The sequence below is a fragment of the Rahnella sp. RcJ3 genome (genome assembly GCF_009498575.1).
GTDB classification, from domain to species: Bacteria; Pseudomonadota; Gammaproteobacteria; order Enterobacterales; family Enterobacteriaceae; genus Rahnella; species Rahnella aceris.
This window is the reverse complement of the sequence record NZ_QSNX01000004.1, coordinates 162,983-360,570: the sequence shown is the minus strand read 5'-3', so window position 1 is coordinate 360,570 and position 197,588 is coordinate 162,983. Positions and strand designations below refer to the sequence as shown.

The 197,588-nt window shown below is 51.9% G+C and carries 165 protein-coding genes and 2 pseudogenes (1 of these 167 cut by a window edge); 84 read left to right on the top strand and 83 right to left on the bottom strand.

All coding sequences use genetic code 11. From position 1 onward, the window contains the following. Positions 1 to 134: 134 nt before the first annotated feature. From tssJ to tssB (DXU84_RS08035), 3 genes are all read right to left on the bottom strand, one after another. The gene (tssJ, locus tag DXU84_RS08045) at positions 135 to 677 is read right to left on the bottom strand and encodes a type VI secretion system lipoprotein TssJ (protein ID WP_112151599.1); all 543 of its coding nucleotides are present in this window, start codon (positions 675 to 677) and stop codon (positions 135 to 137) included. A 63-nt stretch (positions 678 to 740) separates the two neighbouring features. Further along, positions 741 to 2,342 carry a type VI secretion system contractile sheath large subunit gene (tssC, locus tag DXU84_RS08040; RefSeq protein ID WP_153375358.1) on the bottom strand — a complete coding sequence of 534 codons (1,602 nt, stop codon included), beginning with the start codon at positions 2,340 to 2,342 and terminating at the stop codon, positions 741 to 743. 31 nt (positions 2,343 to 2,373) lie between these two features. Then, the gene (gene tssB, locus DXU84_RS08035) at positions 2,374 to 2,868 is read right to left on the bottom strand and encodes a type VI secretion system contractile sheath small subunit (protein ID WP_013577825.1); all 495 of its coding nucleotides are present in this window, start codon (positions 2,866 to 2,868) and stop codon (positions 2,374 to 2,376) included. A gap of 845 nt (positions 2,869 to 3,713) precedes the next feature. Between tssB (DXU84_RS08035) and DXU84_RS08030 the strand changes: the two genes are divergently transcribed. Then, positions 3,714 to 5,261, top strand: a complete 1,548-nt coding sequence (locus DXU84_RS08030; protein ID WP_153375356.1) for a methyl-accepting chemotaxis protein — start codon at positions 3,714 to 3,716, stop codon at positions 5,259 to 5,261. A 72-nt stretch (positions 5,262 to 5,333) separates the two neighbouring features. On the opposite strand, the gene DXU84_RS08025 is transcribed toward DXU84_RS08030, so the two are convergent. Beyond that, positions 5,334 to 6,881, bottom strand: coding sequence for a PAS domain-containing methyl-accepting chemotaxis protein (locus tag DXU84_RS08025; RefSeq protein ID WP_013577823.1), 1,548 nt, complete (start codon positions 6,879 to 6,881; stop codon positions 5,334 to 5,336). Positions 6,882 to 7,287: 406 nt separating this feature from the next. Here DXU84_RS08025 and DXU84_RS08020 point away from each other — a divergent pair, with 406 nt between their 5' ends. Together DXU84_RS08020 and ovoA are read left to right on the top strand one after the other, a co-directional pair. Beyond that, positions 7,288 to 8,412 carry a site-specific integrase gene (locus tag DXU84_RS08020; RefSeq protein ID WP_153375354.1) on the top strand — a complete coding sequence of 375 codons (1,125 nt, stop codon included), beginning with the start codon at positions 7,288 to 7,290 and terminating at the stop codon, positions 8,410 to 8,412. Between the two features lie 146 nt (positions 8,413 to 8,558). Next, positions 8,559 to 10,700: a 5-histidylcysteine sulfoxide synthase gene (gene ovoA / locus DXU84_RS08015; RefSeq protein WP_153375352.1), complete on the top strand. Its 2,142-nt coding sequence runs from the start codon at positions 8,559 to 8,561 to the stop codon at positions 10,698 to 10,700. Between the two features lie 297 nt (positions 10,701 to 10,997). Here the strand turns inward: ovoA and DXU84_RS08010 are convergent, their stop codons facing one another. After that, positions 10,998 to 11,165, bottom strand: coding sequence for a YhfL family protein (locus DXU84_RS08010; RefSeq protein ID WP_013577820.1), 168 nt, complete (start codon positions 11,163 to 11,165; stop codon positions 10,998 to 11,000). Positions 11,166 to 11,670: 505 nt separating this feature from the next. On the opposite strand from DXU84_RS08010, the gene DXU84_RS08005 reads away from it, so the two are divergent. Both DXU84_RS08005 and DXU84_RS08000 read left to right on the top strand, forming a co-directional pair. Continuing rightward, the gene (locus DXU84_RS08005) at positions 11,671 to 13,101 is read left to right on the top strand and encodes a tannase/feruloyl esterase family alpha/beta hydrolase (RefSeq protein WP_228388975.1); all 1,431 of its coding nucleotides are present in this window, start codon (positions 11,671 to 11,673) and stop codon (positions 13,099 to 13,101) included. A gap of 420 nt (positions 13,102 to 13,521) precedes the next feature. Then, positions 13,522 to 14,388 (top strand): helix-turn-helix domain-containing protein, encoded by an 867-nt coding sequence (locus DXU84_RS08000; RefSeq protein WP_037033050.1) that lies wholly within the window; start codon positions 13,522 to 13,524, stop codon positions 14,386 to 14,388. A gap of 64 nt (positions 14,389 to 14,452) precedes the next feature. Here the strand turns inward: DXU84_RS08000 and DXU84_RS07995 are convergent, their stop codons facing one another. Continuing rightward, a complete protein-coding gene (locus tag DXU84_RS07995) occupies positions 14,453 to 15,232 on the bottom strand; it encodes a (S)-acetoin forming diacetyl reductase (protein ID WP_013577817.1) in 780 nt (259 codons plus the stop codon). 229 nt (positions 15,233 to 15,461) lie between these two features. Between DXU84_RS07995 and DXU84_RS07990 the strand changes: the two genes are divergently transcribed. The 4 genes from DXU84_RS07990 to DXU84_RS07975 all read left to right on the top strand — a co-directional run bounded on the left by DXU84_RS07990 (position 15,462) and on the right by DXU84_RS07975 (position 18,686). After that, a complete protein-coding gene (locus DXU84_RS07990; RefSeq protein WP_119262438.1) occupies positions 15,462 to 15,875 on the top strand; it encodes a hypothetical protein in 414 nt (137 codons plus the stop codon). A 158-nt stretch (positions 15,876 to 16,033) separates the two neighbouring features. Beyond that, positions 16,034 to 16,222 carry a hypothetical protein gene (locus DXU84_RS07985; RefSeq protein WP_037033048.1) on the top strand — a complete coding sequence of 63 codons (189 nt, stop codon included), beginning with the start codon at positions 16,034 to 16,036 and terminating at the stop codon, positions 16,220 to 16,222. A gap of 609 nt (positions 16,223 to 16,831) precedes the next feature. After that, positions 16,832 to 17,989: a porin OmpC gene (gene ompC / locus DXU84_RS07980; RefSeq protein ID WP_153375348.1), complete on the top strand. Its 1,158-nt coding sequence runs from the start codon at positions 16,832 to 16,834 to the stop codon at positions 17,987 to 17,989. Between the two features lie 211 nt (positions 17,990 to 18,200). Beyond that, positions 18,201 to 18,686 carry an Rrf2 family transcriptional regulator gene (locus tag DXU84_RS07975; protein ID WP_013577760.1) on the top strand — a complete coding sequence of 162 codons (486 nt, stop codon included), beginning with the start codon at positions 18,201 to 18,203 and terminating at the stop codon, positions 18,684 to 18,686. Positions 18,687 to 18,789: 103 nt separating this feature from the next. Here the strand turns inward: DXU84_RS07975 and DXU84_RS07970 are convergent, their stop codons facing one another. Continuing rightward, positions 18,790 to 21,942, bottom strand: a complete 3,153-nt coding sequence (locus tag DXU84_RS07970; RefSeq protein ID WP_013577759.1) for an efflux RND transporter permease subunit — start codon at positions 21,940 to 21,942, stop codon at positions 18,790 to 18,792. Positions 21,943 to 21,958: 16 nt separating this feature from the next. After that, positions 21,959 to 23,095 carry an efflux RND transporter periplasmic adaptor subunit gene (locus DXU84_RS07965; protein ID WP_223509661.1) on the bottom strand — a complete coding sequence of 379 codons (1,137 nt, stop codon included), beginning with the start codon at positions 23,093 to 23,095 and terminating at the stop codon, positions 21,959 to 21,961. Positions 23,096 to 23,538: 443 nt separating this feature from the next. Here DXU84_RS07965 and DXU84_RS07960 point away from each other — a divergent pair, with 443 nt between their 5' ends. The 3 genes from DXU84_RS07960 (at position 23,539) to DXU84_RS07950 (ending at position 25,760) form a co-directional block, all read left to right on the top strand. Beyond that, positions 23,539 to 23,895, top strand: a complete 357-nt coding sequence (locus DXU84_RS07960; protein ID WP_013577757.1) for a helix-turn-helix domain-containing protein — start codon at positions 23,539 to 23,541, stop codon at positions 23,893 to 23,895. Between the two features lie 396 nt (positions 23,896 to 24,291). Then, positions 24,292 to 25,053 carry a 2-dehydro-3-deoxy-D-gluconate 5-dehydrogenase KduD gene (gene kduD, locus DXU84_RS07955; protein ID WP_013577755.1) on the top strand — a complete coding sequence of 254 codons (762 nt, stop codon included), beginning with the start codon at positions 24,292 to 24,294 and terminating at the stop codon, positions 25,051 to 25,053. A 68-nt stretch (positions 25,054 to 25,121) separates the two neighbouring features. Beyond that, entirely contained in the window at positions 25,122 to 25,760 is a 639-nt protein-coding gene (locus DXU84_RS07950; RefSeq protein ID WP_013577754.1) for an RpiB/LacA/LacB family sugar-phosphate isomerase, read from the top strand. A 67-nt stretch (positions 25,761 to 25,827) separates the two neighbouring features. Here the strand turns inward: DXU84_RS07950 and DXU84_RS07945 are convergent, their stop codons facing one another. Both DXU84_RS07945 and DXU84_RS07940 read right to left on the bottom strand, forming a co-directional pair. Further along, positions 25,828 to 26,148, bottom strand: coding sequence for a cupin domain-containing protein (locus tag DXU84_RS07945; RefSeq protein ID WP_013577753.1), 321 nt, complete (start codon positions 26,146 to 26,148; stop codon positions 25,828 to 25,830). Positions 26,149 to 26,151: 3 nt separating this feature from the next. Continuing rightward, entirely contained in the window at positions 26,152 to 27,333 is a 1,182-nt protein-coding gene (locus DXU84_RS07940) for an oligogalacturonate lyase family protein (RefSeq protein ID WP_013577752.1), read from the bottom strand. A 292-nt stretch (positions 27,334 to 27,625) separates the two neighbouring features. Between DXU84_RS07940 and proP the strand changes: the two genes are divergently transcribed. Both proP and amyA read left to right on the top strand, forming a co-directional pair. Continuing rightward, positions 27,626 to 29,128, top strand: a complete 1,503-nt coding sequence (gene proP, locus DXU84_RS07935; RefSeq protein ID WP_013577751.1) for a glycine betaine/L-proline transporter ProP — start codon at positions 27,626 to 27,628, stop codon at positions 29,126 to 29,128. A 122-nt stretch (positions 29,129 to 29,250) separates the two neighbouring features. Continuing rightward, positions 29,251 to 30,732 (top strand): alpha-amylase, encoded by a 1,482-nt coding sequence (gene amyA / locus DXU84_RS07930; RefSeq protein WP_153375346.1) that lies wholly within the window; start codon positions 29,251 to 29,253, stop codon positions 30,730 to 30,732. Positions 30,733 to 30,764: 32 nt separating this feature from the next. Here the strand turns inward: amyA and DXU84_RS07925 are convergent, their stop codons facing one another. Genes DXU84_RS07925 through DXU84_RS07915 form a run of 3 tightly spaced genes read right to left on the bottom strand, consistent with a single transcriptional unit; the run spans position 30,765 to position 34,399 of the window. Beyond that, positions 30,765 to 32,108, bottom strand: coding sequence for a hypothetical protein (locus DXU84_RS07925; RefSeq protein ID WP_370461749.1), 1,344 nt, complete (start codon positions 32,106 to 32,108; stop codon positions 30,765 to 30,767). Positions 32,109 to 32,136: 28 nt separating this feature from the next. Beyond that, on the bottom strand, positions 32,137 to 32,709 hold the full coding sequence (locus DXU84_RS07920) for a J domain-containing protein (RefSeq protein ID WP_153375341.1): 573 nt from the start codon (positions 32,707 to 32,709) through the stop codon (positions 32,137 to 32,139). A 4-nt stretch (positions 32,710 to 32,713) separates the two neighbouring features. Further along, positions 32,714 to 34,399, bottom strand: a complete 1,686-nt coding sequence (locus DXU84_RS07915) for an Hsp70 family protein (RefSeq protein WP_013577747.1) — start codon at positions 34,397 to 34,399, stop codon at positions 32,714 to 32,716. A gap of 201 nt (positions 34,400 to 34,600) precedes the next feature. Between DXU84_RS07915 and DXU84_RS07910 the strand changes: the two genes are divergently transcribed. Beyond that, entirely contained in the window at positions 34,601 to 35,212 is a 612-nt protein-coding gene (locus DXU84_RS07910; RefSeq protein ID WP_153375338.1) for a TetR/AcrR family transcriptional regulator, read from the top strand. Positions 35,213 to 35,325: 113 nt separating this feature from the next. Beyond that, entirely contained in the window at positions 35,326 to 36,006 is a 681-nt protein-coding gene (locus DXU84_RS07905) for a type 1 glutamine amidotransferase domain-containing protein (protein ID WP_112197985.1), read from the top strand. Positions 36,007 to 36,070: 64 nt separating this feature from the next. Here the strand turns inward: DXU84_RS07905 and fbaB are convergent, their stop codons facing one another. The 8 genes from fbaB to DXU84_RS07865 form a co-directional block, all read right to left on the bottom strand. Beyond that, positions 36,071 to 37,120 (bottom strand): class I fructose-bisphosphate aldolase, encoded by a 1,050-nt coding sequence (fbaB, locus tag DXU84_RS07900; protein WP_112151362.1) that lies wholly within the window; start codon positions 37,118 to 37,120, stop codon positions 36,071 to 36,073. A gap of 193 nt (positions 37,121 to 37,313) precedes the next feature. Continuing rightward, positions 37,314 to 39,689 carry a virulence factor SrfC family protein gene (locus DXU84_RS07895; protein WP_153375335.1) on the bottom strand — a complete coding sequence of 792 codons (2,376 nt, stop codon included), beginning with the start codon at positions 39,687 to 39,689 and terminating at the stop codon, positions 37,314 to 37,316. Then, a complete protein-coding gene (locus DXU84_RS07890; RefSeq protein WP_013577742.1) occupies positions 39,686 to 42,658 on the bottom strand; it encodes a virulence factor SrfB in 2,973 nt (990 codons plus the stop codon). The genes DXU84_RS07895 and DXU84_RS07890 overlap by 4 nt, the downstream gene beginning before the upstream one ends. A 4-nt stretch (positions 42,659 to 42,662) precedes the next feature. Further along, positions 42,663 to 44,012 (bottom strand): SrfA family protein, encoded by a 1,350-nt coding sequence (locus DXU84_RS07885; protein ID WP_370461748.1) that lies wholly within the window; start codon positions 44,010 to 44,012, stop codon positions 42,663 to 42,665. 209 nt (positions 44,013 to 44,221) lie between these two features. After that, positions 44,222 to 44,629: a hypothetical protein gene (locus DXU84_RS07880; protein ID WP_013577740.1), complete on the bottom strand. Its 408-nt coding sequence runs from the start codon at positions 44,627 to 44,629 to the stop codon at positions 44,222 to 44,224. Positions 44,630 to 44,872: 243 nt separating this feature from the next. Beyond that, entirely contained in the window at positions 44,873 to 45,763 is an 891-nt protein-coding gene (locus tag DXU84_RS07875; protein WP_112197988.1) for a dihydrodipicolinate synthase family protein, read from the bottom strand. A 50-nt stretch (positions 45,764 to 45,813) separates the two neighbouring features. After that, positions 45,814 to 47,259 (bottom strand): DHA2 family efflux MFS transporter permease subunit, encoded by a 1,446-nt coding sequence (locus DXU84_RS07870; protein ID WP_153375330.1) that lies wholly within the window; start codon positions 47,257 to 47,259, stop codon positions 45,814 to 45,816. Between the two features lie 158 nt (positions 47,260 to 47,417). Further along, on the bottom strand, positions 47,418 to 47,888 hold the full coding sequence (locus tag DXU84_RS07865) for an N-acetyltransferase (RefSeq protein WP_232829693.1): 471 nt from the start codon (positions 47,886 to 47,888) through the stop codon (positions 47,418 to 47,420). Between the two features lie 137 nt (positions 47,889 to 48,025). On the opposite strand from DXU84_RS07865, the gene DXU84_RS07860 reads away from it, so the two are divergent. Beyond that, the gene (locus tag DXU84_RS07860; RefSeq protein ID WP_153375325.1) at positions 48,026 to 48,949 is read left to right on the top strand and encodes a DMT family transporter; all 924 of its coding nucleotides are present in this window, start codon (positions 48,026 to 48,028) and stop codon (positions 48,947 to 48,949) included. Between the two features lie 20 nt (positions 48,950 to 48,969). On the opposite strand, the gene DXU84_RS07855 is transcribed toward DXU84_RS07860, so the two are convergent. Together DXU84_RS07855 and DXU84_RS07850 are read right to left on the bottom strand one after the other, a co-directional pair. After that, the gene (locus DXU84_RS07855) at positions 48,970 to 50,217 is read right to left on the bottom strand and encodes an LVIVD repeat-containing protein (protein WP_153375323.1); all 1,248 of its coding nucleotides are present in this window, start codon (positions 50,215 to 50,217) and stop codon (positions 48,970 to 48,972) included. A 9-nt stretch (positions 50,218 to 50,226) separates the two neighbouring features. After that, entirely contained in the window at positions 50,227 to 51,294 is a 1,068-nt protein-coding gene (locus tag DXU84_RS07850; protein ID WP_153375321.1) for a sugar ABC transporter substrate-binding protein, read from the bottom strand. Between the two features lie 221 nt (positions 51,295 to 51,515). On the opposite strand from DXU84_RS07850, the gene DXU84_RS07845 reads away from it, so the two are divergent. Next, complete coding sequence (locus DXU84_RS07845) at positions 51,516 to 52,598, top strand: oxidoreductase (protein ID WP_013577733.1); 1,083 nt, start codon at positions 51,516 to 51,518, stop codon at positions 52,596 to 52,598. A 51-nt stretch (positions 52,599 to 52,649) separates the two neighbouring features. On the opposite strand, the gene DXU84_RS07840 is transcribed toward DXU84_RS07845, so the two are convergent. The 4 genes from DXU84_RS07840 to phoC form a co-directional block, all read right to left on the bottom strand. Beyond that, positions 52,650 to 52,961: a hypothetical protein gene (locus DXU84_RS07840; protein ID WP_013577732.1), complete on the bottom strand. Its 312-nt coding sequence runs from the start codon at positions 52,959 to 52,961 to the stop codon at positions 52,650 to 52,652. Beyond that, the gene (locus DXU84_RS07835; protein ID WP_013577731.1) at positions 52,939 to 53,463 is read right to left on the bottom strand and encodes a DUF2778 domain-containing protein; all 525 of its coding nucleotides are present in this window, start codon (positions 53,461 to 53,463) and stop codon (positions 52,939 to 52,941) included. The genes DXU84_RS07840 and DXU84_RS07835 overlap by 23 nt, the downstream gene beginning before the upstream one ends. A 12-nt stretch (positions 53,464 to 53,475) precedes the next feature. Continuing rightward, complete coding sequence (locus tag DXU84_RS07830; protein WP_112197991.1) at positions 53,476 to 53,967, bottom strand: type VI secretion system tube protein TssD; 492 nt, start codon at positions 53,965 to 53,967, stop codon at positions 53,476 to 53,478. 168 nt (positions 53,968 to 54,135) lie between these two features. Beyond that, positions 54,136 to 54,873 carry an acid phosphatase PhoC gene (gene phoC / locus DXU84_RS07825; RefSeq protein ID WP_013577729.1) on the bottom strand — a complete coding sequence of 246 codons (738 nt, stop codon included), beginning with the start codon at positions 54,871 to 54,873 and terminating at the stop codon, positions 54,136 to 54,138. Between the two features lie 296 nt (positions 54,874 to 55,169). On the opposite strand from phoC, the gene DXU84_RS07820 reads away from it, so the two are divergent. From DXU84_RS07820 to DXU84_RS07770, 11 genes are all read left to right on the top strand, one after another. Continuing rightward, a complete protein-coding gene (locus tag DXU84_RS07820; protein WP_013577728.1) occupies positions 55,170 to 56,150 on the top strand; it encodes a VirK/YbjX family protein in 981 nt (326 codons plus the stop codon). A gap of 386 nt (positions 56,151 to 56,536) precedes the next feature. Beyond that, complete coding sequence (locus tag DXU84_RS07815; protein ID WP_014416485.1) at positions 56,537 to 58,102, top strand: MFS transporter; 1,566 nt, start codon at positions 56,537 to 56,539, stop codon at positions 58,100 to 58,102. Between the two features lie 86 nt (positions 58,103 to 58,188). After that, complete coding sequence (locus DXU84_RS07810) at positions 58,189 to 60,357, top strand: right-handed parallel beta-helix repeat-containing protein (RefSeq protein ID WP_153375319.1); 2,169 nt, start codon at positions 58,189 to 58,191, stop codon at positions 60,355 to 60,357. 68 nt (positions 60,358 to 60,425) lie between these two features. Then, positions 60,426 to 61,106, top strand: coding sequence for an oligogalacturonate-specific porin KdgM family protein (locus DXU84_RS07805; protein WP_013577725.1), 681 nt, complete (start codon positions 60,426 to 60,428; stop codon positions 61,104 to 61,106). A 345-nt stretch (positions 61,107 to 61,451) separates the two neighbouring features. Beyond that, positions 61,452 to 61,697 (top strand): hypothetical protein, encoded by a 246-nt coding sequence (locus DXU84_RS07800; RefSeq protein WP_013577724.1) that lies wholly within the window; start codon positions 61,452 to 61,454, stop codon positions 61,695 to 61,697. A gap of 308 nt (positions 61,698 to 62,005) precedes the next feature. Next, a complete protein-coding gene (mgtA, locus tag DXU84_RS07795) occupies positions 62,006 to 64,720 on the top strand; it encodes a magnesium-translocating P-type ATPase (protein WP_153375317.1) in 2,715 nt (904 codons plus the stop codon). 121 nt (positions 64,721 to 64,841) lie between these two features. Then, positions 64,842 to 66,515, top strand: a complete 1,674-nt coding sequence (locus DXU84_RS07790; RefSeq protein ID WP_153375315.1) for a Na/Pi cotransporter family protein — start codon at positions 64,842 to 64,844, stop codon at positions 66,513 to 66,515. 31 nt (positions 66,516 to 66,546) lie between these two features. After that, the gene (locus tag DXU84_RS07785; RefSeq protein ID WP_013577721.1) at positions 66,547 to 66,912 is read left to right on the top strand and encodes a DUF2493 domain-containing protein; all 366 of its coding nucleotides are present in this window, start codon (positions 66,547 to 66,549) and stop codon (positions 66,910 to 66,912) included. Between the two features lie 181 nt (positions 66,913 to 67,093). Continuing rightward, positions 67,094 to 67,888, top strand: a complete 795-nt coding sequence (gene otsB, locus DXU84_RS07780) for a trehalose-phosphatase (protein ID WP_013577720.1) — start codon at positions 67,094 to 67,096, stop codon at positions 67,886 to 67,888. Further along, positions 67,885 to 69,291 (top strand): alpha,alpha-trehalose-phosphate synthase, encoded by a 1,407-nt coding sequence (gene otsA, locus DXU84_RS07775; RefSeq protein WP_014416480.1) that lies wholly within the window; start codon positions 67,885 to 67,887, stop codon positions 69,289 to 69,291. Before otsB ends, otsA begins: the two co-directional genes overlap by 4 nt. A 27-nt stretch (positions 69,292 to 69,318) precedes the next feature. Further along, a complete protein-coding gene (locus tag DXU84_RS07770; RefSeq protein WP_013577718.1) occupies positions 69,319 to 70,989 on the top strand; it encodes an alpha,alpha-trehalase in 1,671 nt (556 codons plus the stop codon). Here the strand turns inward: DXU84_RS07770 and DXU84_RS07765 are convergent. Further along, entirely contained in the window at positions 70,980 to 71,870 is an 891-nt protein-coding gene (locus tag DXU84_RS07765; protein ID WP_112151374.1) for a LysR substrate-binding domain-containing protein, read from the bottom strand. The two genes, DXU84_RS07770 and DXU84_RS07765, sit on opposite strands and share 10 nt — an antisense overlap. A gap of 107 nt (positions 71,871 to 71,977) precedes the next feature. Between DXU84_RS07765 and DXU84_RS07760 the strand changes: the two genes are divergently transcribed. Together DXU84_RS07760 and DXU84_RS07755 are read left to right on the top strand one after the other, a co-directional pair. Continuing rightward, the gene (locus DXU84_RS07760) at positions 71,978 to 72,703 is read left to right on the top strand and encodes a sulfite exporter TauE/SafE family protein (RefSeq protein WP_153375372.1); all 726 of its coding nucleotides are present in this window, start codon (positions 71,978 to 71,980) and stop codon (positions 72,701 to 72,703) included. Positions 72,704 to 72,706: 3 nt separating this feature from the next. Beyond that, positions 72,707 to 73,105, top strand: coding sequence for an SgcJ/EcaC family oxidoreductase (locus DXU84_RS07755; protein ID WP_013577715.1), 399 nt, complete (start codon positions 72,707 to 72,709; stop codon positions 73,103 to 73,105). Between the two features lie 43 nt (positions 73,106 to 73,148). On the opposite strand, the gene DXU84_RS07750 is transcribed toward DXU84_RS07755, so the two are convergent. Beyond that, positions 73,149 to 74,138 carry a nitrilase family protein gene (locus DXU84_RS07750; RefSeq protein ID WP_121019914.1) on the bottom strand — a complete coding sequence of 330 codons (990 nt, stop codon included), beginning with the start codon at positions 74,136 to 74,138 and terminating at the stop codon, positions 73,149 to 73,151. Between the two features lie 114 nt (positions 74,139 to 74,252). On the opposite strand from DXU84_RS07750, the gene DXU84_RS07745 reads away from it, so the two are divergent. Then, positions 74,253 to 75,128: a LysR family transcriptional regulator gene (locus DXU84_RS07745; RefSeq protein ID WP_370461747.1), complete on the top strand. Its 876-nt coding sequence runs from the start codon at positions 74,253 to 74,255 to the stop codon at positions 75,126 to 75,128. A 115-nt stretch (positions 75,129 to 75,243) separates the two neighbouring features. On the opposite strand, the gene DXU84_RS07740 is transcribed toward DXU84_RS07745, so the two are convergent. After that, the gene (locus DXU84_RS07740) at positions 75,244 to 75,708 is read right to left on the bottom strand and encodes a GNAT family N-acetyltransferase (protein ID WP_013577712.1); all 465 of its coding nucleotides are present in this window, start codon (positions 75,706 to 75,708) and stop codon (positions 75,244 to 75,246) included. 193 nt (positions 75,709 to 75,901) lie between these two features. On the opposite strand from DXU84_RS07740, the gene DXU84_RS07735 reads away from it, so the two are divergent. Further along, on the top strand, positions 75,902 to 76,297 hold the full coding sequence (locus tag DXU84_RS07735; protein WP_013577711.1) for a YebG family protein: 396 nt from the start codon (positions 75,902 to 75,904) through the stop codon (positions 76,295 to 76,297). Between the two features lie 52 nt (positions 76,298 to 76,349). On the opposite strand, the gene DXU84_RS07730 is transcribed toward DXU84_RS07735, so the two are convergent. After that, positions 76,350 to 76,982 carry a helix-turn-helix domain-containing protein gene (locus DXU84_RS07730; RefSeq protein WP_013577710.1) on the bottom strand — a complete coding sequence of 211 codons (633 nt, stop codon included), beginning with the start codon at positions 76,980 to 76,982 and terminating at the stop codon, positions 76,350 to 76,352. Between the two features lie 135 nt (positions 76,983 to 77,117). Between DXU84_RS07730 and DXU84_RS07725 the strand changes: the two genes are divergently transcribed. Both DXU84_RS07725 and fhuE read left to right on the top strand, forming a co-directional pair. Further along, complete coding sequence (locus DXU84_RS07725; RefSeq protein ID WP_153375313.1) at positions 77,118 to 78,512, top strand: Xaa-Pro peptidase family protein; 1,395 nt, start codon at positions 77,118 to 77,120, stop codon at positions 78,510 to 78,512. Positions 78,513 to 78,733: 221 nt separating this feature from the next. Then, positions 78,734 to 80,944, top strand: coding sequence for a ferric-rhodotorulic acid/ferric-coprogen receptor FhuE (gene fhuE / locus DXU84_RS07720; protein ID WP_153375311.1), 2,211 nt, complete (start codon positions 78,734 to 78,736; stop codon positions 80,942 to 80,944). A 160-nt stretch (positions 80,945 to 81,104) separates the two neighbouring features. Here fhuE and DXU84_RS07715 read toward each other — a convergent pair whose 3' ends face one another. Then, complete coding sequence (locus tag DXU84_RS07715; protein ID WP_049804369.1) at positions 81,105 to 82,439, bottom strand: glycoside hydrolase family 10 protein; 1,335 nt, start codon at positions 82,437 to 82,439, stop codon at positions 81,105 to 81,107. Between the two features lie 279 nt (positions 82,440 to 82,718). Here DXU84_RS07715 and DXU84_RS07710 point away from each other — a divergent pair, with 279 nt between their 5' ends. The 3 genes from DXU84_RS07710 to arsC are packed head-to-tail and all read left to right on the top strand — an operon-like array spanning position 82,719 to position 84,856. Next, the gene (locus DXU84_RS07710) at positions 82,719 to 83,039 is read left to right on the top strand and encodes a metalloregulator ArsR/SmtB family transcription factor (protein WP_013578301.1); all 321 of its coding nucleotides are present in this window, start codon (positions 82,719 to 82,721) and stop codon (positions 83,037 to 83,039) included. Between the two features lie 44 nt (positions 83,040 to 83,083). Continuing rightward, positions 83,084 to 84,373 (top strand): arsenic transporter, encoded by a 1,290-nt coding sequence (locus DXU84_RS07705; RefSeq protein ID WP_013578300.1) that lies wholly within the window; start codon positions 83,084 to 83,086, stop codon positions 84,371 to 84,373. Between the two features lie 51 nt (positions 84,374 to 84,424). Continuing rightward, positions 84,425 to 84,856 (top strand): glutaredoxin-dependent arsenate reductase, encoded by a 432-nt coding sequence (gene arsC / locus DXU84_RS07700; RefSeq protein WP_153375307.1) that lies wholly within the window; start codon positions 84,425 to 84,427, stop codon positions 84,854 to 84,856. A gap of 71 nt (positions 84,857 to 84,927) precedes the next feature. On the opposite strand, the gene DXU84_RS07695 is transcribed toward arsC, so the two are convergent. From DXU84_RS07695 to DXU84_RS07685, 3 genes are all read right to left on the bottom strand, one after another. After that, complete coding sequence (locus DXU84_RS07695) at positions 84,928 to 86,481, bottom strand: peptide MFS transporter (RefSeq protein ID WP_112151382.1); 1,554 nt, start codon at positions 86,479 to 86,481, stop codon at positions 84,928 to 84,930. 263 nt (positions 86,482 to 86,744) lie between these two features. Then, the gene (locus DXU84_RS07690; RefSeq protein ID WP_013578297.1) at positions 86,745 to 87,836 is read right to left on the bottom strand and encodes an ABC transporter substrate-binding protein; all 1,092 of its coding nucleotides are present in this window, start codon (positions 87,834 to 87,836) and stop codon (positions 86,745 to 86,747) included. A gap of 37 nt (positions 87,837 to 87,873) precedes the next feature. Next, positions 87,874 to 90,003: a TonB-dependent siderophore receptor gene (locus DXU84_RS07685; RefSeq protein WP_153375304.1), complete on the bottom strand. Its 2,130-nt coding sequence runs from the start codon at positions 90,001 to 90,003 to the stop codon at positions 87,874 to 87,876. 343 nt (positions 90,004 to 90,346) lie between these two features. On the opposite strand from DXU84_RS07685, the gene DXU84_RS07680 reads away from it, so the two are divergent. Continuing rightward, positions 90,347 to 91,255 (top strand): MurR/RpiR family transcriptional regulator, encoded by a 909-nt coding sequence (locus tag DXU84_RS07680; protein ID WP_013578295.1) that lies wholly within the window; start codon positions 90,347 to 90,349, stop codon positions 91,253 to 91,255. Between the two features lie 205 nt (positions 91,256 to 91,460). Here DXU84_RS07680 and DXU84_RS07675 read toward each other — a convergent pair whose 3' ends face one another. Both DXU84_RS07675 and DXU84_RS07670 read right to left on the bottom strand, forming a co-directional pair. Beyond that, positions 91,461 to 91,682 carry a hypothetical protein gene (locus DXU84_RS07675; protein ID WP_013578293.1) on the bottom strand — a complete coding sequence of 74 codons (222 nt, stop codon included), beginning with the start codon at positions 91,680 to 91,682 and terminating at the stop codon, positions 91,461 to 91,463. 314 nt (positions 91,683 to 91,996) lie between these two features. Next, entirely contained in the window at positions 91,997 to 92,902 is a 906-nt protein-coding gene (locus DXU84_RS07670) for an SDR family oxidoreductase (RefSeq protein WP_153375302.1), read from the bottom strand. Positions 92,903 to 93,231: 329 nt separating this feature from the next. Here DXU84_RS07670 and DXU84_RS07665 point away from each other — a divergent pair, with 329 nt between their 5' ends. The 3 genes from DXU84_RS07665 to dcuR all read left to right on the top strand — a co-directional run bounded on the left by DXU84_RS07665 (position 93,232) and on the right by dcuR (position 96,124). Then, entirely contained in the window at positions 93,232 to 93,549 is a 318-nt protein-coding gene (locus tag DXU84_RS07665; protein WP_013578291.1) for an RcnB family protein, read from the top strand. A gap of 239 nt (positions 93,550 to 93,788) precedes the next feature. Further along, positions 93,789 to 95,408: a sensor histidine kinase gene (locus DXU84_RS07660; protein ID WP_037032932.1), complete on the top strand. Its 1,620-nt coding sequence runs from the start codon at positions 93,789 to 93,791 to the stop codon at positions 95,406 to 95,408. Then, positions 95,405 to 96,124 (top strand): two-component system response regulator DcuR, encoded by a 720-nt coding sequence (gene dcuR, locus DXU84_RS07655; RefSeq protein ID WP_014416701.1) that lies wholly within the window; start codon positions 95,405 to 95,407, stop codon positions 96,122 to 96,124. Before DXU84_RS07660 ends, dcuR begins: the two co-directional genes overlap by 4 nt. Here dcuR and DXU84_RS07650 read toward each other — a convergent pair. Next, positions 96,118 to 97,080 carry an FAD:protein FMN transferase gene (locus DXU84_RS07650; RefSeq protein ID WP_153375300.1) on the bottom strand — a complete coding sequence of 321 codons (963 nt, stop codon included), beginning with the start codon at positions 97,078 to 97,080 and terminating at the stop codon, positions 96,118 to 96,120. The genes dcuR and DXU84_RS07650 overlap by 7 nt on opposite strands. A gap of 24 nt (positions 97,081 to 97,104) precedes the next feature. Next, positions 97,105 to 99,882, bottom strand: a complete 2,778-nt coding sequence (locus tag DXU84_RS07645; protein ID WP_153375298.1) for a flavocytochrome c — start codon at positions 99,880 to 99,882, stop codon at positions 97,105 to 97,107. Positions 99,883 to 100,630: 748 nt separating this feature from the next. Between DXU84_RS07645 and DXU84_RS07640 the strand changes: the two genes are divergently transcribed. Together DXU84_RS07640 and fumA are read left to right on the top strand one after the other, a co-directional pair. Then, positions 100,631 to 102,142 (top strand): anion permease, encoded by a 1,512-nt coding sequence (locus DXU84_RS07640; protein ID WP_013578286.1) that lies wholly within the window; start codon positions 100,631 to 100,633, stop codon positions 102,140 to 102,142. Between the two features lie 190 nt (positions 102,143 to 102,332). After that, complete coding sequence (gene fumA / locus DXU84_RS07635; protein ID WP_013578285.1) at positions 102,333 to 103,979, top strand: class I fumarate hydratase FumA; 1,647 nt, start codon at positions 102,333 to 102,335, stop codon at positions 103,977 to 103,979. 76 nt (positions 103,980 to 104,055) lie between these two features. Here the strand turns inward: fumA and DXU84_RS07630 are convergent, their stop codons facing one another. After that, the gene (locus tag DXU84_RS07630; protein ID WP_153375296.1) at positions 104,056 to 105,000 is read right to left on the bottom strand and encodes an AEC family transporter; all 945 of its coding nucleotides are present in this window, start codon (positions 104,998 to 105,000) and stop codon (positions 104,056 to 104,058) included. A 494-nt stretch (positions 105,001 to 105,494) separates the two neighbouring features. On the opposite strand from DXU84_RS07630, the gene DXU84_RS07625 reads away from it, so the two are divergent. After that, positions 105,495 to 107,180: an NAD-dependent malic enzyme gene (locus DXU84_RS07625; RefSeq protein ID WP_153375294.1), complete on the top strand. Its 1,686-nt coding sequence runs from the start codon at positions 105,495 to 105,497 to the stop codon at positions 107,178 to 107,180. A gap of 46 nt (positions 107,181 to 107,226) precedes the next feature. Here DXU84_RS07625 and DXU84_RS07620 read toward each other — a convergent pair whose 3' ends face one another. After that, on the bottom strand, positions 107,227 to 108,000 hold the full coding sequence (locus DXU84_RS07620) for a DUF3750 domain-containing protein (RefSeq protein WP_013578282.1): 774 nt from the start codon (positions 107,998 to 108,000) through the stop codon (positions 107,227 to 107,229). A 1,555-nt stretch (positions 108,001 to 109,555) separates the two neighbouring features. Here DXU84_RS07620 and DXU84_RS07615 point away from each other — a divergent pair. From DXU84_RS07615 to mtr, 7 genes are all read left to right on the top strand, one after another. Next, on the top strand, positions 109,556 to 110,233 hold the full coding sequence (locus DXU84_RS07615) for an SDR family oxidoreductase (RefSeq protein WP_013578279.1): 678 nt from the start codon (positions 109,556 to 109,558) through the stop codon (positions 110,231 to 110,233). An 88-nt stretch (positions 110,234 to 110,321) separates the two neighbouring features. Beyond that, positions 110,322 to 110,924 (top strand): TetR/AcrR family transcriptional regulator, encoded by a 603-nt coding sequence (locus DXU84_RS07610; RefSeq protein WP_223509562.1) that lies wholly within the window; start codon positions 110,322 to 110,324, stop codon positions 110,922 to 110,924. Between the two features lie 60 nt (positions 110,925 to 110,984). Further along, positions 110,985 to 111,908, top strand: coding sequence for an alpha/beta fold hydrolase (locus DXU84_RS07605; protein ID WP_013578277.1), 924 nt, complete (start codon positions 110,985 to 110,987; stop codon positions 111,906 to 111,908). A gap of 138 nt (positions 111,909 to 112,046) precedes the next feature. After that, entirely contained in the window at positions 112,047 to 113,285 is a 1,239-nt protein-coding gene (locus DXU84_RS07600) for an MFS transporter (RefSeq protein ID WP_013578276.1), read from the top strand. 351 nt (positions 113,286 to 113,636) lie between these two features. Beyond that, positions 113,637 to 115,370: an ABC-F family ATP-binding cassette domain-containing protein gene (locus tag DXU84_RS07595; protein ID WP_014416697.1), complete on the top strand. Its 1,734-nt coding sequence runs from the start codon at positions 113,637 to 113,639 to the stop codon at positions 115,368 to 115,370. A 70-nt stretch (positions 115,371 to 115,440) separates the two neighbouring features. Continuing rightward, positions 115,441 to 116,175, top strand: coding sequence for a pirin family protein (locus tag DXU84_RS07590; protein WP_014416696.1), 735 nt, complete (start codon positions 115,441 to 115,443; stop codon positions 116,173 to 116,175). 943 nt (positions 116,176 to 117,118) lie between these two features. Continuing rightward, positions 117,119 to 118,363, top strand: a complete 1,245-nt coding sequence (gene mtr / locus DXU84_RS07585) for a tryptophan permease (RefSeq protein WP_153375292.1) — start codon at positions 117,119 to 117,121, stop codon at positions 118,361 to 118,363. Positions 118,364 to 118,529: 166 nt separating this feature from the next. Here the strand turns inward: mtr and DXU84_RS07580 are convergent, their stop codons facing one another. The 5 genes from DXU84_RS07580 to DXU84_RS07560 form a co-directional block, all read right to left on the bottom strand. Then, positions 118,530 to 118,709, bottom strand: a complete 180-nt coding sequence (locus DXU84_RS07580) for a hypothetical protein (protein WP_013578204.1) — start codon at positions 118,707 to 118,709, stop codon at positions 118,530 to 118,532. A 139-nt stretch (positions 118,710 to 118,848) separates the two neighbouring features. Further along, complete coding sequence (locus tag DXU84_RS07575) at positions 118,849 to 119,703, bottom strand: metal ABC transporter permease (RefSeq protein ID WP_014416695.1); 855 nt, start codon at positions 119,701 to 119,703, stop codon at positions 118,849 to 118,851. Beyond that, positions 119,700 to 120,554: a metal ABC transporter permease gene (locus tag DXU84_RS07570; RefSeq protein WP_013578202.1), complete on the bottom strand. Its 855-nt coding sequence runs from the start codon at positions 120,552 to 120,554 to the stop codon at positions 119,700 to 119,702. The genes DXU84_RS07575 and DXU84_RS07570 overlap by 4 nt, the downstream gene beginning before the upstream one ends. Beyond that, positions 120,551 to 121,330 carry an ATP-binding cassette domain-containing protein gene (locus DXU84_RS07565; protein WP_037032910.1) on the bottom strand — a complete coding sequence of 260 codons (780 nt, stop codon included), beginning with the start codon at positions 121,328 to 121,330 and terminating at the stop codon, positions 120,551 to 120,553. Before DXU84_RS07565 ends, DXU84_RS07570 begins: the two co-directional genes overlap by 4 nt. Then, a complete protein-coding gene (locus DXU84_RS07560) occupies positions 121,327 to 122,208 on the bottom strand; it encodes a metal ABC transporter substrate-binding protein (protein WP_370447456.1) in 882 nt (293 codons plus the stop codon). The genes DXU84_RS07565 and DXU84_RS07560 overlap by 4 nt, the downstream gene beginning before the upstream one ends. A 247-nt stretch (positions 122,209 to 122,455) precedes the next feature. Here DXU84_RS07560 and mntR point away from each other — a divergent pair, with 247 nt between their 5' ends. From mntR to DXU84_RS07545, 3 genes are all read left to right on the top strand, one after another. Next, positions 122,456 to 122,899 carry a manganese-binding transcriptional regulator MntR gene (mntR, locus tag DXU84_RS07555; RefSeq protein ID WP_013578199.1) on the top strand — a complete coding sequence of 148 codons (444 nt, stop codon included), beginning with the start codon at positions 122,456 to 122,458 and terminating at the stop codon, positions 122,897 to 122,899. Between the two features lie 259 nt (positions 122,900 to 123,158). Further along, positions 123,159 to 123,506, top strand: a complete 348-nt coding sequence (locus DXU84_RS07550; protein ID WP_013578198.1) for a hypothetical protein — start codon at positions 123,159 to 123,161, stop codon at positions 123,504 to 123,506. A gap of 14 nt (positions 123,507 to 123,520) precedes the next feature. Then, on the top strand, positions 123,521 to 124,060 hold the full coding sequence (locus DXU84_RS07545) for a glycine zipper family protein (protein ID WP_112151391.1): 540 nt from the start codon (positions 123,521 to 123,523) through the stop codon (positions 124,058 to 124,060). Positions 124,061 to 124,138: 78 nt separating this feature from the next. Here DXU84_RS07545 and DXU84_RS07540 read toward each other — a convergent pair whose 3' ends face one another. The 3 genes from DXU84_RS07540 to DXU84_RS07530 form a co-directional block, all read right to left on the bottom strand. Continuing rightward, positions 124,139 to 124,951, bottom strand: coding sequence for a Cof-type HAD-IIB family hydrolase (locus DXU84_RS07540; protein ID WP_112151392.1), 813 nt, complete (start codon positions 124,949 to 124,951; stop codon positions 124,139 to 124,141). 116 nt (positions 124,952 to 125,067) lie between these two features. Further along, a complete protein-coding gene (locus DXU84_RS07535) occupies positions 125,068 to 126,240 on the bottom strand; it encodes an MFS transporter (RefSeq protein ID WP_112151393.1) in 1,173 nt (390 codons plus the stop codon). Between the two features lie 87 nt (positions 126,241 to 126,327). Continuing rightward, on the bottom strand, positions 126,328 to 127,326 hold the full coding sequence (locus DXU84_RS07530; RefSeq protein ID WP_153375290.1) for an ROK family protein: 999 nt from the start codon (positions 127,324 to 127,326) through the stop codon (positions 126,328 to 126,330). 138 nt (positions 127,327 to 127,464) lie between these two features. On the opposite strand from DXU84_RS07530, the gene DXU84_RS07525 reads away from it, so the two are divergent. Beyond that, entirely contained in the window at positions 127,465 to 127,860 is a 396-nt protein-coding gene (locus DXU84_RS07525) for a VOC family protein (protein WP_037032896.1), read from the top strand. 13 nt (positions 127,861 to 127,873) lie between these two features. Here DXU84_RS07525 and DXU84_RS07520 read toward each other — a convergent pair whose 3' ends face one another. After that, positions 127,874 to 128,761 carry a serine hydrolase gene (locus tag DXU84_RS07520; protein ID WP_153375288.1) on the bottom strand — a complete coding sequence of 296 codons (888 nt, stop codon included), beginning with the start codon at positions 128,759 to 128,761 and terminating at the stop codon, positions 127,874 to 127,876. Positions 128,762 to 128,915: 154 nt separating this feature from the next. Here DXU84_RS07520 and DXU84_RS07515 point away from each other — a divergent pair, with 154 nt between their 5' ends. Further along, on the top strand, positions 128,916 to 129,674 hold the full coding sequence (locus tag DXU84_RS07515; RefSeq protein WP_153375286.1) for a hypothetical protein: 759 nt from the start codon (positions 128,916 to 128,918) through the stop codon (positions 129,672 to 129,674). Positions 129,675 to 129,725: 51 nt separating this feature from the next. On the opposite strand, the gene kup is transcribed toward DXU84_RS07515, so the two are convergent. From kup to tssB (DXU84_RS07425), 18 genes are all read right to left on the bottom strand, one after another. Further along, complete coding sequence (kup, locus tag DXU84_RS07510) at positions 129,726 to 131,600, bottom strand: low affinity potassium transporter Kup (protein WP_013578190.1); 1,875 nt, start codon at positions 131,598 to 131,600, stop codon at positions 129,726 to 129,728. A gap of 195 nt (positions 131,601 to 131,795) precedes the next feature. Next, positions 131,796 to 132,509, bottom strand: a complete 714-nt coding sequence (locus DXU84_RS07505) for a hypothetical protein (RefSeq protein WP_153375284.1) — start codon at positions 132,507 to 132,509, stop codon at positions 131,796 to 131,798. Positions 132,510 to 132,547: 38 nt separating this feature from the next. After that, positions 132,548 to 133,897 (bottom strand): VasL domain-containing protein, encoded by a 1,350-nt coding sequence (locus DXU84_RS07500; protein WP_153375282.1) that lies wholly within the window; start codon positions 133,895 to 133,897, stop codon positions 132,548 to 132,550. A 20-nt stretch (positions 133,898 to 133,917) separates the two neighbouring features. Beyond that, positions 133,918 to 136,488 carry a type VI secretion system ATPase TssH gene (gene tssH / locus DXU84_RS07495; protein ID WP_153375280.1) on the bottom strand — a complete coding sequence of 857 codons (2,571 nt, stop codon included), beginning with the start codon at positions 136,486 to 136,488 and terminating at the stop codon, positions 133,918 to 133,920. Positions 136,489 to 136,533: 45 nt separating this feature from the next. Beyond that, entirely contained in the window at positions 136,534 to 139,971 is a 3,438-nt protein-coding gene (locus tag DXU84_RS07490; protein WP_153375278.1) for a type VI secretion protein IcmF/TssM N-terminal domain-containing protein, read from the bottom strand. 6 nt (positions 139,972 to 139,977) lie between these two features. Beyond that, complete coding sequence (locus DXU84_RS07485) at positions 139,978 to 140,604, bottom strand: DotU family type IV/VI secretion system protein (RefSeq protein WP_121019906.1); 627 nt, start codon at positions 140,602 to 140,604, stop codon at positions 139,978 to 139,980. Then, complete coding sequence (gene tssK / locus DXU84_RS07480) at positions 140,601 to 141,995, bottom strand: type VI secretion system baseplate subunit TssK (RefSeq protein WP_013578184.1); 1,395 nt, start codon at positions 141,993 to 141,995, stop codon at positions 140,601 to 140,603. The genes DXU84_RS07485 and tssK overlap by 4 nt, the downstream gene beginning before the upstream one ends. Then, positions 141,995 to 142,570 carry a type VI secretion lipoprotein TssJ gene (locus DXU84_RS07475; RefSeq protein ID WP_013578183.1) on the bottom strand — a complete coding sequence of 192 codons (576 nt, stop codon included), beginning with the start codon at positions 142,568 to 142,570 and terminating at the stop codon, positions 141,995 to 141,997. The genes tssK and DXU84_RS07475 overlap by 1 nt, the downstream gene beginning before the upstream one ends. Continuing rightward, positions 142,567 to 143,631: a type VI secretion system protein TssA gene (gene tssA, locus DXU84_RS07470; RefSeq protein ID WP_013578182.1), complete on the bottom strand. Its 1,065-nt coding sequence runs from the start codon at positions 143,629 to 143,631 to the stop codon at positions 142,567 to 142,569. The genes DXU84_RS07475 and tssA overlap by 4 nt, the downstream gene beginning before the upstream one ends. A gap of 11 nt (positions 143,632 to 143,642) precedes the next feature. Beyond that, positions 143,643 to 143,942, bottom strand: a complete 300-nt coding sequence (locus DXU84_RS07465; RefSeq protein WP_013578181.1) for a PAAR domain-containing protein — start codon at positions 143,940 to 143,942, stop codon at positions 143,643 to 143,645. Beyond that, positions 143,942 to 144,457: a hypothetical protein gene (locus DXU84_RS07460; RefSeq protein WP_013578180.1), complete on the bottom strand. Its 516-nt coding sequence runs from the start codon at positions 144,455 to 144,457 to the stop codon at positions 143,942 to 143,944. Before DXU84_RS07460 ends, DXU84_RS07465 begins: the two co-directional genes overlap by 1 nt. 13 nt (positions 144,458 to 144,470) lie before the next feature. Beyond that, complete coding sequence (locus tag DXU84_RS07455; RefSeq protein ID WP_153375276.1) at positions 144,471 to 146,384, bottom strand: type VI secretion system Vgr family protein; 1,914 nt, start codon at positions 146,382 to 146,384, stop codon at positions 144,471 to 144,473. A gap of 3 nt (positions 146,385 to 146,387) precedes the next feature. Then, the gene (tssG, locus tag DXU84_RS07450) at positions 146,388 to 147,335 is read right to left on the bottom strand and encodes a type VI secretion system baseplate subunit TssG (RefSeq protein WP_013578178.1); all 948 of its coding nucleotides are present in this window, start codon (positions 147,333 to 147,335) and stop codon (positions 146,388 to 146,390) included. Continuing rightward, a complete protein-coding gene (gene tssF, locus DXU84_RS07445; RefSeq protein WP_013578177.1) occupies positions 147,326 to 149,128 on the bottom strand; it encodes a type VI secretion system baseplate subunit TssF in 1,803 nt (600 codons plus the stop codon). Before tssF ends, tssG begins: the two co-directional genes overlap by 10 nt. Positions 149,129 to 149,140: 12 nt before the next feature. Then, a complete protein-coding gene (locus DXU84_RS07440; RefSeq protein ID WP_013578176.1) occupies positions 149,141 to 149,557 on the bottom strand; it encodes a GPW/gp25 family protein in 417 nt (138 codons plus the stop codon). Positions 149,558 to 149,609: 52 nt separating this feature from the next. After that, positions 149,610 to 150,101: a type VI secretion system tube protein Hcp gene (locus tag DXU84_RS07435; RefSeq protein WP_013578175.1), complete on the bottom strand. Its 492-nt coding sequence runs from the start codon at positions 150,099 to 150,101 to the stop codon at positions 149,610 to 149,612. A 29-nt stretch (positions 150,102 to 150,130) separates the two neighbouring features. Beyond that, positions 150,131 to 151,612, bottom strand: a complete 1,482-nt coding sequence (gene tssC / locus DXU84_RS07430; protein WP_013578174.1) for a type VI secretion system contractile sheath large subunit — start codon at positions 151,610 to 151,612, stop codon at positions 150,131 to 150,133. Further along, positions 151,609 to 152,088, bottom strand: coding sequence for a type VI secretion system contractile sheath small subunit (gene tssB, locus DXU84_RS07425; protein ID WP_013578173.1), 480 nt, complete (start codon positions 152,086 to 152,088; stop codon positions 151,609 to 151,611). Before tssB (DXU84_RS07425) ends, tssC (DXU84_RS07430) begins: the two co-directional genes overlap by 4 nt. Positions 152,089 to 152,813: 725 nt before the next feature. On the opposite strand from tssB (DXU84_RS07425), the gene mntP reads away from it, so the two are divergent. Continuing rightward, complete coding sequence (gene mntP, locus DXU84_RS07415; RefSeq protein ID WP_013578172.1) at positions 152,814 to 153,389, top strand: manganese efflux pump MntP; 576 nt, start codon at positions 152,814 to 152,816, stop codon at positions 153,387 to 153,389. 4 nt (positions 153,390 to 153,393) lie between these two features. Here mntP and DXU84_RS07410 read toward each other — a convergent pair whose 3' ends face one another. Beyond that, positions 153,394 to 154,365 (bottom strand): LysR family transcriptional regulator, encoded by a 972-nt coding sequence (locus tag DXU84_RS07410; protein WP_013578171.1) that lies wholly within the window; start codon positions 154,363 to 154,365, stop codon positions 153,394 to 153,396. 351 nt (positions 154,366 to 154,716) lie between these two features. On the opposite strand from DXU84_RS07410, the gene DXU84_RS07405 reads away from it, so the two are divergent. The 4 genes from DXU84_RS07405 (at position 154,717) to DXU84_RS07390 (ending at position 158,236) form a co-directional block, all read left to right on the top strand. Then, the gene (locus tag DXU84_RS07405) at positions 154,717 to 155,736 is read left to right on the top strand and encodes a glycosyltransferase family 9 protein (protein ID WP_013578170.1); all 1,020 of its coding nucleotides are present in this window, start codon (positions 154,717 to 154,719) and stop codon (positions 155,734 to 155,736) included. A 77-nt stretch (positions 155,737 to 155,813) separates the two neighbouring features. After that, the gene (locus DXU84_RS07400; RefSeq protein WP_134705363.1) at positions 155,814 to 156,896 is read left to right on the top strand and encodes a glycosyltransferase family 9 protein; all 1,083 of its coding nucleotides are present in this window, start codon (positions 155,814 to 155,816) and stop codon (positions 156,894 to 156,896) included. Continuing rightward, a complete protein-coding gene (locus DXU84_RS07395; protein WP_119262305.1) occupies positions 156,883 to 157,239 on the top strand; it encodes a DUF1493 family protein in 357 nt (118 codons plus the stop codon). The genes DXU84_RS07400 and DXU84_RS07395 overlap by 14 nt, the downstream gene beginning before the upstream one ends. Positions 157,240 to 157,375: 136 nt before the next feature. Beyond that, positions 157,376 to 158,236, top strand: coding sequence for an aldo/keto reductase family oxidoreductase (locus DXU84_RS07390; RefSeq protein WP_153375264.1), 861 nt, complete (start codon positions 157,376 to 157,378; stop codon positions 158,234 to 158,236). 89 nt (positions 158,237 to 158,325) lie between these two features. Here DXU84_RS07390 and DXU84_RS07385 read toward each other — a convergent pair whose 3' ends face one another. Further along, the gene (locus DXU84_RS07385; RefSeq protein WP_153375262.1) at positions 158,326 to 159,240 is read right to left on the bottom strand and encodes a LysR family transcriptional regulator; all 915 of its coding nucleotides are present in this window, start codon (positions 159,238 to 159,240) and stop codon (positions 158,326 to 158,328) included. 118 nt (positions 159,241 to 159,358) lie between these two features. On the opposite strand from DXU84_RS07385, the gene DXU84_RS07380 reads away from it, so the two are divergent. Further along, positions 159,359 to 159,805 carry an ester cyclase gene (locus tag DXU84_RS07380; RefSeq protein WP_112151407.1) on the top strand — a complete coding sequence of 149 codons (447 nt, stop codon included), beginning with the start codon at positions 159,359 to 159,361 and terminating at the stop codon, positions 159,803 to 159,805. 46 nt (positions 159,806 to 159,851) lie between these two features. Here the strand turns inward: DXU84_RS07380 and DXU84_RS07375 are convergent. From DXU84_RS07375 to DXU84_RS07365, 3 genes and pseudogenes are all read right to left on the bottom strand, one after another. Next, positions 159,852 to 160,139: pseudogene (locus DXU84_RS07375) on the bottom strand (mechanosensitive ion channel protein MscS); the annotation flags it as partial. A 61-nt stretch (positions 160,140 to 160,200) separates the two neighbouring features. Further along, positions 160,201 to 160,728: pseudogene (locus DXU84_RS07370) on the bottom strand (IS5 family transposase); the annotation flags it as partial. Between the two features lie 142 nt (positions 160,729 to 160,870). Further along, on the bottom strand, positions 160,871 to 162,031 hold the full coding sequence (locus DXU84_RS07365; protein ID WP_013578164.1) for an iron-containing alcohol dehydrogenase: 1,161 nt from the start codon (positions 162,029 to 162,031) through the stop codon (positions 160,871 to 160,873). 524 nt (positions 162,032 to 162,555) lie between these two features. Here DXU84_RS07365 and cecR point away from each other — a divergent pair. Genes cecR through DXU84_RS07340 form a run of 5 tightly spaced genes read left to right on the top strand, consistent with a single transcriptional unit; the run spans position 162,556 to position 168,222 of the window. Next, entirely contained in the window at positions 162,556 to 163,227 is a 672-nt protein-coding gene (cecR, locus tag DXU84_RS07360; RefSeq protein ID WP_013578163.1) for a transcriptional regulator CecR, read from the top strand. A gap of 13 nt (positions 163,228 to 163,240) precedes the next feature. After that, entirely contained in the window at positions 163,241 to 164,245 is a 1,005-nt protein-coding gene (hlyD, locus tag DXU84_RS07355) for a secretion protein HlyD (RefSeq protein WP_013578162.1), read from the top strand. Next, positions 164,232 to 165,977 carry an ATP-binding cassette domain-containing protein gene (locus DXU84_RS07350; RefSeq protein ID WP_121019902.1) on the top strand — a complete coding sequence of 582 codons (1,746 nt, stop codon included), beginning with the start codon at positions 164,232 to 164,234 and terminating at the stop codon, positions 165,975 to 165,977. Before hlyD ends, DXU84_RS07350 begins: the two co-directional genes overlap by 14 nt. Continuing rightward, positions 165,970 to 167,106 carry an ABC transporter permease gene (locus DXU84_RS07345; protein ID WP_121019901.1) on the top strand — a complete coding sequence of 379 codons (1,137 nt, stop codon included), beginning with the start codon at positions 165,970 to 165,972 and terminating at the stop codon, positions 167,104 to 167,106. Before DXU84_RS07350 ends, DXU84_RS07345 begins: the two co-directional genes overlap by 8 nt. Positions 167,107 to 167,115: 9 nt before the next feature. Next, positions 167,116 to 168,222: an ABC transporter permease gene (locus tag DXU84_RS07340; RefSeq protein ID WP_013578159.1), complete on the top strand. Its 1,107-nt coding sequence runs from the start codon at positions 167,116 to 167,118 to the stop codon at positions 168,220 to 168,222. Between the two features lie 126 nt (positions 168,223 to 168,348). Here DXU84_RS07340 and DXU84_RS07335 read toward each other — a convergent pair whose 3' ends face one another. The 3 genes from DXU84_RS07335 to DXU84_RS07325 all read right to left on the bottom strand — a co-directional run bounded on the left by DXU84_RS07335 (position 168,349) and on the right by DXU84_RS07325 (position 171,156). After that, on the bottom strand, positions 168,349 to 169,152 hold the full coding sequence (locus DXU84_RS07335; protein ID WP_014416682.1) for a pyrroline-5-carboxylate reductase: 804 nt from the start codon (positions 169,150 to 169,152) through the stop codon (positions 168,349 to 168,351). A gap of 2 nt (positions 169,153 to 169,154) precedes the next feature. Then, positions 169,155 to 170,333: a M20 aminoacylase family protein gene (locus tag DXU84_RS07330; protein WP_153375260.1), complete on the bottom strand. Its 1,179-nt coding sequence runs from the start codon at positions 170,331 to 170,333 to the stop codon at positions 169,155 to 169,157. A gap of 121 nt (positions 170,334 to 170,454) precedes the next feature. Beyond that, entirely contained in the window at positions 170,455 to 171,156 is a 702-nt protein-coding gene (locus DXU84_RS07325) for a GntR family transcriptional regulator (protein WP_013578156.1), read from the bottom strand. A 534-nt stretch (positions 171,157 to 171,690) separates the two neighbouring features. On the opposite strand from DXU84_RS07325, the gene DXU84_RS07320 reads away from it, so the two are divergent. From DXU84_RS07320 to umuC, 9 genes are all read left to right on the top strand, one after another. Next, a complete protein-coding gene (locus DXU84_RS07320; RefSeq protein ID WP_013578155.1) occupies positions 171,691 to 172,818 on the top strand; it encodes an ABC transporter substrate-binding protein in 1,128 nt (375 codons plus the stop codon). Between the two features lie 48 nt (positions 172,819 to 172,866). Further along, entirely contained in the window at positions 172,867 to 173,760 is an 894-nt protein-coding gene (locus DXU84_RS07315; protein ID WP_013578154.1) for a branched-chain amino acid ABC transporter permease, read from the top strand. Then, entirely contained in the window at positions 173,753 to 174,640 is an 888-nt protein-coding gene (locus DXU84_RS07310) for a branched-chain amino acid ABC transporter permease (protein WP_013578153.1), read from the top strand. Before DXU84_RS07315 ends, DXU84_RS07310 begins: the two co-directional genes overlap by 8 nt. Further along, positions 174,637 to 175,416, top strand: coding sequence for an ABC transporter ATP-binding protein (locus DXU84_RS07305; protein WP_014416680.1), 780 nt, complete (start codon positions 174,637 to 174,639; stop codon positions 175,414 to 175,416). Before DXU84_RS07310 ends, DXU84_RS07305 begins: the two co-directional genes overlap by 4 nt. After that, the gene (locus DXU84_RS07300) at positions 175,413 to 176,132 is read left to right on the top strand and encodes an ABC transporter ATP-binding protein (RefSeq protein ID WP_013578151.1); all 720 of its coding nucleotides are present in this window, start codon (positions 175,413 to 175,415) and stop codon (positions 176,130 to 176,132) included. The genes DXU84_RS07305 and DXU84_RS07300 overlap by 4 nt, the downstream gene beginning before the upstream one ends. A gap of 33 nt (positions 176,133 to 176,165) precedes the next feature. Beyond that, positions 176,166 to 177,005 carry a VOC family protein gene (locus tag DXU84_RS07295; protein ID WP_153375256.1) on the top strand — a complete coding sequence of 280 codons (840 nt, stop codon included), beginning with the start codon at positions 176,166 to 176,168 and terminating at the stop codon, positions 177,003 to 177,005. A 199-nt stretch (positions 177,006 to 177,204) separates the two neighbouring features. Next, positions 177,205 to 178,218 carry a S9 family peptidase gene (locus tag DXU84_RS07290; RefSeq protein ID WP_153375254.1) on the top strand — a complete coding sequence of 338 codons (1,014 nt, stop codon included), beginning with the start codon at positions 177,205 to 177,207 and terminating at the stop codon, positions 178,216 to 178,218. 246 nt (positions 178,219 to 178,464) lie between these two features. Next, positions 178,465 to 178,884, top strand: a complete 420-nt coding sequence (gene umuD / locus DXU84_RS07285; RefSeq protein ID WP_013578148.1) for a translesion error-prone DNA polymerase V autoproteolytic subunit — start codon at positions 178,465 to 178,467, stop codon at positions 178,882 to 178,884. A gap of 2 nt (positions 178,885 to 178,886) precedes the next feature. Beyond that, positions 178,887 to 180,149: a translesion error-prone DNA polymerase V subunit UmuC gene (gene umuC, locus DXU84_RS07280; RefSeq protein ID WP_013578147.1), complete on the top strand. Its 1,263-nt coding sequence runs from the start codon at positions 178,887 to 178,889 to the stop codon at positions 180,147 to 180,149. A gap of 168 nt (positions 180,150 to 180,317) precedes the next feature. On the opposite strand, the gene DXU84_RS07275 is transcribed toward umuC, so the two are convergent. Further along, entirely contained in the window at positions 180,318 to 181,754 is a 1,437-nt protein-coding gene (locus DXU84_RS07275) for a glycoside hydrolase family 1 protein (RefSeq protein ID WP_131637479.1), read from the bottom strand. A 367-nt stretch (positions 181,755 to 182,121) separates the two neighbouring features. Between DXU84_RS07275 and DXU84_RS07270 the strand changes: the two genes are divergently transcribed. Genes DXU84_RS07270 through yjiA form a run of 3 tightly spaced genes read left to right on the top strand, consistent with a single transcriptional unit; the run spans position 182,122 to position 185,524 of the window. Next, a complete protein-coding gene (locus DXU84_RS07270; RefSeq protein ID WP_112197341.1) occupies positions 182,122 to 184,275 on the top strand; it encodes a carbon starvation CstA family protein in 2,154 nt (717 codons plus the stop codon). 60 nt (positions 184,276 to 184,335) lie between these two features. Beyond that, the gene (locus tag DXU84_RS07265) at positions 184,336 to 184,539 is read left to right on the top strand and encodes a YbdD/YjiX family protein (protein ID WP_013578144.1); all 204 of its coding nucleotides are present in this window, start codon (positions 184,336 to 184,338) and stop codon (positions 184,537 to 184,539) included. 13 nt (positions 184,540 to 184,552) lie between these two features. Continuing rightward, entirely contained in the window at positions 184,553 to 185,524 is a 972-nt protein-coding gene (gene yjiA, locus DXU84_RS07260; protein ID WP_014416674.1) for a GTPase, read from the top strand. Positions 185,525 to 185,554: 30 nt separating this feature from the next. Here the strand turns inward: yjiA and btsR are convergent, their stop codons facing one another. The 3 genes from btsR to DXU84_RS07245 form a co-directional block, all read right to left on the bottom strand. Further along, a complete protein-coding gene (btsR, locus tag DXU84_RS07255) occupies positions 185,555 to 186,274 on the bottom strand; it encodes a two-component system response regulator BtsR (RefSeq protein ID WP_013578142.1) in 720 nt (239 codons plus the stop codon). Next, positions 186,268 to 187,956, bottom strand: a complete 1,689-nt coding sequence (locus DXU84_RS07250; protein ID WP_153375252.1) for a sensor histidine kinase — start codon at positions 187,954 to 187,956, stop codon at positions 186,268 to 186,270. The genes btsR and DXU84_RS07250 overlap by 7 nt, the downstream gene beginning before the upstream one ends. A gap of 233 nt (positions 187,957 to 188,189) precedes the next feature. Then, the gene (locus DXU84_RS07245; protein WP_013578140.1) at positions 188,190 to 189,086 is read right to left on the bottom strand and encodes a LysR family transcriptional regulator; all 897 of its coding nucleotides are present in this window, start codon (positions 189,084 to 189,086) and stop codon (positions 188,190 to 188,192) included. 101 nt (positions 189,087 to 189,187) lie between these two features. Here DXU84_RS07245 and DXU84_RS07240 point away from each other — a divergent pair, with 101 nt between their 5' ends. Both DXU84_RS07240 and DXU84_RS07235 read left to right on the top strand, forming a co-directional pair. Then, on the top strand, positions 189,188 to 190,039 hold the full coding sequence (locus DXU84_RS07240; RefSeq protein WP_153375250.1) for an alpha/beta fold hydrolase: 852 nt from the start codon (positions 189,188 to 189,190) through the stop codon (positions 190,037 to 190,039). A 4-nt stretch (positions 190,040 to 190,043) separates the two neighbouring features. Then, positions 190,044 to 190,646: a glutathione S-transferase gene (locus tag DXU84_RS07235; RefSeq protein ID WP_013578138.1), complete on the top strand. Its 603-nt coding sequence runs from the start codon at positions 190,044 to 190,046 to the stop codon at positions 190,644 to 190,646. Positions 190,647 to 190,712: 66 nt separating this feature from the next. On the opposite strand, the gene DXU84_RS07230 is transcribed toward DXU84_RS07235, so the two are convergent. Both DXU84_RS07230 and DXU84_RS25310 read right to left on the bottom strand, forming a co-directional pair. Continuing rightward, positions 190,713 to 191,819: an ABC transporter substrate-binding protein gene (locus tag DXU84_RS07230; RefSeq protein ID WP_153375248.1), complete on the bottom strand. Its 1,107-nt coding sequence runs from the start codon at positions 191,817 to 191,819 to the stop codon at positions 190,713 to 190,715. Between the two features lie 373 nt (positions 191,820 to 192,192). After that, positions 192,193 to 192,324, bottom strand: a complete 132-nt coding sequence (locus tag DXU84_RS25310; protein ID WP_255347777.1) for a hypothetical protein — start codon at positions 192,322 to 192,324, stop codon at positions 192,193 to 192,195. Between the two features lie 135 nt (positions 192,325 to 192,459). Here DXU84_RS25310 and treZ point away from each other — a divergent pair, with 135 nt between their 5' ends. Both treZ and treY read left to right on the top strand, forming a co-directional pair. After that, positions 192,460 to 194,247, top strand: a complete 1,788-nt coding sequence (gene treZ, locus DXU84_RS07225; protein ID WP_153375246.1) for a malto-oligosyltrehalose trehalohydrolase — start codon at positions 192,460 to 192,462, stop codon at positions 194,245 to 194,247. After that, complete coding sequence (gene treY, locus DXU84_RS07220) at positions 194,244 to 196,754, top strand: malto-oligosyltrehalose synthase (RefSeq protein WP_370461743.1); 2,511 nt, start codon at positions 194,244 to 194,246, stop codon at positions 196,752 to 196,754. The genes treZ and treY overlap by 4 nt, the downstream gene beginning before the upstream one ends. Here the strand turns inward: treY and DXU84_RS07215 are convergent. Continuing rightward, positions 196,751 to 197,588, bottom strand: the 3' portion of a protein-coding gene (locus tag DXU84_RS07215; protein ID WP_013578133.1) for a mechanosensitive ion channel family protein. 239 nt of this gene lie beyond the right edge of the window; only the last 838 of its 1,077 coding nucleotides appear in the window; the start codon falls outside the window, past its right edge; it ends in the stop codon at positions 196,751 to 196,753. The two genes, treY and DXU84_RS07215, sit on opposite strands and share 4 nt — an antisense overlap.

Here is a 197,588-nt window from a genome sequence, read left to right as displayed (position 1 = left end):
CTGAGCTGTTCCTCGCCGCGAAAGTTCAGCACGTCCAGACTGTAAGGGCTGTTCCAGATATCAAGTGAGTAGCGGGACAAACCTGTCGCATCAGGGAGAAGATTTTTCAGGATATCAACCACAGAAACCTCCATTTAATCTTTGAGTGGTAACAACGTAAGCTGCCCGTTACTGAGTTCCAGCGTGCGGGGCTTGTCGGGATCAAGCTCTTCCCGTTTCAGGACCACCCGCCAGGTATCATGTTGTCTGTCCGGGTTGCGAAACAACGCCACCACGGCGACAAACTGAGCATCGGGTTCCATGGGCATATCCAGTGATACATCACCGCCCGGCATCACCAGCACTTCCTTAGAGGCCAGGGCATCGGCTTTTAACAGGTTGTCGGCCTGAAGCAGCAGCTTTTCATAATCCGCGGCGTCAAAGGCTTTGCGATCTTTAAGCTGATAAACACGCACCATGGTGGCAAGTGATGACTGATCGCCTTCATCTGTGTTCATAGAAGTGCGCGGGGAAAAATCGAGATGCAGTGTTTTAATTTGCTTATAGAAAATCGCTTTGGTCACGCCTTTGGTGCCATCGACCACTTTCTGAGTCAGGCCACATCCGCTAAGCAGAGCCGCGAGCAGAAACAGGCTGAAATACTGCCATCTTATAGGTGAGGAAATTATTTTTGCCATCAGGGCATCCTTTTTCTTCATTCGCAAAAAATATTGTGTCCCTGCAATGTCTTGATTGCAGGGTTAACGGAACCGGTATTCTCCCGACTCAGCGGGTAGCAAGGGTTCTTCATGTACACCCTGATAGGTGCCGAGGCTGACGGTCATACTTTGCGGCAGGCTGTCACGTTTGCTTTCCTGTAAACCCAGCACGGCGTACAGTTTCACGCGGAAGAAGCCCGGGTTGTCTTCGATATCTTCGACGGTCACTTTGGCGTCACGCAGCGGGTGAGAGGCTTGCAGGTCGTCGCCCGGGTCAGTCATTTCAGTGACCAGCGTACGGATCCAGGTGTTCAGTTCCAGTTCCAGCAGACGACGGTCTTTGGTGGTGCCGATATTTTCCCGCTGAATCAGCTTCAGGTAGTGTGCGATGCGTGAAAGCAGGAAGATGTACGGCAGGCGTGCATTGATGCGGCTGTTTGCAGTGGCATTGGCAGTATCGTACAGCGCCGGTTTCTGCGCAGAGTTCGCGGAGAAGAAGCAGGAGTAATCGCGGTTTTTGTAGTAAGACAGCGGGATAAAGCCCAGATTGGCAAATTCAAATTCGCGGGTTTCCGGGATCATCACTTCTGACGGGATTTTCACCTGATTGCCGGTGCCGAGATCGTACAGATGGATCGGCAGATCAGTCACTGCACCGCCCGCCTGTGGGCCACGGATTTGCACACACCAGCCATTTTTGATGAAGCTTTTCACCATGTTGGCCGCAAAGGCGAACGCCGCGTTTGTCCACAGATATTTCTCGTGATCCGGACCTTTCACTTCTTCAACGTAGTTGAAGCTGCGAACAGGAACGGTATCCGGACCATACGGCAGGCGACCGAGTACGCGCGGCATGGTCAGACCGATATAGCGGGAATCGTCAGAATCGCGGAAGGATTTCCACTTGATGTATTCCGCACGGTCAAAGTAGTTGCCGATATCTTTAATCGCCGCCACTTCTTCCATGGAATCTTTCAGGAAGAATTTAGGGCCGACCGCACCGACGAATGGCATATGCGCAGCGGCAGATACTTTAGAAATGTTACGCAGCAGGGCGACATCTTGCGCCGACGCGTCAAACTCGTAGTTGGAAATCACAGAACCGATTGGCTCGCCGCCCGGAGTGTCATATTCCTGAATGTAGGTATGGCGGTACAGGCCGCTCTGGATGATCTCAGGACAATCTTCGAAGTCCTGACGGAGGTCGTCTTTAGACACATCCAGCAGTTCAATTTTTACGTTCTGGCGGAAATCAGTACGATCAACCAGGAACTTCAGACCACGCCAGCCGGATTCAATACGCTGAAATTCCGGGTGATGCATGACCACATCCAACTGACGGCTGATCTGGCTGTCGAGTTCGGCGATATGATGATCGAGCAGGGTTTTGTCCAGACGTTCAACCGTCTGACCGGACAGCTTCAGGCGCTCAAGGAAGACCTGTACAGCGGCAGTGACACGCTGATCAGCGGTGACATCGGCCAGCGCAGACGTATCCTGAAAATCGTTCAGATCACCCAGTGAGGACACAGGCGTCAGGTTGATTTTATCAAACAGGGAAGCGTATACCGTACCGGCTTCAGGGCGATCCAGAACCGTTGTCTGGCTGGAAGAAGAGTTTTCAGTGTTGACTGACATGAGCATTATCTCGCATTAATCCATTAAGTGGAGGCAATTACGCCTTTGGCGCCAGGGCATTAAGTTCAGTGCGCAGTTCATTGCTCAGCGCAGGATCTTTTAGAATGGCTTCGAGCTCTTTACGGAAGGTGACGTTGTCGAGCAGATTGGATTTGAGGTCACGTAATAAGTTACGCATTGCCAGCATCGCGCGCAGTTGGGGGATCTGACGGGCAACCTGTTCTGGCTCAAAATCTTTCATTTCATTGAAATTTAGAGAGATATTTTCTTCGCTGCGATCACCTGTTAGCGTATTTTCCACGGTCAGGTTCAGTGAAGGGCTGAATTCAGCCAGTACGCTGTTAAAGTTATTCTTATTAATGTTAACTTTTTCGCGTTCAGATAACGGACGGTTCTCTTTTCCATTACTGTAATCACCCATTACCATCAATTTTAACGGTAATTCGACTTTCTTCTGTGCGCCGCCAGTGTGTAGATCAAGTTTTATGTTAACGCGCGCTTTCGGAATTTCATTCTGGAAGCTATTAGACATGCTTATCCCTTACTTATAGAGTGATAAACGCTGCCAATGATTCTTAAAATATGATATTGGCAACCCTGCCAAAACTACATCCTTTTCCGAGGAAAACTTCGGAATAATTCAGGGTCACAAGCGATTCAAAATATTTATGAGAAACATTTCGCAGTGTGTTTTGAATTTTTCTGAAAATAATATTGCAGGTAAATACCTGTGGTGACATTTTAGGTAAATATTACGCAGCATTGACATTTAAATGGTGTAACAAAACATTTCTATTGGTGCGGCGTGACACACTCGCTTATGTTCATTGATATATAGGAGTTTTATCCAAACTTGCAGCAGGCCTTATAGAATGCGGGTGTGACTTAAGTAAAATTTTATGAGGGTCTGCAGTTTCAAGTAAAAAGTGACAAAAAATAAATTAACTATTCTTTTAAATCACTTCATTAAAACCATTCAACTTAACTCAGTATCGTATTTAATTCATAATCATTACTCTATAAAAAACAATAATAGTATTCACGGTGATAATGTTTACAATTAATTTTCAAAAAAAGTTTCATGAAAATTTTTTCATTTTTAGTGGGGTTAGTTGTATTAATAACGATAAGCAGGGGTAAGTATCCTGCATGAGGTCATATTTATATCTTTAATGTAAGTGTTGACAATAATTTTTTGGAAAACACTCAGATTACTCACAGGTGTTTTGACTGCAGTAAACGTCTTTAAAACATGTTCGGAAATTTCTCCTACGGTCGATCATCGTGCCACAAATTGCAGATAGTGCGCTGGAAATATTAAATATTTGAACAGGAATGCCGATAAACAGATTCCCGCTTTATTTTGAGAATCTCCCGATGTCGCTTAAAAAGTCGTCTTTACTTGTTCTTGTTATTCTTTTCGCACTCTTTTTCACCAGTATGCTTTCGAATGTTTGGCTGCTCACCCGGAGTAATCATTCACTGGATGATGTGAACAAGGAAATCCGTGTGGTGCTTTCTATTATCGACCCCATTAACCACAGCCGAACCTCGCGTGTTCGCGTGATGGAATATATGAAAGAAATTGAAAATGGAGACGGTCAGCAGTCAAAATCTGCTCTGGACGGAGTCACTGAGGTCATCGGTAAAGCCGATGCGGCGTTTCAGACGTATCTTGATGTGCCGAAATTGCCTGGTGAAAGTGAACTGGCCGATGAATACCGCAATACGTACCAGGACTATCGCCAGAACGGTATCCAGCCCTTGATTGACGCTGCAAAGTCCGGTGATCAGGCAGCGTTCAAAGCCCGGATCCCTGCGGTGGTGAAACTCGATCGTCAGTATGAAATCGTGTTGGATAAAGTGTTGGCCCTCCATGAACAGTACGCAAAAAATTTTAATAATGTTGCACAAAGTCATTTCAAATTTGGTATCGGTTTGACGGTCGGTTTTGGTTTGTTATTTCTGATCATCATTATCAGTGTTCTGGTGTTAATGAAGCGCTTTGTTCTGCTACCGCTGCTGAGTTCTCGCGATCACTGCCGTCAGATTGCTGAAGGTTATCTCGATACGCCAGTACCGGTGAAGGCCAAATCCCGCAGTGAGATTGAAGAGTTGATGCAGTCGATAGAACATATGCGTCAGTCGCTGACCAGAATTATAAGGCAGGTACGCGACACCAGCCATACCGTGGCGCATGCATCGCAGGAAATCTCCGCAGGTAATATTGATCTGGCTTCCCGCACTGAACAACAGGCCGCAGCGCTGACACAAACCGCCGCCAGCATGGAAGAACTTGGTGCGACGGTAAAACAAAATACCGAAAATGTCTCCCGGGCAAGCAGTCTGACACGTGAAGCTGTCCAAAACGCGCGCGCAGGCGAGAAAGTCGCTCAGGACGTGATTGGTACGATGGGGCGTATTAACAGCAGTTCGAAAAAAATCGAAGATATTACAGGTGTGATCAATAGTATCGCTTTTCAGACAAACATTCTGGCGCTCAATGCCGCTGTTGAAGCGGCACGCGCGGGTGAGCAGGGGCGTGGATTTGCAGTGGTGGCCAGTGAAGTGCGCAGTCTGGCGCAGCGCAGCGCCATGGCAGCAAAAGAAATCGAAAGTCTGATTTCTGAATCGGTGGCGAATATTCGCGAAGGGTCGGATGAGGTCTCACGCACCGGCGATTCCATTTCAGCGATCATTTCCTCTGTCACTCAGATTAATATATTAATGGAACATATCTCGATAGCCTCTGATGAACAAAGCCGCGGGATTAGCCAGATTGAACAGGCGGTGACAGAAATTGATGGCGTGACGCAACAAAACGCAGCGCTGGTTCAGGAATCGGCTGCCGCAGCGGCCTCGCTGGAAGAACAGGTTCTTCATCTGACCCGCTCAGTATCAGCGTTCAGACTGGCAACAGTGTAATCAGATCGTTGTAATGACATAGCTTATTGAAATAGATGCGGTGATTAGCCGCCTCTATTTTACTGAATAACGTTACCGGAACACCCCCACGGCTTCAACCAGACGGTCGGCCTGTTGCTTCAGACCTGAAGAAGCATTGGCACCTTCCTGAACCTGAATGGAATTTTGATGTGTGATGCGGTCCAGTTCTTCAATGGCTTTGGCAATATCCAGTAATCCCTGATTTTGTTCGCCAGTGGCGCTTCGGATTTGCCCGATGAGTGACGTCACATTTCGCACCTGAGAGACGATGTCGGCCATCGTTTTCCCTGCCTGATCAACCTGCTTCGATCCCGACACTACCGTTTCCACACTGCTGTCGATCAGGCGTTTAATTTCGCTGGCTGCGCTGGCGCTTCGTTGTGCCAGGCTGCGCACTTCTCCGGCAACCACGGCGAAGCCTTTGCCTTGTTCACCCGCGCGAGCCGCTTCAACTGCGGCATTGAGCGCCAGAATGTTCGTCTGGAAAGCGATGCCATCAATAACATTGGTGATGGTGGCAATTTGTCGCGAACTGCCGGTGATTTCCTGCATAGTGCCGACAACTTCCTGCATAGCATTGCTGCCTTTTTCTGCCGCCGCACTTGCTATCAGTGAAAGTTTGTCGGCTTCGGCTGCCGTCTGTGTGTTGCTTTCAACTGTCGTGCTCATCTCATTCATTGCTGCAGCAGTTTGTCCAACGTTAGCGGCAGTTTGTTCAGTACGTTGACTCAGGGCTTCATTACCATTCGCCAGTGACTCACTGGCCGTGCGGACTTTGTGCGCCTGGTCGTTGACATCATCCACCATCCAACGGCAAATCAATCCGAGCTGGCCAACAGATCGTAACGTCATACCAATTTCATCGACCCGCTCCATTGGCGTGATCGTATGACTCGCGCCGCTGGCAACGCGCAAGGTCTGACTGCAAAGCTGTTCGACCGGGCGGGTAATCTGCCATTCCATCCAGAAATTCAGCAACAGAATGAAAAATGCATTGAGTGCCAATGCGGTATTCATCTGTATCACGGGCAGGGCAGTCAGCGCAGAAATGACGAGTGAGTTAAGGACGAGTAAAACCAGCAAACCGCTGCGGATCCGCCAGCGCACAGAAAGCGTTTTTAAAATAGAAAAACTGCGGGTAATGCCGGTACGGATCAACAATCCCCGATGCAAGCGGCGGTTGTTCAGTTCACCGCGATTCATTTTGTCATAAAGCGCCTGGGTTGCATTAATCTCTGCAGTAGTCGGTTTGGTGCGGACAGAAAGGTAACCTTTGGTTTTACCGCCACGAATGATCGGTACGACGTTGGCACGTACCCAATAATGATCGCCATTGCTGCGGCGGTTTTTCACCAGTGCTGTCCAGGGGAAACCCTGTTGTAATGTAGCCCACATATCTTTGAATGCCGAAGGAGGCATATCGGGATGGCGCACAACATTGTGAGGCTGCCCGATAATATCTTCACTGGCAAAACCGCTAACTTCTATAAATGCATCGTTGGCGTAGGTAATACGGCTTTCGGCATCTGTCGTTGACATCAATGTTGCGTCGTCAGGGTATTGATATTCCCGTTGTGATATTGGCTGATTATTGCGCATAGTGACATTTCCATGGCCAGACTGCGGTTTAAGTGAGATTAAGGATCCTTAACTATTAACATTTCGGCATAAGCAAAATTTTCTTTAGGGAAACATGACGTTATTTATGACGACAACCGTTATTAGGGCGAATGCATACGGGTGAAAACGTCGGTTTTTTCGCCAATTCATAACGTATAACGAAGATATGAGTAAAAAATATGCGTTATATCATCATGTCTGTTGATTTTATGAACAACACACAACGGCTGGCTCACCATAAATCCCCTTCATAATCGCTCTATTTTTCGTTATTAATGATCTGTGTGACTCCAGACTTAATAGGTCTGGAGTCATAAACCTTTTGCCTAAGATCCTCAGGCTTGTTATAACTCCGGCCTGTGATTTTTGAGGTGAAATTGGGCAGATGAGTAAGATCGGATCCGTAACAACAGTCGAAGGAGATTTTGCTGCCGGAAATGTTGGTCAGCATGTTTTGGCTTATCTGCAGAATGTGAAAATGACACCGCTTGCCAAACTGGATGATTTTGATGAGGAGGGCAATGCAACGGTCGGGCAGGTGATCAATATCTGGATCCGGCTTTCACTGATCCTGACACGACGCCGGCCAGAAATTGCTGTTTCATCCCTGATGAAACATGTGTTGCCAGTGATCGGCGAAGTGCCTCTGAATAAAATCACCCGTTTACGACTGAACCGTTTGTTTAATGTACTGCTGGCGGACGGGAAAGTTTCAGAAGCAAAACGGGTATTCGCGCTTTGTAAGCAATTTTTTGGCTGGGCAGAAACCCAGGGATATCTGGCACATTCGCCACTAAGTACCATGAAGCGCCGCGACGTCGGCGGCCGGAATACCCCGCCACGCGAACGAACGTTAACCGATGCTGAAATCTGGGTTTTCTGGCATAGCCTTGATTTATGGGATATTTCTGAACAATGTCGCTGGGCATTGCGCTTGTGCCTGCTGACTGCACGACGACCAGATGAAGTGGTGCGCGCCAGAAAAGATGAGTTCCATTTGCAGATCGGCATCTGGCGACAGGGTACGCGCAATAAATCGGCCCGTGATCACAACCTGCCGCTGACGCCATTAATGATCACCTGCATCAATGCTCTTCTATCAGCCAGTCCGAAACACAGTCCCTGGCTGGTGCCTTCACCGCTCGATGCACAAAGACCGTTATCACGCGGTGCGGTGACACAGGTTATACGCCGCCTGCTACGTGCGGAACGGGGTCCGGGGATTGATGCTTTTACCACCCGTGATTTACGCCGTACGGCGCGTTCCAAGTTATCCTCCCTGAATGTGCCGAATGATGTTGCGCGCAAAATTATGAATCATTCGCTTGAAGGGATCGACCGTGTTTATGACACTCACGATTATCTGCCGCAGATGAAACAGGCGCTGGAAGCATTTTCTGACAATATTCAGGGCATCATTGATGCACCAGATTACTACGATTTACGTCATCATTTTGAGGGCGAATCTCTGCATGTTCGTGAAATTTCGCTGTTGTTTATGGAGAGATAGCGAGCATAGGCCCGATTTTAAGGTTATGTTAATGTCTGACGATTGAGAATATAAAGCCGGTAAAAACCAGACCGGGAATAAGCCAAAGATGTGACCTGCTACAATTGTGTATTGATTTGGCAACGCAAGAAGACAGAGGACTAATAATGCTTTCAACACAAAACAAGGCTATCGGGTTGCCAGAACCGACGCAGACCATTTTGCTAAGCACCGGAACAGCGGAAGAAAAACGTCAGGAAATTCGCGATTATTTCATTCAAACCTGGGAGCTGTACGAGAGCCTGTTTGATTGTCTCGCTGATGAAAGAGCCTATTTCAATAAGGCAATTTCGCTTCGCCACCCGCTGATTTTTTATTTCGGTCATACCGCCACTTTTTATATTAATAAGCTGATGGCTGCGGGGCTGATTCCTCAACGTGTTGATTCACACATCGAAGCGATGCTGGCGATCGGTGTGGATGAAATGAGCTGGGATGATCTCGACGATCAGAACTATAACTGGCCATCAGTTGTTAACTTGCGTCAATACCGCGACAAAGTACGTGAAGAAGTGCTCGGTATTATTGACACCATGGCGCTGAGTTTACCCATCGGATGGGACAGCCCTGCCTGGGTGATTCTGATGGGCATTGAACATGAGCGCATTCATCTGGAAACATCCAGTGTATTGATCCGTCAGTTGCCGGTGGAATGGGTTAAGCCACAATCTCACTGGCCGGTGTGTGGAATCGCCCGTCATGACCGCAACAGCGTACCTGATAACACTATGCTGGCGGTGAAAGGTGACATTGTCACGTTGGGTAAGCAGGATGATACCTACGGCTGGGATAACGAATACGGCACATCTCAACAGAAAATTCATGCATTTAGTGCCAGTAAGATGCTGGTCAGTAACGCTGAATTTTATACTTTCATACAGGCGGACGGCTATCACGATGCCCAGTGGTGGGACGAAGAAGGGCTTGGCTGGCGGGATTTTGCGCGGGCTGAAATGCCCACTTTCTGGGTGGGTTCGCCCCGGGAACCTGAACGGCTGAAACTTCGCCTGATGACGGAAGAAGTGCCGATGCCATGGGACTGGCCTGCTGAAGTTAATCAACTGGAAGCGGCAGCATTCTGTCGCTGGAAAGCGGCGCAGACCGGTGAATCAGTACAGTTGCCGACTGAAGCTGAATGGATGATTCTGCGTAATCAGGTGCAGGGTGATCAGCCAGACTGGGAAACAGCACCGGGAAATATCAACCTCGCATGGTGGGCATCATCCTGTCCGGTTGATCATTTCGAACAAGGTGATTTTTATGATGTTGTGGGGAATGTCTGGCAATGGGCGTCTACGCCGATCAGTGGATTTGACGGCTTTCGTGTTCATCCTTTATATGATGATTTTTCGACGCCAACATTCGATGGTAAACATTCCATGATCAAAGGCGGAAGCTGGATTTCAACGGGCAATGAAGCGCTAAAATCTTCGCGTTATGCTTTTCGTCGCCACTTTTTCCAGCATGCCGGTTTCCGCTATGTGATTTCCAGCCATCAGGAAGTGGTGAAAGTGAATCCTTATGAAACTGACGGGCTGGTGGCGCAGTATCTTGATTTCCAGTACGGTCCGCGTCATTTCGACGTAACGAATTATGCAGTTCAACTGGTTGATATTGCAGTTGAAAATACAGTTAATCGTGGCAGGGCGCTGGATATCGGGTGTGCTACGGGACGTGCCAGTTTTGAACTTGCACGTCATTTCGACTCTGTGGTTGGAATGGATTATTCCGCGCGATTTATTGATGTCGCTCTGGCTCTGGCACGCGGTGAAGCCTGTCGGTATGTAATCCCGGAGGAGGGCGAACTGGTGGATTATTGCCAGGCTTCGCTCGCTGATGTCAATATCTCAGCAGAGCAGACAGTGCGGGTGAATTTTGTGCAGGGTGATGCCTGTAACCTGAAGCCGCAGGCGGAATTATACGATCTGGTCCTGGCGGCTAATTTGCTGGATCGACTGCGTGAACCTGCACGTTTTCTGACAGATATTACGCCAATGATTCGTTCTGGCGGCTTACTCATGCTTTCTTCACCTTACACCTGGCTCGAAGAGTTTACACCGAAAGAGCACTGGCTGGGCGGGTTCCGGGAAAATGGTGAAGCTGTTACGACGCATCAGGCGTTGAAACGTTTGCTGGCGAGTGGATTTGAAGAGGTTAGGCAACCGGCAGATGTTCCGTTTGTGATCCGTGAAACGGCGAGGAAATTCCAGCATACCGTAGCGGAACTTACACTGTGGCGTAAGCGGTAAATTCTCTATTTCTGAAAGAGGTTAATGGTCGCTTATGCGGCCATTTTTTTATCCGTGCTGATGGAGGCTGGTCAATAAATCTAAGACACGTTCGCCCTGAAGAAATACAGAAGACACTTTTGGTTAAGTTTTTGGTGTTTTGATTTATCTGAATATATGTATGTTGTAACTAAAATTGGCTGGTATGATCTTATGGCTCGGTAATGAAAAAAGGGGGAAACGGTAAAGATTATGAATTCAGGCGTTGCAGAATAGCAAATGCCGGACACTGAGGTCCGGCATGACAAAACTCGCTACTTATTTCTCTGCCGGACCACAACCCCCGATCATTTTAGAAATTGAAATCGCAGGGTGCAGCAAATAAGTATAGTCACAATTTTTCTCTTTATTAAAAACGCTACCGGTACAGCCTGAAAGTGTCGTAACTACCGCAGCGAGAAGAGCTAACTTAAATAAGTTTTTCATATAAATTCCTTTTTAAAATAGATGATTATGTATATAGGCCGTCATTTTAAATTCAGGCAAACGCGAATATACGCTTAACATCCATAACAGGCAAATAAATACCCATCACTGCGCATTTTTAATATTACCCTGCCTTGCTTTATTTTAAGATATTCATTATTAATATGTTTATAAACTCAATGATGTCGATAATTTTGCGAGAGATTAATATTCATCAGATATATAATTAATGCATATTGTGACCATTTTTTTAAACACTGAATAGTCAAAAGACTTCTTTAACAGGTCATTTAATGACAAACTGCCGCTACTTAGCCGCCGGAATGAACGTTGTCTGATGAAAGCTCCCTTCTGCCTCTGCTTGCTTATGCTGTTCACCGCTACTGTTTTAGCTGCCCCTGAAAAAGGCCTCACCGAAGCACAGTGCGTCGCCTTAAAAAATGTGCATATCAATGCAGACGCAATCGGGCTTCCGACAAGGGGGGCGCGGGTCACCACAGTGGCAATGGCGGGCCATCCGGGTAATCAACATTGCAAGATTGAAGGGCAGATCAGGCCCGTCGATCTCAACGCGCCCGATATTAATTTTCAGCTTTACCTGCCGCTTGACTGGAATGGTAAAGCCCTGCAACTGGGTGGCAGTGGTTTTGACGGTGCGATTAAAGACGCTGATATAGCACGTCTGGCGCCGGCAGCAACACCCGGCGCAATAAAGCAAGGTTATGCCACGTTTGGCAGTGATTCAGGCCATCAGGGCGGAGTATCCGATGCTTCCTTTACCCTTAACGGGGAAGCCTGGGATAACTTTGCCGGTGCGCAAATCAAGAAAACACACGATGTGGCCGTTGCCTTGATCCAACAGGCTTATGGTCGAAAACCTGCTCACATGTATTTTCAGGGTAATTCGCAAGGCGGCCACGAAGCGCTTGCGGCGATCCAGCGCTTCCCGCTTGACTATGACGGCGCGATTGCCATTCATCCGGTGTATAACGTCGTTGAACTGCACATGGCCGGGATCAGTATCGGGAAGGCAATCTACAACACGCCGGGCGCGTGGATTTCGCCGGCCAAAGCCGCACTGATTGCCAATGCCGTTACCGGTGCCTGTGACAAACTGGATGGTCTGGCTGATGGTGTAGTCGCCAATCCGGATGCCTGCAGTTCGACATTTAAACTGGCTCATCTGCGCTGCCCGGATGGGAAAGATATAGGCGCCAACTGCCTTTCAGATACGCAAATCGCGCTGGTCCAGATGCTTAATAAACCGGTGCCTCTGGGTGTCAACCTGCTAACTGGCGATCACTTTGCCCCATGGCCAATTTTACGTGGTGCAGACGCTTCTGCGTTAGTCAGTGTTTTTGGTTCCGGTGCAAACAAGCCAAAACCAGAAGCCAGTAATATCATTATTTCATTCCCTTACATGATGGGCGATCAAGCTGTCCGCTACGAAGTGATGCGAGATGCAAATTACGACTCTCTTCAGTTTAATCCCGCAGCCCATGAGACGAGGCTGAAAGAACTGGCGGCACAAATCGATAATGATAGTGCCGATATTCACACTTTTGTGCAGCATGGAGGCAAACTTTTACTGATGCATGGCACGGCGGATATGGCTGTTCCGCCGGGAAACACCGTAGCGTATTACGAGAAGCTGAAAGCTGAATTTGGTGAGCAAGAACTTCATCAGTTTGCCCGTTTCTACCTGGCACCGGGTTTCACGCACAGCAGCGGGACATATCGGGTGAGTTGGGATTCATTAGGAACCCTGGATAAATGGGTTGTTCATGGGATAGATCCGGGTCAGCAAGTGATGATTGATACAAACAAAGCAACTGCCGGGCGCGAAATGCCGTTGTGTGATTATCCGTTATTCCCACGATACAACGGACAGGGTGACACGAAAATGGCCTCCAGTTTTACCTGTTCCGCCAGATAATATTTCTCATATTCACTTTTCTGCCTGCCTCGGCGGGTATGCTTTTGCAGGAGATTGCAAGTCATTTACCTATATAAATTCACAGGTGAATGAGCGTTCTCAAATAACTTGAACATCCGTTCAAGTCTTGGCATTATCCTCAGCTATCTACTTTTCTTCGGTTACTCCTGTGGCTTATCTGTGTAAAGCAGCATGGATGCCATGTCACGCCTGGAAACGCTCGGGCTGAGCGCAGACTGTGCAGAATACAATCTTAACCGCGCCATCGAAAATGAGCTTTACGCCTGCCGAACGGTATGTGAGGAAACCTCTGATGTCTAAAAAACGTTAGCCAGAGCGCGGATGCCATTGTAGTGCATATGATTTCAAAATCTGTCGCGTCCTAATCACGCGACTTTATTGCAGCACAGGGAGTTCATTTTGCAGAGCGAACAAAAACCTGATTTTCATGACGATTTGATCAAAGAGTTACTCTACTGGATCGAAGTCAACTTAAGTGATCGTCTGACCATGGAAAAAGCCTCAAAAAAAACCGGCTATTCACCATGGTATCTTCAGCGTTTGTTTAAAAGTAAAACGGGTTACGCACTAGGTAAATACATTCGTGACCGCCGTCTCACGATGGCCGCTATCGCGTTGCGTCTGACCAATATGCCTATCCTCGATATTTCGTTGTACTACTCGTACGATTCGCAGCAAACGTTCACCCGATCGTTCAAGAAGAATTTCGCCGAAACTCCCGGTACGTATCGCCGCAATGCATCATGGACCATGAACGGGATCACCGCGCCGCTTACCGTCGATGAGTTTCCGCAGCCGGAATATGAAATCGTAGAGTTACCGGTGATGGCGTTTGAAGGGGAGACGATCTCGCATTCTTACCCCATTGAAGCCTTATTCAACAGTAAGAATCACGTTCACCGCGCGGAGTTGCTGCGTTATCTGGAAACACCGGAATCTCTGCGGGCACCGGTCTGGGGATTGTCGGACTGCCGGCCTGATACGAATGATGAAGTGGCGAATGCGTTGCAGATGGATTACACCGTGGCACATCAGGTACACACCAGCGACAGCCACAACATCCTGGTTCCGGCCAGCCGTTATCTGAAGATCAACTATCCGTACGATCTTAGCCGGTTGAACGATTTTATTCTTTATCTGTATTCTGTGTTTTTGCCTACGCTGGGTCTTGAATTTATTATGCAACCGGACCTGGAGAAGTACTCGCGTGAATCTGCGCTCAAAGGCGTGACCTGCGAATACTATATTCCGCTGGCCACACAGTGATCAGGTAGAAAAGAGAAACAAAAAAGCCCCTCATTATGAGAGGCCTGACGGGCGGGAAAGGGGATCAGTTGAACACCATACCGCCGTCGATCAGCAAAGCCTGACCCGTCATGTAATCAGAATCCGGCCCGGCCAGATAAGAAACGCAAGCCGCGACATCTTCCGGCTCAGAAAGGCGTTTCAGCGTAATATTCTTGGCGAATTCTTGTGTACCATAGCCCGCCGGTTTTCCGGCTGCCGCTGACACCTGACGGTCTATTTCTTCCCACATCGGCGTTTTCACAATCCCAGGACAGTAGGCATTGACAGTAATACCCAGCGAGGCCAGGTCACGCGCTGCAGTTTGTGTCAGCCCGCGCACCGCAAATTTACTCGAACTGTAGATCGCCAGTTCAGGGTTACCCACATGCCCGGCCTGTGATGACGCATTAATAATTTTGCCGCCATGCCCTTGTGACTTGAACGCTTTGACTGCCGCCTGAATGCCCCAAATGACACCTTTCACGTTGATATTATAAACTTTATCGACGATTTCCGGGGTGATGTCTTCAATCAGTGTCGTCGGCGCAATCCCGGCATTATTAACGATGACATCAAAACCACCGAGTTGCCTGGTGGCCGCTTCTACGGCAGCAAAAACTTGCTCCCGGTCTGAAACGTCCGCCAACTGAGCAATGGCTTTACCACCGGCATGATTAATTTCTTCGGCAACTTTTTTCGCTGTTTCCCCATTAAAATCCACCACGGCCACAGCAAAACCATCCTTCGCCAGACGCAGTGCAATCGCGCGGCCGATCCCCTGACCACCACCTGTCACTAAAGCCACTTTTCCATTTTTAGACATACGACTATCCTCTATGTATTCGGTATCTTCTTCAGGTGCTGCGCGCAAGACACGGTCTACCCGACCCGGTGCCGTTGCGTGAGCTATCCACTGGTTTACGCCTGCCGCTCCCAATGTGCAATTGTTAAGCACGGTCATTAACTTTTTCTGATTTGGTCAAACGCAAATGGCTGTTCCTGCCAGCAAGTCGTTTAGAATGGCATACGTGTAAGAGAGTAAGGATGCAGAAATGACCGGCAATAATATTGTTCTTTTCCGTGAACGCCTGACTGCACTGGTGCGTTCATTACAGATTGCGCCTGACGTTGCCGAAAATCAGGTACTGGACCGGATGGCGCTCTGCTTTCGCAAGTTGCTGAATTTTTTCGCTGAAAACAATGAACTGACGCAGCAGGTGTTTTTGCTGCCACCTCTGGCGCAAGAGACACAGCGTTTGCTGATCAACCTGATGGCAGAAAACCTCGTGCAAAATCAGCAAAGCAAACTTTTCCGCAAAGAAATTTCTGCCGTCATGCTCGCGCAATGTTTTACCGGCATGCTGGTACAATTCGCGCAAGATCCCGCAGATCCGGCATTACGTCATCAGCAAAGTCTGGCCTGTGCAAAACTGTTCTGCGAAGGCGTTTGGCTGCGGGAGTTATAGTTCAAAACTTCATAAAGAAAGCAAAAATGGTTGGTTCAGTTTGCCGTTCATAAAAGGTTTACTACGTTCATTCCCGCGGCAGGCATCGTTTGCCACGATTTTGAAACCAGCGTTAAAGAAAGCTTTGATTTTGAAGCTGCGATTAACCGGAGGCCTGTATGTCAATCACTGTACACACTGCTGAGCGCCGTTCGCTATGGCAACGTATCACGCACCGCAAGGTCAGTCATCCACCAGCGGAGAGGGCGCAGGATACATCCCGTCTGCTGGAAAGCTTTCTCGCCACAGGCTGTCTTTACGGTATTGATGTGGGGAACAGTGATCCGGCCTGGTTTCGCCGCTCCTGATCGTTATATCCGTTTATTGCGGTTCAGTTACTGGAACGAGCTGTGCCATGAGAGAAGCCTTCTCCTGAAATTATGTGCTGTACCCTGAATAGCCGGTGTTTCCGCTGCGGATAACGCAACCGTGACATCTGTTATGCAGGTTGTTGTGGAAAGTCTCTCTGACCTCGTCGTAGAAATTTTAGTTCTCTCTCATTTGTTGAGCCCATAACTTTCGCCGGTTATGGGTTTTTTTATGCAAAAAAAAGCCCCGCAGTCAGGCGGGGCGACATACTAACGCCGTTAACAGGGGTAAAACGGCGACTAAAAAGAATATAAGTAAAACCAAGGAAGGGTAAATAGGATTGCAGTGATGATTCCACAACCCGGAAATAAAGTACCACAGAAAAATATATAATTATAAATACATATTTTATATGAAATTAACTATAACATTCATTCGAAATATTGATAATACCGACAGAAATAATTAGTAATAAATAATAAAATTAAAACCGATAATTTATCTACAGAACCACGGAACTCTGCAGGTAATATTAATACGAGTCTAACTCATTGAAAATATATATATAATAAATTCAAGTATCCAATTAAATGATAAAGGAATACATCATGAAATTAAAAGCATTGGCACTTATTATCCCGGCATTACTGGTTGCAGGCGCAGCTCATTCCGCAGAAATATATAATAAAGACGGCAATAAACTGGACCTGTATGGCAAAGTTGATGCACGTCACCAATTTTCAGATGATGCAGGTCAGGACGGCGACGTAACGTATGTTCGTGTAGGCTTTAAAGGTGAAACCCAAATTACCGATCAACTGAACGGTTACGGCCAGTGGGAATACAACGTCCAGGCTAATAATTCTGAAAATACAGGTACATCAGGCAACGCCACCCGTCTGGGCTTTGCAGGTCTGAAATTCGCTGACTTCGGTTCATTCGATTACGGCCGTAACTACGGCGTTGTGTATGACATTGAAGCCTGGACCGATATGCTGCCAGTGTTCGGCGGCGATACCTACACCTCCTCTGATAACTTTATGGTTGGTCGTACTAATGGCGTTGCGACTTACCGTAATACAGACTTCTTTGGTGAAGTAAAAGGCTGGAACTTTGCACTGCAATATCAGGGTGCGAATGATGGCGATAACAACAGCGAAGACATTAACTATACACCAGCAGGTGAAGGCACGAATAATGGCCGCGACGTTCGTCATCAGAATGGTGATGGCTATGCTCTTTCTACCACTTATGACTTCGGTATGGGTATCACTGCGGGTGCCGCGTATGCATCATCTGACCGTACAAACGATCAGACGACTTCTGCAGGTGAGAATTTTGCAGGAGGGGATAAAGCTGATGTCTGGACTGTGGGTACAAAATATGACGCAAACAATGTCTATCTCGCTACGATGTATTCCGAAACGCGTAATATGACAATGTTTGGTGAGAGTGGTGTTGCAAACAAAACGCAGAACTTCGAAGTAACCGCACAATATCAATTTGATTTTGGATTACGTCCTGAAGTGTCTTACCTGCAATCTAAAGGTAAGGATTTGACTGCAGACGGCAGTAATACTTCTGATAACAACGATAAAGATCTGGTTAAATATGTTTCTGTTGGCGCGAGTTATTACTTCAACAAAAATATGTCCACCTACGTTGATTACAAAATTAACCTGCTGGACAACGATGATAATTTCTACGAAACCAACAAAATCTCTACCGATGATATCGTGGGTGTAGGCTTACAATATCAGTTCTAATCTCCGAAACTTCTCATAAAAGAATCTGAGTACCAAAACCCATCTCCGGATGGGTTTTTTTGTGCCTTAAATCGTGGCTTTCTGTGCGTTTAAGAGGTGTCTGCCTTCAATAATGCAACAGTGTTTGTTATATTATTGACCAGATCACGTATAGGGGATTTCCTCTGTGATACGGTGCTTCACCTAAGACTTGGTTTCTCAGGACAATGACATGTTAGATTATCGCTTTCCGACAGCTATGCAGATGGTGTTTTGTATCGCTCAGTCCCAAAAGGCTGGCCAGCGCTGCACCAGTGCGATTTTAGCAACGGGTCTGGAAGCCAACTCCAGTTTTATCCGCAAACTGATGGTGCCACTGACTCAGCATGGCATTATCGTCTCCACACTTGGTCGCACCGGCTCGATTACACTTGGCCGTCCGGCGGAAGAAATCACACTTCGTGATATTTATTGCGCGGTGATTGAAGATAAACGTCTGTGGGCAGCGCGCCCGGACGTGCCCGCCCGCTGTGTGGTCAGCGCCAATGCCTGCACCTATTTCAAAAACATTGTCAGCGAAGCTGAAGAAGCGTCGTTTCAGGTGTTAGCCCGTCATACCGTTGCGGATGCCCTGGCTGAGTTTGAACGCGGTGGCAAATACAAATGTACCAAAGATTTAGCGGCGCAAAACCCAGAAGATTCGCTCTGTTTGAAATAGAGCGCTGATACGCAAGACGCTGCGCACCGCTCTTAATAAAGCATATAAAAAAAAGCCGGGAGATCATTCTCCCGGCTTTTTGCATTCTGTTGATCTTAACGGTTTACACAGTTTGCGTTTCTAAAACGACTTTCTTACGCGTCACCAGCTTGCGCAGTGCGACGTAGAAAACAGGCGTCAGGAACAACCCGAACAACGTCACACCCAGCATACCGGAGAATACGGTAATACCGGTGACACCGCGCACTTCCGCACCCGCGCCGTGACCCAGAATCAACGGGATAGTCCCGGCGATAAACGCAATCGAGGTCATGACGATAGGGCGCAGACGCAGACGGCATGCCTCAAGCGCAGATTCGATAATCCCTTTACCTTGCAGTTCAAGCTCGCGGGCGAACTCAACAATCAGAATCGCGTTCTTACATGCCAGTCCCATCAGCACCACCAGTCCGACCTGTACAAACACGTTGTTGTCGCCACCGGTCAGCCACACGCCAAACAGGGCCGATAGCATGGTCATTGGCACAATCAGGATTACCGCCAGCGGCAGCGTCCAGCTCTCATACAGGGCGGCCAGCACCAGAAACGCCAGTAACACGGACATCGGGAACACAATCAGTGCAGCATTGCCTTGTGTGGATTGCTGATAGCTCAGGTCGGTCCATTCGATATTCATGCCGTTCGGTAACAGGTTTTTCGACATTGCAGTCAGCTCGGTCATTGCCTGCGTCGAAGAAAGCACGCGGGGATCAGCGTCACCGATTAAATCTGCTGCCGGATAGCCGTTATAGCGGATCACCGGATCGGGACCGTAAGTGGTGGTGATATTCAGCATACTGCCGATTGGCACCATTTCACCTTTATCGTTACGGGTACGCAGATTGGCAATGTCTTCCACGGTGTCACGGAACTGGCCATCGGCCTGTGCCATTACTTTCCAGGTACGTCCGAACCGGTTGAAATCATTGATATAGGACGAGCCGAGATACACCTGCAGCGTACTGAACAGTTCGTCCAGCGATACGCCCTGCGCCTTGGCTTTATCACGGTCAATATGCGCGTCCAACTGCGGCACGTTAGCCTGATATGAAGAAATCGGATACCCCATTCCCGGCGTTTGCATGATAGCGCCGGACATGGTGTTAATCGCGGTTTGCAATGCACCGTAACCCAGCCCTGCACGATCCTGTATATACAGAGAATAACCTGATCCCTGACCCAATCCGAGGATCGGCGGCGGCATAATGGAGAAGGCGAACCCTTCCTGGATCTGCGAAATCTTGGCGTTGATTTCCGCATTAATCTCCGCCGCTGTACGGGTACGTTCGCTCAGTGGTTTCAACGCGAAGAACACCGTACCGGTATTCGGCGTATTGGTGAACTGCAAAGCGTTCAACCCGGGGAACGCCACCGCATCAATTACGCCATCAGTACTTAACCCCATTGCGCTGATTTTGCGGATCACCGCATCAGTGCGGGATAAGGACGCGCCTTCCGGCATTTTCACGCCCGCGATCAGATACAGTTTATCCTGCGTCGGGATAAAGCCCCCCGGCACGGCTTTGAACATAAAGGCCGCCGCACACAACAGCAGAATGTAAACCACAAATACCGCGCCACGACGCCCAAGTGTTTTAGACACTGCATTCTGATAACGATGTGAACTGGCATTAAAGAACCGGTTGAACGGTCGGAAAATCCAGCCGAACAGGCGGTCGATAAGCCGCGACGGCATGTCTTTCGGTGCACCGTGCGATTTAAGCAGCAATGCCGCAAGAGCAGGGGACAACGTCAGTGAGTTGATGGCCGAGATCACGGTTGAAATGGCGATGGTCACCGCAAACTGCTTATAGAACTGACCGGTCACGCCCGACAAAAACGCCATCGGCACGAACACCGCACACAGCACCAGCGCGATAGCCACTATCGGTCCTGAAACTTCCCGCATCGCCTGGTGCGCAGCGTCCCTTGGCGCGAGTCCCTCCTCGATGTTTCGCTCGACGTTTTCCACCACCACAATGGCGTCATCGACGACTATCCCTATCGCCAGCACCAGCCCGAACAGACTGAGTGTATTAAGCGAAAATCCGAGCAAATACAGAATGCTGAATGTCCCGATCACAGATATCGGTACCGCCAGCAAAGGAATGATTGATGCGCGCCAGGTTTGCAGGAACAGAATAACCACCAGTACGACCAGCACGACGGCTTCCAGCAATGTGTGAACCACCGCACTGATGGAATCACGGACAAACACCGTCGGGTCGTACGGCGCACGCCAGGTCATGCCTTCCGGGAACCGGGTTGCCAGTTCATCCATTTTGGCTCGCACCGCGTCTGACAAATCGATCGCATTCGCGCCAGGCGACTGGAAGATACCGATCCCGACTGCATCTTTATTATTAAGTTGCGCGCGCAGGGCATAACTGCCGGACCCCATTTCGATACGCGCCACATCACGAAGACGGACAATTTCGCCATTATCACCGCTTTTCAGGATGATTTTGCCGAACTCATCTTCATCTTTCAGACGACCCTGCGCATTGATGGAAAGCAGATAATCACTGTCTTTCGGCATCGGCTCTGCGCCCAGCTGACCGGCAGACACCTGTACGTTCTGTTCCTGCATTGCCTTCACAATGTCAGAAGCCGTCAGACCCCGCGCCGCGACTTTGTTCGGATCCAGCCACACGCGCATGGCATATTCGCCTGCACCGAAAATCTGGATCTGCCCGACACCCGGCAAACGTGCCAGCTCGTCTTTCACCTTCAGCGTGGCGTAGTTGCTCAGATACAGCGAATCATATTTACCCGAAGGTGACACCAGATGCACCACCAGCGTCAACGTTGGCGATTGTTTCTGCGTGGTCACGCCCTGACGGCGGACATCTTCAGGCAGACGGGCTTCGGCCTGGGCCACACGGTTTTGCACCTGAACCTGTGCCTGATCCGGATCGGTTCCCGGACGGAAAGTGACTGTCGTCACCAGCACACCATCAGAACCGGCCACGGATTTCATGTACACCATGTTTTCAACACCGTTGATCGCTTCTTCCAGCGGCGTCGCCACGGTTTCAGCAATCACTTTCGGGTTAGCACCCGGATATTCAGCGCGAACCTGCACGCTTGGCGGTACCACGTTCGGGTATTCGCTGACCGGCAGCAGGGGAATGGCAATCGCCCCGGTGACTAAAATCAGAATCGACAAGACGGCCGCAAAAATCGGCCTGTCGATGAAAAAGCGGGAAAAGTCCATGAGTCAGGATTCTCTTTTATTGAACGGCAGGAGCGGCTGGCGTGACAGTATTAGCCGCCATGCTGACGGTTTTGGCATTGACCGGCATGCCCGGCATGAACACTTTCTGTACACCATCGATGATGACGCGATCGCCTGCTTCAAGGCCTTTCTGCACGATGCGTAAGCCGCCGTATATGCGGCCAATTTCAACATCACGTCGCTGCGCCTTGCCATCTTTATCCACCACATAAACGAATTTACGATCCTGATCGGTAAGGATGGCTTTATCGTCCACCAGCAGGGCGTTGAACTGTGCGCTGCCTGGCATTTGAACGCGGGCAAACAATCCCGGCGTAAATGTGCGGTCGCGGTTATCCAGCAGAGCACGCATGCGGATCGTGCCTGTGCCGGAGTTCAGCTGATTGTCAGTAAAATCGACGACGCCCTGATGCGGGTAGCCGTTTTCACCCACCAGCCCGACATGAACCGGTAAGCGACTTTGCGGGCTGTCATTGAATTTCCCTTCGCGGGCCTGCGCCTGATAGCGCAGGAACGTCCCTTCATCGACATCGAAATACACGTAGACCGTGTCGAGTGACACCACCGTGGTCAGTACACTGGCACTGTCGCCCGCTGTTACCAGATTGCCGGTCGTGATCATCGCACGGCTGGCGCGACCATCAATCGGGGAGATGACACGGGTGAAATCAAGATTCAACTGTGCCATGTCCAGCTGTGCCTGAGCTGCCAGCACATCTGACTGTGCCTGCGAAGCGGCCGAACGACGTTGCTCCGCAGCTTCTTTCGACACAGCCAGCGAACCGATCAGCGCTTCCGTACGGGCGGATTCACTTCTCGCCAGACTGGCCTGATTGCGCGCACGCACCAGTTCAGCCTGCGCCTGTTCCTGCGCGGCGCGGTAAGTGCGGTCGTCGATGGTGAACAGCACCTGACCCTTTTTCACTTCCTGACCTTCCTGATAATTCACTTTATCGATATAGCCGGACACGCGGGGGCGCAACTGAACACTTTGTACCGCTTCCACACGTCCGTTAAACGCATCCCACTGGCTGATTGGTTTGATTAACACATCTGCCGCGCTGACTTGCGGAGCAGGTGGTGCAGCATTTTGCGCCACGCTGTTGTCACACCCGGCGAGCAGGGCAACCATCAGCGCAACCCCTGAAAGGCGCAACGTCAAAGGCGTACCGCCGGAGCGGCCGCGTACAACAACCTGTGATTTTTGCAGGTTCATCATTATTTTTATTTCCAGTGAGTAAGTACTGCCAGGCAATACACCGGCCTGTCCGCCGGGTAACGTCCTTTGCCTGATCTGACTTTTTTGGGACTTGCGCCGTTCATCAGCACAATAATGTATCAAATATTGATACAATTGATTCGAGGGGATTGTAGGGATGCGCTTACTAAAGTGCAAGAATTACTGTTACACTTTCTGTGCTATTTTACAGAACGTTTACTTCGGGAAAGAGACTATCCGGTAACGGCCAATTAAATGCAATAGTAAAACTTGCATTTAATCGAAAACTGGGTCAACGTATTAAAAGACGAGTCGCCCTCGGGGGGCGCAAACAAAAAAGAAGCAGGAGACTTGCCATGAGAACCGAGGATTTCATTCACGACCTGATCGAGTGGATCGATCACAATCTGGAAGAACGTCTGGATATTAAAACTGTTGCCAAACGGGCAGGGTATTCCCGCTGGTATCTGCAGCGTATGTTTAAAGAGCACACCGGCTTGCCGATGGGTGAATACATTCGTGAGAAAAAACTGAAGAAATCTGCCGATATGCTGGCCAGTAGTGGCGAACCTATTGTCAGCGTTGCGATTTCTCTGGGCTTCGACTCACAGCAATCTTTCACCCGCAGTTTCAAACGCCAGTTTGGTCAGACTCCGGGCGACTGGCGTCGTGGTCTGAATCTGGCAACGGAATGTCAGGGCTGCCTGCACTAACGGTTGCCTCTGCTTAAGCTCTCCGCTTACCTGGTGAGCGTGTACCGCTGGCCCGGCTTCCCTGCCGGGCAGTGAGTTTTTCTCTCCCTCATAAACTTCCCTTTCCTCTCCAGAATTCCTCCGGATGATTAATTTCATCAGGCGCTTTGCTGCGCATTTTTCCTGTTTACAGCGTTCTGTTTCTGGCATTTGCACGACCCCCTGCGTCAGGACGTGATCAACCCAACAAAAAACGACATCAAAGTTCACATAAATTGAAATGACGTTTCAATTTCTTGAGTTGCGGGAGTTTTATCGCTAAACTCCTTTTATCATTTCGGCGCCGGGCACAGCCCGACAACCAATAGTCCTGCGGAAAAGCGTATTCGCCTCCGTTTTATGCATAAAGGAACCATCATGATTCTGGATAATTTCTCGCTTCAGGGAAAAGTCGCGGTAGTGACCGGTTGCGATACCGGTTTAGGTCAGGGTATGGCAATCGGCCTCGCCGAAGCCGGTTGTGACATTGTTGGGATCAACATTGTCGAGCCCACAGAAACTATCGAACGCGTTGGCGCAACAGGCCGCCGTTTCCTGAGCCTGACGGCTGATCTGAGCGACACGAAAGTCATTCCGGCACTGCTCGAACGCGCTGTCGCAGAAATGGGACATCTGGATATTCTGGTCAATAACGCCGGGATCATCCGCCGTGAAGATGCCATCGAGTTCAGCGAAAAGAACTGGGATGATGTGATGAATCTGAACATCAAATCCGTGTTCTTCATGTCACAGGCTGTCGCGAAGCAATTTATTGCTCAGGGCACCGGCGGCAAAATCATTAATATCGCGTCGATGCTTTCCTATCAGGGCGGTATCCGCGTGCCTTCTTATACCGCATCGAAAAGCGCCGTCATGGGTGTGACTCGTCTGCTGGCCAATGAATGGGCGAAACACAACATCAACGTGAACGCGATTGCACCGGGTTATATGGCGACCAACAACACCCAGCAACTTCGTGCCGATGAAGCACGCAGCGAAGAGATTCTGGGGCGTATTCCTGCTGGCCGCTGGGGCTTGCCATCTGATCTGATGGGGCCGGTTGTGTTCCTGTCTTCACCGGCTTCCGACTATATCAATGGCTACACGATTGCCGTTGACGGCGGCTGGCTGGCGCGTTAATCACGCTAATTACTGACAAATATTCACCGACAGCAGCGGGTCACACCGCTGCCCAAAGAGGAAATCTCATGAAAATTGCATTGATGATGGAAAACAGTCAGGCCGCTAAAAACGCGATCATCCTGAAAGAACTCAACGCCGTGGCATCGGAAAAAGAGTATCCGGTCTACAACGTGGGCATGTCTGACGAACAGGATCACCACCTGACATACATCCATCTGGGCATCATGGCCAGTATTCTGCTCAATTCTAAAGCTGTGGATTTTGTCGTTGCAGGCTGCGGCACCGGTCAGGGCGCACTGATGTCTCTGAACATTCACCCGGGCGTTAACTGCGGTTATTGCATTGATCCGGCGGATGCCTTCCTGTTCGCGCAAATCAACAACGGCAACGCCTTATCACTGCCATTCGCTAAAGGCTTCGGCTGGGGCGCTGAGCTGAACGTGCGTTTCATCTTTGAAAAGGCCTTTACCGGTGTGAAAGGAGAAGGCTATCCGGCTGACCGCAAAGAACCTCAGGTGCGCAACGCCGGTATTCTGAATCAGGTGAAAGCCGCAGTGGTAAAAGAAAACTATCTGGATACGCTGCGTGCTATCGATCCTGAACTGGTAAAAACCGCTGTCACCGGCGAACGTTTCCAGAAATGTTTCTTCGAAAACTGCCAGAACAAAGAGATCGAAACCTTTGTGCGTGAAATCCTCGCATAAGATTTTGTTTTCTGTGGGGTCAAAAAAACCGGTGCTCATGGCACCGGTTTTTTATGATCAGAAAGAATTATAAAAAATCTTGTCGTTGCGGCGTGAACGTGTCGAGCAACACACCTTTTTCCAGACAGACGCAGCCGTGCATGATGTACGGTTTTTTATACAGCGTATCGCCTGCGCTTACTTCACGGGTTTCTTCACCGATCGTGAATTTAAAGCGACCGGACAACACATATGTCAGCTGTTCATGCACGTGGTTATGCATCGGTCCAATGGCGCCTTCTTCAAAATACACTTCAACGGCCATCATGGTGCCGTCATGCGCCAGAACGCGACGGCTCACACCGTCACCCAGATCCTGTAAGGGAATATCTTTTTTAAACGTAAACATCGGTTAGTCCTTGCGTAATGAACTGAGGAGGGCATCCGGGATTTCCGCCAGATACAGTGCCGGTAAGCCTTCGTAATCGGTGGTGAAAAGCACGTGACGGTCATCGGGCGAGAAAGATGGGTGCGGATGCGTCACCTGCCGGTCGCCATCAAGCACTTGCCATGAACTGTTATGCGCGGCCAGAGGAGCATGCTGACGGGTTTTGGCATCGAAAATATACAACCACGGATCGTTTTCAATCGTATGGCTGGCAGTATCTTTCACATCTACCGGCGTACCGGAACCGTCACCGACCAGCAGCGTGCCATTCTCGTTGCTCATCAGATGCGAACAGGCCGGCATAGTCATCAGACAGACATCTTCACCAGTTTGCGGATCGAACCGGCGGATGTGGCGGTCATGCTGGCCTTTCAGATAAGACACATACATCAGCGCAGAACCGTCCGGTACCCAGAATTCATGTGTGCAGCTTTCGCCTGGCGCATGCTCTTTCACTTTACGCACATTGCTGCCGTCTTCATTCACCAGCCACATGCGTGCATCAACCAGATCGTGAGGGCCTTCGTGGCAGAAAGCGACGGTGTTGTCATCAAACGGGCGATAAATCGGGTGTCCGAGCCATTCGTTTTTCTCGTGGATCACACGGGATTTCCCGCTGAGTAAATCGACGCGCAACAGACGGCAGTGCGGATTGCTGTGATAAAACGCCTGGAAGATTTTCCAGTCTGACAGGGGCGTCCAGTCCTCACGACTGATCTCGATACCCACCAGACGGGTGCATTCGCTGTTGGCCACCCAGGTGCCGTAGCCAACCCATTCTTCCGGCACCTGATACACGGTGTGCTCACTAAAATCAGCCAGTTTTACGCGCTGCAGGCTACGTTCATTTTTGACGTAGTAAAGATACTGATCGTCCGGAGAGAGGAAACCGCCAAAAGTGTTATCGCCTTTGCCTTCCGTCAGTTGCACCGCATTCTGTGTTTTCAAATCCAGCAGGTAATAGTTGCGGTTGCCGTCAAACTCACCGGCAAACAACAGTTTATTGCCATCACGGGTAAAGCATTTCTGATAGAAATAATTGCGATGACACAACACATCGGGCGGCGTTAAACGGGTTACCCGCGCACCGGTCTGAGGGTCCTGAACGGTATGGAAATTAAATTGAATCTGAGAACCTTTTGCCATGATTCACCCCACAAGTAGTTTGAAATCAGCCGGTGTTCTGGCTTCCTTTTCATTAATTAAAATGCAGTTTCATTAATTTGAAAACACATTACCACTTAGTGAGATAAAACGGCGTCGGGTGAAAACAAAAGTGCAAAGCTGATCACAAAACGGTTGGCTTTTGCCACAGCGTAAAACCATCCTATAATGATAGAGCTTACTCAAATGCTATTGATACTCTGGATGATTAAAGAGTACGAACAAAATATCTCACGCTTACACGGTGGAGTATTTTAGAAAAGGGATGTAAAAGATGAGATTAAGAAAAAAACGTGTGAAACCTATGCAAATCAATGACATTACTATCATTGACGACACCAAACTGAAAAAAGCCATTACCGCCGCAGCACTGGGCAATGCGATGGAATGGTTTGATTTCGGTGTGTATGGATTTGTGGCCTTTGCTTTAGGGCAGGTGTTTTTCCCGGGTGCAGACCCGGGTATTCAAATGATTGCCGCCCTGGCAACCTTTTCCGTACCGTTCCTTGTCAGGCCTCTGGGCGGCCTGTTCTTCGGTGCGCTTGGCGACAAATTTGGTCGCCAGAAAGTCCTTTCCGTCACCATCATCATCATGTCCGTCAGCACCTTCTGTATCGGGCTGATACCCGGTTATAACTCCATCGGTATCTGGGCGCCCATTTTGCTGTTACTGGCAAAATTAGCGCAGGGTTTCTCGGTGGGTGGCGAATATACCGGTGCAGCGATTTTCGTTGCGGAATATTCTCCTGACAGGAAACGCGGCTTCCTCGGTAGCTGGCTGGATTTCGGTTCCATCGCCGGTTTTATTCTCGGTGCGGGCGTCGTTGTATTGATTTCCAGCATTGTGGGTGAGGCGAACTTCCTCGAATGGGGCTGGCGTATTCCGTTCTTCATCGCTGCGCCGCTGGGCCTGATCGGTATTTATCTGCGTCATGCGCTGGAAGAAACCCCGACATTCCAGCAGCACGTGGATAAAATCGACAGTGATGCACGCAAAGACATCGCTGAACCGCCAAGAGTCTCGTTCCGTGAAATCCTGACCAAGCAATGGCGGCCTCTGATTATCTGTGTCGGCATGGTGATTGCCACAAACGTCACCTACTACATGCTGCTGACCTACATGCCGAGCTATCTGTCCCACAGCCTGCATTACTCTGAAGATCACGGTGTGCTGATCATCATCGCCATCATGGTCGGTATGCTGTTTGTACAGCCATTCATGGGGATGCTGAGCGACCGCTTTGGCCGTAAGCCTTTCGTGATCATCGGCAGCATCGGCCTGTTCATTCTGGCTATCCCGTGCTTCATTCTGATTAACAGTGATGTGATAGGCCTGATTTTCTTAGGTCTGCTGATCCTCGCGGTGCTACTGAACTGCTTCATCGGTGTGATGGCGTCAACGTTACCGGCAATGTTCCCGACGCATATCCGTTACAGCGCGCTGGCGATTGCTTTCAACATTTCAGTACTGATTGCGGGTCTGACGCCCACGATCGCGGCGTGGCTGGTAGAAACAACCAATAACCTGTACATGCCCGCGTATTACCTGATGGTGGTGGCGATGATTGGTCTGGTGACCGGTATCTTTATGAAAGAAACCGCCAACCGTCCGTTGAAAGGCGCCACACCGGCGGCCTCAGACCGTGCGGAAGCGCGTGAAATCCTCCAGGAACATCACGATAACATCGAACAGAAAATTGAAGATATTGATGCGCAGATTGTTGAACTTGAAGCAAAAAGAAAAAATCTGATTGCTCAGCATCCTGATATCAACTGATTCCGTTTTCCAACATGCCCATAGCCGGTCACTTTGCTGACCGGCTTTTTTTTGCCTTTTACCGCATTTTTTTCGTTCCTGCTCCATACTTCATTTCCTGGTCATCTGAATGGAAAGTCTGTATGCAGAATCCTACGTTGTTTCAGTTCTTTCACTGGTATTACCCGGATGGGGGGAAGCTCTGGCCGGAGGTGGCCGAAAAAGCAGCCTGGCTGGCTGAGGTTGGCATTACCGCTGCCTGGCTCCCGCCCGCCTATAAAGGCGAATCCGGGGGATATTCGGTTGGCTATGACACATATGATTTGTTTGATCTGGGCGAGTTTGAACAGAAAGGCTCCCGGGCCACCAAATATGGCGACAAAGAGGGATTACTTGCGGCCATCGGCGCGCTGAAACAGCATAAGCTGGGCGTCATTCTTGACGTGGTGCTCAATCATAAAATGGGGGCGGATGAGAAAGAACGCGTGCAGGTTAACCGCGTTAACATTGATAACCGTGAAGAAATCAGTGATGACATCATTGAAGCGGAAGCGTGGACACGTTTCATTTTTGCCGCCCGTGAGGGCCGGTATTCGAAATTTATCTGGGATTTTCACTGCTTCAGCGGTGTCGACCATATTGAAAACCCGGATGAACAGGGCATTTTCAAAATCGTTAACGACTACACCGGCGGCGGCTGGAACGATCAGGTCGACGACGAGTTTGGCAATTACGATTATCTGATGGGAGCCAACGTCGATTTTCGCAATAACGCGGTCAGCGAGGAACTCAAATACTGGGGCCGCTGGATCATGGAACAAACGAACTGTACCGGTTTCCGTCTTGATGCAGTGAAACATATTCCGGCCTGGTTCTATAAAGAATGGATTGACCATATTCAGGCGGAAGCCGAACAGCCGATGTATCTGGTCGCGGAATACTGGTCATTCGATGTCCAGACGCTGCAAAATTACATCCATCAGGTGGAGGGCAAAACCATGCTGTTCGATGCGCCGTTGCAGCTGAATTTCCACCATGCTTCGAAGCAGGGAGCGGATTTTGACCTGACCACCATTTTTGATAACACCCTGGTTGCCGCCGATGCGGAGCATGCCGTGACCCTGGTGGCCAATCACGACACGCAGCCGTTACAGTCTCTTGAAGCACCGGTTGAGCCGTGGTTCAAACCGCTGGCCTACGCGTTAATCCTGTTGCGGGAACAGGGCGTGCCGATCGTATTTTATCCGGATTTATTCGGCGCAAGTTACGAGGATGAAGGGGACGACGGTAACAATTACACGATTGAACTGCCTGCGATTGTGCCACTGGAAGCGCTGATCAGAGCCCGTCAGCGCTACGCATGGGGGGCACAAACCGATTATTTCGATCACCCGAACTGCATTGCGTTTTCACGCAGCGGCACCGCAGAACACCCGGGCTGCGTGGTGGTGATGTCCAACGGCGAAGCAGGTGAGAAAACGATTGATCTGGGCGACAACTTCGCCGGTAAAAAATGGCGGGACGTGCTGGAAAACCGCGAGGATATCATTACAACCGACGAGCAAGGCAGCGCGCAATTTTACTGCGCTGCCGGAAGCGTCAGTGTCTGGACTCTGGCAGAGTAAAACAACAGCGGGTGGATTAACCACCCGCAACCTTAACGGAAGCCGAAAGCAATCAGCAGGGAATACCCCCCCAGTAATGCGATAAACGCTACAGCTCTGACGATTCCGGCACTTTTTCCCATCAACTGCCGCGGCAGCATCGCCAATATGATAATCGCGTTTAACGGCACGCCGTACCATTTCCAGTGTTTTGGTGCCATCATCCAGAGCACGCAAAAACTGCTGGCGCTGAGTACACCATAATTGGTGAATGCCATAACCATATTTCCTGCGTCAGGCTTAAACATCGTGAAGAAGCCCAGCATTATTTTCACCATAATCGCGGTCGAGAGCACCGACAACACACATTCTGTCGCGCATAACATACGCGGGCGGTAACGCAACTTTCGCTCCAGGTAACGGTAACCGTGAATATACAACCCGATAATCGCGATGAGTAAGATACGCGAGCGCCACGGCTCTGGATGCTCACGCGTCGTCAGCATGATCAGCAAAAGCCAGAAGCCGTTCAGGAAAACAGTTCCCCAACTTAGCGCTACCCGGGTTTCAGACAGGGTTTTCAGCAGCACAGAATTTAAATAGGGTAATAACGCAGGGTGATACATTCTGATCTCTCTGAGTTTATTGCTCAGTGATGTCATAAAATCGGGCACCAGCTTTGCCCACCAGGGCACGCTTGCACCTTCAACCGTGAGTAACCGCAAGCGCAACCGATTCAGTGTTGAATCCTGATATGCACGTACCATCACCGACCAGTAACGTTTCGCACCAGTCATCTCAACCTGACGTTGCAGGGCCGCCAGCCTGTAAGGTGAGATGCCACCGGGCTGATAATGGTCGACATCCCAGCCCATAATGTCGGAGACCTTGATTAGAAGTGCGGAATATAACCCTTCACGATCACTTAATTGCGCTGCCAGTTCCTGACTGAACAATTCGTGCAGTTCAAGGTTTTGCAGCACATTGCTCTTGAGAAAAACATCCAGACGCTTAAGGCCGGCAGTTTCATCGTCCATCATTTCATCAGTAATTTCAGTTGCCTGTGAAATGATTTTTCGCCGTAGCGCAGTATCACGATAGGTTTCCTGCCTGATCTCATTGACGGGGTTAAACGGAGCAGGTTTTTGCAAAAAGGTCTGTGGGACAACCTCAGCAGGTGGCTCATGTATTGTGACAACGTCACTGATTGTCGCGTCATTCCCCTGATTTTTCGCCGCATCAAAGGCTTCACGCAAACGTTGATACCCTTCTGGGTCCTGGTCCGGACGGGTATTTTTCAGTTGTCGGGCATAAGCCCGTTTAATCACGCTGAGATCCTGAGTGGGCTCAATGCCTAAAACTGACCAAATTCCCTGGCTGCTCATTCCATCGCCCACGTCATTAATCCTGAATTCAAAAGAAACATCAGTCTTCACCCCATCGTGTACCGGAATCATCCCGGCAACAACTTCCGGCAGTATTTTCAATTTGCTGATGCAACGCATCAAGCTGACAAAGCGAAATCCCGACGGGCTGATAATGGTCAATTTCCCATCCCATCAGCGCGGCAACGTTCACCAGCACCGGGCGGGTCAGTCCTTCACGCTCCGCCAGATCCCACGCCAGCTGCTGACTGAACATTTCGCGCAACTGAAGATTTTGCAGCAATTCTTCTGACAGACAAACTTTCAGCAACGCCACGCCAGCCTGTTCATTTTCCAGCAGCAGGCTGACGGTATCGGATACCAGATGGTGGACCTGCGTCCGGCTGATTAATGCGTCATCAGTCATCGGCAAAAGGGGAGATGAATAAGTGACAGCGTCACTGGCATTCCACACATAATCGCCGCGCCGGGCTGATTCAAACGCTTCCCGCAGACGCTGATACGCTTCGGGATCCTGATCGGGTCGCGTGTTTTTGAGCTGCCGTGCATAGGCCCGCTTGATCGCGCTGATGTCCTGCGTGGCTTCTATCCCCAAAACTGACCAGATCGCCATCGGGCTATTCCCACTCACTGCGCAGATGCACCAGCAGCGCCTCAAATTCCTTACGCGCTGCCGCAATCTGCCGGGCATCCTGCGTGTCGAGCACATGTTCAAAGCGATACAGCTGAGCAGCGATAAACTGCCGCTGGTCGCCAAGGCTTTGTTCATAATACGCGTTGGCTTCTGCTACCAGCTGGCGGTTTACCAGTTGCTCACGGGGATGCTGTTTGATGTTTTCCAGTTTCAGCAGACTTGCGGTAATTTGCGCAGGTGTCAGGCTGCCCGGCGCTTTCTCAATCACCAGTTTTTCCACCTGTCCGGTGCTGGTGATTTTACATTCCACTTCCAGAATGCCGTCGAGCGTGTAAGTGAAACGCACCTCGGCGCTCATTTCACCTGCCGGGCGCGGAGGCACATCAACGGCCAGCGATCCGAGCAGTATATTGTCGGCGACCCGCCGTGCTTCACCCTGATAAATGGACAGATTCAGGTACTTTTGCTGATCGGAGATCGTGACAATCGTTTCCACGCGACTCACCGGTACAAAGCTGTTTCGCTCAATCAGCGGCAGAAAATGACCGTCTTCGTAGCCGTCGCCTTTAGGGCGGGAAATTCCGATGCCGAGCGTAAACGGCATCACATCGGTCAGCACGATGTCATCGAGCGCCTGATCCTGCAAGACCAGTCCGGCCTGAATACCGGCACCGAGCGCCACGGCTTCGTCCGGTTGTAACTCACTGCGTGGGAAGCGCCCGAACAGACGGGCCACCGCCTGACGCACCAGTGGCATTCGCGTTGCACCGCCCACCAGCACCACATGATCCACTTCATCGGCGGAGAACCTGGCATCGCGCAGCGCCTGAATCACCGGTTTTTTCATCCGCTCCAGCGTACTTTCACAGCATTGCGCCAGAATTTCAGTGGTCAGCGTCCAGTTCAGCGATCTGTCATTCCACTGGTATCTGAGTGGCGTGCTGTCTTGCGTGGTCAGCTGGCATTTCGCTTTTTCCGCCAGCGTAATCAACTGACCGAAAAGGGCGTTATCGTCTTTATCCAGCTCCGGATACTGCGCCAGCATCCAGCCGGCAAGACTGCGGGTAAAATCATCGCCACCGAGGAATACGTCGCCGCTGCTGGCCCGCACTTCAATCACGCCTTCGAACATATCGATAATTGAAACGTCAAACGTGCCGCCCCCCAGATCGAACACCAGGAATTTCTGCTCCTGCTGATTCACCAGCCCGTAGGCCAGTGACGCCGCCGTCGGTTCATTGAGCAGACGTTCAACATGCAGTCCCGCCAGTTCACCGGCAGCCTTCACGGCCTTGCGCTGAATATCATTAAAATAAGCAGGAACGGTGATAATGGCGCGCTTCACCTCACAGCCACAATGTTGCTCAACATCCGCTTTCAGACTGCGCAGCAGAAGGGCGGAGAGCTCTTCCGCGCGAAAGTTTTGATGTCCAAGCCGGAACTGATGCTCCGTGCCCATGAAACGTTTAAAACTGGAAAGGGTGAGGTCAGGGTGGGTAAATAACCGCGCCTGTGCAGGCGCCCCGACCAGGACATGACCGTTATCATCGAGACCGATCACTGAGGGTGTCAGATTTTTTCCATAGACGTTAGGAACCAGAACGGACTGACCGTCTTGCCAGATGGCAACTGCGCAGTTTGAAGTGCCTAAATCTATTCCTATCAACATCCGTATCACCCCAGAAGCGTAAACTGTATATAACCGAAAGAACTTTCATCGGCCAAATTTACAGAAAGTTGAGGAGATTTTGTAGATTGCCGGATTTAATTCCTGACGAAAAACCGACATTTACCGGCACTGAGGAACAGTGGACATCAATTTTTTTCTTAACCACTAGACGACTGGTCTAATTCAATGTATTGTCAGCCCATGAACACGACAAAAGCATCTGACACAGGCAAAATTGACCAGCGTAAACACATTCTTGCTGTGGGGCAGTCCCTCATGGCGAAGAAAGGTTTCTCGGCAGTGGGCCTGAATGAAATTCTGACCACCGCGTCCGTACCGAAGGGGTCGTTTTATTACTACTTCACGTCGAAAGATGCATTTGGTGAGGAACTGCTGAAAAGCTATTTTCAGGATTACCTGTCTGCGATGGATGTTACCCTGGCCCAGCCGGGGCTGACGATGGCGCAGCGTCTGATGAATTACTGGCAGCAATGGCAGGAGAGTCAGTCATTTTACGACTGTCAGGGTAAATGCCTCGCCGTGAAACTGGGTGCCGAAGTGGCGGATCTTTCTGAACCGATGCGTCAGGCGCTGAATGACGGCACTTCCGGCATTATCAGCCGCATTGCCCGGGCGATTGAAGCGGGAATTAAAGAAGGATCAATGGCCGTCAATGATGCGCCGCTGATTGCCGCACAAGGGCTGTATCAGTTGTGGCTCGGGTCAAGTGTGATGGTGAAAATTTTGCGTAATACGCAACCTTTTGACGCCGCCATGACGATGACACAACAGATTATCCATCAGCCGCAGTAAGCTGATGCGTAACAAATGACACCTCACGTTGAGGTGTTTTTTTGAAAGTGATTACAAGACGACTGGTCTACTATATAAATATCTCAACAGCATCAACTACCTGGATAAACAACATGAAAATTCTGATGGTTCTGACTTCGCACGACAAACTGGGCAACACGGGCCGTAAAACGGGTTTCTGGCTGGAAGAGCTGGCAGCACCGTATTACGCTTTTAAAGATGCAGGCGCAGAAATTGTGCTGGCATCTCCGGCTGGCGGCCAGCCACCGCTGGATCCGAAAAGTAACGAACCGGATTTCCAGACGCAGCAAACCCACCGCTTTGAAGCCGATGAACAGGCGAGGGCGCAACTGGCCTCCACCGTGCGTCTGGACAGCATTTCTGAGGCTGATTTTGATGCAGTCTTTTATCCGGGCGGTCATGGCCCGTTGTGGGATCTGGCGGAAGATACAACCTCCATTGAGCTGATCCAGTCATTCCAGGCTGCGGGTAAACACGTTGCGCTGGTGTGTCATGCGCCTGGCGTGCTGCGTCATGTGAAAGATGCACAAGGTAATCCGCTGGTACAGGGCAAAAAAGTCACCGGTTTCACTAACAGCGAAGAAGCGGCGGTTGAGCTGACCGACGTAGTGCCTTTCCTGGTGGAAGATGAACTGAAAGCACTGGGTGGTGTGTATTCGAAAGGCGCTGACTGGGGTTCTTACGTAGTGCAGGATGGTCTGCTGATCACCGGGCAGAATCCGGGTTCTTCCGCAGAAGCGGCAGAATTGTTAGTTCAGCAACTGAGCAAATAATCGAAACAAGTAAACATGGCCGGAAGGGCAATCTTCCGGCCTTTTTTATTGTGCAAAATCAGGATCAGGCAATCGTCACTTTCGTATCCAGGTACACATCCTGAACGGCATTAATCAAGCCCACGCCTTCTTTCATTGATTTCTTGAAGGCTTTACGCCCCAGAATCAGTCCCATCCCGCCAGCGCGTTTATTGATGACCGCTGTACGCACGGATTCCTGAATATCATTTTCACCTGCGGCACCGCCGGAATTAATCAATCCGGCCCGCCCCATGTAACAGTTCGCCAGCTGATAACGCACCAGATCAATCGGGTGCTCGGTCGTCAGTTTGGAATAGACGCGGTCATCGGTATAACCGAATTTAACCGCTTTGTAGCCACCATTATTTTCTGCCATTTTCTGTTTCACAATGTCTGCGCCGATGGTCGCTGCAAGATGGTTTGCCTGGCCGGTTAAGTCGGCGCTGGAATGGTAATCTTTGCCGTCTTTCACAAACGCCGGATTACGCAAATATGCCCACAACACGGTCACCATGCCCAGTTCATGCGCCCGCTCGAAAGCGGCTGAAATTTCTTCTATCTGGCGACGTGACTCTTCTGAGCCAAAATAAATGGTCGCGCCCACAGCCTGCGCACCGAGATTAAACGCCTGTTCCACACTGGCATACAGTGTCTGGTCATATTGTGTCGGATAACTCAGGGTTTCGTTGTGATTGAGTTTGACCAGGAACGGAATTTTATGGGCGTAGCGGCGTGAAACGGAAGCCAGTACGCCGTAAGTTGACGCTACGCAGTTACAGCCTGCCTCGATCGCCAGTTCAACAATATTTTTAGGATCGAAATACAACGGGTTCGCGGCAAACGAGGCGCCCGCAGAGTGTTCAACACCCTGATCGACCGGCAGAATCGACAGATAACCGGTACCGGCTAACCGTCCGGTGTTATACAAATTTTGCATCGCAGCCAGTACGCGCGGCGAACGGTTATTGTCGATCATCACACGGTCAACAAAATCGGCTCCCGGCAGGTATAGCTGGTCTGAGGTGATGGTGGAACATTGATGCTGAAGAAGTGAATCGGCTTCTTTGCCTAACAACTTAGTGATATCAGTCATAATGGACTCCGTTTCTGCTCTGTGCGGGGCACAAAGCGGTGAATGATATTTTCTTACCCCACTAGGTATAGACGGATTACGCCGGGTTTGTGTGACTCATGCTGCGGTTATGTCTCTGTTTGACGTCAGCCACGCGCAGACACTCACTGTAAAAAAAAACCGGAACAGCATTGTGCGGTTCCGGTTTTTGATATTAGTTGTTGGCTTTCAGTGTATTGAGTAATCGCTCCAGACTTTCCCGCCGCTGCGCAGGGATTTCCCCGCCCGCCGCGTAACCGGCGTTGCGCATGATGCTTTCCTGCAAACCGACCAGCCAGTCGTAAATGTAAAACGCCGTGGAATTGGTCGGCGTGGCCGAAAGTTTTGTCAGGCGCCGGGATGACTTCCAGCTTGCAACGCTTTTCTTCGGCTTGGCAAAAATCTTATTGCCCTTATTGATACGGCTTTCCGGGCGTCCGGCTTCAGCTTGCTTCTCAAAGCCCAGCCAGGCAACAAAATCACCGAGCACCGTCAGGGCACGTGAAACCTGACGATCCGCATGATGCTCATGTTCACGCGTCCCCGCAGATAACGTACCACTGAGTGAACGTACCAGCGCATCGCCCATGTTCAGACGGAAACTGGCGGTGATCAACTCTTCCATCAGCAATTCGACTGTTGGTTTAGCCACGCCAAGCAGGGCGATCAGCGGTTCGTTTTCCGGCAGGCTGCGCAGATGGTTAATCCAGTAACGCTGTACCTGGCGCGCAAACGCCGTGCCGTCGTCCGGTTTTTCCTGCCAGACCTGCACGTCCTGCTGTTCAGCGAATAAATCGATATCAATACCAATACCAAAACTTTCCACGCCAGATTCATCCTGCTCGCCCGTTTCGGCCTGCTTACCGGCATGTTCGTGATAAATACGGTGCAGTTCGTCGCGGCCCGGCAGCAGTTTTTCCAGCAGCTCGCCATGAACACCCGTGCGGGTTTGCAGCGCTTTAATGACGGTCTGAACTGTGCGTTGTTTTTGTGCCGGATCGGCTTTGTCGCCCGCCTGATACCAGCGTCCGAGCAGGTTATCCGCCAGTTCACGGCGCAGCTCGTCACGTATTTCGCTCAGACGGTTCAGCCTGATTTCCGGACGAATTTCAGCCGCCAGATAATCTGCCATACGTTGCAGACCGCGATCATCCATCGCCAGCAGCGCGCCCCAGGCATCACCCGGATTGCCCACATGACGCTGAACGGCCTCGTCGAAATGTGCCGATCCGCTCATGCGGCGATCGAACGGCGTGAATACCCACACCAGTCCCGGTTTGCGGCGGTCACGCACCTGCGTGTTTTCGCCGTGCATTTCTTTGACCCAGTATTCCAGCGTGCGGCCCACGGCAACCACGTCATCACGCACGTCAGCCGCCGTGCAAACCATCAGCATGTTCATTTCATGCCGGTCGGTATAGCGCTCCGGCAGATAAGAAATTTTTGCGCGGAACAGATCGGAATGTTCATCCTCACCGCTTTCATCAGTCAGCGCGCCATAACCCGGCAGATCCAGTAAATCGATCTGCTCGAACAGGACTTCACGTGGTGGGGAAAGCAGGGGTATTTGCACTTCAGAGGCAAGCATGGTCAGCTCAGCTAGTGACAACGTCACAGATGGCGCGCTTTCATCTCCCCATTGCGGGCAAACCGGGATCTGAATATCCCAGCCGGGCGACTGACTGAAAATACCGTCTGCCGGTTGCATGGCGTCATCAACCAGAATGCTCAACGGTGCCAGCAGGCTTTCTGCACCGCTGAGGTGTTGCAGCGTGTGGGCATAGTGGCGATACGCTGCAGTCAGCGCAGGGTCGTTGCCCCATAACAGAGAGAACAGACGTGCGCGATCGTCGATGTTCAGATAAGGCGCGAGCTTCACCGCCACTGGCCAGTAATGTGCATTCAGATGACGGAAACGGCGGGGATCGAGGCGAATCATGGAATCCCATAATCCCATAATCTGTTCGCTGGTAAAGCCGTCTACCGGCTCCGGCTGACGGTGCATCATCAGTTTACTGAGGTGCTCGGTGATTTGCTGTGTGTCCGCCACGGGGTAATAACTGTCCGGCTGGAAAGCGCGGATAACGATGCGGGCAAGATCGGCTTCATTGAGCAGCAGCACACGAACCGGAAATGCGCGATCCCTGACGTCTGCCTGACGGGTAAAACGGGTGGCGAAACGCGCCACACGGTTACCGGGGTTAATCTGGGTCAGATAATCGAGCGTGACACCCCCGAGACGAGTCTCCAGTCGCCCGTAGTTACCGGCCGCCAGCGAACAAATCAGGTACGATTTCCCGGCCTGAGAATGCCCGTAAAAACCCAGTGCTGGCGGCAGTTCACAGGCCTGTGCCAGGCGCTGTGCTTTCTCGCGACAGCGTGTTAACTGCAAATTCAGCCGGTCGGCTTCCAGATCAAGACGCGGAGCTTCAGCGCGTGTGGCGTCGACCCAGCCCAGCGCCTCGCCGATGGTGTCAGATACCGCCGCAAACTGACGCTGCAAAACATTGGTGGTCAGACCGGCGTTTGTTTCTGTCGTGCTTGTTGTCATGAGACGAATACGCTCCCACTGTCGATCCAGTAATGGCTCTCGCCCAGTGTATTTAGCCGCAGCCGCAGGTGATGAGGAGGCACTTTGGTGCCGTTATCCAGCACCGCGCTGGCAATATCAAAAAATTCCGGCGTCGGATGATCTTCCCCTTTTTTCACCGCCAGTTTCACCCGCAGCACACTGTCACCCGCCACTTTACGCGCCAGTTCAGGTTCCGCGATGGACAGGGTATACAGCGGCGAGGCCGGCCAGCGGTCATTTTCCAGCTGGCGGAAGCCCAGACAAATGGCACCGCGAATGCGGAAACTGGCCGCACTATCGAGTTTGTAATCATGGGCATCAAGATCGATATCACCGTAACAAACGTTATCTTCAGTCAGCACCTGATTGCCGTCGAGCATACCGAGATAGCGCACGGTCGAATACGGCTGGAAATCACCGGCTTTGAAATAGAAGCCCGGCAGACGTAAATCCAGCGCCAGCAGACACAGCATTGCGCCGACGGCTGCTGTGGATTTCGGGTTGTCGATGCGCCCGAGTTTGTTAAACGGATACCAGCCGCTGGTGTGATAACCATCGAGTGACAGCATACGGTTGATCGGCAGCGGTTGCAGATGGCGGAATAAAGCCTGAATGCCGGGGAAACGCGAAGGGCGACCGGTCAGCAGCAACACATCGCAGTCATGCAACGACACCACTTCACACAGCGAACGCAGGTTCTGCGTAATGCTCATGCGGTTGGATAAAAACTCACTGTGCAGTTTGCTGAGTTTCAGTACCAGCGGTACCTGAAGAAGATCAAATACCGCCGAACCGGCAGGCAGAACGCGCTGGATTTCGGTATGCAGATAATCCAGCACTTTCAGCGTCGGTGTCTGTTCCAGCAATTCACCGAATGGCGCATCAATTTCTGCGTGGGTATCCAGCGGATCAAAGCGTTCGTAAACTTCCAGCACTGACCGCGCCAGCGGGATAAAAATTTGCAGCGTACTTTGCTGACGCAAGGTGGCATGCCCGTCCATGCGCCCCTCGCTACCAAACAGGCGCGTCATCAGGCTGTCCGGGTTAGCCAGTCCGGCTTTCTTCAGCGCCGCATGTAACGCAGGTAAAATATAGAGCTGAATGACATCCAGCAGAATATCGTCGCCCGCCACTTTAAAGCCTTCGCGGAACAGCAAACGCGGGGTGATTTTGACATTATTCCCCATCCCGTCATCGAGCCAGTATTGCGTGATGGCCAGATCGGTCGTCCCGCCGCCGATGTCAATCGAGGCGATACGGAGGGTTTTGCCCACCGGTTCATCGTCGGCCAGTTCGCGGTCAGGACGCGCCATGCTGGCAAAAAACTCGCCGGTATGACCACCAAAATTCACCTGCGTTTCGTTGTAGAGATACACCATTTGGCCGCAGGTTGCTTCGTCCCATTCCATCTGCACATCCGGCACCGGCACGCTGCTTTTGGCTTTGTCGTTCTGGTTTTTAAACGCGTCGTCAGAGGGATGCCAGCCCATGGATTTCCACACCAGCCCGATGGCTTCCTGCATACGGCGGCGGAAAATTTCACGCTCCGGTTTCGGCATCGCCGAGGGCAGGGTCAGAATAATATTGCGTAACTGGCGCGGTGCGGAAGATCGCAGCATACGGGTGCGCTGCGCCGGGCTGTTAATTTGCATCAGCGCCTGCGCCAGCAGTTCCGACAGCATCAGCGTCATCACCGAGCTGCGGCTGTAATGGGCGGAGAACACCGGCAGGCGATCTTCCGCAGGCAGATCAGACAGCGGCTGACCGTCGTCATTGATCAGAAATGTCAGCGGCATGGCTGCAGCGACCGGCTCGGTAATCGCACCATGACCGCCCTGGCTGAAACGCCAGCCCGGCGTATAACTGTCTTCATCCCACAAATAACGGCGCGGGCTGGAAATCCCGGTCGATCCTTCCGTTCCTTCGCGCAACAGTGCCAGACGACTGGCTTCCCGACCGGCGCGTAAAATTGACGGCCAGATAAAGGCGTCATCACGGCCGCTTTCGACGGAGAAGTTCGGTTTACCAAAGCGAGCCTGGGCGAACTCCACCCGGCTCTCGAACAGTTCGTTATAGAGAAAATGCGGCTGAGAGAGGTCGCGCAGTTGCAGTTCGCAGGTTTGCTTCAGGCCATCGGTTTCGCCTGCATGGTCTTCCACCAGAATGCCGCAGGTGTGCGAGTTACCCACATCCAGAATCAGATCGACGTTAATCGCCGGTTCCTGCAACGTCGCGCCATTAATTTTCAGTTCAGGGATACCAAGCTGGCTGCCGAGCATTTCCAGCAGATTCAGATAATGTGCCTGATATTCGAATTCGCGCAGGGCGACTTTAATATTGCGCGCTTCACGTTCCTCGCGGATAGCGGATTGCTCGGTGAACACTTCACGTAACCAGCCGTCCACCCAGGTCTGATCGAGGAAATCGGGCAGTTCTTCGTTATGCCATGCCAGCGCAAAGCTGATGCCGTTTTTGACGTCATCCGGTGTCGGTGCGAGCTGGGTTTGTTCGTCATCGCCTTCCACTACGCGGGTATCAAAGGCAATCACGACGCGGTGCGTGCTGCCATCCGCTTCCGGGGTATCCAGTTCACGGATTTGCACCCGCGCCCAGTTGTCGGGACCGGCCATAAAGGTGCGCGGCGGATTAAAGCGCAGGAACGGCAACGGCAGCCAGATCTGATCGAGCAGTTTCAGCGATTGTTCCAGCGGGAAACTGAATTCAGGACGCACCACTTCCGGCGCACCGCCATCCACTCCCGGTAAAAAGTGACGACCATTTTGCGGGTTATAGTCGAGGCGCAATAACGGGCCGTTGGCGCTCTTGCGCACAAATTTGGCAGGCAGTCCGTCATCCCACACCGGCTTCAGCGCGAAGTCGAGGAACTGGATGCCGCTGTCGCGGATCAGGGTAATCTTTTGTTTAAAATCTGTAAGGGTTGCCAGCATGCTGTTATTTACCTTCACGCTTAATGGTCATTGGGTAAACCGTGTCGCCGGTATAACGACCCTGACACACGGCAGCGCCAGTCGCGCCCTGAGTACAACTGATTTCCGGCATCTGATAACGGGAACCGTCGCTGCATTTCGCCCGGTAACGGCTGTTAATCACCAGATTTCCTGATTGCATCAGACCGGCATTTGCCACCGTGCGGCAGGTCACGCCCGCGCCGTAGGTAATTTTCACCGTACCCTGACCCTGTTTAAACTGATAACGCAACACCGGCGGTTTACCGGTAACCGGATCTTTGATATCCACCACCACATTCCAGTTACCGTTGAGAAATTTGGTCGAGCCGATTTTTACCGCATCAGGTGGCATCACTAAGGCATTTTTGCTGACAGGCACAGCCGGTACAGCAGCGACCGGTGTTTTTTCCACTTCCGCGACGGGCTCCGGAGAAGGCACCACCACGGCGGCCGGTGCGACCGGTAACGGTGTCGGTTCCGGCGTCTTCACTTCGGGGGATTTCACTTCTTCAGCCACCAGTGGCGGGGCAATCACCGCCGGTTCCGTTGTCGCAGCAGGTTTCGGCGCTTCGGTCTTCGCGGTTTCAACTTTTGGCGCAGGCGTACGGGAATATAACCAGCCTGCGGCAGAACCGGCGACGACCAGCGCCGCGACCGGCAGTGCCCAGATCAGCGGAGATTTTTTACGGCGCGGGGTCGCAACCGGTTCCGGCGCCGTAACTTCCTGTTCAGCCGCGCGGGCTTCAATGGTTTTAATTACCCGCACAGGTTCCGGCTTTTCAATGACCGGTTCCGGCGCTTTGATTTTTTCTGCTGCCAGCGACAGCGCTGGCAGGGGTTCATCGGCGGTCAGCGTATTGCGCAGCGCCGCAAAAGGATCAGGATTACTGACGCTGTCGAGACTCAGGAAGCCCCAGAAGGTCAGTACAGGCTGCCCTCCGACCAGATACACATGGTTTTGATCCGGAAAACGGAAGGCTTTTTCCAGTAACGAGCCAAAAAACTGAGTGGCGGGTTTCTCAGAAGATTTTGCCGCTTTGCTGATTTGTGACACGGTGTCGAGACAGTTCTCGAGCTGGCGCAAAGCCGATGCGCGCGCGGTATCTGTGGCAGCGGCCCAGGAAACGACTTTACCTTCACGGGGGGAATACCAGTCGAGGCGGTCACCGGCCTCATTAAGCTGCGGGATCGCCAGACAGTCGGCAATCACCGGTTGTTTACGCAGACGTAAGGTTTCGCGTAATTGCAGGGCTGATGCGTAAACCGGTAGCCCGTTTTCGCCCAGTGCAAGGATGTCATTGAGACTGCCACTGCGTAAAAATGATTTTGCCACGCCTGAATAGCCTTTATGTGTTTTGCTCCGCGCCAGCGCGCAGGCAGAAAAGGTTCATGATGCTGCCACTTTAGGCGATTTAAGCGAAATCAAACGGGTGAATAAGCGATAAAAAGGGTGGCTGTTTGTGGCGTGGAGCGCGAGGCAAAAGAGGGGAAACCCGTACGGGGGCAAAACGCACTGTCAGCCCCCATGTGGTCGTCAGAAAATTACAGGTGGAAGTTATCGTACAGATGGCGTTCTATCGCCATCAGTTTGTTACGGTCATAATGACCAAAAAACAGCGGCCCGCCAATGGCGTTGATCGCAGCGCCACTGGCTGTGATCGCCGCCGATTTAAAATCACCGGCTTTTATCGCCCCCGCAGTATCACGTGCAAATACCCGGGCTTCTGAAAGTGAAGCCGATGTTTCGTAAAGGCGTCCGTTTGTCACCGCAGTAATATTGCGTGAGATGCTTTGGTACGCCTGCTCCGAAATACCGACATTGGCCTCGCGCAGCATTCTGTTAACGCAATACACCGCCTGCGCGTAAATCGAGAACTTGGTGGTTCTGATTATTTGTTGCTCAAGCTGCCCTCTGCGAAAGAGTCCCTGACCATTATCACCGTATGGCATTATCATTCCTTTTGACTTTCAGTTAAAAACAAACCTCTCCGCGCGGCGGAAAATAGCCTTTCAGCCGCGACGCATAATAATAGAAAGCGATTTATTCCGACCCCTTAAAATCAGAAAAAAGTGATATGACGCAAGGATAAAACGGCAGGGTAACACGCTGTAAGATAATGACATTCACGCTGTGAATGTCATTAGATTTAGAAAGGAACTTAATTAATAATCCACCCTGTTTCAGGCAGTTTTTCAGTGCTGAAATAAGGTATCAAGCACGGAAGTAAGATGCTGACGGGCATCGGCCGACAACGACTGAAGCGGTAACGGCAGACAAGGGGCCGATACCAGGCCAAGAATTTCCGCTGCGGCGGCCACAACGCGCAGGCTGCCGTGCTGACGGAACAGCGCCCAGAGCGGCTCTAACTGAGCAGACAGTGCCTGCGCAGTCTGCGCATCGCCTTTTTGCGCCGCGCGGGTGATCGCCAGCGGAATTTCCGGGAACAATCCGGCAATGACGGAGTACCAGACATCGCCGCCTTGCGTCAGCACCGTGGCGGCCGCCAGATCGCCCGCCGCGCCAAGTGTCACATGAGAAGGGACAAGTCGACGGAGTTGGTCAAGCCGTTTACGCGTGACGAGCGGATCCGCTGAAAGTCCGGGAATTTTGATACTGCCCACATGCGGCAATTGCGCGATACGTCCGTAAAGCTCATCGGTGAAATCGAAATGCGTGGTGGCCGGATTGTCGTAAACACACAACGGCACGGAAAGATGTCGGCTGACGGTTTCATACAGCGTAAACACTTCATCTTGCGTCAGTTTCTGATACGACACCGGTGCCAGCAACACGGCGCTGACGCCTGCCCGCTGGGCATCTTCTGCAAGATGCAATACATCGGAAGTCCGCACCGAGCCGATACTGACCATCACCGGAATACCATTGGCGTGTTCTACTGCCAGCCGCGCAACGCGGTCGCGTTCACTGTGCTTCAGATAGGCATAACTGCCCGTCGAGCCGAGCGCACCAATGGAGTCCACACCCGCACTGACCAGCCGTTCCATCAGCCTGACAAAAGATTTCTCATCAATACCTTTTTCAGTCAGCGGCGTAAGAGGAAAAGCACTTAATCCTGTGAACATCGGGTTCTCCCGTAAGGGTTAATTAACACGACTCATCATAGAGCAGCGATTCACTTTTTGCCCGAAACGGAGGAACCGGCATCCGGTTTCAGGCGCAACATATCCAGCCAGCCGATCAGCGTCAGCACAGCAATAACCACGAAGGAGATTTTGAAACTCATGCCGGGCACAGACGCCCAGTCCAGCGCATCAACCAGTTGTTCACCAAGACGGGTACCGAGCGCGCCGACGGTGATCCCAAGCCCGACAGACAGTTGCAACACCGTGCTGAACAGAGTATTGGCATCGGCCATTTGTTTCGCAGGCACGTCGGAAAACGCCAGCGTGCTGATGCCGGTGAACTGCATCGAACGGCTCAGGCCGCCGAGAAACAGCAATACCATCACCAGCCAGTCAGGCGTGTCAGGCGTCAGAAACGCGCAGAACAACAGCGAGAAAACGCTCAGCAGACCGTTAACCACCAGCACCGGGCGAAAACCGAAACGACGGATCAGCGGCGTAGTGGCCGGTTTCATCGCCAGATTACCGGCAAATACCGCCAGCACCAGCAAGCCGGCATGGAAGGGATCCATGCCAAATCCGACCTGCAACATCAGCGGCAGCAGGAACGGCACGGCGCTGATGGTCACGCGAAACAGAGAACCGCCCCCCATACTGATACGAAACGTCGGAATGACTATCGCCCCGAGATGAACCATCGGTTCGGGGTCGCGGTAAAGATGCCGGATAGCCAGCACCGAAAGCACCACTCCCGTCACCAGCAACAGTATGGCGGCGGTCCATAAAATGTGGTCCTGACTGATCAGTTCCAGACCGGTCACCAGCGAAAGCATCGCCAGACCGGTCAGTACAAACCCCGGTTTGTCGAAATGCTTCGGCTCCGCGGAAGGTTCCTGCGGAAACAGACGCCATGCCAGCATCATCGCGATAATCCCGAGCGGCACATTGATATAGAAAATCCAGTGCCACGAGGCGTAATGGGTAATAAACCCGCCGAGCGGTGGCCCGAGGATTGGCGCGACCAGCGCAGGCCAGGTCAGGGTGGCAATAGCTTTAATCAGCTGCGGCTTCGGCGTCGTTTTCAACACCGTCAGACGCCCGACCGGCACCATTAACGCGCCGCCGATCCCCTGAATAATACGCAGAATGATAAATTCACTGACGCTGGAGGCCATTGCACAAAACAGTGAGGCCAGCGTGAAAACGCCGAGCGCAAACGTGAACACGTTGCGGGCACCAAAACGCTCCGCCGCCCAGCCGCTGGCGGGGATCAATACCGCCAGCGTGAGCATATAGGCGCTCATCCCGGCATTCAGATCAACAGCAGATACCCCGAAAGAAATCGCCATTTGTGGCAGGGCGGTGGCTATCACCGTACCGTCGAGAAACTCCATGAAAAAAGCAGCGGCAACCAATAAAGCAATAACGGAGATCCCGGTATTAACTGCGGAATCTCCCTGCGGATGTTCTGACGCATCCGGTTTACTGTGGCTCATTGTGTTCTGTCCCGGAAAAACCCACTCGCTACACGCTGCAGCAAAAGATAGATGATAAGTATTAAACCTATCACACACCTTTATACGGGTTATAGATCAAATGAAGATCAAAAAGAGCGATTTTTACGCTTAGTCGGCCGACGTGGAGAAATCAGTCATCAGGAATTAACCTCAGGGCGGCTTTTCTCCATCCGGACATCACCCTCCTCTAACTCACGGGTCACTTGCCAACCGAGTCTCTGATAAAAACCATGAGCACGACTTTTTCTGCCAGTCTCGAGCCAAATAGCAGAGTGATGCCGGAAGAGAGTTTCTTCGACTTTTTCCATCAAAAGACGTCCAATTCCCAGACCTTCGAATTCAGGCAAGAGAAACATTGCAAATACGCTGCCCTCATTAATATCGGCCATAGAAAACCCTGCTAAATTTTCACCGACTTGAGCGATCCAAATGCAGGGTGAAGACCGGATTGCCTCACTAATCGCGCCATGAGTGATACCCATCCTGGTCAACTGCTCCCGTGAAAGGTGATTCTCTTTTACACTGGTGCGGATGACAAAAATCGCATCAATATCATTGACTGTCGCGAGCCGGATATGAGGTGCTGACACGTTTTTAACTGCATTCACTGGCAAGTTCCCTGAATTACAAAGCAAGAAAAAGAGGGTTTTTCGGGCGGAACATTCACTACACTGATTAACACGTTTTAGTTATTCGCCTGCATCAATAAAACAAGACATCAGACAATGTTCAATAGGGGATGTGAATGAAAAGTGGGGATTATTGCCGATTGCTACTGCTGGCGGCGATCTGGGGTGGCAGTTTTCTGTTTATGCGCGTGGCGGCTCCGGCGTTCGGTGCCATCAATACGGCGTTTCTTCGCGTACTGTTCGGATTTGTCGGACTGGTCGTGATCCTTGCGGTACTGAGAACGCCGCGTGATTATCAGCATAAATTTGGCCGCTCGCTGCTGCTCGGGGTGATCAACTCCGGTTTGCCTTTTCTGATGTATTGTCTGGCAGCACGTTGGTTACCCGCCGGTTATTCCGCCATTCTCAACGCCACCACGCCGCTGATGGGTGTCGTGCTCGGCGGTTTATTCTTTCATGAAACCGTGACGCTGAAAAAAGCGCTCGGTGTACTCACCGGCCTGTTCGGCATTACCTTGCTCACCACCACCGGCAGCGCGGAATCGGTGCCGCAATTACTGGCGGGCGTCATTGCCTGCCTGGTGGCAACCGGCTGTTATGCAGTGGCTGGTTTCCTGACACGACGCTGGATCAGCGAACGCGGCGGGTTGGATCCCAAACTGGTGGCGACCGGTAGCCAGCTCGGCGCGACACTGTTCCTGTTGCCCTTTTTCCTTTATACCTCGGCTACCGAAGCGCCGGTGACCTGGGCGCAACCGCTGGTCTGGCTCTGTGTGCTGGCCGTCGGGTTTATCTGTACGGCATGGGCGTACATTCTGTATTTCCGCCTGATAGCCGATATCGGCCCGCTGCGCAGCATGACCGTGACATTTCTGATCCCGCCGTTCGGTATTCTGTGGGGTTATCTGCTGCTGAATGAAACGCTGTCAGAAGGTTTTTTTGCGGGCGGCATTCTGATTTGCGTGGCGGTGTGGCTGGTCCTCAGTCCGGGAAAATCGCTGGCCGGAAAACCGAAAACACCCGCACCTGAAACCAAATAATCTCAGGCGCGGGCAGGGGATTAGCCGAGATATTCGATAATGGATAATCCGCCGTTATAGTCGGTGCTGTAGATAATTCCCTGCGCATCGACAAACACGTCGCAGGACTGAATCACCTGCGGCCTGCCAGGACGTTTATCCATCATGGTAACGGGCGCAGCGGGCACCAGCGCACCGGTTTCTTTCGGCTGATACGGATTGCTGATGTCGTACGCACGTACACCCGCATTCTGGTAGGTCGCGAAAATCAGCGTTGAACTGATAAAGCTGCCCGGCCGGTTTTCATGCAAATTGTGCGGCCCGAAATGCGCACCTTTGCTGACGTAATCCCGTTCCTCCGGCTGCGGAAAGGTCGAAATACTCACCGGATTCGACGGCTCGCGCACGTCAAACAGCCAGATCAACTTCTCGCCATCTTCCTGATTATCCAGCACTGCCTCGTCGAGCACGACCAGCAAATCCCGGTCCGGCAACGGCAGCGCGGTATGCGTGCCGCCGCCAAATGGCGGGCTCCAGTTGCGGTGAGCAATCAGTTGTGGCGCGCTGCGGTCTTTGATATCCAGCAACGTCAGGCCCCCGTCACGCCAGCTGGCATATGCCGTATCCCCGCTGATAATGGCATGGTGCAGCGCATAACGTTTACCTTCCGGCCAGTCCGGCGTTTCACCGCCTGCGGTATGCATCCCCGGCAGCCACCAGCGTCCGGCGACCTGCGGATTGCGCGGGTCGGCCAGATCAATCGTCAGGAAAATATAATCGCTGTAGCCATCAATCAGGGCTGAAACGTACGCCCAGCGCCCGCCGACATACCAGATGCGATGTACGCCGATACCTTCCAGCGCGAGAAAGCTGATTTCTTTTGGCTGATCGGGCACCGAAATATCAAAGATACGCACACCGGCGCTCCAGCCACGCTGCTGCGTACCCTGAACCGTCTCGCTGACGGAGCGGGTGTAATAGACTTTTTCATCGGCGAAGCGGACATCCGCGAACAAATCGCGGGCGTTGATCACCAGCAGTAAATCGTCATGCGCCTGCAAATGCACATTCCAGGTGCCCGGAGGTGCGGGGATAAAACCGGCAGGGCGCGGATTTTTGGCATCACGCACATCCACAATGGAGAAACCCTGCGACACCATGTGGCCGATATAGGCGTAGCCACGATGAACCATCACCTGCACACCGTCCGGTTTTCCACCCTGATCGCTGTGGCCGATCAGTCGCATATTACGACTGTATTCCGGGGTCGGGAGAGATTGCGTTGTCATAGTCCGGCCTTATTTTTTGTGCTGTGCTTCAAGGGTGGCGAACCACGGCGCGATGAAATCATCAGATTTACCCCAGCCCGGAATCACTTTCGCCAGTGACGCGACGTTTACCGCATCAGGGTTGCTTGTCAGCAGCGCCTGCGGAATGGCCGCCGCTTTAAACTCATAGGTCGCCGGGGTTTTCTCACCGGCAATTTTGTTGGCGATCAGACGCAGGTTGATCGCGCCGATCAGTTTCGGATCCACCGCCACGCTGAGTTTCCACGGGCTGTTGGCCGCACGCATCAGACCGATATCCTGATTGGAAATATCGATGCTGTAGAGTTTGATTTCAGTGCGGCCATTCTCCTGCAAGGCTTTATACGCCCCCTGACTGAAGGCATCCCAGGTGCCCCAGATCGCGTCGATTTTGCCTTTCGGGTATTTCGCCAGCAGCGCGCCGATTTTATTGGCGGTATCGCCCTGAACATCCGACGACACGGCGCCGACCGATTCCAGCTCATGAATGCCAGGATGGGCGGCTAATACTTTTTTATAGGCATCCTGACGACGTTCCATCGGCGGGAAACCGGCCACCCACAGTTTGACGATATTGGCTTTACCGTTGAAATCTTTCACCAGTTGCCCGACGGAAAGATCGGTGAGCGAGGCGTCATCCTGTTGCGTGACCGTCACGCCGGGAATATCGCCGTTCACCGCCGTATCGAACACCGATACCGCAATGCCGCTGGCGGTAATACGTTTCAGCAAATCGGTGGAATACGGGTCACGCCCCTGCGACAAAATAATACCGTCGTATTTCTGGCTGATGGCCTGATTGACGAAATCCTGGAATTTCGCGTCATCACCGTTACTGAGGAAAGTACTCACCTGAAAGCCCAGTTTGCGGCCTTCCTGAATGGCGCCGGACACAAACTGCGTGGTGTTGTCATCTGAGCCCAGATTGCGGATCACCGCTATGCGCACCGGCCCTTTATGATCGGCAATGGCTTTCGGCACCGGTGCAGTATCTGCGGCGAAAGATGGAAAAACGGAGAGCAAACTTAACGCCAGTAACGACGCGGAGAACAGTTTCATGTTTATTACCCTGTGTGGTTAATCATCATTTAACGGGAGGACAATTCACGCGAGCCCTTTGTGCAGGCTTTTATAGTGGGTTAATGAATTGATTGTCCGAGTTTTCATGACCGGGTAACACTTGGCAACGAACGAAAAGGCATAAGTTAATGCCAAAGAGTATTAGCCATCCGGATGTCCGGGCGTAGGATGTTAACAGCTTCTAAATTAAGGATTTCCCCATGAGTGATACAGATATCCGTGTGGTTACCGGCCCTGCCAACTACTTTTCTTCCCCCGGTGCCATCGACCGGCTGGCGCAGTTTTATACGCCGCAACAACTGGATAACGCGCTGTGGATTTACGGCGAGCGTGCACTAGTGGCTGCGCAAGATTTCCTGCCGCAAGCGTTTACTGCCCCGCAGGCGAAGCGTGTGTTGTTCGCGGCACATTGCAGCGAAACTGAAGTACAGCGCATTGCGCATATCGGCGGCAATGACCGGCAGGTGGTGATCGGCATCGGCGGCGGTGCGGTGCTGGATACCGCCAAAGTGGTGGCGCGTCGTCTGGGATTGCCGGTAGTGGCCATTCCGACCATTGCCGCGACCTGTGCGGCCTGGACGCCATTGTCTGTGTGGTATAACGACGAAGGGCAGGCGCTGCGTTACGAAATATTCAACGACGCCAACCATCTGGTGCTGGTCGAACCGCGCATTATTCTGCGCGCACCGAAGGAATATCTGCTGGCCGGGATCGGCGATACGCTGGCGAAATGGTACGAAGCGGTGGTACTCAGCCCGCAGCCGGAAAAACTGCCCTTAACCGTGCAGCTCGGCCTGAATACCGCGCTGACCATTCGGGATGTGTTGCTCAACGAAAGCGAAGCGGCATTACAGGCGCAGGACGATAATCAACTGACGCAGCCATTCCTCAATGTGCTCGACGCCATTATTGCGGGCGGCGGATTAGTGGGCGGGCTGGGCGACCGGTATACGCGTATCGCAGCGGCGCATTCGGTGCATAACGGCCTGACCGCGCTGCCCCAAACTGACGCCTTCCTGCACGGCACCAAAGTCGCTTACGGCATTCTGGTGCAAAGCGCGCTGCTCAATCAACCGGAAGTGGTGCAACAGTTAACCGCGTTGTACAAAGTGCTGGATCTGCCGGTCAGTCTGGCGCAGTTGCAGGTGGATATTCATGATGAGAAACAGCTTTCCCGACTGATTGAGCGCACGCTCCAGCCCGGAGAATCCATTCATCTGTTGCCGGGAAACCCCAACGCCGAACAACTGCGTCTGGCATTTGAATTTGTTGAGAATAAATAAGGTATCGGGGTCTTTAATTCCCTGAACAGAAAAACCCGGCATCAGCCGGGTTTACTTTATATTTTTACGTTTAACGACCTTAATGCCTGCCTTCACAATTGCCTCAATCATAACCATTATCAACAAGGTTGGAATTAATCCTGTGACGGAGAGCAACACGACAAAAATATCATCCTGCAATCCAGGCCATGGGGGGGCTCCGTAATCTGGTTTCATCAGTTGATCAAAATAATCCGCGATGGCTATCGATTTGATGTATTCATAATCAATCAGCCAGCCGGGGAAGGGCGACAGCAGGTAGTAATCTATAAAAATAAAAAGCGCCAGCCGCACCGCTATCTTACAGAATAAGGCATGGCGCATTCATATCCCCCGTAACTTCGATTTCTCCATATGCCTTCAGATGTATGATTGGGATGTCTCTAGTGTGCGAATTCAACAACGCGCTTCTGAGCTTGTCAAAATCGGCATGATACATGAATGTTAAACACCCATCTGATACGCCGGTACCATCCGGTCGCAATGGATGCAAACGGAAACTTCTGCGCAAGGTCTCACCGATATAAGTTGAATCATCAATCAAGCCATCTTGTCGATACAGGGCAAACCAAGATGAGTAATCATTACCCGTGCGAATATGCTTTTCGTACTCCTTTAATCTCGACCTCACTCCCCCTCTGGGGCGGTCAACAATCCAGTATTTACCCGTCGGAATTGGCCCATTCTCATTACCTCCACAACCTATTCTGTTTGTGTGCGGGAATAAGCCTGAAAATACAGGAAAGATCCCAACCCCAGCACAATAAAGTTTTGCAATTTTTCCACTCTCATAAAGGCGATTAAAATCCACTCTGCATGAAATCATCCCTGTCTCCGTTTATGCGTAAATGCTGGAGTTCCACTGATCGGTAAAACTGATATGTCCGTCGAGGTACAACCATGTAATTTTCTGATACCCAAGGCCAATGGACTCCGTGGGCATACTGGCCTGTCCGTCAGCTTGTTTGAAATTGTGCATATGTGGATTGATGTTAAGTATACGCACGCCTTCCATTGTCATATTCAAAAACTCTTCCTCCATACCAGCCGCATTAATGCGATACCATTTAATCACCGCCTTTTGCAGCTTTTCGCTGGTGGCGACGGCACGGTAGAGGTAGGGAGTAGATTTATCGAACTCTTTTACAAGTCCCATGGTTTGATGAACACGGGTAGATGTCAGCCGACCGGTATTGCCATCGAAGGGTACGGAAAGACCATGCGTGAAGCTTTGAATCTCGATCGCGCCTTCACGGCTTAAAACCTCAGAACTGCCATAAAGTAGTGCGCCATTTGCATCGTATAGCCAGAGATATGCGGGGCTAGCCATAATGAAACTCCTTTTTAAAATGAGGAATGACGTTATGCCTGCGAAGGGGAGTTAACAATTAGTGACCGTTGCAAAAAAGCAATTTTCAGAAATTTAGTATCAATGAGAGATGTGGCATTACAGACTCCCCGGCTTTTACGAAGATCAGGCCGGGGAGGCCAGCAATATTTACGGATGCTGCTTCGCAAACTCTTCTTTGGCTTTTTGCAACTGTTGCTGGAAAGCAGAGTTGGTATGCAGGGTTGCCACTACTGCGGAACCGACGATGCGCGCGGCATCGACATCACTTTGCCAGTGGTAGCCGCAAATTACCCGGCTCTGACCTAAATCGAAACCGCGTTGCAGGATTTGGTCCTGGCGCTGCGGGTTAATTTCGGTCAGCACCAGCGCGGTGGCCCAGCCAATTGAGGTGTGGCCGGAAGGATACGAACCGTTTTTCGACAGTTTATCCTGCTCGGTGGTGTTACAGGTCGGCACGCCGTAGAAGGCAAACGGACGAATGCGCATGTACTTTTCTTTGGCGGAACGCGTCGCCAGATCACCTGCATCTTCAATCATATTGGTCAGCAGTTTGTGCAGTTCCGGGGTGTCTTTGGCGGTGATTGGCGAACCAAAGGCACCGGAGAAGGCGTTCGCGACACCACCCGCACTCAGGTTGGCATCTTCTGCCGCCAGTTTGCCACGTTCAGTTGAGCGCAGCAGACGACCCTGTTCATACATGGCCTGATCGTTCAAAAAAGCAATACTGCCCACTGCGGGTGGTGGCGGAAGCAGCGCCAGACTGTTAATCGCCTGATCGTTTTTTAAGTAGTAGAGGTCTGGTTTGGTGGTCGCATCGTTGCCGGTCAGGGCAAACGCATTGACAGTGAAAAGACTGGCGAGGCAAAAAGTAGTAATAATTTTCATCAAAGTTTCCTTACAACTGCTGAATGATCATCACGAATTCATTTTCGTAACATTTCCCAACATTTCTAAGTTAACCAAATTCTGTGCAATAGCGTTTGTATGATGTCCGAAAACGAGAAACTCATCACGCATATCAATAGATATCAGGCAGTGAGACTGCTTTCAGTCACCCCGGATAAACGGCAGCTAAACGGCCCGCACTTATTCCGACAACCTCGCTTCTCTTTAAAACCACGTTGTAAAGAGGTTTAAAAATTGGGTGATACCGTGATTATTTCAGGCAGCGGAAACCGATCATGGAACACTCACCCCTTAACGAAACCGAATCCCTCAACGGCAATTTCTCCGTTGAAGAAACAATCAAAAAAACCAGCGGATTCAGCCTGTTTGTCGATCTTCTGAGCGGAACGTGCGTGCCGGACACCCTGTGGCGCGACCGGATGTTCCGGGTCAAATACGCCGTGCGCACCTTACTGCATCCGCTCGATACCCTGAAGGTGTTGAATAAGATGGCTGCTGAGCCGGTCTGGCAGGAAGCTTTCACCGTACAGACCAAATTGCCGAGTAAAATTCATAAGCCGTATCTGCACCTCGGTTTACATTCTGCCGGACGTGCTGATGCACTGGTTGATCACTACGCATTCGTCAAAAACCTGGAAAACGTCCGCCTGCGCAATACTTTTCTGAGCGCAACCGGCAACACCATCACCCGGTTCACCGGCAAAGACGGTGAAGCTTTCCAGGTGGTGCTGGGTTCCATCGGCAAATCTGAGCGCGAAGGCGAGGCCAACATGTTCCTTTATATGGAGGACACGCTGCTTGCGGCGCTGACGTTTAGCATTGTGAAACGTCCGCAAGGGAGGACACTGATTATCGGCGGCTTCCAGGGGGCACATCGCTCAACGCCACATGAAGTGATTAAACAGGCGACCAAATCCTGTTACGGGTTGTTCCCGAAACGCCTGCTGCTGGAAAGCCTGCAACGTGTCGCGGCCGAAACCGGCGTGCAGTGCATTCTTGCGGTCAGCGATACCGGCCATGTGTTCCGCAGCCTGCGCTACCGTCACCGCAAGAAAAACGTATTTGTCGCCAGTTATAACGAATTCTGGGATTCCATCAGCGCCACGCCCGCGTCTTCAGCCTTATATCACGTACCACTGGAACTGCCGCGCAAACCGATGGAAGAGATTGCCAGCAAGAAACGTTCCGAATACCGCAAGCGTTATACCTTGCTTGATGAATTGCATGAGAGCACAGCGTCTTTACTGAACGCCTGACCTCAGATTTACCCGTAAATCACCCGCTGTATCAGGGGCCAGGGAACGGCCTTTTGTTCAGTCCCCCCAACGCTTATGCCTGACCTTCAACGAAAATTCTGATACGGATGTAAAATTCCCGCATGGGTTAAGTGGCGGTTTTGTAGAGCAATAGTCAGTTAATCATTCGATTTAAAACTAATACGATCTGAACCATCTCGTGAATTGTGTATTTTTGATGGTGAGGAATGTTACACGTATCGCAAAATCTTATCGCCAGCCGCCCCCTGCTGTTTTAAATGTGATGTTATTCACATCTATTCATTCATCCCGCCTATATAAAACGTCATCTCTATAAAAACAAAACACCGGTTCATTTTATAAATATCTCTCTGGGCGGATAACCTATGAACGCAGAAAAACCTATTTTATTTAAACATCAGCTGGCGTATGGCGGCGGAAATCTGTTGGGCAGCGGTGCACTGGCGATTGCCGGGATCTGGCTGCTGTACTTCTACACCACATTTTGTGGCCTGACGCTGCTACAGGCATCGGCGATCTTCTCCGTCGCCAGCATCATCGATGCCATCAGTAACCCGCTGATGGGTTATCTCTCGGATAACTTTGGTAAAACACGCCTCGGCAAACGTTTTGGCCGCCGCCGTTTCTTCATTTTACTCGGCGTGCCACTGATGATGTTCTATCCGTTGCTGTGGGTTGAAGGCTTCGGATTCTGGTATTACCTCTCGACTTACGTGATGTTCGAGCTGATTTACACCTCGGTGATGGTGCCGTATGAAACGCTCGCGACCGAAATGACTACCGATTTCTCCGCCCGTTCAAAACTGACCGGCTATAAAGCGATTTTCGGCAAAGTAGCGAACTTCCTCGCCGCGTTCATTCCGGGCCAGTTCATTCTGATCTACGGCAAAGACTCCGCGCAGCCGTTTTTCTACACCGCACTGACGTATGGCGTGATCTTGTTTATCGCCCTGGGCATGTTGTATCTCTCTTCCTGGGAACGCCCGGTAGAAGAAACCACGCCGGTCGATGAGAAGAAAATGACCCTCGGCAAAACCATGCTGACGCTGGTTCGCGACATGAAATCGACATTCCACCTGCGTGTGTTCCGTAAGCATCTGGGCATGTATCTGTGTGGCTTCGGGGCAGAATGGCTGTTTGCTTCCGTTTTCACCTACTTCATCATTTTCGTGCTGCAATATGATCCGACGATGGTTGCCGGCCTGAGCAGCCTGAACTCGATGCTGCAACTGTTCTCTACCGCGATATTTATCGGCATCTGCGTCAGGCACGGGTTCAGCAAGCCTTACATTCTGGCGCTGGGCATCGTGATTTTCTCGGTCATTTGCTACAGCCTGCTGCACGTCCTGCATCTGCCGCAGCAATATGCCACAGCGGCCATGCTGACTATCACGGTCATCTTCGGTATCGGTACCGGCGGCGTGTATTACATTCCGTGGACGGTTTATACCTTCCTGGCGGACATTGACGAAGCCTTCACCGGTCGTCGCCGCGAGGGGATTTACGCCGGTGCGATGACCTTCTCCGGCAAACTGATGCGCTCGGTGATTGTTTTCGTGATGGGTGCCATTTTGAGCTTCTACGGCTTCCAGTCCAAATCTCATACCCAGCCTGAAAGTGCGGTGATGGCGATTGCGCTGGTGTTTTGTATCGGTGTTATTGCGCTGGCGCTGATGGCTATCGTGTTCAGTAATCAGATGAAACTGAACCGCAAAACTCACCTTGTGGTGCTGGGCGAAGTAGCACGTATCAAAGCGGGCGGGCAGATTAGCCAGGTTCAGCCGGAAGTACGGGCGGTGATGGAAGAACTGATTGGTTATCCGTATGAACAGTGCTGGGGTAACAGCGTCGTCTGCCGCAAAATTTTCGATACGCCTGCCGTTGAGGTCACCGAACCCAAACCGATGGTGAGCACCACACAACAACCTTAACACCTGATTTAACTCTATTTTACTACTTTTCCAACTGGCCGGGTCACCGGCCAGTGACCCCTCACGTTTTTAGGATAAGAACGATTATGTGGGCATCAAAATTTGTCATTGTCGCGCTGTCCCTCGGAATGAGCGCACAAAGCCTGGCCGACGCATTGCCGGATACCGGCAAACTGGTCTGGCACAGCATCACATTTGGTCAGTCAACCGACGTCAATTTCGCCACCAACGTTCTGCCGGAGAAAATCGGCATGAACGAAACCTTACTGGCAGATGGCAAAGCAGTTCCCGCTGCGGGCACCGTGCTCAGCACGCCGTTCACACTCGAAAGCCGTGGCGGCAAAGTCGGTAACAGTCACGACGGCTTAACTTATTTCTATACACGCTTACCGGCGGAGGTGAATTTCCAGCTTGAAGCGGAGATCACACTCAACCAGTTCGGGCCGGAAAATGGTGCGAAACCCGCCGGGCAGGAAGGGGCCGGATTACTGGTACGCGATATTCTGGGCAATCCGCGTGAGCCGGTGACCAAACCGGGCATTGAGGAGTTACCGGCAGCATCAAATATGGTGATGAACAGCGTCATGGCCATCGGCGATAAACCGCCGGTGCTGGCGATGATTGCCCGTCAGGGCGTACAGCAACCCTGGGGAAATACAGGCATCAGCATGGTACGTGAAAGCTATCATCCGCTGAGTACGCCAGCCCGTTTTTCGCTGCGACTGACCCGCACGGACAACGGTTTTACCGTCGCCTATGCGCCACAGGGCAGTGATCAGTGGGTAAGCAAATCCGTGCAGCGCGCGGACAGCGTGACACAACTGGATAAAACCGGGTATTACGTCGGTTTCTTCGCCTCACGCAACGCCAAAATGACGGTAGATCACGCAAAGCTGACACTCAGCGAAGCGCATACTCAGCCCTCTGCGCCGTATGTGACACCGTCACTTAATACGCGTATTGAGGTCATGTCATCGCCGGTCATTACCCGCCGCGACAGCGTGTTCCAGTTACGTACTAACGGTGACGGACAGGTGCAGGTTGCTCAGAATGGCAAACCGCTGTTGCCGCAAAAAGCGGTACGCGGTGGTGAAGTGGTCGCGGTTGCGTTTCATGCTGAACAACCGGTGACAGCGCTGAAAATAACCTACACCCCGGCAGACGGCAAACCGGTGACGCAGGAATTTGCGGTGAGTATGGCGCTGGTCAGCAATCCTGACCAGTTGTATGTTTCACCGGCTGGCGCGGCAGGTAATGACGGCTCGGCTGAACATCCGCTGGATTTTAACAGTGCCGTTAATCTTTTAGCACCGGGCGGCACGCTGTGGCTGAAAGAGGGTGATTATCCGGAAAGCGTGATCCCGGCAACCGCCAGCGGCACCGACAAAAACCGGAAAACCCTGCGTGCACAGGGCGACAACGTAGTGTTTAACGGCCTGACACTCAATGCCAGCTACTGGAATATTCAGGGCATTACCGTTACGCAAAAAAGCTTTCATATTGCCGGAAGCTATAACCATATCGACCGCGTTAAGGCGCATCACGCCGATGATACCGGCATCTGGGTGGCATCGCCGGACGGCATCGGGCGGGCATTATGGGCCAGCCATAATCTCATCAGCAATGCTGAGTCCTGGGGAAATCAGGATCCGGGGCGCAAGAACGCCGACGGATTTGCCGTCAAAATGCGCGTGGGCGAGGGTAACCGGCTGGTGAACTGTTATTCCCACGACAATATTGACGATGGTTTCGACCTGTTCAACAAAATCGAAGACGGCCCGAACGGCAGTGTGACCATTGAGCACAGCCTGTCAGTGAACAACGGCAGCAATGGCTTCAAACTGGGTGGCGAAGGATTACCGGTCAGCCATGTGGTGCGTCACAACGTCGCGGTCAGCAACGGCATGGACGGCTTTACCGACAACTTCAATCCGGGCGCGCTGGTTATCGAAGACAACCGCGCAGTCGATAACAAACGCTTCAACTTCCTGTTCCGGCCTTCGCCATACACCACGGCTGACAAGCAGGGCACTTTTAAGGACAACATTTCGCTGCGCACCACCGCAGGAAAGTATGACGATGCCGTGACCGGTAATGTGGATAACAGTAATTATTTTTACGCTGACCACAAAACGGTGAATACAAAGCATCAGGAAATTAAACCGGGAGATTATATTTCTCTGCGGTTGCCGGATCCGATTACCCGTCTTTCAGACGGCGGATTTAATTACGCTGACTTTTTGAAAAACAAATAAAGCGGCGTTATTAATAGTCAATACTTTATATAAAACAATACTACTCAATATCTCTGGGATTTATAAAAATGAAAAATAGCAGACTGATGATCTGCGGTTTACTGCTGGCCAGCGCCAGCAGTCAGGCCGTCACAATTGACCTTCGCCACGAATGGCTCGATGACAGTAAACAACATAAAGACAGGGCGCTGGTCTCCCACCGCTTCGCCAACGGGTTCGGTTTCTCGCTGGAGGCTAAATGGAAATCCGGCGGCGACAATGAGAATAAACCCTTTAATAATCTGGTAGATAATGGTACAGAAAGTACCATCAGCTATCAGGTTAAAGTGACGCCAGAAGTGTTCGTCCAGCCGGGATTCACGCTGGAGTCCAGCTCTGACAGCAGTATCTACAAACCATTTTTAACTGCGGGATATACCTTTGACAGCGGCATTTATTTCAATGCCCGTTATCGTTATGAATATACCCGTTATACCAAAGAAAATACCGAAGACCGTAAAACCAATCGCGGCGAAATATGGCTGGGTTACCGTCTGGCAGACTGGCGATTTGAATATAACTATATTTATAAACACAGCGATCAGATCCTGTATGACAACGACAAATGGGATTATGAGCAGGATTTAAAGGTCGCGTATAATATTAACAAGCAATGGACGCCTTATGCCGAGATCGGTGATGTTTCGGTCAGGAAAACCACCGACGAAAGGCAAACCCGTTTACGCCTGGGGATCCAATATAATTTCTGACGTTATCACATTACGGTGTGACGTCTGTCAGCCGGTCAGCGCATGCTGTCCGGCTATTTCCTCACTGAAATATAAACGAAACATATTAAGCAGTTTTTGCGGGTTGACAATAATAGGGCGCATGGGTAAATTGCACGAGCCGGAAGTAGCGGCCTTTATTAACTTTACATAAGAGACTAATGGACACTGTAACCAGTAACTTGCCGGATGACGCTGAAATAGCGCACCGGAACAGTAAACATAAAATCGATTGTGATCATTTCACCGTTTGGGTGCGCCTCACCAGAGCCTGATGCTCTGGTGTAATCTCACCTCAACCTGAATGTCACGGTCCCGAGGTGTGTTATGAAGTTCAAATCTACCCTTTTTTCTGATGTCAAAACCCTGACATCCACTTTGCGTGTACGCCCGTCCCGCGACCGGACGCTGGCTGCGCATAAGAAAGACTCTCCATCCATTTTTTCTTCTAAAATCAGCAGGGTGAACGCACGCATCACCACATGGCGTGTCAGCCCTGTCACCGGTCAACTGGAGCAACGTTGCATCGTTTCTGACAGCGAAGAACCACAAAGTCGGTTATCCCTCATCTGATTCAGTCCCGGCATTACGCTGCGCTGAACATCGTCCTGACTGATGCCTGACGGCTCTGTCTTTTTATTATCCGCGAAATAGAAATTCTTCGCGTAATAAAAAACTCAGGGAAGTTACGCGTCAATAAAAGACACACTATCGATTTCACTCTGTTTAGGCCCTTTTTAATTAAAGGATAATAAACGGCGGGGAATTCTGCGCGATATGAATTTAATACCGATCACTGAAATAACGTGAAGGATTTTTATTGCCTGAAATAACAGGCGACATTATTCCCCTGCACGTTATCCGGTGACAGGAGTACCACCATGACTGTACAAAACAACAATACACTCGAAAGAAAAACGGCAGAAAGAAAGAAACAGGCGCTCTCCATGCGCGCGGCTCAGGAAGCCAAAAACGGCATTGACGTGACGCTGATTAATGTTAATGCCAGCCGCGCGGGCCTCACGCATGGTGAAGCGGCGAAACGACTGGAGAAAGAAGGCTACAACGAAGTGGCACACGACAGGCCACCTCACGCGCTGGTTCAGTTAATCAAAGCATTCAACAACCCGTTTATTTATGTGCTCGCCGTGCTGGCGATAATCAGCTTCTTTACCGATTACTGGCTGCCGCTGCGCGCCGGAGAAGAAACGGATCTGGTGTCGGTTTACATCATTTGCGCGATGGTCGGCCTCAGCGGGCTGGTGCGTTTCTGGCAGGAATACCGTTCGGCAAAATCCGCCGAAGCGCTGAAAGCCATGGTTCGCACCACTGCCACCGTATTGCGCCGCGACATGCCGGGCAGGCAGGGCAAACTGTGTGAAATCCCGATGCGTCAGTTGGTGGTCGGTGACATCGTGCAGCTTTACGCCGGGGATATGATCCCGGCCGATGTACGGCTGATCGAATCCCGTGACTTATTTATCAGTCAGGCGGTGCTGACCGGTGAAGCGTTGCCGGTCGAAAAATACGACACGATGGGCGATGTCGCCCCTAAATCGGCCAGCGCCCTCAATGAGGAAAACGAAAACCTGCTGGATATTCCCAACATCTGTTTCATGGGCACCAACGTGGTCAGTGGCACCGCGCAGGCGGTGGTCGTGGCGACCGGCGCACGGACGTATTTCGGATCGCTTGCCAAAGCCATTGTCGGTACCCGCGCTCAAACGGCCTTTGATCGCGGCGTGAACAGCGTCAGCTGGTTGCTGATCCGTTTCATGCTGGTAATGGTGCCGGTGGTGTTCCTGCTCAACGGCATTACTAAAGGTGAATGGTGGGACGCGCTGCTGTTCGCGGTGGCGGTAGCCGTGGGTCTGACGCCGGAAATGCTGCCAATGATCGTCAGCGCCAATCTGGCGAAAGGCGCAGTGGCAATGGCGAAGCGCAAAGTGGTCGTAAAACGCCTGAACGCTATCCAGAACCTTGGCGCCATGGACGTGCTGTGTACGGACAAAACCGGCACGCTGACGCAAGATAAAATCATTCTTGAGCACCACATCGATACGCACGGTCAGAACAATGATTCCGTGCTGCAACTGGCGTGGCTGAACAGTTTTCATCAGAGCGGCATCAAAAACCTGATGGATCAGGCGGTGATTTACTTCTCCGAAAACACACCGGGCTTCGTCAGGCCACAGGGCTACCGCAAGGTCGATGAAATGCCGTTCGATTTTATCCGCCGTCGCCTGTCGGTCGTGGTGAAGGATCCGCTGGAGAATCACCTGCTGGTGTGCAAAGGCGCGGTGGAAGAAATGCTCAGTATTTCCACCCATATGCATGAAAACGGCAAAGTGGTGGCACTGAATCCTTCACGTCGTGACGCGTTACTGGCGATGGCCAACGACTACAACCAGGATGGCTTCCGTGTGCTGGTGGTGGCGACCAGGACGATCCTGAAAGCCGACGTCAAAAAACAGTATGGCACTGACGATGAGCATGATCTGATCATCAGCGGATTCCTGACCTTCCTTGATCCGCCGAAAGAATCTGCGGGTCCGGCGATTGCCGCACTGCGTGATATCGGTGTGACGGTGAAAGTGCTGACCGGCGATAACGCCATCGTGACCAGCCGTATCTGCCGTCAGGTCGGTCTGGAGCCGGGTGAACCGTTACTCGGCTCGCAGGTTGAACGCCTCGATGATGCCTCACTGCGCCAGCTGGTGGAAGAACGCACGGTGTTTGCCAAGCTGACGCCGCTGCAAAAATCCCGCGTGCTGAAAGCGTTGCAGGCCAACGGCCACACTGTCGGATTTTTGGGCGACGGGATCAACGACGCGCCTGCGCTGCGGGATGCTGATGTCGGCATTTCCGTCGACAGCGGTACCGATATCGCCAAAGAGTCAGCCGATATTATCCTGCTGGAAAAAAGCCTGATGGTGCTGGAAGAGGGCGTACTGAAAGGGCGCGAGACTTTCGGCAATATCATGAAATACCTCAATATGACGGCCAGTTCTAACTTCGGCAACGTGTTCTCTGTGCTGGTCGCCAGTGCGTTTATTCCGTTCCTGCCGATGCTGGCGATTCATTTGCTGCTGCAAAACCTGATGTATGACATCTCCCAGCTGGCACTGCCGTGGGACAAAATCGACAAGGAGTTCCTGAAAAAACCGCGTAAGTGGGACGCAAAAAACATCGGCCGCTTTATGGTATGGATTGGCCCGACCTCGTCGATTTTCGATATGACCACCTTTGCGCTGATGTGGTTTGTGTTCAGCGCCAACAGTGAATCGGTGCAAACGCTGTTCCAGTCTGGCTGGTTTGTGGAAGGGCTGCTGTCACAAACGCTGGTGGTGCATATGCTGCGCACCCAGAAGATCCCGTTCATTCAGAGCACTGCCGCCTGGCCGGTGATGCTGATGACCGGTCTGGTCATGGCGGTCGGTATCTACGTGCCGTTCTCTCCGCTCGGACCGATTGTCGGATTGCAGGCGCTGCCGTGGGAATACTTCCCGTGGCTGGCCGGTACGCTGCTGGCTTACTGCTGCGTGGCACAAGGTATGAAAACGATTTATATCCGCCGTTTCAAACAGTGGTTCTGATCTGCTGAACTGTTATACGCAGAACCCGGGTGCCGTCGCGATGACGGCACCTGCACCCGCTGTGATGCGCGTTAACCGCTGTAACGAATAACAATGACAACCCTGAAAAAGGGGAGCCGCTATGTCTATGACCCACACTGTAACAACCATGACCTCCCAATCCGGCACTACGCTGCTGGTCAATCTGGCAGGCGCTATTGCGCTGCTGCTGTGGGGATCTCACATGATTTCGACCGCGCTGCAACGTGGCTTCGGCACACCGTTACGCCACTGGATGGGCCATCATCTGTCCAGCCGCTGGATGGCGTTGCTCGCCGGGATCGGTATTACCGGTTTGCTGCAAAGCAGCACCGCAGTCAGCCTGATGGCCACCTCTTTTACCGCCGCGGGCACGCTCAGCCTGGCGCCCGCGCTGGCGGTCATGCTCGGCGCAAATGTCGGTTCCACCCTGGTGGTGCAACTGATGAGTTTCAACACCGCGATCGCCATACCGTTGCTGATACTGAGCGGTTTTGTCGTGTTCAAAATGCGCGACCATTCCGGGTTTGAAAGTGCAGGCTGTGCGCTGATCGGCCTCGGGCTGATGTTGCTGGCACTCAGCCTGCTGAGTGCCACACTCGGACACATCGAAAACACGGAAGTATTCAGCGCCGTGATGCAGGGATTAGAAGGCGATACGCTGATTGCCCTGATGGTGGCCATCATTCTCACGCTGGTGTGTCATTCCAGCGTGGCAGTGATTTTGCTGATTGCCTCACTCGCCGCCACGGGCGTGATGACGCCGGTGACCGCCATGGTGCTGGTGCTGGGTGCCAATATCGGTGGCGCACTGCCGCCGGTGCTGAACGCCGGTTCGGCGGTGGCGCGCCGTCTGCCGCTGGGTAATCTGCTGGTGCGCGGCGCGGGCTGTGTTTTCGCGCTGGCCCTGATGCCGCTGCTCAGCCATGTTGCCGCGGGTCTTGCGCTGACCACGCCGCAACTTGTTGTGTGGTTTCACACCGCGTTCAGCGCCGTGCTGGCCGGGGTATTTATCGGGCTGACCGGCCCGCTGGCCCGTGTGCTGGAAAGGATTTTCCCGGAGGAACAACCTGCCGCGGATGCAGAAATGCCGGTATATCTCGACGAAACCGGGCTTGATGTGGCTTATATCGGGCTTTCCAATTCAGTGCGTGAATCCCTGCGGCTGGCCGACATGCTTAACCTGATGCTCGAACGGCTGCGGACGTTATTCAAGACTGCTGATAATCAGTCTGCGGCTGAAATCCGCCGGTTAGATCATTCGCTTGACGGTCTGAGTGCGGCAATCCGCGCCTATCTGGCGGATTTAGGACAGGAAGGGCTGAGTGACAGCGATGCCGACCGCGCGCAGGAAATCCTGATGTTTGTGATTAACATTGAGCACGCCGGAGACATTCTTTCCACCAGCCTCACCGAGCTGGCGACACGCCGTGCCCGCCGCAATGTACCTTTCAGCGACGTTGAACTGCACAACATGGGTTTGCTGCACACGGAGATCCTGAACAGCCAGCGCCTGGCGGTCACCGCATTCCTGGGTGAAGATCTCTCAGCCGCGCATCAGCTGGTTTCGCGCAAAGAGGTGATCCGCCAGATTGAAGCCAGGGCAAGCCGCGAGCATTTCAAAAATCTGCGTGATGATAAAAATGCCTGGGCGGAATCCGGCGATATTTTCCAGCGTGTGCTGCGTGATTACCGGCGCGTTCATCATCATATCGCTGCGGTGGCGTATCCGGTGATTGATCGCCTGAGCGATGACGCCACGGACACCCGGAAGTAAAAACAAAATGATAAAAACAGAAGGATAGAACATGAGGGTACTGATTTGCGCGGGGCGCTTTTATGCAGATATCAACAGGGTACAACGGGCACTGGATGCGTTTTCGCAATCACACCCGATAAGCGTGCTGATCCACGGCGGACATCAGTCGCTGGGCGCGATGATCGAACGCTGGGCACGCACCGCCGATGTGCACATTGTCCGTTATCCCGCTAACTGGTCACTGCACGGTAAATACGCCGAAATACGCCGCAATCTCTTTATGATGAAAGACAGCCAGCCGGATGTGGTGCTGGCTTTTTCCGGCGGAGAGGACACGCAGGATTGCATAAAACTGGCGCAGCATTCCGGCATCAGTGTGATAGTCAATGCGGCAGAAACCGGCCCCGGTTCTTAACCCCCGGACGGGCAGCCGGCAGGGATTTTTTGCCGGAAATGCCCGCCTGACGCGGTCTGGATTAATCTGATAATCGCTGCAACTCTCCTGTTCAGAGCTATATTTACCTATTGATAATTCATTTCAGAGGTTTTCAACGCAATGACGCGTTGAGCTGTAACTCATTAAAAGGAGAGTCACTTTGACTGCAGAAATTCAGGAAAATACAACCGAAACACCGCTTCTCCCTGTATTGGACAGTCGCCAATACGCCTTCTTTTTCGATGTCGATGGCACACTTGCTGAAATCCGCGCTGAACCGGATGCCGTCACCATCCCCGCTGAAGTTCGTGATCATCTGCAAACGCTGTTTGCGGCCTCTTCCGGCGCGCTGGCGCTGGTGTCGGGGCGTCCGGTGGAACAGCTTGATCAGTTGGTCAGCCCGCTGGTTCTCCCTGCTGCGGGCGTTCATGGGGCTGAAATGCGCGACGGCAACGGCACTCTGCACCGTGTCACCTTACCCGATGATGTGGCGCAGGAGGTGCAACAGACCCTCGAAGCGGGCATGGCCGCACTGCCGGGTACCTTGCTCGAAACCAAAGGCATGGCTTTTGCTTTGCATTATCGTCAGGCGATGCTGCATCAGCAGCAGGTATTAGCACTGGCTGAATCCGTGGTGGCAAAATTCCCTGAGCTTGTTCTTCAGCCGGGTAAATGCGTTCTCGAGATTAAACCCCGCGGAAAAGATAAAGGTGCAGCGATTTATACGTTTATGCAACAGACGCCATTTTCCGGGCGTATTCCGGTATTCGTCGGCGATGACCTGACCGATGAAAAAGGGTTCGAAGTGGTTAACGCCATGCAGGGGATCACGGTGAAAGTCGGCGAAGGTTCAAGTCTGGCGCATTATCGCGTCAAAACCGTTCGCGATGTTTACCGTTGGATCGAGGCGTTACAACGTCACACATTAACATTTAACAAGGAGTCTGAATTATGAGTCGCCTGGTGGTTGTCTCTAACCGAATTGCCATTCCTGACGGTTCCAAATCCGCCGGTGGACTGGCCGTGGGCATTCTGGATGCGCTGAAAAATACATCAGGCCTCTGGTTTGGCTGGAATGGTGAGATAAGTGAAATATCGGGCGAAGAAGAGGATGACCTGAATCTGATGGAAGATGACGGCATTACTTACGCTTCGGTTCCGCTTAATCAAAACGATTACGATCTGTATTACTGCCAGTTTTCCAATGCCGTACTTTGGCCAGCACTTCATTATCGTATTGATCTGGTGGATTTCCAGCGTGAAGCCTGGGACGGTTACTGCCGGGTCAATGACATGCTGGCGAAAAGATTGCAGCCGCTGATCAAAGCAGACGATATCTTGTGGATCCACGATTATCATTTACTGCCGTTTGCCGCTGCGCTGCGCAAACTCGGCGTAAAAAACCGCATAGGTTTCTTCCTGCATATTCCGTTCCCGACCCCGGAAATTTTTAATGCGGTGCCGACGCACGATGAATTGCTCAAGATGATGTGTGAGTATGATTTACTGGGCTTCCAGACCGAAGGTGACCGCCTGGCGTTTCTGGATAATCTCAAGGCACTGACCGATATTGAAGATTGCGACGCGCATCAGCATCAGGCATTTGGCAAAACCTTTGCCACTGGCGTATACCCGATCAGCATTGCGCCGGAAAGCATAAAGGAAATGGCCGAAGGCCCGCTGCCACCGAAAATGGCGGCGATGGAACGTGAACTTCGCGAAGCGAAAAACATCATTTCCTGCGAGCGTCTCGATTACACCAAAGGGCTGCCGGAACGTTTTCTGGCCTTTGAGGCATTGCTGGAAAAATTCCCGCAGCATCGCGGTAAAGTGCGCTATTCGCAAATCGCTCCGACATCACGCGGCGACGTGCAGGCTTATCAGGAACTTCGTCATCAGCTGGAAACCGAGGTGGGGCGCATCAACGGTAAATACGGTGGCATCAACCAGACGCCGCTGTTTTACCTCAACCAGCATTTCCAGCGCAGCCTGCTGATGAAATTATTCCGTCTGACGGATGTCGGGCTGGTAACGCCGCTGCGTGATGGCATGAATCTGGTGGCGAAAGAATATGTCGCCGCGCAGGATCCGGCAGATCCCGGCGTTCTTGTTTTGTCACAATTTGCCGGTGCGGCGAATGAACTAACGTCGGCGCTGATCGTCAACCCTTATGACCGTGATGACGTGGCGGCGGCGCTGGATAAAGCGCTGACCATGCCGCTGGAAGAACGGCTTGAGCGTTATAACGACATGATGGCGGTGCTGCGTAAAAATGATATTGCGAACTGGGGCGAAACCTATTTGCGCGATTTATACGCCATTTCGCCACAGGGAGAAAAAAACAACGCTGTCGCATAAACTTTCTAAGCAAGAGGCTTGCTGCATATGCAAAATGCGAATTACCAGACGAATGAAAACGCGCTGTTTGACAGCGAAAACGCTGATAGCGAAGAGACGCGTCTGAGCGAGCTCGAGCCCATTGAACTGATCCTTGACCGGATGATGGATGCGGAACCGGAGCCGGGGATGATCGAAGGTTTGCCGCCTTCTGATGCCTTAACGCCTGCCGACCGTTATCTGGAATTGTTTACCAGTGTGCAATCTTCAGGGCTTTTCGAGGACAGCAAAACCTTTCCCGACTGCCCGCCGAAAATGGATCCGCTGGACATATTGCTGCGTTATCGGCGGATAAAAAACCATCCGGGCTTCAACCTGAAACGATTTGTGGACGCGCATTTCTGGCTGCCGGAACATCGTGATGATGAATACGTCTCCGACCCCGGCGATTCGCTGAAAGAGCACATCGACAAACTGTGGCCGGTGCTCACGCGCCAGCCGGAAGACCACGTGCCCTGGTCGTCACTGATGCCGTTACCCCAGGCCTATGTGGTGCCGGGCGGGCGTTTCAGTGAAACCTATTACTGGGATTCTTACTTTTCGATGTTAGGGCTGGCGGAAAGTGGCCGTAATGATCTGTTGCGCACCATGGCGGATAATTTCGCCTGGATTATCGAGATGTACGGCCATATTCCTAACGGCAACCGCACGTATTATCTCAGCCGTTCCCAGCCACCGGTGTTTGCGCTGATGGTCGAACTGTTCGAGGAAGACGGCGTGCGCGGTGCGCGGCGTTACCTTGACCATCTGAAAATGGAATATGAGTTCTGGATGGACGGCGCGGATTCCCTGGCGCCGAATCAGGCTTACCGGCATGTGGTTTGCCTGCCGGATGGCACGCTGCTCAACCGTTACTGGGATGACAGGGACACACCGCGCGATGAATCGTGGCGCGAAGATGTCGAAACCGCGAAACTTTCGAGCCGCCCGGCGAATGAGGTTTACCGCGATTTGCGCGCTGGCGCGGAATCCGGCTGGGATTATTCGTCGCGCTGGTTGCGTGACGGGCATCGTCTCGCCAGCATCCGCACCACGCAATTTATCCCGGTGGATCTGAATGCGTTTCTGCACAAGCTGGAAAGTACCATTGCCAATATTTCCGGACTGAAAGGGGATAAAGTCACCGAAACGTTATTCCGCCGGAAAGCCGAAACACGCCGCGAGGCCATCAACTGTTATCTGTGGGATGACAACGAAGGTTGTTTCCGTGATTACGACTGGCACCGTCAGCAAATGGCGCTGTTTTCTGCCGCCAGCGTGGTGCCTTTGTATGTCGGACTTGCCAGCCATTATCAGGCCGAACGTCTGTCAGACGCCGTGCGTACCCGCTTACTCACACCCGGCGGCATCATGGCGACAGAATATGAAACCGGTCAACAGTGGGATAAACCCAACGGCTGGGCACCGCTGCAATGGATGGCGATTCAGGGCTTTAAGCAATACGGCAATGATGTACTGGGCGATGAAATTGCCCGTAACTGGCTGAAAACCGTGAATCAGTATTATCAGCAACACCATAAACTGATTGAGAAATACCATATTTCAGGCGACACATCCCGCGAAGGCGGCGGCGGGGAATATCCGCTGCAGGACGGTTTCGGCTGGACCAACGGCGTCGTGCGGCGGTTGATTGGTTTATATGGTGAGAATTACGACTGATTGCCGCATTCACCCTGGGCCACCAGCCAGCGTTCAAACGCCTGGTGGAGCAGGGTTTTCTGCACGCCCACTGGCGTCAGGGCGTGGTAATGGCAGGGCGCGACGGTAATCTGCGGGAACATCGGTATCAGATTCCCGCGACGGATTTCCGCCGACAACGTACTGACCGGCCCCAGCCCGACGCCAATTCCTTCCAGCATCGCATGCAACGAAACGTGAAAATGATCGTAACGGCGAAAGCCGCTGACCGGCGGTTTCTCCAGCCCTGCCGCCGCCAGCCATAAATTCCAGTGTCCGGGACGGGTGAGGGTTTCAACGCGCGGACATTTCAGCACGTCCTCCGGCGTCTCCAGCGGAAAGCGTTTGAGCAGCGCCGGGGCGGCCATCAGGCAATGGGTATCAGCCAGAAAAGGGATCGCGGAATATTCCGTGGCACCGGTTTCACGACGGATCAGCAAATCGTAATGCCCCACAATGTGTAACTGCTCGGTATTGGCCGTAGAGATTTGCAGGTTTGCCTCAGGAAATTGCGTATAAAAATCATCAAGGCGAGGCAGCAGCCATTTCAGGCTCATGGTGGTTGGCACGCTGACATTGAACACGTTATTCCGCCCGCCATTACCGTAGCGCAGGGCGATATCCGACAGGGTATCGAACGCACTGCCCAGCTCGCGTGCCAGCGTCAGCGCATAAGGTGTCGGCACCCGCCGCTGGCCTTCTTTACGAAATAAATTCACCCCAAACCACTTTTCCACCCCCTGAATATGGCGGCTTACCGCGCCGTGCGTAATGCATAACTCCTGCGCTGCGGCGGTAAAACTCCCGGCATGACAGGCGACAAGAAAGGCGCGGAGGGCCGTTATCGGGGGAAGTGCATGCATGGTCGTTCCTTTTTAATCACGATTATGTGACTTTTTATCACGGGTTACGCCATTTCCTAAACGCTATCATCGCCCGCATTCCCCCTGAGAAAAGGAAATGTGACGTGATGTATGTGGTGATTGCTCTGACGGGCATACTGGCGGGTGTGATCAGCGGTGTTGTCGGCACCGGCGGTTCCATCATGCTGTTGCCGGCGCTGACGTATACTTTCGGCCCGAAAACTGCGATTCCGGTGATGGCGATTGCCGCTATTGTCGGCAACATCTCCCGCGTGCTTCTCTGGCGCAAAGACATCAACATTCGGGCATTTTTGCTGTACGCCATGCCCGGCATTCCCGCCGCCGTTCTCGGCGCAAATACCCTGTGGGAAATGCCCGCCACGCTGTCGAATATGTGTATCGGCGCGTTCTTCTTGTTGCTGATCCCCTTGCGTCATTACGCCCGTTACCGGGCTTTTACCCTCAGCAGCGCGCAACTGGCGATGGCAGGCGCGCTGACAGGGTTTCTGACCGGTGTGGTATTTTCAACCGGCCCGCTGACCATTCCGGTTTTCGCCGGTTACGGGCTGGTGAAAGGTGCGCTGCTTTCCACCGAGGCTGCCGCTTCGTTCGCGATTTATTTCGCCAAAGCCTCAGCGTTCAGCGTGATTGGTGCAATGCCGTGGCCGGTGTTTTTGAGCGGCTTGCTGGTGGGTGGCACACTGACGACAGGGATGCTTATTGGCAAAAAATTTGTTATTAAGATGTCAGAGTCATCATTCAACCGCCTGATCGACATCATGTTATTTCTGGCGGGCATCTCTTTACTCTGGAACTCAGCAAAAGGACATTAACGGATGAGTACACACCCGATCCGCCAGGTTATCGAAGCCTGTGACAAAGCCATATCCGTCAGGGATTTTGACGCACTGATGGCGCATTATGCCGAAGAGGCGGCGCTGGTAATTAAACCGGGCATGATTGCCCGCGGCAAAACCGACATCCGCAAAGCCTTTATCGCCATCTCGGATTATTTTCAGGATCAGCTGGTGGTAGAACAGGGCGAAATGCAGGTGATTGAAGGGGCAGAGGATGCGCTGGTGATCATGGAAACGGTGCTGCATTTTCCCGACGGACAGGGCGGAAAGGTGACCACTACCCGCCGTGCCACCTATGTTTTCCGCCATGAACCGGACGGTCGCTGGCTGTGTACCATCGATAATTCATATGGCACATCGCTGTTGGATCAGGAATAAGGCTCCGCAAGGAGCCTTTTTCGCTTCATCAATCCACGGTGATTTAGCGTTTTGGGATCCCCGGTAATTCCTCAGAAAAACGTGCAGTCATTGCATCCCGCTCATAGCCCTGATATTCAGTCAGAATATGATACAAATCGGGTCTGCGGCCTGCCATCCAGCGTCTGCCGGTACTCATCGGGATCAGCGATAAATCCAGATCCGCGCTGACCATCGCATCCGCAGCAACCCAGGTTTCATCGACGATCCGGCCATAAGGGTCGAGGATCATCGCGTTACCGGTGCGTACTTCATCATCATCCGCACCGACGCCGTTACTGAACAAAATAAACATGCCGTTATCGTGAGCGCGTGAGGGCAACCAGCGCATCAGCCATTCCCGGCCGCTGGGACCTTTAAACGCTGCGGTAATCTCTTCTTTGCGTTCAGCACGCTGCTGCCACAATGCCAGCGGTATCGGTTTCATGCCGTGCGGGCTGCGTGAATGTGTGCCGCCGGTCTGATGCGGTGCCAGTAAAATATCTGCACCCAGCAGGGCGGTGGCACGGGCATTTTCCACCAGATTGTTGTCCCAGCAGATGAGGATCCCGACCTTCACGCCCCAGGGGGTGCCGAACACGGTATAACTGTCGCCGCAACTGAAAGCCTCATGCTCAAAGGCGTGCATTTTGCGGTGGATGTGTAACGAACCGTCAGGCATGCAGGCGGCGTAGGCATTATACAGACGCCCGTCAGCGGCACGTTCGATAAATCCGGCGCCAATCAGCATCTGATGTTTCACGGCCAGCGAGCGGATCAGCGCAACAGAGGGGCCGGTGTCGGCTGGCTCCGCCAGTGCCTGAACGCCAGCAGCATCGAGTTTGGGCACGTGCCAGTAACCGGTGATACACATTTCCGGAAAGGCCAAAATATTGACGCCTTCAATAGCCGCTTTTTCGATAAAACGCTCCATAATTAACAGGTTATATTTTTTGTTACCCGCCTGATGCTGAAATTGAATGACCGCTGCTTTGAGTGTTTTGGGGTCCGACATGATCTTCTCCATACGTCTTCAGGGATTTCGGTTGACGCTGGTATTAGAGCAATGCGACTGATAACTTTATAATGAAATGATTTCCAAATCTGATAACCCAATGGAATATATAAAGTGAACACACGTTTGCTCAGGGCTTTTGTCACACTGGCTGAAAAAGGGAATTATGCGCAGGCAGCGCAGACGCTTTCCGTTTCACAACCGGCACTCACCAAACAGATCAATCTGCTGGAATCGACGCTGAACGTGGCGCTTTTTGCCCGCGGACGACACGGCAGTGCGCTGACAGCCGCAGGCCAGCGGCTTTTGCCGGAAGCGGAGAAAGTATTGCGACAAATGGCCGCGTTTATGCAACATGCCAGCCAGGTTGAAAAGGGGGGAGAAGGGCTGCTGGCGGCAGGATTCGGCCTGTCGAGTTTCATCCTGGCGCCACAATGTATTGCGAAATTCCGCGCAGCATATCCCGGCGTGGATATCACGCTGGAAGATCTGCCTTCCGCGCAGCAATACGACATGCTGCAACGCGGGGAACTGCACATTGGTTTTGTGCGTGTCCCGCCGCCTGCACCGCTCAGTTACCACGCGCTGTTTGAGGATAAACTGGTGCTGGTGGTGTCTGAAGATAACGGCGAGGATATGAGTGAAAGGCTCAGGAACCGTCCGTTACTGCGTTTGTATACTGAGCGGGCGGGGGGGCTGAATGCGCAGACAGACCGTTTTTTACAGGAGAATCTGTTTCATGTTTCATCGGTTCAACGGGCGGAGGATATCCAGACTATTGTCGCACTGGTAGCGGCCGGGATCGGCGTGGCGTTGCTACCCGAAAGCGTCGTGCATATTGCGCCGCCGGAGCTGAAAATACTTCCGCTCACCGGCCCTGCGACGCGCTGGCAGGTGGGGATTGCATGGGACGCCCGGAATGAAGATGTCATTCGCGATAACTTTGTGCGGATGGTGACTGAAAATCTCAAAGCCGCTGCCTGTATATAGAACGGTCCGGAATGTGGCCCGCGCCATCAGGCCGACGGCGATAAGTTCACCAATGCGAAAGACCCTGACCAGAATTCAGTTTCTGTTTCCAGCCGTGCGTTCAGGAAAGCCTGAACTACCCGTCTTTGTTCAGGTAAATTCCTGGCCGGGTGATGACCCAGGTGTAGTCAGGTTCGTTAACCGGTGTGTAACCAAACTTTTGATACAACCACGGCGCGGTAGAAGTAAAGAGTGCCATCCGGCGAAGTTTTGCTGTGACCGGATGCGACTGCACACATTCGATCAGCCATGCGCCCAGATTTTTTCCCTGATAATCTTCCAGCACATAGACATCACACAGGTAAGCAAAGGTGGCGTAGTCCGTGATAAAGCGGGCGTAACCGATCTGTTTTCCGTCGTCGAACAACCCGAAGTTCAGGCTGTTTTCTGCGCCAGCGCGCACCGTCTGTTCGTCAATGCCCGGCGCCCAGCTTGACCGGGTCAGGTAGGCGTGAATTGCCGGAATATCCAGTTTTTGAAAGTCGGTAGTGATCAGATAAGTGTCTTTGGTCCAGTTGCATACAGCTTTCAGGTTTGTCACGGGAACCTCACAAGTTCGTTGAAAACAGGTCGTTTTCTACCTTACCGGCTAACGCTGAGAAATTCACCCGCGTTATAGTTGCCAGGGTATGTGCCCGGCCTTTGACGCGCCGCACTATAAAAATCAGGCCGGATGATGTATCCTGCACTGATTATTGGTATGCTGTATATAATTACAGTATAAGGAGCGAATCATGGCTGTTGAAACAAAATTTGTTGTGGTCAGAAAAGGTGAAGAGAAAATGACTTTTGCCAATAAGAAAGAAGCAGACGCTTACGACAAGATGCTGGACATGGCGGATGCTTTTACTGAATGGCTGTTACAGAGCAATATCGGGATGGATGAAGCACTGGCGGAAAACATTGCACTTCACCTCGCCGAGCAGAAAGACACCGTCCAGCATATTCTGCGCACCAGCAAATTGCCGGAAGCAGAAATCGCACACCAGCCCGCCGCTGAAACGCCAGCAGAAGCAGAAGCAGAAGAAGTGGTCGCAGAAAACGTGGCTGCTGAAGAAAATGCTGCCGAAGAAAATGTTGCCGAAAAACCTGCCACGGCCAAAAAAGTCCGTGCGGTAAAAGCCGCGTAACTGAGAGAACAGCGTGCGTAACGGCACGCTTTCTTCCCCCCTGATACCACGCTCAGTATTTCAGTGGCAAACGGATCACTTCTTTCAGAATACCGTTGTGCAGCCTCACATATCCCCCCTGTTTCAATTGTGAAAGCACTTTCATGATCGTGCTGCGTGAAAGGTGCGTCTTAAGCTGAATGTAATGGGCAGCAGGAATATTTTCGCGTATTTCCGGCGGTTCTTTCATGAGTTCCATGAGCTGGTGGCGCAGAATTTCATAGGATGTTGGTGCCGTCAGCATTGTGCTTTTGACATAGAGATTGTTGGTCATCCTGAAAAAGTGCTTTGCCATTGGCTCCCACAACTCCAGACGATCAATCAGGGCATGCATCTCCGCCACGGTGGAGACGGCAATCTCAGATTCATCCTGCGCCTGAATAAACATTCTGGCCTCTGAGGGCACCGCACCGCCAATACCAATGATGCCCGGCACTGACAACGTACCTATCAGCACAGGTTCGTCGTTATGAAAGGTTTTAAACCAGCCTTTGCGAATGAAATAACAATAAAATTCCCCCCTCTCATACAGATGGAAGCGCGAGCCCGCGGGGACAGTACGGAACTGGAGATAGGGAATAAGCTCGGCAAATAGCTCAGCGGTAGCCTGACTGAGGTCTTTGCCCTTATCACTCTCGGTAACCATCGTTATTAACCTCGTCAGGCAGCAACAGCAGGGAATTACCTTAAATTTAGCAGAGTTCCCTGTCCGGTGAATGCGGCCTTAAGAGGCCGTTTGGGGCATAATCCTCTTTCCCCCCGCCATGCAAAAGGACAGGCAATGAAAGCTGAACATGAGTATTCACTGAAAACCCTCCCGGCTCCCGCGACTTACCCTCACATTTCCACTCCGGTATTATCCGATGAAGCCATGGCGTCACGCCTGCGTCATATCCTTCACGCGATGCAACAGCATCAGCTCGACAGCCTGGTGATTTATGCCGACAAAGAACACGGCGGCAATTTCGAATATCTTGCGGGTTTTATCCCGCGCTTTGAAGAAGCCTTGCTGGTGGTGCGCGCGACCGGTGAGCTGACTTATGTTATGGGGAATGAAAATCTGAAACTGGTTCCCCATGCGCGCAACGCGGGTCGCTGCCTGCATGCGCCGTTGTTTTCCCTGCCCAACCAGCCGATGAAACATCATCAGCCGCTGCACGATTTGCTTAAATCTGCCGGTATTGCTGACGCGCAGCACGTTGGCATCGCAGGCTGGAAACTGTTCAGATGTGACCCTGTCACGGATAAAACCACCTTTGATGTGCCCGCGTTTATCCTCGACGCAGTCCGAAAGGCCGCGGGCGTGGCTGGAGATGTGGTAAACGCCACCGGTCTGTTTACCTCGCCAGAAAACGGTGCGCGGCGGATTAATACCGCTAATGAAGTGGCGTTTTATGAATACGGCGCCAACCTGGCCTCCACTCAGGTGCTTGCGGCGCTGGATACGATTGCACCCGGCAAATCAGAAAAAGAAATCGGTCAGTTACTGGCAGGAGAAGGCCAGCACGGGAACGTGATTATGATTGCCGCGACGGGTGAGCGTTTCGCCCATGCGAATCTGTATCCTTCCGACAAAACTATCCGGCGTGGCGATAAGTTTTCGCTCACCACCGGATACAAAGGAGGCCTCACCAGCCGTGCGGCGTATGTGGTAGCGGCGGAAAATGAATTACCGGAAGAGGTTTCGGACTGGTTGCAGCGGCTTGCGATACCCTATTACCACACGGTAGTAACCTGGCTTGAAGCACTGCGTATCGGGCTGACCGGCGGTGAGCTTTATCAGCTTGTTGAGCAAACGCTGCCACAGAGCATCTATCACTGGCATCTCAATCCCGGTCATCTGGTTGCAGATGAGGAGTGGCTGTGTTCTCCGGTATACGGTGGCTCAGTGATCCCGTTTGAAAGTGGCATGTTGTTTCAGATTGATATTATTCCGTCATTACCCGGCTATGGTGGCAGCAGCATCGAAGATACGGTAGGGCTGGCAGATGAATCACTGCGAAAAGAGCTGGAAACGCAGTTCCCGGAGGTCTGGCAGCGTATGGTCACCCGTAAAAAATACCTGACGGACGTGCTGAGTATTCGCCTTTCCGAGGACGTGATTCTGCTTTCCAATACTGTCGGTTACCTGCGGCCTTTCCTGCTGGATAAGTCGCGGGCTTTGGTGCGGACGTAAAGCAATTTGCCTCATCATTAAACCCGGTGAAGTTCTTCGCCGGGTTCTTATTTTCCTCTGAATTTTTTTGCATTCATAATTTGTTACTTATTAAGATGAATCCTCTGCGCGACAGGGTTAATGTTAATAATTACTATTCACATTCTCATTTCGAGCTGTTCTGGTTAAAACAATAAATAGAAACAGACTCGCCCTTAAAAAAATTGCTATGGGAATGTGTTATGTCTTTGAATGGCAGGGTATATGACGTGCAGCAGGGTGCGTTAAAGGTAAGAAAAACATTTACGGTTTCCACACTGGCGCTGGCGATTTTTGTTCTGGTGAATCCGGCGCAGGCCGCTGAAACCGGCAGTGGGACGACAGGCACCGCGAATACCGCCGCATCCGGCTCGCAGCAGGATATGGTGATTGAAGGTTCGGCGACCGCCGCTGCCAGCGACGGGCAGGATTACGCGGTCAAAACCACCACTGCGGGCACCAAAATGAACCTGACGCCGCGCGATATTCCGCAGTCGGTCAGTGTGATCACCAAACAGCGCATGCAGGATCAGAACCTCCAGTCGGTGGGGGACGTGCTGAATAACACCACCGGCATCTCGACGGAAGTCATCGACAGCGAACGCGTATCCTATTTCTCCCGCGGTTTTTACATCAATAATTACACCTACGACGACATTCCAACGTCCGTCAGCGACACCTGGAATTTTGGTGATGCCGCCGAAGACACCGCGATTTATGACCGTATCGAAGTGGTGCGTGGCGCCACAGGCCTGATGACCGGGGCGGGCAATCCGGCCGCCTCTGTCAACATGGTGCGTAAACACGCCGACAGCAAAGAATTCACCGGCGATATCAGCGCCAGTTACGGAAGCTGGAACAAACAGCGTTACGTGCTCGATGCTTCCGGCCCGCTGAATCAGGAAGGTTCGGTGCGCGGGCGCGTGGTAGCCGGTTATCAGGATCAGGACAGCTGGCTGGATCGCTATCACAAGCGTAAAAAATTCTTCTACGGCGTGGTGGATGCCGATGTGACCGATAACACCACCGTGTCGCTCGGTTACGATTATCAGGAAAATAACACCGGCAACCCGACCTGGGGCGGCCTGCCAACCTGGTACACAGACGGCTCGCGCACGCATTATGACCGCAGTACCAACACTTCCGCCGACTGGACGAATTATGCTATTCAGTCGCGTAAAGTGTTCGCCAACGTTAAACATGACTTTGATAACGGCTGGACATTCCGTGTAAACGGCACACATGGCGAGCAAACGTTTAATGATAAATTGCTGTATCTGATGGATTTCCCGGATCACACGACGGGCACTGGTCTCAGCGGTTTTGGCAGTAAAGACCGTGGCACGCGCAAAGTGGATTCCCTCGACACTTACGCCACCGGGCCGTTTGAACTGTTTGGCCGTCAGCACCAGATGGTGGCTGGCGTCAGTTACAGCCGCCAGCACAACCAGACTTACAGCGCAGACGGTTCTCTCGACAGCGACACAATTGGCAGTTTTGGCAACAGCTGGAACGGCAATGTCAGCGAGCCGGAGTGGGGAGACTGGTATCTGAATGCGGACGATGTCATCCGCCAGAAAGCCGGTTATTTCGCCACCCGCTTCTCACTGGCGGATCCGCTTTCGCTGATCGTTGGCGCACGTTATACCCAATGGAGCACCAATGGCAGCAGCGGCAGCATGAGCAAGAACAACATCACGCCATACGGCGGTCTGGTGTATGACATCAACGACACCTGGTCGGCATACGCCAGTTATACGTCCATCTTCCAGCCGCAGACTGACCGCGATATCAACGGCCATTATCTGTCCCCAACCACCGGGAAAAATTACGAAACCGGGCTTAAATCCGCGTGGATGGACGGTCGTCTGACCGCCACAATGGCAGTATTCCGTATCGAACAGGATAACGTGGCACAGGAAGATGGCAGCAATTACGTTAACGGCTCCAGCGAGCAGGCGTATGTCTCGGTCAGCGGCACCGTCAGCAAAGGCGCTGAGTTTGAGATCAACGGCGCGGTGACCGACAACCTGCAAATGACCTTTGGTGCGACGCGTTATGTGGCGAAAGACGAAACCGGCAGCCGTCTCAACAGCAATATGCCGCAGACCCAGCTGAAATTGTTCAGCCGCTACCAGCTACCGATGATGCCGGATCTGACCGTCGGCGGCGGTGTAAACTGGCAGAACCGCACCTTCCAGGATGCCACCGGGCCGGACGGCGAAACGCATCGTGTATCGCAGGGCAGCACCGCGCTGGTGGACCTGTTCACGCGTTATCAGGTGACAAAACAGCTGTCCGTGCAGGCCAACATCAACAACCTGTTTGACCGCACGTACTACTCGTGGCTCAGTGATTACACCGTTTACGGTGAACCGCGCAATGTCTCGGTCAGCGCAAATTACACGTTCTGATATGAAGGTTTAACGCGCAATAAAAAAAAGGCACCGCCTGCGAGTTCAGGCGGTGCCTTACTGTCATTCTCTGTCCGTGCACGGGACTATCGTCGCGTGATCAGAGGACTGGAAGCAGCGGCAAAGGAATTCAGCATAGATGGATGTCAGCTAACTTATTTCAGCTTCCCCAGCGGCTTTTCAGGTAACGGACCGCGTCCAGCGTCTGCGGCTGGTTGAGGTAGTTTTCGCGGAACAAAATCGTGCCGTTAATTTGCGGTACGGATTCATTCATATCGAGCTGTTTCTTCAGCTCCGGCACGCCGCCGCTGACCATCCAGTCCGGTTCATTTTTGGACGGTTCACCCACTTTATACAACGCGACACCAATGTAGAGCCGCGTATGTGTGGGCTTGACCACATTTGCCCACCAGTTTGCCAGCACGTCATAACGCGCCGCCTTGCGGGAGAATGGCCAGTACAGTTGCGGCGCAATATAATCGAGCAAACCTTGTTGCACCCACAGGCGGGTATCCGCATAGGCTTCATCGTAAGCCGCTGCGCCGGAAGTTTGTGAACCTGCCGGATCATGCGACACGTTACGCCAGACACCCGCCGGACTGACGCCAAATTCCACACCCGGTTTCAGCTGTTTTATGGTGCGTGAAACCTGCTCAATCAGCATCTGGGTATTGTGACGCCGCCAGTCGGCTTTAGAAGCGTAACCCTGACCGTACTTCCGGAACGTCAGGCTGTCATCCAGCGAGGAACCCGGTGATTCGGAATAAAAATAGTCATCAAACTGCACACCATCGACAGGATAACGCGCCACCACTTCCGCCACGATGCTGGTGATCCAGTCGCGCGCCTCAGGAATACCAGGGTCCACCACGAAACGATCCCCGGAGGTTCGGATCCAGTCGCGGTGCAGCACAAACACGCTGGCAGGGTGCAGTGGCAATGTCTGATTCAGTTCTGCCACAGTCGAAGGTTTGGTGTTCACAGACACACGGTAAGGGTTAAACCACGCATGGACTTTCATCCCGCGCTTGTGCGCTTCATCGAGCATAAACTGCAACGGATCATAACCCGGATCCTGACCAATTTTGCCCGTCAGCATATCTGACCACGGCAAAATTTTTGAAGGCCAGAACGCAGTACCGTCAGGTTTTACCTGGAAGAACACCGTATTGATGCCCAGACTTTTAAGCTTATCCAGCTTGGCAGTCAGCGCTTGCTGCTGCTGGCTGATGCGCAAAGACGCACTGCCAGCATTCACCGAATTAACCGGTGGCCAGTCGAGGCGGGAAACGGTCGCCAGCCAGACGCCGCGCACGGGTTCATGACTCTGCACAGGTTGACCAGGAAGAGGGTGCTTCGCCACTGGCGGCAGCGGCGTCACCAGTGATTTTGGCGGTGTCGAGGCACAGCCAGCCACCAGTAACAGCGCAAAAGCCACAACGGCACCAGGGTGTTTGACGGCGGTGACGCAAGGAAAATGACGGGAAAAAGCGATGATAAACTCCGGTGATGTCTGGTCGTCGCGCGAAAAGAAACATTTTCTTATTATTGAAATTAAAGTCAATCACTCATGCACTTAGCGCTGACGTCAGCGCAATCCGCAAACCTGCCAGGATTTCGATTTCTGGAATCTGATATTGTATTTAACATAATCATGATTATGCGCACCGAAAGCAGGCGCCATATTTCCCTGAGTTCATTTCTGAAATCTGTGCTTTGAAAGCCATCATATATGGATTAGCATATGTTTTATTACTCCACAACGGGACTCGATATGTTACAGCCTGCGCAGCTTTTTAAACTGCTTGCCGACGAAACACGCTCGACTATTGTGATGCTTCTCAGGGAATCAGGAGAACTTTGCGTTTGCGATATCTGTGCCGCAACAGCGGAATCACAACCCAAGATCTCCCGTCACATCGCGCTGTTACGTGAAGCCGGACTGGTCACAGACCGCCGGGAAGGAAAATGGGTACATTACCGCCTCTCACCACAAATGCCTGCATGGTCAGCGGCGATTATCGATTCTGCATGGAACTGTGACCGCGAAAATATACGCCGCAAGCTGAATAATAAGTCACCGGTTTCATGTTAAAACCATAAACACATTCACTATAACAAATATGTACGGAGTCGATCATGTTGCTGGCAGGTACTATTTTTTTACTCACCCTGATTCTGGTTATCTGGCAGCCCCGCGGGCTGGGCATTGGCTGGAGCGCCATGCTGGGTGCGGGTCTGGCATTACTGACGGGTGTCGTTCATCCGGGTGATATTCCGGTTGTCTGGCAAATAGTCTGGAACGCAACGGCCACTTTTATTGCCGTTATCATTATCAGCCTGCTGCTGGATGAATCGGGTTTCTTCGAGTGGGCGGCACTGCATGTTGCACGCTGGGGAAACGGACGCGGGCGTCTGTTATTTACCTGGATTATTTTACTGGGCGCGATGGTCGCTGCCCTGTTCGCCAATGATGGTGCCGCACTGATTCTGACGCCGATTGTCATGGCGATGCTGCTGGCTCTGGGTTTCAGTCGCGGCGCGACATTAGCCTTTGTCATGGCAGCCGGGTTTATCGCGGATGTTGCCAGCCTGCCGCTGATCGTCTCAAATCTGGTGAATATTGTCTCAGCTGATTTCTTCAACCTGGGATTCACGGAATATGCGTCCGTCATGGGCCCGGTTAATCTGGCAGCCATTGCGACAACACTGGTCATGCTGCACCTGTTTTTCCGCAAAGACATCCCGCCGGTTTACGATATTTCTCTGCTGAAACAGCCCGCTGAGGCTGTCCGCGATGCCAGCACCTTCAAAGCAGGCTGGCTGGTTCTGATCCTTCTGCTGGCGGGTTTCTTTGGTCTTGAACCCCTCGGCGTACCGGTCAGCCTGGTCGCCGCTGTCGGCGCACTGATCCTTTATATTATCGCCAGGAAAGGTCACATCATTAATACCGGCAAAGTGCTGCGCGGCGCGCCGTGGCAAATCGTCATTTTCTCGCTGGGTATGTATCTGGTGGTTTATGGTTTACGTAATGCCGGGCTGACGCACGCCCTGTCTGCCGTGCTGAATCAGCTGGCAGAACAGGGTTTATGGGCCTCTACGCTGGGAACCGGCTTTATCACCGCCTTCCTCTCTTCCATCATGAACAATATGCCGACCGTGCTGATCGGGGCGCTGTCGATTGATGGCAGCACAGCCACGGGAGTCATTAAAGAGGCGATGATTTATGCCAACGTGATCGGCAGCGATCTGGGGCCAAAAATCACCCCGATTGGCAGCCTGGCAACACTGTTATGGTTGCATGTGTTGTCACAGAAGAATATGACGATTACCTGGGGATATTACTTCCGGGTGGGTATTGTCATGACTCTGCCTGTGCTGTTTGTCACGCTGGCAGCTTTAGCGCTGCGGTTGTCTGTGGCGCTGTAACGGATGTTTAACGCCTGACCTCACACTAAGATTGAAAAAGAGAACCTCCTGATGAGCAATATCACTATTTATCACAACCCGACCTGTGGTACATCGCGCAATACCCTTGAGCTGATCCGCAACAGCGGCGCTGAGCCCACCGTGATTTTTTATCTTGAAACCCCACCGGCCCGTGAAGAACTGGTAAAACTGATTGCGGATATGGGTATTCCCGTGCGGGCCTTGTTACGCAAAAATGTCGAGCCGTATGAGCAATTAAAACTGGCAGACAATCATTTCAGCGACGATCAACTGATCGACTTCATGTTGCAGTACCCGATTCTGATCAACCGGCCGGTGGTTGTCACGCCGCTGGGCACCCGGTTATGCCGCCCTTCTGAGGAGGTATTAGCGATCTTGCCTGATGCGCAACGTGGCGCGTTCACCAAGGAAGACGGTGAAGCAGTTATTGATGAAAACGGCAAACGTATAACGAAAATCTAAAAAAAATAAGGCCGGTCATCAGACCGGCCTTATTGATTCTTAGCGGTATTCGACAAACACCTTACCCGCCATCAGGCATGTGACACCGGTTTTTGTTCTGTCTTAGACTGAGCGTTTTCCAGCATTCTGCGAACCGGAATGATCAGGACGAACAGCACCGCAGCGCAGATCAGCAACGCAATGGAGCAACGGGCGAACAGGTCAGGCAACATATCCAGTTGATCGGCTTTTACGTGTCCGCCAATCAAACCGGCCGCCAGATTCCCCAGCGCACTGGCACAGAACCACAGGCCCATCATCTGACCGCGCATTCTTTCCGGCGCCAGCAGCGTCATGGTCGCCAGACCAATCGGACTCAGGCACAGCTCACCGAGCGTCAGCATCAGAATGCTGCCCACCAGCCATAATGGCGATACGCCTGCCCCGCCGCTGTTCAGCACGTTCTGGGCAGCCATCATCATGATCCCGAAGCCCGCCGCCGCACATAAAATGCCAATGATGAACTTGGTGATGCTGCTCGGGCGCACGTTTTTACGCGCCAGCAACGGCCATGCCCAGCTGAATATCGGTGCCAGCAGGATGATAAACAACGCATTGATGGACTGGAACCAGACGGCAGGAATTTCAAAATCACCGATCATGCGGTTGGTGTAGTCGTTGGCGAACAGGTTGAACGAGGTCGGCTTCTGCTCAAACGCAGACCAGAAGAAAGCAGCCGAGACCAGCAAAATAAAGCACACCAGCAGTCGGGCGCGCTCTTTCCGGTTCAGTCCGGCAAACAGGAACAGATAGATAAAATAGAGCGCAACGGACGCCGCAATCACATACACCAGCACGCTGGCGACGGCAACCGGGTTAATGACGATCACGCCCTGCGAGATCAGCGCAACGATGATTGCCACACCGGCGGCCAGCGCCAGCAGCCAGACACCTACACCGTTTTTCTTAGCAACCGGACTGTTCCAGGTGGAATCCAGTCCCACTTCGCTGTCGTAACGTTTCATGGCCGGCACGGCGTACAGACGGAAGATAATCAGCGCCACCAGCATACCGATCCCCCCGATACCAAAGCCCCAATGCCAGCCATGCGTTTTTATCAGCCAGCCGGAAATCAGCGGCGCGATAAACGACCCCATGTTAATGCCCATATAAAACAGTGAGAAACCGCCATCACGACGCGCATCACCTTTTTTATACAGCGTGCCCACCATGACCGAGATGCACGTTTTGAACAGGCCGGAGCCGAGAACAATAAACATCAGGCCGATAAAGAACAGGCTGTCGCCCATGAAAGCGGAAAGCGCAATCGACAGGTGGCCGAGCGCAATCAGAATCGATCCGTACCAGACCGCCCTCTGCTGCCCGAGCCAGTTATCTGCCAGCCAGCCGCCCGGCAGCGCCGCCAGATACATACAGCCAGCAAATATACCGACGATAGCTGATGCGTTTTCACGCGCAAGCCCCATACCGCCGTCGTAAACCGTCGCCGCCATAAACAGGATCAGTAAAGGACGGATGCCATAAAACGAGAACCGCTCCCACATTTCAGTGAAGAACAATGAGCCGAGCGGATAAGGATGGCCGAAGAAGGTCCGGCTTTCGTTTTTATTAACAGAGGAATGCATAAATTCTCCAGAGAAAGTCTGTCGTAATCGTTGTGAATACCCTTGCCCGGCGGCTGTCTTGCAGCCGCTCTTAAGCATTCAGCGCTTATTATTTGATTGCCGAATACCGGTATTGTCTGGCATTAACCGCAGAAGTTTTAGAGGAAAAGTCGACTAATGTCCACTTTTACAGATTTTATAGCGGCAGAAAACCGGACATGGCAGGTGAATTTACGAAGAAAAAAGCCCCTCAGGATAAAATATGCATTCAGAACAACGCCCCTTCACCGGCTGCCGTTGGCAAAATATGTGCCGGTATAGGGGATTGGCAGGTAGTCATGAAAGATCTGTTTTAATGTCTGCTCAGGTTCGATATCCGCAAACACATCAGGATAAAGGGTTTTTGCCATGAACTCGGTCGCGGCAACATGCCACGGGCTGAGGTAGAAATTATGCCATATCATCCCGGTGCGGCCGTTATGCAACGCTTTAAGTTCACGCAATCCATTCTGCCTGGCAGTCAGTTCCCGCAGACTTTGTTGTGCCATTTCCGGTGATATGGCGGGCCCCAGTTTCAAATCATTCTGATCATCAGGAGAACCTGCACCCGTGGCGAAATAAACCTCAGGTTGCGCCATGATAACCGTTTCTTCATTCAGCTGGCCAAAGACGCCCTGCACCGTTTTGCTGGCGATATTATCCCCTCCGGCAAAATTCAGCAGTTCACCAAGACTGCCTTTCACGGCAGTCACGCAACATTCATTGCGACGTCCAAGATGTAACTGAAGCAGCACCGTCGGTTTGTGGCCGGAATAAGCGGCCAGACGATCATGGATAACCTGCATATGAGTATCGTAAAAGTGATTAAATGCCTGGGCGCGTGCAGTCTGGTTAAGCACCTCGCCCAGAATACTCACACTGCGCGTAGTATTTTTCAGCAGATGGACACGAAGATCGATTTTCACTATCGGGATATGCGCAGCGTTGAGCATTTCTTTAAGACGCAAATCGGCATCGTCATAGCGCGCAAGGCTGGGCAGGATCACCAGATCTGGTTTCAGCGCCAGCACCTTTTCAGGGTTCATATCATTTGTTCCCCCCAACCCCAGCGACGGAATCGTCAATATATGCGGAAAACGCTGCGCAAAAATGTCCCAGGTCTGGCTGTCATACTTCTTCAGATCGAGTGGCCAGCCGACAATCCGTCTGACAGGATCACCCGTTTCCAGAAGGGCCAGCGTATAAAGCATCCGGCTTTCGCCCAGCACGATACGTTGCGGATTATCGGGAATGTCCACATGATTACCGTCGATATCGATCACTGTGCGGGCCTGTACGCCAAAGCCCGTCAGCAACAACATAAACAGCACAGTCATAACAGAATATCTACGCGCTCGCGGAGTCAACCGCAGATCAGAATTCAACACTTGCCTGCACCATAAGATTACGGGTTTCACCTTCGCGCACGCGCAGGTTACCGCCGCTGGACGTGTAATAATGTTTGTTAAACAGGTTATTCAGGTTGAGTTTCAGCTGCGTCTTCTCCCCGAACAGACGGTTGTTCCACGCAACAAAACTGTCAGCCACAACATAATCAGGTAACGTGAAACTGTTCTCCGGGTCTCCCGCACGGGTGCCGACATAACGCGCCCCGCCGCCGACACGGAAATCACCCGGCAGGCCGTTAATCACCAGATTATGGCTCAGATAGAGCGCGCCCGAATGGCGCGGCGCATTCTGCAAACGGTTGCCGTTATTCGCAGAGTTTTCACCATCATCCACAATTTCGGCTTTGTCATAGCTGTAATTGGCACTGACTTCCCAGTCAGGAAGGATCTCACCATTCAGCTCAAATTCCGCCCCGCTGGAGCGTGCTTTATCAATGGCGCGTGTTTCGCCGTTAATGCTCAGTGACATGTCCCGCTCATCGATACGGTACAGCGCCACGCTGGCAAACATGCGTGGCGTAATCTGCCATTTACTGCCCACTTCCCAGGTAGTGCCCTGTTCAGGTTTTCCTACGTTGCCGTCATCGTCTACATCCGTTGAGGGCGTAAAGGATTTGCTGACGCTGCTGTAAAGAGACACCTCTGGCGTGACTTTATAAATCAGACCGACCTGAGGTAAAAACTTATTCCCTTCGGAATCAAGCGTCTGAACGACGGGATCAAAGCCTTTTGAGGCTCGTTGCTCATAATGTTGATAACGGCCGCCAAGCACCGCAATCCAGTCCGGTGTCAGTGAAATGCTGTCTTTGGCATACACCGAACGACTGTGTATCCGGTTCAGGTTATTGCCGTTAGCCGTATTCTCAGTCGTGCTGTCGGCGACCGGGGAGAGAATGTCGTATTGCGGATCCATAAAGTTAAAGCTGCTGTTGGCTTTGCCCTGGTATTGATGTGCACGATAAGTCTGGTTCATCTCATAATCAGTGCCCAGCACAAGATCATGATTCATACCCAGAATGTCCTGTGAACCCAGCAGATCCCAGGAAACATATTTGGTCTTGTGATTAAAACCGCGATTGGCATCCGCCCTGCGCGTCACGGCGCCGGTTGTCGCGTTAACCGCTGTCACCCTGACTTCGTCATTATTGTAGCGGCGCTGGTTCCATCCCAGCGTCAGGCGGGTGCTCCAGTCATCGCTGAACTGCCAGTCATAATGGGCGTTCAGCGTTTTATTATGACCCCAGGCGCGGTTTGACTTGTCATCCAGCCGGTCCTTATAGCCGATATCGATCGGTTTACCGTTAATAAAAGCGGTTCCGCGATCGTATGGAATGTCGTAGCGGTAATCAGAATAGCTGATCAGGAAACTGGCCTTTTCGCCGTACCACTGCAGCGAAGGCGAAATCAGGGTGTGTTTATCACTGCCAAAATTACGCCAGTAATCCTGATCCTGTTTTTCCGCAATCATGCGAAAAGCAAAACCATTACCCAGCGGGCCGGTGACATCCACTGTCCCTGCTCCGCCACCTTCACTGGCGTAACGTCCGCTGACTTTGGTGTGCCAGTCATACTGCGGTTTTTTACTGACCAGGTTGATGACACCCCCGGGGTTTTGGATCCCGTAGAGTAATGACGCGGAACCTTTCAGCACTTCAACCCGCTCGGTGGTGGCATCAAAATTGAGACCCTGACTGCTGCGGACGCCGTCGCGATAAATGGACCCATCAGAGTTGGAACCAAAACCACGCCGGACAAATCCATCTTCCGTGCCCGCGAGCGTATTCCCCTCACTGACACCGCTGACAAAACGCATCGCATCAGAAAGACTTGTGGCCTGATAATCGTCAAGTTGTTGTCGGGTCACGACGCTGACCGATTGTGCCTCGTTAAGGCGCGGTGTGGGCGTTTTACTGGCAACAGAACTGGTGCCTGCGCTGTATCCCTGATCATTCGCCTCATTTCCGGTGATGGTCAGCGTGTCGCTGTCTGCGGCTGAATACCCTGTAACAGGCGCCAGCATCGCAACGCCATAAATAGCAGCAAGAATCGCCGGATGGCCTTTTCTTTTAAAATCAAACAGTTTTTTATTATTCATTTCAATCAACCCGGTGTTAAATATAACGCACTTCCCCGTAATGCAATTGATAATCATTCCAACATGCAGATATGTAGTAGTAAATGATATGTTTCAGAATTTTGCTACAGGAAGAAATCATGACTTTACGGCAGGCATCTTGCTTTCAGCAGAACTTAACAAACTGTTTTTAAATAACTTTTATTGAAACCTGACGTTTCAGGCGCATAGGGTTCCGGTTCAGCACAGAAGAATTTGAATATTTTTGCTGCTAAAAACGCTACATTGTTAAAATAAACCCACAGTGTGAATGCTTTGCATTCACCGGTAAGCCTTTCAAAACTAAAAGGATCGGTAAAATTACATGGCTGCCATTCCGGTAAAAAGACGTATTGATGTTTTCGGTGAACGCTACCGCGCCCGGGCGCCCTCACTGTCTCCCGGCTTGCAGGCGGTGGTGTCTTATATCCACAACAACCGTGAATCGGCGCTGGAAGCCACGGCAATGGATATTGCAGCCGCGACAGAAGTTTCGGATGCCACTGTAGTACGCGCCGTTCAGGCACTCGGTTTCGCCGGATTACGCGACATGAAAAAGACGCTGGAAGCCTGGTTTGGTACGGCGGTGAACTCGGAAGAGAAGATGAGCACGACGGTCAGCGAACTGGCCAGCGATATCAATTCGGGTATCAACTTCGTTCTCGACGGGCATAAACGTGCCTGCGATACGCTGGCGGAGCCCGCTAACCGGCAGGCCATTTCTGAAGCTATCGCGCTGCTGATTAATGCGCGCCAGGTGGCGGTGTTTGGTCTGAACGCTTCAGGCATTTTAGCGGACTACAGCACACGGCTTTTTAGCCGGATTGGCATTCCGGCAGTATCACTTAACCGCTCAGGCATTGCGCTGGCGGAACAGCTCATAAACCTGCAACGCGGCGATGTCCTGATCATGATGGCGCAGAAAAGTGCTCATCGTGAGGGCAGAACGGCAATACAGGAAGCAAAGCGTCTGAATATCCCTCTCATTTTACTGACCAACGCCAGTGATTCTTTTTTTGCAAAGCAAGCTGATATTGTCATCAATGTTCCGCGCGGTGGTGAAAATGGCCGCATGCCGCTCCATGGCACGGTACTGGTCTGTCTGGAAATGCTGATTTTATCCCTTGCCTCGGCTACCGCATCGCGGACCCTGAAAACCATGAAGCGCATTCAGGATCTCAATCAGTCTCTGAAATCCGCGAATAAAATCAGAAAGTTGCAGGACGGCGTGTAGGCCCGACGACCTGTGATACTGAACTGGCACTAAAAATGGTAACGGGGAAACACCGGACACCAGTCCTGCTGTTTATCTCGTCGTTATTTGCAGGAGCAGGCATGGGCCGGGGACAACTGGGCGGGCTGGCATTAATCATGGTGATATCTTTGTCTGTTTGCGCTTCAATGTTTATTGCCAGTAAGGCAAAACGAACGCTGAATATTCAGAGAATAAAATTATGCAATTTGCCAGGTTCGGTCAGGAAAGTGTCATAGGAACCACTGATGTACATACCGTCCCTGAAGATAACAACTTCTTCCACCCGCACCGGGTGTTGGCAAACGGCACAAATCAGAGAATGTACGGTCTCTGCCAGGGGCGAGTTCACTGCGGCGATGAAACGATCTGCCCCGCATTGCTCGCAAACAATTTTGATATCCGGCATGTGATGCACTCTGCACAAAAAAGAAAATGATTCCTTCAAATATAGCATAATTGGAATAATCTGATTGCTTATTATGAAATCGATATCTATCAAAGCATTTTAAGGCAAAAAAAAGCCCGCATGCAGAGCGCGGGCAATCACACAGACACGAAGAATAAAAGCAGTGGTTATCTGGTACCTGTAAAAGATGAGTAAAGATGAAGGGTTATGCCGAATTAATTAGCAACGTAATTATTTATGACGTACCAATGCACGGGAAAATGTCTGAATAAAAAAGCCCGTCAATGACGGGCTTTGGCGTTGCTGAAGGCGGCTTATACCGTGCCGGTTCCCCCATCAGAACACCAGATTTGTCCTGAGGAATAGCTGTTGTCATTTGAGGCCAGCGTCACGTATATCGCGGCGATTTCCGCAGGTTGCCCCGGACGTTTCAGGGGAGCCTGCTCACCAAACGACTCGATTTTTTCCTGCGGCTGACCGCCTGAAATCTGCAACGGCGTCCAGTATGGCCCCGGTGCAACGCCGTTCACGCGGATGCCATCCTCCGCGAGCTGTTTAGCCAGCCCTTTGGTGAAGGCCATGATCGAGGCTTTGGTTGATGAATAATCGAGCAAGTTATCGCTCGGTAAAAACGCCTGCACGGAGGTGGTATTAATGATCGAACCGCCGCGAGGAATGAATTCCAGCGCCGCTTTGGTTATCCAGAACATCGCATACACGTTAGTTTTGAACGTGGCGTCAAACGCTTCAGTGGTCAGATCCTTAATCGAATCACAGAACTGCTGACGACCGGCGTTATTGACCAGCAGATCCAGCCCGCCGAGTTTCTCTTCGGCTTCTTTCACCAGTTGCTGGCAGAATTTCTCGTCACGGATATCGCCCGGAATGGCGATCACTTTCCGCCCTTCGGCCCATAACAGATCGACCACTTCTTTGGCATCGGGCTCTTCTTCCGGCAGATAATTAATGGCGACCTGCGCACCTTCGCGGGCGAAGGCAATCGCCACCGCACGACCAATGCCGGAGTCACCGCCAGTGATCAGCGCTTTACGGCCTTCCAGCCGGGCACTGCCTTTGTAGGTTTTTTCGCCATGATCGGGTACCGGGTGCATTTTGCTGGCCAGCCCCGGAAACGGCTGCTTCTGATGCTCAAACGGCGGCGTCGGATACGCATCAACGTGAGGTTCATTCAGGGAAGTCGGGATTGTTTTGTTGTTCATAAACACTCCTTATTTTTAAAATGAATCTACAAAACGCATGTAGAAAATGAATGAACCTTAACCATAGAACATACAGACAGGCTGGTTGAAATCATCGGACGGTTCTGAAGTCATATCAGCAACGGCACAGCCTTAAATGTCATCATGTCCGGGCTGGCTGTTGCGCCATTTGCATTTCGACACAAAAAAACCTCCCAGCCTGCGCTCACTTTCTCGTTATTATCCTGCCCTACAGAAAAAGCACAGGCTTCGGCTTTACTGCTCATACAACGGACTGGCGGCATATCACCGAGGCAGGCATTAAGTTGATGGTTTTAACGGGATAATCTATGCGTCATTCTAAAATTGTTATGTTATCAGCCCTGGTTGTTTCATCGTTGTTACCTCTGGCTAACACGGCATTTGCCGCGTCAAACTCACATGAAATCAAATCGTTCTACGATGATTCCAAATTGTATTCCATCGGCGATCAGGTGCCTGCGCTGTACCGCACCAAACCCTATGAAATCGTCGGCTGGCAGGAACGTCACCTGCCTGCACCCGATGCGGGCAGCCACTGGACTTACATCGGCGGTAGCTACGCGCTGATCACCGACACCGACGGGAAGATCCTCAAAGCCGAAAACGGCGATATTTACTTCCAGTAATCTGTCATCAGGATTGCAAAGATAAGGCCTGAAGAGATTCGGGCCTTTTTTATTGAGGTTCCCGCACCGTAAATCGCACTTTCGAAAGTAATAAATAGCGGAAGTATCAAGCAAATAAACATATCATTATGCGTGAACAGGGATGGTTCACGCAGAGTTCTACGCCATACCACCGGATGAACAACGCGAACCATCAAAATTATCAATGAGCATTTGGCTCTATTCTCTCCGGGGCTCCCATGAGCGACTCGCAGCAACGCCATTCCGTGCGCAAGCACCCCATGAAACTCAGCACGTCAGTCAGCCTGATGATAAGCGCCGTGATTGCGTCTGTTTTGCTGGTTGTCCATATGCTCTATTTTGTTCAGGTGAGCGACACCACCCGTGATGGTGTGAAAGAAAAGGCCCTGGCCGTCGCCAGAACCATGGCAGATTTGCCCGAAACAAAACGCGCTCTGCTGCTGCCCCCTGACAGTAATATTATTCAGCCCATCGCCAGCGCAGTGCAAAAACGTAATGACCTGCTCTTTATTGTGGTCACCAATATGGATGGCATCCGTTATTCGCATCCGAATGCGGATGTGATCAGTCATCATTTTATCGGCGATGACATTAATCCGGCGCTGCTCGGCAACGAAAATGTCTCCATCAACAAAGGTACGCTCGACAAAGCGCTGCGCGTATTCACGCCGGTCTATGATGACCACCACAAGCAAATCGGTGTGGTTGCCATCGGGATTTCGCTGGTCAAAGTCACGGAGCAAATCAATAAAAGTCGCTGGAGTATTCTGTGGACGGTGCTTTTCGGCCTGATGGTCGGCGCGCTGGGCACTTACTGTCTGGTGAAATTGCTCAAACGTATTTTGTTCGGGCTGGAACCTTATGAAATTTCGACGCTGTTTGAACAACGTCAGGCGATGCTGCAGTCGATCAAAGAAGGGGTGATAGCCGTCGACGATCAGGCGCATGTCACGCTGATCAACCAGACGGCGCGGCAGACTTTCCGTGAAACCGCCATCGACGTAACGCCGGACGCCGATTCCCTGCCACTTATCGCCAACCTTCGCGATGTGCTCAATACCGGCGTGCCGCGCCGTGACGAAGAAATCAACTTCAAGGGGCGTTTGCTGCTGAGCAACACCGTACCGGTACGCAACAACGGCGTCATCATTGGCGCGATATGTACATTCAGGGATAAAACCGAAGTCAGCCAGTTAATGCAGCGCCTGAGCGGCATGGTAAACTATGCAGATTCGTTGCGTGAACGTTCGCATGAATTCATGAACAAACTGCATGTGATCCTCGGATTACTGCACATGAAAAGTTATGCTCAGCTTGAGGATTACATTCTCAAAACGGCCAATAACTATCAGGCGGAAATCGGTTCACTGTTGCTGAAAATAAAGTCTCCGGTAATTGCCGGTTTCCTGCTCAGCAAGATGAACCGCGCATCGGACACCCGGCATCTGTTAACGCTCAGCGATGACAGTCTGCTGCCGGATAATAATAATGAAGATCAGGTGGCAGCACTGATTACCGTGCTGGGCAATCTGATTGAAAATGCGCTGGATGCGCTTGGCGATCAGCCTGATGGTGAAGTCAGCGTCTTGCTGCACTATCAGAATGGTTCGCTGGCCTGCATCGTCAGTGATGACGGGCCGGGCATTCAGCCGGAAAATATTGACGCAATATTCGAAAAGGGTGTGTCGTCGAAAGGCGATCAGCGGGGCATGGGACTTTTTCTTGCTAAACAGCAAGTGGAAAGCCTCGGCGGAACGATTACTGTAGAATCGGAACCTGATGTTTACACTCAATTTTTTGTACAACTTCCCTGGGATGCCGAGAGGACAAATTCTTGATCAATGTACTGATAGTTGATGATGATGCCATGGTGGCAGAGCTGAACCGATGCTATGTCGGCCAGATTGACGGCTTCGCGTGCTGCGGCACCGCGTCGACGCTGCAACAGGCGAAAGATCTGGTACTGAATTCAGAACTGTCTATCGATCTGATTTTGCTCGACGTCTATATGCAGCAGGATAACGGGCTGGATTTGCTGCCTGAACTGCGTAACGCCCGACGGCCTGTCGACGTCATTGTCATTTCTTCGGCTGCAGATGCAGAAACCATCAAAAAATCGCTTAATTATGGCGTGGTGGATTATCTGATCAAACCGTTCCAGTTTTCCCGTTTTGAGGAAGCACTGACCGGCTGGCAGCAGAAGAAAACACTGATGGATAATCAGCAGTATTACGAACAGTCAGACGTTGACCGGCTGATCCACGGCAACAATACTGCGGCGGCGGACACCAAAAAGTTGCCGAAAGGCTTAACGCTGCAGACATTACGCACATTGTGTCAGTGGATTGATGCCCATCCGACAATGGAATTTTCCACGGATGAACTGGCAACGTCCGTGAATATTTCGCGGGTGTCTTGTCGTAAATACCTGATCTGGCTGGCACAGATGAACATTTTGTTCACCAGCATTCATTACGGCGTCACGGGCCGGCCGGTATATCGTTACCGTCTGCAGGCCGATCACTACTCGTTGCTGAAGCAGTACTGTCAGTAAGTCACCAGACGATAACGGTCATCCAGTGGCATGAAGGTAAACTGCCGCTGAGATGACAAGATAATCCGCCCGTCGCGGGTGACGAAAATCGCCTCGATGTGCGGAATCTGCGACATATATGCCAGACTCTTCTCCACGCCCATCCCGTACAGCAATGTTGTCCAGATATCCCCGTCTATTGAATCCTCAGAAATAATGGTCACGCTGAGCAGTTCGTTATCCAGCGGATAACCGGTTTTCGGGTCAAGGATATGATGATAACAGTGCCCGTCCAGTTCGAAATAACGCTCGTAAATACCGGACGTCACCACCGATTTGCCGATGACGTTGATCACACCGATCAGCGCGTCCGGGTCCGAAAACGGTTTTTTCAGCCCAATCGCCCATGTCCCTTCCGCACCGGAACCCAGCGTTTGTACGTTACCGCCCAGATTGATTAATGCGTTCTCAACCTGTTGTTCCCGCAGGTAATCCCGCACAACATCGGCGATATAACCTTTGGCAATCGCCCCGAGGTCGATTTCCATGCCGGCTTTTTGCAGAAACACCGAACGGGTTTGTTCATCAAGGATCACGTCTTCAGGATCGGTCAGCGCCAGCAATGTCTTGATATCCTGTGCAGCCGGGATGGTGTGACCGTTGAAGCCGATTTTCCAGCGCTTGACCAGCGGGCCGATGGTGAAATTAAAATGGCTGTCCGGCAGGCAACTGATGGCTTTCGCACGGCGGATTAATGCATAGACCGGTTCGCTGACGGTGACAGGGTCACGTCCTGCGGCATGGTTAATCGCCATAATATCGGAGTGCGCGCGGTTCACCGTGAAGGTGTTTTCCTGCAATTTGATCAACCTGAAAACGCCAGACGCCAGACTTTCGTTATGTTCAAACAGCTTGAGAAGAATGGGCGAACCCATCAAAACAGCGGAATAAGCATAAACACGATCGTCTGGCGTCATTGTAATACCCTGCGTGATAAACGGTTACCGCATCGCGAATTTCGCGGCGTTTTGCCCTGCAAGGATACCGAAGATAATGATATCTGCAACGGCATTACCGCCGATACGGTTGCCGCCGTGGATACCGCCAACCACTTCACCCGCCGCAAATGCGCCGCCGAGCACCTGTTGCTGCGCGTCCAGCACGCAGGTTTCGGTGTTGATGGTTACGCCACCCATGGTGTGATGCACGCCGGGTGCGATACGGATAGCATAGAACGGCCCCTGATTGATCGGGTGGCGCAGCGCAGTTTTACGGCCAAACTCCGTGTCGTACTGTTTATCCACGGCGACGTTGTAACTTTCCAGCGTTGCCAGGAAGGCATCGGAGTTCATTTCCAGTTTCGCCGCCAGATCACGTGGTGAACTGCCGCTGATAACAAACCCTTTCGCAATGTATTCATCAGCCGCTTTATTGTTCAGGCGCACCTGCTCGTCAAACACCACGTAAGCAAATTTCTCCGGCAACGCGATGATGTTCGCCGATACTTTGTCGCGGGTTTCCATTTCGTTGAAGAAGCGTTTTCCCGCCTGACTGACCAGAATCGCCCCGCCGCCACGAATGGCCTCCGAAATCAGATAAGACGTGGTTTGTTCAACCGTAGGGTGGATCTGAATTTCGCCCATATCCACCGTGCCTGCGCCAATATTCTGCAGAATGGCGATGCCGCTACCGGTGGCGCCTTTGTGGTTGGTGGTCACGAAACCGTCCAGTTCAGGGCGATATTTCACCACCATTTCGCGGTTGGCGCTGAAACCACCGGTGGCGACGATCACGCTTTTGGCATTAATCATCAGCACTTCATTGTCGTCATTGAGCAACTGCACGCCCTGTACCGCACCATCGGCATAACGGATTTCAGTGACCGACGTATCGAGCATCACGTCGATATTACGTTTGTTAAGATTCTTCACCAGACCGCTGATCAGGAAGCCGCCCACTGCACTGCGGTCCGCCGGACGGTGCGTGCGGTCGATGCTCATCCCGCCGGTAATGGTGATGTCGCTCAGTTCAATATGGTGATCGGCCAGCCATTCCACCGCCTGCGGCGCACGTTCGATGAACTCTTTCAGCAGCACAGTATTGTTTTTGAACTGACCGCCTTTCAGGGTTTCCTGATAGAACAGCTCTTTGCTGTCTTCGATACCTTTCAGGCGCTGATAACGGGTTTCCGCGGCATTCATACCGACCGATGCTTTAATGGTGTTACCGCCGATGGTCGACATTTTCTCGACGATCAGGACTTTCGCCCCTTCGTCACAGGCCTGAATCGCTGCCGCCAGACCGGCACCGCCGCTGCCGACGACCACAACGTCGTAGTTTTGTGGTTCATTCAGGCTGCCGCCCTCTTCCAGCAACTGCGCTTTGCAGGATTTGGCGATAGCTTTGGAGACGGCTTTTTTCACCGCTTCACTTTGCTCGGTTGCGCCGGTCACCGCATCGACGTGCGGGCTGTTAGCGTCGAGAATACGGCTGCGGATAATTTCAAAGCTGGTGGTGAATTCCACATCCGTGTCCGCGCCCGCTTCCAGCGCGATATCCGTAATGCGGTCGGTTTCCAGACTGACGTTAACAGCCAGTTCATGCGCAGGATCCTGCACTTTTTCCCGGAACACACCGGCTTTGAATTTTTTCGAGGTCATGCTCATGTCGCGGATCATCGCGTCCACCAGCGAGAAACGCCACAGCGGTTCAGGAATGGTCAGGGCTTCGCGTTGTGTGCTGTCAATAAACAGGTCGAGTTTCTGATCGGCTGCGATACGGTCAGTCCAGTCCGGATAAGCGATGCAGGCTTTACCGATGGCGATCATGTCATAGCCGTGTTCAAGCGCCATTTCCGCATCGGATTTATTCACGATACCGCCCACGCCCATCACCGGAATTTTGGCCAGTGTGTCGGAACGCATCGCGACATATTTGTCGATCAGTGGCGTTGGATCAGTGGTATCAACAATGGAAGGCCGCAGCGAGTAACCGAGGGAGAAATGCAGGTAATCCAGCCCGCGGGCAGCAAGCTGTTCCAGCAGATACATTGTGTCGGCAAAACGGATCCCCGGTTCTTCCAGCTCTTCTGGTGAGAAACGATAACCGATGATGAAAGAAGAATCGGCGTATTTCTTCGCCATCTCATGGGTGATATCGAGAACAGCCAGCGGGAAGCGGGCGCGGTTTTCGCGGCTGCCGCCCCATTTGTCGTCACGCTGGTTGGAATTCGGCGAGAAGAATTGCTGGATCAGATAGGTGTTCGCGCCGTGGATTTCCACGCCGTCAAAACCGGCTTCAATCGCACGACGCACGCCTTCACCGAATTTGGTGATCATGCCGTCAACTTCATCTGCCGTCAGTGCCACCGGTGTGGCCGCACCGTCACGTGGTGCCGCCAGTGCGCTTGGCGCGACCGGCTGCTGGCCACCAATCAGTTTTGGCTCGCTCATGCGGCCACCGTGATAAATCTGCAAAAGGGCTTTTGAGCCCTGAGATTTCACGGCTGCGGCGATTTTTGCCAGACCGTCGATTTTGCTGTCGTTATCGATACCGATAGCGCCGGGGAATGCCAGACCTTTATCATCGACAAAACAGCATTCAACAATCACGGTGCCGATGCTGCCGGCACGGGCGCGGTAATATTCAACCAGCTCGCTGGTGACGGTGCCGTCGTAAAAGCCGGTGCAGGTGGTCATTGGCGCCATCAGAATGCGGTTTTTCAACTCAGTACCATTGGGCAGAGTGAACGGACTTAATAACAGGTGGTTGGTGCTCATAATAATTACTCCAAACTTTAAGGTTTTAAATTCTGAATTCGTTATCGGCGCGCTATTTGAGCTATTTGAGATAAGCGCAGTGGAGTATTGATTTATTATTCGTTGTTTTTATTTCAATGCCGATGTCATGCTATTAATATAAGTTTATTTTTACTTCCAAAACTTATTACATTAGTTAATTAACTATTTATCTATTAACTTAACACCTGTTATATTAAAATTATGTTAACTATTAAATTAAATAATCACATTAATGCAAACTACAATCTTATTTGTATTTAACTGATGAGATGATTATTACATCCTCCGGGCTTTTCCCTTCGGCAGATCACGGAACCCGCCCGCTGGCAAGAGGTGGCAGATCGCCTGATGAGGGAGTGTGGCTGTGAATGACTCTCATTTTGCCCTACTCCATTTTTTGCTTTCCGTTACCCCGAAAGATACCCCCGTCACAAATTGCCCTTTAATTAATCAGGCAGGCTCTGCATAACGGTTTCATACGATTTAAAAAAGAATTCAGCACCGTATTTTGTTGATCAAGATCAACAGTTAAAAATAGGGAAAACGCATTATATAAACATTTCCTCCCTCTTACGGGGAATAGTAAGCACTTAACAAAAATAACAATAACGAGGCAATTAACATGCCACTATTGAATAATTAAAAAAAAGATTAAGTAACTAAAAAAACCAAACGACATCTTACCTATGCATCATCACAATATTCCTAACTACCTAAGATAAATATTATGAGCGAAATATCAAAAACTGCGGTGAAAGAACCAGCGAAAAAAGCCGAATCCGGCAAAAAAAATCGCTGGATCTTTATGGTACTTCCCGTGCTGGTGTCCGTGCTGTTGCTGCTCGTTCCTGTACCTGCCGGTCTGGAACCTCATGCCTGGCACTTCTTCGCCATCTTTGTGGGCGTCATTATCGGTCTGATCTTCGAGCCATTGCCGGGGGCCGTTATCGGCTTAACCGGTGTGGTGGTCATCGCCCTTTTCAGCCAGTGGTTGCTTTTCAGCCCGGCTGAGCTGGCGGATCCTAAATTCAAAACCGCAGCACAGTCCTTCAAATGGGCGGTCAGTGGTTTTGGCAACTCCACGGTATGGTTAATCTTCGGCGCGTTCATGTTTGCCGCCGGCTACGATAAAACCCAGTTCGGCCGCCGTCTGGCGCTGATTCTGGTGAAATATCTTGGCCGCCGCAGCCTGACGCTCGGTTATGCCATCACCTTTGCTGATCTGTTACTGGCACCCTTCACACCGTCCAACACCGCGCGCAGCGGCGGCACGATCTACCCGATCATTGCCAATCTGCCGCCGTTGTATGGCTCAAAACCGAACGACCCGAGCGCACGTAAAATCGGTTCTTACCTGATGTGGGTGGCGATCACCGCAGCCTGTATCACCAGTTCGATGTTTCTCTCTGCACTGGCGCCTAACCTGCTGGCGCTGGGTATCGTGAACAGCGTAACCGGTATCAACATTTCGTGGGGCACCTGGTTCATCGCCTTCCTGCCGGTCGGTCTGCTGCTTCTGTTGACTATGCCGCTGCTGGCGTACTGGTTCTACCCGCCGGAAGTGAAAATCAATGACGAAGTGCCGCGCTGGGCAACCGCTGAGCTGGCAAAACTGGGCAGAATGTCCCGTCACGAAATCCTGCTGCTGGTGTTCGTCTGCTGCGCGCTGGCGATGTGGATTTTCGCTGCGAGCTTTATCGAACCGGCCATGGCTGCTTTGCTGGTCGTGGTACTGATGCTGTGGACCGGCGTTCTGAACTGGAACGACATCACCAGCAACAAACCGGCCTGGAATACCTTCGCCTGGTTCGCCACGCTGGTAGCACTGGCTGACGGCTTATCCCGCACCGGTTTCATCGCCTGGCTGGGTAAAGAAGGCGCAGCACTGATGGGCGGTATCTCCCCGGGCGCGGCGACAATTGCCCTGCTGCTGGCGTTCTACCTGCTGCATTACCTTTTCGCCAGCACCACGGCGCACACCACCGCCCTGTTACCGGCTATGCTGACCATCGGCGCGGCAATCCCTGGCATTAACATGCAGGTATTCTGTTTGCTGATGGTGACGTCTCTGGGTGTTATGGGGATCATCACACCTTACGGTACCGGCCCAAGCCCGATTTATTACGGCAGCGGTTATCTGCCAACCAAAGATTACTGGCGTCTCGGCACTATCTTCGGAGCCATCTTCCTGATTGCCTTACTGGTCATCGGTTATCCGTGGATGATGATGATGTTCTGATTGTGGCGATAAAATCACCCACAAAGCATTAACAGAGCATTTACTGAAAGAAAACATATAAACCCCGTTGCCAGCCTGTGTATTTGGCTGGCAACATACAGAACGAATATAAACGTCGCCCCGAACACCCCTGCTATACCGCATCAACAGTCCCACCCGTGGCGACAAAAACGGAAAAAGTGAGAAAACAATGTCGAACAAACCGTTCTATTATCAAAATCCCTTCCCCGTTTCCAAAGATGACACCGAATATTATCTGCTGACCAAAGAACATGTCTCCGTCAGCACCTTCGACGGCGAAGAAGTGTTAAAAGTGGAACCGCAGGCGTTAACGCTTCTGGCGCAACAGGCGTTCCACGATGCCTCTTTCATGCTGCGCCCGGCGCATCAGCAACAAGTGGCTTCCATTCTTCATGACCCGGAATCCAGCGAAAACGACAAATACGTTGCGCTGCAATTCCTGCGTAATTCTGAAATTGCGGCCAAAGGCATTCTGCCGACCTGTCAGGACACCGGCACCGCAATCATCATGGGTAAAAAAGGGCAGCGAGTCTGGACCGGCGGCGGCGACGAAGCCAGCCTGTCTCAGGGGGTGTATAACACCTTCATCGAGGATAACCTGCGCTATTCCCAGAATGCCGCACTGGATATGTACAAAGAGGTAAACACCGGCACCAATCTGCCTGCACAAATCGACCTCTACAGTGTCGATGGTGACGAGTACAAATTCCTGTGCATCGCCAAAGGCGGCGGTTCGGCCAACAAAACCTACCTGTATCAGGAAACCAAAGCGCTGATTACCCCGGCGAAGCTGAAAGATTACCTGGTTGAGAAAATGCGCACGCTGGGCACGGCAGCCTGTCCGCCGTACCATATCGCGTTCGTGATTGGCGGTACGTCTGCTGAAGCAACGCTGAAAACCGTAAAACTGGCGTCCACCCATTACTATGACGGTCTGCCAACGGAAGGTAACGAACACGGTCAGGCATTCCGCGACGTCAATCTGGAACAGGAACTGCTGGTGGAAGCCAACAATCTTGGTCTCGGCGCGCAGTTCGGTGGCAAATACTTTGCCCACGATATCCGCGTAGTACGTCTGCCGCGTCACGGTGCATCCTGTCCGGTCGGGATGGGCGTTTCCTGCTCCGCAGACCGTAATATCAAAGCCAAAATCAATCGTGACGGTATCTGGATCGAAAAACTGGAAGACAATCCGGGCCAGTACATCCCTGAGGCCCTGCGTGAGCAAGGCGAAGCGGGGGTGGTGAAAGTTGACCTGAATCGTCCGATGCCTGAAATCCTGGCGCAACTTTCTGAATATCCGGTATCTACCCGTCTTTCCCTGAGCGGTACGATTATCGTTGGCCGTGACATCGCACACGCCAAACTGAAAGAGCGTCTGGATAACGGCGAAGGCTTGCCGCAATACATCAAAGATCACCCGATCTACTACGCAGGCCCGGCGAAAACCCCGGAAGGATACGCTTCTGGTTCTCTCGGCCCGACCACCGCAGGACGCATGGATTCTTACGTGGATCTTCTGCAATCCAACGGCGGCAGCATGATCATGCTGGCCAAAGGTAACCGCAGCCAGCAGGTGACCGACGCCTGCCATAAACACGGCGGTTTCTATCTCGGCAGCATCGGTGGCCCGGCAGCGGTGCTGGCGCAGCAAAGCATCAAGAGCCTGGAATGCGTGGAATATCCTGAATTAGGAATGGAAGCCATCTGGAAAATCGAAGTCGAAAACTTCCCGGCATTCATTCTGGTGGATGACAAAGGCAACGATTTCTTCCAGCAAATTCATGCAAATACCTGCGCGAAGTGTGTGAAATAAACGCCTGCTGAAAGACAAAAGGCCTGCCAGAAATGGCGGGCCTTTTTTATGGGTAACATGTCGCAAATCAGCGCATTTACGACATCATGTAAATCACGAGACCTTCTGTCACTATGCCCAGTGCAGTGCCGATGAGTATTGAGGAAGACGCAGATTCCACATAGGTGTCGCTGCGCACGGCGAACATACCTGCAGCAATGGCGGAAGGCGTTGCGCCGATGATCACCACCTGCTGCATCAGCGTATGGCTCAGCCCAAATGCCAGACCGGCAGCGGCCATAATCGCGGGCTGGATCAGATTTTTCATGCCGATGTTAGTGACCGTATGAATATTCAGCGTCGGGCGCTCGCCGAAGAACAACAGACCCAGCGCGAACAGAGAAATCCCGCCTGCGGTTTTACCCATCATTTCCACCGACGAGGACACCAGTTCCGGAATTTTAATGCCAGCCAGACTCATCGCCACACCCAGCACCGGGATCCAGACAATCGGATTGCGTACGGCTTTGAACAGATTATTCAGGATCATCTTGCCGAGGCTGCCCTGTTGAGCCAAATCGCTGTTTTTGTCACCCATGCGGATCAACACAATCGTCAGCGGGATCATCAGCACGCTGGTGATAAGATTACCGACCAGCACCCCCAGAAAACCTTCCGGCCCGATAAGCACCGCCAGTACAGGCGCGCCAAAGTAAGCCATATCCGGGAACGCGCAAACCAGCGACTGAATGGCGCTGGTTTTGATGTCATGGCGGAAAAACCAGCGCGAGATGCACAACGTCAACAAATAAGAGCCCATCAGGCCAATCACCAACACTGCCATAAACGATAAATTCTGAATCTTGGCCGGATCAGTATGTAATGCACCGATAAAAAGATGTAATGGCAGCGCGAAACGGATCACTACCGTGGCTAATACCGTAGCATCGTCACGTTTCATATAACCCAGTTTTCCGCTCAGCCAGCCTAATACCATAATAAACACTAAAGGAAATAATGAGGATAAGAGTAATGTCGGCATAATATGACCTTTCTTTATTATTGTTGATGAGATAATTGAAGGAACAAAATGGCGGTTAGTTATATTATTTAAAACCAGACATCATTGTGACCCGTGTCACATCTGCCTTTATGGCAATAATAACAATAATTACTTAATAACAAATCACATCAAATACAATGAGTTATAATTAAACCATTAATTTCACTTAAATATCATATAATGTATTTACTCAACTTGAACCATCCGGAAACATTCAAAAACATTATGCAGAACTCATCACTAAAAAAGTATTAAAACGTTTTTGTAATTTAAGTAACCGGAATCAGTGCCTGTGTCGTGTTATAAAAAACAAATAATAAACAATCATCTTATTCAGGCTGCTATGGCCATTGGTTTTATTTTGGTAGTTCATACACTAATTCGACCGGTTATAGGATTTTACTGTGAGGGATCCGGCAACGGGAAATAACGTACCGGAAATTAACTGAGTTCAAATGTTCTAAGGCTTAATGATGTTAAAAAAACGCCCGCTCTACACCCACTACACAGGTTCATTATTACTCGAAAACCCGCTGCTCAATAAAGGCTCGGCCTTCAGCCGCGATGAACGTCTGGCGCTCAATCTTAACGGACTGCTGCCCAATCAGGTTGAAACTATCAACGAACAGACTGACCGCGCTTATTCTCAATTCTCTGATTTCAAACGTGATATCTCCAAGCATGTCTACCTGCGCAATATTCAGGACACCAACGAAACCCTTTTCTACAACCTGGTGAATTCACATCTGGAAGAAATGCTGCCGATTATCTACACCCCGACGGTCGGCGAGGCCTGTGAACACTTCTCCGATATATACCGCCGTGCCCGTGGCCTGTTCATCTCTTATCCTGATCGCGAGCATATCGATGAAATGCTGCAAAACTTCTCCAAAAATGACATCCGGGTGATCGTTGTCACCGACGGCGAACGCATTCTGGGACTCGGTGATCAGGGGATTGGCGGCATGGGCATTCCTATCGGCAAGCTTTCGCTTTATACCGCCTGCGGTGGGATCAACCCGGCCAACACGCTGCCGATCATGCTTGATGTCGGAACGAATAACGCCCAGCGCCTCGACGATAAGCTGTACATGGGCTGGCGCCACCCGCGCATTACCGACGGCGAATACAATGAATTCATGGATATGTTCATTCAGGCGGTAAAAACCCGCTGGCCGGATGTCCTGCTTCAGTTCGAAGACTTCGCGCAAACCAATGCTATGCCACTTCTGGAGCGCTACCGCGAGGAGTTGTGCTGTTTCAATGATGATATTCAGGGCACCGCGGCGGTCACGCTGGGCTGTCTGATTGCCGCCAGTCATGCCGCAGGCACCCGGCTACGCGACCAGCGGGTCACCTTCCTCGGCGCAGGTTCTGCCGGTTGCGGTATCGCGGAGAAAATCATCGCGCAAATGGTGGCAGAAGGTGCTTCCGAAGACGAAGCGCGCAGTCAGGTCTTTATGGTGGATCGGTTTGGCCTGCTGACAGATGACATGCCGAATTTGCTCGATTTCCAGCGTAAACTGGTGACAAGTAAAAACAAAATCAGCCACTGGAATGTGGACAACCAGAATATCTCGTTGCAGGACGTGGTGCATCATTCCAAACCAACCATTCTGATTGGCGTTTCCGGGCAACCGGGGCTGTTTACCGAAGAGATCATCCGTGAGATGCATCACAACTGCCATCATCCGATCATCATGCCACTCTCGAACCCGACTTCCCGTGCAGAAGCCCGTCCTCAGGACGTGATCGCCTGGACCGAAGGTGCCGCGCTGATGGCGACAGGCAGCCCGTTCGCACCGGTACATTATCAGGATCACACGTACCCGATCCCGCAATGTAACAACGCGTATATTTTCCCCGGGCTGGGGTTAGGCATTCTGGCGTCGGGAGCGCGCCGCGTGACCGATAGCATGTTGCTGGCTGCCAGTCAGGCGCTGGCCAGCCTTTCTCCGCTGGCGACCACCGGAAAAGGGTCATTATTACCGGCTATTGCCGATATTCAGCATGTGTCTAAAATCATTGCCGCCGAAGTGGCGCGCGTCGCGCAACGGGAAGGCGTGGCACCGGAAGTTTCAGAAGATGAGTTACAGAGTCGTCTCACCAGCGAATTCTGGAAACCGGAATACCGGTCTTATAAACATTCGTCGTTCTGATGTGTATGGCCGGTACCTCGTACCGGCCTGTTGCGCACTGACATCGTTAAAGCTCCGCTTTCCCCGGATTATCAAAGCCTACCCGCCCGACAAACGGCAAACGCAACGCCGGATTCTTCACATCAATGCCCAGGTTCAGCCCCAGCACATTGACTTCAATGCCCTCTTCCACGCCCAGCGTCACACCCAGCAGTCCCAGCAAAGAAACCTGCACGCCGCGCCCGGATGGCGGTAAACCGATCGGATTGGTAATGCCGCGGTAATCTTTGCCGATCGCATTGGAAGGAAGATCAAGCTGCAGATCCGGCACTTCACGGCCGATGTGGGCGATAAACGTATTGCTGTTTGGCCCCGGCCACGCGTGATAGGTATGCGGATACGGGTAACTTTTGATCGCTGCTTCTATTTTGGGGATCATAATCTGCGCCTGCGCGCCGCGGTGATCAACCAGTATACGGGGCTGCGAGCCAAACCAATAGCCATCTGGAATAGCATAATCGCGGCGTACTACGTTGGTGCTGCCCCAGCTGATCACGTCATAACGGGTGAACTCTGTTTCCCCTTCACGTTTGTAAATTATCCACGGATGCACCGCCACCAGCCCGCGCCAGCCATAAGTCGGTGCAGCATAAATCTGGATAATAGCGATACTTTTCAGTCTGGCAGGATCCGGCGCAATACCGGCTGAAGTCCGTCGTGCCGTTGACCAGCTCTGGCCTGCAGGTTCTGTCCGTGTTTGTGTCGCTTTCGCGTAGCTGTATCCGAAAGACAGCAGTAAAACCAGAACAAACCCGAGACTTACCCATTTTATGGCGATCATGCTTTATTCACCTTTGCCGGTCCGTTCAAAAGAACAACGGTACTCATTCACCGAGAGGCTGGCAACGTGAAAGTCTGTTGTAAATCACAAAATTTGCTGCAAATAGCCGATTGGGATTGGGGGAATGCCAGGGGATAGAAACGTGAATCATGCGATGTTGCAAAATATATGGAAAAATGCGGATGACTGATGTCAGCCTGATCTGTAAAGTGCAATGCCACTCCTGGCACCCAAACTATCATTATCTTTTTTCCCGGGTACAGGATGGTACGGCACTCTTCCTTATGGGCGATTTCAATCAGCCTCGAGGTTGAGTTTATTAAGGTATGAAGCGCGCCCATGTCGGGAAATTTGACTAATTAGAGTAACGATAAGATGAAAATGAAATTCATACCGCCAATCATTGTACTGGCAGGTGCTGTTGGTTTTATGGTGTGGTTCTTTGTTAGCGGAGCTGCAATGCCTGGCGGCTGAAAGAACATCAATAAATGTGAGGCGTTTTTTACAGACAGGTCTCTATTACTTCAGATGCACCTGCAATTCAGTTAAGAAGGGCTGTATCTCGTTTGAGAATTTGAAAAAGCACCGTCACCAGGCGGTTATTTTATGTTTAACGTTACCAGCCCTGAAGCCGTCGTATCGCGAGCTGTAAAGCAATGTTGGGTCTGCCATTTGTGTCTATAGCCTCGTCCTGCGCGCGCTTAAGGCATAAGACTATGCGTCCCGCGCTAAAGTCTTCACCCGCCTGAGCAAACATTAAGCAGCATTCGCCTACCATCCTGCACCCTTCTCCAAAAGCCGAATTTTTACCTTGCATAGTTACTCCAGTAAACAGTAAACCTGAACATCAGATTTAACATAATAACTGAAATAATTGGATAAAGTTTGCGCAGGACATGAATTTCATCCCATTCTCATCTGAATTGCTCAAAACGGCAGTGAATTTTCTTTAATTACTAAACCCATTTCATTAAGCCAAATTCCCGGAAGAGACTAGTATGTTTTCGGGAGCATCGCTCTCGTTCCAAAACTAAATATTTAGTGATGATTCACTGGCCTTCGTTCGCGAGGGCTTTTTTGCGTCCCAATACTGACCTCATGCAGCGAACACAGCTATTTATGGGCTGTTATCCTTTTGATTGGATAATTATTACTCCGCTATGCTTATTTGGTTCTACCCGATCAAATTTCAAAACTGATGTTTATTGCCCGCCTGTCGCGGGCATCTTTTTATGATGCACAGTGTGTCATCAAACACCTGGTTGCCAGCATCGTTAACAATGAACGTTACCACGCCTTCAACCACAATCGCGCCATAGTCACTGGGCTCACAGGTGATTGAAGCCGCCTTTCAGCAGTCCATAAAGTCCCCGTCCATCATCAGGCGCTCCGACGGCGCGTCCCGGTTATCTATCAGTCCGGCGGCCAAAATCAGACTCCAGCCCATTGTTGCAGCCGCCTTGCTGACTCATACTGCCCGTAACACTGAAGAGATTTCGCGCATTAAATGAAAACAACAAATTGACGTTAACGCTTTGATTATAAAAGGATGAATATGACTGACTCTAAGAAAGCATTGATCATCGGCGCATCACGCGGTATCGGTTTGGGTGTGGTGGATGTACTCGCAAAACGCGGCTGGCAGGTCACCGCCACAACACGTGATGCCGTTCCGGCCAAAACACCGGCGGCTGTTGAATGGGTAAAACTGGACATCAATAAATCCGAAGCGCGGGAAGCGGTGAAAGACGCGCTGTCCGAAAGCCATTTTGATCTGATTTTTGTGAATGCAGGCGTATTTGGTCCGGATCATCAGGATATTGATCAGGCCAGCGACGAAGAAATTATTCAGCTATTTTTGACTAACGCCATTTCCCCTGTGCGTTGCGCCAGTGAATTACTGCCTTTCCTGAACCACCGTACCGGTGTGCTGGCGCTGATGACCTCTGAGCTGTCGAGTCTCAATGAGAATGACGTGGCAACTTATCCGCTTTATTCCGCCAGTAAAGCTGCGCTGAATATGCTGACCCGCGGGTTGCAGGCACAGATTGAAAAACAAGAACTGACGCTGCTTTCCGTGCATCCGGGCTGGGTACAGACCGATATGGGCGGTGAAAATGCCACGCTGACCGTGGCCGAAAGCGCCACCGGCATTGTTGATCAGTTCGAAGCCTGGCGCGGCAAAGGTGGCCATCACTTTGTTGAATATTCAGGCCGTGAACTGCGCTGGTAAATATGAAGTGAGCTGACAAAGGGCTTGATCAGTTTTTGTGTTAATGCCAGCATTAGGAAATAAACGTTTCCTAATGGTGGCATTTTTTATGGCATTCCCTTCACCGAAGGATCGCGGTCGTCCGCGTGAATTCGATACTGAACTTGCACTGGATAACGCCATGACGGTATTTCGCGAAAAAGGCTTTCATGCGGCGTCCATCAGCGATCTGAGTCAGGCCATGAACCTTACTGCAGGCAGTATTTACAAAGCCTTCAGCGATAAAAGGACCCTGTTTCTCAACGTATTTGAACGTTACACCTCACGGCGAAATACCCAGTTACGCCAGCAAATTGAACGCATCTCCACCGGCCGCGAACGCATTGCCGAAGTGCTGCGCTTTTATCTGCGTTCTTCTCATGAAATTGAAGGCCGCCGCGGGTGTCTGGTCGTCGGCAGCACCGTCGAATTACTCACGCTGGATGAGGAACTCGCCGCACTGGTGCGTCAGGCTATTATGCGCAATAAATTGTTCCTGACCTCCCTCATTGAACAGGGCCAGCAAGACGGTTCTGTCACCCCGGATATCGATGCGCAGGCCGCGTCATCCCTGATGTTATGGATTGTTTTGGGCATGCGTGTCGCCGGTAAAGTCGAAAACAATCACGCCAGCGAAACCACGCTGGAACTGGCGCTTAAAATTCTCGATTAAAAATTTTTTCTCATTTAGGAAATGATTATTTCCTAAATATGACTATAACGGAGATTGGCTATGAACGAGATGACCCCTTCTGTTGTTGTTACTGCCGAACCCTTTGCAGTGGCTGACCCCACCCTTTGCGGTTTTACCCATCGCTACGCCACGGTCGAAGGCGTGAGGATGCATTACGTCAGCGGCGGTAATCCGCAAGGCAAAGTCTTGCTGTTGCTGGCGGGTTTTCCGCAAACCTGGTACGCATGGCGTAATGTGATGAACGCGCTGGCACAGGATTTCTGGCTGGTGGCACCAGACCTGCCCGGTCAGGGTGATTCGGACCGCCCGCAGACCGGTTACGACACACAAAGTCTGGCGCAGAAAATCCACGGGTTAATGCAGCTTCTCGGGCATAAGCGTTACTCGCTGGCAGCGCATGACGTCGGCGCGTGGGTCGCTTATCCCTGCGCGGCGATGTATGGCGAGGAAGTACAACACCTGGCGCTGCTGGATGCGGGGATCCCCGGAATCACCTTGCCGGACGTGCTGCCGGTCACACCGGACAAATCGTGGAAAACCTGGCATTTTGCCTTCCACACATTGCCTGATTTGCCTGAAGCGCTGATCGCCGGTAACGAACGTGTCTATCTCGACTGGTTTTTGCGCCGGAAAACCGCTGCGCCGGATGCCTTCACAGATGACGATATCAGCGAGTATCTGCGGGTGTTCCTCAAAAGCGGCGGCCTGCGCGCCGGGCTGGCGTATTATCGTTCGGTTACTGAATCTGCGGAACAGAACCGCACACTTAATCGTGCCGGAAAATTAAAAATGCCTGTACTGGCGGTCAGCGCCGATCAGGGTTCGATCCCGGACATGGCCGTTCCCCTGCGCGCTTTCGCTGAAAATGTCACCGGCATCATCATCCCTCACAGCGGCCATTTCATTCCGGAGGAACAACCGGAAGTCTTAGCCCGTCACCTGCATAGTTTCTTCACAATGTGAGATGAAGATTTGCTGAACTTTTTATGATAAACATAGAACTCGGATTGTTTGTTAATAATTTGTATTCACAATAATTGCCGGGCTAACGAGTTTTCAAAAACCACAGACACGGCATCTTTCATTTTTCAGGGATTTGTCATGTCTGCTGCTTCCGGTAATTCAGACTCACTGTTACGGCACCGCTCGTTTGTCGCTTTCTGGATCGCCCGTGCAGCGTCCAGCTTTGGTTTCCAGATGCTTTCCATCGTGGTGAGCTGGCAGATTTATTCGATCACCGGCCGGGCGTTTGATCTCGGGCTGATCGGGTTGGTGCAGTTTTTACCTTCCGTCGCGCTTGCGCTGGTGGCAGGCCACGTTGCCGATCAGTTTGACCGCCGCCGCGTGGTGCTGCTCGGGCAAATCGCCGAATGGGTGGCGATTGGCTCGCTGGCTTATCTGACGCTGACACATCACGTCAATGAAGTGGTCGTGCTCGGACTGATTTTCGTGATTTCGACTGCCAAAGCGATGGAAGCCCCTTCATTACAGTCGATGTTGCCCGCGCTGGTGCCACCGAATTTGCTGGCCCGCGCAATGGCCGCCACCAGCGTTTCCGGACAGGCCGCGTCGATGGTTGGCCCGGCGCTGGGTGGCTTTCTGTATGTCGCGGGCGCGGGTGTGGCATACGCCGTGTGCGCCTGTCTGTATCTGTTATCTATCGTAATGGTCAGCCGTTTACGCTATGAACAGGCACAGCCGCATCGTGTACCGGCAACCTTCAAAACGCTGTTCGCAGGCATTGGTTTTATCCGCGCCCGCCCGGACGTGCTGGGCGTGATTTCGCTCGACTTGTTCGCGGTTTTACTCGGTGGCGCAACCGCCCTGTTACCCATTTTCGCTCACGACATTCTGCATACCGGTCCGTGGGGATTAGGCTTGCTACGTGGCGCACCGGCGGTCGGCGGTCTGATCGTCGGGTTCTGGCTGAGCCACCGCGCACTCAACCGTAATGTCGGAAAAATCATGTTCGCCGCCGTCGCCGGTTTCGGTGCCGCCACACTGGTTTTCGCGTTTTCCACTTCGCTCTGGTTATCGATGCTGGCGCTGTTTGCTCTCGGCGGTTTCGATATGATCAGCATGGTGATCCGCGGTGCGCTGGTACAGCTTGATACACCGGATGACATGCGCGGTCGTGTCAGCGCCGTGAACTCCATCTTCATAAACACCTCGAATCAGCTCGGTGAATTTGAATCCGGTCTGCTGGCCGCCTGGGTTGGCGCAGTTCCCGCCGCAGCCATCGGCGGTGTCGGCACGCTGATCGTGGTCGGATTGTGGATGACCTGGTTCCCCGGCCTGCGAAAAAGGCAGAAGCTGGAAAATGAAGTCGTTGAAGCTTAATCGCATCACGACACGCAAATCAGCGCCGTCCCTCTCATGAGTGGACGGCTGGGATGGCGTTATGCGTTTTAACGAGTTGCTCTGACTGGAATAATTCAATAATCCCCAATATAATCAGCTCATTCATTCACCAACGTTATATAAGGAGGATTGCCATGCTGACCCGTGAAGTTTTTTTAATTTCACTCGTCCTTAGCGATCGTCACTGCTCAGGCATTTCCGGCACCGTGCCGCGATAACCTGCTTGAGCGAAGCTAACTGACAACCTGAGAACTTCCCTCCGGCTTACCGGTTATCGTCGGCTTTTCTGACGACAGGCATCTTTGTGCCTGAAAACCTGAGTAAGCATTCATGACGACTTTATTATCCGCACAATCTTTATCTTTCGATAACGCCTTCGGCCCGTTACTGGCTGAGATTTCCTTCGGCCTGAAAAAAGGCGACCGCATTGGTCTCATCGGCCATAACGGCTGCGGCAAAAGCACCTTGCTGAAAATCCTCAGCGGTGAACTGGCGGCCTCCTCCGGCACCGTGACACTGGCGAATCAATGCCTGATGGCGCGCGTTGAACAGCATCTTCCCGCAGAACTCAATGATTGTACCCTGCTGGAATCGGTGCTCGGTCATCTGCCCGGCAGCCTTCATCAGCCCGAACCCTGGCAGGCGCAGGTGCTGCTTTCGGACCTGGGTTTTGATGAAAATGCCTGGGAACTGACGGCGGGTACGCTCAGTGGCGGCCAGCATACCCGTCTGCTGCTGGCGCGGGCGCTGATCCACCAGCCGGATTTACTGCTGCTCGATGAGCCAAGCAATCATCTGGATCTGCCGACATTACTGTGGCTGGAGCAGTTTCTGAAAAACTGGGCGGGCAGCTTTGTGCTGGTTTCCCATGACCGCAGTCTGCTGGACAGCGTAACCAACTCAACCTGGATCCTGCGCGATAAAACGCTGCAATTTATCCGCCTGCCTTGTACCCAGGCACGTCAGGCGCTGGAAGAAAAAGACATTGCCGACGCACTGCGTCGTAAAGCGGAGCAAAAGGAAATTGACCGCGTGACACTGAGCGCCAAACGGCTGGCCGTCTGGGGCAGCGTTTACGACAATGAGGGACTGGCGCGCAAGGCCAAGCAAATGGAAAAACACGTGGTGCGCATGAAGGAAGATCAAACTGACGTCACCGCAGGCAATCAGTGGAAACTTCGCCTGAACGGCGAAGCGCTGGCGGCGGATCGCGTGCTGGCGCTGGCTGATTTACAGGTGCGACCGGCGCCTGATGCCCCGGTGCTGTTCACCCTTGATGAAATGCGGGTGAAGAGCGGCGATCGTATCGCGCTGGTCGGGCGTAACGGTTGCGGTAAATCATCCCTTCTGCACAGTTTGTGGCAGGCGTTTATCTGCCCGGAAACGACGGTCAAAGGCGTGATTTTCCACCCGCGCGTGCGAATGGGTTATTACGATCAGAACCAACATCAATTGCAGGATAACGATTCGCTTTCTGATGCCCTGGCGCATTTCGCGCCGCTGACCGAAGAACAGCGAAAAATGGCGCTGATTGGCGCGGGATTTCCGTATATCCGTCATCAGCAAAAAGTGAGCACGCTCAGCGGTGGCGAACGTTCACGGCTGCTGTTTATCGGCCTGACGCTGGCGAACTATTCCCTTTTGTTACTTGATGAGCCGACCAACCATCTGGATCTGGAAGGTAAAGAGGAGCTGGCGGAAACGCTGAAAACCTTCAGCGGCGCAGTGCTGATGGTTTCCCATGACAGGACGCTGATCGAGCAAAGCTGCAACCGTTTCTGGCTGATAGACCAGCAGCGTCTGGAAGAATGGCATTCCCCCACGCCGGTGTATGCGATTCTGGCAGGCGCGGTTCCTCCTGCCGACGCGCCGGTGTCGGACGTGAGGCTGGAAAGCGTGGTGATTCAGGAAACTGAAGAGGAACGCTTGCTGGCGACACTGATGGCGCTGGAAAACAAGCTGGAAGACGACCTGGCGCGCAAACCAAAGCATCAGAAACCGGAACTGCAACGCCAGTGGCAACAAAAGATTGATGAACTGAATGCGTTGCTGGATCTGCTTTAAAGACATATGTTAAGAAACAGTATATTGATTTTTACTTACACAACGCATTGCTGTTCCTGCCGGAGAAATTATGTTTAACGTTTTACGTGCTGAGCCTAAAACCACCTTCGAATACGGCCCGTTCCGTATCCGCCGCATGCGCCCCGGGAAAATTCTGCCCGAAAATAGCGATGATGCATTCGGACCGCTCAGTGTTATCGATCATGCCAACCTGGAACTGGGTACGCTGGTGAAAATGCATGAGCATAACAACGATGAAATCTTCAGCTATATGTGGCGCGGTTCGATGGTGCACGAAGATTCTGCCGGTCATCGGATATCGCTCTCACCGAAAAAGCTGATGATGATGAATGCCGGAGAAAGCTTCTGGCATGAAGAATCCACGCCGCTGGTGCCCGCCGAAATGTTGCAGATTTTCATTCGTCCGCGCAAAGCAAACCTCGAGAGTCGTGTGCAGTTCATGGAACGTCCGGACGGCGTAAAGCAAAACGAATGGACGCTGCTGGCCGCGCCGGAAGGGATTGAATCCCCATTGGAAATTCGTCAGGCAGTATATGTTTATGACATCCGCATGGATGAAAATACCACCACGGAAATTCCGGCACATCCGGGATTTGCACAGTGGTTGTATGTCATGGATGGCGAAATCAGCATTGCGGACGTCAGCCTGTCAAAAGGTGATGCGATCAGTGATGAGGAAAGTGCATTGCCTGCCGCCTCGGCAAAAAAAGAAACCACCCTGGTGTGTTTCCTCGTTTGTCTGGGTGCGGAAGCCATTCTGGAAGGGGCGATTAGCGGAAAGTAATTAAAATCTGGCAGTTAAAATATAAAAGCCCCAGTTGTTAAACCGGGGCTTTTAAGGTACTACCAAATTAATATTTAACATTCATCAACTTAATTACATATTACAACTTCTAAAGATGCACATATTTTCACAGGATATATTTTGAAGCCAGGTAACGCTATCCTCCTATAATTTTGTGGAATAACATCGGTATCCTGTTAATTTCACTTATACCGGTTTTCAGTCGGGATAAATGAGTACATCACCCTCGCGATATATACTCTTTGATGCGTGACCTTACTCTCGTCGCGATATTCTCGATTTCAGACTTAACGTACCCAAATCGCGAACATTACTCTGACTAACAAGGCGTTACATCATCGCGTTTTCTTCCACATCATGCGATTTTACAGCTTTACTGCATGGCCTTAAAGCATCATCTCACGGATTTTAAATGACAATCCGGTGTTGAATCACCCAAACTAAAATACTTCGTGGCCTTTATCGCATCTCATTACTTGCAAGTTTATCAACCTGCTAAATGCACCGCGAAATAAAATTTTCATCCCATTTCTCTCTGGTGCTGAGTTCTAATCTACTCGTTATAAATCGTGTGTCAACCCTGTATTTACGAACAGGTTTTTTAATCTATGCCATATTAGAAAACATAATGAAATCTGTGACCTATACCAAAGATATTGATAAGGCAAGTAACCAAAAAGTCGAATAAAAATAATCCTGCGTGCACATCTCCTGCCTCCCCGCCCCGCTGAACGTGATAACAACTACTTTTGTACCAGCAAGCTAGTTCAACAGTGTACATCAGTGTTCAAATCCACTATATTGCTGCGCTCATGGCCCTGACCGCAGCATAAACGCGCGATTTCCGGACAATTTTCATATCAAATCTTTTACAGCAATTCACTTAACGAATCGTGATAAAAGCCACGCGAGGATCCGCACTATGGCGACGCTTTCCGTGACCGCTCCGCAGCATTCTGTATTGGGTGGCGCAATGATTATCGGTGGAACTATCATCGGTGCAGGGATGTTTTCTTTGCCGGTGGTGATGTCCGGAGCCTGGTTTTTCTGGTCAGTTGCCGCATTGATTTTTACCTGGTTCTGTATGCTGCACTCCGGCCTGATGATCCTCGAAGCGAATCTTAACTATCCTGTAGGGTCGAGTTTTAATACCGTCACCGGCGATTTGCTGGGGAAAAACTGGAACCGGCTGAATGGCATGACCATCGCGTTCGTGCTGTATATCCTGACTTATGCTTATATTTCTGCCAGCGGTTCGGTTATTCAACATACGCTGCGCGAAATGGCAGTGAGCTTTTCTCCCCGCCTCGGCGGCCTGCTGACCGCACTGGCAGTTGCGTTTATTGTCTGGCTCAGCACCCGCGCCGTGAGTCGCATGACCGCAATTGTGCTGGGTGCCAAAATCATCGCCTTCTTCCTGACATTTGGCAGCTTACTGTGGCACATCAAACCGGTAAATTTGCTTAACAGCGTGGAGTTGAACCCGAGTTACACACCGTATGTGCTGGCGACGCTGCCGTTTTGTCTCGCCTCGTTTGGCTATCACGGTAACGTACCGAGCCTGATGAAATATTACGGCAAGAACCCGCAGATCATCAAAAGATGCCTGTTGCTGGGTACCCTTATGGCGTTCGGGCTGTATGTCATCTGGATGCTGGGCACGATGGGTAACATTCCACGCACGGCGTTTATTGGCATCGCCGAACGTGGTGGCAATATTGATGTGCTGGTGCAATCGCTGAGTCAGATCCTCAACAGTGCGGGGCTGGATTTGCTGCTGACCATTTTCTCCAACTTCGCCGTGGCCTGTTCATTCCTGGGCGTGACGCTCGGATTATTCGACTATCTGGCTGACCTTTTCAAATTCGACGACAGCCGTACCGGTCGATTTAAAACCGCACTGATCACCTTTGTGCCGCCGATCATTGGCGGTGTGATCTACCCGGATGGTTTTATTTACGCGATTGGTTTTGCCGGTCTCGCCGCCACGGTCTGGGCGGTGATTGTTCCGGCACTTATGGCACGGGCATCACGCCAGCGCTTCGGCAGCCCGCTCTACCGTGTATGGGGCGGCAATAAAATGATTGTGCTGGTGCTGTTGTTTGGCGTACTGAATGCGGTAGTGCACATTCTGTCGAGCATAAATTTACTGCCGGTATATCGTTAAATGATTTCCACCCGTTTTGTCCGTCGGACAGGGCTGGTGCATCAAAAGACATAGGGTATAGCAAAGACAGAGGTGAGGCAGGAAGGATTTCTGAAGGCAATCACATCACGCAGCCTGCTCTTTGCTTAATACAAACAGGCCGCGATCATAGAGAAGGTCGTTAACGTTACGCTTTATTCACTGAAACAATTTCTTTGATGAAGGTGAAGTTCGAATCGCCGTGATCAGTTTTGATCGTCGGGTAAATTCTTTCGCCTTTCTTCACAAAGCCAGTGACTTCATGGGTTGAGCCGTTCTTGACAGTAAAGCTATCGCCAACACTGATGGAACTTGCAACTTCGCTCATAACAATCCTTAACTCTTACTTCATTGAACTTCAATAAACCCGTGTGTTGCTGATCGATGGTAGGCTTTTATGCGGCAGGTAGCCAGCGGCGTCATCAGAATCGCTCAAAAAGGGAATACGGCGTCCTGACGCGCCGGTACTAAGTATTCGGTGCGGCCTGACGCGGCTTAATCGATTTGCGCAGTAAATTCGCCGTCAGCGCCAGCAGGAAAATGGCCGCCTGCACCAGAACGATTGTCGGCCCGGTCGCAGCATCAATATAGAAGCTGATAAAAGTGCCTGAGATGGCCGCAAAAAGTGACGTTGTCACGGAAACCACCAGCATCTTCGTCAACGTCTTACACAGCAGAAACGCCGTAATGCCCGGCGTAATCAGCATCGCCACCACCAGCACCACACCGACAGCCTGTAACGCTGCGACAATGGTCAGTGCCAGCATACACAACAACGCATAGTGATAAAAACGTACCGGCAGCCCGATGACTTTCGCCTGTACAGGATCAAAACAAAACAGCATCAGGTCTTTAAATTTGAGGATAATCGCCAGCGTCACGACAGCGGCGATAATCAGGGTTTGCAACATTTCACTGTCGGTCACACCCAGCACGTTGCCAAACAAAATGTGGCTGAGATGCTGCTCGGTATTCACCCGCGAGAACAGCACCAGACCACCGGCAAACATACCGGAGAAGACGATCCCCATTACCGAATCTTCTTTCACCCGGCAATGTTCTTTGATGAAACCCGTCGCGACCGCGCAAAACAGGCCGGAACCGAACGCGCCAATCACCAGCGGAATTCCTGCCAGATAGGCCAGCACTACGCCCGGAAGGACCGCATGAGAAATGGCGTCCCCCATCAGCGACCAGCCTTTGAGTACCAGAAAACAGGAAAACATTGCGCAGACGATACTGGTGGCCGCAGCGGTCAGCAGAGCACGTTGCATAAAATCGAAGCTCAGCGGCTCCATCAGCACATCAAACCAGGACATCATGCGCGGCTCCGGTTTTTAATGCGGAAATGATTCACCAGCCAGCCATGTTTCGGCGCGAACAAGAACGCCAGCAGGAAGACGGTGGTTTGCAGACAAACAATCACCCCGCCGGTTGCACCATCGAGGAAATAACTCAGCCATGCCCCCGCTGCACTGGTCACTGCACCGATGATCACAGAAATAATGAGCAGGTGTGAAAAACGGTCTGACAGCAGATAGGCCGTTGCGCCGGGTGTGATGACCATTGCGATCACTAAAATTGCGCCGACAGTTTGTAACGCCGCTACGCTGCACGCGCTGAAAATAGTGAAGAAAATCACTTTCAGCCACAGCGGCGAAAGGCCGACCGAAACCGCATGCGCTTCGTCGAAAAATACCGCCAGCAGGTCACGCCAGATAAGACACAGCACCAGCAGCGAAACGCCGACAATAATTTGTACCTGTAAAATATCGGCGTCATCAATCCCTAAAATATTGCCGAACAGAATCGACTGCACGTTAACGGATGTCGGGTTAAGCGACACCAGTAACAGGCCAAGGGCAAAGAACGTGGAGAACACAAAACCGATAATCGCGTCTTCCCGCAGTTTGGTGAAGTGACGCAACAGTGTCATGCAAAGTGCGGCCAGAATACCGGTCCCGAATGCGCCGATCGCGTAGGGAAAGCCCAGCGCGTAAGCGCCCGCGACACCGGGCACTACCGAATGCGACAACGCATCGCCCATCAGTGACCAGCCTTTGAGCATCAGATACGCCGATAAAAAGGCACACACTGCACCGACCCCCGCACTCACCCAGATGGCTTTCACCATATAGTTGTACTGAAACGGCTCCAGCAACAGTTCGGTCATACCGCCCGCCTCACCGGTTCTTGTGGCACCAGATAGCCGATATTACGCAGCGCACCGCCAAAGGTATTTTCAAGATTCTGATGGGTAAAGGTGGTTTCCAGCGGACCGGAAGCCATCACCGTGCGGTTAATCAGCACCACGCGATCACAAAAATCGGGCACGCTGGCGATGTTGTGCGTCGACACCAGAATCAGATGTCCTTCCTCGCGCAGTTGTCGCAGCAATTCGATAATGGCGTTTTCAGTTTTGATATCCACGCCGGTAAACGGCTCATCAAGCAACATCACCCGCCCTTGTTGTGCCAGCGCACGCGCCAGGAAAACGCGTTTTTTCTGACCGCCGGAAAGCTCTCCAATCTGGCGGTGGGCCAGCTCCGTCAGCCCAACACGCGCCAGCGCGGAAGCAACTTGTTTTTTATCTTCCTGTGAGGGAATGCGCAGAAACGACATTTTGCCATAGCGCCCCATCATCACCACATCCCGCACCAGCACCGGGAAATTCCAGTCCACCTCTTCCGACTGCGGCACATACGCGATCAGATTTTGTTTCAGTGCTTTGGCGACATTGAGACCATCAAGTGTCACCCGCCCGTGCGTCGGACGGATAATCCCCATAATGGTTTTAAACAGCGTGGATTTACCGCTGCCGTTCACGCCCAGCAGTGCGCAAATCGAGCCGCCGTGCAGCGTGAACGAGGCATTCTCAATCGCGGTATGCCCGTTGTTGTAGGTCACCGAAATATCATCAACCTTGAGATGCAGCCTGGTGTCACTCATTGTCCGAACCCTTCTGCGATGGTACTCACCGTGACTTTCAGCAAATCAATGTAAGTCGGCACCGGCCCGTCAGCGGCAGACAGTGAATCGACATACAACACGCCGCCATATTTCGCGCCCGTCTCTTTACTGACCTGCTTCGCCGGTTTGTCCGAGATTGTGCTTTCGCTGAATACCACCGGGATATTTTGCTGACGCACCAGATCGATGATTTTTTTCACCTGCTGCGGCGTACCCTGTTCTTCAGCATTGATCGGCCACAGGTAGGCTTCTTTCAATCCATAATCTTTCGCCAGATAACTGAACGCGCCTTCGCTGGTCACCAGCCAGCGCTGTCCTTCCGGGATTTTCGCCAGACGCTCACGCAACGGCGCATCGAGCAGGCTGATTTTTTCGGCATAATTTTTAGCATTGCGGTCATAAACGGCGGCGTTTTCAGGGTCATATTTCACCAGCGCGGCGCGGATATTTTCGACGTAAACCAGCGCATTTTTCGCGGACATCCAGGCATGAGGGTTTGGATTGCCGACATACGGTCCTTCCTGAATAGGCAGAGGCGCGATGCCGTCCGTCACTGTCGCAGAAGGCACATTCCTGATGTTGGCAAAAAAACGACCAAACCAGCGTTCAAGGTTAAAACCGTTCCACAAAATGAGATCCGCCGACTGGGTTTTCACGATGTCACGCGGCGTCGGCTGGTAATCATGAATTTCTGCGCCGGGTTTGGTGATGGATTCTACCGTCGCCGCATCACCGGCAACGTTCTGCGCGATATCCTGGATCACTGTGAAAGTGGTGACGACTTTAAACTTCTTTTTGTCTTTTTCGGCCGCCTGCGCGTTTCCGGTGATCAGCGCCACGATCATCCCGACCAGCATCAGTCGCAAACGAAACGGCGAATAGCTGAATAATTTTAAAATGCTTTGTCCTTTTTCCATCAAATCTCTCCTGTCACTCTGCGCATTAACCGGCGGTTTATTATTCAGGTATAGCACAGGCTATACTCCATAGCCAAGGCAAAGTTTTCAGAAATTGGTAGATGTGTGTACTTGGTTTACAATGCGTGAGTTGCCGTGGTGTACGCGGCAACGGTAAAAACCGTTGAGCAAGAAAGAGGCAGGCGTAGTGAAAGAAAAAAAAATAAATCCATTACTGGATGTGGAAGAACACGCTCAGGGTTTTTTACAGGTGCGCGAGGCACATCGCCGGGAATTAATGGACGATTACGTTGAGCTGATTTCAGACTTAATCCACGAATTTGGCGAAGCGCGTCAGGTCGATTTGGCCGCGCGGCTGGGGGTTTCTCAGCCTACCGTCGCAAAAACGCTCAAACGACTGGCCAATGCCGGGCTGGTTCATCAGTTACCCTATCGCGGAACCTTCCTTACGCCTGAAGGTGAGCGGCTGGCAGCGGAAAACCGCGAGCGTCATAACGTCGTAGAAGCGTTCTTTATTGCCCTTGGGATCAGCCCCGAAACCGCGCGCCTCGATGCAGAAGGTGTTGAGCATCACGTCAGCGATGAAACGCTTGAAGCGTTCAGACGCTTTACGGCAGAGAAAAAATCCTGATTTAACGCCGCATCTCATCCGCCGCCGGGTTGGTTTTTTAACAGAACCGGGCGGTTTTCCCCGATATTCCCACGCCCTCTCCGATGTTCGTAAAGTAATCTTTTCCCGTGAATTTTTTGCTCACAATTGCTGGCGTTACCTTGTCAGATTCACCCTGATCTCCCGCCAACCTTTTCCCACACTTGGGCGTATCGTTACGCTCAGGAATGGTGGCATTTAAGCCATTCCCTGTATCCGATCATTGCGCGTCGAGGTTGTTATGAAAAGGTTGTTGTTGATGCTGACCGCTGGCGTGCTGATGTCTGCCAGCTTTGCATCGTTTGCCTATGGCTATTACGGGCATGGTTATTATGGTCACGGCTACTATCACGGTGGATACGGTGGACCGCGCATTATCGTCGGCATCCCCTGGGGACCACCACCGCCTCCGGTGTATTACGGGCCGCCGCCGGTGGTCTACGTTACACCAGCACAACCGCAGACATATGTTGAGAAAACTCCTGACTATGCCTATTACTGCCAGAATCCTGCGGGCTACTATCCGCATGTGCAGCGCTGTCCGCGCGGATGGATGAAGGTGGTTGTAGGTGATTCCGCACCGCGTTAACAGGCGATAATTTCATGAACAGGTTCACTCCGCTGGCGGTTATCGCCCTGACTGCAGCGCTTTCCGGCTGCGTTTCTCCTCCCACCCGGCCCGATGTGATGGTGTTACCCGGCACCGGTAAGGATTATCAGCAATTCCGTATGGATGAAATGGCCTGCCGGAATGACGCCTACAACAGTGTTAACGGCGGCGCACAAACAGCCAACAATAACGCAGTCAATACCGCCGCGGCAGGCACCGTTGTAGGTGCAGCGGCGGGTGCGCTGCTAGGCGCGGCGTCTCATCAGGCCGGAGCGGGCGCGCTGGTTGGCGCAGGCAGTGGTTTGTTGATTGGCAGCGCGATGGGCAGTAACGGCGCAGGTGCCAGCAGCGGTAATTTGCAGGATCAATACGATACCGTCTACACCCAGTGCATGTATGCCAAAGGCAATAAAGTGCCGGTCGATGCCAGCTATGGTTACAGTGCGCAACCTCAGGCACAGTCAGAGGTGCCACCGGACTACTATCCGGCCCCGCCGGAAAACAACGATGTTCCTCCGGATTACGTACCTTAAGTTTTTGCACAATTAAAAAGGCTGCCCGTTCTCTGGCAGCCTTTTGTTTCAGTTCACTTTTCTTCAGTCTTTCGTCGTTCAGGCAAACGGCGCACGGTCATTAAGCACATCATCGATAATGTTCAGCACACCCTCATCACTGTTTGATGGTGCCGTGTATTTTGCGGCAGCTTTGGCCGCTGCCGAGGCGTTGTCCATCGCAAAACCAAATCCGCAATAGCTGAGCATTTCGAGATCATTTCCGCTATCACCGAAGGCCAGCACTTCCTCATCCCGGATACCGTAGATTTTCTGGATTTTTTGCAGGCCGCAGGCTTTGTGATTTCCGCTGATGATCAGATCAACCGAACCGTGCCCGCTGGTAACCGGCGCAACAATATTGCCCAGATGGCGGGTAATTTCGCCCATAAGCGGATAGACGTCATCCTCCCTATAGCTAAGCGCGAATTTGAAAATCGTGTCGTTGATTTCGGCATAATCGCTCACTTTGCTCAGGCGGTGATAGTAACGACGCATCCGGCTGATAAAAGCTTCATCGGTGCCGTTCAGTACATACGCGCCCTTTCTGCCGCAAACGATGGTGTTAATGCCCGGTGTCCGGCTGATCCAGTGCAGTACGTCAGCGACCTGTTCAGGTTCGAGTTTGCCGCAATAAACTTCTTCTTTTTTGTCGACGACATAACCCCCACCTTCCGCCACATAGGCAATCTGTTCATCGATGTCATCGAAGAAAGATTTAAGCTGGTAATACTGATTACCGCTGGCCACCACAAATTTGATATCGCGCGCCAGCAGTTGCTGATATTGCTCGCGAAAACGGATTTTATTGTATTCATGTTGCGGGTTCAGAAAGGTTCCATCCATGTCTACGGCAATAAGTTTTACGGCCATCACAGCTCCTTGCAGGGTCGGATTTTTATCATTAACAGTAAAAGAAGGCTGGCGGGGTTGAGGCGCCAGCGGGCAAATTTGCTACTCAGTTATAAAACCTTGATCTTTGAAAACAATCAATACTTCAGTTTGTATGCGCCAAACGTGATGATAAGAAACGCGGCAGCTACCGCCGAAAATGCCACATATAAACTGGATAAATGGGCGATAAAGCCAATGACTGCCGGGCCACCGAGCACACCGAGATACCCAAGTGTGGCAACCATCGCCACAGACATATTCACCGGCATCACTTTCTCCTGGCCTGCGAGGGTAATCAGTACTGGTACGATATTGGCCGCACCGATACCGACCAGCGCAAACCCGCATAACGGCAGGATCCAGCCCGGTAACAGCACCACCATCAGGTAACCGGCGATCCCCAGCACACCGCCTACCACCAGAATTCTTTTGCGTCCCAGCGCGCTGACAATGGCATCGCCGGTCAGGCGCATCAGCGACATCGCGACAGCAAACACCGCAAAGCCCCAGCCTGCATGTTCCAGCGCCAGCCCGCGCTCACGAGTCAGAAATACGCCACCCCAGTCGAGCACCGCTCCTTCAGCCATAAAACAGATCATCGCCATCACGGCCATCAGCGCAAGGCGAAAATTCGGCCTCGCTTTAGGTTTGCCCTCAGCCCCGTCTTCCTCATGCGCGCCAAACGGTAACATGCCGCGGAAAGACCAGGCAGTCACGATGACAACCAGCGCCACGGCAAAAAACGTGCTGCCGAGCGGGGAAATACCGGCACTGAGCAGTAACGCGCCGCCACCGGCCCCGGCAATACCGCCGACGCTCCACAGGCAATGAAAGCCAGACATCAGCGGTTTATCCGCTGCCTGTTCGACCAGCGTTCCCTGCACATTGACCGCAACATCAGCCAGACCAATTCCCATGCCGAAAATAAACAGACTCAGCGCCAGCAACCCGATATCACTGAACACCGCCAGCAACGGCAACATCAGGCAATACAACACCACGGCGGCCACAATCACCGCCCGGCAACCGAACCGGCCAATAATCCGACCGGAACCCAGCATCGACAACAGTGACCCCGCGCCCAGGCACAGCAACAGTAATCCGAGATCACCCGCTTCGGAATGCGTACGCAACTGCGCGTAAGGTACCAGCGCCGCCCACAACCCCATCGCCATGCCGGTAACAAAAAATATAGCCCGCGTGGCGACACGTCGGGCAGGACTTCCGGCATGCGCGTTTACACTTTCCATTTCAGATGACAGTGACATCAGGTTCCCCCGGCAGAAAATTAATTATTAAAAGACTTTTAATAAGTGGCGAGTATAGAGGTGAGGACAAAAAAAAGTCAATACGGATTACTCGCCGAAAGCGACGTGCAGATTGTAATTATGCAGGGTCAGTTCGGTGATGCCTTGCAGATAATCCTTACGCATGGAGGGGCGGTAAGTCAGTTCAGGCATATGTTGCGCGGGAATATACTGCTGGCAGAGTGCCGTCAGTTGCGGGATCAGCGCTTCGCTGATTTTAGGGCCGGAGAGTGCAATGGTGACCGGGTTGATAATCGCCGTCAGCGAGACAATCACTTTTGCCATCTCCTCCGCCACCGGCAGCGTGTTCAGATGCTCAAACGGCAGGTTGGAAACTTCACCGGCAAACTGGCTTGCGCCCTGTAATACCTGTCCGTTAATCACCATCCCGCATCCGAGACAAGGGACATCCGGCTTAAATACATAGGCAACCGGCGCAGTGACGCCGGCACAACTGCTGCGGTAAAAACCCCAGGCGGTATAGTTCATGTCGTTATCGACTTGCACGTACAGGCCAAAACGGTCACGCAGTTGTTGTTCGATGGCAACACCGGCAAACACCGTGATATCGCAGGTCGCGACGGTGCCTTTCACCACCACACCCGGCAATCCAACGCCCAGCGCTTTAATATTCGGGTAATCTGCCAGCAGCGATTCAATCTGCTGATAAAACGTTGCCAGCATCAGCGGCAAAAAACGAACTTCGCCCTGAGCCAGGCTTTCACCCGTGGCTGAATTCACCGACCAGATAATCTGCGCCGCCGCGTCACTGCCCTGTGCATACAAACTCAGTACGGAGAAGAAGTCCGGGTTATATGCATAGCGCTGCGCCGGACGCCCGCCACGAGAAACTTCCAGTTCCAGCGCCAGTACCTCATGGCGCAGACTCAGTTCATTAAGCACCGCACCACATGTCGCAATGCTCAGGCCGGTAGCAACCGCTAAATCTGCTTTTGTTGCCGACCCCAGTGATTTCAATGCATTAGTGACCAGCACAACATTGTTGATCTTCATTTCACGGGTGGTACGGTTGAGCGGAGTGAACATGTTGCCTCGGGGAATACGGGTAAGAATGAGGGGTAATTTAGCACAAAGAGGGATAATGCTCCGGTTGTCTGACGACAAAAGTCTGCACGCAATGCCATAACCGGCTATAAAAAGTGTTCAGTTTCAATGGAGGCACCCATGATTTCACACATCTGTATCGGCGTTAACGACTTTGAGCGCGCTTACAAATTTTATGCCACGGTGATGGCTGAACTGGGGCATATCCTGAAGTTTTGTGACGATGAAAAACCCTGGGCGGCGTGGATGGCACCTGATGCACCGCGCCCGTTATTTTTGATTGGCAAACCTCTTGATGGCGATACTGCCAGCGCCGGTAACGGCCAGATGGTGGCATTGCTGGCAAAAACACGTCAAACGGTTGATCGGATCTATGAATACGCTATCGCCAATGGCGCAAGGGACGAAGGCCAGCCGGGATTACGTCCGCATTATCATGCGGATTATTACGGCGCGTATTTCCGCGACGCCGATGGCAATAAACTGTGTATTTGTTGTCATGAACCGCAGGTCTGAACCCCTTTCCGCATTATTCGACGTTTTGCACAAGTCTGCCGAGTTCAGTCTCGGCTTCCCCTTCGTGATATCCGTCAGTAAAGCAGGCTCCGGTCACGGGTTCGCTGAGATCCGGGAAGTGATAGACCGCATTCACGCACGACGGACCGCCGCCTGAGTGACCTGCCGAGCGTCCGGCTTTTCCCATTGCGCCGCTCATCAGCCCGAGCGCGTAACCGCATTCGGTCCACGGTCGCCCTTCAAGGGCACCGCCGAGCGGGTATGTCACCCGCATGTCAGCCAGCGACGCCGGGCTGAGGAGTTTGCCGGTGAATAAACCGTGCAACAGTCTGGCGGCGTCCCGCACATTGCCTGCCAGACAACCGTGATACACCCAGCCCGGATCGTACTTTCCGGCGGCTTCACAGTGAAGTTGCGCGAACTCTTCGCGCGTGGTGGCAAGAGAAATGCTGGTGAGCCCGAGCGGTGTGGTGATGATGTCTCCCACCAGTTGCGCAAAACTCTGTCCAGACGCGGCTTCAATCTGCTCGCGTGCCAGCATGTAGCCGACATTGGAATAGGACCAGCCTTCACCGGGTGCAAACAACATGCCTTTGGCTAAGGCGGCATTGAGTAATTTTTGGCGCTCCCAGGGTTGCTCACCGGCAGCGACAGCGTCGTGATAGATTTTCAGCGAGCCGTAATCCGGCAATCCGGCGGTGTGGTTGAGCAGCTGCCGCAGTGTATAAGCCGCGCCGTCAATGCGGCTGTCGGGCTGCAAAACGCCACGTTCACTGAGCTTCAGCGCGCAAATCGCTATCGTGGTTTTGGTGAAACTCCAGTAAGGCAAACGAGCCTCGAAATCCCCTTGCCCCCTTTCTTCCCCTGAGGCTGAAATACAATAAGAATGGAATTGATGCATGACTAACCTCATCGCATGAAAGAAAACGGGCAAGGCCGAAGAATAGCTGATAACAGACTGCTCTGAGTTCCCGGAATGCGCATTCATCTCTCACCGGAGATCGGGTATATTGGTACGCAGATCACAAAAATCCCTTAAAGGAAGACGTCGCACTATGAGTTATCGTTTCACCCTGGCTGCCGTAGCAGCCGTTTTAGCCCTGACAGGATGCGCAAAATCGAAAACCGCCGACCAGGCACCGGCTTTCGATTTTGGCTCCACGCGGGTGACCGTAACGCACGTCCCGACCAAAACCGACGACGGCACCAAGCTGTATGTGACCATTGATGGCAAAGATGCCGGTGCGCTGGGGATTGGCGAGAGTATGGAATTACAACTTCCGGAGGGCAAACATAAAGTCGGCGGCTATGCCCGTTCACTTGTTGGCCGCGTGACCATATCCCCTGTCGAAGTGGCCACTTCGCGCGATGTGATCAGTCATGTAACCTATTCGGTTGCGAACCTCAAACCGACATTCCTTGTTCGCGCATCAACGCCGGTTCCGAAACCGAAGTCAGAATCAATTCCGGCAGAACCCGTTCCGAGCATTCCGAGCATGCCAGCACAAATTGAAGATCCTGCCGCAGCTGAACAGACGCAAACTGTAGCGCCTGCCGCGCCGGTAGCAACTCAGCAAACGCAGACTGCCACACCTGCCGCGCCGGTAACGACCCAGCAAACGCAGACTGTAACACCTGCCGCGCCGGTAACGACTCCGCAAACGCAAACTGCAACACCGGTAACCACGCAGGGGACGCAGGCGCCGAACATCACCGAACTGACGCCCGTCACTCAGTCGCCAGCATCACAAGCGACGCAGGATTCAGCAGCGTCTGTTATCACAGATTTAACCTCCTCCGCTCCGCAAACTTAATCCGCCTTTACCGCTGGTGCCTGATGCACCGGCGGTGACCTGTGGCCTTCCTCAGAATTTCACCACCGCACCCAGCTCAATCACCCGGTTTGGTGGAATATGATAATGTTCCGGCGCACGCAGAGAATTTCGCTGCAATACCTGAAATAGTTTTCCGCGTGCCTTCAGGTACCACGGGCGCGGCTCGCCGAGAATAAAGGTGTCGCGCGACATAAAAAATGAGGTTTCATTCATGTTGCTTTGCAGCCCTTCCAGCCCGCAACGATAAAGGATATCCGTCACATTCGGCTTTTCCCGCCAGCCATAACGGGCGATAACCCGCCAGAATGCCGGTGAAAGCTGTTCGATAATCACCCGCTGTACGTTATGCACATACGGCACATCCTCGGTGACGATAGTCAGTAACACCACGCGCTCATGCAAGATCTTGTTGTGCTTAAGGTTATGCAACAACACCAGCGGCACTTCATATTGCCCGCGCGACATCACCACGGCCGTTCCCGGCACCCGTTGTGGCGGCGCTTTTTCAAGCGAGGTAATCAGAGCCTCCAGCGCTTCCGGATCCTGACGCAAGCGGCGCAGCAACCGCGAACGTTCCGTTTTCCAGGTCAGCATGATCACCAGAATGGTCAGCCCGATTGCCACTGGCAACCAGCCGCCCGAGAAAATTTTGCTCAGGTTGGCGGCAAACAACGGTACATCAATCAGCAACATGGCCGTGATCACCAGGCCGCCAGCCCAGCTTTTCCATCCCCAGTTTTTAATCATCACAATGCCGATCAGTACAGACGTGATCACCATCGTACCGGTGACCACAATACCGTACGCCGAGGCCAGATTACTGGAATGTTTGAAGCTGACGATCGCAATCAGCACGGCAAAATACAGCAGCCAGTTGACGACCGGAATGTAGATTTGCCCCGACTCCACATCGGAGGTGTAAATAATGCGCATCGGCGGCAAATAGCCCATACGCACGGCCTGACGCGTCAGAGAGAACACGCCGGAAATTACCGCCTGCGAAGCAATGACCGTCGCCAGCGTGGCCAGCACCAGCAGCGGAACCAGCGCCCAGTCAGGTGCCAGCAGGAAAAACGGATTCTTAATGGCCGCAGGCTGGCTGAGTAACAACGCGCCCTGCCCGAAATAATTCATCACCAGCGAAGGCCCGACCAGCACAAACCAGGCGATGCGGATGGGTTTCTTACCAAAATGCCCCATATCTGCATATAGCGCTTCGCCACCGGTGACTGAAAGTACCACCATACCGAGTGCGAAAAACGACACGGTTTTGAATTCCACAAAGAAATGCACCGCCCAGTAAGGGTTGAGCGCCTGTAATACGTCAGGATTACGCACGATGCCGCCGATGCCCAGCGCGCCAATCGTGATAAACCATACCACCATCACCGGGGCGAAAATTTTCCCCACGCTACCGGTGCCGTTCTTCTGAATAAAAAACAGCAGCGTCAGAACAGCAATAGAAAACGGAATGATAAAGCGGTCGAGCGATGGCTCGATAATTTCCAGCCCTTCAATCGCCGAAAGCACCGAGATGGCAGGCGTGATAACGCCGTCACCATAGAAGAAGCTGCCGCCGACCAGGCCGATAAACATAATGAACGGGATCCAGCGCGGATTCAGATTGCGGATAGCCAGCGCCATCAGAGTGAGAATGCCGCCCTCCCCGTCGTTATCAGCCCGCATGACGAAACTGATGTATTTAACGGAAACGACCAGCATGAGAAGCCAGAAAATCAATGACAGAAAGCCGAACAGCGCGCTTTGCGTCACGGCGATGCCCGCCTGTCCGGTCAGGCATTCACGCAGGGTATACAACGGGCTGGTACCGATGTCGCCATAGACAACACCGATACAGGCCACGGTCACAGTAAGCAGCGATGATTTATTTTTAGTTTGCTTCATGAGTGGCTTCACAATTTCCGGGGCGACGTTGGTCGTCCCACAGAAAGAGTATAGATACACTCGTACGCCATCGGGTATAGATGAACGCTTTATTATTCAAGGCTAACTTTTGACATTAAGGGCATGATAGTCATGCGTAAAGCGAACCGGTTTAAGGGGGCTTACACATGACGCTCATCTCTGTAAAGGAGATCTTTAACGAGAAATGTCAATAACCGGAACGCCAGGATTACATTTTTTCATCCGTTCAACTAACTTGTACAACCTTTCGTTAATCCCTAGGGTCGCTTCCCGAGTCGGACGTATAGTCTTAGGTGCTACAAAAATCCCCGCTATTTTAATCTCACGCGTCGGAGGTAATCCCTGATAAGTATTAATATCCGGACGACCAATAAGCAGGATCTCATTATGCCATTGGTAATTAGTGTTCTTGAGTATCTTTTGGGGTGGCTGAATTTGATTGTAACCACCGGGAGCAATGATTTCTTTCTTTTTAGATCTGCCCGCGAAAATATTGTCAGCAAGGGCAAAACGGTTATAGACCATACCATTACTGACACCCGCATGATTAGGAAACCATACATCACCGCTGAATGTTCCCATTATATTTTGCACCGGCACATCGAGAATAAATCCTGCTTCGAAAAATAATCCTGATTGCGACCTGACCGTGAGTCCGGCCCCCAGCCGGAAACCGGCCAGCACGTTATCCAGATCAATGAATGAACTTGAAATAATATCCCAGGTTTTAAAAACATCTCTGCCCGGTTTCATGAGCAGTGGTGTATTCACATAGTTAGCAGAAACCGTGTGAATCAGCAGTTGTCTTTTTTTATCACGAGCGTCCCATTTCTTCAACGCTTTGACTTTATCTGCATCGGGAGACTTTAACTTTTTTTTACCGAACATAATGTAACTCCATTACATAATTACTATTAATAAATTCTTCAGATAGGCTTTTCAAATAAATACATAAAATAGATTGAATTTAACGCTTCGATTCTTTGTGAGACCTGCTTTAATAATGACGAATTAGACTGATCGGTATTTTCATTTTGCTGACTGAGTTGCCAGAGTAGGGTTTCAGCGGGCACACCATTGCGCTGCAGGTCCTGCCGTATCTGATATACCGCTGTTTTCAATTCTGACACGGTCATATATTGGCTGTGTTTCTTTTCAGCGTTCAGCAACCGGGCTTCAAGCTCATCAAGATGTTTATTAGCAAGCACTAAACCGTCCAGCGCCGGAATATCTCCCGCCTTTTCATCTACTGTGCGCCGCCATTGAGCACTGTACTGATTTCCCGGATAGGCTTTTTCCAGATGATCAGACAATATTTCACCCTGACGCAGCAATACATCAGAGGGTTGTTCGCTCAGCCATGTCAGCACCGGTGCCGCCTGCGCTAACACTGCCTCTTTTTGCGCATTCAGATCGGCTTCAGGCGCTTTGTTCCAGGCGTCATTTATTTGACGCTCACTGTGTTGCAATGTCAGTAACGGGACGCTCAACTTTTCACTAAAACTCAACGTCTGTGATGAGAACCAGAACGCCGCAGCGACGGCGCAAACCGCTATGCCAGCAGCCATTCCACCGAGCCCCCACAATAACGGGCGCGGGTGATGTGTCTCAGCAAGCTGGATTTCAACCGGTTCTACATCAGGTACGATGTCAGTCAGCAGTGCAGCGACATTTTTCTCACTCAATACCTGAGGAGTCTTATCTACGGGCTCACGTATCGCTTTCGTCACTTTGGCGTGGACCGGATACGGCACGGAACGACAGCGAACCTGCAGGAAATAATGCAGATTGTTCAGCGAGTCATGGCTGCGTGATTGCAGGTTTTTGGACTGTGTGCACAGCACGCCGATACTTCTTTCTACCTGTCGCATTTCCGCGCTGTTTTCCGGCCCGTACTCCAGCGTATAAATATGCGTCGCCACATTGGCATTGAACCAGTCGATCAACTGCTGTCGCTGCTGAACGGCGGCCACCGGCGGCCAGCAGCGCTGGCTGTTGTGGGTAAATGCCGTCGAAAGCAGATCGAGTGCCAGCGCCAGCCCTTTCCAGCTCTTAAGCCGCAGATTGATGAGACAAAACCACATGCCACTCTGCAGGTCGTAGCCATATTCATGGAACAGCTGAAAACACCGTTCTTCCAGCGCATTCCAGTCCAGTCTGGCGGGAATGGTGCCATTCAGCGGGCTTAGCTCACTGCTCAGCAACAGAAAGGATTTGCTGAGCCTCGGATCGTGCCCGTTAATTTTCAGTGCGCGCAAATTCACCCGGTTTTTCATGGTTATCCTTTTCCTGTCACTCAGACGGGTTGTTTCGCGGCAGAGCGTTTGGTCGCTGACTGTTTCGTCAGAGTGAGCTGATCTTTACTGACACCAACCTGCAGGCGGATATCGGCTTTGCTTTCGACCGCCAGCAGACGGTCGGTCAGCAACGGCAGCAGTTCCCGATTCAGGACGGCATCAATTTCACGCGCCCCGCTTTGTTCGACCTGACAGCGGCTGGCCATGAACTCCACCACTTTTTCGCTGTAGCTCAGGGAGGAATTACCTTCACCGGCACCGCTAAAGCGTTTGCATACTTTATCGATTTTGAGACGGATGATTTTTGCCAGTGTTTCGCCCACGACCGGCAGATAAGGGATCAGCTGTAAACGTCCCATCAGCGCCGGACGGAAGTACTGATCGAATTCAGGCCGCAGGAGTGCTGTCAACGCTTTCTGATCCGTATTTCCGGCGGCACAGGCGGTCATCACGCGATCGCTGGCCAGATTGCTGGTCAGAATAATCAGGGTATTGCGGAAATTGATCAGTTGGCCTTCAGCGTCTTCCATCACGCCTTTATCAAATACCTGATAGAAAATCTCCATCACATCCGGATGGGCTTTCTCAACTTCATCGAGCAGCACCACGCTGTATGGACGACGACGCACCGCCTCGGTCAGCACACCGCCCTGCCCATAACCCACATACCCGGGCGGGGAACCTTTCAGGCCTGATACAGAATGTGCTTCCTGATACTCGGACATATTGATGGTAATTAAACTTTGCTCGCCACCGAAAAGCAGCTCAGACAAGGCCAGCGCCGTTTCTGTTTTCCCAACTCCGGAGGGCCCGGCCAGCATAAAGACGCCGGTCGGCTTAACCGGATCCGCCAGATTGGCGCGCCCGATGCGGATTTGCTGCGCAATGTCCGCTAATGCGTGGGATTGCCCGATCACCCGGCTTTCCAGACGTGCAACCAGATCGCCGAGCTGTTGCTGCTCTTTTTCCATCATCCGGCCCAGCGGAATACCGGTCCAGCCAGCAATCACATCTGCGACACAGGTCGCATCCACGCAGTCATACACCAGAGCTTGATCTTTATGCATCTCAGCCAGTTGCACACGCAATGCGGCAATCTGCGCCACATCCTCAATACTATTCATTTGCGCCACGATCTGCTGTTGCTGACGCCAGACCGGCAGCAGTGCCTCCAGACTTTGCTTCAGTTCGCTTTCACGCTGGTCCAGCCATTTCACCCGGGAGGGATTCTCGCCCTCTTTCAGCAGACTTTCCCGCTCAGTGTGAATGTTGCTGATCATCGCATTAAGATCTTCGATCTCTTTGGGCTCATGGCACTGTGAAATCGCCACCCGAGCGCAGGCGGTGTCCAGCAAGCTGATGGATTTGTCCGGCAACTGGCGGCCAGAAATATAGCGGCTGGAGAGGCGAACAGCGGCCACGAGCGCGCTTTCGAGGATTTGCACGCCATGATGTTTACTGAGAGCCGGTTTCAGGGATCGCAGCATGGCGATGGCGGTCTCTTCATCAGGCTCCGCCACTTTGATCACCTGAAAACGTCGTGCCAGGGCAGCATCTTTCTCAAAATATTTTTTGTATTCAGCCCAGGTGGTGGCTGCCACCACGCGCATTTCCCCACGAGCCAGCGCTGGTTTAAGCAGGTTAGCAGCGTCGTTCTGACCGGCCTGACCACCCGCGCCAATCAGTGTATGCGCCTCATCAATGAACAGAATGACCGGAGACGGGTATTCTTTCACTTCACGCAACAGGGTTTGCAGGCGGTTTTCAAATTCGCCTTTCACGCTGGCACCGGCCTGAAGCAACCCCATATCCAGCGACAGAATCTCCATTGACTTCAACGCTTCCGGTACAGTGCCATCCGCAATGCGTTGTGCCAGCCCTTCAACCAGCGCGGTTTTCCCCACTCCCGGTTCACCGGTCAGCACCGGGTTGTTCTGACGGCGGCGTAATAGCACGTCGATCAGTTGACGAATTTCAGGCTCGCGACCCAGCGCGGGATCCAGTGCCGCATCACGCGCCTGTTCAGTCAGGTTACGGGTAAATTTCATCACCGCAGAATCCGTATTGTGGCGGGTTGCAGCAGGATGATTCGTGGCCTGTACCGGTGCGCAGGCATCGTGCAGCAACCGGTCTGCGCGATCAGCCTGACACAGCAGCGCCTGCTGTAAGGCTGACGACAGGTGAATCTGATTGTCTTTTTCACTGGCAATCAGGCTACCCAGAAAAGCCTGTACCGGCAGTTGTGTTTGCTGCCAGCAGGCACTGGCGTGCAACCAGGATTTCTCCAGGTGTTCGACCAGCAGCTCCGATAATACCGGGCTACGCGTATTGCCGCTGCGCAGGTGGTTGAGACTGACTTTCAGCGCATCGACTAACGCATCACCCCGCAATCCGGCATTCAGACAGAGTTGCTCAATCAGCGCAGGCTGACGGGTCACCAGTGCGAGCAGTAAATGCTCGATGTCCACTTCGTGATGCGTACGGCTGACGGCCAGACTGATCGCGGCATCAAGGCACTCACGTGCCTCGACATTCATTTTCTCAACAATTTTCTTCAGGTAGTTACCCATAAATTATCCTTTCTAAATTTTTCAAAAGGCGTCCTGACCAGACGCTCAGTGACATCCGGTAATGCGGACAGGCAGTTGCGAGAACGCACTTTTCAGCGCTGTCGGTCGTTGTTTTTCCGCTTTTTTAAGGCCGGTTTCCTGCTGCGCCTCAGCGTTGTCATTCAGTGCCTGATTGAGTTCCTGCCACTGATGCCAGCGATCCTGCACCGCGTTCTGTGAGCCGCTCTGATAACGCACCATGACTTCTTTGATGCCCAGTGCCGTCAGCTGAGCGGCATCATCCGGGAAATCTTCCGCTTTGAAACGATGCTGCCCGTCGGAAATGTCCTGCAGGAAATCAGGCCATGCGGCGTCGCCGAAGTATTCGTACGTCAGATCGAAACCAGGGAACTTGATCACCAGCGTGGCACGACTGCAATGCCCCGGACGCCAGCGGAATGCCGCCTGTTCGCTGAAGTTCATGCTATTGAGCTTCCACTGTTGCTCATCGCAGAACAGCGTCAACTGAGTGCCCACCGGCATTAGCCGCGCACCGCCGGGAATGGTGGCAGGCAGGCTTTTAAGCGTCAGTTCCAGCGGTTTTGCTTCCAGTGCCGCCATTTGAGCCTCCAGATCGGCCTGCTCATCTTTCAGGGCGGCCAGCGCATCGTCATTGCGGGTATTTTCACGTTCCGGCATCGCCAGCACGTCATCCGGACGCAACACGTGATTGACCATTCGCAGAAATTCCGGTGTCAGGCCCGGTGTCTGCCCGTTGAATTCGCCCGCTTTTGGCCCGTTATCTTCAACCACCAGCACACTTTTTGCCGGTCCCCGGATAAAGTCAGACAGGTATTGCCACGCCAGATCCTGTTGGTCGTCGTACTCCAGACGGCGGGCATTATTTTCCATTGGCCACAGCACCCGGCTCTGCCATTGCTGTTCAAGCCAGCAGGCAGAACGCTGCATGGCATGCGCCACCAGCCAGTGCGCATCATTCTGATACAACGCCCACACCGCGTTGGAGGCAAAATCATCGCGTTCCGCCGACAGGTTCTTACGCAGCACGTTAAAACGGCTGTCGAGTAATTGCAGTGGATTGCTGTCGCCCGCCGCGCCGGTCTGGAACAGTCCGCGCGTCAGACGATCGCTGCTTTTCGGCGTAGCAAACACGTCCGAAACCGCCGCATGCAGACTGTTTTTCCAGGCATTCCAGTTTTTCACATTGAGATCGGAAAGCACGGGTGTCAGGGTTTTGCTGTCGATTTTCAGCAGTGCTGAAATTTTCTTCTGAAAAGACTGCTGGACCTTGCTGATACGCGGTATCAGCGCACCGGGTACCGACATAGCCTGTAACTGATTCAACCGGCGCAGCTCGCGCAACCAGGGCTCGGCATCCTGAGCACGGATGTCTTCTAGTTGTTCATTGACGTAACGGGAAAATTTCATTGATGGGCTGTTACCCTGATCGAGCGTAATCAGCGCGGTTTGCCACTCTTCGCTGGTCAGCTCCGGGGCGGGTTGCTGGTTCATCGCCAGCATCATCGTCATCCATTGCGTCTGGCGCAGCGCAGGCCAGTGCTGTTCAAAAGCCACTAGCGCAGGCATCGGGACCTGTTCACCTCCTGCGCGACGGATTTCCTTCAACCAGCCCTGAATTTGTGCGGTGCCCTGTAGCGTCCACAGACCACTGACCTGCGTTTTATCCTCATACGAGGGCAGGAAATCCGTCAGATTCACTGGCGTCAGATCGCCTGAAGGAGCCACCAGCCATGCCATCTGCGGATCACTGTTGACCAAACGTCCGAGCAATTCGCGCAGTACCACAAGTTGCTTGCCGCCTTCCGGCAACTGTAACAGCGCGCGTTGCAACACTACATCCTGTTGATAGGGTAAGGACACGGTGGCCCCGGTCATGCTCAGCGCCGCCGGAACCGGCGCCTGTTTTATCAGCTCACTGACCGGCTGTTTTTCCCACATGGCCTGTTTAGTGATAAGCGTGCTTGCCAGGTTCAGAATCAACTCGCGTTTTTGCTGTGGATCGGCGTCGGTGAACAGCTGCTGGTAGTTATCTGCTATCTCCCGCAGGTTCACCTTATCGCGTGGGGATGCAGCAAGAATGCTGGCCTCAAGCTGCGTATGGCGATGGTTGAGCACGGGAACAAAAGGTAAATATTTCAGCGGATGTGCATTCCAGTGTTCAATGTTCTCAAGCTGCTGAACCTGCGCCGTGACATCCATTTGCGCGGGCGAGCCCCCGGTGAGGCGGTTGGTGAAATAACCGGAAAACAGCACATAGGTTATTGCCAGCACACTGAAGGTCATCGCCCCCCATTTATGCAGATAGCGACGGCCAAACCCGACAGGCTCAATTTCACGCTGGCGGCTTAGTTCAGGCAGTAATCGGGCCATCAGGTCATGGATAAAGAAAGCCTGACGCGAAGCACTGTTTTTGCTGACAGGTTCAGTGGCGGTAAACCAGATACCACCCAGTGCTGCGGGCTGAAAGTAAGCGTCCGGCTCACACAGGGCGGCCAGATAACGTTGCAGTGCAGGTTGCAATTTCGGTAGCTGTTCAGGGAAATCCATCAACGCCAGCGTGTCGCCATCCGGTTCGCCGCCCGAAAGCATGCTGACACGCACTTTATCCAGCCCGTCTTTCACGCACGTAAACAGCGGATCCAGCAAGGCCGGATCTTTCCCGTCGACGACAGGCGAACGGCGCCAGTAGTAACCCAGCGGTTGCTGGCGCTGTTCGGCGGAGAGATTATTGGCCCAGTGGCTGAAACCGGGCACCCGGTCACAACAAGTGATAAACAGATACACCGGCAGACGGCGTTTGACTTTACTGACCAGCGGTTCGATCTGCGTGCGGATATGCCGCGCATGCAGATGCAGTTCCGCGTCATCTTTTTCGAGCAACTCACTGACCGACACGCACACCACGATGCCACCCGGCGCAGGCAGACGGGCACACCAGTTCACCAGACGCAACCAGCCGCGCTCGAAGGCCGGGGTTTTATTCAGAAAATGGCTGGAGAGGTCGAGAAAACCTGCGGAACGAAAAAACCACCAGCGTAAGGTTCGGGTCGGCACAACCAGAGAACTTTCCGGTTCATTAGAAAACAGCGGTAATCCTGCACCGGCCATCAGCGTCGTTTTACCACTTCGCCCGCCAGTGAGTATAAACCAGGGTATTGGCTGTTTGCGTCTTCTGATGCGCTTAATTACCGCAGCCCCGGTTTTCCAGTGTTCGAATAAAACATATTCCAGCCGGGTGAGTTTAAATCTTGCCTTCAGGGAGGAGATATATTTCGCCTGCGCCATACCGGAAACAGATCCCCAGACAAACCGGGAAAATAAAACGGCGAGGATCAATATCAGCCACAAAATTAATGCATGCAGGAGTGTTTGTTCGAAAACAACAGACATGACAATACAAACAATAAGTAACAGGCACAGAAATAGTGTCCATGCGACAAAGGAAAGTAATTTTTTAAACATGATAGGTTACCTGAAAAATATCCCTAAGCCGGTGGACAAAATCACTAAATAGACGACAACAGGCAGTGCCAGTAACAGCCCTTTACGCTGGCGTAGTTTTTTCACCACCGTTTTATTTTTTTCGCCGCCGCCTGCGTCCTGTTCAACCAGCAAGGCATTGTTCGGCCAGTGACGCCAGGCTTGTGGCAAGCACTGCCGCTCATCCTCGATGCGCTGTTGCAAAAGCTGCGCATCCTGTGAGGTATATTTTCCGTGGAAGCCCATCAGCAGACAGAACAGATACACCATTCTCAGTTGTGTATTGGTTTTATCGGTTTGATCCAGCCGGTCGAAAAACGCTTCGCCGCCGACAGAAATATCAAAATAATATTTCTGCAACAGATTACTTCGCCATTCTTTCACCCACTCCGCGCGGGATCTTAATACCCGCTCATCTACCCACAGCACCACCGCGAAATAAGCATCATCGCAGTCTGCTTTTTCATGATGACGTTCTGACTCAAGCAGGGCCTGCTGTAATAAAGTAATAATTTTTTCGCGAAACTCTCTGTAATCAGAATATTCCTGCGGATTAATAAAAAACGCCGTCACATAGCGAAACAGCGGTAAATAACAATTGAGCAAACTCATCATGAAGGCACCACAAATATAATCTGCACCTGAAGATCTTCCGGCATATCTGGCCAGTAGAAGGAAATGCTGCTGTGCTGCCGGGCTTTGTTCCACAATTCGCTATCCTGCTCGACAAGGAAATAATGCGAATCTCTGCGGTTTGGTACACCCCGCGGTGGCTGTGGACAACGAACTACCGGAATGCCCGGCAGAGCATGCTGGATCAGCGGTTCAATCATTCTTGGTGAAGCCAGTTTGATGCCGCCCGGATTTTTTATCTGACGATTTTCCATCGGCATGCTGGCGGAACGTAACAGCAGCAGTACCGTTTCGGGATTTTTACTCTGCGCGCTGTCAAAGCTTCCGGTGAACACGCCCTGAAGATCGTTTTCCAGCGTGATGTACGTATTGTCCTCAAGCACAAGACTGTTCAACAAGGTAATCAGCGTCTTACGGGCGCTTTCGAAACAACTCAGCAATTCATTGTGGTTGTAGGTTTGCAGTGAATTTTCACCGTCGTGCCACTCACCAAGGAAGGTGCAGCTGTCATTGAATGAGGAAAGATCGCCCACCAGCTGGCACAACACGTTGTAGACTTGCCACGGATGAACCTGGCGCGCCTGACAGAAATTTTTCAGTTGTGGCAACACCCGGTTGAGAGAACGCATCGCTAACAACTGTGTCACCTGGTCGCCACGGTCGGCATCGCTGACCAGTCGCTCTGAGCGTTTGTATTCTTCAAGCTTCCTGGCCCGCGCACTCAGTTCAAAATAAATAGTGTCAATCAGCTTGCCGAGGCTGAATGATCCAAAAAGTGTCACGGAAGGTGGCGAGAATGTCGGATCGAGGATCACCCGTTCGTTTTCATAACGCAGTCGGGTGAGTGGAATGCATTCGCAGTCAACCGCATCGTCTTTTTCAACGTCCGTCAGCAACCTGACGTTGTAGCACAGGCGTGCCACTGCAGCATCCGGCGCATGATCATAGACATCTTTCATCACCCGCTCTTCGCTGGTGTTGATCCAGCGCGTGACGGCGCGATCATGCTCTTTTTCCAGCGTGGTGACATTACTGTGCAGCGGATCAAAGCGACGTAAAGCCAGCCAGATGGTCAGCGGCTGATCGCGCTGTTTCCAGAGGTCACGGAAGTTGCGTTGTTCAACACGGCTGTTGCCGGGCAGTGAGAGCAAGGTACCGCCGGGCAAAATACAACGGATCTGCTCAACGCTGATCACGTAGTCGCTCAGTGCTGCTTCATTAATACTCACCTCAATCAGCCCGTGATTATAGGGCTGCGCCAGCCGCAAATGCTGCGCGAGGTTCCATTCATAATGCAGGTCAAGTGACTGAAAGTGCTGCGGCTGCAGATAAAGCCCGGAATGCCAGTAAATTTGCTGTTGTTCTGGATACATTATTTTTTCTCTCCGGCAACAGGGACATCTGCACTGACAATACTTTCACTGCCTAAGGTGACAGAAAGAGTGACCGGCGCTAAATGCGCCTGCCAGACAGGCTCCCACCAGCCAGTGCTCTCAGACTCTACCGGCACCAGTGCGCTGACCATGTGTTTCTTTACCGGGAACGGATAGTAGCCTGCGACCAGCGCCACATTGCGGGTATCTCGGGCGCGATCAATATGCACCGTGTTGGTTTGTCCCGGCATCATGACGTAACGATCCACCTGCAAAACGTCTCCTTCGCTGCCGGCACCGGCAAACAAGCTTTTCAGCGTCGCGGGATTACCCAGTATTTTATCCAGCGTCGGTTTATCCTTGGCTTGTAGCAGTAATACTGTACAGCTGTTGGGCATGTCGTTCAGGCTGTTCAGCCCCGGCTCAGCCCGCAGTTGCAGAGTGATAGCCCCATTCGCGAAAGGCGCAGCCACTTCGCTGATCGCCTTCTGACGGCTTTGCCCATCATCTGACGCGCAACCTGCCAGCAGCATGACACTCAGTATCAGCCCGGTCAGTCCCCTTTTCCCCCTCATTCTCTGCCGTGTCCTTTCAATACTTTGTTGATATCGCGCATACTGCTGTCATCCTGCAACATCTCTTCCAGCCATTCGGTCAACGTCATAGCCGCCCAGCGCGCCGCACGCTCCATCAGAAAAGGGACGGGGCTTGACGGTTCGGTCTGGCGGAAAAAATGGGCAATGGTCAGCATCTGGCTGATGGCCAGATCCCGTGACATCGTTTGTTTTTTGGTGTTATTCATCAGTGAACTGACGTCATTGGCTTGCTCATCTTCGTCAGGCATTAATACGTTAAGGGTCATCACGTCGTCATATGCCGGTGCCGCACGGTCAAACAGGCGTTTCACAAATTCCTGCATTTCGGCGACGGCACTACGCATCTGCCCCATTGCCAGAGAATCAGCCTGCGGATTCAGCTGACCATAGAGGGTTTCAAGCGTATCCAGCATAGTCATCAGTTGAGTTAACGCCTCGTTCTGTGCGGCAACTTTCTGCGGATCCAGTGTGGCAGCCCAACGGTTGAAGGTATCCATCGAGAAATCATCGTCACTGCCCCGTTCCGCAGCGCTGTCAGGTTTCATCGTCACCCGGTGCTCATAAGCGAGCACCTTGCGCCAGTGATCCAGCGTGCTTTCCGGCTGTCCAAACAGAGGATGACAATGCAGCATTTGCGCCAACTGGCGGTCCAGACGATTAATCATGCCATGGCGGATTATGACGCCGTCCTCATCCAGCTCCGGCCAGCCGGTTTGCCAGTAAGTTTGTATAAACGGTATCAGAAAACCGGTACCGTCCAGCAGGCCGCGGATCCCGTGCTGCTGGCTCAACCCTTCGATCAGCCAGCAAGCCACCTGCAAATCTTTGCTTTCTGCCTGCAAAACCTTCGCGCTTAAGCGAACGACTTTGCTCCAGTCGGCTTTACGCAATTCAGTGGCCCATTCGCCCTGCGGCAAATAGTCAGGATCGCTTTCCCGCGCCTCACGGATTTCGTTATAGACCGGCTCATATTCCATGTTGCGCCCGACAGGATGATCGCCACTGAACGGGGCAAGCAAGGGCTCAAAATTCATTATCATTTCAATACACTCTATGAAATCAGTACGGTCGGGCAACCCGCAACAATGGTTCCGCCATGCGCTGTGCTGTCGCCCATCCGCGCTGCGGGTTTACCGCCAATCAGCACTTTCGTGCTGCCCATGATGACCGAATCCGGTGGTCCGACGCACACTGCCATCGAGCCCATAGTCGCGGCAGGCATACCTCCGATAAGTACGGTCGGCGTACCGGGAGTGGTCACCGGTCCGCCAACGTGTGGGATCGGGGGTAAGCCGGGTGTCACCATCGGGCAAACATGCATATCGCCAACGCGAGCAGCGGGCTGTCCCATCAGTAACCTCCCCCGGCAGCGTGCCACTCAGAAAGCAATGTCTGTGCTCCCTTAAGTGGCGCATCTTCCGCCGCGATCGCCACGCTGAGCAATTTCAACGCACAATGGAGCATCAGACGGGACAAATGGGGTTCTGGGTACACCGCATCGAACTCTGCGGGTGTCATGCTGCCTTGCATCCAGAACAGTGACAGGCCGAGCGCGCCAACGGGGGTATCAAACCCGAGCTGTTCTGCCTGCTGGAAAATACGGAAACGCCGGTCATCATCAGGATTTGCCAGCCACTGATGGATTTCACTGGCACATTGCTGCATCGCGGGTTCCTGTGATTCAGGGCGGGCCAGCGCCTTTTGCAGCGTCCATGCCAACAGTTTCTCCTGCACAGAATCAGCCGCCACGCTTGCCAGCGCATCTTCCCAGCGTTCTGCGATCATCAGTTGCGCTGCGTTTTCAGCGCCGTTTTGCAGCGGGTTGTAAGCAGCAAGCGCTTCCGGCGTGAGCAGTTTTTCTTTCATGTTATTCATTTCCTCAGCCAATCATCGTCACGCCGCCCTTGATCTGGGTCATACCACTACCCTGAACAGTGACCATCGCACCTTTAAGTTCTGCCGTGCCCTTCCCTTCAATTTTGATCGTGGTGCCGCTCAGCGTAATGCCGGAAGGAGAAAGAGTAATTTTGCTGCTACCGACTTTTAATTCGATAGACTGGGTCGATTCAATAACGCAGGCTTTGTCCGCTTTGACCGTGCTACCGCCACCACTGATGTTTAGCTGATGGTTACCGCTGGTCAGGCTTTCCTGCAAATTGCCTTTAATATCCAGGGCATAATCGCCCTGTTTGAGCGTCAGGCTTTCATTACCTTTGCTTAACTCGGTCGTGCGGTTCTCACCAATGGTTTCAGTGACGTTTTTGGTAATACGGGTGGTGACGTCGTTTTTCACCGTCAGCAGCAGATCTTTTTGCGAGGTGATGACCAGACGCTCTTCGCCTTTTTTATCGTCGAAGCGCAACTCATGGCCTTCTTCAACATTGCCGTTGAGGGAGCTGCGTGAAACGAATCCGGCGTGATTTTTCTCCTCAGGCAGGCTCAGCGGCGGTTTGTTTTGCCCGTTGTATACCGAGCCGGTCACCAGAGGATAATCAGGGTTGCCATGCACAAAGCTGACCGTAACTTCGCTGTTGACGCGAGGCAGGAACATGGCGCCGAAACGGCCACCCGCCCACGGCTGCGAAACCCGCACCCAGCAGGAACTGCCATCGTCATGTTTGTTTTCGCGATCCCACGGGAACTGAATTTTGATGCGGCCATATTCGTCCGTGTGGACTTCTTCTGATTTTGGCCCGACAACGATGGCGGTCAGAATACCGGCGATTTCAGGTTGTCTGGTGAGGCACGGCGGACGCCAGGAAAGGCTGTCTTTCAACACAGTGAGCGCGTAGCCAAAATCAGGCTGCCCGTCATCAATGTTGCTTGATGCATGCATATGAACCGACTTGATTCGGTAGTTTCCCCGACAGGAAGGATGTCCGCTCAGAAGGAATTTATCGCCACAGCCTAGCCACCACACGCTGGCTTCGGCGTAAAACTGCTGGTTATCGGCCTCAAGCTGTTCCATCTTCAGCCGGGCTTCTGATTGCAGTAATTCGCGTTTTTCATGGCCGTGCGCGTCCACGTAGCTGACGCCGGGCACGGAATATTCCGCTTCCACGGCTTTCGATTCGCCCTCCACACTGGCTGCCTGCACAATGTTAAAACCTTTGAGCATCACGGAAGAGGCCGCCAGTGAAGAACTGGCCACCCAGTTCAGGATACCGACGCCATCGCCTCGCCCCTGCAGTGGCATAAAGGGTAACTCCGCCGTTTTGCCAGACTGATGGCTGGACGGATGATCGGCCAGTACCAGCGTGTGTTGCCCGGCATCATGCTGGAAGAAGTAATAGATCCCTTCCTGCTCAAGAAGGCGGCTAATGAAGTCAAAATCGGATTCGCGATACTGAATGCAGTATTCACGCGGCTGATAAGTCGCACGCAGACGCAAATCAATGTGGCTGATGTTCTGCTGGCGCAGCAGCTTGCACACTAAATCCGGTACGGTAATATTCTGGAAAACCGCCAGGTTACGTCCGAGACGCAACAATGCCATGCGCGGTTCCAGCGTACCGGTGAAGGTACTGATACCATCGACATTATTGTCTTCTTTAATCTGTGTCAGCACACCATGCACGTAGCGCTTTTGGTTGCCACGACCAATCTCACAGGCCATTTCATGCCCCAGAAAACGCCCCATCTGCGGAGTTATTAACGACGTGCGAAACTGGACCTGATAGCTGAAGGTGTCAGAGAATTGTTCATCGCCCTCGATATACATCAGCGTCAGTGAATCAGCGGCATCGCCAACGAAGCGGATAAACCGGTTGTCTTGTCCTGCTACTTTCGACATTTTTTATTTTCCTTCCCGGCAGACGGGTAAACGAATTTTATGCTGGCCTGCTCCCTCGGAGGCCCCGAGACAAATATCCAGCCCGAGTTGCCCGCACCCCAACGAGGTAACGACGTTCGTGGTATTTTCGATCAGCAGATCAATATCAAAATCCAGACCCGGACCAACGTATTCACGCAGATGCGACCACAGATTTTGGTAGTGCTTGCCCTTTGGCAAAAAAAGACCGGCGTTTTTCATCGGCACCGGTCCCAGTGTCACCGTAAAATGTGATTGCCGATCCCAGTACACGCTGCCCAGCATGGGAGCAGCGGCCAGCGTATGTGACGGTTCTCCCAGCCGGCAACACTGGGCCGGGTCCATGACCTGCCATCCGCCGGTAAAAGGCGTGACTTTCGCCGCCACGGAAAAGCGGTGTTTTAACCAGGTTTCAACGTTGAGCATTGAGCGCACTGAATGCGCAAATAAATCAGCAAACTGCTCCTGCTGCAGAGATGGCGCACTGTTTGCCACGCCGGATAACGCACGGATTGCCTGACTCAGCGGCCGTGTTGCACTGAATTCTGCCATGGCGTAATAGTGATATTTCTGCCAGGCGAGATAGCGCAGGCTATGTAGCCGGTGGTTAAAAATGTCCAAAAAAGCTTTGGCAGTTTTGTCCCCATGGCGGTAATAGCGGTCGATCATCCACTCGGTGTATACCGTGGGTAACGCGCCCAGCGCCCCCGTCAGTCCCTGGGCGGCCACTTCAACTTGCCAGCGCTGCTGATCCAGCGGAGTTACCGACGTAATGTCACCTTTCGGCGCATCCAGCGAGAGCGGTGAAATGAAATCAAGTTGCGCTTCGAGCACCTGTTTGCTGTCTTTTCCCTGTGCTCTGGTCAGACTGCGTAACATCAGCCGCACCTGTTGGAAAAAGTTATGCGGACTGAGGATTTTGCTTAGATCCATGACAGCCTTCCTGCCCGCACAGGCCACGTCCGTGGAGTTTCACCCGGTGAGTCAATGCAGGTGATTACACGGGTGAAACTGTTGACCGGTGCGTACAACGCCAGGAAACAATCAATAAAGCGACACAGCAGGAAGTACTCAACTTCTTCGGCCGCTTCGCTGGCAAAGGTTATGCGGATCTCCATCCCCCGCGCCATGGAACGGGGATCCAAAGGCGCCAGCCGGGTAACGACCGGGCCAGACTCGACATGCAGGATCAGGTTGATCAAGCGGGTAATGCCCGGATTATCGACAAAGTTGTAAAGCGCCAGTGATTCCCTGAGTACACGGGCGCCTTCCGGCCCACTGATCAACATATGGTTGAGCGAAAGCTGAGAAATCAAACGCCAGCGCGTAGCCTGCTTAGCCGGTGGCCTGACCGGCAGCGTCGGGCGTGTCAGCGCAATAATTTTCATGCCCGCAATCGGCAGCTCTGATTCGAAATCGCCTTCAGGAGCGCCGTTGCGCATGGCTGCGGGAATCTCACGATTGGTGCAGGTCAGGTTCATGCTGACAATGTCGCAACCGGGCGCTAACGGGCTTTCTCCCCGGTCAGAAAAAGCGATAAATAACGATGTGGCGACACCGTCATTTTGCATGGTTTCGCGGCGCATACATTGCCAGAACAAACCGGTTTCACCGTCACTGGCGGAATGGTCCAAACCAAACAATGGATAAACAGGCCGGGACTGTGTTTCATTGCCCAGTTTGCGCATCGCCGAAACGCCGTCTACAGACCAGACTTCCATCGCATCCTGGTGACGAATGTCAGGGATAACCGGATATTCCGCCGTTTCGTGATCAGGTGAAATCGGTTCGGCCCGATGGGCGAAAAGATTAACAGCAGGCGTGCAGTTGAGCAGAAACAGGTTTTCGTTCACCGCACCAGCTATTTTCTCCAACTGACGCGCTATCATGCAGCGGTTGAATTTCACCACCAGTGAAAGCTCGCTTTGACTGCCCGCCACCATGCCAGCAGGCAACGGCATATCAATAAAATGAAACTTTTGCGGGAAGTAAAAATAGTCCTGCAACAGGCTGTGAGTGGGCGAAACCCGTGAATCACCCGCAAGCAAGCCTTCATTTTCACCGAAGCCTGCGGCACGTATAGTTTGCGGCGACAGCGTATGACTCTGCCCTTGCTGGAAAACTGTCAGTGACTCAACTTCGCTGCACAGCAAGGTATAAAGAATGTTGACGATGCGACTGGCGCCGCTGAGATGCAACCTCAGGGAATCCGCCGCCAGTGTGGCACCGGGCCAGACCGATAATTGTATTTTCAGACTCCAGCTCATGTCATCGGCATCCAGATGCAGGCTGACGTTATGCAGACTGACAGGTTGAAGCGTAACCGGATAAGTGGTGCGAAAACGGCAGACCTGTCCGTTCACCGGACGGGAAAATAATGCTGTTCCGGCGTCAATGCGGTTACTGGCTGTCAGCGCACTGACTTTGATATCTGGCTGCATTTGTACGACGCAAACCGAAGGAAAAGGACGCAAAAATTGCGGAGCCAACACCGTCAGCAATGCATCAGTCACTTCCGGCATATCCTCATCGAGACGTTGCTGAATCTGCGCCGTGACCAGCGCAAAGGACTCAATAATTCGCTCAATATGCGGATCTTCTGACGTACCTTCTGACATTCCTAAGCGTCTGGCGACTTTTGGAAAATGGCGGGCAAACGCCTTTCCCTGCGTTTTGAGGTAAGCGAGTTCATTCTGATAATAAGAAATTAATTTTTTCGCCAACATTATAAATACTCGTTAATCACGCAGAGAAAATTGACTGATGACATCGTCCCACATTAGACGGTAGCGAACTTCACCATTGAATGTTTCAGCATTAATAATGAATGAACAAAGACTTCCCAGTTCTTCACCGGGGGTCACGCAGACGTTTTTCAATCTTGGTTCAAAGCGTTGTAATGCCATTTCAATACGTGATTGCATAATGGCATTGCGCTCAAGACGAGGCGTATCACTGGAAAAAACGTCACTGACTCCATAATTAAGTATCGACTCATTAATCAGTGGAATATTATCAATGCGGTAACTTCGGGGGCGTGAAGACAAAAGCAGCAATATTTCGTCAATGAGTGTGCTGCTTTTGTCTTCTTCCTCAATAAGGTCATTTTGATCTTTTGGGTTATTGTCAGATAATTGCTGTAATAAGCTCTTCATCAATAAGCCTTAATACAGTGCACGCTTACAGCGTGCACTGTTTTTTTAAAAATTACAGCTTAGTGTTCTCAACCAGATTCCAGCCCACAGGACCTTGTTTGCTGGTTTTACCGTCTGGCTCAACCATATTAGTTTCGAATGTCATCTGACCAAATACAAAGCTCAGATTTTCACTCGGAACGTCCCCTTCTGAATAAGCGTTGAAATTGTAGCTGTTCAGTACACAGTTTTTATAGGTCAGCTTGAGTGCTTCAACCAGTTTCTCACCCTGGAACAATGCTTTAACAATAACAATTTGCTTAACATTGCTGCCTTGCGCAACCATATTGGATAACTGAGTAGAGGTAGTATCCATTACTTTTGAAAATGAAATTGCATCAAAGTTGACGCCATCGCTGTTTACCTGACCGCTAGCATTATCAATTTTAGCTGAGCAGTAAACACCGAAATTCATATTCTCAACGGCAATCCAACCTTCATAACCTTTATTACTTACAGTGCCTTTAATACCATCAATTTGCATGAAAAGCGATTCAGTGGCCATTTTATATCCTTATTTTTACGATTAAGTATTTATGCACCCGTCGATGCAGGAAGTTCCGCTACCAGACGCAGCGACATGCTGAGTCCTTCAAGCTGGAAATGCGGTTTTAAATACGCAACGGCGCGATAACTGCCCGGAGAACCTGGTACATCAACAACTTCGACCACAGCCTCACGTAACGGATGGCTTGCTTTAATCGTTGGTCCTACATTATCTGAACCCACAACATATTGGTTGATCCAGTTCTGCAGGAAATTCTGGCATTCAGATTTGGACATGAAGCTGCCCACTTTATCGCGCACGATGGATTTTAGATAATGAGCAAAGCGCGACGTTGTCATAATATATTGCAACTGACTTGACAATTTGGCGTTAGCATTCGCCAGCTCAGAATCGTATTTACGCGGTTTATTGGTCGACTGCACAGCGAAGAACGCCGCGTAATCTGTACCTTTGCAATAAATGAGCGGAATAAAACCAAGCTCAGCTAACTCTTTTTCGCGACGGTCAGAAATTGCCACTTCTGTCGGGCATTGCATGACCTTTTCGCCGGTCTGCGAAATGTAATTGTAGGTCGGCAGTGACTTCACCAAACCGCCGCCTTCAACACCACGGATCGCCGCACACCAGCCGTGTTCCTCAAACGCCTCGACCATACGGCCCGCTAAATCATAAGCCGCGTTGACCCATAAATAGCTGGCTCCTTCATTATTTTCATCAATTTTTTCTTCGAAATTAAACGCGTCTACGGATACAGTTTTTGCACCGTAAGGCAGACGGCCGATAACACGTGGCAGCGTTAAGCCGACATAACGTGAGTCGTCACTCTGACGGAAGGATTTCCAGCGGGCGTAGTCAGAGGTTTCAAACAGTTTGCCCAGATCACGCGGACGCGGCATTTCGGAGAACGATCCCATCGCAAACATGCCAGGGTTCGCAGCACTCAGGAATGGCGCGTGGGCGGCGGCGGCAACATGTGAAATCTGTTCCAGCAGTTGCACATCTTCCGGCATACAGTCGAATTCAAAATCCCCCACAAAAGCAGAGTAAGGGTCACCGCCAAAGGTACCGTATTCGCTTTCATAAATGCTTTTGAATAATGAAGACTGATCAAAGTCAGAGGCGGATTTAAAATCACGCAGCAGCTCTTTCTTCGTGCAGTTAAAGACACGCACTTTGGTGTTTTCCGTGACGCTGCTTTGCACCAGTTTGTGCAAACCACGCCAGGAAGATTCCATACGCTGGAATTCAGGTGCCTGAATAATTTTGCTGACCTGAGAAGACAGCAGTTCATCGATGGCGGCAATGCGTGCTTCGATGCTACCCACCAGATCATTGGAAACAATGACCGCACCTGATGCCACTTCCGACAGGAAGTTATCCAACTGGCTTTTTACTTTATTACGATCGGATTCCCGGCGGATGGCCTGAGTATTATCGATAATTTGATCGAGATAATCACCGGACTGCTCAGCTTGAGCTGAAGCATTCATGACCTGGATATCGCTCATTCTACTTCCCCTTTGGCAGGTTCTGCGTCTTTCGCCATACCCTCTAATAATTCAACCAGTTGCTCTTTCAGACGGTCATTGCTCGCAGTTCTGTTGCGCAAATCACTCAGTTGCTCGCGTAATTCAAGAAGTTTGCGCAACGGTTCCACCTGCATCGCCACGTTTTCAGGAGAGAAGTCATCCATAGAGTTGAATTCCAGTGCAATAGCCATCTGGCCTTCTTTTTCTGGCAACGTACTTTCCACCAGCATGTCCACAGCCGGCTTCATTCCTTCCATGACATTATTAAAGTTGTCTTTATCAATGTGCGTAAAACGACGGTCGCGCAGTGGCAAATCATCTTTAGCAAAATTCCCGATAACCCCCATCACCAGAGGTAATTCTTTTTTGGATTCAGCACCGCCAACTTCAACGTCGTACGTAATTTGAACGCGAGGGGGACGCGCTTTGCTCAATTTATATTGTGTATTACTCACGGATAAATCACCATAATGTTTAAAAGAGAGAATTAATATGGCCGTGATAATAAACAGTAATTATAGATTTTCACATATCCGATTGCTTACTAATACATTTACCTTTGCTAAAGTATTTTATTTTTTTCATAAAAAATAACAATATACAGGGTTATTTTAATTATTTGTAAATGAAAAAATAGAATCTATCGAGATTAGATTTTAATATTTATAATAAGGAATGCTTGAATTTTTTATAAAAACAAGAAATACCACGAAATATTAAATGATAATTATTTTTACATTTCATTTTTGACATTCTCCATTCAACTCTTTTTTAAAGAAATAGTATGTGATAGGACCTGCAATGATAATTGTTTTCACGCCATACAAGGGTACGCATAACTTCACAACCTGTACCTGTACCTTCATCATCACATTCAGAATGCGGCGTCACTGGAGATCTTCGGCCTGGTGACGTTCGGTACTGTCCTGAAACAGTTAGATTTTCTGAATAAATCATACTCACTCTACATCGTTATGATGATTGATGTTTTTGATGCTTCTCATCGTAATTTTCATCACTTTGCGGGCATTTTGAACAAATATAGCCCGTGCTAACATTCTTAACCAACACTATAACATACTGAAAATAAAGGTTTTTCTATTTTGTTTTTTGTGGCAGACTGCGCATCTCAATTAATAAATAGCCTTTGGGATTACCGAAGGCCTGACTGGTCCGTTTTATGCAACTTTATACCATCCTCATTCTGGCGTTCGGTATGTCCATGGATGCCTTCGCAGCCGCTATTGGCAAAGGTGCCTCTCTGCACCGGCCACCGCTAAAAGAGGCGTTACGCACAGGGCTTATTTTTGGCGTAATTGAAGCGATTACACCGGTGATCGGATGGGGAATTGGTCTGGCGGCCAGCCAGTTTATTATGAGCTGGGATCACTGGGTGGCATTCACCCTGCTGCTGATCCTTGGTATCCGCATGATTGCGGAAGCCTTCAGGAAAGATAAATTGGAAGAAGATACGCAGGCACCACGTCGTCACGGTTTCTGGGTACTGGTCACTGCAGCTGTCGCGACCAGTCTGGATGCAATGGCTGTGGGCGTCGGTCTGGCCTTTCTTCAGGTGAATATTCTGGTGATGGCGCTGACTATTGGTGCCGCCACCACTATCATGGCGACATCCGGTATGTTGCTTGGCCGGTTTCTCGGTGCCGCGATGGGCAAATGGGCTGAAATTCTGGGTGGTGTGGTGCTGATTGGTATCGGTACATCAATTCTCATCGAGCATCTTGGTCTGCTCGGTTGAGTCCTCATCCAGCGAAGCTATTTTTTATAGTGCCGACTAACAGGCTACTTTTCGATTCCTCAGATAATTTATGTTTGAGATTATCTTCGCGCACAAAATCGATAAACGCCTGTAATGGCGCGGGGATCAGACGCCGGTCATTGTAGTAAAGATATGGCCCGGAAAACGACAGCCACCATGGTTGCAAGATAGCCTCCAGTTTGCCGCTGGCAATGGCAGGCCGCAGCCATTCTTCGAACAGATAGATAATACCCGCACCCGCCACCGCCGTTTCTACCGCCAGATCCACCGCGCCCCCTACACTCACCACCAGCGGGCCGCTGACCTGAACGCTGAGGCTTTCGCCCTCATGTTCGAACTCCCAGTCCGGCATAATCCCGCTGGCATAGCGACCACGCAGGCATCGGTGTTGTATCAGATCCCGCGGATGCGATGGCCGTCCATGCACATTCAGGTAATCAGGGGAGGCCGCCGCCGCATAACGCTGACGGCGCGGTCCGATGGGGATCGCCACCATGTCCTGCTCGAGACGTTCGTCGTAACGAATACCGGCATCGCAGCCATCACGAAATACATCCTGCACGTTACTTTCAGCAATGATTTCCAGCTGGATATCGGGGTAACGCCGGAGAAATTCGGGCACAAGTGCAGGCAAAACCAGCCGGGTTGCGCTGACCGGCACATTCAGCCGCAGTGTACCGCCGGGCGTATTGCGATAACGGTTGAGAGCATCGAGTGCCGCATCCACTTCATTCATGGCCGGGAGCAACCGCTCGAGCAGCGCCCTGCCCGCTTCGGTCAACACCACCGCCCGCGTTGTGCGGTGAAATAAGCGAATGCCCAGTTGTTGTTCGGCCCGGCGCACAGCATCGCTCAGCCGGGATGCATTACTGCCTGTGACGCGTGCCGCTTCACGAAATCCTCCGGCTTTGGCCACTTCTACCACTGCGTGCAACAGCGCGATATCCATCGGCATTGTGCGTCACCCTGTACAGTTACTTCTGATTTAACCGGATAGTTGCACACTCACAACATCGCGACAATCATTTGATTGATCCCGAGTGACACACAGAGAATCGCGGTATTAATTAAACCGAAAGCTCCTCACGAAATACTAACGATCTTTAACACAATCTTTCCTTTACGCTGACGTTATGCGTGGAACTAACTTTTTAGGATTAAGTCTACCTTAGCAGTAAATTTCATTATGTCTTTATGACGGCCCTTTAATAGAACACCCGCATGATGATAATGAAGTTTATATATAATGATAAGAGTCAGGCATAAAGTTACATTCTTGATGACAGTGTATTTAATGAGGAAAGAAATGAAAATATTAATAATCAGACGGGAAAACATTGGTGATCTTATCCTTACAACCCCGCTGATTTCTATGCTGGCGAAAAATCATCACGTCGATGTGCTGGTTAATTCTTACAACAAACAGGTTCTTGAAGGTAATCCCGGCGTCAGTAAAGTTCATCATTATACTAAACTGCATCATGAAGGATCTTACACTCAAAAGATAAAAGCCATTTTACGCCGTGTAGTCACCACTTTGGCTATTCGGAAAGAAGGTTATGATGTAGCTATTGTGGCAGGGAACTGGAATAAAAGACCTTTGCGATGGGCAACATTATCACGGGCCAAACGAATCATCGCGATAGGAAGTGATTCGCCAGACTCTGTCACCGATAAAATACCTTATATGCGGGATGGCATGCATATGGTTGAACAGATGGCTGAACTCGCCAGGCCTTTAAATTGTCACGCCAAACCGGGGAAACTGGCTTTATGGGTGACAAAATCTGAAAAAGAACTGGCAGCTCACAAAATAAAAAACACTTACAATATGCCCTTATATGGTTTGCAGATCAGCGCCCGAAAAGAAAAACAACGCTGGCCCGTTGAGAATTATATCGAAATCGCGCACAGACTGGCGCGTGACGAACCTTGCAAAATTATTCTTTTCTGGTCGCCAGGTTCAGAAGATAACTTGTGTCATCCCGGGGATGACCAGAAAGCGCAGTACATCATCAACGCCTGCAAAGATATTATTATGGTTCCTTTCGATACCGTAAATATTCGTGAACTTATGGCCGGAATGTCTCTGTGCCACCAGATAATCACCAGCGATGGCGGTGCATTGCACATTGCAGCGGGTGTGGGAAAACCAGTGGTAGCGCTTTTTGGTAACAGTGATCCGCAGGTCTGGGGGCCATGGAAAGTGCCGTGCAGAATCATTGCTGCTGCAGACGAAGAGGTTTCTCATATTTCAACCGATGAAGTTTATAACAATTTCGTTGCACTGAGAGATGAAGTGCTTACTGAAAATACAAAAAAATGAGTAACAGCCTAAAACTCTATTTGTAATTTAATGGAAAAATAGTCCCTATCATCGCGTTGCGGGTAACCTGAACAGAAATGAAAGCCATCAAGATAAAAGTAATAAAGACGATATTGCATATCTATTGTTTTTTAACGAGAAGAAAAAAATATTCGCTGGAAGAGCGTGAAACATCACCGGGTAATATTGTCATTTACTCCACTACCGCGCTGGGGGACTACCTCATGAACACACCAGCAATCATGCATTTAAAGAATAGATTTCCAGCCAGCAAAATAATACTGGTTACCAGTAAGAAAAATCACAGCCTGGTTGTGCAATATGATTGGTTTGACCATATTTATATATGGGATAATAAAGTTGTCAGAATATTACCTTTGTTATGTAAACTCAGAAAACACAAACCTGATATTTCCGTTATTTTACACGCACACTTTCCTTATGACATATTTTGTGCTGTTTTATCCGGCAGTAAAATGATTTTACGCGACCACTATGGCAGTGAGTCTCCCGAACTTAATCGTTATTTAGATCACTATTCCGGTTACTATGACGGACATACTATCCGGCGTAAATTGAAGCTACTCGAAACACTGGGAGAAAATACTGGCGACACGACAATGCATCTTCCCGTGATCAATACTCTTTTACCGCGTCAGTATTTACGCCAGCGCATTGGATTTCAGTTAGGGGCATCCAATGAGACCCGTCGCTGGCCGGTATGCTTTTTCAGTACACTCGCCTGTATGTTATTAGACAACGATCGGGATCTGGAAATCATTATCACAGGCACAACATCCGAAAAGAATCTGGCGAATGATTTCTTAAAACAATTACCCGCTCACTATCAGAACAATATATGCGTAATGTCTGGTCATACGCAGTTGACAGAATTAGTCACGCTGTTGAAAAGTCTGGATGTTCTTGTTACGGGTGACACCGGGCCGCTACATATCGCAGTGGCCGCTGGCGTAAATACAGTCAGTCTTTTTGCCACAGCCAATCCAGCCTATACCGGTCCGTGTCAGGATCCGGATAAACATATTATTTTGCACCGTCCTGATGGTGAAAAAACAGAACATCCCATGATGGCGATTCTGCCTGTTGAGGTTTACCACGCTGTCAGGGAATTGCTGGGGAGGACATATGACAGTGAATGATGTGCTGGAAGGGAAAATCATTGATTTTCTTGAACAACATAACCACCCCACCGTGTTTGGTTTTTACAATAAGGTCTGCGGGAGTGATTTTTCATTGTTAAAGCTTTCGCTGAGTGAAATACAGACGGATATCCTGATGAACGATTTTTTCATTCAGTTCAAGGTAAAACCTAAAAATTATCGCACATCCAACCATTTCCCCGAAAAAACGGGTGTTCTCGGTTCATTGATTTTTACCCTAAACCGGATGCAGGGAAAAGTGACACCCATAACCGTCAGAGCGCTGCACAATGCGGCTCTTATGGGCGTCTGGCCTGATTATCTTCAGGGCAAAAATCAATAAACAATGTCCTGTGCAGAATTCAGCGCGATAACCTTCGCCATTGTGCGCCAGTCCGTACAGTTTGTCCTGATTTCACCGGATAGTTGCACAACCTGCCCGCGGCTACAATCAGTGAACAATCACACAGGAGAATTCCATGTCACACACCTCAATGACTTACCCCCTCGGCGACAGAGAAGTGGCGCGCTTAGGTTATGGCGCAATGCAATTGGCTGGCCCCGGTGTTTTTGGCCCGATCAGCGATGAAGCACGGGGCATTCAGGTGCTGCGTGATGCCCTGGCATCTGGTGTTAATCACATCGACACCAGCGATTTTTATGGTCCGCATGAAACCAATAAGCTGATCAAAAAAGCCCTGCATCCGTATCCCGATAATCTGTGCATCGTGACAAAAGTCGGCGCACGACGTGATGAAAAAGGCGGCTGGTTACCGGCTTTCAGCCCGCAGGAACTGACGCAGGCGGTGGAAGATAACCTGCGCAATCTCGGGCTGGAGACGCTGGAAGTGGTAAATTTGCGCAGCATGCTCGATGAACGTCAGCCAAAAGAAGGATCACTGGAACCGCAGCTGGAGGCGCTGATTACGCTGAAAGAGCGCGGCCTGATCCGTCATATAGGTCTGAGCAATGTGACTGCAAAACAGGTCGCCGATGCACAGAAACTGACGAAGATCGCCTGCGTTCAGAACATGTATAACCTGGCGAACCGTCACGACGACGCGCTGGTGGATAGCCTGGCTGAACAGGAAATCGCGTATGTGCCGTTCTTCCCGCTGGGCGGTTTTTCGCCATTGCAGTCAACGCAGCTTGATGAAGTGGCGGCACAATTGCAGGCGACGCCGATGCAGGTCGCGCTGGCCTGGCTGCTCAAACGCTCGCCGAATATCTTGTTGATCCCCGGCACGTCATCGCCGCAGCATCTACAGGAAAATCTGGCCAGTGCGAAGGTGATTTTGTCCGATGAAGTGATGGAAAAACTGAACGGAATTGCGGGTTAGCTCTCACACATCCCCCGGCACATCATGCGGGGGAATGGTTTCCCCGGTGGCTGAATCTTCGCCCCGTGGTATTAACGGAGTCTGGTCACTCACAGCAATTCATGGGCCTGCGCGCAGATCAGTTGTCTCAGCCATTTCTGCGCATTGCTGTCATCAGAACGCCGGTGCCACAACAGATAAAACGGGATCTCCGGCAATGCCACCGGCGGCAGGGTCATCACGATATTGGGGTGTTTCTCGCTCACTACCACGCTGCGTTTGAGCACCGTCGCGACATACTCCGTCTGCTGCACCACACCGGCAACGCCAGCCATGGTCGGCAATGTCAGACGAAGTTCACGAGCCAGCCCCATCTCCCTGAGTTGTTCATCGACCAGACCATAATGATTTCCTTCCGGCGAGACCAGAATATGGCTCATCCCGAGATAGGTTTCTAACGTCATGCCGTTGCGTGCCGCATCACTGTCGCGGCGGATAAGCGTGACAAATTCATCACTGAACAAGGGCTGCGATAAGATGCGGTTTTCCGGCCGGGTCGGGGGAATACCGATCACCACATCAACCTCACCGGCATCCAGCATCGACACGGACGCATCGCGGTCGGTGAATGTCCTCACATGCAGTGTCACTCCGGGCGCCTGTTCGCTGATCGCCCGCATAATGCCGGGCAGTAACACCATCAGCGGATATTCGGACGTGCCAAGCGTAAAAGACATTTTTCTGTTTTCCGGCGCAAAATTGTCGTCCGGAGCCAGCAGATGACTCAGTTCGTTAAGTGCTTTTGACACATGCAAACCGATCTCTTTTGCCCTGGCGGTAGGCAGCAAACCGGAAGCACTGCGGATAAACAGCGGATCCGCAAAATGCGTTCGCAGGCGTGACAATGCCGCGCTCATCGCGGGCTGACTGACCACCGCTTTGCTGGCGGCACGGGTCACATTCCGCTCTTCCATCAGCGCATCAAACGCGACCAGCAGATTCAAATCGAGACCCTTAAAATCCATAAAACGTATATTCCTCTATATGCTTTTCTTATTTCAATTCTTACTGATATGAATGTGATACTCGCTGCGTGCACCACATTAACCCTATAAAAATGCAATCAGCCAGAGGAATTTAACGATGTCAGACAACAATAGCGAGATGGCAAATCGTCTTATCGCGGAGCGTAAAGCCGTTGAAAAAATCTATCAGGCTTTTAGCCTGCATGATCCGGACTTAATGGATGAGGCAGTCACGCAGGACTGGAAAGATATTCCCCTCGCGCCAGGTCAGGCATCCGGCCCCGAAGGGTTGAAACCGATCATCCGGGGGTTCATTGAGGCTTTTCCGGATGTGAAGATCACCATCCACGACCTTCTTCAGACCCCGGGGAAGATTGCCGTGCGCGCAGAAATTACCGGTACCCATCACGGCAACTTTATGGGCATCGAACCGACCGGCAAATTTGTCAGCATCCGGCTGCATGAATTTCATGAGCTGAATGGCGAACGCGTCACCACCACCTGGCATCTGGAAGACTGGTTTGGCGCGTTCATGCAACTCGGTCAGTTCCCGCCGCAGGGTTAACAACCGGACAACAATTAAAGGCAAGCGCTGACCCGTCTGATAGATTTCATTTCGGATTGTCTGGCGGTGAGGCGGGTGCGGCGAACCAGTTATCCTGAGTTACCATGACCGCCGTTTCCGGCTGATTCACAAAATTCGGCGACATGATCTGCACATTAAATTCGTTGAATACGTCCTGAATGTGACTGTGCAATTCGCTTCTCACTGCGGCAAGAGATTCGCCCGGCTGGAGATGCACCTGCAGTTCATAAGCGATGTACCAGTCCATCAGGCTGAGCTGGCGCACCAGCGGCTTCTGCTGAAGATCAATACCTCGCGTGCGACTGGCGGCCACGACAGCCCGCAGGCAGCCGGATTGTATCTTTATGAAATTGGCACAGAAGATACCGGGCTGACCGAATACCCCCTACCTTACGCTGAACTCCAATACCGTCCAGAAGACGTTGCGCAAACTGGCTTTCATGAGCCTGTCCGGGACTCAGCACGATGTTTAGCGGGAGACCGCTTGCGCCTGTCACCCGATGGATTTTGATGCCAAAACCACCGTGAGAGCGACCCAGCCCATTATCTCCGGTTATATAGGGATGTTTTTTTGAGCGCCGGCAGCACATTTCAGCGCCCGGATATTACTGCCATCCATCGCTGTGGCAGACCAGTCAACAAGGCCATAAAGCAACCTGTTGAAAATAAGGTTAATCACTGCCGATTTTGACCATTGGTTAAAGCGGATAAACGGTTTTCCACGGCCCCTATCGTTTAGATAAATCGCGCCATAGGGCACCTGAACACAACACCCAGAACATGCCGTTGATGATCATGCGGTGCTGTGCCCATGGCCGTCCGCCCCGTGGCGTAGCAGGCTCAAGAGGCAACAAGGACTGGATGATGGTCCATGCTTCGCCGGGAAGGTCGTAGCGAGGCATAGTTTACTATGTCTTGAAAACAGATAGTTACTATAGCCCGGATGATTAAGGGACACAGCTTAGCTGCAGGTCACCTGCAGCCAGGCCTTAATTCATTTACGGTGAAGGTTTTTCAGGCCCATCGTCGCGCAGTTATCTAACGTTACTCTTCGCCTTCATAAGCCTGACGATAGAGTTCAATGACCTGCTCTTTAGTCGCTTTGCGCGGGTTCGTTAACTGGCAGACATCTTTTTTCGCATTCTCGGCCATGATGGCAAAATCTTCAGGTTTGACGCCCAGGCTTTTCAGATCGCGAGGAATGCCAACCTGCCTGCTCAGGCGGCGGATGGCGTTAATGGCTTTAACCGCAGCCTCATCGGTAGAGAGCCCGGCCACGTTTTCCCCCATGGCCTCTGCAATATCGCGGAAGCGATTAAGGTTGCCAATCAAGTTAAAGTACTCAACATAAGGCAGCAGAATGGCATTACATACCCCATGGGGAAGGTTATAGAACCCGCCCAACTGATGCGCCATCGCATGGACATAGCCCAGAGAAGCGTTGTTAAAGGCAATCCCGGCGAGGTACTGCGCGTAGGCCATATTATCCCTTGCCTTCATATATTCGCCGTTTGCCACAGCTTTGGGAAGGTACTGGGTGATCATCCTGATCGCTTGCAGCGCGGCGGCATCAGTCAGCGGGTTCGCCATGGTAGACACGTACGCTTCGATGGCGTGAGTTAACGCATCCATGCCGGTCGCGGCGGTCAGTGAAGGTGGCATCCCGACCATGAGTTCCGGGTCGTTAATCGAGATTTGAGGCGTCACGCGCCAGTCAACAATCGCCATTTTAACTTTACGTGCTGTATCAGTGATGATGCAGAAACGGGTAATTTCTGAAGCGGTACCTGCGGTGGTGTTGATTGCCATTAATGGGATCATATCGTTGCTGGATTTATCAATACCCTCAAAGTCGTGAATATTTCCTCCATTGGCTGCGACTAATCCAATACCTTTCGCACAGTCATGGGAGGAACCGCCACCGAGTGAAACAATACCATTGCAGCCATGTTCCCGGTAAAAACTAATCCCCGCCTCTACGTTTTTATCTGTGGGGTTAGGTTCCGCGCCACCAAATATACGCGCTTCAATACCGGCTTCTTCATAAATTTTAGCGACTTTGTCCGCCATGCCACTTTTTGCCAGGAAAGCGTCCGTGACAATCATGATTTTTTTTACATCTAACGTTTTTGCCAGCGTACCGGCTTCCTGAACACTGCCTTCGCCAAATACATTTCGTGTTGGCAGAAAATAATATGTCGACATTGAGCTTCCCCTGTTCATAAATGTGATTGTTAATGTGTCCATGACTGCTTTTGAGCGGTAGACAAAATGCATCAAGCGCGGAGCGGGTGATGCGAACAAAAGCGCGGACCGAACATATCCACGACAATGGTAAGGGATTACTGGTAAAGAACAGAGAACAACCTCACAAAAGGAAGGGTCTTTATAACAAAAAGAATTATCTTTTTTCACATTGCATGTCTGGTTGGTCGTTGACCTGGTCGATTCAGGTTACCGCTGGAGATTTCACGCCGGCCAATACACAAATGTTGTTGCAAATCTTGCGACGTCTGCGGCAGAGGGAAGCGGCGAAAATAATCGGGTGAGCCATACACGGCGGCGATGAAGGGGCCTGTCTCCGATCTTCGTACGAATACATAAACAATTTCCTGACAGTCCAATAAATCGTCCGCACCACCTCGCAGGATACAAACACATCGCTGGACAGCCTATTTGTTTCGGCCTATTTTTAATCAATCGATTGATTAACTCTTTTATGAGGCAATATGCCGACCTCTCAACCTCCCATAACTTCTCGTGGCGAACAGGCTAAAAATAGCCTTATTAAAGCTGCCATCGCTCAGTTTGGTGAATATGGCTTGCAGGCGACCACCCGTGATATCGCGGCTCTTGCCGGGCAAAATATTGCGGCTATCACCTATTATTTCGGCTCAAAAGAAGAGCTGTATATTGCTTCTGCTGGGTGGATTGCTGATTTTATCAACGACAATTTTCTTGAGCACATGCAGTGCGCCGAAGAGGTTATGAGTCAGTCGCCATCAGACAAAGCGCAAATCCGCCAGCTAATTCATACGGCATGTGAGCAAATGATAAGGCTGCTCACCTCCGATGAAACTCTGAATCTCAGCAAATTTATCTCTCGCGAACAGCTTTCGCCAACCCCCGCTTATCAGCTCATCCACGATCGTGTGATAGCACCGATGCACAGCCACCTGACTTCCCTTGTGGGCCGTTACACTGGACGTGATCCCCTGGATACCGAAACCATTTTGCATACTCACGCTTTGCTCGGACAGATTCTGGCCTTCCGACTGGGGCGGGAAACTATTTTACTACGCACCGGTTGGACAAACTTTGATAAGGCCAACCGGCAGCAAATCAGTAGCGTTGTGTTAACCCACGTCGATTTCATCCTGCTGGGATTGTCTGTTAATTAAGGAAGATCGTGCCATGAAAAATAAAAAGCCCATGGTTGTGCTCGTTGTTATTGCGTTGCTGGTCAGCTGTTTTGGCGGCTGGATGTGGTATCAAAGCGAGCAGGAAAAGCCATTAACGCTCTACGGGAATGTGGATATTCGCACAGTGAACATGAGCTTTCGCGTCGGTGGTCGCCTCGCTACGTTGCAGGTCGATGAAGGCGATTCAATCAAGGCTGGGGAAACGCTCGGGGAACTGGACAAAGGCCCGTATCAAAACGCCTTGCAACAGGCGGAAGCAAACGTTGCAGCGACACAAGCGAAATTTGATTTGATTATTGCCGGCTACCGTGACGAAGAAATTGCCCAGGTGGCCGCGCAGGTGAATCAGGCGCAGGCTGCCTATGACTATGCCCAGAATTTTTACCAGCGCCAACAAGGGCTGTGGGCCAGACGCATGATTGCTGCAAATGAGCTGGAAAATTCCCGTTCATCAAGCGATCAGGCAAAAGCTACACTGAAAGCCGCGCGCGATAAGCTCAGTCAGTACCACAACGGTAACCGCCCGCAAGAGATTGCCCAGGCACAGGCCAGTCTGCAACAGGCTAAAGCACAGCTCTCCCAGGCGCAGCTGGATTTACAGGACACCACGCTTACCGCCCCATCCGCCGGCACATTGCTTACTCGCGCTGTTGAACCAGGGAGCATGCTCAGCGCGGGTAGCACGGTATTAACGCTTTCCCTTACACGCCCGGTGTGGGTACGTGCTTATGTGAATGAAGTGAGTCTTTACAATGTACAGCCGGGTACGGAAGTGCAGATTTATACCGACGGGCGTCCCGAAAAGCCCTATCACGGCAAAATTGGCTTTGTTTCTCCTACCGCGGAGTTCACCCCTAAAACGGTTGAGACGCCCGATCTGCGCACCGATTTGGTCTATCGCCTGCGCATTATCGTGACCGATGCCGACGATTCGCTGCGTCAGGGTATGCCGGTCACCGTAAGTTTTAACAATGGTGCCCAGCATGACCCGCTATGACAGCGGCATCATCCGCTTGCAGGGGCTGATGAAAAACTTCCCTGAACTGGGTAAACCCGCGGTAGCAAGCCTTGAATGTGAAATCCACCCGGGGGAAGTCACCGGGTTGGTGGGGCCTGACGGCGCAGGGAAAACCACGCTAATGCGTATGCTGGCAGGCTTGATGAAACCTAGCGGGGGAAGTGCACAGGTCATAGGCCTCGACCCAATCAAAGATGGCAGTGCCCTACACGCCGTAGTAGGGTACATGCCGCAAAAATTCGGGCTGTATGAAGATCTGACGGTAATGGAAAATCTCACTCTGTACGCAGACCTGCGTGGAGTGACGGCCGAGGAACGTAAAAAAACATTTGCGCGGCTGCTAGAATTTACTTCCCTCGGTCCCTTTACCTCGCGCCTCGCCGGCAAACTTTCCGGCGGTATGAAGCAGAAGCTAGGCCTCGCCTGTACACTGGTCGGCCAACCCAAGGTTCTGCTGCTCGATGAGCCCGGCGTCGGCGTAGACCCCATTTCGCGACGCGAGCTGTGGCAGATGGTGCACGAACTGGCAGGTGAAGGGATGCTGATCCTATGGAGTACTTCGTACCTCGACGAAGCCGAACAGTGCCGCGAGGTGCTACTGCTGAACGAAGGCGAGCTGCTGTATCACGGAGCACCAAAAGAGCTGACGCAGAAAATGGCCGGGCGTTCGCTGCTGGTGAGTCATGGGGGAGAAAACAACCGCAAGCTGCTTCAGCGGGCGCTGAAATTGCCGCAGGTGAGCGACGGTGTGATCCAGGGGCGTTCCGTACGTCTGATACTGGCAAAAGACGCCACTATAGAAGAGCTGGCACAAGCATTGGATCTGTCTCTGGAGCAAATAACGCGTACCGTCCCGCGTTTTGAAGATGCGTTTATCGAACTGCTGGGGGGCACCGGCACGAAGGAATCACCGCTAGGAAAAATACTGCATACGGTGGAAGGCAGTTCCAAAGAAACGGTGATTGAAGCCAAACAGCTCACAAAGAAATTTGGTGATTTCACAGCGACTGACCAGGTCAATTTTACCGTACAGCGCGGCGAGATCTTCGGGCTGCTTGGGCCGAACGGCGCGGGTAAATCCACGACGTTTAAAATGATGTGCGGGCTGCTAGTGCCTACCTCTGGCAAGGCGCTGGTGTTGGATATGGATCTGAAAACCAGCTCCGGTAAGGCCCGTCAGCATCTGGGATATATGGCACAGAAGTTTTCGTTGTACGGCAACCTGACGGTTGCACAAAATCTGCGTTTCTTCTCAGGTGTGTACGGGCTGCACGGCAAGGCGCAGGACGACAAAATTTCCCGTATGAGTGAAGCGTTTAACCTCCAGCCGATATTTAACAGCCCGACAGATTCCCTGCCACTCGGCTTCAAGCAGCGCCTGGCGTTGGCCTGCTCACTGATGCATGAGCCGGATATTCTGTTCCTTGATGAACCCACGTCTGGCGTTGACCCGATTACACGGCGCGAATTCTGGTTGCACATCAACGACATGGTTGAAAAAGGTGTAACCGTGATGGTCACCACACACTTTATGGACGAGGCGGAATATTGCGACCGTATCGGGCTGGTATATCGTGGCAAGCTTATCGCCAGCGGCACGCCGGACGATCTCAAACAGCAGGCGGCAGACGACGAGCAGGTCGACCCAACCATGGAACAGGCATTTATCACGCTGATAAACAAGTGGGATAAGGAGCACACGCATGAGTGAGCATAAAATAGTCTCATGGAGGCGAGTACGCGCCCTCTGCGTGAAGGAAACGCGCCAGATTGCGCGTGACCCGAGCAGTTGGTTGATTGCTGTGGTGATCCCCCTGCTGCTGCTTTTTATTTTCGGCTTTGGCATCAACCTGGATTCAAGCCGCCTGCACGTGGGGATTCTGCTGGAACAGCAAAGCGAAGAAGCGCTGAGTTTCGCTCATACCATCAGCGCTTCGCCCTACATTCAGCCGACCATCAGCGATAACCGCCAAGAACTGATTCAGCTCATGCAGGCGGGAAAAATCCGCGGCATAGTGGTTATCCCTACAGACTTTGCGCAGAACATGGCGCGCGCCGGGGCTACAGCGCCGGTTCAGGTGATTACCGACGGCAGCGAACCGAACACCGCAAACTTTGTGCAGGGCTATGTCGAAGGGATCTGGCAGGTATGGCAACAGCAGCGCGCGAAGAGCCGGGGTGAAAGCGTCGAGCCACTGATTGACGTGCAACTGCGTTACTGGTTTAACCCTGCGGCTATCAGTCAGCATTTCATTATTCCGGGGGCGATAACCATCATTATGACGGTTATCGGTGCCATTCTGACATCGCTGGTCGTGGCGCGTGAGTGGGAACGAGGCACTATGGAAGCCCTGCTTTCAACGCAGATAACGCGTACCGAGTTGTTGCTGTGCAAGTTGCTCCCCTACTATGTGCTCGGCATGCTGGCAATGCTACTGTGTATGGTGGTTTCGGTATTTATTCTCGGCGTACCCTATCGCGGTTCGCTGCTACTGTTATTTTTGATTACCAGTCTGTTTTTGCTCAGTACGCTTGGTATGGGTCTGCTGATTTCGACTATCACTCGCAACCAGTTTAACGCCGCTCAAGTGGCGCTGAACGCTGCATTTTTACCTTCCATCATGCTCTCGGGCTTTATCTTCCAGATCGACAGCATGCCAGCGATTATCCGCGCAGTGACTTATATCATACCGGCGCGCTACTTCGTGAATACCCTGCAAACCCTGTTTCTCGCGGGAAATATCTCCACGGTGCTGATAGTTAACGTACTGTGTCTCATTGTCTCGGCAGTGATGTTTATCGGCCTGACGGCGTTGAAGACCAAACGTCGTCTGGATTAAGGGAAAGTTATGTATCATCGACTCTGGACATTAATTCGCAAAGAACTGCAATCCCTGCTGCGCGAGCCGCAAACCCGTACCATTTTGATTTTGCCGGTGGTGTTGCAGGTGATTCTGTTCCCGTTTGCCGCCACGCTTGAGGTCACTAACGCCACCATCGCGATTTACAACCAAGACAATGGCAGCCATTCCGTGGAACTGACGCAACGTTTTGCACACGCCAAAGCTTTTAGCCATCTGCTGCTGTTAAAAAGCCCGCAGGAAATCCAGCCAACCCTCGATAAACAAAAAGCGCTGCTGCTGATCCACTTCCCTGCGGATTTCTCGCGAAATTTGGCAAGCAATCAGCCAGCTAAACTGCAAATTATTCTTGACGGTCGTAACTCGAACAGTGCGCAGATTGCCGCCAATTACCTGCAGCAAATCGTGAAAAACTACCAACTAGAACTCATGACTGGTCAACCGAAGTCGAATAACAGTGAGCTGGTAATACGCAATTGGTATAACCCAAACCTGAACTACAAATGGTTTGTGGTGCCGTCGCTTATCGCCATGATAACGACCATCGGCGTAATGATTGTGACTTCACTGTCCGTTGCTCGTGAACGTGAACAAGGCACGCTCGACCAGCTCCTGGTGTCGCCGCTTGCCACCTGGCAGATATTTGTTGGTAAAGCCGTACCCGCGCAGATTGTCGCCATTGCGCAGGCCACTATTGTGCTCGGTGTGGGAATATGGGGCTATCAAATCCCCTTCTCTGGTTCGGTGTTACTGTTCTACTTCACCATGTTGATTTACGGGCTTTCGCTGGTGGGATTCGGGCTGCTGATTTCTGCACTTAGTTCGACGCAGCAGCAGGCATTTATTGGCGTATTTGTCTTTATGATGCCGGCGATTCTGCTTTCCGGCTATGTCTCACCGGTAGAGAACATGCCCGTGTGGTTGCAAAATCTGACGTGGATAAATCCTATCCGGCACTTCACGGACATCACAAAACAAATTTACCTGAAAGATGCGAGTCTGGACATTGTATGGGGAAGCCTGTGGCCGCTACTGGTGATTGCAGCGATAACAGGCTCAGCGGCGTACTGGATGTTTCGCCGCAAAGTGGCCTGATCTGTCAATCAAATTCTTCGCCAGGGGTTGCCACGCACATTGATGACTTTAGATGAGCTACATCCTTCAGCATGGCAGCCACACGTTGAAATTGCTGTCATAGACCACCCTTGTTAAAAAATAGTGTTATTTTTGACCAGAAAGCTCCGTTGTACGACGTACCGCAGCCAGAACGCTGCTTTGCAGACCAGCGGCGAAATTAATTTTATTCAACTCATATAAACCATTAATGCCAACCCCTGCCGGAGAGTTATTAATATCCATCAACTGGCGCGGATGGCGCCCGGATAACTTAAGCATTTCAACCGCGCCCACCAGGTTTTCCCATACCACTTGTGTTGACTGAGTCCGGGTTAATCCGGCAAGGACACCGGCGTCCGCCAGCGCTTCGACAAAATAATAGACATAGTTGACACCAGCGACAGCAAAACCGGTGAAGACGTCAATCAACCGTTCTTCCAGCACCATCACCTTGCCGAAACTTTCCAGAAACGGCATTACGGACGCGCTGTTAACATAAGCATTAAACGCCACGCCGCTGTAGCCCAGCCCGGTATCCGTCAGCGTATTCGGGATGATACGCGTAATCGGGCGTGACTCGCCCAGCATCAAAGACAACTGGGTCAGCGTTACGCCAGCAATAATAGAAATGACCGACGTCTGTGGCGCGGCATACTGCTTAATCAGTTGTGCGACATCAGCAATATTATCCTGCGGACGTACCCCAATCACGATGTGATCCGCTGCGGCCAGCGCGTTTGGCAAATCTTGTGTATTGCTCAACTCATAGCGCGCTTTCAGCGTTTCAATTCGCTCTGGATCAATATCCGATAAGCTGACCTCGTCCGGGTTTAATGCGCCGCGTTTTAAGGCGGCGCGCAGAATCGCTTCGGTCATTTGACCAGCACCAATAAAGTGGATATGGCTCATAGTTAATCCTCAGAAGTAACAGAAACAGGACCCAATGACCTCTCCACCAGCGATACCCAAAGACCGATGCCAGGTGCGATAAGTTGGTCATTAAAATCGTAATGCGGGTTATGTAATGCCGCGCCCGGCGTTGGGCCATCGGCCCCCAGCCACAAATAAGCGCCCGGACAGGCTTCCAGAAAATAGGCGAAATCTTCTGCCGCCATTGAGGGTGATAACTGTGTGTGGACCTGCGTGATCCCCTGGACGTGGCGTGCGGCATCCGCCAGAATTTTTGCCTGTTGCGCATGGTTGACGGTTACCGGGTAACCGTATTCCCAGCGAATGCTGCCACTGACGCCAAATGGCCGGACGAGCTGTTCGACATACTCCGCCATCAGAATCTGGCAGCGCGCTCTGGCCGTCTGGCTCAGGCAACGCAGCGTGCCGGACAATTGCATTGTCTGCGGGACGACATTTATTGCTTCCCCGGCCTGGAGTTGCGTCACGCTGATCACGACGCTGTCCAGCGGAGAGAGTCGGCGCGTCATGATCGTTTGCAACGCGGTAATCAGGTGTGCACCGGCCAGCACCGGATCGGCCCCTTTTTCCGGCATCGCCGCATGGCATCCCACGCCAGTCAGCGTGATAAAAAAATTGTCCTGAGAAGCCATCATTGGGCCTGTGCTAACGGCCACTTGCCCCACCGGCAGCCCCGGCCAGTTGTGCAGCGCATAAACCGCAGAAACGGGAAAGCGCGTAAAGATCCCTTCTTCCACCATTAAACGCCCGCCGCCGGCATTCTCTTCCGCAGGCTGAAAAATAAAGTACACCGTCCCGTTGAACGCTCTGGTCTGGCTGAGATAGCGCGCCGCCCCCAGTAAAATGGCGGTATGCCCGTCATGTCCACAGGCGTGCATCATGCCTGGCGAGGAAGAGCACCATGCAACAGCGTTGTTTTCCTGAATGGGTAATGCATCAATATCAGCGCGAAGGGCTATTGACGGCCCCTCGCCATTGCGAAGAACACCCATCACGCCAGTGCCCGCAATGCCGGTATGCACTTCAAGATCATATTGGCGCAGCAGGCTGCTGATTTTCGCGGAAGTATGAAATTCTTGTAAGCCAATCTCCGGGCGCGTGTGGATCTCACGTCGCCAGATAATCGCCTGTTGAATAATCTCTTCGGGAATGGAGCGCATATATCCTCTACATTTTCCCGGCACAATGCCGCAGCATGACGCTGTGAATGAATTACCGGAACGCGTAATGCCCTCTGGTAGCTGATTAAATTATCGGTTTTGACCTAATGAAAAGAGTGGCTCAGGGCTTCCCAAAATAAATCCTGGCAAGCCCTTCTTTTGTGACTTCAACCGCGTGCTCGGCACTCAATGAAATATGTTGCTCAATCAGCACCACGCCTTTTTCGATATTCCGCTGGCGTAATGCTGCGATAATTTCGACATGCTCGTCATAGGCATTGTTCCTGCGCACGGGCGTTTCGAGATCGATACGCCGGAAAAAGCGGCTCAGCGAATTCAGACTATCGAGCATTTCATAGAGCCGACTATTATGGGAAATACGGGCTATTTCCATGTGGAAACGCTCATCAATTTCCGCAATCTTCGCCCAATCCTGTTCGGTTTGCGCCGGGCGATGCTGGCTCACTTCTTCCCAGATAGCCGTGGTCGTAGCGATCTCTTCATCTGTTGCCCGCAGGCAGGCGAAACGAAAGGTCGATTGCTCTATAACCATTCGCACCTCATAAAGTTCGCGGACACCTTCCGGCGTCAGGTCACGGGAGTAAAAACCCCGGTTGGGTACAAAATTCATAAAGCCGTCTTTTGCCAGACGGTTCAGCGCTTCCCGCACCGGCGTACGCGAGACCCCCAGTTGTGCCGCAAGCTCAACTTCATTCACCCGTTCGCCGGGACGAAAGTAGTAATCAATCGCCATGCCTTTCACTTTCTCGTAGACCTTTTCCACACTGTCAGCGCTACGGGATTTCTTTTTTATGATAACCACATTAACCCCTTAATTTACCGCATGCTCAGCACGAAAATAAAAATGCGGCAAAGATTATTTCACGTAATGTTTTTATAGATAGCACAGCAAAAAAAACAACTCAACACAAAAGTGAATACACTTTTCTTTAATTAAAAAATTACTCATTTATAAGCATTTTTCATCTTATTTATTCTTATGGATTTTCCCCGCACCATTTTACGGCAGCATTGCACTAAAATGATTCAAAGTGTATTCACTTATGCACACAGATATTTTTATTGGCCATGATAAAAATGAAAACGAAAGTTTTTTAGATATTTTCGATTCCTTTGTATTTATTCATGAATTTGCATTCGTTTAACATGAAATAAGCACTTGATACCGGGAACGTCCTGTTATCTGGCATCGTCTTTGCTTAATACACAAGTGTATGCACTTATATATTCACTTTAGTGCGCTCTTTTTCGGCATTACCAGGCAGGCTTGTGCACATTTGCGCAGGCGACAAAACACCGGCCTCAGAAGCCGGCAACAGCAAACCGGAGAACCAACATGAAAAATCGTTTCGGGCAAGGCATGATGCTGTCAACACTGGCAGGTATGACGTTGTTTGGTCTGGCGCGCACGGCGCAGGCCGATGTGAACATGGGTGCAATTTTGCCCTTAACCGGCACCAGCGCCAGCATTGGTGAAGATCAGCGTCGTGGTATTGAACTGGCGGTTGAACAGGTTAATGCCCAGGGCGGCGTTAATGGTCAGCCATTACATGTGATCGTGGAAGATTCCGCCGAAAGCCCGGTTACAGGCCTGAATGCCGTACGTAAGTTAACTCAGGTTAACCATGTCCCTTTAGTGATGGGCAGTTTTTCCTCTGGTGTCACCATTCCGGTTGGGCAATATCTGGTGAAGAACAATCTGCTGCACATCAATATTTCCGGTACCAGCACCGATATCCGCAAAATCGGCGCTACCTCCTGGAGCGTGATTGGCCTGGATTCTCTTTCCGCAAGCTTCTCGGCAGAAGATGTGCGCCAGCTCGGTTACAGCAAAGTGGCCTTTATCGCCCCGGATGGTGCTTACGGTCAGGGTATGGCGAAGCAGTTCACCAACGCGTTTGAAAAAGCCGGGGGCAAAGTGGTCGCCAAAGTGCTCTATGCCAGCGGTCAGCCTTCTTATCGCCGCGAGCTGGAACAAATTTCTCGCGCTCATCCGCAAGCCTACGTTTACACCAGCTACGGCCAGGATGCCATTGTGCTGAACCGTGAGGCCTGGGAGCTGGGTCTGAATAAAACGCCCTGGTATGGCATGTATTTAACCATGGCCGTTGAAGGTTCCCCGGCGCAGTACACCAACGGGCAGGTTGGTATGGAAGTCGCAGGTATTGACCAGAAAACGTCGGGTGGTCACGGCGTAAATTATGCTGAGCTGTACCAGAAAAAATTCCATGAGAAACCTCGCTCTGTGTACGGTAGCTATGCCTGGGATAGCGTAATGCTGGCGGCGGCAGCTATCGACAAAGCGCACAGTGCCGATCCGGCAGCCATGATCGCGGCAATGAAAACCGTTGCGCCTGGCTTTACCGGCATTACCGGTACATTAAATCTGGATGCCGATAACCAGCGTATGTCTCAGCCCTACCTGAAAGTGAAAGCGTTTAATGGCGTACCGGTTCCCCGGTAACGAGCCGCTTTATCTTGCCAGTTCACGCTACATCATCGGGGAAAAACCATGCTGCAGTTTTTGATTGATACATTGATTCGCACTGCGGATTTGTCGCTGGTCGCGCTGGGATTAAGCCTGGTTTACGGGCTGGTACGGTTCGCCAACATCGCTCATATGCAATATGCCATGGTCGGTTCATTTATCACCGCCGCCGGGCTTCGTCTTGGCATGCCGTTGGCTCTGGCAATCGTGTTTTCTGCATTGGTCTGCGGCATGCTGTCCATGATTTTGCATCACTGGGTTTATCAGCCACTGCTGAAAAGCGGTACCGCTAACGCCATGATCGGATCGCTTGCGGTATCGATGGTGCTGATCGCACTGGTTCTCGGGGTTGAGGGGTCGGCCCCGGTGAATTATTCCCTGCCTGTGGGTGCGCTCTTGCAGGTTGGGGACACCCGAATCTCCTCTGACGAACTCTGGGGTCTTGGCGTCACGATTTCGCTGGTGGTGGTGTTCAGCCTGTTGCTGTTTCGTACGCCGCAAGGTCGCGCTATCCGTGCGCTGGCAAGTAACCGGGATCTGGCAGCAGCCTCCGGGTTAAATGCCAGCGCAATTATCCACACCGTCAACCTGTTGGCTGGAATGCTGGCCGCTGTGGGAGGCAGTATGCTGGCGATGAATGCCAGCGCATGGGTCAATCAGGGCAATGATCTGATGTTGCCGGTGCTCGCTGCCGCCATTCTCGGCGGGCTGGGAAATCCAATGGGCGCCATTTTTGGTGCACTTCTTATCGCTGCAACCGAAACCCTCGTGACCAACATCGACTGGAGCTGGCTGTTCGGCGGCGACTTATTGTTTATCCCGGTGACCTGGGTGAACGCCTCATCGTTTGTCATTCTGCTGCTGGCGCTGTTACTGCGTCCTTATGGCCTGTTTAACCGGGAGGTCCGCCGTGTCTGAGTTTTTACTGCATATCCTTTGCCTTGCCGGGATCTATGCCATTATCGCGCTTGCCCTGAATTTACAGGCAGGTTACGCCGGTTTGCTGAATTTCGGTCACATTGTGTTTGTCGGAACCGGCGCTTATGCCGTCGGTCTGGGAAACAATTTTGGGTTGCCGCTGTGGGTGGTGATCCCGGCCGGGTTACTGTGTGCCATTGTTATCAGCGCACTGATGGCGTTGCTGGGGCGTCAGCTAACGGCGGACTACTGGGGCATTGCCACGTTGGCGCTGGCTGAAATCATCCGCATTGCCGTCGTCAATGAAGACGCACTGACGGGCGGCGCGCAGGGGATTGGCGGCCTGTCTTCGCCCTGGTCGACCGGTGATACCGTCACCGATACGCGTATCTTCGCGATCATTATTCTGCTCAGCGTCATCGTCGCCACGCTCGCCAGCCTGCGTATCGGCGCCAGCCGGTTTGGGCGGGCGCTGCGCCTGATGCGCGAGCAACCTCAGTTAGCGATCTGCATGGGCTATGCGCTGCCGTGGCTGAAATGCCGGGCGTTGATGAGCAGTGCTGTGATGTGCTGTCTGGCCGGTATGTTACTGGCCTGGTACACCGATTATGTCAGCCCGGATTACCTGCTTTCGTCGGAAACCTTTCTTATCTGGAGCATGGTGATGATCGGTGGTATTGGCAATGTGCGCGGCGTGTTGCTGGGCGTGTTGCTGGTGGAAGGGCTGTATAACTTTATCCCCTTTGCAAAAGACTATTTCCACATCAGTTCAGACCTGACTGGCGCGCTACGCCTGGGGTTGGTGGGTCTGGCTTTATTACTGTGTCTGCTCACACGGCCAGGTGGTCTGTTACCGGAAAAATTAAGGACTTTCTCATGAGCCGTTTGCTTGAAGTGGCTGACATCAGCAAATCCTTTGGCGGCAACCAGGTACTGACATCCGTATCATTTACGCTGGAAAAGGGGGAGATTCTTGGCCTGCTCGGGCCGAATGGTTCCGGTAAAAGTACGCTGCTCAACACCATTTCCGGGTTTAACCGGCCGGATGGCGGCAGCATTACATTCGATGGACAGTCCATTACTCGTCAGCCCAGCCACCGGATCATCCAGGCTGGCATTGCACGCACCTTCCAGCTCCCCGTCATGCCGGAAAAGATGAGCGTTATGGAAGTCGTGATGACTGCCGGTACTCGTCAGCACGGGTTATTCAACGGTCTGCTGGGGCTGGCTTCCGGGCGTAAAGCCGAACAGGAAGACAGGACCCGCGCCAGCGAATTACTGGATACCTTGCTGTTAACCAAAGTTAAAGATCTGCCTGCTGCGGCGCTTTCTGGCGGACAGAAAAAATTACTGGGTATTGCCTGTGCGCTGATGGGTAAACCGACGCTGCTGATGCTGGATGAGCCTATGGCCGGTGTGCACCCGAAATTACGCCAGGAGCTGGTGGAAACGTTGGTCAACCTGAGCCGTCAGGGTATTTCACTTTTGGTTATTGAACACGATATGCATTTTATAAACACCCTGTGCCAGCGCTGCATCGTGCTGGATCGCGGACAGATTGTCGCCAGTTGCCGCCCGGATGAACTGGCGCAGAACCAGCAAGTACTGGATGCCTATTTAGGGCAAAGCACCGCAACATTGCAGGAGGCCGTATGATTACCCTCGAAAACGTGGTCGCCGGTTATACCCCGGGGATTGATATTCTGCACGGTATTTCATTGCATGTTGAACAGGCGGAAATCGTGACGCTGCTGGGGCCAAATGGCTGCGGCAAATCCACCTTGCTGAAATCGATTGCCGGATTTGTCTCCCCGCGCGAAGGGCGGGTTGAAATCGATGGATGCGAAACGGCAAAAATTCCGGTGCACCGGAAAATCCGTGAATGCTCACTCGGGTTTGTCCCACAACTGGACAACGTCTTCAACAATCTGACCGTGGCAGAAAATCTGCAAACCGGGGGACAATTTTTACCGCCAGGCCAACGTAAGCAGCGAATGGCGCAACTGGCGGAAAATTACCCGGTGTTACATAAAAAATGGCAATCACCCGCGTCAGCGCTTTCCGGCGGCGAGCGACAAATCCTCGCGCTGGCAAGGGCTCTGATGCCTGAACCCGCAGTACTGCTGCTCGATGAACCTTCGGCCGGGCTGTCACCGAAAATGCTTACGGAAGTTTTTAGCGCCATACAAACCATTCGCCGCCAGGAAAAAGTGACCATTTTAATGGTCGAGCAGAATGCTATGGAGGCACTGCACATTTCCGACCGGGTCTATGTTCTGGCGCTGGGGAAAGTGGCGATGGAGGGCAGCGCGCAGGACCTGCTACACGACCCCCGTATGCGCGAACTCTATTTTGGCGGTCGTGCCGCCTGACAGGATCAGTAAAAAGAACAGAAGGAAGACACCATGCCGATTACCCCGGTTATCGATCACGCGGTGATTAATGTCGATGAAGAACTGGATCAGGCGCAAGGCCTGTTCCAGCGGATGGGATTTCAGCTCAGTACACGGGGGCACCATTCGATGGGCTCCAGTAACCATCTGGCCGTCTTTGCAGATAACTATCTGGAACTTTTAGGTTATGAGCCTGCCAGTCAGACAGACTCGCGAGGATTGTGGAACGTTGCGCCAGGCCTTGCCGGACTGGTCTGGAAAACCCGGGATGCGCATGCGGTATGGCAGCACCTCCGGCAATGTCAACTCGATGGCGAACCGCCGACCCGCTTCTCACGCCCGGTGATATTGCCGGACGGCAGCCAGACTGAGGCCCGGTTCTGCATCTCGCGGATCCGCGCCAGCGCCCTGGCATACGGCTTCAGTTTTTTCTGCGAACATCAAACGCCGCAGGCCGTTTGGCAGCCCGCCTGGCGGGTACATCCTAATGGCGTGCAAGCGCTGTCTGCCTTCGTTATTGCCTCGCCTCAACCTGAACAGATGCTGGCGCTGTATCACCAGTTGTTCAGTGTGGAGGCCCGCGCGGAGGCCAACGGTGGTTATGTGCTTGATTCAGGGACCTGCTGCCTGCGTATTATCACTCATCAACAAGCACGTCTGGAATTCGCGCTTCCGCCTGTCGCTGCGCAGGCACCGGCGAAAATGGTGGCGCTCTGTTTCCAGGTAGCATCACTGGAGCAGCTCAGGCGCTGTCTTAGCCAGGGGGATATTCAGTGGCGCGAGCAAGATGATCAACTGTTGGTGACGCAGCAGCATGCTCAGTGGCTGGCGATGCGCTTTAAGGATAAATAGCGGTGAAGCTCCGCCAGTTACTGTTGGTAAATCTCACTTAATTTCCATTTGTTCATCCCTGAAGTGGAAGTTAACGCCCACAGCAGCACCAAGATTATTACTGTCAGGAGCTTCGAATTTTAAGTCATTGACATCCTGTTCTATAAAGTATTAAAAAAGTCGGCTGATATTTAATTTTATAAATTATAAAGAGCTATACATGATTAAATATATTGTGTCATTTTCAATTATGATTGTCGTTCTCATTATTTTTTTGCTTAGCCGATTATATGATTTCGATCTTTCAGGGTACGGGCAACAACGTTCTATATCTTTTAAGCATAATAACGATGTTCTGGTGGGGACGTTGATTATGCCTCCAGGTAAGGTTTCTCCTCCGTTTGTGCTTTTAGTTCATGGAGACGGACCTCAGGACCGCTGGTCAGAAGGTGGATATATTCCATTGGTTAAATTCCTTGTCTCACAGGGAATTGCCGTTTTTTCATGGGATAAACCTGGTGTGGATAAAAGTACAGGTAACTGGCTGGCACAGACAATGTCAGATCGCGCAGAGGAGGCGGTTTTGGCGTTAAAAAAACTGAGAGAACAGCCGGAACTGAAAAAAAGTCGCGGAGGTTATCTTGGGTTCTCGCAGGCAGGTTGGGTTGTACCGCAGGCGAGCCAACTGACAACAACTGAGTTTGTTGTGCTGATAGGTGCGGCGATAAACTGGCGTAATCAGGGCATATACTATACAGGGCAACGACTTAAAGTCGAAGGTCGCTCCCTGAATGATATTCAGGATGCTAAAAAACATGAAGCCGTGGCTTTTGACCGCCAGTTTACAGAAGAAGCAGCGGTTCTCCCCTGCCACTCCCAATGTACGCGCCAGGACTTCGAACGCAGGAATTCTCTGGCTGATGCGACGAAAGATATTTCCGGTACACATACTCCGGTATTAATTCTGATGGGCCAGGATGACCGGAATGTAGACGCTGATGAAACAGCCACGGTCTGGGCCAAAACACTACCAGCGGGCACTCCCCGCTGTATCAGGCAGTTGCCGGGGGCAACTCACGGACTTTTACGAAGCGAATGGTTTGATTATCAGCTTGCTTCTCAGTGGCCTTTGTGGAAACAGGGACTTTTTCTGCTGTCAGGGAGATACTCATATTCGCCCGGGGCGCTCAGGACTGTCTCATCATGGATCCTGAATCAGAACTGTGTGGACTGAATTGCATTCTTATTACGTGCCGAAAGCCAGTTCTTCATCGAAGAGCAGGGACCGAGGTGACTTACCGTCAGAGTGCTACGGTTTCGCTGAACCGGATTTAAGTTAAGCAACAAAACTATATTGGATACCACACAAACTAAATTAACAGACACTTCAAGCACTTTCAGGAATCGCTTCACAAGTTTCTTGATCCTTAGCTGCATTCAGCAATACTGTATATAAACACAGTATATCGGGATCAACATCATGCAGCTCATTCGACCAACTGAGGCTTCTCAACCAGTCATGCTTCCTCTCTTCTCTGAGAAAGTGCCCTGTGGCTTTCCGAGCCCAGCGCAGGACTATGTCGAGGACAGACTGGATCTCAACAAATTGCTGATAAGACATCCGAGTGCCACTTACTTCATAAAAGTTAGCGGGGAGTCTATGCATGGCGCCGGCATCAGTGATGGGGATCTTTTAGTGGTGGATCGCTCGCTTTCAGCCGTACATGGCGATATTGTTATTGCTGCTGTTTCAGGTGAATTCACCGTGAAAGAACTTCGTACTCATCCTTATCTACAGCTAGTACCTCACAACGATGATTATTCTTCGATTTCATTTCAAAATGCAGAAGAATTAGAAATATTCGGAGTGGTCATTTTTAGTATTAAGGCGCATAAATAATTATGTTCGCTCTCATCGACGTAAATAGTTTTTATACTTCTTGCGAAACTGTTTTTCGGCCAGACTTGCAGGGGAAGCCTGTTGTCGTCGTTTCCAATAACGATGGCTGTATTATTTCTCGCTCAGCCGAGGCAAAATCCCTTGGTATTAAAATGGGTGAGCCATTTTTTAAAATAAAAAACAATACATATAGCTCCAGGGTTTATGTATTCAGTTCTAATTATGCACTTTATGCCGATCTAAGTGAGCGAGTTATGCAGACGCTAACTGAAATGTCTCCTTCGATCGAAGTTTACTCAATAGACGAAGCCTTCGTTAATTTATCTGGGGTAATAAATTGCATGCCCCTAAATTGCTTCGGTCATGAAATGAAAAATAGAGTATTTAAAAATACAGGATTAACTGTGGGGGTTGGTATTGCACAAACAAAGACATTAGCAAAGTTAGCTAACCATGCAGCCAAGAAATGGCGTGGCACTGGTGGCATTGTCGACTTATCGAATATTGAACGTCAGCGCAGGCTACTGGCAATTATCTCTGTTGAGGATGTCTGGGGTATTGGCCGGAGAATTAGTAAGAAACTTAATTCAATGGGTATTAATACAGCACTTGACCTGGCTGAAAGCTCATTATGGGTAATAAGAAAACACTTCAATGTTGTTCTCGAAAGGACTGTTCGTGAACTTCGAGGTGAACAATGTCTTGAACCGGAAGAGTTTGCACCAGAAAAACAACAGATCATCTGCAGTAGATCTTTTGGCAACCGCATAACTCAGTATTCGGATATGCATCAAGCCATTTGTGACTATGCTGAGCGAGCATCAGAAAAACTACGTAGTGAGCGCCAGTTCTGCCGTTTCGTTAGTGTTTTCCTTCATACCAGCCCACACGCACATAATGAAACATACTATGGAAATCAAGCATCCATGAAGCTACTGACCCCTTCTAATGATACTCGTGACATTATAAGTTCGGCCACGAACTCCCTGAAGAGAATATGGGTTGATGGCCATCAATATATGAAGGCTGGCGTTATGTTGGCTGATTTTTTCAGTAATGGAGTAGCGCAGCTAAATTTATTTGACGATAATGCTCCACGAAAAAACAGTGCAGCGTTAATGGAGGCTATCGATAAATTAAATAACTCTGGGAAAGGAAAGATCTGGTTTGCAGGACAGGGTATTGAAAAAAACTGGGCGATGAAACGGGAGATGCTTTCTCCCGCTTACACAACCCGATATTCAGACTTACCAGTGGCGAGGTGAAATTATTCATGCAAGCCACGAGGAAAGGAAACAGCCTCTGATGAATGCCACTCACGTTCGCCACGCTCACGAAAATCGGCGCCAGCGTCTTCGATGACTTGCTGACTTAAGGTCGGTGAAAACAGTCCGGCTATCACCCGGACTGTTTTCAAACCTGGCGGGGGAATATCAGCTGATATCTGCGCCGTTCGTCTCGATCACTTTCTGATACCAGTGGAACGATTTCTTCCTGTAACGGTTACCGGTGCCGGAAATCTTATCGTCGAGGTCGACATAAATCAGACCGTAGCGTTTACTCATCTCACCGGTAGACATACTCACCAGATCAATACATCCCCACGGGGTATAACCCATCAGTTCCACGCCGTCGTCAATGGCTTCAGCCATCGCCTGAATATGCTGGCGCAGATAGTTGATACGGTAATCATCGGCAATAAAGTGGTTTTCATCCGGCTTATCGACGGCGCCCAGCCCGTTCTCGACAATAAACAACGGCTTTTCATAGCGATCGTACAGTTGATTGAGGGCAATACGCAGGCCGACCGGATCGATTTCCCAGCCCCATTCACTGGCTTCGAGGAACGGATTGCGCGCGCCGCCAAGCAAGTTGCCCTGCGCCGAAACCGCGTCAGGATTGGTTTTGTTGATGGTTGAAGACATGTAGTAGCTGAAACCAATGTAATCCACCGTATGTTCTTTAATCAGCGCTAAATCACCCGGCTGAATATCCAGTTCAACACCCTGAGACTTCCACAAACTTTTGGCGTAATACGGATATTTACCACCGGCCTGCACGTCGGCGCAGTAGAAATTAAACGCCTGTGTCTCTTTCAGGGTTTCCAGTTGATTAACCGGATTACAGTCATAAGCGTAGTTGGTGGCAAACAGGATCATGCAACCAATCTGAATCTGTGCGTTGGTTTCATGGGCGATTTTGACCGCCAGACTGCTGGCGACAAACTGGTTATGCCACGCCTGGAATTTCGCCTGCGCCTCAAGCGCGCCGGTTTTTACCGTCAGCCCCTGACTCATGATCGGGAAATGCGCCGCGCTGTTGATCTCGTTGAAAGTCATCCAGTACTTCACTTTATGACCAAAGCGGGTCAGCACCGTGCGGGCAAAACGCTCAAAGTGACCAATCAGTTCACGGTTTTTCCAGCCGCCAAACGCGGTAGCCAGATGGAGCGGCATCTCATAATGGGAAATGGTGATCACCGGTTCGATGCCGTGCGCAATACAGGCATCAATCACCTGATCATAATGCTTCAGCCCCGCTTCGTTGGGTTGCTGCTCAATACCGTTCGGGTAGATGCGGGTCCAGGCGATAGAAAAGCGGTAACATTTGAATCCCATTTCCGCGAACAGCGCGATATCTTCCTGAAAGCGATGATAGTGATCGATGCCTTTATGATTGGGATACGTGTAGTTTGCAGGATCAAGGGTAAAATCAAACTCCGGTGAGGAAACGATGTTCAGACGCGCTTTGCCACCCGGAATTGCATCGACAATCGACAGCCCTTTGCCATCCTTATCGTAAGCACCTTCAACCTGATTGGCCGCCGTTGCCCCGCCCCACATAAAGCCTTGCGGAAACTTACCTTTCATAAAAACTCCCTGAATGTGTTGATTGATCCCTCGGATCATTTAGCAAATGAATAATTTACCTGTCAAAACACGGCTCTGCCACAAAAGTTACGCCGATGCCCGGGCTTTCAGGCATAACCGGTGCAGTGATCTAAATCACAGATTTTGCTGCATTAATCGCTCCCTGAACCGCTTATTCCGCGTAATAACCGCTTATCTCCCTCTGTGACCGCTTACCAAGTTTCCCCCCTGCGCGCCTGCGAATTTGGCACCCTATGCGGGCAGTAAAGTGTGTAACAAAACAGGTCCCTGCCTCTCTGAAAGCGGTCCTTAATAAAGAAAACAGAGACGGGTATTTCGTGAGTCTTTTAAAATAACCGGGTTATTTATGAATAAAAAAGCATTATTCAAGCACATACCGTGGATGATTGTGGCTCTCCTCGGTGCCTGCTGTCTGGGTGTGGTTGCCCTGCGGCGGGGTGAACATATCAGTGCCTTATGGATAGTCGTGGCCTCTGTCTCGGTTTATCTGGTGGCCTATCGCTATTACAGCCTGTATATCGCGCAAAAGGTCATGAAACTCGACCCTTCGCGCTCGACGCCTGCGGTAATCAACAATGACGGCCTGAACTATGTGCCGACCAACCGCAACGTACTGTTCGGCCACCATTTTGCCGCTATCGCCGGGGCGGGTCCGTTAGTCGGACCTGTGCTCGCCGCGCAAATGGGGTATCTGCCGGGCGTTCTGTGGTTGCTGGCCGGTGTGGTTCTGGCCGGTGCGGTGCAGGACTTTATGGTGCTGTTCATCTCTTCACGCCGGAACGGTGCGTCCCTGGGCGAGATGATCAAAGAAGAGATGGGGCCGGTGCCGGGCACTATCGCCCTGTTCGGCTGTTTCCTGATCATGATTATTATTCTGGCGGTGCTGGCCTTAATCGTGGTGAAAGCCCTGGCTGAAAGCCCGTGGGGCGTGTTTACCGTGTGTTCTACGGTGCCGATTGCCCTGTTTATGGGCATCTACATGCGCTTTATCCGCCCGGGTCGCGTGGGTGAGATCTCGGTGATTGGCGTGATCCTGCTCGTCGCGGCTATCTGGTTCGGGGGCGTTATCGCCAGCGATCCTTACTGGGGTCCGGCGCTGACCTTCAAAGACACCACCATTACCTTCACCCTGATTGGTTATGCGTTTGTCTCCGCTCTGTTGCCGGTGTGGCTGATTCTGGCGCCGCGTGATTATCTGGCAACGTTCCTGAAAATCGGCGTTATCGTCGGGCTGGCGATCGGTATCGTGATCCTCAATCCGGAACTGAAAATGCCTGCCCTGACCCAGTACATCGACGGCACAGGTCCGTTGTGGAAAGGTGCCCTGTTCCCGTTCCTGTTTATTACCATCGCCTGCGGTGCGGTGTCTGGTTTCCACGCACTGATCGCCTCCGGCACCACGCCTAAACTGCTGGCCTGCGAAACCGATGCCCGGTTTATCGGTTACGGCGCAATGCTGATGGAATCCTTCGTGGCGGTGATGGCGCTGGTCGCGGCATCAATCATCGAGCCGGGTTTGTACTTCGCCATGAATACCCCGCCAGCCGGTCTGGGCATCACCATGCCAAACCTGCACGAACTGGGCGGTGATCATGCGCCGATGATTCTGGCGCAACTGAAAGACGTCACGGCGCACGCTGCAGCAACCGTCAGTTCATGGGGATTTGTGATCTCGCCTGAGCAGATTATGCAAACGGCGAAAGACATCGGCGAACCCTCAGTGCTGAACCGCGCAGGTGGTGCACCCACGCTGGCCGTCGGGATTGCGCACGTGTTCCACAAAATTATGCCGCTGGCCGATATGGGCTTCTGGTATCACTTCGGCATTCTGTTTGAAGCGCTGTTCATCCTGACCGCACTGGATGCGGGCACCCGTTCCGGCCGCTTTATGTTGCAGGATCTGCTGGGTAACTTTATCCCGTTCCTGAAAAAAACCGATTCACTGATCGCCGGGATTATCGGCACCGCAGGCTGTGTCGGGCTGTGGGGTTATCTGCTGTATCAGGGCGTGGTCGATCCGCTGGGTGGCGTGAAAAGTCTGTGGCCGCTGTTCGGTATCTCAAACCAGATGCTGGCCGCCGTCGCGCTGATCCTCGCCACCGTCGTTCTGGTGAAAATGAAACGTACGAAGTACATCTGGGTCACCATGCTGCCAGCCATCTGGCTGCTTATCTGCACCACCTGGGCGCTGGGTCTGAAACTGTTCAGCACCAATGCACAGATGGAAGGCTTCTTCTACATGGCCGGTCAGTATAAAGAACGCATTGCCACTGGCGGCGCGAACCTGACACCAGAACAAGTCAGCAATATGCACCATATTGTCATCAACAACTACACCAACGCCGGGCTGAGTGTTCTGTTCCTGATTGTGGTGTACAGCATCATTTTCTACGGTATCCGCGCCTGCCTGCAGGCACGTAAAACCGACAAACGTACCGATAAGGAAACGCCTTATGTGCCGGTTCCTGCGGAAGGGATAAAAATCGCCTCCGGGCACTGACCGTTTACCTCAAAGCCCCGCACCCGCGGGGCTTTTCAGCATAAATTCAAAGGAGTACGTATGTTTGACAACTTAGGTGCGGCGAAGAAATACCTCGGTCAGGCCGCACGTATGCTGGTGGGCATACCGGATTACGACACCTACGTCCTGCATATGCAGACCAACCACCCGGATACGCCGCCAATGACCTACGAGGAGTTTTTCCGCGAGCGTCAGCAGGCGCGTTACGGCGGGGATGGTAAAGGCGGAATGCGCTGTTGTTAAGGGGAATAAAATTATGATGCCAATTGCAGTCACAGTATTAACAGGCTTCCTGGGTGCCGGGAAAACCACGCTTTTACGCCAGATCTTGCATACCCGGCACGAGATGAAAATTGCGGTGATCGAGAATGAATTTGGCGAGATGCCCATCGATAACCAGCTGATTGGCGACCGTGCCACACGTATCACCACTTTATCCAACGGCTGCATCTGCTGTACCCGTTCGGGCGAGCTGGAATCGGCGCTGCTGGATTTGCTCGACAGCGTGGATAAAGGCGAGGTGCAGTTTGACCGGCTGATAATCGAATGCACCGGCATGGCCGACCCCGGCCCAATCCTTCAGGCGTTTTTCGCGCATGAAGTCATCTGTGAAAGATATGTGTTAGATGGCGTTATCACGCTGGTGGATGCCGTGCATGCCATGTCTCAGTTGGATCAGTTCCCGCTGGCGCAGTCGCAGATTGGTTACGCCGACCGTATCCTGCTGACTAAAACTGATGTGTCCGGTGAATGTCCTGAGCTGACGGAGCGGCTGCAACGCATTAATGCCCGTGCACCGGTTTATAAAACAGTTCAGGGGGATATCGATCCGGCGCTGCTGTTTGATACCCGCGGATTTATGCTGGAGGAAGACGTGGTCGCCGCCAGACCGCTGTTCCACCGCCTCGCGCCACAGCAAAACACCGTTTCCTCGATTGTGGTGGAACTGGATTATCCGGTGGCGCTGACCGCGATATCGAAGGTGATGGAAGAACTGCTGGCCAGTTTTGCCGATAACCTGATGCGTTATAAAGGGATGTTATGGATAGCCGATCACCCGTGCCGCCTGCTGTTTCAGGGCGTACAGCGCCTCTACAGCGCCGACTGGGATCGCGAGTGGCTGCCGGACGAAACGCCGCGCAGTGCGTTAGTTTTCATTGGCATGCAGTTGCCCGAAACTGAAATCCGCGCGGCCTTTGCCCGGCTGCGTCCGGCCAGCTCTGTCTGAGCCATGTGTCCAAAAGAAAAGCGGCGGGGTTTACAGCCCCACCGTCTCTTTCAGTGATTTCAGATAGCGGCGGCTGACCGGCACAATCTGACCATCACGCAGCAGCAGTTCCGCCTGGTTCTTATCCTCCAGACGGATCTCCTTCAGATAATCCATATTCACCAGATATTGCCGGTGACAACGTAACAACGGCGTACGAACTTCCAGCGTGCGCAGGGTCAGTTCGGTGAATGTCTCTTTGCCGTCCTGTCCGGTGACATACACCCCGCCGACCCGGCTGCTGACAAAAGCCACATCTTCAAGCTGCAACAACCAGATACGGTTACTGCTGATACAGGGGATAAACTTCAGCGGCTGCTGATATTGCGGTAACTGTGAGACATCCTGCTCCTGATAGCCCAGTCGTAATCTCGCCAGCGTTTTCTGAAGCCGCGCCGCCTGGATGGGTTTGAGTAAGTAGTCAAACGCGCACTGTTCAAACGCCTGCACCGCATATTCCTCGAACGCGGTGAGGAATACGATGTGCGGGCGATGTTGCTGATCGAGCATGCCGACCATTTCCAGCCCGCTGATGCGCGGCATCTGAATATCAAGAAAGACAATGTCAGGGCGGATTTTGTGGATCACGCCGATCGCTTCAATGGCGTTGGTACATTCACCGACAATTTCAATATCGCTTTCATCCTGAAGCTGTAAACGTAAATTTTCCAACGCCAGCGGCTCATCATCGACAATCAGCACTCTTAACATGGCGCACCCTCCGCAGGCAGCCGTAACGTGACGCGGGTGAAATCATCCGGTTTACAACTGACCGTAATGCCATAATCATCGCCAAAGCGCGCCCGCAGACGTTTATCGACCAGGCTCATACCTAACCCGTCGCTGCTTTCTTCCGGCTGATATAACCCGGCGTTATCTTCCACTTCGATGATCACCATTTCGCCCTCACTGTAAGCGCGGATCACAATATTGCCATTGCTCAGCAACTGAGAAGTGCCATGTTTGATGGCATTTTCCACTAACGGTTGCAGGGTGAAAGCAGGCAGGCTCTGATCAGAAAAGGCCTCCGGCACCTGTAAATCCACCTTCAGTTGCGTCGGAAATCTTGCCAGCTCGATTTGCAGATAGGCATTCACATGCTCCAGTTCATCCGCCAGCGTAACGACTTCAGAAGAGCGTTTGAGATTCTTGCGAAAGAAGGTCGACAGGTACTGCACCAGTTGACCGGCTTTATCACTGTCGTGGCGGATCACCGCCATTAACGTATTGAGGGCGTTGAATAAGAAATGCGGATTAACCTGAGCATGCAACAGCTTGATTTCAGACTGTGCCAGCAACGCTTTTTGTTGCTCAAATTTACCGGCGAGGATCTGCGCCGACAGCAACTGGGCAATCCCCTCGCCCAATGTGCGGTTGATGGAGCTGAACAGACGGTTGCGAACTTCATACAATTTGATCGTGCCAATCACCCGCTGATTTTCACCCCGCAGCGGGATCACCAGGGTTGAACCCAGCTTGCAGCTGGGATGCAGTGAACAGCGGTAAGGCATCTCGTTGCCGTCGGCATACACCACTTCATCGTTCTCGATAGCACGCCAGGTATATTGTGATGCGATGGGTTTGCCCACCAGATGGTGATCGTCGCCGATACCGGTAAAGGCCAGCAATTTCTCACGATCGGTAATCGCCACAGCCCCGATATCCAGCTCTTTCAGCAGCACCTGCGCCACTTTCATGCTGTTCTCTTCGTTGAACCCGCGTCGCAAAATGCCTTCCGTCGAGGCGGCCACTTTCAGCGCGGTGGCCGAAAACGCCGAGGTATATTTTTCGAACATTGCCCGCTTATCCAGCAGGATACGCATAAACATCGCGGCCCCGAGGGTATTCGTCACCATCATCGGTGCGGCAATGCTGCCGACCAGATTAAGCGCATCGTGAAACGGGCGGGCAATAAGCAGGATGATTAGCATTTGCAGTATTTCTGCAACAAAGGTGACACCAGCCGCTACCAGAGGATTAAATAACTTATCGATACGTCCACGTTTGATCAAAACGCTGTGTACCAGACCCCCTAATAATCCCTCGGCGATGGTTGAAATCATGCAGCTCAGCGCCGTCATACCGCCCATTGAATAACGGTGGATCCCGCCGGTCAGCCCCACTACCCCCCCGACCACCGGGCCGCCGAGCAACCCGCCCATCACGGCGCCAATCGCGCGGGTATTGGCAATAGAGTCCTCGATATGCAGGCCAAAGTAGGTTCCCATAATGCAAAAAATGGAAAATGTGATGTAACACAATAGCTTATGCGGCAGCCGAACCGACACCTGAACCAGCGGAATAAATAACCGCGTTTTACTCATCAGCCAGGCAATCACCAAAAACACGCACATTTGTTGTAACAGCAGCAATATCAAATTGAATTCGTACATTCCCGGGCATCCAAAATACGACAAGCTGAAAATATATCGTGCTCAGATAAAATTTACCTTGAACCCGCCAGAAGAATGGGAATATTTTTATTGACGAATTAAATTTAATATTCTTCTAAATGAAATATCAGAAAACTATTTAAAGATGCCGTTCAGCAAACGGTAATATGTATTATGCAGCCACCACGACCCGATATTAATGAATCAGAAAGTCGCATGCCTCTCCGATAAAATCATGACTGACTGCTATTGATATCCCCCGCCTTAGCAGATCTCTGCATCAGCCGGCTCAGTATCAGACAGAAAGCCTCACTTGCAGGGTTATAGCGGTGCTCGTTCACACGTAGCAGACAATCCACGGACGGCAACGGCATCCTCTGTTCAAGTTCGCAAAGATCGCTAACCGGTTTTGCGATGCTGAATTCATTCATTATTCCCACCCCAAGGCCTGCATTTATCGCCGCAAGCATACCTGCCACTGAAGGGCACTCCAGCATCACCATAAAGGTAATATCAGCCTGATTCAGTTTCTCCTCAGCCATACGGCGATAAAAACAATCTGTCCCCCAGGTGATCAGTTTAAGGCGATTACCGGATGCATACCGCCACGAAGGAGGTGCACACCAGTATAATTTTTCTGTCCAGAGTACCTTGTCTTCGCCGCTGGCCATGCCCGTGAAATCCTGGTGTAAAATGATGTCCAGTCCCCCCTCAGAAAAATGCTGACGCAGGAGATGGCTTTGCTCAACAACCAGCTGGACATCCACCTCAGGATGATGGTGAGTGAACAGAGCAATAACTGAACACACTTCTGTCAGAGAAATGTGTTCAGTTACCCCAACACGGAGCTTTCCGCGCAATGCCGAAGGTGAAAAATAGGCCACAGCGTTATCGTGTTCGCTGAGTATTTTCACCGCATGCTGGAGTAACACGCTGCCCTTTTCAGTCGGGCAGGCTTTCCCTGCGTGACGTGTCAGGAGCTGACACTGAAGCTGATCTTCAAGTCGCCTGAGTTTCCAGCTCACAGCAGACTGACTCAGGCTGAGGAGTGAAGCCGTTTTGCTCATACTGCCGGTTTGAACGACAGTTCTGAACACCCTGAGTGAATCAACGGAGAGGCGTTTGTTCATTTTATTATGACAAAAGTGGGTTACCAGAGGGAAAGAATGTCACTGGCGTCATATTCAGTCAACGGATAGCCTGCTCAGACTGAATAAAAGCGGAGCAAACTATGCCAGGTTGTAATCCATTACTGACTCAACACGTTGTGATAAAGGGTTGTCGCATTGCGACGGGGGTCCACGGCTCAGGCACGCCACTGATTCTGGTTCATGGCACGCCTGCGCATTCTGTCATCTGGCAGACACTCGTCCCGATATTTGTCGACGCAGGCTTTCGTGTTCATCTGTATGACCTTCCAGGGTTCGGCGCATCCGAACGCCCGGTGAAAACGGATACATCGGTAGCCTCACAGGTGACTTTTCTGCTACGACTGCTTGAATACTGGCAACTGGATAAAGCACACTTTTTGGGTCACGACATCGGTGGGGCAATTTCACTTCGGCTGGCATTCGATTACCCGGACCGCCTCCAGACACTCACCCTCGCCGATATTCCAAGCTACGACTCCTGGCCATCGTCTACATGGAAAGACATGCGGGATAATTATGCGGAATATGCATTGATACCGGCCAGCCAACATTGTATTGCGATGTCACGCCAGCTAAAGATGGCCGTTTTTAAAAAGGAAGTGATGACAGGGGAACGGCTGGAGAGATATCTCGCGCCACTTTGTGGCGTGGTGGAGCAGGCCTCATTTTATCAGCATCAGGTCGCTCACTATAATTCCTGTTACACGGCAGACTTTGCGGAGAAGCTCCCTCTTCTGAATCTGCCCGTACAGATCTTATGGGGGAAAGAAGATGAATGGCAGCCCGTTGAATATAGCCAGCGTCTGCAACGCGATATTTCGTCTTCCACGCTGCATATCTATGAGCAGGCCGGACACTTTTTGATGGAAGATGCTCCACTGCCTGTAGCCAGACAGGTAGTCGAATTTATTAACAAAAATGAGGTGAGGTAACACTATGGTTCTGATCGGAATGCTGGATTCGCCCTATGTCAGACGCGTGGCTATCTGTATGAAAGTGTTGGGTATTGATTTCGAACATCGTCCGCTCTCGGTGTTTGCCGATTTTGAGACACTGGTGAAAATTAACCCGGCGGTCAAAGTCCCCACGCTTATCACGCAAGACAATCAGGTACTGATGGACTCAACCTTAATCATCAGCTATCTGGAGAAACTGTCCACCCGCTCTCTTGGCAATCCCCCCGAGTCCGGGCCGGAAGGCCTGCGGGAATTATGCCTCACGGGACTTGCTCTGACAGCCTGTGAAAAAGCGGTGCAACTCGTTTACGAACGACGCCTCAGGCCGGAGGAAAAGCAACATCAGCCCTGGGTTGATCGGGTGACCCGACAGCTCCGGGGGACATGGCAAATGCTTGATGACAGCCTGCAGGAAAGCGCCCCTGATATACTGACTGTAGCCGGTATCAGCATCGCCGTTGCCTGGAGTTTTACGGTATCGATGCTGCCAGATATCATGAACGCCGACCAGTATGCGCAAGCGAACAGCTTCACACAGCGGGCCGAACAGCGACCGCAATTTCTGGCAACACCCAGGGTGTAAGTACACCGATCCCTTTCAAAGAGAGCAAATGGATTGAAAGGGATCGATTAACAGGAAAATCCACGATCAGTGTGGTTTCTCACTGGCCGATAACGCAAAGGTTCCCACCGGCATGACAGGCAGGTATTTTTTATAATAATCGTGATAGTTTTTCACCGGATCAATATCCCTGAATAAATCAGGATAAAGGGACTTGGCGATAAACTGCACCATGGTGAAATCCACCAGCGTCCGTGATGCGCCCTGATAAACCCCGAAGAGTTTGTCGTTTTTAATTGCCGGTAATGAACTCCAGCCGTCACGGTGAGCAAATCCGTTGAGTTTTGCTCTTGCTGTAGCTTCATTGACCCCGATGCCCATTTCTAACGCCTTATCGACTTTATTGTTCTCCCTGCCGGAAATAAAAATGACATCCGGTTTGGCAACCAGCAACTGCTCAGGGTTAATTTCGCCCCACTGTTTAACGAAAGGTGCCGCAATATTTTCACCACCTGCGAGACGCAGCATCACCCCCCACATATTTTCACCATAGGTAAATGAATACTCCGCCGGACCTTTATTGCCAAACTCAATATAGACTTTTGGCTTCGGCAGATTCGCCTGTCTGATCCTGTCTTCAATCAGCGTGATGTTATTTTTATAAAGCCGGGCAAGCTCATTCGCGCGATCAGTCTGGCCGGTTAATATCCCGATAATTTCCGTGGATTTCACATGATTTTCCACCGTCTGATCATTGTAATCGAGCACGACAACCGGGATATTCAGGCTCTGAAGCTGCGTGACTTCATACTTCAGGGCGGCGTACTGCCAGCTGGCTAAAATAACCACATCCGGTTTCAGGCTAATCACTTTTTCCAGCGACACGTTGTGCAGGTCGATTTCGCCGATATCCGGAATGTTGGCGATGGACGGACGGTATTTAATATACATATCCCAGTTCGCAGGGACTTTGCCATGCCAGGCTTCGCGGGAGATACCGACAATATGATCAAATGCCTGTTCACCACCGACCGCCATATAATCTTCAAAATAGAAACCTAATACCGCTCTTTTCACCGGGGTTTCTAAGGTTATTTTATTTCCCAGAACATCAGTCAGTGTCGTTGTTGCGGCACCGGACGGTCCGGTTATGACGACTGACAGCATAAAAAGCAAACCATGAAGTAACTTCATTTAATTCCCTTAGGTATTGTGTGATTATTATCTGAGGCTGAAAATTATTTTTATAGCAACCGGTTTATTGCACGGTTTATTTAACTTAAGTCGCCGTAACCCGGTAATACCGCCATGCCCTCATCGCGGCGGGATATTATACGTTTGGTCGGCTGCATCAGTACAGTCACAACTGCATGTTGCCGCAGGTCGGGCAAAAGGGAGCACCTGAGGTGAGTTCGGGTGATAACTGTTAATATGAAGCGGAAAACGCTTCTCAGATGCTGAGCTATAATTAAAATTTACCGATGAGAAGGATACTTATATGGCTCCAGTCGCGAGTATATCAGGTGGCGTAATATTTATTATCATTGGCATCGTGATGCTGTGGTTATTAATCAAGGCTTATAAAGCCAATCAGAACAAGAAGTTCTTCACGCCGAGCAAATGCATGCTGCTCATCGGGACCCTCGTCTCTTTCATTATCTCCCTGGTTTTTTTCACCTCCTCTTCCTGATGCCAGCATAATTTTTCCGTGAATGCCCCGGCCTCTGTGCCGGGGTTTAATATCCCACAGGATCGCCCTCTTTTTCATCCTCGACTATGATTATTATTCGTTGGCTAACGGCCGGTTAACGCGACTATTTTGCGAGGTAAAGTGATGCAACGCGATGCATTGACGACAAGCTGGGGGGCCAGTTTCATTTCCGCCGGGACAGTTCGCTTTCGGGTCCGGGCGCCGGGTCAGGCCAACATGACGCTGAGACTTTCCGGCGAAGACAGAGAAATGCAGCCGACGGAAAACGGCTGGTTCGAGTTTGTGGCAACCGGTGTTTCTGCCGGTCAGGAGTACCAGTTTATTCTGGCCGATGGCATGCCGGTTCCTGATCCTGCCTCGCGCGCCCAGCTGGCAGGCGTCAACGGTCCTTCCCTGGTCACCTCATCATCGGGCTATGCATGGCGAAATCACCACTGGAAAGGCCGCCCGTGGGAAGAAACCGTCGTCTATGAAATGCATATCGGCACCTTCACACCCGAAGGCACTTTCAGCGCCGCGCAGGCAAAACTCGCTTATCTGGCAGAAACCGGCATCACCATGATTGAAGTGCTGCCGCTCTCACAATTTGGGGGGCAACGCGGCTGGGGTTATGACGGTGTTTTGCTGTACGCGCCTCACTCCGCTTATGGCTCGCCGGATGATTTCAAGGCGTTTGTCGATGCGGCGCACGGTGTCGGCATCTCCGTGGTGCTGGACATCGTGCTCAACCACTTTGGTCCGGAAGGCAATTATCTGCCACTGCTCGCGCCGGATTTCTTCGATGCTCAACGCATGACGGCCTGGGGTGCGGGCATCGATTATCAAAACGAAGCGGCCCGCTGCTATATCGTGGAAGCACCGCTGTACTGGCTAAAAGAATACCGGCTTGACGGCCTGCGCTTTGATGCCATCGATCAGATGAAAGACACCTCTTCCCCGCATATTCTGATTGAAATCGCCGAACGAATTCGCGAAGCGATCACCGATCGCCCGGTGCATCTGACCACCGAAGACAGCCGCAACGTCATCTTTTTACACCCGCGTAATGCCGACGGCACCGTGCCACTGTTTACCGCCGAATGGAATGACGATTTCCATAACGCCATCCATGTTCTCAGCACCGGTGAAACCCACGCCTACTATCAGGATTTCGCGCAGAACCCTGAGAAACTGGCGGCACGCGCGTTAGCGGAAGGTTTCGCGTATCAGGGCGAAAAATCACCGCAAACCGCTAAACCGCGCGGTACGGTCAGCCGCAGACAGCCGCCGGTAGCCTTTGTCGATTTCATTCAAAATCACGACCAGATTGGTAACCGTGCGCACGGCGACCGGCTGATCACGCTGGCTGGCGCTGAACGTACGCGCGTTCTGTTCGCCGCCTTATTGTTATCGCCGCATATTCCGCTGATGTTTATGGGCGAAGAATACGGCGAAACCAATCCGTTTCTGTTCTTCACCGATTTTGAAGGTGAGCTGGCGCAGGCGGTTCGCGAGGGGCGCGCCCGTGAATTTGAAGGACACAACGGTTACGGCAACGACGCGGTCCCCGATCCTAACGCTCTCAGTACGTTCGAAAATTCGAAACTTGACTGGCAGAAACTGACACATCCCGAAGGCGAAAACACCCTGGCGCTGACCCGCAAGCTGCTGGCGCTGCGCCGGAAATACATCGTGCCCTTACTGACGCCTGCGAAAGGAGAAGTCGGCCAGATTGTCGAAACCTCAACCGGTTTTCTCGCCGTTAAATGGACATTCCCCCGTGGCACGCTTTCGCTGGTACTCAATGTTGGCCAGGACACGCACCCGCTTCCTGAACTGCCAGGAGAAACGATCTTTGCCTGGCCGCAGGATGCCGCGACGTCGTTGCCCGCTTCCCTTATTGTCCGTTTGGCGCCAGGAGTCTTACTGTGAAAATCCCCACCGCGACTTACCGCATTCAGTTCCGTAATGGACTGAACTTTGACACCGCGACAGGGCTTATCCCCTATTTAAAACAACTTGGGATCAGCCATCTTTATGCTTCCCCGGTGTTTACAGCGACGTCTGGTTCCACGCACGGCTACGATGTTACCAACGCCAACGAAATTGACCCGACGATTGGCGGGCGTGAAGGTTTCGACCGTATGGTACAGGCGCTGAAAGCGGCGGGGATCGGGCTGATCCTCGACATTGTGCCCAATCATATGGCGGCTTCACTTGAGAATATCTGGTGGCGTGACGTCATTGAACATGGCAAAAAGAGCCGTTATGCACGCCATTTTGATATCGACTGGTCGCGTCGCCTGACGCTGCCTTTCCTCGGGGACGCTTTTGAGGATGCGCTGGAAAAAGGCGACATTGTGCTGAAGCCTGATCCCAAAACCGGTCAGCCCGCTTTCGCCTATTTCGATACCTATTATCCCGTTGCGCCCGGCACTCTCACGGCGTCTAAAACAGATGACCTGAGCAAAACAGAACTGGCTGAATTACATGAGCGCCAGCCCTACCGCCTGATGTGCTGGCGTGACGCGCCCCGTGAACTCTCGTACCGGCGCTTTTTCGAAATCACCGGCCTCGCGGGTGTGCGCGTGGAAGACGAGGTAGTTTTCGATGATACGCACCGGCTGATCCTCGAGCTGGTCTGCTCCGGTGTGGCCGATGGCCTGCGGGTCGATCATGTGGATGGTCTTGCCGATCCCAAAGCCTATCTTGAACGCCTGCGGGAGAAGGCCGGGCCGGACTGCTATATCACGGTGGAGAAAATTCTGGGCAAAGGCGAGCGCCTGCCGCCGGACTGGCCGGTCTCCGGCACCACCGGCTATGAGTTCATTGCCTCGCTTTCGGATGTGCTGGTCAACGATGAAAATATCGCAGTGCTTAGCGATCTTTACGACAGTGTGGTCGGCAAACCGGTGGACATGCGCAACGAGCTGCGTGCGGCCAAGCTTATGATGGTGGAAAAGAATTTCGAAGGCGAGTACACCACGCTGTGGGAACTGGCGAACAGCATCGCCGGGACCGGGGGCACGATGTATGACGAAAATGATATCCGTACCGCGCTGCGCGAATTACTGATCGCCTTTCCGGTGTACCGCACTTACGGCACCGAACAGGGTATGCCCGCAGAAGACACCGCGCTTTTGCACAAGATCCTGCGCAAGGTCAGCGCCCCGGCCCTTGCCGTTCAGTCTGAAATCCTTGCGTTTCTGGCGCGTATTCTTTGTGGAGAAACCTCTGCTGCGGCAGCATCGCAGGCCGGTTTATTCCGTACCCGCTTTCAGCAACTGACCGGACCACTGATGGCTAAATCGGTGGAAGACACACTTTTCTTTCGCCAGAACATGGAACTGGCGCTGAACGAAGTCGGCGCTGAACCGTTAATTCGCACCTTCTCCCTCAGCCGCTTCCATACGGAGATGATAAAACGCCGCGAAGAGCAACCGGCGGCGCTTTCCGCGACATCCACGCATGACACCAAACGGGGGGAAGATGCCCGCGCCAGACTGTTTACGCTGACCGAAGCGCCACAAGACTGGGCCGCCTGTGTAAAACGCTGGCACCGGATGAACGAGTCAAAGGTGATTATGCTTCCCGATGGCCCGGCACCGCGCCCTGCGCTGACATGGATGCTGTATCAGGCGCTGGCGGGCGCGTGGCCGGTCACGCTGACGCCTGAAGATGAACAGGGTTTGCAGGAACTCGACGAAAGATTTCAGAGTTTCGTCGAAAAAGCGCTGCGGGAAGCCAAGCTGCGCACCAACTGGGATAACAACAACGAAGACTATGAAAAGGCCGTGCTGGATTACGCGCATCATCTGCTTTCAGCGGAAAACCGGCTATTCCTGCAAGATTTCCATGCGTCGATTCAGCCATTTATCCATGCCGGACTGGTGAACAGCCTGACCCAGACGGTAATCAAACTGATGGCGCCGGGCGTACCGGACATCTATCAGGGCAGCGAGGCGCTGAATTTCAGTCTTGTTGATCCGGATAACCGCCGTCTGCCGGATTTCGCCGGGCTGGCGCGGTTGTTACGACAGGATGATAAAACGGGCCGGGGCCAGGCAGAAAGAAAGCTGAACGGCCAGCTGAAACAATACCTCGTGGCGACGCTCGCCGGGCTTCGCCAGCAAAAACCTGCGCTGTTTCAGCAGGGGGACTATGTTCCGCTCAGTGTGACCGGCCAGCACGCCGAAAACATCATCGCGTTTGCGCGGGTGCACAATGACGATGCGGTGATTGTTGCGGCACCGCGTCTGGTGCTGGGTTTGCCAGCCCGGGGGTTCCCGCAGGCGGAAATTGTACTGCCGCCCCACCTTGCTTACCGGCACTACCGGGATCTGTTCAGCGATAAAGAAATTACGCTGACCGACCAGCTAGACATGGCTGTATGGCCGGGCTTCTCCCCGGTCATCCTGATAGCGTCCTCGCCATCTTAACGGTCGCGTTCTGCCTGGGTTTTAACAATCATATTCGGCAATGCCATTTCGATCCCCTGCTCGATCAGCTTTTCAATAATACGAATATTAATTTCCTGCTGAATATCCATGTATTTATTGTAATCGGCAGTATTGACGATGTGGACCACTTCGATATTCAGGCGATCGGTACCAAAACCCAGCAAATGTGCGCGGTCGAATTTCGTTTCGCCGACATCAATAATAATTTCCTTTACCATGTCACCGATATTGCGCAGCTTTTCCGGCGGCGTATTAATCGCGACACCAAAATTGAAAACAATGCGGCGGGTTTGCATGCGTTTGTAGTTATGCAGCGTTTGCTGGAGCAGGATGGCATTACCGCAAACAATTTGTTCCCCGCTCAGGCTGCGTATCCGGGTCGTCTTCAGGCCAATATGTTCGACAGTACCGGCAACATCATTGAAAACGACGAAATCGCCAATTTCGAAAGGCTTATCAAAACCGATAGATAATGACGCGAACACATCGCTGAGAATGGTCTGGATCGCCAGCGCGATAGCGATACCGCCCACGCCCAGACTGGCGACCAGCGCGGTAATGTTTACGCCCACATTCGCCAGTATCGACAGCAGCATCACCGACCACACTACCGCCCGGAAAATCAGCCCGGTGATCACCAGCGTTACCGGATTTTTGTTCATACCGGGCTGACGCATAATATGACGTAACCACGAGACCACCGCCTGATCCAGCCACAATGCCATCTGGAACGCCAGCACCAGAAACCACGCGTGACTGATGGTGTTGTAGAGATTATCGGGCAGATTAACGAACCGCAGGCTGAACAAAAAA

Coding starts and splice junctions, on each gene's coding strand:
- tssJ (WP_112151599.1), bottom strand. CDS start 677: ATGGCAAAAATAATTTCCTCACCTATAAGATGGCAGTATTTCAGCCTG.
- tssC (WP_153375358.1), bottom strand. CDS start 2,342: ATGCTCATGTCAGTCAACACTGAAAACTCTTCTTCCAGCCAGACAACG.
- tssB (WP_013577825.1), bottom strand. CDS start 2,868: ATGTCTAATAGCTTCCAGAATGAAATTCCGAAAGCGCGCGTTAACATA.
- DXU84_RS08030 (WP_153375356.1), top strand. CDS start 3,714: ATGTCGCTTAAAAAGTCGTCTTTACTTGTTCTTGTTATTCTTTTCGCA.
- DXU84_RS08025 (WP_013577823.1), bottom strand. CDS start 6,881: ATGCGCAATAATCAGCCAATATCACAACGGGAATATCAATACCCTGAC.
- DXU84_RS08020 (WP_153375354.1), top strand. CDS start 7,288: ATGAGTAAGATCGGATCCGTAACAACAGTCGAAGGAGATTTTGCTGCC.
- ovoA (WP_153375352.1), top strand. CDS start 8,559: ATGCTTTCAACACAAAACAAGGCTATCGGGTTGCCAGAACCGACGCAG.
- DXU84_RS08010 (WP_013577820.1), bottom strand. CDS start 11,165: ATGAAAAACTTATTTAAGTTAGCTCTTCTCGCTGCGGTAGTTACGACA.
- DXU84_RS08005 (WP_228388975.1), top strand. CDS start 11,671: ATGGCGGGCCATCCGGGTAATCAACATTGCAAGATTGAAGGGCAGATC.
- DXU84_RS07995 (WP_013577817.1), bottom strand. CDS start 15,232: ATGTCTAAAAATGGAAAAGTGGCTTTAGTGACAGGTGGTGGTCAGGGG.
- DXU84_RS07990 (WP_119262438.1), top strand. CDS start 15,462: ATGACCGGCAATAATATTGTTCTTTTCCGTGAACGCCTGACTGCACTG.
- DXU84_RS07985 (WP_037033048.1), top strand. CDS start 16,034: ATGTCAATCACTGTACACACTGCTGAGCGCCGTTCGCTATGGCAACGT.
- ompC (WP_153375348.1), top strand. CDS start 16,832: ATGAAATTAAAAGCATTGGCACTTATTATCCCGGCATTACTGGTTGCA.
- DXU84_RS07975 (WP_013577760.1), top strand. CDS start 18,201: ATGTTAGATTATCGCTTTCCGACAGCTATGCAGATGGTGTTTTGTATC.
- DXU84_RS07970 (WP_013577759.1), bottom strand. CDS start 21,942: ATGGACTTTTCCCGCTTTTTCATCGACAGGCCGATTTTTGCGGCCGTC.
- DXU84_RS07965 (WP_223509661.1), bottom strand. CDS start 23,095: ATGGTTGCCCTGCTCGCCGGGTGTGACAACAGCGTGGCGCAAAATGCT.
- DXU84_RS07960 (WP_013577757.1), top strand. CDS start 23,539: ATGAGAACCGAGGATTTCATTCACGACCTGATCGAGTGGATCGATCAC.
- kduD (WP_013577755.1), top strand. CDS start 24,292: ATGATTCTGGATAATTTCTCGCTTCAGGGAAAAGTCGCGGTAGTGACC.
- DXU84_RS07950 (WP_013577754.1), top strand. CDS start 25,122: ATGAAAATTGCATTGATGATGGAAAACAGTCAGGCCGCTAAAAACGCG.
- DXU84_RS07945 (WP_013577753.1), bottom strand. CDS start 26,148: ATGTTTACGTTTAAAAAAGATATTCCCTTACAGGATCTGGGTGACGGT.
- DXU84_RS07940 (WP_013577752.1), bottom strand. CDS start 27,333: ATGGCAAAAGGTTCTCAGATTCAATTTAATTTCCATACCGTTCAGGAC.
- proP (WP_013577751.1), top strand. CDS start 27,626: ATGAGATTAAGAAAAAAACGTGTGAAACCTATGCAAATCAATGACATT.
- amyA (WP_153375346.1), top strand. CDS start 29,251: ATGCAGAATCCTACGTTGTTTCAGTTCTTTCACTGGTATTACCCGGAT.
- DXU84_RS07920 (WP_153375341.1), bottom strand. CDS start 32,709: ATGGCGATCTGGTCAGTTTTGGGGATAGAAGCCACGCAGGACATCAGC.
- DXU84_RS07915 (WP_013577747.1), bottom strand. CDS start 34,399: ATGTTGATAGGAATAGATTTAGGCACTTCAAACTGCGCAGTTGCCATC.
- DXU84_RS07910 (WP_153375338.1), top strand. CDS start 34,601: ATGAACACGACAAAAGCATCTGACACAGGCAAAATTGACCAGCGTAAA.
- DXU84_RS07905 (WP_112197985.1), top strand. CDS start 35,326: ATGAAAATTCTGATGGTTCTGACTTCGCACGACAAACTGGGCAACACG.
- fbaB (WP_112151362.1), bottom strand. CDS start 37,120: ATGACTGATATCACTAAGTTGTTAGGCAAAGAAGCCGATTCACTTCTT.
- DXU84_RS07895 (WP_153375335.1), bottom strand. CDS start 39,689: ATGACAACAAGCACGACAGAAACAAACGCCGGTCTGACCACCAATGTT.
- DXU84_RS07890 (WP_013577742.1), bottom strand. CDS start 42,658: ATGCTGGCAACCCTTACAGATTTTAAACAAAAGATTACCCTGATCCGC.
- DXU84_RS07880 (WP_013577740.1), bottom strand. CDS start 44,629: ATGCCATACGGTGATAATGGTCAGGGACTCTTTCGCAGAGGGCAGCTT.
- DXU84_RS07875 (WP_112197988.1), bottom strand. CDS start 45,763: ATGTTCACAGGATTAAGTGCTTTTCCTCTTACGCCGCTGACTGAAAAA.
- DXU84_RS07870 (WP_153375330.1), bottom strand. CDS start 47,259: ATGAGCCACAGTAAACCGGATGCGTCAGAACATCCGCAGGGAGATTCC.
- DXU84_RS07860 (WP_153375325.1), top strand. CDS start 48,026: ATGAAAAGTGGGGATTATTGCCGATTGCTACTGCTGGCGGCGATCTGG.
- DXU84_RS07855 (WP_153375323.1), bottom strand. CDS start 50,217: ATGACAACGCAATCTCTCCCGACCCCGGAATACAGTCGTAATATGCGA.
- DXU84_RS07850 (WP_153375321.1), bottom strand. CDS start 51,294: ATGAAACTGTTCTCCGCGTCGTTACTGGCGTTAAGTTTGCTCTCCGTT.
- DXU84_RS07845 (WP_013577733.1), top strand. CDS start 51,516: ATGAGTGATACAGATATCCGTGTGGTTACCGGCCCTGCCAACTACTTT.
- DXU84_RS07840 (WP_013577732.1), bottom strand. CDS start 52,961: ATGCGCCATGCCTTATTCTGTAAGATAGCGGTGCGGCTGGCGCTTTTT.
- DXU84_RS07835 (WP_013577731.1), bottom strand. CDS start 53,463: ATGATTTCATGCAGAGTGGATTTTAATCGCCTTTATGAGAGTGGAAAA.
- DXU84_RS07830 (WP_112197991.1), bottom strand. CDS start 53,967: ATGGCTAGCCCCGCATATCTCTGGCTATACGATGCAAATGGCGCACTA.
- phoC (WP_013577729.1), bottom strand. CDS start 54,873: ATGAAAATTATTACTACTTTTTGCCTCGCCAGTCTTTTCACTGTCAAT.
- DXU84_RS07820 (WP_013577728.1), top strand. CDS start 55,170: ATGGAACACTCACCCCTTAACGAAACCGAATCCCTCAACGGCAATTTC.
- DXU84_RS07815 (WP_014416485.1), top strand. CDS start 56,537: ATGAACGCAGAAAAACCTATTTTATTTAAACATCAGCTGGCGTATGGC.
- DXU84_RS07810 (WP_153375319.1), top strand. CDS start 58,189: ATGTGGGCATCAAAATTTGTCATTGTCGCGCTGTCCCTCGGAATGAGC.
- DXU84_RS07805 (WP_013577725.1), top strand. CDS start 60,426: ATGAAAAATAGCAGACTGATGATCTGCGGTTTACTGCTGGCCAGCGCC.
- DXU84_RS07800 (WP_013577724.1), top strand. CDS start 61,452: ATGAAGTTCAAATCTACCCTTTTTTCTGATGTCAAAACCCTGACATCC.
- mgtA (WP_153375317.1), top strand. CDS start 62,006: ATGACTGTACAAAACAACAATACACTCGAAAGAAAAACGGCAGAAAGA.
- DXU84_RS07790 (WP_153375315.1), top strand. CDS start 64,842: ATGTCTATGACCCACACTGTAACAACCATGACCTCCCAATCCGGCACT.
- DXU84_RS07785 (WP_013577721.1), top strand. CDS start 66,547: ATGAGGGTACTGATTTGCGCGGGGCGCTTTTATGCAGATATCAACAGG.
- otsA (WP_014416480.1), top strand. CDS start 67,885: ATGAGTCGCCTGGTGGTTGTCTCTAACCGAATTGCCATTCCTGACGGT.
- DXU84_RS07770 (WP_013577718.1), top strand. CDS start 69,319: ATGCAAAATGCGAATTACCAGACGAATGAAAACGCGCTGTTTGACAGC.
- DXU84_RS07765 (WP_112151374.1), bottom strand. CDS start 71,870: ATGCATGCACTTCCCCCGATAACGGCCCTCCGCGCCTTTCTTGTCGCC.
- DXU84_RS07760 (WP_153375372.1), top strand. CDS start 71,978: ATGTATGTGGTGATTGCTCTGACGGGCATACTGGCGGGTGTGATCAGC.
- DXU84_RS07755 (WP_013577715.1), top strand. CDS start 72,707: ATGAGTACACACCCGATCCGCCAGGTTATCGAAGCCTGTGACAAAGCC.
- DXU84_RS07750 (WP_121019914.1), bottom strand. CDS start 74,138: ATGTCGGACCCCAAAACACTCAAAGCAGCGGTCATTCAATTTCAGCAT.
- DXU84_RS07735 (WP_013577711.1), top strand. CDS start 75,902: ATGGCTGTTGAAACAAAATTTGTTGTGGTCAGAAAAGGTGAAGAGAAA.
- DXU84_RS07730 (WP_013577710.1), bottom strand. CDS start 76,982: ATGGTTACCGAGAGTGATAAGGGCAAAGACCTCAGTCAGGCTACCGCT.
- DXU84_RS07725 (WP_153375313.1), top strand. CDS start 77,118: ATGAAAGCTGAACATGAGTATTCACTGAAAACCCTCCCGGCTCCCGCG.
- fhuE (WP_153375311.1), top strand. CDS start 78,734: ATGTCTTTGAATGGCAGGGTATATGACGTGCAGCAGGGTGCGTTAAAG.
- DXU84_RS07710 (WP_013578301.1), top strand. CDS start 82,719: ATGTTACAGCCTGCGCAGCTTTTTAAACTGCTTGCCGACGAAACACGC.
- DXU84_RS07705 (WP_013578300.1), top strand. CDS start 83,084: ATGTTGCTGGCAGGTACTATTTTTTTACTCACCCTGATTCTGGTTATC.
- arsC (WP_153375307.1), top strand. CDS start 84,425: ATGAGCAATATCACTATTTATCACAACCCGACCTGTGGTACATCGCGC.
- DXU84_RS07695 (WP_112151382.1), bottom strand. CDS start 86,481: ATGCATTCCTCTGTTAATAAAAACGAAAGCCGGACCTTCTTCGGCCAT.
- DXU84_RS07690 (WP_013578297.1), bottom strand. CDS start 87,836: ATGACTGTGCTGTTTATGTTGTTGCTGACGGGCTTTGGCGTACAGGCC.
- DXU84_RS07685 (WP_153375304.1), bottom strand. CDS start 90,003: ATGAATAATAAAAAACTGTTTGATTTTAAAAGAAAAGGCCATCCGGCG.
- DXU84_RS07680 (WP_013578295.1), top strand. CDS start 90,347: ATGGCTGCCATTCCGGTAAAAAGACGTATTGATGTTTTCGGTGAACGC.
- DXU84_RS07675 (WP_013578293.1), bottom strand. CDS start 91,682: ATGCCGGATATCAAAATTGTTTGCGAGCAATGCGGGGCAGATCGTTTC.
- DXU84_RS07670 (WP_153375302.1), bottom strand. CDS start 92,902: ATGAACAACAAAACAATCCCGACTTCCCTGAATGAACCTCACGTTGAT.
- DXU84_RS07665 (WP_013578291.1), top strand. CDS start 93,232: ATGCGTCATTCTAAAATTGTTATGTTATCAGCCCTGGTTGTTTCATCG.
- DXU84_RS07660 (WP_037032932.1), top strand. CDS start 93,789: ATGAGCGACTCGCAGCAACGCCATTCCGTGCGCAAGCACCCCATGAAA.
- DXU84_RS07650 (WP_153375300.1), bottom strand. CDS start 97,080: ATGACGCCAGACGATCGTGTTTATGCTTATTCCGCTGTTTTGATGGGT.
- DXU84_RS07645 (WP_153375298.1), bottom strand. CDS start 99,882: ATGAGCACCAACCACCTGTTATTAAGTCCGTTCACTCTGCCCAATGGT.
- DXU84_RS07640 (WP_013578286.1), top strand. CDS start 100,631: ATGAGCGAAATATCAAAAACTGCGGTGAAAGAACCAGCGAAAAAAGCC.
- fumA (WP_013578285.1), top strand. CDS start 102,333: ATGTCGAACAAACCGTTCTATTATCAAAATCCCTTCCCCGTTTCCAAA.
- DXU84_RS07630 (WP_153375296.1), bottom strand. CDS start 105,000: ATGCCGACATTACTCTTATCCTCATTATTTCCTTTAGTGTTTATTATG.
- DXU84_RS07625 (WP_153375294.1), top strand. CDS start 105,495: ATGTTAAAAAAACGCCCGCTCTACACCCACTACACAGGTTCATTATTA.
- DXU84_RS07620 (WP_013578282.1), bottom strand. CDS start 108,000: ATGATCGCCATAAAATGGGTAAGTCTCGGGTTTGTTCTGGTTTTACTG.
- DXU84_RS07615 (WP_013578279.1), top strand. CDS start 109,556: ATGACTGACTCTAAGAAAGCATTGATCATCGGCGCATCACGCGGTATC.
- DXU84_RS07610 (WP_223509562.1), top strand. CDS start 110,322: ATGGCATTCCCTTCACCGAAGGATCGCGGTCGTCCGCGTGAATTCGAT.
- DXU84_RS07605 (WP_013578277.1), top strand. CDS start 110,985: ATGAACGAGATGACCCCTTCTGTTGTTGTTACTGCCGAACCCTTTGCA.
- DXU84_RS07600 (WP_013578276.1), top strand. CDS start 112,047: ATGTCTGCTGCTTCCGGTAATTCAGACTCACTGTTACGGCACCGCTCG.
- DXU84_RS07595 (WP_014416697.1), top strand. CDS start 113,637: ATGACGACTTTATTATCCGCACAATCTTTATCTTTCGATAACGCCTTC.
- DXU84_RS07590 (WP_014416696.1), top strand. CDS start 115,441: ATGTTTAACGTTTTACGTGCTGAGCCTAAAACCACCTTCGAATACGGC.
- mtr (WP_153375292.1), top strand. CDS start 117,119: ATGGCGACGCTTTCCGTGACCGCTCCGCAGCATTCTGTATTGGGTGGC.
- DXU84_RS07580 (WP_013578204.1), bottom strand. CDS start 118,709: ATGAGCGAAGTTGCAAGTTCCATCAGTGTTGGCGATAGCTTTACTGTC.
- DXU84_RS07575 (WP_014416695.1), bottom strand. CDS start 119,703: ATGATGTCCTGGTTTGATGTGCTGATGGAGCCGCTGAGCTTCGATTTT.
- DXU84_RS07570 (WP_013578202.1), bottom strand. CDS start 120,554: ATGACCGAACTGTTGCTGGAGCCGTTTCAGTACAACTATATGGTGAAA.
- DXU84_RS07565 (WP_037032910.1), bottom strand. CDS start 121,330: ATGAGTGACACCAGGCTGCATCTCAAGGTTGATGATATTTCGGTGACC.
- DXU84_RS07560 (WP_370447456.1), bottom strand. CDS start 122,208: ATGCTGGTCGGGATGATCGTGGCGCTGATCACCGGAAACGCGCAGGCG.
- DXU84_RS07550 (WP_013578198.1), top strand. CDS start 123,159: ATGAAAAGGTTGTTGTTGATGCTGACCGCTGGCGTGCTGATGTCTGCC.
- DXU84_RS07545 (WP_112151391.1), top strand. CDS start 123,521: ATGAACAGGTTCACTCCGCTGGCGGTTATCGCCCTGACTGCAGCGCTT.
- DXU84_RS07540 (WP_112151392.1), bottom strand. CDS start 124,951: ATGGCCGTAAAACTTATTGCCGTAGACATGGATGGAACCTTTCTGAAC.
- DXU84_RS07535 (WP_112151393.1), bottom strand. CDS start 126,240: ATGTCACTGTCATCTGAAATGGAAAGTGTAAACGCGCATGCCGGAAGT.
- DXU84_RS07530 (WP_153375290.1), bottom strand. CDS start 127,326: ATGTTCACTCCGCTCAACCGTACCACCCGTGAAATGAAGATCAACAAT.
- DXU84_RS07525 (WP_037032896.1), top strand. CDS start 127,465: ATGATTTCACACATCTGTATCGGCGTTAACGACTTTGAGCGCGCTTAC.
- DXU84_RS07520 (WP_153375288.1), bottom strand. CDS start 128,761: ATGCATCAATTCCATTCTTATTGTATTTCAGCCTCAGGGGAAGAAAGG.
- DXU84_RS07515 (WP_153375286.1), top strand. CDS start 128,916: ATGAGTTATCGTTTCACCCTGGCTGCCGTAGCAGCCGTTTTAGCCCTG.
- kup (WP_013578190.1), bottom strand. CDS start 131,600: ATGAAGCAAACTAAAAATAAATCATCGCTGCTTACTGTGACCGTGGCC.
- DXU84_RS07505 (WP_153375284.1), bottom strand. CDS start 132,509: ATGTTCGGTAAAAAAAAGTTAAAGTCTCCCGATGCAGATAAAGTCAAA.
- DXU84_RS07500 (WP_153375282.1), bottom strand. CDS start 133,897: ATGAAAAACCGGGTGAATTTGCGCGCACTGAAAATTAACGGGCACGAT.
- tssH (WP_153375280.1), bottom strand. CDS start 136,488: ATGGGTAACTACCTGAAGAAAATTGTTGAGAAAATGAATGTCGAGGCA.
- DXU84_RS07490 (WP_153375278.1), bottom strand. CDS start 139,971: ATGTTTAAAAAATTACTTTCCTTTGTCGCATGGACACTATTTCTGTGC.
- DXU84_RS07485 (WP_121019906.1), bottom strand. CDS start 140,604: ATGATGAGTTTGCTCAATTGTTATTTACCGCTGTTTCGCTATGTGACG.
- tssK (WP_013578184.1), bottom strand. CDS start 141,995: ATGTATCCAGAACAACAGCAAATTTACTGGCATTCCGGGCTTTATCTG.
- DXU84_RS07475 (WP_013578183.1), bottom strand. CDS start 142,570: ATGAGGGGGAAAAGGGGACTGACCGGGCTGATACTGAGTGTCATGCTG.
- tssA (WP_013578182.1), bottom strand. CDS start 143,631: ATGATAATGAATTTTGAGCCCTTGCTTGCCCCGTTCAGTGGCGATCAT.
- DXU84_RS07465 (WP_013578181.1), bottom strand. CDS start 143,942: ATGGGACAGCCCGCTGCTCGCGTTGGCGATATGCATGTTTGCCCGATG.
- DXU84_RS07460 (WP_013578180.1), bottom strand. CDS start 144,457: ATGAAAGAAAAACTGCTCACGCCGGAAGCGCTTGCTGCTTACAACCCG.
- DXU84_RS07455 (WP_153375276.1), bottom strand. CDS start 146,384: ATGTCGAAAGTAGCAGGACAAGACAACCGGTTTATCCGCTTCGTTGGC.
- tssG (WP_013578178.1), bottom strand. CDS start 147,335: ATGGATCTAAGCAAAATCCTCAGTCCGCATAACTTTTTCCAACAGGTG.
- tssF (WP_013578177.1), bottom strand. CDS start 149,128: ATGTTGGCGAAAAAATTAATTTCTTATTATCAGAATGAACTCGCTTAC.
- DXU84_RS07440 (WP_013578176.1), bottom strand. CDS start 149,557: ATGAAGAGCTTATTACAGCAATTATCTGACAATAACCCAAAAGATCAA.
- DXU84_RS07435 (WP_013578175.1), bottom strand. CDS start 150,101: ATGGCCACTGAATCGCTTTTCATGCAAATTGATGGTATTAAAGGCACT.
- tssC (WP_013578174.1), bottom strand. CDS start 151,612: ATGAGCGATATCCAGGTCATGAATGCTTCAGCTCAAGCTGAGCAGTCC.
- mntP (WP_013578172.1), top strand. CDS start 152,814: ATGCAACTTTATACCATCCTCATTCTGGCGTTCGGTATGTCCATGGAT.
- DXU84_RS07410 (WP_013578171.1), bottom strand. CDS start 154,365: ATGCCGATGGATATCGCGCTGTTGCACGCAGTGGTAGAAGTGGCCAAA.
- DXU84_RS07405 (WP_013578170.1), top strand. CDS start 154,717: ATGAAAATATTAATAATCAGACGGGAAAACATTGGTGATCTTATCCTT.
- DXU84_RS07400 (WP_134705363.1), top strand. CDS start 155,814: ATGAAAGCCATCAAGATAAAAGTAATAAAGACGATATTGCATATCTAT.
- DXU84_RS07395 (WP_119262305.1), top strand. CDS start 156,883: ATGACAGTGAATGATGTGCTGGAAGGGAAAATCATTGATTTTCTTGAA.
- DXU84_RS07390 (WP_153375264.1), top strand. CDS start 157,376: ATGTCACACACCTCAATGACTTACCCCCTCGGCGACAGAGAAGTGGCG.
- DXU84_RS07385 (WP_153375262.1), bottom strand. CDS start 159,240: ATGGATTTTAAGGGTCTCGATTTGAATCTGCTGGTCGCGTTTGATGCG.
- DXU84_RS07380 (WP_112151407.1), top strand. CDS start 159,359: ATGTCAGACAACAATAGCGAGATGGCAAATCGTCTTATCGCGGAGCGT.
- DXU84_RS07365 (WP_013578164.1), bottom strand. CDS start 162,031: ATGTCGACATATTATTTTCTGCCAACACGAAATGTATTTGGCGAAGGC.
- cecR (WP_013578163.1), top strand. CDS start 162,556: ATGCCGACCTCTCAACCTCCCATAACTTCTCGTGGCGAACAGGCTAAA.
- hlyD (WP_013578162.1), top strand. CDS start 163,241: ATGAAAAATAAAAAGCCCATGGTTGTGCTCGTTGTTATTGCGTTGCTG.
- DXU84_RS07350 (WP_121019902.1), top strand. CDS start 164,232: ATGACCCGCTATGACAGCGGCATCATCCGCTTGCAGGGGCTGATGAAA.
- DXU84_RS07345 (WP_121019901.1), top strand. CDS start 165,970: ATGAGTGAGCATAAAATAGTCTCATGGAGGCGAGTACGCGCCCTCTGC.
- DXU84_RS07340 (WP_013578159.1), top strand. CDS start 167,116: ATGTATCATCGACTCTGGACATTAATTCGCAAAGAACTGCAATCCCTG.
- DXU84_RS07335 (WP_014416682.1), bottom strand. CDS start 169,152: ATGAGCCATATCCACTTTATTGGTGCTGGTCAAATGACCGAAGCGATT.
- DXU84_RS07330 (WP_153375260.1), bottom strand. CDS start 170,333: ATGCGCTCCATTCCCGAAGAGATTATTCAACAGGCGATTATCTGGCGA.
- DXU84_RS07320 (WP_013578155.1), top strand. CDS start 171,691: ATGAAAAATCGTTTCGGGCAAGGCATGATGCTGTCAACACTGGCAGGT.
- DXU84_RS07315 (WP_013578154.1), top strand. CDS start 172,867: ATGCTGCAGTTTTTGATTGATACATTGATTCGCACTGCGGATTTGTCG.
- DXU84_RS07305 (WP_014416680.1), top strand. CDS start 174,637: ATGAGCCGTTTGCTTGAAGTGGCTGACATCAGCAAATCCTTTGGCGGC.
- DXU84_RS07300 (WP_013578151.1), top strand. CDS start 175,413: ATGATTACCCTCGAAAACGTGGTCGCCGGTTATACCCCGGGGATTGAT.
- DXU84_RS07295 (WP_153375256.1), top strand. CDS start 176,166: ATGCCGATTACCCCGGTTATCGATCACGCGGTGATTAATGTCGATGAA.
- DXU84_RS07290 (WP_153375254.1), top strand. CDS start 177,205: ATGATTAAATATATTGTGTCATTTTCAATTATGATTGTCGTTCTCATT.
- umuD (WP_013578148.1), top strand. CDS start 178,465: ATGCAGCTCATTCGACCAACTGAGGCTTCTCAACCAGTCATGCTTCCT.
- umuC (WP_013578147.1), top strand. CDS start 178,887: ATGTTCGCTCTCATCGACGTAAATAGTTTTTATACTTCTTGCGAAACT.
- DXU84_RS07275 (WP_131637479.1), bottom strand. CDS start 181,754: ATGAAAGGTAAGTTTCCGCAAGGCTTTATGTGGGGCGGGGCAACGGCG.
- DXU84_RS07270 (WP_112197341.1), top strand. CDS start 182,122: ATGAATAAAAAAGCATTATTCAAGCACATACCGTGGATGATTGTGGCT.
- DXU84_RS07265 (WP_013578144.1), top strand. CDS start 184,336: ATGTTTGACAACTTAGGTGCGGCGAAGAAATACCTCGGTCAGGCCGCA.
- yjiA (WP_014416674.1), top strand. CDS start 184,553: ATGATGCCAATTGCAGTCACAGTATTAACAGGCTTCCTGGGTGCCGGG.
- btsR (WP_013578142.1), bottom strand. CDS start 186,274: ATGTTAAGAGTGCTGATTGTCGATGATGAGCCGCTGGCGTTGGAAAAT.
- DXU84_RS07250 (WP_153375252.1), bottom strand. CDS start 187,956: ATGTACGAATTCAATTTGATATTGCTGCTGTTACAACAAATGTGCGTG.
- DXU84_RS07245 (WP_013578140.1), bottom strand. CDS start 189,086: ATGAACAAACGCCTCTCCGTTGATTCACTCAGGGTGTTCAGAACTGTC.
- DXU84_RS07240 (WP_153375250.1), top strand. CDS start 189,188: ATGCCAGGTTGTAATCCATTACTGACTCAACACGTTGTGATAAAGGGT.
- DXU84_RS07235 (WP_013578138.1), top strand. CDS start 190,044: ATGGTTCTGATCGGAATGCTGGATTCGCCCTATGTCAGACGCGTGGCT.
- DXU84_RS07230 (WP_153375248.1), bottom strand. CDS start 191,819: ATGAAGTTACTTCATGGTTTGCTTTTTATGCTGTCAGTCGTCATAACC.
- DXU84_RS25310 (WP_255347777.1), bottom strand. CDS start 192,324: ATGCTGGCATCAGGAAGAGGAGGTGAAAAAAACCAGGGAGATAATGAA.
- treZ (WP_153375246.1), top strand. CDS start 192,460: ATGCAACGCGATGCATTGACGACAAGCTGGGGGGCCAGTTTCATTTCC.